209 protein-coding genes, 8 tRNA genes, 4 pseudogenes and 1 riboswitch (2 of these 222 cut by a window edge) are annotated in these 230,686 nt (G+C 46.1%); of the genes and pseudogenes, 113 read left to right on the top strand and 108 right to left on the bottom strand.

From position 1 onward, the window contains the following. On the bottom strand, positions 1 to 1,911 hold the 5' portion of the coding sequence (gene lon, locus T495_RS0105585) for an endopeptidase La (RefSeq protein WP_197020355.1). It extends 513 nt beyond the left edge of the window; the window shows 1,911 of its 2,424 coding nt (coding positions 1–1,911); it begins with the start codon at positions 1,909 to 1,911; its stop codon lies off the left edge, out of view. 134 nt (positions 1,912 to 2,045) lie between these two features. Between lon and T495_RS0105580 the strand changes: the two genes are divergently transcribed. After that, positions 2,046 to 2,756, top strand: coding sequence for a tRNA1(Val) (adenine(37)-N6)-methyltransferase (locus tag T495_RS0105580; RefSeq protein WP_033147904.1), 711 nt, complete (start codon positions 2,046 to 2,048; stop codon positions 2,754 to 2,756). 232 nt (positions 2,757 to 2,988) lie between these two features. Here T495_RS0105580 and T495_RS0105575 read toward each other — a convergent pair whose 3' ends face one another. Next, positions 2,989 to 3,369 (bottom strand): DUF3127 domain-containing protein, encoded by a 381-nt coding sequence (locus T495_RS0105575; RefSeq protein WP_028903699.1) that lies wholly within the window; start codon positions 3,367 to 3,369, stop codon positions 2,989 to 2,991. A gap of 167 nt (positions 3,370 to 3,536) precedes the next feature. Between T495_RS0105575 and dnaN the strand changes: the two genes are divergently transcribed. Genes dnaN through T495_RS0105550 form a run of 5 tightly spaced genes read left to right on the top strand, consistent with a single transcriptional unit; the run spans position 3,537 to position 9,825 of the window. After that, complete coding sequence (gene dnaN, locus T495_RS0105570; protein ID WP_028903698.1) at positions 3,537 to 4,661, top strand: DNA polymerase III subunit beta; 1,125 nt, start codon at positions 3,537 to 3,539, stop codon at positions 4,659 to 4,661. A 19-nt stretch (positions 4,662 to 4,680) separates the two neighbouring features. After that, complete coding sequence (locus tag T495_RS0105565) at positions 4,681 to 5,538, top strand: 3'-5' exonuclease (RefSeq protein WP_028903697.1); 858 nt, start codon at positions 4,681 to 4,683, stop codon at positions 5,536 to 5,538. Beyond that, on the top strand, positions 5,535 to 6,443 hold the full coding sequence (locus T495_RS0105560) for a DUF4835 family protein (RefSeq protein ID WP_155993466.1): 909 nt from the start codon (positions 5,535 to 5,537) through the stop codon (positions 6,441 to 6,443). Before T495_RS0105565 ends, T495_RS0105560 begins: the two co-directional genes overlap by 4 nt. A 6-nt stretch (positions 6,444 to 6,449) precedes the next feature. Beyond that, positions 6,450 to 8,108 carry a DNA repair protein RecN gene (recN, locus tag T495_RS0105555; protein ID WP_033147903.1) on the top strand — a complete coding sequence of 553 codons (1,659 nt, stop codon included), beginning with the start codon at positions 6,450 to 6,452 and terminating at the stop codon, positions 8,106 to 8,108. A gap of 25 nt (positions 8,109 to 8,133) precedes the next feature. Next, entirely contained in the window at positions 8,134 to 9,825 is a 1,692-nt protein-coding gene (locus T495_RS0105550) for a serine protease (protein WP_033147902.1), read from the top strand. Position 9,826: 1 nt separating this feature from the next. Here the strand turns inward: T495_RS0105550 and dnaB are convergent, their stop codons facing one another. Genes dnaB through T495_RS0105535 form a run of 3 tightly spaced genes read right to left on the bottom strand, consistent with a single transcriptional unit; the run spans position 9,827 to position 13,259 of the window. Continuing rightward, the gene (gene dnaB / locus T495_RS0105545; protein WP_028903693.1) at positions 9,827 to 11,329 is read right to left on the bottom strand and encodes a replicative DNA helicase; all 1,503 of its coding nucleotides are present in this window, start codon (positions 11,327 to 11,329) and stop codon (positions 9,827 to 9,829) included. A 37-nt stretch (positions 11,330 to 11,366) separates the two neighbouring features. Then, complete coding sequence (locus T495_RS0105540) at positions 11,367 to 11,981, bottom strand: trimeric intracellular cation channel family protein (protein ID WP_028903692.1); 615 nt, start codon at positions 11,979 to 11,981, stop codon at positions 11,367 to 11,369. Positions 11,982 to 11,984: 3 nt separating this feature from the next. Continuing rightward, entirely contained in the window at positions 11,985 to 13,259 is a 1,275-nt protein-coding gene (locus T495_RS0105535) for a replication-associated recombination protein A (RefSeq protein WP_033147901.1), read from the bottom strand. Positions 13,260 to 13,368: 109 nt separating this feature from the next. Between T495_RS0105535 and T495_RS0105530 the strand changes: the two genes are divergently transcribed. Genes T495_RS0105530 through T495_RS0105520 form a run of 3 tightly spaced genes read left to right on the top strand, consistent with a single transcriptional unit; the run spans position 13,369 to position 17,076 of the window. Then, positions 13,369 to 14,193, top strand: a complete 825-nt coding sequence (locus T495_RS0105530; protein WP_051523092.1) for a hypothetical protein — start codon at positions 13,369 to 13,371, stop codon at positions 14,191 to 14,193. 42 nt (positions 14,194 to 14,235) lie between these two features. Then, a complete protein-coding gene (locus tag T495_RS0105525; protein ID WP_028903689.1) occupies positions 14,236 to 16,425 on the top strand; it encodes a sodium-translocating pyrophosphatase in 2,190 nt (729 codons plus the stop codon). Positions 16,426 to 16,428: 3 nt separating this feature from the next. After that, on the top strand, positions 16,429 to 17,076 hold the full coding sequence (locus T495_RS0105520; RefSeq protein WP_033147899.1) for a M15 family metallopeptidase: 648 nt from the start codon (positions 16,429 to 16,431) through the stop codon (positions 17,074 to 17,076). Here the strand turns inward: T495_RS0105520 and T495_RS0105515 are convergent. Next, the gene (locus T495_RS0105515) at positions 17,063 to 18,010 is read right to left on the bottom strand and encodes a D-alanyl-D-alanine carboxypeptidase family protein (protein WP_051651868.1); all 948 of its coding nucleotides are present in this window, start codon (positions 18,008 to 18,010) and stop codon (positions 17,063 to 17,065) included. The genes T495_RS0105520 and T495_RS0105515 overlap by 14 nt on opposite strands. Positions 18,011 to 18,074: 64 nt before the next feature. On the opposite strand from T495_RS0105515, the gene ruvC reads away from it, so the two are divergent. Further along, positions 18,075 to 18,638 carry a crossover junction endodeoxyribonuclease RuvC gene (gene ruvC, locus T495_RS0105510; protein WP_033147898.1) on the top strand — a complete coding sequence of 188 codons (564 nt, stop codon included), beginning with the start codon at positions 18,075 to 18,077 and terminating at the stop codon, positions 18,636 to 18,638. After that, entirely contained in the window at positions 18,635 to 20,071 is a 1,437-nt protein-coding gene (locus T495_RS0105505) for an ATP-binding cassette domain-containing protein (protein WP_033147897.1), read from the top strand. Before ruvC ends, T495_RS0105505 begins: the two co-directional genes overlap by 4 nt. 6 nt (positions 20,072 to 20,077) lie before the next feature. Here the strand turns inward: T495_RS0105505 and T495_RS0105500 are convergent, their stop codons facing one another. Then, complete coding sequence (locus T495_RS0105500; protein ID WP_028903685.1) at positions 20,078 to 20,677, bottom strand: Crp/Fnr family transcriptional regulator; 600 nt, start codon at positions 20,675 to 20,677, stop codon at positions 20,078 to 20,080. Positions 20,678 to 20,693: 16 nt separating this feature from the next. Then, positions 20,694 to 22,475: a translation elongation factor 4 gene (gene lepA / locus T495_RS0105495; RefSeq protein ID WP_033147896.1), complete on the bottom strand. Its 1,782-nt coding sequence runs from the start codon at positions 22,473 to 22,475 to the stop codon at positions 20,694 to 20,696. Positions 22,476 to 22,577: 102 nt separating this feature from the next. Between lepA and T495_RS0105490 the strand changes: the two genes are divergently transcribed. Then, entirely contained in the window at positions 22,578 to 22,961 is a 384-nt protein-coding gene (locus tag T495_RS0105490; protein ID WP_033147895.1) for a hypothetical protein, read from the top strand. 39 nt (positions 22,962 to 23,000) lie between these two features. Here T495_RS0105490 and T495_RS0105485 read toward each other — a convergent pair whose 3' ends face one another. The 24 genes from T495_RS0105485 to yihA all read right to left on the bottom strand — a co-directional run bounded on the left by T495_RS0105485 (position 23,001) and on the right by yihA (position 45,392). Beyond that, entirely contained in the window at positions 23,001 to 23,738 is a 738-nt protein-coding gene (locus T495_RS0105485; protein ID WP_013065643.1) for a YebC/PmpR family DNA-binding transcriptional regulator, read from the bottom strand. Positions 23,739 to 23,773: 35 nt separating this feature from the next. Then, on the bottom strand, positions 23,774 to 26,236 hold the full coding sequence (gene pheT, locus T495_RS0105480; RefSeq protein WP_028904555.1) for a phenylalanine--tRNA ligase subunit beta: 2,463 nt from the start codon (positions 26,234 to 26,236) through the stop codon (positions 23,774 to 23,776). A 91-nt stretch (positions 26,237 to 26,327) separates the two neighbouring features. Then, positions 26,328 to 26,948, bottom strand: coding sequence for an AAA family ATPase (locus T495_RS0105475; protein WP_028904556.1), 621 nt, complete (start codon positions 26,946 to 26,948; stop codon positions 26,328 to 26,330). A 97-nt stretch (positions 26,949 to 27,045) separates the two neighbouring features. Continuing rightward, positions 27,046 to 28,635 carry an NAD(P)/FAD-dependent oxidoreductase gene (locus T495_RS0105470; RefSeq protein WP_033147894.1) on the bottom strand — a complete coding sequence of 530 codons (1,590 nt, stop codon included), beginning with the start codon at positions 28,633 to 28,635 and terminating at the stop codon, positions 27,046 to 27,048. Positions 28,636 to 28,651: 16 nt separating this feature from the next. Continuing rightward, positions 28,652 to 29,965 (bottom strand): gliding motility-associated protein GldE, encoded by a 1,314-nt coding sequence (gene gldE / locus T495_RS0105465; RefSeq protein ID WP_051651867.1) that lies wholly within the window; start codon positions 29,963 to 29,965, stop codon positions 28,652 to 28,654. Then, positions 29,937 to 30,299: a single-stranded DNA-binding protein gene (locus tag T495_RS0105460; protein ID WP_033147893.1), complete on the bottom strand. Its 363-nt coding sequence runs from the start codon at positions 30,297 to 30,299 to the stop codon at positions 29,937 to 29,939. Before T495_RS0105460 ends, gldE begins: the two co-directional genes overlap by 29 nt. A 24-nt stretch (positions 30,300 to 30,323) precedes the next feature. Then, positions 30,324 to 30,866: a hypothetical protein gene (locus T495_RS0105455; protein ID WP_028904559.1), complete on the bottom strand. Its 543-nt coding sequence runs from the start codon at positions 30,864 to 30,866 to the stop codon at positions 30,324 to 30,326. Positions 30,867 to 30,917: 51 nt separating this feature from the next. Further along, positions 30,918 to 30,990: transfer RNA gene (locus T495_RS0105450), tRNA-Gly, on the bottom strand. 18 nt (positions 30,991 to 31,008) lie between these two features. Beyond that, positions 31,009 to 31,095 (bottom strand) — tRNA-Leu (locus tag T495_RS0105445). 23 nt (positions 31,096 to 31,118) lie between these two features. Beyond that, positions 31,119 to 31,200, bottom strand: a tRNA-Leu gene (locus T495_RS0105440). Between the two features lie 51 nt (positions 31,201 to 31,251). Further along, a tRNA-Gly gene (locus T495_RS0105435) sits at positions 31,252 to 31,324 on the bottom strand. A gap of 133 nt (positions 31,325 to 31,457) precedes the next feature. Beyond that, positions 31,458 to 32,579: a carboxynorspermidine decarboxylase gene (gene nspC / locus T495_RS0105430; RefSeq protein ID WP_033147892.1), complete on the bottom strand. Its 1,122-nt coding sequence runs from the start codon at positions 32,577 to 32,579 to the stop codon at positions 31,458 to 31,460. Beyond that, positions 32,580 to 33,722 (bottom strand): hybrid sensor histidine kinase/response regulator, encoded by a 1,143-nt coding sequence (locus T495_RS0105425; protein ID WP_028904561.1) that lies wholly within the window; start codon positions 33,720 to 33,722, stop codon positions 32,580 to 32,582. It lies immediately after the preceding gene. A 122-nt stretch (positions 33,723 to 33,844) separates the two neighbouring features. After that, entirely contained in the window at positions 33,845 to 37,072 is a 3,228-nt protein-coding gene (carB, locus tag T495_RS0105420; RefSeq protein WP_033147891.1) for a carbamoyl-phosphate synthase (glutamine-hydrolyzing) large subunit, read from the bottom strand. After that, positions 37,069 to 38,142, bottom strand: coding sequence for a glutamine-hydrolyzing carbamoyl-phosphate synthase small subunit (gene carA, locus T495_RS0105415; RefSeq protein ID WP_028904563.1), 1,074 nt, complete (start codon positions 38,140 to 38,142; stop codon positions 37,069 to 37,071). The genes carB and carA overlap by 4 nt, the downstream gene beginning before the upstream one ends. A gap of 76 nt (positions 38,143 to 38,218) precedes the next feature. Continuing rightward, positions 38,219 to 40,063: a glutamine--fructose-6-phosphate transaminase (isomerizing) gene (gene glmS, locus T495_RS0105410; RefSeq protein WP_033147890.1), complete on the bottom strand. Its 1,845-nt coding sequence runs from the start codon at positions 40,061 to 40,063 to the stop codon at positions 38,219 to 38,221. A gap of 150 nt (positions 40,064 to 40,213) precedes the next feature. After that, positions 40,214 to 40,287: transfer RNA gene (locus T495_RS0105405), tRNA-Asp, on the bottom strand. 32 nt (positions 40,288 to 40,319) lie between these two features. Further along, positions 40,320 to 40,393, bottom strand: a tRNA-Asp gene (locus tag T495_RS0105400). 97 nt (positions 40,394 to 40,490) lie between these two features. After that, the gene (locus T495_RS0105395; RefSeq protein WP_033147889.1) at positions 40,491 to 40,994 is read right to left on the bottom strand and encodes a GNAT family N-acetyltransferase; all 504 of its coding nucleotides are present in this window, start codon (positions 40,992 to 40,994) and stop codon (positions 40,491 to 40,493) included. A gap of 2 nt (positions 40,995 to 40,996) precedes the next feature. Continuing rightward, complete coding sequence (locus T495_RS0105390; protein WP_033148080.1) at positions 40,997 to 41,833, bottom strand: glycosyltransferase family 2 protein; 837 nt, start codon at positions 41,831 to 41,833, stop codon at positions 40,997 to 40,999. Next, entirely contained in the window at positions 41,830 to 42,273 is a 444-nt protein-coding gene (locus T495_RS0105385; protein ID WP_028904593.1) for a hypothetical protein, read from the bottom strand. The genes T495_RS0105390 and T495_RS0105385 overlap by 4 nt, the downstream gene beginning before the upstream one ends. 29 nt (positions 42,274 to 42,302) lie before the next feature. Then, positions 42,303 to 42,920, bottom strand: a complete 618-nt coding sequence (gene recR, locus T495_RS0105380; RefSeq protein WP_033147888.1) for a recombination mediator RecR — start codon at positions 42,918 to 42,920, stop codon at positions 42,303 to 42,305. Positions 42,921 to 42,935: 15 nt separating this feature from the next. Then, positions 42,936 to 44,768: a ribosomal protection-like ABC-F family protein gene (gene abc-f, locus T495_RS0105375; RefSeq protein WP_033147887.1), complete on the bottom strand. Its 1,833-nt coding sequence runs from the start codon at positions 44,766 to 44,768 to the stop codon at positions 42,936 to 42,938. Positions 44,769 to 44,792: 24 nt separating this feature from the next. Next, on the bottom strand, positions 44,793 to 45,392 hold the full coding sequence (gene yihA / locus T495_RS0105370) for a ribosome biogenesis GTP-binding protein YihA/YsxC (protein ID WP_033147886.1): 600 nt from the start codon (positions 45,390 to 45,392) through the stop codon (positions 44,793 to 44,795). Between the two features lie 250 nt (positions 45,393 to 45,642). Here yihA and rho point away from each other — a divergent pair, with 250 nt between their 5' ends. The 3 genes from rho to T495_RS0105350 all read left to right on the top strand — a co-directional run bounded on the left by rho (position 45,643) and on the right by T495_RS0105350 (position 48,835). After that, positions 45,643 to 47,625: a transcription termination factor Rho gene (gene rho / locus T495_RS0105360; protein WP_033147884.1), complete on the top strand. Its 1,983-nt coding sequence runs from the start codon at positions 45,643 to 45,645 to the stop codon at positions 47,623 to 47,625. A 3-nt stretch (positions 47,626 to 47,628) separates the two neighbouring features. Beyond that, on the top strand, positions 47,629 to 48,093 hold the full coding sequence (locus T495_RS0105355) for a low molecular weight protein-tyrosine-phosphatase (protein WP_033147883.1): 465 nt from the start codon (positions 47,629 to 47,631) through the stop codon (positions 48,091 to 48,093). A 64-nt stretch (positions 48,094 to 48,157) separates the two neighbouring features. Next, positions 48,158 to 48,835 carry a hypothetical protein gene (locus tag T495_RS0105350; protein ID WP_051651866.1) on the top strand — a complete coding sequence of 226 codons (678 nt, stop codon included), beginning with the start codon at positions 48,158 to 48,160 and terminating at the stop codon, positions 48,833 to 48,835. 69 nt (positions 48,836 to 48,904) lie between these two features. Here T495_RS0105350 and T495_RS0105345 read toward each other — a convergent pair whose 3' ends face one another. Further along, complete coding sequence (locus tag T495_RS0105345) at positions 48,905 to 50,002, bottom strand: type I restriction endonuclease (protein WP_033147882.1); 1,098 nt, start codon at positions 50,000 to 50,002, stop codon at positions 48,905 to 48,907. A gap of 500 nt (positions 50,003 to 50,502) precedes the next feature. Between T495_RS0105345 and T495_RS0105335 the strand changes: the two genes are divergently transcribed. From T495_RS0105335 to htpG, 4 genes are all read left to right on the top strand, one after another. Next, positions 50,503 to 51,675 (top strand): hypothetical protein, encoded by a 1,173-nt coding sequence (locus tag T495_RS0105335; protein WP_155993462.1) that lies wholly within the window; start codon positions 50,503 to 50,505, stop codon positions 51,673 to 51,675. Between the two features lie 360 nt (positions 51,676 to 52,035). Further along, positions 52,036 to 54,801 (top strand): hypothetical protein, encoded by a 2,766-nt coding sequence (locus tag T495_RS0105330; protein WP_033147879.1) that lies wholly within the window; start codon positions 52,036 to 52,038, stop codon positions 54,799 to 54,801. A gap of 487 nt (positions 54,802 to 55,288) precedes the next feature. Further along, positions 55,289 to 55,867 carry a DNA-binding protein gene (locus T495_RS0105325; RefSeq protein WP_033147878.1) on the top strand — a complete coding sequence of 193 codons (579 nt, stop codon included), beginning with the start codon at positions 55,289 to 55,291 and terminating at the stop codon, positions 55,865 to 55,867. Positions 55,868 to 55,980: 113 nt separating this feature from the next. Further along, entirely contained in the window at positions 55,981 to 58,038 is a 2,058-nt protein-coding gene (gene htpG, locus T495_RS0105320; protein WP_033147877.1) for a molecular chaperone HtpG, read from the top strand. Positions 58,039 to 58,129: 91 nt separating this feature from the next. On the opposite strand, the gene T495_RS0105315 is transcribed toward htpG, so the two are convergent. The 7 genes from T495_RS0105315 to T495_RS0105285 form a co-directional block, all read right to left on the bottom strand. Next, entirely contained in the window at positions 58,130 to 60,037 is a 1,908-nt protein-coding gene (locus T495_RS0105315) for an ATP-binding protein (protein ID WP_033147876.1), read from the bottom strand. Further along, entirely contained in the window at positions 60,030 to 61,520 is a 1,491-nt protein-coding gene (locus T495_RS0105310) for a cache domain-containing protein (RefSeq protein WP_033147875.1), read from the bottom strand. The genes T495_RS0105315 and T495_RS0105310 overlap by 8 nt, the downstream gene beginning before the upstream one ends. Beyond that, positions 61,510 to 62,517: a hypothetical protein gene (locus T495_RS0105305; protein WP_033147874.1), complete on the bottom strand. Its 1,008-nt coding sequence runs from the start codon at positions 62,515 to 62,517 to the stop codon at positions 61,510 to 61,512. The genes T495_RS0105310 and T495_RS0105305 overlap by 11 nt, the downstream gene beginning before the upstream one ends. A 160-nt stretch (positions 62,518 to 62,677) precedes the next feature. Continuing rightward, on the bottom strand, positions 62,678 to 63,382 hold the full coding sequence (locus T495_RS0105300; RefSeq protein ID WP_051523196.1) for an RNA polymerase sigma factor RpoD/SigA: 705 nt from the start codon (positions 63,380 to 63,382) through the stop codon (positions 62,678 to 62,680). A 142-nt stretch (positions 63,383 to 63,524) separates the two neighbouring features. Beyond that, the gene (locus T495_RS0105295) at positions 63,525 to 63,950 is read right to left on the bottom strand and encodes an Hsp20/alpha crystallin family protein (RefSeq protein ID WP_028904601.1); all 426 of its coding nucleotides are present in this window, start codon (positions 63,948 to 63,950) and stop codon (positions 63,525 to 63,527) included. Between the two features lie 247 nt (positions 63,951 to 64,197). Further along, positions 64,198 to 64,491, bottom strand: coding sequence for a hypothetical protein (locus T495_RS0105290; RefSeq protein ID WP_028904602.1), 294 nt, complete (start codon positions 64,489 to 64,491; stop codon positions 64,198 to 64,200). Further along, the gene (locus T495_RS0105285) at positions 64,491 to 64,754 is read right to left on the bottom strand and encodes a DUF1294 domain-containing protein (protein ID WP_028904603.1); all 264 of its coding nucleotides are present in this window, start codon (positions 64,752 to 64,754) and stop codon (positions 64,491 to 64,493) included. Before T495_RS0105285 ends, T495_RS0105290 begins: the two co-directional genes overlap by 1 nt. Positions 64,755 to 64,861: 107 nt before the next feature. Between T495_RS0105285 and T495_RS0105280 the strand changes: the two genes are divergently transcribed. Continuing rightward, positions 64,862 to 65,464 (top strand): hypothetical protein, encoded by a 603-nt coding sequence (locus T495_RS0105280; protein WP_051523197.1) that lies wholly within the window; start codon positions 64,862 to 64,864, stop codon positions 65,462 to 65,464. 122 nt (positions 65,465 to 65,586) lie between these two features. Here T495_RS0105280 and T495_RS0105275 read toward each other — a convergent pair whose 3' ends face one another. Together T495_RS0105275 and T495_RS0105270 are read right to left on the bottom strand one after the other, a co-directional pair. After that, positions 65,587 to 65,883 (bottom strand): pyridoxamine 5'-phosphate oxidase family protein, encoded by a 297-nt coding sequence (locus T495_RS0105275; RefSeq protein WP_028904605.1) that lies wholly within the window; start codon positions 65,881 to 65,883, stop codon positions 65,587 to 65,589. Continuing rightward, the gene (locus tag T495_RS0105270; protein ID WP_028904606.1) at positions 65,877 to 66,332 is read right to left on the bottom strand and encodes a cupin domain-containing protein; all 456 of its coding nucleotides are present in this window, start codon (positions 66,330 to 66,332) and stop codon (positions 65,877 to 65,879) included. The genes T495_RS0105275 and T495_RS0105270 overlap by 7 nt, the downstream gene beginning before the upstream one ends. A gap of 386 nt (positions 66,333 to 66,718) precedes the next feature. On the opposite strand from T495_RS0105270, the gene T495_RS0105265 reads away from it, so the two are divergent. From T495_RS0105265 to T495_RS0105225, 8 genes are all read left to right on the top strand, one after another. Beyond that, positions 66,719 to 67,063 (top strand): helix-turn-helix domain-containing protein, encoded by a 345-nt coding sequence (locus T495_RS0105265; protein WP_028904607.1) that lies wholly within the window; start codon positions 66,719 to 66,721, stop codon positions 67,061 to 67,063. A gap of 805 nt (positions 67,064 to 67,868) precedes the next feature. Continuing rightward, positions 67,869 to 68,159 (top strand): hypothetical protein, encoded by a 291-nt coding sequence (locus T495_RS0105260; protein ID WP_033147873.1) that lies wholly within the window; start codon positions 67,869 to 67,871, stop codon positions 68,157 to 68,159. Beyond that, the gene (locus T495_RS16340; protein ID WP_081832025.1) at positions 68,144 to 68,329 is read left to right on the top strand and encodes a helix-turn-helix domain-containing protein; all 186 of its coding nucleotides are present in this window, start codon (positions 68,144 to 68,146) and stop codon (positions 68,327 to 68,329) included. Before T495_RS0105260 ends, T495_RS16340 begins: the two co-directional genes overlap by 16 nt. 89 nt (positions 68,330 to 68,418) lie before the next feature. Beyond that, a complete protein-coding gene (locus T495_RS0105255) occupies positions 68,419 to 68,607 on the top strand; it encodes a hypothetical protein (protein ID WP_033147872.1) in 189 nt (62 codons plus the stop codon). 43 nt (positions 68,608 to 68,650) lie between these two features. After that, positions 68,651 to 68,845: a hypothetical protein gene (locus tag T495_RS0105250; RefSeq protein ID WP_197020347.1), complete on the top strand. Its 195-nt coding sequence runs from the start codon at positions 68,651 to 68,653 to the stop codon at positions 68,843 to 68,845. Positions 68,846 to 69,237: 392 nt separating this feature from the next. Next, a complete protein-coding gene (locus tag T495_RS0105235) occupies positions 69,238 to 69,726 on the top strand; it encodes a hypothetical protein (RefSeq protein ID WP_033147868.1) in 489 nt (162 codons plus the stop codon). Between the two features lie 10 nt (positions 69,727 to 69,736). After that, positions 69,737 to 70,429, top strand: coding sequence for a hypothetical protein (locus tag T495_RS0105230; protein WP_033147867.1), 693 nt, complete (start codon positions 69,737 to 69,739; stop codon positions 70,427 to 70,429). Between the two features lie 365 nt (positions 70,430 to 70,794). Further along, the gene (locus T495_RS0105225) at positions 70,795 to 71,667 is read left to right on the top strand and encodes a VapE domain-containing protein (RefSeq protein ID WP_197020346.1); all 873 of its coding nucleotides are present in this window, start codon (positions 70,795 to 70,797) and stop codon (positions 71,665 to 71,667) included. A gap of 644 nt (positions 71,668 to 72,311) precedes the next feature. On the opposite strand, the pseudogene T495_RS16335 reads toward T495_RS0105225, so the two are convergent. Further along, positions 72,312 to 72,491 (bottom strand): annotated as a pseudogene (locus T495_RS16335) (hypothetical protein); the annotation flags it as partial. A gap of 498 nt (positions 72,492 to 72,989) precedes the next feature. On the opposite strand from T495_RS16335, the gene T495_RS0105215 reads away from it, so the two are divergent. From T495_RS0105215 to T495_RS0105200, 4 genes are all read left to right on the top strand, one after another. Continuing rightward, positions 72,990 to 73,454: a hypothetical protein gene (locus T495_RS0105215; protein WP_155993460.1), complete on the top strand. Its 465-nt coding sequence runs from the start codon at positions 72,990 to 72,992 to the stop codon at positions 73,452 to 73,454. Positions 73,455 to 73,512: 58 nt separating this feature from the next. After that, positions 73,513 to 73,932, top strand: a complete 420-nt coding sequence (locus tag T495_RS0105210; protein ID WP_033147863.1) for a hypothetical protein — start codon at positions 73,513 to 73,515, stop codon at positions 73,930 to 73,932. Between the two features lie 63 nt (positions 73,933 to 73,995). Next, a complete protein-coding gene (locus T495_RS0105205) occupies positions 73,996 to 75,096 on the top strand; it encodes an ATP-dependent Clp protease proteolytic subunit (protein ID WP_033147862.1) in 1,101 nt (366 codons plus the stop codon). Positions 75,097 to 75,144: 48 nt separating this feature from the next. Then, the gene (locus T495_RS0105200) at positions 75,145 to 76,152 is read left to right on the top strand and encodes a hypothetical protein (RefSeq protein WP_231495058.1); all 1,008 of its coding nucleotides are present in this window, start codon (positions 75,145 to 75,147) and stop codon (positions 76,150 to 76,152) included. A 1,052-nt stretch (positions 76,153 to 77,204) separates the two neighbouring features. Here the strand turns inward: T495_RS0105200 and T495_RS16330 are convergent. Then, positions 77,205 to 77,408 (bottom strand): pentapeptide repeat-containing protein, encoded by a 204-nt coding sequence (locus T495_RS16330; RefSeq protein WP_081832041.1) that lies wholly within the window; start codon positions 77,406 to 77,408, stop codon positions 77,205 to 77,207. A gap of 310 nt (positions 77,409 to 77,718) precedes the next feature. On the opposite strand from T495_RS16330, the gene T495_RS0105185 reads away from it, so the two are divergent. The 25 genes from T495_RS0105185 (at position 77,719) to T495_RS0105065 (ending at position 103,018) form a co-directional block, all read left to right on the top strand. Then, entirely contained in the window at positions 77,719 to 78,360 is a 642-nt protein-coding gene (locus T495_RS0105185; protein WP_033147861.1) for a hypothetical protein, read from the top strand. 21 nt (positions 78,361 to 78,381) lie between these two features. Continuing rightward, entirely contained in the window at positions 78,382 to 79,107 is a 726-nt protein-coding gene (locus T495_RS0105180) for a hypothetical protein (RefSeq protein ID WP_155993458.1), read from the top strand. After that, positions 79,104 to 79,625 (top strand): hypothetical protein, encoded by a 522-nt coding sequence (locus T495_RS0105175; RefSeq protein ID WP_051651865.1) that lies wholly within the window; start codon positions 79,104 to 79,106, stop codon positions 79,623 to 79,625. The genes T495_RS0105180 and T495_RS0105175 overlap by 4 nt, the downstream gene beginning before the upstream one ends. A 6-nt stretch (positions 79,626 to 79,631) precedes the next feature. After that, complete coding sequence (locus T495_RS0105170) at positions 79,632 to 79,916, top strand: hypothetical protein (protein WP_033147859.1); 285 nt, start codon at positions 79,632 to 79,634, stop codon at positions 79,914 to 79,916. After that, entirely contained in the window at positions 79,916 to 80,527 is a 612-nt protein-coding gene (locus tag T495_RS0105165; protein ID WP_033147858.1) for a hypothetical protein, read from the top strand. The genes T495_RS0105170 and T495_RS0105165 overlap by 1 nt, the downstream gene beginning before the upstream one ends. 73 nt (positions 80,528 to 80,600) lie before the next feature. Next, positions 80,601 to 80,822 carry a hypothetical protein gene (locus T495_RS0105160; RefSeq protein ID WP_033147857.1) on the top strand — a complete coding sequence of 74 codons (222 nt, stop codon included), beginning with the start codon at positions 80,601 to 80,603 and terminating at the stop codon, positions 80,820 to 80,822. A gap of 26 nt (positions 80,823 to 80,848) precedes the next feature. Further along, on the top strand, positions 80,849 to 81,016 hold the full coding sequence (locus T495_RS15825) for a hypothetical protein (RefSeq protein WP_155993456.1): 168 nt from the start codon (positions 80,849 to 80,851) through the stop codon (positions 81,014 to 81,016). Between the two features lie 448 nt (positions 81,017 to 81,464). Beyond that, positions 81,465 to 81,905 (top strand): hypothetical protein, encoded by a 441-nt coding sequence (locus T495_RS0105150; RefSeq protein WP_033147855.1) that lies wholly within the window; start codon positions 81,465 to 81,467, stop codon positions 81,903 to 81,905. A 131-nt stretch (positions 81,906 to 82,036) separates the two neighbouring features. Beyond that, positions 82,037 to 83,785, top strand: a complete 1,749-nt coding sequence (locus T495_RS0105145; RefSeq protein WP_051651864.1) for a hypothetical protein — start codon at positions 82,037 to 82,039, stop codon at positions 83,783 to 83,785. A gap of 64 nt (positions 83,786 to 83,849) precedes the next feature. Beyond that, entirely contained in the window at positions 83,850 to 84,182 is a 333-nt protein-coding gene (locus tag T495_RS0105140) for a hypothetical protein (protein WP_033147854.1), read from the top strand. 159 nt (positions 84,183 to 84,341) lie between these two features. After that, the gene (locus tag T495_RS0105135) at positions 84,342 to 85,079 is read left to right on the top strand and encodes a hypothetical protein (protein WP_033147853.1); all 738 of its coding nucleotides are present in this window, start codon (positions 84,342 to 84,344) and stop codon (positions 85,077 to 85,079) included. Between the two features lie 104 nt (positions 85,080 to 85,183). Beyond that, positions 85,184 to 85,597: a hypothetical protein gene (locus tag T495_RS0105130; RefSeq protein ID WP_033147852.1), complete on the top strand. Its 414-nt coding sequence runs from the start codon at positions 85,184 to 85,186 to the stop codon at positions 85,595 to 85,597. A gap of 9 nt (positions 85,598 to 85,606) precedes the next feature. Continuing rightward, the gene (locus tag T495_RS0105125) at positions 85,607 to 85,825 is read left to right on the top strand and encodes a hypothetical protein (protein ID WP_033147851.1); all 219 of its coding nucleotides are present in this window, start codon (positions 85,607 to 85,609) and stop codon (positions 85,823 to 85,825) included. 179 nt (positions 85,826 to 86,004) lie between these two features. Continuing rightward, a complete protein-coding gene (locus T495_RS0105120) occupies positions 86,005 to 87,021 on the top strand; it encodes a YafY family protein (protein WP_033147850.1) in 1,017 nt (338 codons plus the stop codon). Between the two features lie 26 nt (positions 87,022 to 87,047). Beyond that, positions 87,048 to 87,989 (top strand): DUF4268 domain-containing protein, encoded by a 942-nt coding sequence (locus T495_RS0105115; RefSeq protein WP_033147849.1) that lies wholly within the window; start codon positions 87,048 to 87,050, stop codon positions 87,987 to 87,989. Positions 87,990 to 88,085: 96 nt separating this feature from the next. After that, positions 88,086 to 89,828 (top strand): AAA family ATPase, encoded by a 1,743-nt coding sequence (locus T495_RS0105110; protein ID WP_033147848.1) that lies wholly within the window; start codon positions 88,086 to 88,088, stop codon positions 89,826 to 89,828. Next, positions 89,825 to 90,760 (top strand): hypothetical protein, encoded by a 936-nt coding sequence (locus T495_RS0105105; protein ID WP_033147847.1) that lies wholly within the window; start codon positions 89,825 to 89,827, stop codon positions 90,758 to 90,760. The genes T495_RS0105110 and T495_RS0105105 overlap by 4 nt, the downstream gene beginning before the upstream one ends. Before the next feature lie 67 nt (positions 90,761 to 90,827). Next, on the top strand, positions 90,828 to 92,573 hold the full coding sequence (locus T495_RS0105100) for a class I SAM-dependent DNA methyltransferase (protein WP_033147846.1): 1,746 nt from the start codon (positions 90,828 to 90,830) through the stop codon (positions 92,571 to 92,573). A 4-nt stretch (positions 92,574 to 92,577) separates the two neighbouring features. Beyond that, a complete protein-coding gene (locus T495_RS0105095; RefSeq protein WP_051651863.1) occupies positions 92,578 to 93,918 on the top strand; it encodes a restriction endonuclease subunit S in 1,341 nt (446 codons plus the stop codon). A 12-nt stretch (positions 93,919 to 93,930) separates the two neighbouring features. Then, complete coding sequence (locus tag T495_RS0105090; RefSeq protein ID WP_033147844.1) at positions 93,931 to 97,086, top strand: type I restriction endonuclease subunit R; 3,156 nt, start codon at positions 93,931 to 93,933, stop codon at positions 97,084 to 97,086. 1 nt (position 97,087) lies between these two features. After that, the gene (locus tag T495_RS0105085; RefSeq protein ID WP_033147843.1) at positions 97,088 to 99,802 is read left to right on the top strand and encodes a hypothetical protein; all 2,715 of its coding nucleotides are present in this window, start codon (positions 97,088 to 97,090) and stop codon (positions 99,800 to 99,802) included. A 3-nt stretch (positions 99,803 to 99,805) separates the two neighbouring features. Next, positions 99,806 to 100,588 (top strand): ADP-ribosylglycohydrolase family protein, encoded by a 783-nt coding sequence (locus T495_RS0105080; RefSeq protein WP_033147842.1) that lies wholly within the window; start codon positions 99,806 to 99,808, stop codon positions 100,586 to 100,588. A gap of 3 nt (positions 100,589 to 100,591) precedes the next feature. Continuing rightward, on the top strand, positions 100,592 to 101,038 hold the full coding sequence (locus tag T495_RS0105075) for an NUDIX hydrolase (RefSeq protein ID WP_033147841.1): 447 nt from the start codon (positions 100,592 to 100,594) through the stop codon (positions 101,036 to 101,038). A 2-nt stretch (positions 101,039 to 101,040) separates the two neighbouring features. Continuing rightward, complete coding sequence (locus T495_RS0105070; protein WP_033147840.1) at positions 101,041 to 102,468, top strand: exodeoxyribonuclease VII large subunit; 1,428 nt, start codon at positions 101,041 to 101,043, stop codon at positions 102,466 to 102,468. A 19-nt stretch (positions 102,469 to 102,487) separates the two neighbouring features. Next, positions 102,488 to 103,018 (top strand): hypothetical protein, encoded by a 531-nt coding sequence (locus T495_RS0105065; protein WP_033147839.1) that lies wholly within the window; start codon positions 102,488 to 102,490, stop codon positions 103,016 to 103,018. Between the two features lie 120 nt (positions 103,019 to 103,138). On the opposite strand, the gene T495_RS0105060 is transcribed toward T495_RS0105065, so the two are convergent. Beyond that, entirely contained in the window at positions 103,139 to 103,780 is a 642-nt protein-coding gene (locus T495_RS0105060) for a vWA domain-containing protein (RefSeq protein WP_081832024.1), read from the bottom strand. Positions 103,781 to 104,589: 809 nt separating this feature from the next. Between T495_RS0105060 and T495_RS0105055 the strand changes: the two genes are divergently transcribed. From T495_RS0105055 to T495_RS0105025, 7 genes are all read left to right on the top strand, one after another. Then, positions 104,590 to 104,964 carry a hypothetical protein gene (locus tag T495_RS0105055; protein ID WP_033148071.1) on the top strand — a complete coding sequence of 125 codons (375 nt, stop codon included), beginning with the start codon at positions 104,590 to 104,592 and terminating at the stop codon, positions 104,962 to 104,964. Positions 104,965 to 104,991: 27 nt separating this feature from the next. Then, positions 104,992 to 105,681: a hypothetical protein gene (locus T495_RS16135; protein WP_051651862.1), complete on the top strand. Its 690-nt coding sequence runs from the start codon at positions 104,992 to 104,994 to the stop codon at positions 105,679 to 105,681. 904 nt (positions 105,682 to 106,585) lie between these two features. Then, positions 106,586 to 106,807 (top strand): hypothetical protein, encoded by a 222-nt coding sequence (locus T495_RS0105045; RefSeq protein WP_033147837.1) that lies wholly within the window; start codon positions 106,586 to 106,588, stop codon positions 106,805 to 106,807. A 48-nt stretch (positions 106,808 to 106,855) separates the two neighbouring features. Continuing rightward, a complete protein-coding gene (locus T495_RS0105040; protein WP_033147836.1) occupies positions 106,856 to 107,233 on the top strand; it encodes a hypothetical protein in 378 nt (125 codons plus the stop codon). 73 nt (positions 107,234 to 107,306) lie between these two features. After that, complete coding sequence (locus tag T495_RS0105035; RefSeq protein WP_033147835.1) at positions 107,307 to 107,837, top strand: hypothetical protein; 531 nt, start codon at positions 107,307 to 107,309, stop codon at positions 107,835 to 107,837. An 868-nt stretch (positions 107,838 to 108,705) separates the two neighbouring features. Beyond that, positions 108,706 to 109,155 (top strand): hypothetical protein, encoded by a 450-nt coding sequence (locus T495_RS15815; RefSeq protein WP_155993454.1) that lies wholly within the window; start codon positions 108,706 to 108,708, stop codon positions 109,153 to 109,155. Next, positions 109,152 to 109,382 (top strand): hypothetical protein, encoded by a 231-nt coding sequence (locus T495_RS0105025; RefSeq protein WP_033147833.1) that lies wholly within the window; start codon positions 109,152 to 109,154, stop codon positions 109,380 to 109,382. The genes T495_RS15815 and T495_RS0105025 overlap by 4 nt, the downstream gene beginning before the upstream one ends. Positions 109,383 to 109,851: 469 nt before the next feature. Here the strand turns inward: T495_RS0105025 and T495_RS0105020 are convergent, their stop codons facing one another. Continuing rightward, positions 109,852 to 111,144, bottom strand: a complete 1,293-nt coding sequence (locus T495_RS0105020; RefSeq protein ID WP_033147832.1) for a Y-family DNA polymerase — start codon at positions 111,142 to 111,144, stop codon at positions 109,852 to 109,854. Further along, positions 111,132 to 111,581, bottom strand: coding sequence for a LexA family transcriptional regulator (locus T495_RS0105015; protein WP_033148069.1), 450 nt, complete (start codon positions 111,579 to 111,581; stop codon positions 111,132 to 111,134). The genes T495_RS0105020 and T495_RS0105015 overlap by 13 nt, the downstream gene beginning before the upstream one ends. A gap of 125 nt (positions 111,582 to 111,706) precedes the next feature. On the opposite strand from T495_RS0105015, the gene T495_RS0105010 reads away from it, so the two are divergent. Next, on the top strand, positions 111,707 to 113,041 hold the full coding sequence (locus T495_RS0105010; protein WP_231495056.1) for a hypothetical protein: 1,335 nt from the start codon (positions 111,707 to 111,709) through the stop codon (positions 113,039 to 113,041). Beyond that, complete coding sequence (locus T495_RS0105005; RefSeq protein ID WP_033147831.1) at positions 113,038 to 113,886, top strand: DUF6712 family protein; 849 nt, start codon at positions 113,038 to 113,040, stop codon at positions 113,884 to 113,886. The genes T495_RS0105010 and T495_RS0105005 overlap by 4 nt, the downstream gene beginning before the upstream one ends. A 60-nt stretch (positions 113,887 to 113,946) precedes the next feature. On the opposite strand, the gene T495_RS0105000 is transcribed toward T495_RS0105005, so the two are convergent. Next, positions 113,947 to 114,285 carry a hypothetical protein gene (locus T495_RS0105000; RefSeq protein ID WP_155993452.1) on the bottom strand — a complete coding sequence of 113 codons (339 nt, stop codon included), beginning with the start codon at positions 114,283 to 114,285 and terminating at the stop codon, positions 113,947 to 113,949. Positions 114,286 to 114,443: 158 nt separating this feature from the next. On the opposite strand from T495_RS0105000, the gene T495_RS0104990 reads away from it, so the two are divergent. The 5 genes from T495_RS0104990 to T495_RS0104970 all read left to right on the top strand — a co-directional run bounded on the left by T495_RS0104990 (position 114,444) and on the right by T495_RS0104970 (position 117,321). Continuing rightward, on the top strand, positions 114,444 to 114,824 hold the full coding sequence (locus T495_RS0104990; protein ID WP_155993450.1) for a hypothetical protein: 381 nt from the start codon (positions 114,444 to 114,446) through the stop codon (positions 114,822 to 114,824). Between the two features lie 122 nt (positions 114,825 to 114,946). Next, positions 114,947 to 115,477 (top strand): hypothetical protein, encoded by a 531-nt coding sequence (locus tag T495_RS0104985; protein ID WP_033147827.1) that lies wholly within the window; start codon positions 114,947 to 114,949, stop codon positions 115,475 to 115,477. Between the two features lie 115 nt (positions 115,478 to 115,592). After that, positions 115,593 to 116,345 carry a hypothetical protein gene (locus tag T495_RS0104980; protein WP_033147826.1) on the top strand — a complete coding sequence of 251 codons (753 nt, stop codon included), beginning with the start codon at positions 115,593 to 115,595 and terminating at the stop codon, positions 116,343 to 116,345. A 17-nt stretch (positions 116,346 to 116,362) separates the two neighbouring features. Further along, complete coding sequence (locus T495_RS0104975) at positions 116,363 to 116,902, top strand: hypothetical protein (protein ID WP_033147825.1); 540 nt, start codon at positions 116,363 to 116,365, stop codon at positions 116,900 to 116,902. Further along, positions 116,893 to 117,321, top strand: coding sequence for a hypothetical protein (locus T495_RS0104970; RefSeq protein ID WP_033147824.1), 429 nt, complete (start codon positions 116,893 to 116,895; stop codon positions 117,319 to 117,321). The genes T495_RS0104975 and T495_RS0104970 overlap by 10 nt, the downstream gene beginning before the upstream one ends. A gap of 39 nt (positions 117,322 to 117,360) precedes the next feature. Here T495_RS0104970 and T495_RS0104965 read toward each other — a convergent pair whose 3' ends face one another. Together T495_RS0104965 and T495_RS0104960 are read right to left on the bottom strand one after the other, a co-directional pair. Beyond that, positions 117,361 to 117,891 carry a hypothetical protein gene (locus T495_RS0104965; RefSeq protein WP_033147823.1) on the bottom strand — a complete coding sequence of 177 codons (531 nt, stop codon included), beginning with the start codon at positions 117,889 to 117,891 and terminating at the stop codon, positions 117,361 to 117,363. Between the two features lie 85 nt (positions 117,892 to 117,976). Next, on the bottom strand, positions 117,977 to 118,351 hold the full coding sequence (locus tag T495_RS0104960) for a hypothetical protein (RefSeq protein WP_033147822.1): 375 nt from the start codon (positions 118,349 to 118,351) through the stop codon (positions 117,977 to 117,979). 147 nt (positions 118,352 to 118,498) lie between these two features. On the opposite strand from T495_RS0104960, the gene T495_RS0104955 reads away from it, so the two are divergent. The 5 genes from T495_RS0104955 to T495_RS0104925 all read left to right on the top strand — a co-directional run bounded on the left by T495_RS0104955 (position 118,499) and on the right by T495_RS0104925 (position 127,942). Further along, positions 118,499 to 118,747, top strand: coding sequence for a hypothetical protein (locus T495_RS0104955; protein WP_033147821.1), 249 nt, complete (start codon positions 118,499 to 118,501; stop codon positions 118,745 to 118,747). Then, positions 118,744 to 119,256 (top strand): N-acetylmuramoyl-L-alanine amidase, encoded by a 513-nt coding sequence (locus T495_RS0104950; protein ID WP_081832023.1) that lies wholly within the window; start codon positions 118,744 to 118,746, stop codon positions 119,254 to 119,256. The genes T495_RS0104955 and T495_RS0104950 overlap by 4 nt, the downstream gene beginning before the upstream one ends. A 1,146-nt stretch (positions 119,257 to 120,402) precedes the next feature. Next, positions 120,403 to 120,514, top strand: a riboswitch (SAM-I-IV-variant riboswitch). Further along, the gene (locus T495_RS0104940; RefSeq protein ID WP_081832022.1) at positions 120,510 to 120,923 is read left to right on the top strand and encodes a hypothetical protein; all 414 of its coding nucleotides are present in this window, start codon (positions 120,510 to 120,512) and stop codon (positions 120,921 to 120,923) included. Its footprint overlaps the riboswitch before it by 5 nt. A 1,008-nt stretch (positions 120,924 to 121,931) precedes the next feature. Then, the gene (locus T495_RS0104930; RefSeq protein ID WP_033147817.1) at positions 121,932 to 125,975 is read left to right on the top strand and encodes a phage tail tape measure protein; all 4,044 of its coding nucleotides are present in this window, start codon (positions 121,932 to 121,934) and stop codon (positions 125,973 to 125,975) included. A 2-nt stretch (positions 125,976 to 125,977) separates the two neighbouring features. Further along, positions 125,978 to 127,942 (top strand): hypothetical protein, encoded by a 1,965-nt coding sequence (locus T495_RS0104925; RefSeq protein WP_033147816.1) that lies wholly within the window; start codon positions 125,978 to 125,980, stop codon positions 127,940 to 127,942. Here the strand turns inward: T495_RS0104925 and T495_RS0104920 are convergent. The 8 genes from T495_RS0104920 to T495_RS0104885 form a co-directional block, all read right to left on the bottom strand. Continuing rightward, positions 127,935 to 129,092, bottom strand: a complete 1,158-nt coding sequence (locus T495_RS0104920) for a site-specific integrase (RefSeq protein WP_033148066.1) — start codon at positions 129,090 to 129,092, stop codon at positions 127,935 to 127,937. The two genes, T495_RS0104925 and T495_RS0104920, sit on opposite strands and share 8 nt — an antisense overlap. 326 nt (positions 129,093 to 129,418) lie before the next feature. Next, a tRNA-Arg gene (locus T495_RS0104915) sits at positions 129,419 to 129,495 on the bottom strand. 30 nt (positions 129,496 to 129,525) lie between these two features. Beyond that, positions 129,526 to 129,599: transfer RNA gene (locus T495_RS0104910), tRNA-Arg, on the bottom strand. Between the two features lie 85 nt (positions 129,600 to 129,684). Further along, the gene (locus T495_RS0104905; RefSeq protein ID WP_033147815.1) at positions 129,685 to 130,569 is read right to left on the bottom strand and encodes an AraC family transcriptional regulator; all 885 of its coding nucleotides are present in this window, start codon (positions 130,567 to 130,569) and stop codon (positions 129,685 to 129,687) included. Further along, positions 130,566 to 131,453, bottom strand: coding sequence for a 4-hydroxy-tetrahydrodipicolinate synthase (gene dapA / locus T495_RS0104900; protein WP_028903593.1), 888 nt, complete (start codon positions 131,451 to 131,453; stop codon positions 130,566 to 130,568). Before dapA ends, T495_RS0104905 begins: the two co-directional genes overlap by 4 nt. An 18-nt stretch (positions 131,454 to 131,471) precedes the next feature. After that, the gene (locus tag T495_RS0104895) at positions 131,472 to 132,428 is read right to left on the bottom strand and encodes an SPFH domain-containing protein (RefSeq protein ID WP_033147814.1); all 957 of its coding nucleotides are present in this window, start codon (positions 132,426 to 132,428) and stop codon (positions 131,472 to 131,474) included. 12 nt (positions 132,429 to 132,440) lie between these two features. Beyond that, positions 132,441 to 132,893 (bottom strand): NfeD family protein, encoded by a 453-nt coding sequence (locus T495_RS0104890; RefSeq protein WP_033148065.1) that lies wholly within the window; start codon positions 132,891 to 132,893, stop codon positions 132,441 to 132,443. 7 nt (positions 132,894 to 132,900) lie between these two features. Then, positions 132,901 to 135,273 (bottom strand): C10 family peptidase, encoded by a 2,373-nt coding sequence (locus T495_RS0104885; RefSeq protein WP_033147813.1) that lies wholly within the window; start codon positions 135,271 to 135,273, stop codon positions 132,901 to 132,903. 159 nt (positions 135,274 to 135,432) lie between these two features. On the opposite strand from T495_RS0104885, the gene T495_RS0104880 reads away from it, so the two are divergent. From T495_RS0104880 to T495_RS0104860, 6 genes are all read left to right on the top strand, one after another. Next, a complete protein-coding gene (locus tag T495_RS0104880; protein ID WP_231495055.1) occupies positions 135,433 to 137,748 on the top strand; it encodes a TonB-dependent receptor in 2,316 nt (771 codons plus the stop codon). A gap of 123 nt (positions 137,749 to 137,871) precedes the next feature. Next, positions 137,872 to 140,433 (top strand): DUF4842 domain-containing protein, encoded by a 2,562-nt coding sequence (locus T495_RS0104875; protein ID WP_033147811.1) that lies wholly within the window; start codon positions 137,872 to 137,874, stop codon positions 140,431 to 140,433. A gap of 146 nt (positions 140,434 to 140,579) precedes the next feature. Beyond that, positions 140,580 to 140,990: a methylmalonyl-CoA epimerase gene (gene mce, locus T495_RS0104870; protein WP_013064811.1), complete on the top strand. Its 411-nt coding sequence runs from the start codon at positions 140,580 to 140,582 to the stop codon at positions 140,988 to 140,990. 38 nt (positions 140,991 to 141,028) lie between these two features. Next, complete coding sequence (locus T495_RS0104865) at positions 141,029 to 142,594, top strand: acyl-CoA carboxylase subunit beta (protein ID WP_028903587.1); 1,566 nt, start codon at positions 141,029 to 141,031, stop codon at positions 142,592 to 142,594. 15 nt (positions 142,595 to 142,609) lie between these two features. Beyond that, positions 142,610 to 142,759 (top strand): hypothetical protein, encoded by a 150-nt coding sequence (locus tag T495_RS16040; RefSeq protein ID WP_197018838.1) that lies wholly within the window; start codon positions 142,610 to 142,612, stop codon positions 142,757 to 142,759. A gap of 2 nt (positions 142,760 to 142,761) precedes the next feature. Then, a complete protein-coding gene (locus T495_RS0104860) occupies positions 142,762 to 143,190 on the top strand; it encodes a biotin/lipoyl-containing protein (RefSeq protein WP_028903586.1) in 429 nt (142 codons plus the stop codon). A 63-nt stretch (positions 143,191 to 143,253) separates the two neighbouring features. Here T495_RS0104860 and T495_RS0104855 read toward each other — a convergent pair whose 3' ends face one another. Continuing rightward, on the bottom strand, positions 143,254 to 144,303 hold the full coding sequence (locus T495_RS0104855) for a hypothetical protein (RefSeq protein ID WP_033148064.1): 1,050 nt from the start codon (positions 144,301 to 144,303) through the stop codon (positions 143,254 to 143,256). Positions 144,304 to 144,429: 126 nt separating this feature from the next. Between T495_RS0104855 and T495_RS0104850 the strand changes: the two genes are divergently transcribed. From T495_RS0104850 to T495_RS15810, 3 genes and pseudogenes are all read left to right on the top strand, one after another. After that, positions 144,430 to 145,623 carry an ATP-binding protein gene (locus tag T495_RS0104850; protein WP_028903585.1) on the top strand — a complete coding sequence of 398 codons (1,194 nt, stop codon included), beginning with the start codon at positions 144,430 to 144,432 and terminating at the stop codon, positions 145,621 to 145,623. Positions 145,624 to 145,672: 49 nt separating this feature from the next. Continuing rightward, positions 145,673 to 149,251 carry a pyruvate:ferredoxin (flavodoxin) oxidoreductase gene (nifJ, locus tag T495_RS0104845; RefSeq protein ID WP_033147810.1) on the top strand — a complete coding sequence of 1,193 codons (3,579 nt, stop codon included), beginning with the start codon at positions 145,673 to 145,675 and terminating at the stop codon, positions 149,249 to 149,251. Between the two features lie 117 nt (positions 149,252 to 149,368). Beyond that, positions 149,369 to 149,650, top strand: a pseudogene (locus tag T495_RS15810) (hypothetical protein); the annotation flags it as partial. On the opposite strand, the gene T495_RS0104840 reads toward T495_RS15810, so the two are convergent. Continuing rightward, complete coding sequence (locus T495_RS0104840) at positions 149,560 to 151,092, bottom strand: M48 family metallopeptidase (protein WP_028903583.1); 1,533 nt, start codon at positions 151,090 to 151,092, stop codon at positions 149,560 to 149,562. The pseudogene T495_RS15810 and the gene T495_RS0104840 overlap by 91 nt on opposite strands. 262 nt (positions 151,093 to 151,354) lie before the next feature. Here T495_RS0104840 and T495_RS0104835 point away from each other — a divergent pair, with 262 nt between their 5' ends. After that, positions 151,355 to 152,824: a TlpA disulfide reductase family protein gene (locus T495_RS0104835; RefSeq protein ID WP_081832019.1), complete on the top strand. Its 1,470-nt coding sequence runs from the start codon at positions 151,355 to 151,357 to the stop codon at positions 152,822 to 152,824. Here the strand turns inward: T495_RS0104835 and T495_RS0104830 are convergent. Next, positions 152,807 to 155,113: a hypothetical protein gene (locus T495_RS0104830; protein WP_197020345.1), complete on the bottom strand. Its 2,307-nt coding sequence runs from the start codon at positions 155,111 to 155,113 to the stop codon at positions 152,807 to 152,809. The two genes, T495_RS0104835 and T495_RS0104830, sit on opposite strands and share 18 nt — an antisense overlap. 122 nt (positions 155,114 to 155,235) lie before the next feature. Here T495_RS0104830 and T495_RS0104825 point away from each other — a divergent pair. From T495_RS0104825 to pflA, 5 genes and pseudogenes are all read left to right on the top strand, one after another. Beyond that, positions 155,236 to 156,906 (top strand): annotated as a pseudogene (locus T495_RS0104825) (Na/Pi cotransporter family protein); the annotation flags it as partial. 24 nt (positions 156,907 to 156,930) lie between these two features. After that, positions 156,931 to 157,191, top strand: a complete 261-nt coding sequence (locus tag T495_RS16130) for a winged helix-turn-helix domain-containing protein (RefSeq protein ID WP_231480226.1) — start codon at positions 156,931 to 156,933, stop codon at positions 157,189 to 157,191. Positions 157,192 to 157,481: 290 nt separating this feature from the next. Continuing rightward, positions 157,482 to 157,925, top strand: a complete 444-nt coding sequence (locus T495_RS0104820; RefSeq protein ID WP_028903581.1) for a DNA-binding domain-containing protein — start codon at positions 157,482 to 157,484, stop codon at positions 157,923 to 157,925. A gap of 124 nt (positions 157,926 to 158,049) precedes the next feature. Beyond that, on the top strand, positions 158,050 to 160,296 hold the full coding sequence (pflB, locus tag T495_RS0104815; RefSeq protein ID WP_033147808.1) for a formate C-acetyltransferase: 2,247 nt from the start codon (positions 158,050 to 158,052) through the stop codon (positions 160,294 to 160,296). Then, positions 160,296 to 161,036 (top strand): pyruvate formate-lyase-activating protein, encoded by a 741-nt coding sequence (pflA, locus tag T495_RS0104810; RefSeq protein WP_033147807.1) that lies wholly within the window; start codon positions 160,296 to 160,298, stop codon positions 161,034 to 161,036. The genes pflB and pflA overlap by 1 nt, the downstream gene beginning before the upstream one ends. A gap of 79 nt (positions 161,037 to 161,115) precedes the next feature. Here pflA and nqrF read toward each other — a convergent pair whose 3' ends face one another. Genes nqrF through T495_RS0104780 form a run of 6 tightly spaced genes read right to left on the bottom strand, consistent with a single transcriptional unit; the run spans position 161,116 to position 166,820 of the window. Further along, on the bottom strand, positions 161,116 to 162,384 hold the full coding sequence (nqrF, locus tag T495_RS0104805; RefSeq protein WP_028903578.1) for an NADH:ubiquinone reductase (Na(+)-transporting) subunit F: 1,269 nt from the start codon (positions 162,382 to 162,384) through the stop codon (positions 161,116 to 161,118). A gap of 6 nt (positions 162,385 to 162,390) precedes the next feature. Beyond that, a complete protein-coding gene (gene nqrE, locus T495_RS0104800; protein ID WP_028903577.1) occupies positions 162,391 to 163,017 on the bottom strand; it encodes an NADH:ubiquinone reductase (Na(+)-transporting) subunit E in 627 nt (208 codons plus the stop codon). Positions 163,018 to 163,020: 3 nt separating this feature from the next. Next, positions 163,021 to 163,644 (bottom strand): NADH:ubiquinone reductase (Na(+)-transporting) subunit D, encoded by a 624-nt coding sequence (locus T495_RS0104795; protein WP_028903576.1) that lies wholly within the window; start codon positions 163,642 to 163,644, stop codon positions 163,021 to 163,023. Between the two features lie 4 nt (positions 163,645 to 163,648). Then, the gene (locus T495_RS0104790; protein WP_051651895.1) at positions 163,649 to 164,311 is read right to left on the bottom strand and encodes an FMN-binding protein; all 663 of its coding nucleotides are present in this window, start codon (positions 164,309 to 164,311) and stop codon (positions 163,649 to 163,651) included. Positions 164,312 to 164,313: 2 nt separating this feature from the next. Next, positions 164,314 to 165,474: an NADH:ubiquinone reductase (Na(+)-transporting) subunit B gene (locus tag T495_RS0104785; RefSeq protein ID WP_033147806.1), complete on the bottom strand. Its 1,161-nt coding sequence runs from the start codon at positions 165,472 to 165,474 to the stop codon at positions 164,314 to 164,316. Between the two features lie 2 nt (positions 165,475 to 165,476). Continuing rightward, positions 165,477 to 166,820 carry a Na(+)-translocating NADH-quinone reductase subunit A gene (locus T495_RS0104780; RefSeq protein WP_033147805.1) on the bottom strand — a complete coding sequence of 448 codons (1,344 nt, stop codon included), beginning with the start codon at positions 166,818 to 166,820 and terminating at the stop codon, positions 165,477 to 165,479. Between the two features lie 123 nt (positions 166,821 to 166,943). Between T495_RS0104780 and T495_RS0104775 the strand changes: the two genes are divergently transcribed. Next, positions 166,944 to 171,416, top strand: coding sequence for a translocation/assembly module TamB domain-containing protein (locus T495_RS0104775; RefSeq protein WP_051651858.1), 4,473 nt, complete (start codon positions 166,944 to 166,946; stop codon positions 171,414 to 171,416). On the opposite strand, the gene T495_RS0104770 is transcribed toward T495_RS0104775, so the two are convergent. The 5 genes from T495_RS0104770 to T495_RS0104750 form a co-directional block, all read right to left on the bottom strand. Next, positions 171,378 to 172,316: an EamA family transporter gene (locus tag T495_RS0104770; protein ID WP_028903572.1), complete on the bottom strand. Its 939-nt coding sequence runs from the start codon at positions 172,314 to 172,316 to the stop codon at positions 171,378 to 171,380. The two genes, T495_RS0104775 and T495_RS0104770, sit on opposite strands and share 39 nt — an antisense overlap. Positions 172,317 to 172,355: 39 nt before the next feature. Then, on the bottom strand, positions 172,356 to 173,090 hold the full coding sequence (gene truA / locus T495_RS0104765) for a tRNA pseudouridine(38-40) synthase TruA (protein ID WP_028903571.1): 735 nt from the start codon (positions 173,088 to 173,090) through the stop codon (positions 172,356 to 172,358). Continuing rightward, complete coding sequence (locus tag T495_RS0104760; protein ID WP_051651857.1) at positions 173,084 to 173,674, bottom strand: hypothetical protein; 591 nt, start codon at positions 173,672 to 173,674, stop codon at positions 173,084 to 173,086. Before T495_RS0104760 ends, truA begins: the two co-directional genes overlap by 7 nt. Before the next feature lie 63 nt (positions 173,675 to 173,737). After that, positions 173,738 to 174,238, bottom strand: coding sequence for an NUDIX domain-containing protein (locus tag T495_RS0104755; RefSeq protein WP_033147804.1), 501 nt, complete (start codon positions 174,236 to 174,238; stop codon positions 173,738 to 173,740). A 6-nt stretch (positions 174,239 to 174,244) separates the two neighbouring features. Beyond that, complete coding sequence (locus T495_RS0104750) at positions 174,245 to 174,868, bottom strand: DUF4840 domain-containing protein (protein ID WP_028903569.1); 624 nt, start codon at positions 174,866 to 174,868, stop codon at positions 174,245 to 174,247. A gap of 142 nt (positions 174,869 to 175,010) precedes the next feature. On the opposite strand from T495_RS0104750, the gene T495_RS0104745 reads away from it, so the two are divergent. Beyond that, positions 175,011 to 175,829, top strand: a complete 819-nt coding sequence (locus tag T495_RS0104745; protein WP_033147803.1) for an EFR1 family ferrodoxin — start codon at positions 175,011 to 175,013, stop codon at positions 175,827 to 175,829. Here the strand turns inward: T495_RS0104745 and T495_RS0104740 are convergent. The 3 genes from T495_RS0104740 to T495_RS0104730 are packed head-to-tail and all read right to left on the bottom strand — an operon-like array spanning position 175,801 to position 178,240. Then, the gene (locus tag T495_RS0104740) at positions 175,801 to 176,475 is read right to left on the bottom strand and encodes a YggS family pyridoxal phosphate-dependent enzyme (protein ID WP_033147802.1); all 675 of its coding nucleotides are present in this window, start codon (positions 176,473 to 176,475) and stop codon (positions 175,801 to 175,803) included. The genes T495_RS0104745 and T495_RS0104740 overlap by 29 nt on opposite strands. Positions 176,476 to 176,477: 2 nt before the next feature. Beyond that, on the bottom strand, positions 176,478 to 176,954 hold the full coding sequence (locus T495_RS0104735) for a DUF4494 domain-containing protein (RefSeq protein ID WP_028903566.1): 477 nt from the start codon (positions 176,952 to 176,954) through the stop codon (positions 176,478 to 176,480). Continuing rightward, on the bottom strand, positions 176,951 to 178,240 hold the full coding sequence (locus T495_RS0104730; RefSeq protein ID WP_028903565.1) for a hypothetical protein: 1,290 nt from the start codon (positions 178,238 to 178,240) through the stop codon (positions 176,951 to 176,953). Before T495_RS0104730 ends, T495_RS0104735 begins: the two co-directional genes overlap by 4 nt. 126 nt (positions 178,241 to 178,366) lie before the next feature. On the opposite strand from T495_RS0104730, the gene T495_RS0104725 reads away from it, so the two are divergent. The 4 genes from T495_RS0104725 (at position 178,367) to T495_RS0104710 (ending at position 184,229) form a co-directional block, all read left to right on the top strand. Continuing rightward, the gene (locus T495_RS0104725) at positions 178,367 to 179,572 is read left to right on the top strand and encodes a pyridoxal phosphate-dependent aminotransferase (RefSeq protein ID WP_033147801.1); all 1,206 of its coding nucleotides are present in this window, start codon (positions 178,367 to 178,369) and stop codon (positions 179,570 to 179,572) included. Then, positions 179,569 to 180,816, top strand: a complete 1,248-nt coding sequence (locus T495_RS0104720; protein ID WP_033147800.1) for an FtsX-like permease family protein — start codon at positions 179,569 to 179,571, stop codon at positions 180,814 to 180,816. The genes T495_RS0104725 and T495_RS0104720 overlap by 4 nt, the downstream gene beginning before the upstream one ends. An 86-nt stretch (positions 180,817 to 180,902) precedes the next feature. After that, entirely contained in the window at positions 180,903 to 182,561 is a 1,659-nt protein-coding gene (locus T495_RS0104715; RefSeq protein WP_033147799.1) for an AMP-binding protein, read from the top strand. Positions 182,562 to 182,567: 6 nt separating this feature from the next. Further along, complete coding sequence (locus T495_RS0104710) at positions 182,568 to 184,229, top strand: AMP-binding protein (RefSeq protein WP_033147798.1); 1,662 nt, start codon at positions 182,568 to 182,570, stop codon at positions 184,227 to 184,229. A gap of 45 nt (positions 184,230 to 184,274) precedes the next feature. Here the strand turns inward: T495_RS0104710 and T495_RS0104705 are convergent, their stop codons facing one another. Further along, complete coding sequence (locus T495_RS0104705) at positions 184,275 to 186,113, bottom strand: transglutaminase domain-containing protein (RefSeq protein WP_033147797.1); 1,839 nt, start codon at positions 186,111 to 186,113, stop codon at positions 184,275 to 184,277. Continuing rightward, on the bottom strand, positions 186,110 to 188,086 hold the full coding sequence (locus T495_RS0104700; protein ID WP_051651855.1) for a DUF3857 domain-containing protein: 1,977 nt from the start codon (positions 188,084 to 188,086) through the stop codon (positions 186,110 to 186,112). The genes T495_RS0104705 and T495_RS0104700 overlap by 4 nt, the downstream gene beginning before the upstream one ends. A 245-nt stretch (positions 188,087 to 188,331) precedes the next feature. Here T495_RS0104700 and T495_RS0104695 point away from each other — a divergent pair, with 245 nt between their 5' ends. Then, the gene (locus T495_RS0104695) at positions 188,332 to 188,676 is read left to right on the top strand and encodes a hypothetical protein (RefSeq protein WP_033147796.1); all 345 of its coding nucleotides are present in this window, start codon (positions 188,332 to 188,334) and stop codon (positions 188,674 to 188,676) included. A 50-nt stretch (positions 188,677 to 188,726) separates the two neighbouring features. Here T495_RS0104695 and T495_RS0104690 read toward each other — a convergent pair whose 3' ends face one another. Genes T495_RS0104690 through T495_RS0104675 form a run of 4 tightly spaced genes read right to left on the bottom strand, consistent with a single transcriptional unit; the run spans position 188,727 to position 193,619 of the window. Next, positions 188,727 to 189,890 carry a DUF6057 family protein gene (locus T495_RS0104690; RefSeq protein WP_028903556.1) on the bottom strand — a complete coding sequence of 388 codons (1,164 nt, stop codon included), beginning with the start codon at positions 189,888 to 189,890 and terminating at the stop codon, positions 188,727 to 188,729. Positions 189,891 to 189,892: 2 nt separating this feature from the next. Next, positions 189,893 to 191,995 (bottom strand): alpha amylase C-terminal domain-containing protein, encoded by a 2,103-nt coding sequence (locus T495_RS0104685; RefSeq protein ID WP_033147795.1) that lies wholly within the window; start codon positions 191,993 to 191,995, stop codon positions 189,893 to 189,895. A gap of 33 nt (positions 191,996 to 192,028) precedes the next feature. After that, positions 192,029 to 192,475 carry a YhcH/YjgK/YiaL family protein gene (locus T495_RS0104680; protein WP_033147794.1) on the bottom strand — a complete coding sequence of 149 codons (447 nt, stop codon included), beginning with the start codon at positions 192,473 to 192,475 and terminating at the stop codon, positions 192,029 to 192,031. A 25-nt stretch (positions 192,476 to 192,500) separates the two neighbouring features. Next, positions 192,501 to 193,619: a phosphatidylinositol-4-phosphate 5-kinase gene (locus T495_RS0104675; RefSeq protein WP_033147793.1), complete on the bottom strand. Its 1,119-nt coding sequence runs from the start codon at positions 193,617 to 193,619 to the stop codon at positions 192,501 to 192,503. Between the two features lie 137 nt (positions 193,620 to 193,756). Here T495_RS0104675 and kdsB point away from each other — a divergent pair, with 137 nt between their 5' ends. Continuing rightward, positions 193,757 to 194,503, top strand: coding sequence for a 3-deoxy-manno-octulosonate cytidylyltransferase (gene kdsB, locus T495_RS0104670; protein WP_033147792.1), 747 nt, complete (start codon positions 193,757 to 193,759; stop codon positions 194,501 to 194,503). On the opposite strand, the gene T495_RS0104665 is transcribed toward kdsB, so the two are convergent. Further along, positions 194,483 to 195,163 (bottom strand): DnaJ domain-containing protein, encoded by a 681-nt coding sequence (locus T495_RS0104665; protein ID WP_033148057.1) that lies wholly within the window; start codon positions 195,161 to 195,163, stop codon positions 194,483 to 194,485. The genes kdsB and T495_RS0104665 overlap by 21 nt on opposite strands. A 132-nt stretch (positions 195,164 to 195,295) precedes the next feature. Here T495_RS0104665 and T495_RS0104660 point away from each other — a divergent pair, with 132 nt between their 5' ends. Together T495_RS0104660 and nudC are read left to right on the top strand one after the other, a co-directional pair. Further along, positions 195,296 to 197,062, top strand: a complete 1,767-nt coding sequence (locus T495_RS0104660; RefSeq protein WP_028903550.1) for a bifunctional UDP-sugar hydrolase/5'-nucleotidase — start codon at positions 195,296 to 195,298, stop codon at positions 197,060 to 197,062. Then, complete coding sequence (gene nudC, locus T495_RS0104655; protein ID WP_028903549.1) at positions 197,059 to 197,832, top strand: NAD(+) diphosphatase; 774 nt, start codon at positions 197,059 to 197,061, stop codon at positions 197,830 to 197,832. Before T495_RS0104660 ends, nudC begins: the two co-directional genes overlap by 4 nt. Here the strand turns inward: nudC and T495_RS0104650 are convergent. After that, positions 197,829 to 198,605: a DUF4738 domain-containing protein gene (locus tag T495_RS0104650; protein WP_028903548.1), complete on the bottom strand. Its 777-nt coding sequence runs from the start codon at positions 198,603 to 198,605 to the stop codon at positions 197,829 to 197,831. The two genes, nudC and T495_RS0104650, sit on opposite strands and share 4 nt — an antisense overlap. Further along, entirely contained in the window at positions 198,606 to 199,925 is a 1,320-nt protein-coding gene (locus T495_RS0104645) for a UDP-glucose/GDP-mannose dehydrogenase family protein (protein ID WP_028903547.1), read from the bottom strand. Between the two features lie 109 nt (positions 199,926 to 200,034). Between T495_RS0104645 and T495_RS0104640 the strand changes: the two genes are divergently transcribed. Together T495_RS0104640 and T495_RS0104635 are read left to right on the top strand one after the other, a co-directional pair. Then, positions 200,035 to 201,129 carry an SPOR domain-containing protein gene (locus T495_RS0104640; protein ID WP_028903546.1) on the top strand — a complete coding sequence of 365 codons (1,095 nt, stop codon included), beginning with the start codon at positions 200,035 to 200,037 and terminating at the stop codon, positions 201,127 to 201,129. Further along, the gene (locus tag T495_RS0104635; RefSeq protein WP_028903545.1) at positions 201,130 to 201,660 is read left to right on the top strand and encodes an FHA domain-containing protein; all 531 of its coding nucleotides are present in this window, start codon (positions 201,130 to 201,132) and stop codon (positions 201,658 to 201,660) included. A 484-nt stretch (positions 201,661 to 202,144) separates the two neighbouring features. On the opposite strand, the gene T495_RS0104630 is transcribed toward T495_RS0104635, so the two are convergent. The 5 genes and pseudogenes from T495_RS0104630 to T495_RS16325 all read right to left on the bottom strand — a co-directional run. After that, on the bottom strand, positions 202,145 to 202,486 hold the full coding sequence (locus T495_RS0104630; RefSeq protein ID WP_033147791.1) for a cupin domain-containing protein: 342 nt from the start codon (positions 202,484 to 202,486) through the stop codon (positions 202,145 to 202,147). A 2-nt stretch (positions 202,487 to 202,488) separates the two neighbouring features. Next, positions 202,489 to 202,617 carry a hypothetical protein gene (locus T495_RS16270; protein WP_255327033.1) on the bottom strand — a complete coding sequence of 43 codons (129 nt, stop codon included), beginning with the start codon at positions 202,615 to 202,617 and terminating at the stop codon, positions 202,489 to 202,491. Between the two features lie 159 nt (positions 202,618 to 202,776). Continuing rightward, positions 202,777 to 203,346 (bottom strand): DUF4468 domain-containing protein, encoded by a 570-nt coding sequence (locus tag T495_RS0104625; RefSeq protein ID WP_155950084.1) that lies wholly within the window; start codon positions 203,344 to 203,346, stop codon positions 202,777 to 202,779. A gap of 27 nt (positions 203,347 to 203,373) precedes the next feature. Continuing rightward, the gene (locus T495_RS0104620) at positions 203,374 to 204,048 is read right to left on the bottom strand and encodes a hypothetical protein (RefSeq protein WP_028903541.1); all 675 of its coding nucleotides are present in this window, start codon (positions 204,046 to 204,048) and stop codon (positions 203,374 to 203,376) included. A gap of 414 nt (positions 204,049 to 204,462) precedes the next feature. Beyond that, a pseudogene (locus tag T495_RS16325) lies at positions 204,463 to 204,531 on the bottom strand (DUF4113 domain-containing protein); the annotation flags it as partial. A gap of 136 nt (positions 204,532 to 204,667) precedes the next feature. On the opposite strand from T495_RS16325, the gene T495_RS0104610 reads away from it, so the two are divergent. Next, the gene (locus T495_RS0104610; RefSeq protein ID WP_231480224.1) at positions 204,668 to 205,402 is read left to right on the top strand and encodes a DUF1349 domain-containing protein; all 735 of its coding nucleotides are present in this window, start codon (positions 204,668 to 204,670) and stop codon (positions 205,400 to 205,402) included. A gap of 46 nt (positions 205,403 to 205,448) precedes the next feature. Further along, positions 205,449 to 205,655, top strand: coding sequence for a hypothetical protein (locus T495_RS0104605; protein ID WP_028903538.1), 207 nt, complete (start codon positions 205,449 to 205,451; stop codon positions 205,653 to 205,655). 275 nt (positions 205,656 to 205,930) lie between these two features. On the opposite strand, the gene T495_RS14900 is transcribed toward T495_RS0104605, so the two are convergent. Then, positions 205,931 to 206,404 (bottom strand): thioredoxin family protein, encoded by a 474-nt coding sequence (locus T495_RS14900; protein WP_231480223.1) that lies wholly within the window; start codon positions 206,402 to 206,404, stop codon positions 205,931 to 205,933. Positions 206,405 to 206,620: 216 nt separating this feature from the next. Between T495_RS14900 and T495_RS15800 the strand changes: the two genes are divergently transcribed. Beyond that, positions 206,621 to 206,779 (top strand): hypothetical protein, encoded by a 159-nt coding sequence (locus tag T495_RS15800; RefSeq protein ID WP_155993448.1) that lies wholly within the window; start codon positions 206,621 to 206,623, stop codon positions 206,777 to 206,779. Between the two features lie 107 nt (positions 206,780 to 206,886). Here the strand turns inward: T495_RS15800 and T495_RS0104595 are convergent, their stop codons facing one another. The 8 genes from T495_RS0104595 to T495_RS0104560 form a co-directional block, all read right to left on the bottom strand. Further along, complete coding sequence (locus tag T495_RS0104595) at positions 206,887 to 207,360, bottom strand: methylglyoxal synthase (RefSeq protein WP_051523066.1); 474 nt, start codon at positions 207,358 to 207,360, stop codon at positions 206,887 to 206,889. A gap of 290 nt (positions 207,361 to 207,650) precedes the next feature. Beyond that, positions 207,651 to 208,070: a hypothetical protein gene (locus T495_RS0104590; protein WP_033147790.1), complete on the bottom strand. Its 420-nt coding sequence runs from the start codon at positions 208,068 to 208,070 to the stop codon at positions 207,651 to 207,653. Continuing rightward, positions 208,051 to 208,419 carry a hypothetical protein gene (locus T495_RS0104585; RefSeq protein WP_033147789.1) on the bottom strand — a complete coding sequence of 123 codons (369 nt, stop codon included), beginning with the start codon at positions 208,417 to 208,419 and terminating at the stop codon, positions 208,051 to 208,053. Before T495_RS0104585 ends, T495_RS0104590 begins: the two co-directional genes overlap by 20 nt. A gap of 40 nt (positions 208,420 to 208,459) precedes the next feature. Further along, complete coding sequence (locus tag T495_RS0104580; RefSeq protein ID WP_033147788.1) at positions 208,460 to 210,835, bottom strand: DUF3987 domain-containing protein; 2,376 nt, start codon at positions 210,833 to 210,835, stop codon at positions 208,460 to 208,462. Further along, positions 210,832 to 211,218 carry a hypothetical protein gene (locus tag T495_RS0104575; RefSeq protein WP_155993446.1) on the bottom strand — a complete coding sequence of 129 codons (387 nt, stop codon included), beginning with the start codon at positions 211,216 to 211,218 and terminating at the stop codon, positions 210,832 to 210,834. Before T495_RS0104575 ends, T495_RS0104580 begins: the two co-directional genes overlap by 4 nt. Positions 211,219 to 211,304: 86 nt before the next feature. Then, positions 211,305 to 211,580, bottom strand: coding sequence for a hypothetical protein (locus T495_RS0104570; RefSeq protein WP_033147786.1), 276 nt, complete (start codon positions 211,578 to 211,580; stop codon positions 211,305 to 211,307). Between the two features lie 231 nt (positions 211,581 to 211,811). After that, on the bottom strand, positions 211,812 to 212,990 hold the full coding sequence (locus T495_RS0104565) for a hypothetical protein (protein ID WP_155993444.1): 1,179 nt from the start codon (positions 212,988 to 212,990) through the stop codon (positions 211,812 to 211,814). A 307-nt stretch (positions 212,991 to 213,297) separates the two neighbouring features. Beyond that, positions 213,298 to 213,516 carry a hypothetical protein gene (locus tag T495_RS0104560; RefSeq protein WP_028903530.1) on the bottom strand — a complete coding sequence of 73 codons (219 nt, stop codon included), beginning with the start codon at positions 213,514 to 213,516 and terminating at the stop codon, positions 213,298 to 213,300. A gap of 211 nt (positions 213,517 to 213,727) precedes the next feature. Between T495_RS0104560 and T495_RS0104555 the strand changes: the two genes are divergently transcribed. Then, positions 213,728 to 213,964, top strand: coding sequence for a hypothetical protein (locus tag T495_RS0104555; RefSeq protein WP_028903529.1), 237 nt, complete (start codon positions 213,728 to 213,730; stop codon positions 213,962 to 213,964). Further along, positions 213,961 to 214,368: a putative toxin-antitoxin system toxin component, PIN family gene (locus T495_RS0104550; protein ID WP_028903528.1), complete on the top strand. Its 408-nt coding sequence runs from the start codon at positions 213,961 to 213,963 to the stop codon at positions 214,366 to 214,368. The genes T495_RS0104555 and T495_RS0104550 overlap by 4 nt, the downstream gene beginning before the upstream one ends. Before the next feature lie 5 nt (positions 214,369 to 214,373). Here T495_RS0104550 and T495_RS0104545 read toward each other — a convergent pair whose 3' ends face one another. The 4 genes from T495_RS0104545 to T495_RS0104530 form a co-directional block, all read right to left on the bottom strand. Then, entirely contained in the window at positions 214,374 to 214,982 is a 609-nt protein-coding gene (locus T495_RS0104545) for a hypothetical protein (RefSeq protein ID WP_231480221.1), read from the bottom strand. A gap of 67 nt (positions 214,983 to 215,049) precedes the next feature. Then, complete coding sequence (locus T495_RS0104540; protein WP_028903526.1) at positions 215,050 to 215,385, bottom strand: hypothetical protein; 336 nt, start codon at positions 215,383 to 215,385, stop codon at positions 215,050 to 215,052. Between the two features lie 3 nt (positions 215,386 to 215,388). Beyond that, on the bottom strand, positions 215,389 to 218,451 hold the full coding sequence (locus T495_RS0104535) for an N-6 DNA methylase (protein WP_051523064.1): 3,063 nt from the start codon (positions 218,449 to 218,451) through the stop codon (positions 215,389 to 215,391). Positions 218,452 to 218,460: 9 nt separating this feature from the next. Then, positions 218,461 to 221,778: a helicase-related protein gene (locus tag T495_RS0104530; RefSeq protein ID WP_033147784.1), complete on the bottom strand. Its 3,318-nt coding sequence runs from the start codon at positions 221,776 to 221,778 to the stop codon at positions 218,461 to 218,463. A gap of 941 nt (positions 221,779 to 222,719) precedes the next feature. Here T495_RS0104530 and T495_RS0104520 point away from each other — a divergent pair. The 5 genes from T495_RS0104520 to T495_RS0104505 all read left to right on the top strand — a co-directional run bounded on the left by T495_RS0104520 (position 222,720) and on the right by T495_RS0104505 (position 226,310). Further along, positions 222,720 to 223,292 carry a DNA-binding protein gene (locus tag T495_RS0104520; RefSeq protein WP_033147782.1) on the top strand — a complete coding sequence of 191 codons (573 nt, stop codon included), beginning with the start codon at positions 222,720 to 222,722 and terminating at the stop codon, positions 223,290 to 223,292. Between the two features lie 55 nt (positions 223,293 to 223,347). After that, positions 223,348 to 223,449 carry a smalltalk protein gene (locus T495_RS15795; protein WP_155950080.1) on the top strand — a complete coding sequence of 34 codons (102 nt, stop codon included), beginning with the start codon at positions 223,348 to 223,350 and terminating at the stop codon, positions 223,447 to 223,449. Positions 223,450 to 223,611: 162 nt separating this feature from the next. Beyond that, positions 223,612 to 224,898, top strand: a complete 1,287-nt coding sequence (locus tag T495_RS0104515; RefSeq protein WP_033147781.1) for a M18 family aminopeptidase — start codon at positions 223,612 to 223,614, stop codon at positions 224,896 to 224,898. A gap of 23 nt (positions 224,899 to 224,921) precedes the next feature. Then, positions 224,922 to 225,704 carry a ZIP family metal transporter gene (locus T495_RS0104510; RefSeq protein ID WP_033147780.1) on the top strand — a complete coding sequence of 261 codons (783 nt, stop codon included), beginning with the start codon at positions 224,922 to 224,924 and terminating at the stop codon, positions 225,702 to 225,704. Between the two features lie 6 nt (positions 225,705 to 225,710). Continuing rightward, positions 225,711 to 226,310 carry an N-acetyltransferase gene (locus tag T495_RS0104505; protein ID WP_051651853.1) on the top strand — a complete coding sequence of 200 codons (600 nt, stop codon included), beginning with the start codon at positions 225,711 to 225,713 and terminating at the stop codon, positions 226,308 to 226,310. On the opposite strand, the gene T495_RS0104500 is transcribed toward T495_RS0104505, so the two are convergent. The 6 genes from T495_RS0104500 to T495_RS0104480 all read right to left on the bottom strand — a co-directional run. Next, positions 226,307 to 228,085, bottom strand: a complete 1,779-nt coding sequence (locus tag T495_RS0104500; RefSeq protein ID WP_033147779.1) for an alpha-L-fucosidase — start codon at positions 228,083 to 228,085, stop codon at positions 226,307 to 226,309. The two genes, T495_RS0104505 and T495_RS0104500, sit on opposite strands and share 4 nt — an antisense overlap. 15 nt (positions 228,086 to 228,100) lie before the next feature. Beyond that, the gene (locus T495_RS0104495; protein WP_033147778.1) at positions 228,101 to 228,421 is read right to left on the bottom strand and encodes an SEL1-like repeat protein; all 321 of its coding nucleotides are present in this window, start codon (positions 228,419 to 228,421) and stop codon (positions 228,101 to 228,103) included. 3 nt (positions 228,422 to 228,424) lie between these two features. Continuing rightward, positions 228,425 to 229,126 carry an acyl-[acyl-carrier-protein] thioesterase gene (locus tag T495_RS0104490; RefSeq protein WP_051651852.1) on the bottom strand — a complete coding sequence of 234 codons (702 nt, stop codon included), beginning with the start codon at positions 229,124 to 229,126 and terminating at the stop codon, positions 228,425 to 228,427. 26 nt (positions 229,127 to 229,152) lie between these two features. After that, entirely contained in the window at positions 229,153 to 229,809 is a 657-nt protein-coding gene (locus T495_RS0104485) for a flavodoxin family protein (protein WP_033147777.1), read from the bottom strand. Positions 229,810 to 229,959: 150 nt separating this feature from the next. Next, complete coding sequence (locus T495_RS15790) at positions 229,960 to 230,124, bottom strand: hypothetical protein (protein ID WP_155993442.1); 165 nt, start codon at positions 230,122 to 230,124, stop codon at positions 229,960 to 229,962. Between the two features lie 29 nt (positions 230,125 to 230,153). Then, positions 230,154 to 230,686: the 3' portion of a DUF2238 domain-containing protein gene (locus T495_RS0104480; protein ID WP_033147776.1), read on the bottom strand. 82 nt of this gene lie beyond the right edge of the window; only the last 533 of its 615 coding nucleotides appear in the window; its start codon lies off the right edge, out of view; its stop codon occupies positions 230,154 to 230,156.

The raw sequence follows: 230,686 nt of genomic DNA, 5'->3' as shown, positions 1-230,686 counted from the left end.
TGAGCCCTTACCCTTGGACAGTGAGGTCTCAATAAACAGTATCTCACCACCTACTGAGGTCCATGCCAGTCCAGTTACCACACCAGCATAGTCGTTACCCTGATAGATATCACGATAGAATGGTGGTTTTCCGAGCAGATCCTCCAGTTCATTAGGGGTAATCTTATTATACTCCATCTCTTTGTCAATCTGAAGCTTAAAGGCTATCTTACGCAGAGCCTTGTTAATCTGCTTCTCAAGCTGGCGCACACCGCTTTCACGGGTATAACGCTCAATGATCATTTCGATGGCTGCCTTATTGAATCTGGGCTTTATTTCTGGGATATTCAAACCAGTATTCTCAAGTTCGCGCGGAATCAAGTGACGCTTTACTATTTCAATCTTTTCCTCTGTAATATAACCACTTACGTCGATAATCTCCATACGGTCGAGTAGGGGACGTGGAATGGTACTCAGATTGTTAGCCGTAGCAATGAACAGCACCTTTGAAAGGTCGTAGTCCACGTCGAGATAGTTGTCGTGGAAGGCGTTGTTCTGCTCTGGGTCAAGCACTTCGAGCATCGCCGATGCCGGGTCACCATTGTGGGTATTCTGAGTCACCTTGTCAATCTCATCGAGAATGAATACGGGATTGCTGGAGCCTGCCTTCTGGATACTCTTAATAATACGACCAGGCATAGCACCGATATAGGTACGACGGTGTCCACGAATCTCAGCCTCGTCGTGCAGTCCACCTAACGATACACGCACATACTTACGCTTCATGGCTGATGCAATCGACTTACCCAATGAGGTCTTACCAACGCCTGGAGGACCATAAAGACATAGGATAGGGGACTTCAGGTCGCCACGCAGGGCGAGAACGGCCATATACTCCAGAATACGCTCCTTGACCTTCTCCATACCATAGTGTTCCTTATCAAGGATCTTCTGTGCACGTTTCAGATCCAGGTCATCCTCAGTATATTCGCCCCAAGGCAGATTAACCAGCGTCTGAAGATAAGTCAGTTGTACATTGTACTCCGGACTCTGAGGATTAAGATTATCGAGCTTGTCGCACTCCTTACGGAAGAGTCTCCCCATCTCTAACGACCACAACTTGTATCTGGCCTTGCGAAGCAATTCGCGCTTCTCGGGCGATTCACCATTGCCCATCTCTGCCTGCAGATTCTTAATCTGTTGCTGCAGGAAGTAGTTGCGCTGCTGCTCGTCGATATCCTCACGGGTCTTATTACGGATTTCGGCCTTTAGGTTCTGCAGGTTTATCTCTCGGTTCAACAGTTTCATCGTCATAAACAGACGCTCCTTAACCGAAGACGCCTCAAGCAGGGCCTGCTTCTCCTTGTAATTAAACGGCAGATTGGTGCATACAAAGTTCAGCACCATCACATCGTTAGAGATGTTCTTAATTGCGAAATTAGCCTCATCAGGAATCTCATCAGACATCGAGATATACTTGTTGACCATATCGCGAAGATCACCTATGGCAGTTTTAAACTCGCGATCCTTCTTCTCGGGCTGAACCTCCGCAATGGGAGTAACATTACCCTCGAGATAAGGCGAGGTCTTGGTTATCTCATAAAGTTCAAAGCGTCCGAATCCCTGAATAATAGCCGTCACATTGCCATTTGGGAGAGATAGAATCTTCATCACCTTGGCATAAACACCCACAGGATACAGATCCTCCAACACAGGAGAATCAATCTCTGGATCACGCTGAGCTACAACACCGAAAATAAGACCCTTGCGTTCTGCCTTTTCAACTAAAGCCTTGCTGGTTTGGCGTCCAATCAGGACTGGCGTCACAACACCAGGAAACAGAACCATATTTCGCAATGCAAGAATGGGTACTTGGCTTGGAGTGTGAACATTCAAAAAATCATTGAAATCTCCATCGATATCAGCAATCATCGAAAATGCTGAATTGTTATTCTGATTACTCATTTGCTATTTTATTAGTTTGGGGTGCAAAGTTACTAATAATAATTAAGAATTAAGAAAGAAAGCCTGATTATTTACAAATAATTAGTATCTTTGCAGCGATTATGAGTAAAAATAGCTTTCAATTCAAACAATTCACGATTAATCAGGAACATTGTGCCATGAAGGTTGGCACAGATGGGACTTTACTGGGCGCTTGGGCTCAAGCGCCACAAGGACAGTCAAGAATATTGGATATTGGGACAGGCACTGGACTTATGGCACTCATGATGGCTCAACGCTATCCAGACGCTATCGTTCATGGAATCGACATCGACCCAGACGCAGCAAGTCAAGCAGAAGAAAATGTCACGAATTCTCCATTCGCGAAGAAGATTATGATAAATAGAGGAGATGCTACTAAAATTAACGACAGCATAGGGTATGACGCCATCGTCTGCAACCCTCCATATTTCGTAGATTCTCTCACATGCCCACAAGAGCAGCGTACACTGGCCAGGCACACTGTCACGCTGAACTACACATCACTGATTCAGACTGCGAAAAGACTATTAAAAGACAACGGAATTCTATCCGTAATCATACCATCCGAAAACAGCGATGATATTGAGACTACAGCCGCATTAGAAGGTTTGTTTATCACAAGAATATGCCTCATCAAAACCACACCAAATAAACTGCCAAAACGCCAACTGGTTGAGATCAGGAAAGTTCCTGCAAATCATATAGATTTTCACGAAGAAGTATTAGAAATAGCTCCAGGACAAAGAAGTGACTGGTATCAACAACTCACCAAAGATTTCTATATTAAATAATTGACAATATCAAGAGTTGATTATTGAAATTACATAGGCCTGATTATTCATCAGATAATGCTGCTCTTTAAATCACAAAGTAGACTATATAACATAGTAGGCCCGAAATAGATATGAATCCATATCACCTATTTATCATAATGCCAATTCTAATGTCATATGCTTCACAAAAAAAATAGCCTCTAGAACACATAATTCCAGAGGCTTGTATAGATCAATGTTGGTGCCGGATTTAGAATGGCAGGTCGTCAGAAGATCCCTCGCTTACAGGCTCCTGTGCTGGTGGAAATGGTGATGTGGCTTCAGAAGGAGCTGCAGCCTGAGGAGTTGCAGCAGGCTGCTGACCACGAATAACATTGTATGCACGAACATCATTATACCAACGACCATTGTATTCACGAGCATCAATATCAAACTGAATTGTCAACTCGTCACCGTTCTGGATATTGAACTGATTAATTCTGTCTTCTCCAAAAACATTGAATACACAACGCTTAGGATACTGACCAGGAACCTCTATAACGTACTCCTGAGTCTTCCATGAATTACCTGTGCGGGCAGAAACGCCGCCACGGGCTTCCATAACGGCAATGATTTTTCCTGTTAATTCCATTATCTTTTTTGTTTTTATTTGTTGAATTTATCGTTTTCAGTGTGCGAAATTACTAAAAATAGTTTGAATAAAGAACTTTTCTGCCTTTTTTTTTGCTCATTACAACTTTTTTTTGTAATTTTGTACTCAATAATATAATATGTAGAATAATAAAATAACTATAAACTATGCGTTTTACATTATCAAGTACAGCACTGAGCTCTAAGCTCACGGCATTATCGAGAGTAATTAACAGTAAGAATGCACTCCCTATTCTGGGTGATTTCTTATTTGAGATCGACAACAATATCCTGTATCTGACAGCGTCAGACTCGGAGAATGTCATGAAGACTCAGCTTGAATTGACAAATAGCGAAGGAAACATTCGCTTTGCTATCGGCAATCACGACTTGCTTGAGGCCGTTAAGGGATTCTCAGAGCAGCCAATCACTTTTGATGTGAATATGGATCAGAATCTTGCTAAGATTAGTTATCAGAACGGACTGTTCTCATTGCCTATAGACAATGCAGATGAGTATCCTATTGCCCAGCCAGTTAGCGATTTTGCGAAGTCTATCGTATTGCCTAATGCCATTCTGGCAGAGAACATCAATCGTACCATCTTTGCAACTGCTCAAGATGAGCTCCGTCCTGTGATGAATGGTATATATTTCGACCTGACACCCGATCACCTGGCTGTAGTCGCTTCTGATGGACATAAACTTGTTCGAAACAAGATTTATAGCATCAAGAGCGAAGAACCTGCTGCATTCATTCTGCCCAAGAAACCAGCTAACCTGCTGAAAAATCTGCTCGGAAAAGATGGTGGCGATGTAACGATCCGATTCGACGAGCGCAACGCTGAGGTGAACTATGGCGATGGTGTTCTACAATGCCGTCTGATTGAAGGTAGATACCCCAATTATAACTCAGTTATTCCTCAGAACAACCCCAATGAGGCTCGCTTGGACCGTTCAGCATTGTTGGCTGCTCTGCGCCGTGTTCAACCTTTTGCAAACGATTCCAGCAATCTAGTACGTTTCCACGTTGAAGGCTCTACCTTCCAACTGGATGCGGAGGACTATGACTTCTCTAAGACTGCAACAGAACGCATGACATGTGAATATAACGGTAATCCTATGAGCATCGGCTTTAAAGGTAATGCTTTTATTGAAGTACTAAGCAACATCGAGTGTTCTGAGGTTATTATTCAGTTGGCCGACTCTAGTAGAGCTGGACTGGTATTACCAAGCGAGCAGCCTGAGAATCAAGAGGTTCTGATGCTCATGATGCCTATGTTGATTAACGATTAAAAGTGGGGAGAAGGAAAAAGTGAAACTGAATCTTACAAAACCACTGGTTATCTTCGATTTGGAGACTACGGGCCTTGATTTAGTCAAGGACCGTATCATCCAGATCTCTTATATCAAAGTGTATCCTGACGGACGAGAAGAAAGGGGTAACGAACTGGTGAATCCAGAAAAGCCAATTGAGCCAATTATCACACAATTGACTGGCATTTCTAACGAAGACGTCAAGGATAAGCCTACATTCAAGCAGTTAGGAAGCATATTAGCAGAGAAATTTACTGGATGTGATTTTGCAGGCTTTAACTCCAATCATTTTGATATACCTTTACTTGCAGAAGAATTTCTCCGTGCTGGCGTAGATTTCGACTTTAGCAAGAGTAAAATGATTGATGCCCAAACCATTTTCCACAAGATGGAACGTAGAAATCTGGCTGCAGCCTATAAATTCTATTGTGGAAGAAAGATGGAGGAAGACTTTGAGGCACATCGCGCTGATCAGGACACTGAAGCTACATATCGTGTACTGATGGGCGAACTTGACAAGTATGCACCTGGTGCCAATGAAGATCCAGAAAAAGTACTTGAGAACGACATGCAGAAACTAGCAGAGTTCTCGCGTACTAATAATAATGTAGACTTCGCAGGACGCATTGTATGGGGAGAGGTTAAAGACAAGAACGGAAATCCCCTACTCGACTCTGATGGAAATCCCCGCTTAACCGAAGTGTTCAACTTCGGTAAACACAAAGGCATCCCAGTTGCCGATGTTTTACATATTGATCCTGGCTATTATAGTTGGATACTGGCTGGAGATTTCACATACAATACAAAACAGGTTCTTACACGAATTCGTCTGCGTGAATCAAAACTTAACGGATGATTAGCAAAAAGGCTTTCGTGATAGCAATACTGACACTTGCAGTTCTGGGATTGAATGCCCAAGAACTGCAAGTTAAGGTTAATATTAATCATAGTCAGGTTCAAGGAACAGATGTGAGCGTGTTCGAAAATCTACAGAAGACCATTGAACAGCTTATGAACGAACACACCTGGACTGATTTGCAGTTTCAGAAAAACGAACGCATTCAATGCAATCTGAATATCACCGTCAGCAAATACTTGCGCGACGAGAACCGTTTCGAGTGTACAGCCCTTATTCAAGCTAATCGCCCGGTGTTTAATTCTTCTTATACCTCCACCTTATATAATAATAAGGATGCAAGTTTCAATTTCTCCTTTCAGCAGTTTGACCAACTCAATTTTGCTGAAGAAAATATCGACAATCAACTGACGGCTCTTTTGGCCTATTATGCCTTCCTTATCATCGGACTTGATCTTGATAGTTTCTCCCCGTTAGGAGGAACAGATATATTACAGCGATGCCTCATTCTTGTAAATAATGCTCAAAACCTCGGCTTTCCTGGCTGGAAATCATTTGAGGACAACCGCAATCGTTTTGCTATCATCAACGATTATCTCGACGAATCGATGAAACCATTCCGTCAGTTACAATATGACTATTATCGTAAAGGCCTTGACGAAATGGCAAATAACGCAGAACGTGGCAGAACAGAGATTTCAGCATCTATAGAAAGCTGTTTATATAAAGCCCATACTGACAAGCCACTCAGTTTGCTGCCACAGATTTGGACAGATTACAAAAAGGACGAATTGATAAATGTATACAGGAACAAAGGTACTCATAAAGAGAAACAGCGTATCTATGAAATACTGATGGAACTAAACGCCTCTCAGAATAACAGTTGGGAACAAATAACCAAATAAACCACTATGCTTAGACAATTATATATTAAGAATTTCACCCTGATAGACGAACTCGATATATCATTATACGAGGGATTCTCTGTAATCACAGGTGAAACTGGTGCTGGTAAAAGTATCATCCTCGGTGCCATTGCCTTATTACTAGGACAGCGAGCTGATTCAAAAACCATCAAACAAGGGGCTGACAAATGCATCATTGAGGCCCATTTCGACTTATCACGTTATGCAATGCAGAAATTCTTTGACGAAAATGATATCGAGTATGACGCCGAAGATTGCATTATACGACGTGAACTGACAGCTGCTGGCAAGAGTCGGGCTTTCATCAATGACACGCCTGTGGCACTTTCTATGTTGAAGGAACTTGGCGAGCAGCTAATGGATGTGCATTCACAACATCAGAACCTGTTACTAAACAAACAGGATTTTCAATTAGAGGTTGTAGATATCATTGCAAACGATGCACTGCAACTTGCCCAATATCAAAAATCATACAACGGTTTTCTTCAGGCAGAAAAGGAACTGAAAGAGATGATATCTACCATTGAGCGTAACCGTGAGAATCACGATTTCATGCAGTTCCAATATGATGAACTGGCAAATGCAAACCTCACAAAAGGAGAACAAGAAGAACTAGAGCAACGTAGTGAAACAATGGAACACTCAGAAGATATCAAGAGTGCTCTGTACACCACCGACAATGCTCTTTCTTCGGAACAAGTTGGGGCACTGGAATCATTGCGTGTATCGCTCTCTGCATTAAGAAATATAGAGAATGTCTACCCAGAAGTAGGCGAACTCGTTCAACGGATAGACAGTGACTATATAGATTTGAAAGATGTCAGCCAGGAAATCTGTAGCCTACTGGATAGTATAGACTTCGATCCCACAGAGTTAGATCAAGTCAATAACCGTCTGGATCATATATATGAACTGGAAAAGAAGTATCACGTCGAGACGGTAGAAGAGTTGATTAACAAACGCAATGAGCTACACTATCAATTAAATGCTATCGAAAATAGTGATGAATCACTCGAGGCACTTAAGACTCGTAAAAACGATTTAGAAATACGAACACGTAAAGAGGCTGAAGTATTAACAAAACTTCGTATCAAGGCAGCCAAGACCATCGAGGATGAAATGCAAAAACGACTGGTTCCATTAGGTATGCCACATGTTAGATTCAGCATCCAACTAACTGCAACGGAACTTGGTTATAAAGGATCTGATAGAGTATCGTTCCTGTTCAGTGCCAACACGTCTACCCCACTCCAACCAGTTTCCCAGGTGGCATCAGGTGGAGAAATAGCCCGTGTTATGCTATCCTTGAAAGCAATGATTAGCGGAGCCGTCAAACTTCCGACAATCATTTTCGACGAGATTGATACTGGTGTTAGTGGCAAGACTGCAGAGATGATGGCACAGATAATGAAAGAGATGGGAGGACATGGACGTCAGGTTATCAGTATCACCCATCTACCACAAATTGCGGCCTTAGGTTCTGTTCACTATAAGGTAGAAAAGAACGAGACTGCTCATGGTACGACCAGCCGAATGCATCAGCTGGCACCCGACGAACGTGTTCGGGAGATTGCCCAGATGCTGAGTGGTAGTGACATCTCTGAAGCTGCTATCCAAAATGCTAAGGAATTATTAAAGAATTAGTAACTTAATATAATATTGACATAATATGAAACTTAATAAGAAATTCATCATTGATTGTATCAAAGTAATACTTGTATTTCTTTATAGCTTTTTTCCATTATTCCTTGGAGCCCAACCCAGTTGGGTAAAAAAAGCTACAAAGTCTGTTTTCACGCTGAAGACTTTTGCAGAAGACGGATCACTGATTGGTAGTAGTAATGGGTTCTTTATAAGTACTACAGGTGATGCGCTGAGTAACTATACTCCATTCAAAGGAGCTTCTAAAGCAGTAGTAATTGATGCCTCTGGTAAAGAACTACCAGTCACAAGTATCGTCGGTGTCAATGACATGTACGACGTGGTAAAGTTTCGAGTTAGCGGCAAGACTCAACCACTCACTATCAGCACAACTGCAACTCCCGTTGGCTCACAAGTATGGTTACTTCCTTATCATGAGTTGAAGAATGTACCAGCAGGAATTATTCGCAAGGCAGAAACCTTCCAAAACGAATATGAGTACTACACCGTTGCAATGTCCATACCCAACAATACCGTTAGCACCCCACTGATTAATCAGGCTGGCGAAGTAATCGGTCTGATGCAACAACCTGCTACCGATAAAGACACATTGAGCTATGCTATAAGTGCCCGATTTGTTGACTCGCTGAGGATTTCCGGATTTGGCATGAACGAAGCTACACTTCTGCAAACAAGAATTAAAAAAGAACTGCCTGATGATGTGAAAGAAGCAGTATTAGCACTCTACATGGCCCACACGCGTCAGGATTCAGCTGCCTATGTTTCTCTGATTGAAGACTTTATCCAGAAGTTCCCCAACGCCGCTGATGGATATTTGTATCGCGCCCAGCTGAAAGCTGGCCACGATGATTTTGCAGGAGCAGACCAAGATATGGAACTGGCCATTAAAAACGCACAGCAGAAAGATGATGCACACTATAACTATGCACGTCTTATATATGAAAAGATGATTTTCCAACCAAATAAAGTCTATGACAATTGGACGTTGGATAAGGCTCTTAACGAGATTCGTACGGCAAACACCTTTAATCCTATGCCCACATACCGTCAAATGGAAGCAAACATTTTGTTTGCTCAGAATAAATATGATGAAGCGTATGATATTTACACTGAATTGACAAACACAAATCTAAAGAGCGCTGAGCTCTACTTTAACGCAGCCCGTTGTAAGGAAATGTTGAAGGATTCTACTACCATGCTGGCATTAATGGACAGCGCTATGAGCACCTTCAACAAACCATATCTGAAAGAAGCAGCCCCTTATCTCTGGGCACGTGCTCAGGCTCGTTTGAAGGCTAACAGATATCGCGAAGCCATCGCTGATATGAATGATTACGAAGTACTGATGAAGGCTTCTATTAATGATAACTTTTACTATATCCGCCATCAAGCAGAGATTGAAGGACGCCTCTATCAACAGGCATTGAATGATATCAATCAGGCTATCGTGATGAATCCTAAGGAGACATTCTATTATGCAGAGAAAGCTTCTTTGGAGATACGTGTTGGTCTCTATGATAATGCGATTGCAACAGCAAATGAATCGCTCAGCGTTGCCCCTGATGACAGTGATGGCTATCTGTTCCTCGGAGTTGCACAGTGTTTGAAAGGAAATAAGAAAGAGGGATTGAAAAACCTGCAGAAAGCCAAGGAAATGGGCAATCTGCAGGCAGATAATCTCATAGCGAAGTATAAATGATTTAGAACGGCAATGGTTCGTCAGGTAACGGAGGTGGCAATGGGCTATCTCCGTTAATTTTTGATCCCAATATCTCACCACCGCCCATCGGTGCACGATTCTCAATTGCTTTGTCCTCAGGATTCTCGAATCGCGTAAACTCACCACGAAATGTCAGCAGTACATCACCTGTAGCACCTTTACGGTGTTTTGCTATAATAATCTGCGCCATACCATGTAGATCGCGTCCATTGTCATCCTGATAGATATGGTAGTACTCCGGACGATGTACGAAGAGTACCATATCCGCATCCTGCTCAATAGCTCCCGACTCACGCAGGTCAGATAACTGCGGACGTTTTCCCTCCAAGCCCTCACGACTCTCGACACCACGATTCAACTGACTTAAAGCCAGAATTGGAATATTCAACTCTTTAGCCAATCCTTTCAGCGAACGAGATATAGTTGACACCTCTTCCTGTCGGCTACTGAAGCGCATACCGTTTGCATTCATCAATTGAAGATAGTCAATCATAATCAACTTCACACCATGCTCACGAACCAGTCGTCGAGCCTTAGTACGAAGTTCAAATACTGAAAGACCAGGTGTATCATCTACATAGAGAGGTGCACCTAGCAACTGATTGATATTCTTATCTAACCGCTCCCACTCATCGCGTTGCAACTGTCCGTTCAGAATCTTAGAGCCCTGAATCTCGCAGGCATTTGAAATAAGACGGTTAACCAGCTGAACATTCGACATTTCAAGCGAGAAAAAAGCCATCGGCACACGCATATCAGCCGCAATATTCTTAGCCATAGAGAGAGCAAAAGACGTTTTACCCATCGCAGGTCGGCCAGCAATAATCACTAAATCAGATGCCTGCCATCCACTGGTCATATCGTCGAGTTTGAAATAACCTGTTGACACACCAGTCAGTCCATCGGTATTTCGAGCAGCATCCTGTATTCCTTTAACAGCCAGAGAAATTACTGGATCTATAGCTGTATAATCTTTCTTCATATTATGCTGAGACAGTTCAAAAAGCGAACCTTCCGCCTCCTGCATAAGGTCTTCTACATCAATGGTCTCATCAAAGGCCTTAGTCTGTATCATGCTCGAGAAAGATATAAGCTGACGAGCTAATGACTTCTGAGCGATAATGTTAGCATGATATTCAATATTGGCGGATGATGCTACGTTCGAGCTCAATTCTGCGACATATCCAGGACCGCCTACTTGCTCCAAATTACCAGACTTTGCCAACTGGTCTGTTACTGTCAGGATGTCAACCGGTTTCTCCTCCATACTCAGGTCACGTATGGCGGCATAAACCATCTGGTTACGAGGTTCATAGAAGCTCTCTGGCCGCAGTATCTCACAAACTACAGCATAGGCATCCTTATCAATCATCAACGCACCTAGAACAGCCCTTTCTATCTCAGTAGCCTGCGGTTGCAGGTGACCAAACGTTGGGTCAACCGGTTGGTTGCTTTTCCTTCTTCTATTTGTTTGTTCTGCCATCTTATTTATTTGAATATTTCTCAATTATATATTTTGATTATTTCTCCTTCAGTACTGGGAGTGAAAGGTGGTATCGTACTGCCAGAAACCTAATCATGCAGGTTACTGTGAAACTTATACCTGCGCTGATCTCTGCAGGCAATCCTAATTCTGCAAGTCCCCAATACGCGATACCGCCTATCACGCATGCCATCGCATAAATCTCCTTGTGAAAAATAACCGGCTCATTGTTCAACAACACATCACGGATCACGCCACCAGCCGAACCTGTAATACAACCCATAATAATAGCAACCCAAAAAGGTTGTCCAAAGGCCAAACTTTTCTGAATACCCGCAATAGTAAACAAAGCCAGTCCCAATGTATCAAACACAAACCACGCGTTTTTCAAAGGTTCCATCCACTTGCCAAACAAGACTACCGTTAAAAGGGCAACACCAGTGCATATCAGATAAATCGAGTTGGTCATCCAGAATGGTGTTGTTCCTAGCATTAAATCACGGATAGTACCACCACCGATAGCCACAGCCACACCACACACATACCCGCCAAACCAGTCAAAATGCTTGGCAGCAGCATGCCGGATTCCCGATATGGCAAAGGCAAATGTGCCTAACAATTCAATAATTGCTATAATCAGATTCTGCTCCATAAATCAATCTTCGTATCGTTTTCCCCAGTAGTTAACCATACGCTGATACATTTTCTCCTCGGTTGGATTATGCTGGCCGTGCCAGATACGCTCCTCTTTCAAGGCATCAGGCATATATTGTTGCGGTGTGAAATGTCCCGCATAATCGTGGGGATATTTATAACCGTCATGATACCCTAAATCCTTCATTAACTGCGTTGGCGCATTACGTATGGGAAGTGGAACCGGCTGGTTACCCGTACGACGTACCAAATCGAGTGCAGTATCAATACCAAGATAAGCACTGTTGCTTTTGGGGGAAGTTGCAAGATAAACAGTAGCCTCGGCTAAAGGTATTCTACCCTCAGGCCATCCTAGCTTTAGTATGGCATCATAGGCCGTGTTGGCTAATAGTAGAGCGTTCGGATTTGCCAGACCAATATCTTCAGCGGCGCTGATAACAAGTCGGCGAGCAATGAACTGCGGGTCTTCGCCTCCTTCAATCATTCGTGCCAACCAATAAAGCGCCGCATCTGGATCAGAACCACGAATACTCTTGATAAAGGCAGAGATGATATCATAATGCATCTCGCCATCCTTATCATAGGCTAAAGGATTCTGTTGGAGTCGATTAACCACCTTTTCATTTGTTATTACGACTTCATTCTTTGCTTCAGCTTCTACAATTAACTCTAAGATATTTAGTAGTTTACGAGCGTCACCACCACTATATCTAAACATAGCGTCAGTTTCCTCGAGCTTAATAGTTCTCTCTTTCAGAATAACATCCTTTTGGATAGCGCGATTAAGCAATTTGAGCAGATCTGCCTTTTCCAGCGACTTCAGGACATAGAGTTGACATCTAGATAGCAAGGGTCTGATAACCTCAAACGAAGGATTTTCTGTGGTAGCACCAATTAGGGTAACGATACCTTTCTCGACAGCTCCCAGTAAGGAGTCTTGTTGGGATTTAGAAAAACGATGTATTTCGTCGATAAACAAAATTGGTGAAGCTTCATTAAAGAATCTCCCCTTCTGCGCCTTCTCAATCACCTCACGCACATCCTTGACACCACTAGTTACAGCTGATAGTGTATAAAAAGGTGTTTCTAACTTATGAGCAATAATCTGTGCAAGTGTCGTCTTACCTACTCCAGGAGGTCCCCATAGGATAAACGAAGGTATTCGTCCTGCGTCAATCATCTTACGCAGAACAGCTCCCTCGCCTACCAAATGTTCCTGTCCGATATACTCGTCTAAAGTGCGAGGACGTAGTCTTTCAGCCAATGGTTGTGCCATAATCGGGCACAAAGTTACGCTAAATTACGAAAATTACAAAAAATATTGCCTAAAAACTTGCTAATAAAAAATAAAGTGGTTACATTTGCACCAAATTTAGTATCATATTATGGCAAGAACAAAAGTACAACAACCGGAAAGTAATCCGTCATTATCAATTAAGTCAGTAACCAAGAGTAGTGTTTGGGACATTCAGGAGAACGATGTAATCCGTATGTGGGAAGCTGCTTGCAAGGATGCAGAAGTAAAAGAGAACGTGAAGCACTATATCCAGATTTTTAAGAGTGCATTCTTCATTGAGGATCTTCGTGAAGACTCTGCCCCAGTACGCAAAAGTTATGAGAACCGCGGCTATAAGGTAGCTGTTATCAAGTTCGACGATAACATGAAGTTTATATGGGCTATCAAGAAGCGTCCAATTTCACGTGTTACAGACTTGACCTATGAGAATATCCGTCATATCAGTGCTACCCAGTTACTCGAAGTTATCGACCGCAATTTTGGTGGAGGTTGGGATTCGTTGTCTCAGTCTGTTCAGGACGTTATCCAAAGCGGCTTTGATATCTCCACCACCACTCTTCCTAAAGACCGCCTGCACAAAAAAGGTGGCATGTACGACAAGAAAGTAGAGGATGGATATGAGGTTCTCGAAGTAGCAAAGGGAGGCTGGGTTGAAGCCATCTTCGCCAAATTGAAACCAGAGGAAATCAAACTCCGTATGCAGTTGCGTAACGGCGATGATGACGATTTCGATGAGGACGACGATTCTGACGTTATCGTGGAAGACAACTACAGTTCACACGACGAGGAAGATGAAGAAGTAGATGGACCTAACGATGATGATATCACCGAGGACAACTACTCAACAATGATGGATCTTGGCAATGAGAACGACGAAGAGTCGACTGAGCTAATTGACTTCACTGACGAGTAAGTTTTTCTAATCAACAAATCCAATAAAAACTAAAACCTATCTATTATGATGATTCCCAAAGTATTCTGGCTAGTGCCCGTCGCATCGATTGTGGCACTAGCTATGGCGTACTATTTCTTCACGCAGATGATGAAGGCCGATGAAGGCACGCCACGCATGAAAGAGATTGCGCTTTATGTGCGCAAGGGTGCAATGGCTTATTTGAAACAGCAGTACAAAGTTGTAGGCATTGTTTTTGCAGTGCTCTGCGTACTGTTTGCCTTCATGGCCTATGGACTTAATGTACAGAACCCTTGGGTTCCGTTTGCTTTCCTAACAGGTGGATTCTTCTCAGGGTTGGCAGGATTCTTTGGTATGAAAACTGCCACTTACGCTTCCGCTCGCACTGCTAACGCCGCACGCGAGAGTCTTGATGCGGGACTGAAGATTGCTTTCCGTTCTGGCGCCGTAATGGGGCTGACCGTTGTAGGATTAGGTTTGCTCGACATTGCCATTTGGTTCGTCGTACTCAATTTCTTCGATGCAGATGGTCTGATCTCAATAACGACAACCATGCTGACATTTGGCATGGGAGCTTCAACTCAAGCCCTGTTTGCGCGTGTGGGTGGTGGTATCTACACTAAGGCAGCCGATGTGGGTGCAGATATTGTTGGCAAGGTAGAGGCTGATATCCCAGAGGATGATCCACGCAACCCTGCCACTATTGCCGATAACGTTGGTGATAATGTTGGTGATGTAGCAGGTATGGGTGCCGATTTGTACGAAAGTTATTGCGGTTCAGTTTTGTCTACCGCAGCGCTTGGAGCAGCCGCTTTTGGGATAGCAGGATTAGACATTCAACTCAAGGCTGTTATTGCCCCGATGCTGATTGCTGCCGTAGGTGTATTCCTCTCTCTTCTTGGCATTTTCCTAGTACGCACCAAGGAAGGAGCAACCATGAAAGATTTGCTGCACTCCCTCTCTGTAGGAACCAATGTCAGCGCAATCCTTATAGCAGCAGCAACCTTTGCCATTCTCTATCTACTGGGAATCGAAAACTGGCTTGGTCTTTCATTCTCCGTTATCTCCGGTTTAGCCGCAGGTGTAATTATCGGTCAGGCTACCGAATACTATACCTCACATTCGTACAAACCTACCCAGAAGATTTCGGAGGCTGGCCAGACCGGAGCTGCAACTGTGATCATCAAAGGTATCGGAACTGGTATGATTTCAACATGCGTACCTGTTATCACCATCGGTATCGCTATCATGCTCAGCTATCTCTGTGCCAACGGCTTCGATCTCTCGATGACATCTACTTCGCTTGCTCATGGCCTATATGGTATCGGTATTGCAGCCGTAGGTATGCTTTCAACACTCGGTATCACTTTAGCAACCGACGCCTATGGTCCTATCGCCGATAATGCTGGTGGAAACGCTGAAATGTCGAGTTTAGGCAAAGAGGTTCGCCATCGTACTGATGCGCTCGATGCTTTGGGCAACACCACAGCTGCTACAGGAAAGGGCTTCGCCATCGGTTCCGCCGCTCTAACAGCTCTGGCTCTTTTAGCTTCGTACATCGAAGAGATTAAGATAGCAATGACACGTGCAGGTGTTATGATGGAGAATGTGAAAGGCGAACTGATTTCAGCCGCCGATGCCAATATTCCAGACTTCATGAACTTCTTCCAGGTTAACTTAATGAATCCAAAAGTGCTGGTTGGTACTTTTGTTGGTGCAATGGCCGCCTTCCTGTTCTGTGGAATGACCATGGAGGCAGTAGGTCGTGCTGCCGAGAAGATGGTTCAAGAGGTTCGTCGCCAGTTCCGCGAAATTGCCGGCATATTAGAAGGTACCGGAACACCCGACTATGGCCGTTGCGTTGAAATCTCCACCCGTGCTGCTCAGCACGAGATGATTATTCCATCAGTCCTGGCCATCATTATCCCAATCGTCGTTGGATGTGTTTTAGGCGTAGCTGGTGTACTTGGTCTTCTTGTAGGCGGTTTGGCAGGTGGTTTCACCCTCGCCGTATTCATGGCCAACGCTGGTGGTGCATGGGATAACGCAAAGAAGAACATCGAGGAAGGCGCTTTTGGTGGTAAAGGCTCGTTTGCCCATAAAGCCTGCATCGTTGGTGATACTGTTGGCGATCCATTTAAAGACACCTCCGGCCCATCTCTCAACATTCTGATCAAGCTCATGTCAATGGTGAGCATAGTGATGGCTGGTCTTACAGTTGCATTTATGTAATTTATGAAGAAATTATTATCAATAATTACTATCTGGCTTTGCAGCACTATCTGCGCGCAAAGCCAGATTTTTACCTCTTCCGCTATCCCCGATAGCATATGGGCAACCATGCAGGGTAAAACTTGGAACAAAAATCCTTACATCAAACGCAGCGATTTGCGCTACCTCAGAATCTCGCATATCGACCTTGAAGGTCGCACCCATGTGGGCGAAATGGTTTGCAATAAGTTGATAGCAGAAAAACTATTGGCGATATTCAGCGAACTGTATAAGGCGCACTATCCTATCCAACAGATGCGTCTGCCCGATGTGTACGATGCCGACGACGAGCGCCAGATGCGCGCCAATAACACTAGCTGTTTCTGTTATCGAAACATCTCGGAGTCTAAAAATCTGTCAAAACATGCCCGCGGATTAGCCGTAGATATCAATCCACTTTATAATCCTTATATACGTTATAGTAAAAAAGATGGCAGTCAGATTGTAGAGCCCGCAAATGCTAGGAAATACATTGAGCGCACAGCAAAATTCCCTTACAAAATTACACGTAACGATTTGTGTTACAAACTATTCACAAAATATGGTTTTATATGGGGCGGTGCTTGGCGAACCAAGAAAGACTACCAGCATTTCGAATTCAATGTACGATAGATTTCGTTTGATAGTATGCCTGCATCACTCGGAAACCATAATCCAAAAGTGCAGCCGATTCTATAAACCTACTTTTAAACGTGCGACTGTTCAGTAGTACCAGTGTTAAAGAAATTCCACTTCTGGTAGCCGATGAGGCCAAACAATAGCCAGCCTGACGGGTATAACCTGTCTTGATACCAGTACAACCTTCATACGTATGGAGTAAAGCGTTGGAGTTACGACAAGCCAGATAGCGACCATCCGTTAGCGGTATATTTTTCTCAGCAGTACCAACGATGACAGCAAAAGCACTATCACGCATACAATAGCGTGCAAGTTTTATCAAATCAGCAGCACTACTGAAGTTATTATCGTTAGGCATACCATTCGGATTGGCAAAATGTGTACTATCCATACCCAGATACATAGCTTTACGGTTCATCATATCATAGAACTGCAACGTGTCGCCCGCCACTTGTTTTGCTAACGCATAAGCAGCATCATTGTCACTAATCATCATCATCTCGTATAATAAGTCGTTCATCAGATATTCATCACCCAATCTTACACGTGAATCCTTATTAATAAAAACATCACTGGTAATCTCTATACTATCCGCTAACCGGCCATTTTCCAACGCCAACAGACAGGTCATCATCTTTGTGATTGATGCCATATAACGACGCTCTAATGCATTTTTCTGACTGATAATGATACCTGTCGAATCGTCCACCAGCATCCAAGCATCAGCACTGAGAGAATCGAGTTTCGTGCGCCCCTGTACCGTATCTGTATTTACAAACATCATCAACGATGTACTATCAATATGACTAACAGCCATCAGTCGGGCCTGTTCTGGGGTAATATCGCTATCCTCACGTTGTCCTGATCTGCACGATGCCACAAACAATAGTAGCATCCATGTAACAAATATAGTACCTATATGTTTCATTTCGTGTGCAAAATTACTAATATTTTTGGAATTTTGCTATATTATTAGTAAATTTGCAGCCGAAATGGAAAAAATAATACTTGGCATTGATCCTGGAACGAATTTGATGGGTTACGGACTGCTGAAGGTCATCGACGGGAAAGCGCAAATGATGACGATGGGAGTTATCGATCTGCGGAAATTTCCAGATGCCTATTTGAAATTAGGTCATATCTTCGAGCGCGTAACCAGTATCATTGATGGTTTCCTGCCCGACGAGATGGCTATCGAAGCCCCCTTTTTCGGCAAGAATGTCCAATCTATGCTGAAGTTAGGTCGCGCTCAAGGAACTGCCATAGCAGCCGCCGTCCATCATGGAGTCCCCATTCATGAATATGCCCCGATGAAAATTAAGATGGCACTAACGGGCAATGGAATGGCCTCAAAAGAACAGGTAGCAGGAATGCTTCAGAGACTTCTGAAAATACCTTCAGAGGAGATGGGCAAGTATATGGATGCTACCGACGCCTTGGCAGCAGCCTACTGCCACTTTCTACAGATGGGGCGTCCAGAAAGTCCTGTGAAGTATCGTGGTTGGAAAGACTTTATTAATAAAAATCAAGAGAAAGTATCTAAAAGAAAAATATGAGGATCATCGAATTAAAGAATGCTATAGCACGCAAGCCAGAATGGAGTTTGGCAGAACCTGTTGACTTTTGGCTTGACGAAGGAGAACATGTAGCTATTGTTGGCCGTAATGGCGGCGGAAAAAGTATGCTAATCGATATGATCACCGGCCGCCATCCCGTATTTCCGGATATGATAAGTTATGCTTTCGACGAACCCTATAACAACATCAAACACATCACATTTCGTGATACATACGGTGGTGACAACGACCGGACATACTTTCTACAACAACGATGGAACCAAACGGAAATTGACGAGGATACACCAACCGTTGGCAATAAACTTGAAGAAGCCTTCCTGTTATCAGGCGAAGACACCCCTGAACGCCGTGCTTTCCAACAGCATATTTATAAACTTTTCCATCTCGATGAACTGCTTGATAAATATATCATCCTGCTGAGCAGTGGCGAACTGCGCAAATTCAAACTCGCAGCAAGCCTGTTTACCAGACCTCGCGTACTCATCATCGAGAACCCCTTTATTGGACTTGATGCTGAAACTCGTGACCAAGTCAATGAATTACTTCTTCAGTTGTCTAAGGAACAGGATATGCAAATAATTTTAGTGCTATCTAAGATGAACGAGATTCCCGAGTTTGTTACCCGTGTCATCAAACTAAATGAGCTACGCTTTGTATCCGATATCAAGGTAAAGACCGAATTTCCTATCGAACGCTGTCCTCTGGCTATCGAGGATATCTGCAAGGATGTCATTCCCCCACTCCCACAGGAAATTATCAAGTTCAACCATGTCACTATTCGCTATGGTGAACGAACCATTCTGAAAGATCTTAACTGGGTGGTCCTCAAGGGTGAACATTGGTCACTATCAGGTCAGAATGGCTCCGGCAAGTCTACCCTTCTCTCTCTGGTTTGTGCCGACAATCCACAGAGCTATGCATGTGATATCTCACTGTTTGGTCATAAGCGTGGCTCAGGCGAAAGCATATGGGATATCAAGAAGCATATTGGTTATGTATCACCAGAAATGCATCGTAGCTATAAGCAGAATATCCCAGCAATCCAGATTGTGGCCAGCGGTCTGAAAGACACTGTAGGACTATATTTCAAGCCTACTGAGGTTGAGAAGCAGATATGTATCGAATGGATGAATTTATTCGGCATAAAACACTTGGCCGATCGCAAATTTCTCGAGATCTCGAGCGGAGAACAACGTCTGGTCCTCTTGGCGCGCGCTTTTGTCAAGAGTCCCGACCTACTGATTCTTGATGAGCCTCTTCATGGGCTTGATCTGTGCAACCGCAATTTGGTCAAATCAATCGTTGACCGTTATATGTACGAAAATCCAGACCGTACGCTAATTTACGTAACCCATTATGAAAATGAGTTACCGAATTGTATCGATAACTCACTCTATCTGAAAAAGAATTAATCGTTTTTATTTCTCCATCAGCGCTGCAGTACGTACTCTTGAGAGTGTCTCAGGGGTCATCTGCAGGTAGCTGGCGATATAAACCAAGGGAGCTCGAAGTACCAATTGCGGCTGATTCTTTACCAATTTCTGGTACCGGTCCTGCGCACTCTCAAAGCGCAACATGTCAGCATGGTGCTGTGAAAGAATCAGGCTCTCCTCAAGAATCTTACGGTACAGTATCTGGATATTCACGCTTTTCATAGCCACAGCCTCCAGTTCTGCCTTGGGCAGGGCAATAAGAATAGTAGGCTCGAGCGCCTTTATCTGCAACTGTGAAGGCTGCTCACGGAACAAACTTTCGATACACATCACGATGTTGTTCTCTGTCGCCATATATTCGGTCAACTCCTTATCGTTTTTGAAGTAATACTGACGCACCAATCCGCGTACCACCCAATAAATGTTAGTACATACCTCGCCTTCTTTCAGAACGAACTCGTTCTTGGCGAATTTCATTGGAACAAGAATGCTCTCGAGCAAGTCGAGCTCATCATGCGTCATTGTACTGTATCGACGGGCTAATTCACGTGCCACATCTCTTGTTGTCAAGCTAACATTTGCCATAGATTATCGTTTGTTTTTAGTCCAATTTCAATACTGCGAGGAAAGCCTTCTGCGGCACTTCCACATTACCGATCTGCTTCATTCTCTTCTTGCCACGCTTCTGTTTCTCCAACAACTTACGCTTACGACTCACGTCACCACCATAACATTTGGCAGTCACATCCTTACGTACCTGCTTCACAGTCTCACGGGCTATGATTTTAGCACCAATAGCAGCCTGGATAGCTATGTCAAACTGCTGACGCGGAATCAGCTCCTTCAGTTTTTCACACATACGACGACCAAAAGTCACTGCATTGTCTTGGTGCGTCAGCGTTGATAGTGCATCCACGGGTTCGCCATTAAGCAGGATATCCAGCTTTGCGAGCTTCGAGGGACGGAAGCCATCGATATGGTAATCGAATGACGCATATCCCTTCGATACAGATTTAAGCTTATCGTAGAAGTCGATCACAATCTCACCCAACGGCAACATAAAATGTAATTCGATACGGTTTCCACTGACATACTGCTGGTCGAGCAACTCACCACGCTTATCAAGACAGAGTGTCATGATGGGGCCGATAAAATCGGCAGCAGTAATAATAGAAGCACGGATATAGGGCTCCTCGATATGATCGATCAGAGTCAAATCCGGAAGGCCTGAAGGATTGTGCACCTCTTTAACCTCACCTTGCTTGGTATAGCACATATAGCTAACGTTTGGCACAGTGGTAATTACATCCATATCAAACTCTCGGTCCAATCGTTCCTGGATAATCTCCATATGGAGCAATCCAAGGAAACCGCAACGGAAACCAAATCCAAGCGCTACTGAGCTTTCGGGCATGAATGTGAGCGATGCATCATTCAATTGTAGTTTTTCAAGTGAGGCACGCAGGTTCTCGTAGTCAGCAGGATCAATAGGATAAACACCGGCAAACACCATGGGCTTAACCTCTTGGAAGCCCTCAATAGCTTTATCACAAGGTAAAGACACATGGGTAATGGTATCGCCGACCTTAACCTCCTTCGAGTTTTTGATACCACTGATAATATATCCCACATCGCCTGTCTTCAGTTCTTTGCGGGGTATCATATCCATCTTCAGCACACCAATCTCATCTGCGTCATACTCCATACCTGTATTAAAGAACTTCACATGGTCGCCACTTTTAATCGAGCCGTTTACAATTTTAAAGTACGCAATAATACCACGGAAGGAATTGAAAACAGAGTCGAAAATGAGCGCCTGAAGTGGTGCCTTCTCATCACCCACAGGGTGTGGGATACGCTCTACCACAGCATTCAATATCTCCTCAACGCCCTCACCGGTTTTACCTGAAGCGCGGATAATATCCTCGCGATCACATCCAATCAGATCGATAATCTCATCCTCCACCTCATCGGGCATAGCGCTGGGCATATCAATCTTATTAATGACAGGGATAATCTCTAGATTATGATCAATAGCCATATAGAGGTTAGAAATCGTCTGAGCCTGCACACCCTGAGTAGCATCAACAACCAATAACGCACCCTCACAAGCAGCAATAGAACGAGACACTTCGTATGAGAAGTCAACGTGTCCTGGGGTATCAATCAGGTTCAGGATATATTTCTCTCCCTGATAAGTATATTCCATCTGGATGGCATGACTCTTAATGGTGATTCCACGTTCACGCTCCAGATCCATATCATCGAGCATCTGCCCCTCAGTCACCTGAATTGTCTTAGTGTACTCTAACAGTCTGTCGGCCAGAGTAGATTTCCCGTGATCAATATGGGCTATAATGCAGAAATTTCTTATATGATTCATTGTAGATTCTATGCTTTAAAGTGCAAAGGTATAAAAAAAGTCTCAGAAATCGCATATTTTTGCTTTTTTTTGTATCTTTGCAGCCAAAAAAAAGCATTCATTATGAAAAAGTATTGGATATTGGCATTTTTCGCCATATTATTGACAGCCTGTCAGGAGTCACTCGAGGATCGTGCAGAGCGCGACGCCAAGGATTACACACGCAAGCATTGTCCCACAGCAATGGACGAGACCACCATCATCGATAGTCTAACATTTGAGCGTGATACACGTACTGTACACTACTATTACAGATTGACCGGTGTAGCAGATGATGCCAATCTGAACAAGGACGAAGCCGTAAATACATTGAAGCAGTCACTCAAGAATAGCACGGCCGTCAAGGCATATAAGGATGCGAAGTTCCGCTTCGCCTATACCTACCACTCCGAAAAGGACCCGAAGAAAATTCTTCTGGATGTAGTATTCACTGATAAAGATTATTAAAGAAAAGTCCCTCACCACATGGCGAGGGACTTTCTTTTCTTATTCTGCAACCTCCTCAGGTTTCATGTTTGTGTAAACGGTCTGAACGTCATCGAAGTCCTCGAGTTTCTCAACCATCTTATCGATGGTCTCGCGCTGCTCGGCAGTCACGTCTTTCAGATCGTTAGGAATACGGGTGAACTCAGCACCTGTTACCTCGAATCCATTCTCCTCCAAATGCTTCTGCACAGCACTAAAGCTTGAAGGATCTGCATAGATGGTAATGCTGTTCTCTTCCTCGTCCTCATCATACTCATCCTCTACACCGTAGTCAATCAGGTCGAGAATCATTTCGTCCATATCCAGTCCATCCTTCTTCTTGAAAGTGAACACAGACTTGTGATCGAACAAGAAGCTCAGAGATCCCTGAGTTCCCAGATTACCATTGAATTTGTTGAATACCGAACGAACATCACCCACAGTACGTGTTGTGTTATCGGTAAGGGTCTCAACAAAGATTGCGATTCCATGAGGTCCGTATCCTTCATAAGTCACTTCCTTGTAATCGCTCTGGTCCTTACCCATAGCATTCTTGATAGCACGCTCGATGTTATCCTTTGGCATATTCTCGCGCTTTGCGTTAGCAATGATAGCACGCAGTGCGGGATTGTTCTCGGGCTCTGGACCGCCTGCCTTTACGGCGATAGCAATCTGCTTACCAATCTTTGTAAATGTCTTGGCCATATGGCCCCATCGCTTCAGCTTTGTAGCTTTACGATATTCAAATGCTCTTCCCATATTAATTTACTATTTTACTATTTACATTTTACCATTTATCTCAGTTCCGCATTCAGCTGCTTTTTGAGTTGCGCTATAAGCTTGTTCATGATGGCCTCAATCTGCTTGTCACCCATGGTTTTCTCCTCGTCCTGGAGGATAAAGTTCACGGCGTAGCTCTTCTTATCTGCAGGAAGCTTGTCACCCTCATAAACGTCAAACAGTTCAACCTTCTTCAGCAACTTCTTCTCGGTCTGGCGAGCAATCTGCTCAATCTGAGCAAACTCTACACTCTTGTCAACCAACAGAGCCAGGTCGCGACTAACGGCCGGGAACTTTGGTACCTCGGTATAAAGCACCTCGTTCTTCTTAATTACCTTCATCAACGCAGTCCAGTTCAATTCTGCATAGAATACAGGTGCATCCAGTCCGAACAGCTTCAGCAGCTTCTTGGTAATAATCCCCATCTCGATGAGTTTCTTACCTCCACGGTTCTCGATAGTAAGACCGGCCGAGAAGATGTCGTTCTCGCTCTTCTTACGAACAATCATACCGGGCTTAACACCGATACGACGCAAAATATTCTCAACGTAGGCGCTCAGCTCGTAGAAGCTGCTCTCCTCGTTAGCATGAGCCCAACTGCCCTCAACACGCTTACCTGTGAGCCACAGGGCAGCATGATACTGTTCCTTGTAAGCCTGCATAGGATCGTCGAGGTTAGCCTTCTCGGGATCGAAAGTATATACGTTACCGAACTCAAAGAATCGCAGGTTTCCGCGCTTGCGGTTCACATTGTGCTGTACGCTCTCCAAACCACCAAACAGCAATGTCTGGCGCATCACATTCAGATCGGTACTCAGTGGGTTCATAATCTTTACGCAGTTCTCGGCAGCGTAGGCATTATGCCCTTCGTAGTAAGCACCCTTGGTGAGCGAGTTGTTCAGAATCTCGTTAAAGCCCTCGCCTACAAGCTGCTCGCTTACAATGTTAGCCAGCTTGTGCTTCTGGTCTTCGTCGCCCTTAATTACCAGGCTACCCTTCAGCTGGGTTGGAATCTCTACATTATTATATCCGTAGATGCGCAGGATATCCTCTACTACATCGCAAGGACGGGTAACGTCCACACGGTAAGCAGGAATCTCCAGCTTCAGGCCCTCAGCAGTCTCCTCGAGCACCTTCATCTCCAGGCTCTCGCAGATGGCCTTGATCTTATCGGTTGGAATCTCCTTACCAACCAATCCGTGAACATACTGATATGAGAGATCTACTACGGCATTCTCCATCTTCTCGGGATACACGTCCACAATTTCCATGCTCACCTTACCGCCAGCCAGTTCCTTGCACAGGATAGCGGCCTGCTGCAGGGCATAGATGGTGCCATTGGGATCAACACCACGCTCAAAACGGAAGCTAGCATCTGTGCTAAGTCCGTGGCGGCGTGCGCTCTTACGTATCCATGTTGGGTGGAAATAGGCACTCTCAAGCACCACATTCTTGGTAGTCTCGTAAGTACCGCTACCCTTACCACCGAAAACGCCGGCAATACACATGGGGTCCTCGGCATTGCAGATAGCCAGATCGCGGTCGCTCAGCTTGTGCTCCTCGCCGTCCAAAGTCTGGAATGGAGTGCCCTCGGGCATAGTCTTTACTACTATCTGATGCCCCTTTACCATGTCAGCATCAAAGGTATGTAAGGGCTGCCCATAGGCCATCATCACATAATTGGTAATGTCAACGATATTGTTGATGGGACGTAGTCCGATGGTATTCAACTTATTCTTTAACCACTCAGGACTCTCCTTGACTTCGCAATCCTTCACACTCACACAAGCATAGCGCTTACAAGCCTCAGTATTCTCAATCTTCACCTCAATAGGCAGGTCGTGATTATCAACCACGAACTTCGAACAATCAGGACGATGCATCTTAGTCTCATAGCCATTACTCTTCAACCAGGCATAAAGATCGCGCGCAACTCCCCAGTGGCTCAAACCATCAGCACGGTTGGCAGTGATATCTACCTCAATCAGCCAATCACTCTCAAGGTGGTAGTATTCTGCAGCAGGCGTACCTACCACAGCATCTTCAGGCAACACGATAATACCAGCGTGGTCGGTGCCAATACCAATCTCATCTTCAGCGCAGATCATTCCATTTGACTCCACACCACGCAACTTGCTTTTCTTAATAACAAACTCCTGATCACCATCGTAGAGCACGCAGCCCAAATCTGCCACGATTACTTTCTGACCTGCGGCAACATTAGGTGCACCACATACAATCTGCGATGGTTCTCCCTTACCCAGATCAACCGTTGTCACATGTAAGTGATCTGAATTTGGATGGGCCTCACAGGTAAGCACCTTACCTACATAAAGTCCCTTCAGACCGCCTTTAATACTCTGTACTTCTTCTAATGCGTCGACTTCCAGACCTGTTGATGTCAAAGCATCAGCAACCTGCTGTGCAGTCAGGTCGAAATCCACGTATTCCTTCAACCATTTGTAGGAAATATTCATTATACCAATTCTTTAGTAATTACTATCTTCGAAATTTCAGGATGCAAAGGTAGCAAAAAATTGGTATATACACAAATTTTTCCTGCAAAATCTATTCAATACACTTCATTAAGAAGTCAACGGCACCGTTTATGCCGAATTTTCGTACGTCAAGCGAGATATCATAGTTACGTGCATCGGTCCAATCCTTGCCTGTAAATGTCTTCGTGTACAGCTCACGACTATAGTCATTGTCCACTACCATCGCAGCCGCATCTCTCACATCGAGACCGTACTTTTGAGCAATTCGACGCTTACGGCAGTCCTCGCTCGAGTGAATAAACAGTTTCAGACAATTGGGATGATTCTCGAAAATATGGAATCCGCATCGCCCCACAATCACACAACTCTCTTTCGAGGCTATCTGTTTAATGGCAGCACACTGGGCGTCAAACAACTCGTGACTGGTTTGATCCTGCTCTGCACCATCGTATTCCGCTTTCGCCATGTAGTTACGATAGAAATCGGTAAAATCATCCCGCCAAAGCGGATTACGTGTTTCAATCTTTTCCATGGCTTCTTCTACTACTTGGTTGCGCTTAGCCACCTCATTCAAAATCTGCTTATCCAGCAGTTTTACATTCAGTCTTCGGGCAATTTCCGCACCAATCTCATGTCCGCCTGTACCGAACTGACGACTGATTGTAATTACAAATTTCTCCTCCCTATTCATATCGTTCCAAGTTTTAGTTAATAGATTCTCTTTGATGTTGCAAAAATAAAAAAAAGATTTGGAATTACCAAACCTTTTCCTTTATTTTTTCATTTTTTCAGTCTTTCATTTTCGCGTATCCAAGGTATTGCGCTACTGCATCCGCACATCGTTCTCCGTCAACACCTGCCGACACAATGCCGCCTGCATAGCCAGCACCCTCACCACAGGGGAAAAGCCCTTGAATACGAACATGCTGCAACGTTTCTCGATCACGAACAATACGCACTGGACTCGACGTACGCGTTTCTACCGCAATCATTACCGCCTCGTTAGTCAGAAAACCATGTGCGTTTTTACCGAAGGTCTTAAAGCCCTGTTGTAAACGCTTGCCAATCATTGGTGGCAACCAAAAATGCAACGGGCTCGAAATCAATCCTGGCGCATACGAAGACTTAGGCAAATCATAGCTCAACTTACCATTCACAAAGTCTGCCATACGCTGTGCAGGTGCCGTCTGTTTCATATTTCCTTGTTGCCAGCACGTCTTCTCCAATTGTTCCTGGAATCGCATCATAGCCAGACAGTCATCACCCTCAATATCCTCGGGACGTACCTCGACCACCATGCCGCTATTACTCCATGCTGTACCACGACTTGCCGGACTCATACCATTCACCACAATCTGTTCCTTATCGGTAGCTGCAGGAATTACAAAACCACCAGGACACATACAGAACGAATATACGCCACGACCATCAACCTGCGTAACCATTGCATATTCCGCAGCGGGCAACCATTGACCACGTCCCTGCTTGCTATGGTATTGTATCTGGTCTATCAGCTGACTCGGATGCTCCAATCGCACACCAACAGCTATTCCTTTCGCCTCAATCTCAATCTTTGCATCAGCCAGATAGCGATAAACATCTCGAGCCGAGTGACCTGTTGCTAGAATTACCGGACCATCATATTGCTGTTGTGTATCAGGACCTGGATGCTGACTGATAGCTTCAACACCTATCACTTTACCACCATCATCCATCACCAGTCGTGTCATTTTAGTCTGAAAATGCACTTCGCCACCACACCTGATGATTGTATTACGCATAGCCTCTATCACCTTTGGCAAACGGTCGGTACCAATATGCGGATGCGCATCAGCCAAAATAGCTGTCGAAGCCCCATGCTGACAAAACACATTAAGAATCTTATCCGTATTACCACGCTTTTTTGAACGCGTATATAACTTCCCATCACTATAAGCTCCAGCTCCACCCTCACCAAAACAATAGTTACTCTCACTATCTACCAGTTGTGTACGACTGATATTGGCCAAATCTTTCTTTCGGTCATGAACATTCTTACCACGTTCCAGTACAATGGGGCGAAGTCCTAATTCTATCAGGCGCAAGGCTGCAAACAAACCACCAGGCCCCGCACCTACCACAATCACCTGCGGACGGTCTTCAACGTTTGGATATTCAGTGTGAACATATTCATCATCCTTCGGCAACTCGTTGACATAAACACGAACCTTCAGGTTAACAAAAATCTGTCGTTGTCGCGCATCAATACTACGTTTAAGTATCCTAATCCCGTTGATACTATTGGGACTGATACCATATTCATCGCTCAGATAGCTTACTAACCTATCCTGCTGCGCTGCCACTTCCGGTCTGACTCTTATCTGATATTCATTAATCATTGTTTCTTGTATTTAATTAGGAAGGATCGTGGATAACGACCTTGATTTTAGAGATACGATGACCATCGAGTTCAGTAACCTCGAATGTAAAGTTTTCATAATCGAGACGTTCGTGAAGCTCGGGGAAGTCACCTTTGATTTCTAACAGCAAACCAGCCAGCGAGTCAGCATCACCCTCCACTGCTTCAAATGTCTCGTCGTCAAGATCAAGAATCTTGTAGAAATCACTCAACAGGGTTTTGCCTTCAAACACATAGGTGTTGGCGTTGATACGGGTGTAGAATTTCTCCTCTTCATCGTACTCATCATTAATCTCGCCCACAATCTCCTCAAGGATATCCTCGAGGGTAATAATACCACTGGTGCCGCCAAACTCATCGACAACAATAGCGATATGAACCTTATTTTCTTGAAAATCACGCAACAAATCGTCAATTTTCTTAGTCTCCGGAACGAAGTAAGGCGGCCGAATAAGCGATTGCCAACGAAATGACGAAGGCTTGGAAAGATGAGGTAGTAAGTCCTTGATATACAGTATACCACGAATATTATCTATAGTGTCTTGGTAGACTGGGATACGCGAATAATTATTCTCAACAATACACTTGAGCACCTCTGGGAAGGACAGACGAAAATCGAGATCGATAACATCCTGACGGCTCGTCATTACCTCCTTGGCTGTCTCATCACCAAAACGAACTATACCCTCAAGCATATTCTTCTCTTCTTTGAGCTCATTCTCGTCAGTAAGTTCAAGAGCTTGTTCCAAGTCGTCAACACTAAGGGCATGATTTTCCTTCTGTACAACCTTCTCGGCAATGATACCAGAGCGGATCAACACCGAAGAAAGTGGATAAAACAATTTACGAAGCACCATGATACTGCCAGCTACCCGACGGCAGAACAACAGAGCACGTTGACCAGCATAGACCTTCGGCATAATTTCACCAAATAGCAACAACAAGAAGGTCAGCAGAACAGTGATAACAACGAACTGCAACCAATAAGCAGCACCAAAATCGATGACATGTGCAAAAAAGTAATTGCAGAGCATAATAATGGTGACATTTACCAGATTATTGGTAATCAGGATTGTAGCCAAAGTGCGTTCAGAATCCTCGCGGAGTTGGAGTATGTACTTGTCGGCATCACCCCTCTCCTCATCGAGTTCATTGATATCATGAGGTGACAAAGAGAAAAAGGCTATTTCTGAACCGGATGCGAAACCGGAAAACAAAAGCAGCAATGCTGCTATAATAATCGCTATCACAGCCCCAAGACTTGGAGCTGTGACAGTAACTTCATTCAGGATTTGTTGAAGATAGTCCATTGTCTGATTTTGGTGAGAGCAATTCCATGTTGTCAGCCCATATCTCGGTTGCATAACGACGCTGACCCTGTTTGTCATCGTACGTAGTGTAACGGATACGACCTTCAATATACAATTTATCGCCCTTATGTACGTATTTCTCAACAATCTCGGCTAAACGGCGCCACAGAATAACGTTATGCCAATCTGTATGATCGGGAACCTGGGTACCATTCTGGAGGGTATAACCACGTTCTGTGGTTGCCAAGCGAACACGCGCCACAGCTACACCCTGATCAACATAACGAACTTCAGGATCCTGGCCTACATTGCCAATAAGCATAACCTTATTCATAATTGTAGTGATTTTAGTTGCAACTTATTTAGTTTTTCCTAAGAAACGGAATTTAAAATTCTTCCCCTTAGGCGACGGAAATTGACTACGAGAATCTACACGATCACGCAGATAATCAATAATACGTTCGTAACACTCCATACCTGAGAAGGCTTTTACACGTGCAACAAATTGTGTGTCACGATACTCGAATTTACCTGTACCTGGTACCATCAGTACACGTTTGAAGTCCACAATACCCTCATACCAGCCTTCGTTGACTTCCTGTAAACGAACCAGCGCTGGTGTTTGCTTGGCAGCATGAGCGTTGGCCTCAGTAGGATGTACGGCTTTCTTGTCCTTAAAGTCCTGCATGGTCTCGGCATCAGTCTTAATTATAATGAAATAAACCCTGGGGTGAACTTTATATCTTTTAGGATAGAACACGTCGCTCTGTGCATATTCGCGGATATCGGCCTCTAACAGAGGATTCATATCAATCTCATTGATTGATGCTAAAAAATCGATAGCCTCGTCAACAGTCTTAACGAGTGTCTCCTTATCAAAATATCTAATATATAAATTCATATTTGGTTGTTAAAGTAAAGATGTTGTTGTCGTTGTTTTCCTTATTAAGAGAGCGGAAAACGGGACTCGGACCCGCGACCCCAACCTTGGCAAGGTTGTGCTCTACCAACTGAGCTATTTCCGCAAAAAAGTCAATTATAAATGGTGAAGAGGAGGAGACTCGAACTCCCACGTCGCAATTGACACTACCCCCTCAAAGTAGCGCGTCTACCAATTCCGCCACCTCTCCAACATACGCTGAATAAAAAAGAGTGCCCAGAACAGGACTCGAACCTGCACGCCTTGCGGCACACGCACCTGAAACGTGCGCGTCTACCAATTCCGCCACCTGGGCATTTTTACCATTAAGGCCATTCCTTAATGACTCTTTTTTGTTCAACAAGTGAGCGGAAAACGGGACTCGGACCCGCGACCCCAACCTTGGCAAGGTTGTGCTCTACCAACTGAGCTATTTCCGCGTTATTCTCTTTATCAGAGGCATCTCTCTTGATTGCGGGTGCAAAGGTAATGCTTTTTTCGGAACTAACAAACTTTTCAGGCGTTTTTTTTTCAAAAAAGTGCGATTTTATCGAAATCTTGACAAAAATAGGCCTAATCCATGCGATTTCGGTAGTCTTCGTACCCAAAACGGCGCAAAATCTCCAAATGACTATCTGCATGAAGCATCCCTATAGCAGGATGTGAAATTCCGTTAAAAGTGCAAGTTTTCACGGTTGTGTAGTGAATCATATCCTCGAAAATCACTTCCTCCCCCATTTTTAATTCATGGTCGAAAGTCCACGAACCCATAAAATCACCACTCAAACAACTATTACCGCCCAAACGATATGTCATCGGTTCGGTAGCTTTTTCAATATCCACAATCTCTGCGCCACGTACTTCAGGCATATAAGGCATCTCCAAACAGTCAGGCATATGACATGTGAAGCTGACGTCAAGAATGGCTGTTTTGATTCCTTTGTCCTCCACAAGGTCAACTACATGCGATACAAGCGGACCAGTTTGCCAGGCAAACGCACTACCAGGTTCAAGGATTACCTGAAGCCAAGGATAGCGACTCTTGAAGTCGCGCATCAACTGGATAAGCAGTTCCACATCGTAATCTTTACGGGTCATGAGATGGCCACCACCAAAATTAATCCATTTGAGCTGAGGGAACCATTTAGCAAATTTCTCCTCGATATGTACAAGAGTACGCTGGAACACATCTGCCCCACTCTCGCAATGACAATGGCAGTGAAAACCTTCAATATCGGCAGGCAACTGCTCGGGCAGTTTATCTGCAGTAATACCAAAACGCGTACCTGGTGCGCATGGATTATATAATAAGGTACCAACCTCCGAATATTCTGGATTAACACGCAGTCCTAATGATACTGACTGGGCCTGCTGGTGAAAACGCTCATACTGCGACAGCGAGTTAAAGGTAATGTAGGATGAACACTTCACAATCTCAGGAAATTCCTCTTCTGTATAGGCAGGTGAGTATGTATGGGCAGGCGCCTTGAACTCCTCGAACGCCAAACGGGCCTCCGACAGTGAACTGGCGGTAGTGCTGTGGATATACTCACGGAAAATTGGGAACGTCTTCCAAAGGGCAAAAGCTTTGAAAGCAAGTATCACTTCAATATCGGCTTTCGCCGCAACTTCAGCAATCAGACTGAGGTTACGGCGAAGCTTTGTTTCTTCTATAATATAAATAGGTGTATTCATTTATTTCTTTAATGGAACTGTAAAGCTAAAAGTACTACCTTGTCCCTCGATGGACTCTACATAACAATCTCCTCCGTTCTTTCTAGCGAAGTCCTGACACAACTGCAAGCCGAGTCCAGAGCCTTCCTCACCGCCGGTTCCGTAGGTAGTATCACCTTTCTTAAAAATAGAACCGATACGATCGGCAGCTATACCAACACCATGGTCGGTGACGCTGATTCTTGCAAAATCTCCATCAGAATTCATCTTGATATCGATGGTCGAATTCTCTGGCGAGAACTTGATAGCATTCGACAGGAAATTACGCATTACCGTCTTCAGCATGTCGTTGTCGGCAGTAACAATAAGGCTATCGCTCGACGGCAACAGGTTCAACTTAATCTGCTTGGTCTGCGCAATCATCTCGAAGATTTCAACAACACCAGGAATAATATCGTTCAGATCGAGATCCTGAATAACCACATTCAGACGCCCAGTCTGACTCTTGGTCCACTTCAACAAGTTGTCAAGCAGATCGTGTACATCCTCAGATTCCCGATTTGCCTTATCCAACAACTCATACAGTTCAGGGCCTACAGTCTCAGGCGATGTTGATGCAACCACCAGATTGAGCACCATACGGATGCTGGCCATGGGTGAACGAAGATCGTGGGCAATAACTGAGTACATCTTATCGCGATTGGCGAGTGTAGCACGCAAATCGGTATTCTGCTGTTCAATGATACGCTTGGCAGCCACCAATGAAATCTGCTGCATCACACGCATCACCAACTCCTCCTTATTAAAAGGCTTGGTCAGGAAGTCACTGGCACCAACCTGAAATCCACGTACCAAATCCTGCGGTGTATTGAGTGCAGTTAGGAAGATGATGGGGATATCCTTAGTAGCTTCGTCCTTCTTCAGAATGATGGCAGCATCGAACCCACTAATGTCAGGCATCATGACATCGAGCAGAATCAAATCAGGTTTCTGACTTCTTGCCTGCTCAATACAAGTGGTGCCGTTGTTAGCGGTACATACTTGGAATTTCTCATTGGTAAGCAATATCTTCAACAAAAGGACATTACTTACTACATCGTCAACAATGAGTATTTTATACTCACTGCGGTTTATTTTAGATTCAAGAGTATCTGCTACATCCATTCTATAGAGTCAATTATTTAATACAATGACTTTGCAAAAATAGTGCAATAATTTGAAACTACCAAATTATTACACCATTTTTTTGCATTTTAGGGTCATAAAAGGGCTTTTACCCTCTTATCTTAGCGATATTCAGCCCACGATTTGATACCAATTTCATTTAATTTTATGGTACAGAATGCGTGAATGAACGCACTAGCCAAACGTGAATTGGTAATCAGAGGCACATTGAGGTCGATGGCCGCACGGCGAATCTTATAACCGTTGGTCAACTCATGGCTGGTCAAGTCCTTTGGAATATTGACTACCATATCAATCTTGTGCTCGTGGAGCAGATCGAGGGCCTGTGGCTGTGCATCCTCTGAGGGCCAATACACCATGGTATTCTGTACACCGTTGTCGGTCAGATACTTAGAAGTACCGCCTGTAGCATAGAGTTCATAGCCATTGTCGACCAGCTGACGGGCAGCGTCGAGCATCTCTGCCTTCTGCTTAGCCGAACCCGTAGAAAGCAGCACCGTCTTCTTGGGGATACGGTGCCCCACACTAAGCATGGCCTTGAGCAGTGCAGTGTCGGTATTATCGCCAATACAACCAACTTCACCAGTCGATGCCATATCAACACCAAGCACAGGGTCGGCCTTCTGCAGACGGTTGAAGCTGAACTGCGAAGCCTTGATACCTACATAGTCGAGATCGAAGAGGTTCTTGGCAGGCTTCTCTACAGGCAGCCCCAGCATCACCTTCGTAGCCAGGTCGATAAAGTTCATCTTCAGCACCTTGCTCACGAATGGGAAGCTACGCGATGAGCGCAGGTTACACTCAATCACAAGGATATCGTTCTCACGCGCCATGAACTGGATATTGAACGGACCATTGATATGCAATGCCTTGGCAATCTGACGAGAGATACGCTTGATACGACGAACGGTCTCTACATACAGTTTCTGTGGGGGGAACTGGATGGTGGCATCTCCAGAATGCACGCCGGCGAACTCGATATGCTCACTGATGGCATATGCCAGAATTTCACCATCCTTAGCTACAGCATCCATTTCAATTTCCTTGGCATTCTCAATGAACTTTGAAACAACCACAGGATGATCTTCCGACACATTGGCTGCCAACTGCAGGAACTTCTCAAGTTCTTCCTTGTTCGAGCAGACATTCATAGCAGCACCCGAGAGCACATACGAGGGACGCACCAGTACAGGGAATCCTACACGGTCCACAAAGCGGTCAATATCCTCCATTGAGGTAAGCGCGCTCCATTCAGGCTGGTTTACGCCTATCTCATTGAGCATCTGTGAGAACTTAGCACGATCCTCTGCACCATCAATATCAACTGCCTGAGTACCAAGGATGTTTACGTGCTGTTCGTCGAGATATACAGCCAGATTGTTAGGAATCTGTCCACCTGTCGAAACAATCACACCGTAAGGCTGCTCCATGTCGATAATGTCAAGCACACGCTCAAAAGTGAGCTCGTCGAAGTACAGACGATCACACATATCATAGTCTGTCGACACTGTCTCAGGGTTATAGTTGATCATAACTGAGCGCCAACCTTCCTTGCGGATGGTATTCAATGCCTGAACGCCACACCAGTCGAACTCTACCGAAGAACCGATACGATAGGCACCAGAGCCCAGCACGATGATACTCTTCTTGTCGGCCTCGAACTGGATATCACTGGCAACGCCACTGTAAGTCACGTACAGATAGTTGGTCTGTGCAGGATACTCGGCAGCCAAGGTGTCAATCTGCTTGACTACAGGCAGGATACCGAACTGCTTACGACGGTTACGAACCAGCAGCAGTGCCTCGTGCATATTACGAGTCTCGCCCTCCAATCCGATAGCACGGGCAATCTGGAAATCGGTAAAGCCGTATACCTTCGCCTCGCGCAACAGGTCTTTCTCAAGGGTATTGATATTCTGTTTCTTCAACTTCTCGTCAATATCAATAATGTGCTTCAGCTTCTGCAGGAACCACTTATCAATCTTGGTCAACTCATGAATGCGGTCGATGTCGTAAAGCTTATCATGCATGGCCTTCGAGATGACGAAGATACGCTTATCTGTTGGCTCACGCAGCGCAGCATCGATATCAGCAATCTTCAGCTCCTTGTTCTCCACAAAGCCGTGCATGCCCTGACCAATCATACGCAAGCCTTTCTGGATAGCCTCCTCAAAGTTACGACCTATGGCCATCACCTCACCAACTGACTTCATTGATGAACCGAGCTCCTTATCAACACCGTGGAACTTCGAGAGGTCCCAGCGTGGAATCTTACATACCACATAGTCGAGTGCAGGCTCAAAGAAGGCGCTGGTAGTCTTGGTTACCGAGTTCTTCAGCTCAAACAAGCCATAGCCCATACCCAGCTTGGCAGCAACGAAAGCCAAGGGATAACCGGTGGCCTTTGATGCCAATGCCGATGAACGGCTCAAACGGGCATTCACCTCGATCACACGATAGTCTTCCGACTGTGGGTCGAAAGCGTACTGCACATTACACTCACCAACGATACCGATATGACGGATAATCTTAATGGCCAGTGCGCGGAGTTTGTGATATTCAGAGTTAGTAAGCGTCTGTGAAGGCGCAATCACAATCGACTCGCCGGTATGAATGCCCAGAGGGTCGAAGTTCTCCATATTACATACGGTGATACAGTTGTCATACTTATCGCGTACCACCTCATACTCTATCTCTTTCCAACCTTTCAGCGACTTCTCTACCAGTACCTGAGGCGAGAAGGCAAAGGCTTTCTCGGCCAACTTATCGAGTTCTTCCTCGTTGTCGCAGAAACCCGATCCCAGTCCGCCGAGAGCGTAAGCCGCACGCAGAATCACAGGATAGCCCAGCGACTTGGCGGCCTTACGAGCACTCTCGATATCCGAGCAAGCCTCGCTCTTGATGGTCTTCACACCAATCTCGTCGAGCTTCTTAACAAACAGATCACGGTCCTCAGTATCCATGATGGCCTGCACCGGTGTACCCAGCACCTTCACGCCGTATTTCTCCAGCACGCCACTCTGATAGAGTTCCACGCCGCAGTTCAAAGCCGTCTGGCCACCGAATGCCAGCAAGATGCCGTCAGGACGCTCCTTCTCGATGACACGCTCTACGAAATAGGGCTGAACAGGCAGGAAATAGATCTCGTCAGCCACACCTTCCGATGTCTGCACTGTGGCGATATTAGGGTTGATGAGCACCGTCTTCACGCCCTCTTCACGCAGCGCTTTCAGAGCTTGCGAACCACTATAGTCAAACTCTCCGGCCTCGCCGATCTTCAATGCGCCGCTACCCAACAGCAGCACTTTCTTTATATTGTTATCTTTCATAATGTCTCAATAAAACGGTCAAACATAAATTCTGTATCAACAGGACCTGAGCAGGCCTCTGGGTGGAACTGGCTTGAGAACCAAGGCAGCGACAGGTGACGAATACCCTCGTTAGAGCCATCGTTCATATTGACGAAAAGCTCGCGCCAGTCATTGCCCAGTGTAGAGGCGTCAACAGCATATCCATGATTCTGAGAGGTAACATAGCAACGGTTGGTACCCACTTCGCGAACAGGCTGGTTGTGCGAACGGTGTCCGTACTTCAGTTTGTAAATAGTGGCACCACCGGCCTTGGCCAGCAACTGGTTACCCATACAGATACCACAGATAGGCTTACGCGAAGCCGACATCTGCTTTCTCAGGATCTCTACAGCGTCTACACACATATCAGGATCACCAGGGCCGTTAGCCAGGAAAAGTCCGTCGAATTCCATGTTGGTATAGTCATAATTCCAAGGTACGCGGATCACCTCGACACCGCGATTGATGAGGCAGCGGATGATGTTATTCTTCACACCACAATCCACGAGCACCACCTTGCGACCAGCACCTTCATTGTAGCGGATAACATCTTTGCACGATACCTTGTCAACCCAGTTAATACCCTCATACTCTGCTGTAGGAATGTTATCGGGCTCGTCGTCGAAAAGTATCTGTCCCATCATTACACCATGCTCACGCAGTACTTTGGTAAGCTCACGTGTATCAATACCTGTAATGCCGGGCACGCCCTCGCGCTTCAGCCAGTCGCCCAGGCTCTCATTGGCATTCCAGTGAGAATAAGCCTGACTATAGTCGCTCACAATGATGGCCGATGCATAAATCTTATCGCTCTCCATGAAGGTAGCCAAGCCATTAGCTTCGACGCTGAATGGGGGCACACCATAGTTTCCTACCAAGGGGAAAGTCAGGGTCATCAACTGTCCGGCATAGCTGGGATCGGTCAGCGACTCAGGGTAACCCATCATCGCCGTGTTGAATACCACCTCACCAGCTACAGGCTGCTCGCTACCGAAGCTCTTGCCGTGAAATTTTGTTCCGTCCGAAAGGACCAGTGTTACATCTCTCATATTCTACGTTTAATATATCTTTTTGCTCTAATTTCAGAAAAAAGGCGAAACGTTAAAAAACGAATCGCCTTATAAATCATTCAACGGTCACCGACTTTGCTAAGTTTCGGGGCTGGTCAACGTTTTTGCCTTTACAAACAGCAACGTGATAAGCCAACAACTGCAGAGGAATCGTGGCAACCAACGGTTCCAGACACTCAATCACGTCGGGCAACTCAATCACCTCATCGGCAATCTTGGAAATAGTGTCATCGCCCTTGGAAACGAGCGCAATAACCCTACCCTGACGCGCCTTAATCTCCTGAATATTAGACAGCACTTTCTCGTACATCGCATTGTGGGTAGCGATGACAACAACAGGCATGTCTGAGTCAATCAGTGCGATAGGTCCGTGTTTCATCTCGGCCGCAGGATATCCTTCGGCGTGGATGTAAGAAATCTCCTTCAGTTTCAGCGCACCCTCAAGAGCAACGGGGTAAGAGAAGCCACGTCCTAAATAGAGGAAATTGTGCGCGTATGTAAAGGTGCGTGCCAAATCGGCCACCTTTTCGTTAGTCTGCAGCACCTCGCGGATCTTCGTCGGGATCTCGCTCAGTCCCTTTACTATCTTCAGATACTCATTGCGATCGATGGTTCCCTTTGCTTCACCCATGGCCAGTGCAATCATGGTGAGCACGGTCACCTGACCAGTGAATGCCTTGGTAGAAGCCACACCGATCTCAGGACCCACATGGATGTAAGTACCAGTATCAGTAGCACGAGGAATAGAAGAACCGATGGCGTTACAGATACCATAGATAAAGGCACCCTTTTCCTTGGCCAGCTGAACAGCAGCCAACGTATCGGCAGTCTCGCCACTCTGAGAGATAGCTATCACCACATCACCCTTACCTACTACAGGATTACGATAACGGAACTCTGAAGCGTACTCCACTTCTACGGGGATACGACAGAGTGTCTCAATAATCTGTTTGCCGATCAGTCCGGCATGCCATGAAGTTCCGCAAGCCACGATAACCACACGCTTTGCGCTAAGCAACTCACGGCGATAGTCGATAAGCGCCGACAATGTTACATGGTCTGCTTCTACATTCACACGACCACGCATACAGTTAGTCAGACACTCTGGCTGCTCAAAAATCTCCTTCAGCATGAAGTGCGGATAACCACCCTTCTCTATCTGTCCAAGATCGATATCAACGGTCTTCACGGCCAACTCCTGGTCCTCACCATGTACATTGACCACATGAAGGTCCTCGCCACGACGAATCACAGCGATGTTTCCATCCTCCAGGTACACTACCTTATCTGTATATTCCACGATAGGACTGGCATCCGAACCGAGGAAGAACTCATCCTCACCGATACCGACTACCAGCGGACTCTGTTTACGAGCGCAGATAATCTGGTCGGCATCACGCTTATCGAGTACAGCGATGGCGTAAGCACCAATCACCTGATAGAGCGCTATCTGAACAGCAGTAAGCAGGTCGAGATTCTTATGTTCCTTAATATATTCTATCAACTGTACCAGCACCTCAGTATCGGTATCCGAAACGAAGTGTACGCCTTTCTGCTGCAGTTTCTCCTTCAGCTCGGCATAGTTCTCAATAATACCGTTATGGATGATGGCCAGGTTCTTACTTTCAGAATAGTGTGGATGGGCATTACGCGAAGATGGTTCGCCATGAGTAGCCCAACGCGTATGAGCAATACCTACAGTTCCGGTTGTATTTTTGTCATTGCAATACTCACAAAGATTGTCGACTTTACCTTTCGACTTGTAAACATTCAAGTCACCATCGCTATTGATAAGAGCTACGCCAGCGCTATCGTAACCACGATATTCCAATCGGCGCAAGCCTTTAATCAGTATGGGGAAAGCTTCTTTATTCCCGATGTATCCTACGATTCCGCACATACTATAATTTGTCTTTTTGTCGTCTTTATTGTATTTTCGGCTGCAAAATTACAATAAAAATCTGAATCGGCAAACATTTTGCTAAAAAAACTTTCGAAAAAGTTACATAAAACAAAAATCCACCATGATTCGCATCATGATGGATTCTTGCGGTGCGTACGAGATTCGAACTCGTGACCTCCTGCGTGACAGGCAGGCATTCTAACCTACTGAACTAACGCACCATTTACTATGGAACGAATGAAAAAAAACTTAGCGGTGCGTACGAGATTCGAACTCGTGACCTCCTGCGTGACAGGCAGGCATTCTAACCTACTGAACTAACGCACCAAAGAACGCTTTTCTTGTTTGCGGGTGCAAAGGTAGTGATAATTTTGGAACTACCAAAACTTTTTGGCGTTTTTTTTGCGATTAAACCGCATTTTTTCTAAAAAACGTACTGAAGTAGCACCGAATCGCGGTATTTTGCGCCATCGAAGAGCCAATCTGTGATTTTTGAGCCGAACTTGTAACCGGCTTTCTCGAAGAGCCTCAATGATACTTTATTCTCTAAATCTATATATGCATAAAGCTGATGCAGGTGCAAAACATGGAGTGCATAATCGTTCAAACGGGCCAAAATAGCAGTACCATACCCCTGATGACGATACTTATTGAGCACAATCAGTCCTACTTCGGCGCGACAGTTGGCAGGATCAAAGTTCACCAGGTCGGCCACGCCAACCACTTCTCCCGCTTCATTCTCTACCATCATACGTACCTGTCGGTCGGTATAGATGTCATTTTTGGCATTGGCCACATACTCATGCAGCAGATAGCGCGAGTATGGCACATTACTATTCCCCACGTTCCACAACTCCACGTCGTTCTCGATGCGATACAGCAAGTCGAGGTCTTCGGGCTCAATCGCTCTCAGTGTAATCTGTTCCATCCTTATAACTGCAGTTTTTTACGAATAATATCGATCAGTGCCAACGAAGCACGGAAATAGATGGCCATCTTGACAGGCACAGTAAAGAAGAAGCTCAAATGACTGTAATGCTTGCGGAAGAAGATCAGCATGGCTTGATAGAACACATGCACATAGCGGAAATCCGACTTTACAGTCGACTGCCCCTTATAGTGAACAATGTCGAACGGCAGATACCAGTTCTGCCAGCCACCTTTCAGCAGACGATACGACAGGTCGATATCCTCGCCATACATAAAGAAGTCCTCGTCGAGCAGTCCGACCTGGTCGATGGCCTTGCGACGAAGCAGGAAGAAGGCGCCACTAACCACCTCAATCTGCGTGGGTCGGTCCCATGGCAGATAACTCATATAGTAAGTCTTGGTAAGACCGAGCATTTTTCGGGCGGCAACAAACGGCGACGGGATGGCGCGACGACTCTCGGGCGCCACGCTACCGTCTTCGTTGTGCATACGCACGCCAGCAGCCCCCGCAACGGGATGCTCATCCATAAAGGCCACTACCCCGCGCAAGGTTTCCTCGGCCACCACAGTGTCTGGGTTGAGCAACAGCACATACTCGCCTTTCGACTGTCGGATAGCAAGGTTATTGCCTTTCGAGAATCCCAGGTTCTCCTTATTTATAATAAGATGTACCCACGCGTATTCGCGCGCGATCACCTCAACAGTATCGTCAGTCGAACAGTTATCGACCACGAAGACCTCGCTCTCGATACCTTCGAGCGCACGCTGCACACTATCCAGACAGGCAGTCAGGAATGGGCGCACATTATAACTGACTATGACAACCGAGAGCTTCATGCGGCGTTTTCACCCTCGTTCTCGTCCTCAACCTCGGCTTCACAACGGCTCATGCTCGGATAGATAAACGGCAGACACAGCAGCTGGATGATAGCCATATAACCGAAGGTGGTGTTCAGAAACATGTAGTACAGATAAGTATTCACCATCATGGGCAGACCGATGATCACTAGGCGCAGGGTTCCCCACTTACGCAGAGCATCGTACTTGCGGGTAACCAGATCGTTGTGTACCTTCTGGAACTTAAACAGACGCAGTCCCAGGAACACGCCTCCCAGAGTAACAAGCTCCATCACGGCGGTAATCAGGAATTCCAAATTGCTGTCATCGGTACTGAAACCAGATTCGAAAATGTTTGTCTCGAATAAAACCACGGTGCCGAGCGCATAGGCTACGAACACACAGAAGACAGCCATTAGTTCTTTTTTTGTTTCTTTCATTTTGAGTAGTTATGATTAATTGTTCTGGATTATTTTTCTTCGAATAGAGTGCGGTTGGCAATCGAACGGCCGAGGGTCACCTCATCGGCATACTCCAGTTCATTGCCCACAGCAATACCACGGGCTATCACGCTCACCTTGACACCCGATGATGCCAGCTTGCGGTAGATAAAGAAGTTGGTCGTGTCGCCTTCCATCGTTGGGCTCAGCGCCAGAATCACCTCTTTGATAGTGCCCTCACCCACGCGTTGAATAAGCGAGTCGATCTCGATATCGGCCGGTCCCATACCATCCATAGGCGAGATTACACCACCTAACACATGGTAGAGTCCATGAAACGTCTGGGTATTCTCAATGGCCATCACGTCCTGGATATTCTCCACGACACATACGATAGATTGATCGCGGCGCTGATCGGCACAGATCGGACACACCTCGCTATCGCTGATATTATGACACACGCGGCAGTACTTCACTTCCTGCTTCAGCTGGCTCACAGCGCCGGCAAAGTTTGCCACATCCTGATCATCCTGACGTAGCAGCCACAGCACCAGGCGCAAAGCGGTCTTACGTCCGATACCAGGCAACTTCGAGAACTCCTGCACAGCCTTTTCCAGTAACTGCGATGGGTATTGTTGTTGAATCATTGTCAATTATCAATTCTAAATTTCAGATAGTTCCAGCCAGCGCATTGATTTCTCGTCGAGCTCGTCGTTCAGCTGTGGCAGGCGCTTGCTTAAACGTGTAATCTCATCTACCGAGGTAGTGCCGCCACAGAGCGCTTCCTCTATCTGTTTCTTCTCTGCCTCAAGGGCCTCGATATCCTTCTCCAACTGCTCCAGCTCGCGTTTTTCCTTATACGAGAGCTTACGCTTGCCATTCGGTGCAGTAGCAGCCTGAGCGGCATTGTTTGCCGGATTCTGATTGTCGCTGGCATTGGCACGGTTAGCACCGTTCGACTTAGGCTTCTCCTTGGATTCATCAGGCTGCAGCTGGCTCCATGCGCGATACTGCGTATAGTTGCCAGGGAAATCCTTGATGTCACCCTCGCCTTTGAACACCAGCAGATGGTCCACCACCTTATCCATGAAGTAGCGGTCGTGGCTCACCACGATCACACAACCAGGGAAATCCTGCAGATATTCCTCCAGAATCTGAAGGGTCACAATATCGAGGTCGTTCGTAGGCTCGTCGAGTACCAGGAAATTCGGGTTCTTCATCAGCACGGTACAGAGGTAGAGCTTGCGGCGCTCGCCACCACTCAGTTTATACACGTAGTTGTGCTGCTGTTCGGGCGTAAACATGAAGTGCTGCAGGAACTGCGAAGCAGTCAGATGCTTACCGCCACCCATATCGATATAATCAGCTATCTCCTTCACCACATCAATGACCTTGGTCTGCTCGTCGAACTGTAATCCCTCCTGCGAGAAATAACCGAACCTGACGGTATCACCGATATCAAACTTACCGCTATCGGGCGCTACCTGACCGAGCAGCATCTTGATGAAGGTCGATTTTCCGGTACCATTATTGCCCACGATACCCATCTTCTCAAAGCGCGAGAAGTTGTAGTAGAAATCCTTGAGGATAGTGAGCGGCTCAGCATCGGCACGCTCAAACGCTTTCGACACATACTGACACTCGAAAATCTTCGAGCCGATATAGACATTGCGCGACTTGAGGCGCACCTGTCGTTCCTCGATACGCTGCTTGGCCACCTTTTCAAGTTCGTAGAAGGCCTCCTCACGATAGCGGGCCTTATGACCTCGTGCCTGAGGCATACGGCGCATCCACTCCAGTTCGGTACGATACAGATTGTTGGCACGTGCTATCTCGGCATGGCGATTGTCAATACGTTCCTGTCGTTTCTCCAGATAGTAGCTATAGTTGCCACGATAGGTATAGACGGTCTGATCATCCAGCTCCAGAATCACAGAGCACACACGGTCCAGGAAGAAACGGTCGTGCGTCACCATCAGCAGCGTCTTGTTGCCACGATTCAGATAGCCCTCCAACCACTCAATCATCTCCAGGTCGAGATGGTTCGTCGGCTCGTCGAGAATCAGCAGGTCGGGATCGGTAATCAGCACATTGGCCAGTGCCACACGTTTCTGCTGTCCACCACTCAGCTGCCCCATAGGCTGCTCCAAGTCGCGAATCTTCAACTGTGTTAATATCTGCTTGGCTTTCAGCATCTTATCAAGATCGCCTTGATGATTAAAGCAGGCATCGAGCACACTCTCCATCGGGTCGAACACCGGACTCTGCTCGAGCATGCCTACACGCAGATCGCGACGGAAGATAATCTCGCCGTCATCGTAGCCTTCCTTGCCCGACAGGATAGAAAGCAATGTGGATTTACCTGTACCGTTCTTGGCTATCAGGCCCACCTTCTGTCCCTCGGCAACCGAAAAGCTTAAATCACGAAACAACACCAGACTTCCAAATGATTTCGTCAGGTGTTGCACGTCCAAGTATGGATTTTCCTTTGCCATTATATTATCTAGTGTCTTTGTGCGTTATTTCAACTCTTTATTAATCTGTTCAATATAATCTAACACTTCGTCGCGGCCCTGCTTCTTCTCCGATGATGTCACGAAGATAGGCGGCAGCTCCTCCCACGTCTCGCTCAGCACCTTCTTATAGGCAGTCAGGTTCTGCAGCACCTTCGAGGCACTCAGCTTGTCAGCCTTGGTAAAGATGATGGCAAAAGGCACGCTACTGGTACCCAGCCACTCGATAAACTCCAGGTCGATTTTCTGTGCTTCGAGACGGATATCGATGAGCAGGAACACATTAACCAACTGCTCGCGCTGCAGGATATAGCCATTGATCATCTGCTCCAGCTTCTGCACCTCTTTCTTTGAGCGCTTGGCAAAGCCATAACCAGGCAGGTCGACCAGGTACCACTCGTTGTTGATGATAAAGTGATTAATGAGCAGAGTCTTTCCTGGCGTAGCACTGGTCTTTGCCAGATTTTTCTTGCCCGTCAGCATATTGATCAGGCTCGACTTACCCACGTTCGAACGACCGATGAACGCATACTCGGGCTTGGTATCCTTCGGACACATCGACTCCATCGGAGCACTCAGTGTAAATTCTGCTTTTTTTATTTCCATTATATATATCAATTTTGGGTGCAAAGATACGAAAAGTCGAGAGCAAAACAAAAGAATTCATTCTTTTTTTTGCCGAGACGGAGTATCTTCGCGGTTTTTAGCGCAAAGATACGATTTTTTTTTCGAAAATGTTTGGTGGTTCGCCAAAATATACTTACCTTTGCATCGATTTTTCTAATCAGTGCTTCCGTTCGCGAAGCATTTCCACAAGTTTTTTTTCCAGAAATCAACGTAATTAAGTACATATTATATGTATACAAAAGAAGAATTAGAATCTATGGACATACCCCAGTTAGTGGGTATTGCCGACGAATTAGGTATCAAGGTATCGCCCGACGATCAGCTCTCTGATGTGGTTTATGCCATTCTCGACCGAGCAGCTGAGAATAGTGCCAGCGCAGCCGATGATGCCCCCAAGCGTAAACGCACACGTATCGCTAAGAAAGACACCAGTAAGGTTTATACCGTAAAAGGCGAGGACGGCGAGAATCTCGACTCCAAGTCGAACCGTACACGCAAGAAGGCAGAGCAGCCATCGCTCTTTGCCGACATGCCCGCTGCCCCTGCTGCCGAGCCAGAAGCCGAGTCCAAGCCCAAGAAGCGTGGTCGCAAGAGTAAGGCTGAGAAGGAAGCCGAAGCGGCTGCAGCCCTTGCAGCCCAGCAGGCCGCCGAAGCAGCGCAGCAGAGCGCGCCCGAGGCCGACAACTATGCTGATGTAGTGCCCGAGGCAGCCCAGTTTGCTACGAATGCCGACGATGAGGCTACACCTAACGCCATCGAGCAGCTGCGCGAGAAAATGTCACAGAATAAGGCCGTAGCACCCGAGGAGGAAGCTGTCGAAGAGCCCGCCGAAGGTATGGAAGGTGCCGAAGGTATGGAAGGCTTCGACGACGCAGATGAGGTTGACCCTCTGACCGACGAGGTAGATGAAAACGGCGTATGGATGGGCGATCCAGGTGATGGTACCGACTTTATCACCGTGATCGATATCCCCATCGAGGACCAGAGTGCCATCCCTACCCTCGACATGTTCGATCGTCCTGTGGTACCAACAGCCACCGAGGCTCCTATCATCAACCGCACGGTACCTACCGCCCAGCCCCGTTTCGATTTCGCCGACCTGATCAAGGCCAACGGCGTACTCGAGATGCTGGCCGATGGTTACGGTTTCCTCCGTTCAAGCGATTACAACTATCTGTCATCACCCGATGATGTATATGTATCACCACAGCAGGTAAAGAAATACGGTCTGAAGACCGGCGACGTGGTAGAATGCAACGTTCGCCCACCACACGAGGGCGAGAAGTTCTTCGCCATGACCGACGTGATGAGTATCAACGGCCGCGATCCCGGTGAGGTGCGCAACCGTCTGGCTTTCGAGCACCTGACACCACTGTTTCCCGATGAGAAGTTCATTCTCTGCGGCGACCGTGCTACCACCAACCCCAGCACCCGTATTGTCGATCTCTTCTCACCTATCGGTAAAGGTCAGCGTGCCCTCATCGTGGCTCAGCCAAAGACCGGTAAGACCGTGCTGATGAAGGATATCGCCAACGCCATTGCCGCCAACCATCCTGAGGCTTACATCATGATGCTGCTCATCGACGAGCGCCCTGAGGAGGTGACCGACATGGCACGTACCGTCAATGCCGAGGTGATTGCTTCAACCTTCGACGAGCCCGCCGAGCGCCACGTGAAGATTGCCGGTATCGTGCTCGAGAAAGCCAAGCGTATGGTTGAGTGCGGTCACGATGTGGTTATCTTCCTCGATTCAATCACCCGTCTGGCCCGTGCTTATAACACCGTAGCTCCTACATCAGGTAAGATCCTGACCGGTGGTGTGGATTCTAACGCCCTGCAGAAGCCTAAGCGCTTCTTCGGTGCCGCCCGTAACATCGAGGGTGGCGGTTCGCTCACCATCATCGCTACTGCACTGGTTGATACCGGTTCTAAGATGGACGAGGTGATCTTCGAGGAGTTCAAGGGTACTGGTAACTCTGAAATCCAGCTCAACCGTCAGCTCGCTAACAAGCGCATCTTCCCAGCTATCGACCTCGTGATGTCGTCAACACGCCGCGACGATCTGCTGCTCGACGATACCACACTGAACCGCATGTGGATTATGCGTAAGTTCATTGCCGACATGAATCCTATCGAGGCGATGAGCACCGTACGCGACCGCTTAGTAAGCACCCGTAGCAACGAGGAGTTCCTCCTGTCGATGAACGGATAAAAGATGAAGAAAATTCTTTTCGTTTGTCACGGCAACATCTGCCGCAGTCCGATGGCAGAGTACGTGATGAAATACTTAGTTGAGCAGGCGCAGCTGGCCGATCAGTACATGATCGAGTCAGCTGCCACTTCTACCGAGGAGATTGGTAATCCCGTCTATCCCCCAGCCCGCCGCAAGCTGGCCGAGCACGGCATCCGTTGCGATGGTCACGCCGCCCGTCAGATGACCCGCGCAGACTATCATCGCTTCGACCTGCTGGTAGGCATGGACGAGTGGAACATCCGCAACATGACCCGCATAGCCGGCGCCGATCCCGAAGGCAAGATTGTGAAGCTGCTCGACCTTGTGCCCGCCACCGACCGCCGCCATGGCTGCGACGTGAGCGACCCATGGTACACCGGCGACTTCGAAGCCACCTGGCAAGACGTGCTCGAAGGCTGCCAAGCCCTGCTCCACAAATATTTTTAATCAAAAACTTGTAATATTCAAGTTTTTGATTTATCTTTGCAGCAGGATTATTAAAAAAGAAAGGATGAACAATGACAATACTCAACGATTATCATCGCAAAGTAACGATGGAGAAGAAGAAGTCGGTGGCCTATTGGCAGCAGCATCCGATTTCGCACGAGGCGTGCTTGAGTCAATTCAAGCGCTTGCGGGAACAACGGCTTGCAAGGGAGTCCAAATTGCAAGATTAAAAGACTGGGCTATAGCCAACCATTGCTGGCTGAACAAAGATTCGCTTGGTACATTTTCTGATCGAGGTTCCGAAAATGAGGTCTATGCCTCACTTGATAGCAAATATGTATTTAAGCTAAATGATTTCAGATATTCTGATGATAATCTTACTCAATTCTTTTATCGTATCACTATTCACAATCAGCTATTTCCAGATTGCGGATATTCTTTTTTAGGCCTTGCTGAAAATCGTGATGGGAAAGTTTGTGCCGTTCTTCGCCAGCCATTCATACTATCACCTACCGAAGCAAGTCTAGAAGAAATCAATACAGAACTGGAATGCCTTGGTTTTCATAAAGAAGATGACGGCTTTTTTACCAATGGCAATTATGACATATTTGATGCAGTACCCAACAACGTACTGAAAGGTAATGATGGACACCTATACTTCATCGATACCATCATCTACGAGTCTGGTACAGGTGGCCGCGAAACCTACAACAGCCTCTCCCCCCGCGCCAGCAAAGTTTAAAGTATCTTCCACCTATGCTTATCCTAATAAAAGGTAAGAACACAGGTGGAAGAGTATATAAATGAACTTTTAGATATATCGCTTTGCAGCCTCTATTAATTGTGTCTTAAATTTGTAGATATCGTCCAATTTCTCTAATGGTTTCATTACTTCATTCTTATTTTCGTCAATAAAGCCTATGCGCAAATTGCTCAAGTTATTGAAATGAAGTCTACAAATAGGTCTACGATTATTATCATCGGCAAATATGGCAAAATAAGACTGAGAATCGCGGTAAGTGACACGCTCTGACGCAATGACTTCGCAAACAATACTTTTAACAATATAATAGCCTTCCATTTCTTCGACAGTTGTGACTATCTTCGAAGATTTGTCGTCTATTGTCTGCTCTCCTTCTTCTTTTTGCTCATCGATGGCTGCCGGCGCTGAAGTTTTGATAGGTGCTCCTGCAGCCTCGGTTGCTTTGATGGCTATACCGAGTTTCTCACTCATAACATCATTGATATGACTCTTTAATGCACGTTTGACGATATCGGTAAACTGGTCAAGCACTTTCTGCGTAACAATACCTTCGTATACTCGCTTAGTAAGCATCTTCACGAAGTCGGCCGATGGCTCATCAAACTCAGAACGCACCACCTTTTTCACCTCTGACATGTACTTCAGTTCATTAGCACTACTCAGGATGTTATCCAGATCAAAATTCTCCTTGCAAAACTTTTTAACCTCTTCGATCTGAGCCTCTCGTATTTTTTCAAGATTGATTTCAAGGAAAGGGACATCGTCCATAATATTTTCCTTTATCAAATCGGCATAAAATCTGTAAACGACGCCATTAGTCAGTACGCCAAACTTGGCCTTTGATGCTACATAATAGCGTTTCAACTGATTATCATGCAAGTTTAAGTCCTGTTTCCAGTGCTTGCACTCAATCAGCATGATTGGTGCCCCATCTTTCATAATAGCATAATCAATCTTCTCGCCTTTCTTTTTTGCTATATCGCAATCCATCTCAGGCACCACCTCAAGTGGATTAAACACGACATAGCCAAGAATCTGGATGAACGGCATAATAAATGCATTCTTTGTAGCCTCTTCTGTAAGGATCGAATCCTTAAGCGAAGAGACACGTTCTGCCAGTTGCATAATTGAATCTTTAAAGTCCATAGCCTTATAGTTTGTCAGCTCTATCCTCTCAGTCCCTCAGAAGATAATCTTATTTAAACGTGAAGCGTGGAACTGTATACACTTCCCTGTTCTGAGGTCCTGAGAAAACCCGATGTGAGAGAGTGACAACGTCCACGCTATCGCATGGAAGCTATCATGATCTCTTGCCACATTTTGAAATTTCTCAGGTTTCAGAACGCAAGATGAGCATAACGCTTCTTTCTTTATTTTCCACAAAAGTCGCACCAGCACCTCCACCGAGGCTAATGCCAATGTTCAAGGGGCAAAGATACAAAATAATCTCTGATTTCTAGCAAATTAGAAGAGAAAAATTAGGAAAAAGTAGTTTTTTTGTTAAAAAGTGATACAAATTATTACTTAATACTTGGCCATTCCAACGATTATTCGTAAATTTGCGTACCATAACAACAAAACATAAATTTTATATATTACTCTATATGCGAACCTCACTTCAGATAGGAAACTCTCATGAAGAAAGAATGGAATTGATTTTAAATTTCATTCTTGAATTTGATGTCAACAAACTTCTGTATGCCATTAATGGGAAACAACTCAGAGAAGACGAAATCATCAGTTTAACGGCGGATATAAGAGATTACCATAATAAACTGAGAAAGCAGAAGAATTATCTTTTCGAATTCGGCAAAACATTTAACAAAGAGTATACAACCGACAACAATAAGTATTTTGATACGAATGTTAAGATTTCAAGAAAGATGCGTAGTGGCCTGACAGGTTTTAGAGACAAGATCTTTAAACCATTTGTCAAGGTAACTCGAAAGAATCCTCCTAAAGATTCTGCAACACCACAGCTACAAGACCGATCAATGATTAATACGCGCTCATATTCTGCCGATTTGTTCGGACTAAGTAGTTATCCTCCATGTGTAAAGGAATTGTTTACCGCAATGATTGAGTTCTACGAAGATTTAGATGACTGCATTTCGGAGGGTATGCGAATTCTGCAGGAAGAGAAACAAAAAAAGCAGGACAAACGATATTGCTTAGAGCGTCTAATAGCTGCTTGTGAAAAAAGCAGAAAGGCTCAAATGCATATTATCAAAGCTGCCCAAGATGAACCTAAGCTAAAAGAGGCCCTATTAAATTCTGCAGAGCTTACAGGCACCTCACAAAATCCTGTTCTAAATGCTTTCAAAAAAGACTCAATGTCCGAGATGTTTGCTGCAGCGTTCTTTCACAACTGCCTTCCATCAGATATTGGAAAGATCACATTATATAAGACATGCTGTGAATCCGGAAACGACGCTATGATGATGATGGCCATAACATTGTTTGGAGACAATAAAGACAAGATAAAACGCATCAACTATATTATCGCTCATTTTGATTCACTACTGCCAGATATTTGCAAACGCAGTAAGATACCTGCCTATAAATTATATGTCTTTATGGAATGGTGTGATTGCGTCATGGGAATAGAGTCGTTTCTCAACTACTTCAACAAGTACTATAAGGAACATGGAGGCAAATGGGATACTATAGGCAAGTCAGCAATAAATGGCGCTAAAAATAGACCGATAAAAAACAAAAACAGTAACAATAAGGTTGACTATGATAGGGAAAAGAAAGAAATGCTCAATGCAATTAATGACCTATTATCAAAATATATGAGTTTACCAGCATCAGCATAAGCACATTTCCGGATTGCCTGTATACACGAGCCTTCTGAGAGGTTCGTGTTTTTTTGTATGTATTTCGTGTTTTTATTTCTATACACCAAACTACTTTTCTTATACACGAAACTATCATTGTATTGCACAAAACAGCTTAAATTCGATTATCGCGCGACTTAAATATACACATTAATAGACACATAAAAAACAGTTTATTTCTGCTATTCTTCGTACCTTCGCTGTGTCATGACATACCAGCGGAGGCACGCAATGCCAACCGAGCACGGGCCGCTGGACTGCCGGGGGCCATTAACCCAATTGCCCGCACTAAGCCACCCGACAGCGTGCTAGTGATGGGACGCTAATACTTTATATAGTATGGCAAATTTGACAGACCTTCTACAGAAGGTTTACGACCAGGCGAACCGTGGTCTGGACATCATTGTCGGCGTATGCCCTGAGGCTGCCGACGCAGTTGCTAACAAGCGTAACTTCCGACTCCGTCCGGACGAGCGCACACCGTCGGCCCACCTCTATCCGCCAAAGGATAGCGGCGACTGCTGGCACGTAAAGGACTATGGCATGGGCGAAGGCGAAGGGTTCTTCTCGCCCATCGACCTCTACATGTGGGATTGCGGCTACACGCAGAGTCAGTTTGCACTGGCAGTGCAGGAACTGGCCGAGAAGTATGGCGTACAGGAGGAACTGAAGCAGAGCATCAACAAGCCCGAAATCGTGAAGCGCGATGCCCTACCCTGCGAACTGGGCAAGCCGGTAAGAATCACCTATCAGGACGACTTTACCGCCGCCGATCTGGCCACATGGGGGCCCCGTGTAAAACCGGAACACCTCACAGCATTAGGCTGGCACCCGGTGAAGGCCATCGCCCGCACCACCGATGGCGTCACCACCATCAAGAAGGCTACCGACACCTATCCTATATACGCGCAGGAGTGCCCGTATCAGGATGGTCAGGGCAACATGCGCATGTTTCAGAAGGTGTATGAGCCCAAGAACGCCAACAAGGCCTACCGCTTCAGCATCATCGGCGAGAAACCGCAGCACTACATCTTCGGTATGCAGGCCTTGCGCCACAAGTTCCAGGAGCAAGGCGAAGAGAAACTCGACGAGGTGGTACTGGTGAGCGGTGGCAGCGATGCCGCCAACTGCTTGAGCATGGGCTACCAACCCGTATGGCTGGGCAGCGAAACCGAGGAACTGCAAGAGGCCGACTACACGCTACTGATGAAGTATGCCAAGCGCATCGTCAACATACCCGACATCGACGATACCGGCATCAAGGTCGGCAAGCGACTGGCACTCCGACTGCCTGGCATCTACACCGCCTGGATGAACAATAGCGACATGCACCTGCTGCACGACAACCGAGGACGACTGCGCAAGGACCTGAAGGACTACCTCCAGCTGAACCCTCACCGCAGTGATATGAAGCGACTGATGGACCGTGCCCACCGTGCGCAGTTCTGGACGGAACGCACCACCAAGCAGGGCGACAAGGAGTACACCATCAGCCACACAGACCTCGACTATTTTCTGGAGCTGAACGGTTTTTATACGCTCAAGGACGAATCGCGCAACGAGCCTCAGTACATCCGTATCGATGGCATCGTGGTGCAAGCTGTAACCGCCAAGGCCATCGTGGGCTTCATGAAGCAATGGATGGAGCAGCAGGCACTGCCAGCAGCCCTGCAGGACCGCGTGCTGCGCAGCCACGACCTGCCCACCACCAACCACAGCACGCTACGCGAGCGCGACAATCTCGACTTCGGCAAAGGCACCGCCACGGCCCAGTACTTCCACTTCCGCAACTGCTGGGTGGAGGTAACAGCCGACAAGATCACCACCCATCGATACACCGATGCCACCAACCACTACGTATGGGCCGACAACATCATCCAGCACGACTATCGCCCCACCGCCGATATGTTTACGGTTACCACCGACGACGAAGGCCGCTATAGAGTGGGCATCAGCGAGGGTGCCGAACAGTGCAACCTGCTGAAGTTCCTGGTCAACTCGTCGCGCCTGTACTGGCGCAAGGTGGATGAGGGCGGCCTACCACTCACGCCCGAGGAGGATGCCGACGAGCACCTGTGCCTGGCCAGCCGACTGGCCAACATGGGCTACATGCTCACCAGCCACAAGTCGGAATCAGAAGCCTGGGCCACCATCTGCCTCGACAGCACGATGGCCGAGAATGTGGATGAGTGTAACGGTCGAAGCGGCAAGTCGTTCTACATCAGCGCCGTAAGCAAGATGGTGAAGACCTTCAGCATCGATGCCGGCAACACCTCGTTCAAGGACCCACGATTCATCTTCGACGGCGTAACGAGCGACACCAACCTGATATTCCTCGATGAGTGTCCGCGCAAGTTCAACTACAACTTTGTGTATGGTCTGGTGACAGGCGACTTCCGTGTAGAGGAGAAGAACAAGCACTCGTACGTCATCCCCTTCGTACAGAGCCCCAAGTTCGCCATGGCCACCAACTTCACGCTCTCGCGCCACGACCCTTCGACCGAAGGACGTATCTGGCCTCAGCCATTCAGCGATTACTATCACGTGAAAAGTCAGCAGAACGACTACCGCGAATCGCGCTCCATCCGCGACGATTTCGGCCAGAACCTGATGGGCACCGAGTATAGCGAGCGCGACTGGCAGCTCGACCTGGCCCTGATGACGCAGTGCGTACGCTTTTACCTGTCGCTATCGGCTGGCAGCCGCAAAATCATGCCGCCGCTAACCCGTATTGAGCGCCGTGAGCAGATGGCTGCAGTAGGAAAAGACTTCCACCAGTGGGCCGAGGAATACTTTGCCGAGGATGGTGGCAATCTGGACCGCGAACTGAAAGCCGATCAGGTACTGAGCGACTTCAATCGCGAAACCCAGTTCGGCTGGTCGCCCAAACGCATGAAGCAGCACCTGGATGCCTACTGCCAGCTGGCAGATCATATCCACTGTCTGAATCCAGCCAGCATCACTCAGAAAGCTACAGATGGCGAACGCTGGGTAAAGCGAGATGAAGGTGGCAACGTGAAAACCATCTACTACGTACAATCCCAGAAAGCAGCCATAGCCGATGCAGAAAAGGCTGCAGCAGAGCAAACCATCCTGCCGTTCTGACACAGAACGTCATCCACCTCGAAAAGCCTGCCCCCATGCCATTAATCGGGAGCAGGCTTTATTTTGTTGCAGATGCACATGTAGCACATCATCCTCACTGCTCAGCACCTACCTTATATATTTTATTGTTAACCCCTGATTTTCCTACTTTAAAGTGCTACAAGTGCTACAAACCCATAAAATAACATATAATAAACTGAAGATGAGACACTTAAGGATTGTTGCACTTCTGTAGCACTTCAGTTGCAGATGTGCTGCACATTGATAACTGCAACGCGATGGCGTATTTCCTACGATGCGTCGTAGCAATTGCCGGAACGCATTGGAAAACGACAGAAAAAATAACTTTTTTATCGAAAAAAGTTGCCAAAATATTTGCAAAATACAAAAAATTATTGTATCTTTGTAGCGTAAATAAAGAGGTAAAACCTCACAATCAACGGCTGTTAATCAGCCATAAGTCTAACCATTTAAATATCTTTACACTATGGCTTTAAAAGTAAAAGCACGTGAGAAACTGCTGAAGTTCTCAAAAGATTCAGAAGGCGAGTATCGCTATGTGATGCAGCCTGAGTTGTATTCCGCTCTTGCCAAGGAGAAAGTGATTCACGAAGCCGCTCTGCGTAGCGGTGTGAGCGAAGGCGTGATGAAGGCCTGCTGGGATGCCGCCGGCGAGGTGATCAAGGCATGGCTGCCCGAGGGTCACAGCATTCCCATCCCCGGCTTAGGCTCTGCACGCTTCAGCCTCTCGGCCAAGACGGTGGCCGACGTGAACGAGGTGAAGTCGAGCCTCATCAAGACGCGCCGCATCATCTTCACTCCTGCCGTGGAGCTGAAGGACGAACTGAAGTCGACTGCAGTCATCATCACCTGTTACGACCGCGAGGGTAACGTGGTGAAGCGTGTCACCTCTACCGATCCCGGTGACATCGAGGATACGGAGAGCGGCAACCAGAGCCAGTCGTCCGGCGAGGGTCAGAACACTGGCGGCAACAGCGGTCAGGGCACTGGCGGCGGCAATGGTGGCGGCGGCAACCCTAACCCCGATGGCAGCAGCGAGGATTAACCCTGAGGGGGGCATCGAGGATTAGCCTCGGTGCCCCTCACATCTATTGAGAGAGTTGGCACGGTATTTGCAAATGCTATGGCAGAACATTCATAAATTAAGTATATACAATTATGCAGAAAGGTAACATCGGGGTTACAACCGAGAATATTTTCCCCGTCATCAAAAAGTTTCTCTATAGCGATCACGAGATATTCCTCCGCGAGATGGTATCAAATGCCGTCGATGCTACACAGAAGTTGAAGACACTGGCCCAGCAGGGCGAATACAAGCAGGAGCTGGGCGACCTGACCGTACGCGTAAGTCTGGATACCGACAAGGGTACCATCACCATCAGCGACCACGGTATCGGCATGACCGAGGAGGAAATCGACAAGTATATCAATCAGATTGCCTTCTCGGGTGTTACCGACTTCCTCGAGAAGTATAAGGACAATGCCAACAACATTATCGGTCACTTCGGACTTGGTTTCTACTCAAGCTTCATGGTTGCCAAGAAGGTTGAGATTATCACCAAGAGCTGGAAGGAAGGCTCGAAGGCCGTGAAGTGGAGCTGCGACGGTAGCCCTGCCTACGAGATTGACGATGCCGAGCGCGCTGATCACGGTTCGGACATCATCCTCTACGTAGATGACGACTGCAAGGAGTTCCTCGACAAGTTCAAGCTCGAGGGCCTGCTCAACAAGTACTGCAAGTTCATGGCTGTGCCCGTGGCCTTCGGCAAGAAGACCGAGTGGAAGGACGGCAAGCAGGTTGATACCGACGAGGATAACATCATCAACAGCGTGGAGCCTCTGTGGACTAAGACCCCAAGCACACTGAAGGACGAGGACTACAAGAGCTTCTACCGCACACTCTACCCCATGAGCGATGAGCCTCTGTTCTGGATTCACCTCAACGTGGATTACCCATTCAACCTCACCGGTATCCTCTACTTCCCAAAAATCAAGAATAACATCGAGCTGCAGAAGAACAAGATCCAGTTGTACTGCAACCAGGTTTTCGTGACCGACCAGGTAGAGGGCATCGTACCCGAGTTCCTCACCCTGCTCCATGGTGTGATCGACTCACCCGATATCCCTCTGAACGTAAGCCGTTCGTACCTGCAGAGCGACCGCGAGGTGAAGAAGATATCTACCTATATCACTAAGAAAGTGGCCGACCGCCTGAAGGCTATCTTCACCGAGAACCGCAAGGAGTACGAGGAGAAGTGGGACGACCTGAAGCTCTTCATCAACTACGGCATACTCTCAGAGGAAGGTTTCTACGACCGCGCCAAGGAGTTCTCACTCTTCAAGGATACTGAGGGCAAGTACTTCACCTTCGACGAGTATAAGACACTGATCGAGGCCAACCAGAAGGATAAGGACGACCAGCTGGTATATCTCTACGCTACCGACAAGGAGGAGCAGTACAGTTATATCAAGGCCGCTCAGGACAAGGGCTACAGCGTGCTGCTGCTCAACGGACAGCTCGACGTGCCCACCATCCAGACACTGGAGCAGAAGTTTGAGAAGAGCCGTTTCACACGCGTCGACAGCGATATCATCGACCGTCTGATTGTGAAGAGCGACGCGCCTAAGAGCGAGCTGAGCGAGGAGCAGAGTGACAATTTGTCAGCCGTATTCCGCACACAGCTGCCAAAGATTGAGCACACCGAGTTTATGGTTCAGGTAGATGCACTTGGTGCCGAGGCCCGTCCGGTAGTGATCACTCAGAATGAGTATATGCGCCGTATGAAGGAGATGAGCCGATTCCAGCCTGGTATGAGCTTCTATGGTCAGATGCCCGACTCGTTCAACCTGGTACTGAACTCAGACCACCCACTGGTGAAGAAGGTGCTCGACGAGAGCAGCGCTGCTACCGAGGAGGCGCTGAAGCCTATCGTAGCCGAACTGAAGGGTCAGGAGGCACGTCTGGCTGCCATCCGTGCCCAGCAGGATAAGAAGAAGTACGACGAGCTGACTCAGGACGACAAGGATATGAAGTCTGAGGCCGAGAAGGCTGTTCAGGAGCAGAAGGACAAGAAGCAGGCTGTGATTGCCGACTATGCCAAGGGCAACTCGGTGGTTCACCAGCTCATCGACCTGGCACTGCTACAGAATGGTATGCTGAAGGGCGAAGCTCTCGATCAGTTCTTGAAGCGAAGCGTAGAACTGATCAAGGGCTAAATAAGCCCTATTCCTGAAGCGTTCAGTTGATCTGATTAAATAAACAGAATAAGCATAAAGAAAGCTCCCAAGTAACGTTGGGAGCTTTTTTTTATTTGGGAACTTCGAGAACCACGCGGCAGCCTTCGTGATAGTCGGCATCGAATATCAGATCGCCACCTAAGTTCTTGGCATGTCGCTTGGCCAGCGGCAGACCTAAGCCCAAGCCTTCCGAGAGGTCGCCCTCGCGTACGAACGGCTTGAAGATCAGCTCGTCGGCATCGATCGACAGGCCCGGACCAACATCCTGAACAATGAAACGCACCTTCTTCTCGTTCTGCGTAATGGTCAGTTTCACATGCTGGCCGTCGGTGTACTTGGCAGCATTATACAGCAGCTCGCGCAGCGTGCGCATCAGGTACAGATGGTTGGTGAGGATATGCATGGTATCGGGCAGGATGGTATCCATCTGGATCTTGGCATCGGGGAAGTGGCTCATGGCATGCCTGATACACTCGCGCGCCACCTCATTACATGCCACCTCATCCTTTCGGTTACTCATCAGCGTCTCATCCAGATCGGTTTCCGAGGCATCGAAGAGCATCAGCACCATGCGACTCATATTCACCGCATTGCTCTTCATCATCGAGGTCACATTGCTCATTTCAACCTCGCTCATAGCGTTCTTATCCCCAGCACTCTCGCGCAGCACGTTGGCAAAGCCCAGAATCACATTCAGCGGCATGCGCATCTGCTGGGCCACATGCTGTATGAACAGATTCTTGCGCTTCACGGTCTCGTCGGCCAGCGCCTTCGACTTCTCCAAGGCATCGTTGTGCTTACGAATCTCATCAGTGTCCTTACGGAGCTTACCCATACGCTGGTTCAGCGAGTGTTGCATATGTGCGAAACTGTTCTGCAAACGGCCTATCACACCCATTTTGGTGGTTATCGGAATCAGTTCGTCGTACTTGCCGTCGGCTATCTGCTGCGTATTGTGCAGCAACCCGTAGATAGGCTGGATGGTCTGCTTCACCAAACGGTTGCAGAGCCATACTATCAGCAGCAGGCCGATGATGATGATTGCCGCAATCACATAGCCCATGTGGTAGTAGCTCGTCAGGGTATCGCCCACCGGACATACCAGCGCCAGGCTCCACTTGGTGCCAGGCACCGGGCGATAGCACACATAATACTCGCGCCCGTCATACGTGGCACGCATATCGCCATGCTTGCCCGCTGTCATCTCATAGCCCAACGTAATCATATCCGGATTACGATGCGGGTCGGCATCAGAGAATATCGACTTGCGGAATACACGCACCGTATCGGGATGTATCAGATAGCGACCATCTTCAGCCAGCATCATGAAATAGGCATGCGGGAATGGGCGGTCGCCCTTATTGAGATTACTGGCCATGTCGCTGATAGAGAGATCGACCGTTAGCACACCCATCATACGACCACTGTGATGGCGAATGGGCTGGCAATAAGTGGCGATGGCCTGCGTATGATCCACGGCAATCGAGCTCTTCTCGGCAAACGGATCCACCCAGCAAGCCTTACCGGTCCTGACAGGTTCGGTGTAGCACGCCCTATGGAAATAATCGTAGTCGGGCTCGATATACGACACAATCGAATCGCCACCATAATCCTCGGTGTAGATAGAGAACCTATGGCCATACTCCGGAAACTCGTCGGGCAGCGCATAGAACGAACTGCTGACAACTGGCGCATTCAGGCGCACAATGCGGTTGGATACCGATTTCAGCGAGTCGGAACGCAGATTCTCCTCCAACATCCAGGCATTGGAGTTGGCCGAGGTCTCGACAATACTCATATAGTTGCGTACACGGTGGAGCGCTGTGTTCAGATAACTATTGGCCGATGCCATCGCCTTCTCACGGATAAGATAGCGCGACTGCAGGAACAACGTGCCTATCGACAGGATAAAAATGGGCGCCGCCATCAGGATGATGCGCATACTGAGCGAGCGCGAAAGACGATGATGCTTACTCATGGGCAGCCTCCTTTCCTGATTCGGTTTCGATAAAATGCGCCATGTGGGTCAGCAGGTCCAACACCGCCTCGCTCTTCTGCTGGATATTCTCCACCTGCTTATCTACTTCTTCACGGTCGATGTCGTGATAGTTATTACAGAGGGTAGTCACACTGCAGTCGATACTCTCGGTAGGCACCGTCATCTGGTTGGTCATGTAGTGCAGGAACGAAGTCTTCATTCTATCAGTCTCCTCGGTCTTGGCCAGGGCTGTACGCAAGGCATCATTACGCCGATGCAGACGGTCGGTAGCCTTCTCGAGGGCGTTGACCTCATCCTGCAACGATCGCTTCATCTTGCAGAAACGGTTCTGCAGATCGCCAATCTCGTCGTCACGATCGGTCTCGCTTATCATCACGTTCAAATCGCCATTGGCTATGCGCTGCGCCGAGTCGGTAAGCAGGCGCAAAGGCCGCAGCTGGCGGTGAAAGCTCCAGGAACTCAGTCCGAGGAACAGCAGCACGCCCACGATAGCGATGGCAAACACCAGATAGAGCAGTATATTATGCATGCCGAAGATATCGTCGTCGGGATAAACCACACCTACACTCCAGCCTAACGTGCCCTCGCCAGCAGCACGCCCCTCCACTTCGGCACGCTTAAACGGCTTGTAGAATACACACCAGTTACGATCGTCCCTCGTAAAGAACTTCACGCCGGTCTCGCCTGCAATCATCGACTCAAGGGCCTCGAGTGTACTGGTTCCGTAACCAGCCTCCATCTGACTGAACGCCATGGGCAGCGACAGTTTGTCAGCATCGGGATGGACGATAAACGATCCGTTGCGCGCCAACAACACACAGTAGCCATTCTGCGTAGGCTTGGACGAAAGCACTATCTTCGACAGCATGGATATCGACACATCGACACCAATCAGTCCCACGCGCTCGCCCTGCTTGTTATAGAAAGGCAGGCAGAAGGTGACCAGCGCCTCGTTCTCGGTATCCTCGCCCTTCAACGGGTTGGTCCAGCCTACATAACCCGTCTTCATCGGTTCGGTGTACCACACCTGCTCGGTGTAGGGACGGTTGGTAAACTTATCGGTAGTCACCAGGTCCGACTTGGCATCGGTCGAGAAACCTCTGCGATGCACATAGACCATAAACAGGTCCTTGCCAGGGAAATAGCCTGGCTTATAGGCAATGGCACAGCCCACCACGTTGGGATTACTCTTCACCATCTCGCGGCAGTAAGTATATACGCGGCTGGAATCATCCACATAATTCAGCAGGTCGTACCACATATTACCCGCTGACTGCTCTACGCTCAGCAGGATATTATCAATGTCCTGCACGGTGCCTTCAAGCGTCAGTTCGGCATCGTGCATGGCCTCGCCGCGCAGCTCTCTGTGCGAGATATACGCCATAGCGCCCAGCGTGAGTGCCAACAACAGCACAATGCCACCAAACACCTGCAGGTTCAGTTTGTACCTATTACTTTTCATCCTTGATGTGTTTTGTTGTCAGCCACACAGCCACAATACCCAGCAGTCCTAACAGACTCAGGCCCCAAGCCATATACACGAATGGTTTCTGCAGGTCGCTCTTAGGGATAACCACAGCCAGCGTCCAGTCGATACCTTCTATCGGGCCATAGTACACCACCGACTCCACATTGTCGATCGTCATCTCAACCACACCGTTCTCCCGCTGCTCCAAACTGCTGAGCAGCTGCTTGTCTTCGATGATAATCTTCTTGTCCTGTGGATGCGCCAGGCAGGTGCCGTCCTTATCCAGCACTACCGAATAGAAATCAAAGTTACGCATCAGGCGATACGTGTTGACCAACGGAGCATGCCGACAGTAGTCATCAATCTTCGCCAACACCTTGGCTACCCAGTCAAAGGTGATATCGGCACCACATACACAGGTCAGCTTGCCCTGCTCATCAAACAACGGGGTCACAAACGTGCAGTAATGACCGCTGATGTTGGTGCCATCATAATAGTAGTAAGGCTCCGACCAGAACGACATCTTCAGATCCTTGGCACGGACGTACCACGTCGACTTGGTATAGTCGTGGCGTGCAGAGCCCACCTGACTCATCTCGAACTTGGTACTGTCGGTATGATGGATATACGGCTCGAACCACGTGCCTTTTGAGGGGAAGAAACCTGGCTCGAAAGCGGCGAAATAGCCACGCACATCGGGGTTCAGATTCGACTCACTCTCAAGCGCAGCAATCACACTCTCGGGCGAATCCATGTGTTTCTCCACCTCGTTGAACACATTAGTAGCACTCATCTCCAAGGCCTTGATGGTACGGGTCAGCTGGGCAGTAATCACACTCTGCATGCCTGCATAACGCACAGTAGTTTCAGCTTTCATGGCAGAACTGAAAGCCCAGTATGCCAATCCCACCACTATCAGAATAATGGCTGATACGGCCAACAATACATTCCATCTCTGCCTCTTGGCATCAGTTTTAGATTCTTGTTTCACGGTCGGTATATTTATGTCCTCGTTAGATGTAATAATAACGCAAAGTTACAAAAAATCCCGACAGAAAGAATAATTTTACGCAATCTTAACACATATTAACCTAAAAAAGCGCTGTACCAATCGTACAGCGCTAACTTAACACCTATTCATCTAAAAAAGATTATAGCAATTTGAGCTTGTGATGGTAAGCCTTGCGCAACTTGCGCACGGCCTTATCACGAATCTGGCGGACACGCTCACGCTTCAAGTCCATATCCTCGGCTATCTCGGCCATCGTCTCGTGCTCCTGGTTAATGCCGAAGAAAGCATTGATCACACGGCGCTCGCGCTCGTCGAGCGTGGTAAGTGCATATTCCACAGCCTCTTCGATAGCTGCAGAATGCACACGCTCGTCGGCCATAGGCGCATCCTTATTCACCAGTACCGAGAGCAGACTCATATTGGCACGATGGCCCAAAGGCGCATCGACCGATACTGCCTGCGACTGCTGGCGCACCACCTCTTCCTTCACGTCCTTGGGCACCTGGTAGAGTCCGCCCTGCTGCTCGATGGCCTTCTCGATGGCCTGACGGATATAGACCACGGCAAAGTTGACGAAGCGCACGCCGCGCGTAGCATCGAACTTGCCGGCAGCCTTCATCAGTCCGATATTACCTTCACTCACCAGGTCCTCCATTGCCACGCCCTGACCTTTGTACTGACGCGCCACAGAGACCACGAACTTCAGGTTTGCCTCAATCAGTTTCGACAGCGCGCGATCATCGCCCTTGGCTATACGCTCCGCCAACTGACGCTCCTCGGCATCGCTGAGCAGCTCCTCCTTCCCTATTTCATCAAGATATCTGTTTAATGCTGAATCTTCCATTTCATTCTCTTTTTGTTTGCAAAGATACGAAAGTATTTCGATAAATACAAAAAAAAGAAGAGAAAACCTTTCATATATAAACAAGAAACCCTGGCCTGCATGAGCAAGTCAGGGTTTTTCTACATATTAGGAAGCGTCATCCTTATGACACCTCAATGGCCTTCGTCACTTTCTCCTTCGGTTCGGTCTTCGGCATCGTGATGGTCAGGATGCCGTCCTCCACCTTGGCAGAAATCTTGTCGCGTACTACATCATCTGGAAGTATGTAGTTCTGCTCATAATTCGAGTAGCTGAACTCACGGCGCAGATAATGACGGTGACTGTCCTCATGCTTGTGTTCCTGTTTGTTCTCAATAGCGATGGTGAGGTTGCCCTCGTCATTGATACCTACACGGCAATATTCTTTCTTAATGCCTGGAGCTGCAAGTTCCATCGTGTAGGCCTTCTCACTCTCCTTGACATTGACTGCAGGTGCTGTACTGTTGGCACGAGGCATAAAATCAGTGTTAAAGAAATCATCAAACATTGTTGGGAACCAACTGTTGCTTTTCATTAATCCGTTCAACATAACTTTTACCTCCTAATTATATTTTTAGTTTAACTTAATTGTTCTTGATCGCTTCGGCTTATTTGCTTCAGCTTTCACTTACTGAAAAGCAAAGTACATGCCTACAGGAAAAAGCGCTCGTTACCTTGTCAAGATGGCAAGGATTTTAAACTCGCTTAAACGATACTGACAATCCCTTAAACTCAATTAAACATGACTGACATTTCTTTAAACTCCCTTAAACATTGACCAGAAATTCTGTCAGTCTTCAAGTCCAAAACTCTTTCTCGCCAGTCTGTTCCATCTCACCCTGGCACTTGGGACAGGTATGCCCATCCCACACTCTGATTTTATCGCTGCCGCATTGCAAACAGAGCCTGCCTACTTCGCTTCTATAGGAAGGTGCCACATCGGCGATAATCCCACCCACCACGATGTTTTGGATGCTCTTGCAGTCAGGACACGACACGGCACGTATCTCTTGGCGGAAGAGTCCTCTGCCTTCGTACACCTCGGCTTCGTAGCCACATTTCTTACAGCGATATTTGAGTTTCCAAGCCATTATAATAAAGCAATCAAAGCAATTTGAGCCAACAATATCAATGGCAACCCGTACTTGAATTTCAAGTGCATCGTTTTATGGTGCCAGACCTGCATACCTAAGAGTGCACCTATAGTGCCGCCAACAACAGCCAGCATCAGGAGAGTGGCTTCGGATATACGCCATTTTCCATGCTTGGCTTTCCACTTGTCCCATCCGTAGACAACGAAAGTCAGGACATTGATGCCAACGAGTATATATTTTATCGTCTCTGTCACGCTCATATCAGGGACAAAGTTAGTAATAATTGAGAAAATAACGTATTATTTTGCCATTTATTCAGCTATTATATGTGATTTTTTGTAACTTTGCCTCCCAAAAGGATATAATAATGAATACATTCTTTCAAACTCTTGCCGCAATCAGCGGTCCAATAGCAGGCATTTTAGCCTACATGCTCATAGAAGGTAAGCGCAAAGCGAAAACGAGAGCAAAAGCCGATAACGAACCAGAGACAATGCTTGATGACATAAGCTACATTCAAGAGATAAAACACCAGCATGGAAATGTAGGAAATGTGGTGTGGCAACAATATGATATTCTGTTAGCTGCACAGCACTATGACTGGTGGACTATGGTAGATTGGGCTGCCTACATGGAGTCGGCCGACATTAACATGATAGAAAGCGTCGTAGTTGCAGATTTAGCTGAAGCTATAGGAACAGAGCTTGTCCATGTGTACAACCAGGACAAAGTGGGACTGAAAAACTTTGAGAAGTTGAAAGAAGAACAGGCAAGACTAAGCATATACGGTCATAGTCACACATTAAACAGTTCTGTGCAAATCGTGTGGTTCAACCAAACGAGAGTGTTAAGAGTCATCACGCTTATTGATGATGAGATATACATCACGAAATATGTGGAAACCCTCATTAGAAGAACATTTGGCACCAAAGATGCCATGAAACTGGCTAAACCCATACCCAAAGAATGACACTCCGCGAACTCATAAACTCAGTTGATGCAGAGCACTATAGCAAATCAACGCTATTCCAAAAGCTCATCAGCACCAAGCCGGAATATGGCGCAAGCAGACATATTCAGGTGGCCGAAGCCTTAAGCTAATCTTTTTTTCTGGAATCTTTCGCCAACGAAGCCTTGTCCAACCTCGCCTGCAATGAGGTCAAAAGGCTGAAATAGCGGTGGTGTTGGAGACAAATCATCATTGGGATTCTGGCGTAACTCGTGCCAAACGGCTTTCTTGGCAGAAGTGGCAAAGTAAAGCACATGCCCTTCCTGCTTCATAATTTGAAAGATGCGTAACTTTGGCAGATTGCCCTCGCTGGTTGCAAGGGCAATCTCTTTGTGGTCTTTCAGAAACTGAATAGCTTTGTCGAACATCTCGATTACCATTTCAGTTCTTCCTGCAGGATAGTTCCATCGGTCATGGGGCTGTCAGCCTCAGTGAAGGCATTGGCCTTGTACTGGATGCAGAGCATAGTCAGGTTCTCGCTGCCTGTGTTCTTCAGCGCACGCTTACCATCGGGAGCCACACGTATAATAGAACCCTCGCTGACAGGGAAAATCTCACCATCCACCTGATACTGGCCTTCGCCCTTCAGGATAATGTAAAGTTCCTCGTGAGTCTTGTGGGTGTGCAGGAAACCGCTGTCCTGACCAGGAACGAGTGTCTGGAAACTCAGTTCGCTGCCTGTAGCACCTACGGCCTGACCTGCGAACACCTTACCTTGAATGGTTACATTGGGGCCCATCGGAAGCACGTGCTCGATAATCTCACTCATCTTACCTACGCTTACTGCGCTATAATTCTTACCACTCTTAATTGTCTCAATCTGTTTCATAATTCTTATTCGTTTAAAATGTTATTTGTTCGTTTTGACGCTGACAATGATGCGATTAAGCGAGAGCAGAGCCAAACTCGTTTGAGCTCTGCCGAGCGTGAGCATCATCGCGACCAGTTCTTAACTGGGCGCAAAGGTACGGCAAGTTTTTCATTCCCACAAGAAGGCACTTTTAGGTGACATAGTTACCAAAAAGTAGGAATTAGGATGTTATCGGACTCCCGTGAATGTAGCGTTAACTTAGATTAACTAAGTATAATTTGGTAATTCAGTAACTATTTGTTACCTTTGCCGTGTAAACACGGCGAGGACAGGCTGCACCTCAGCAATTCGAGCAAGCTCGATTGCATTCGGTTTGCACTATCCTTGCGACAAAATCTATAGTTATGGCAGATATCAAAGCAGAGTATTTAGCCTGTCCTATCAGGCAAGTAGTGAGTCGTTTCGGCGACAAGTGGTCAATGTTGGTACTCTATATGCTCCACACCAACGAGACTGGTGTATTGCGCTTTAATGAGATCCGCCGACTGATGACGGACTGCTCTCAGAAGATGCTTTCGCAGACCCTGAAGAATCTGGAGCAGAGCCATCTCGTTCATCGTAAGGTCTATCCGGAGGTTCCACCCCGAGTGGAGTATTCCCTGACAGAGACAGGCAAATCGCTGATGCCAGCACTTACGGCTCTGATAGCTTGGGGCAAGGAGCATTTCAATGAAGTGGTAACAGATTAAAAGTATGCTACTACCCAAATTCATCATCACAATGGACGGTGTTTTCCGTCTGGGAATGGTTGAACAGCATAAGGACTTGCTGTAACCGGGCGACCAATGCATTGGCGGTGGCTACTACGCTTTCGACTTCATATCAAACCGAATCATCCTATCTATCTGGCGCATGCAGGACGAAATCCGAACGGTTAAGTCGCTGCCTTTTGCCTAAAAAACAAAGGTGACAGCCTCTTTCGAGTCTATCACCTTTACCATTTGTTGTGATTCCGGCGGAATTATACCCTATATTGATTATCAGCACGTTACAAGTTGATTTGATACTTCTTGGACAAGTGTATCAAGATTCATTTTTGAGAATTCCACTTGCTTCGTGTGAATATCAGTTAAATAGTTCAAAAAATCAGTTTCCAGAAGTACCTCTGTACCCTCCACCCTTTCAAAATCTTTATTTATTAATTGATTGATTAGATGGACATTGCAAAGGTAAGCAATTTTTTTGATACAGCCAAATTATCTGTATCATTTTATTGATTGATTAGTTAATATTTGTTTTATTATTTGATTAATTGGTTAAAGACTTGATTGATTGATACAATTTCTTTTATGGTCACAACTTGGTTGACAGCTATATCTATATCTTTGCATCGCGATTCAAAATGAACTCGCCATGCACAAGCATGCATAATACAAACTTAACATTATAAATATATGGTAAAACAATATTTTTCAATCAAAGGAAGTAGCTGGGATTCCCAGTTGAGTACGAGAATCATCAAGTCTGTTGTTACACCTTATTAAATATAAAGAAATGATTACGGGAAATCCACTTGATACTGCTCACGCTCTGAAGGCTGGTGATACAGCTTTGGTAACATTCAATGACTACAAGAAACTCAGATCATTTCAAGTACAGCTATCTGATTATAACATTCTTGTGGCCAAGAAGCTGAATCTTTTCATTCATATTTCTACAAAAAAACATCTGCTACAGGCATATCTGGTTGCTACTACAGCGGATGAAAGGGAGGCCGAGTTGAAAGATTCTAGTTTAATACGTGAATGGCGTAAAAAAATCCCTGAGGAATGGCTGAGACTATAACTGCACCAATAGAAGATATTCTGAGTATTACAGAAGCAGCAGAGGTCTGTAAGATATCCACATGGGGTATGTACAAGAGAGTTGAAAGAGGTGAAATAACAGCTCATCATGTTGGGAGAAGAATATATTTTCTTAAAAGTGAGTTGTTTGAGTATATCCGACAATTATAGAAATTACCTTTAACTGGGAAGTCCCTGTTCCCGTCCTCTGTGAAGACCACGGCACAGGGCATTTTTCATATTTCAAATTCTATTTAGCTATGAGATATATAATTCAGAAAGTAAAAGGAAAGATTCTTTTCAAGGTGAAAGACATTCCTGCAGAGGGAAATAGAGTTATCACCCAGAAGGAAAAATCTGCGATTCTTGAAGACGGATATTCTATACTCTTCCATCATCCGAATATAAAAGAAATAGTAATTAACGAAGAATTGACAGAAAATGTATAAACCAATAATTAGAAAAGATAAAGACCAAAGAGGGAGAATCACATTGACCTTCAACGACGGTCAGATAGAGTCTCACATGTGGTTCGACGACGAGAGCCAGTTCCAGGGATTTGTATTCGTATTAGGAATGATGATCTCCTCAGGAGCAAACTCTTTCGGATGCATTATAGACACATCTTCAGAAGTGCATTTAGATGGTCAGATTGTGGAGGAACATGACTATGAGGAAAAGAGCTAGGGAAAGAGTATCAAAACAGACAACTGACCAAGGTTCTATCATCCTGACTTTCGATGGCAAGACCCATTCGGAAAGAATGACCTTCGAGGATGAAGAGGAATACCAGAAATTTCTGGTACTAATGCAGTTTGGCATAGTAGCTTTTAAAGCTGGAGAATGCAGTATATTGTAACAGCAATCAACAATCTTACCGGTGAGCGTGAGGCAGTTTCGTCCCCACGCTCTTGGTCTTCTGCAAATGCTTTGATGGAGAAGCATAAAGCCATTTCCAGATACAAGCGACAACAGCCATGGTCCAAATTCAAAGTCACAAAATACGAGGAAAAGCAGTCACCAGATTCATTCAAATCTGACAATGACTGAATATTATTTTGTACCAATCACTAAAAGAAATGAAGCACGATAGAAATATCCAATCTATAGTAGATCAGTTCTGGCAATCGCTTGAAAATGCGAATGAAGAGCTGAATAGTTTTATCACATCAGGAATGCCGTCAACAACAGAGAAGCGACATAAACCATTTGTAAAAAAATGGAATGTGATGAAAGAAAAGGCCGAGATGCTGTGCGACCAAATAGAGCAATCTAGCCTGAGCGTCGATCCTGTCGAAATAAGTCTTCCATGGTCTAGTCAGGAGTTCTCTTCCCATTGGCAGATGTGGAAGGATTATCTTTTAGAGCAGCATAACAGACGGATGAAAAGCCGGATGGAATATGCAGCACTCGCACAGTTAAAAGCAATCAGCGAAGACAGCGAAGATAAAGCTATCGAATATCTTCAATATGCAATGGCTGGAGGATATCAGAAGTTCTTCAAAGTTACAGAAAAGAGTTACGAACAGCCGACAATATCAGGAGTGAAGAGCGATGGGGACTATTGATCAGAAAAGGATGGATAAGTTGGTTAACGATGCCATTGAGAAAAAGAACAAGGATTATTATGAGTACTCAAGAAATCTGAATATATGGCACTGTGCTTCTCTGAGCAAAAAGAACTTCTGGCAGCTTCTGAAGGCTAATGCAGAAACATTCATGGCCGAACGCGGTATATTCAGAAGCTTTATCGTGGACGACGATAATAAAGAGATTATTCACCAGATGTGGCTCTATGCTACAGGCTCAAAGGACTGCAAATGGGACATTAACAAAGGCATATATATAGGGGGAAAAGTAGGATGTGGTAAGACTATTCTGATGCGCTCATTCTGCGAGATTCTGCATTTTATCTCAGGTAACACGGTAGAAATGATACCCGCTCCAGAGTTGTGCTATAAGATATCCGAAAAGGGATACGATTCTTTCGCTTCCCGTCCACTCTTTATTGATGAAGTTGGTCGCGAACCAATGGAGATGAAAGCATTTGGCAACACGATACACCCAATTAAAGAATTAATCGCAATACGCTACAACAAGGGAGCCAGAACTTTTTTTACTTCAAATTTCAAGATTACCTCACTATCCAAATGGCGTGATGAAAAAGGGAATCTTGTAGGTTATGGACAGGATATAGGCGACCGTATACGTGAGATGATGAACATAGTAGAAATGACTGGCGAAAGCCGACGTGAATATAATACGATATGACCAAGAAAATTCGCAAACAGCTCACAGCTACAGCTTCTTCCGACCGTATTCATAACCGTCTTGACGAGGTCAAGGAATGGCTTAATATGAACTATATAGTCCGGGTAAATCTTCTCGACCGGACTAAGGTGTCACTCAGTCCTACTCCTGAGTGTTCATACCATTATATGCATCCTATTACAGAGGATGACATTTTTCTTCATGCATATGCTGATGAACTTCCTGTTTCACAGAAGGTTCTGAAGTTACTTCTTTCAAGCCCCAATCAGATGGAATCTTTCAATCCCATACGCGACTATTTAGATTCTCTTCATGGTAAATACATTGGACCCTCCCAGATAGACCTACTCAGTTCTTCATTGCATGTGGTTGTCGGTAGTCCTGAGAGGGCAAGCCGGATATTTCGTAAATGGCTGATAGCTGCTGCAGCATGCGCCCTGGGCATACGCCAGAATGACGTAGCTCTTGGACTGGTTGGAGAAAAGGCTGGTATTGGTAAGACTACCTTCTTTGAAATGTTGGTTCCACCCTGTCTAAGGGAATACTACCAGGTTGCACAGAAAGACGAGCGTCTATTCCAAATGCCACTAGGGTTCGTACAGCGATTTATCCTCAATTTCGACGAGTTTGCAGCCATCAAAAAGAGTAATGAGGAAGACTTTAAACAGTTAATGTCATCCAGTGTTATCGAAGTAAAGCGACAAGGCTCTCGGTACTCTGAGAAAGCTCCTCGTGTTGCCTCCGTCTGCTTTACCTCAAACAAGAATCATAGAATGGGGGGATTTATAAGGATCCCTGACAAAGGTCTGATGCGACGACTTGCTGTGATAGAGGTCGACGGTTTTGATGATTATCGCGCCTCTCTAGATGTTGACCAGCTTTGGGCAGAAGCTGTTATGCTGCTCGATGGTGGATTTAATCCGACCTGGTCGCAAGAAGAGTACGACGAATTCGTTAACGAGAATCGCCAGTATGTATGCGAGTCCAATGCCCTTCGTCTGCTGAAACTCCACTATCGCAAGCCCAGGGAGAATGAAAAGGGAGTGTTTATGACAGCAAAGGATATTGTCGAGCAGCTGAAGGAACGTCGCAAGCTCTCTTCAGTCACTCAGCAAGTGACAGAAGTGACGGTTGGTCAGGCCCTGTCTATCCTCAACTTCACCCCCCACTCTTCCCGCAACAAGAATGGTGACCCAAGGTATGGTTACGACATCATTCCTATGTTCGACCAAAGTTAGTTGATCATATGTTATTTTAGATTTTTGCGAGTTGCGGGGCTGTGAAGTCCTGCAACTCTTTTTTTAAAAAAAACTTTTTTTTCGCATGCCCCTTTTTATATATAAATAAGTTCTCGCTTTCGTGAAATCTTCAAAAATGAAGATTGTGAGATAAAAACAAGGCGCAAGAAAAAAGAATTTGCTTCGTGAATAGCATACTACAGTTACTACATACACTTGAAAAAGTGTCACAATTATCTCACATAGAGGAATTTCATTGTAGTACCCTCCCCAAAGTATAGGAAACGAAAAGTAGCAAAAAGAAGAGTTACTACAAGTTACTACAAATGTTGGGTTACTACACCAAAAATCACTCAGTTCTCGGATAAACAGGGGATTTCAGTACGTTGTAGTATGTAGTACCCATAAAATTGATGTTTATATTTATTTCGTATAGTATTCGCTCTACGAAAAAGCCCCGTCTTGCACTATTTGAAATGCAAGTCGGGGCATTATTATAATTTGTCTGAATGACAAATTATGATTTGCTCGAGTCCTCTATATCGGAATTTGAATCCCTGACACAGAAGATATCTTCATAGGTAAATGAACTCTTTGCAGCCTCAAAGCTTCCGTTCCCGTCAGTTGAATAGCCACCATCGGCATCAAACTGTCGTGAATCCCACATAAGCACCAGTCTGTCCATAGGCTCCAGTCCACATCTTTCTGCGTAGTGCAGGCGTGCCTCTTCTGAGAAAGGGCGTATGAGTAATGCACAAATATATACATCTACGCACTTGCGATGTGGGTCTGCACAAATGGTAATCTGCGCATCCCAAAATCCATAATCTGGATGACGGGTGTCCCATATTACCTTGTTATGTGCATAGATGTCATAGGTTTTGTATGCCTGCACCATAATGTCACGCATGCCTATAGCTGGCAATTTTCCCATGAATCTTGGTTTCCATACTCGGACGGTTACACCGTTCATTTCAATCTCTGCTGTCCGGACGTAATGTTCCAGAATCAGCCACTTCTTACTCAACTTTTTCATCTCTATATGAATATGTTAGCGTATGTGTAATTCCTCCACACTGATAGCCCGTGGAGGTTAGGCTTTAAAAATCAAAGATCTCTGGCTGCAAAGATATAAATAAAAAATGGTACTGCATCATCTTTTTACAAAAAATCTTTCCGACTTCAATTAAGGTTTCGGCTTTTTTATATTTTGTTGTGAAAGTTTGATTTGTTGTCTTTTGGTTATATCGCTGATTTTTAGTATCTTTGCATCAAAATCAATAAGTATTACTATAATGAGTCAGTTCTGTATTTACTTAAAAATGCCTACCTATCTCCGACAGTGGCTTATCCATCGTCATGGAGGATGTGAACCGATTTCACTAGTTCGTGGTTCAGCTGAAAGCGACTTCCTGAAAAAATCCACAGTCAAGCTTCCTGATGGTATAATTCCTCCTACACAACAGGAAGGAGAAGTTGCAATCGCCATACCATACTACAAAAGCCATGACCCTCGTACATACAATTATCTCTCTGACATAGGAAAGAACTGTCTGCTGCAGATGCTGAAGAATGACTTTAAAGTCGACCTCTGGGAATATCTTCACGACATCGACCGGTGTGGCAGCGAACTTAATGCTCTGATTTATCAGTTCATGGAACTTCGAGGTATCAAGGAAGATGGTACCACGTCCGATTCTATTAAAAAGATCTATCAGAGAAAGAAAAACTGTTTCAGAACCATACAAAAGAGAAAAAACTTCAAAAATCATTCCGACTTCAAATAGATTTTCGGCTTTTTCCGTTTTTGTTGGAATTGTTTGATTTGTTTGAACTGTTTGAATTATGAATTGTATTTCATTGCCTGGCATCATTGCCATAAGTTATATGCCCTGTAGCAATCTGCCTGCGGACTTGATATACCAGGTCCTGGCAGACTACCCAGTCACCATTAGCGGCTCGGCAACTCCAATATCCATTAAGTCCATACCTGTATGCGAACTTGAAGAGTCCCCAGACAATAATACACCCACAGAGAAGGTAAAGCTCATCTTTACCACACTTGACACGCTACCTACCAGTACACCACTGGCATTCCTGATATCGACAGTTAACAACAAGCACTATATTATAGGTACGCACGAAAGGCTTTACCCTACAATAAAGTGCTCTTCAAGCACTTCGAAGCCTGATGGTGAAGCTGCATCTGTAAAATATGAAGTTTCATTCACCGCTCGTAAGGCGCTGATTCCATACACAGTGTAGTTTCTTTCGTCTTTTTCACGGAATTTATCTGTATATATCTTTGTGCCATAATTCAAAATTATTATGGCAACAACCAACACAGAAACTAACTATCACCTTCACCTGAAAGGCTTCGTCGGAGGTTATGACTTCGATGCGGACTATGTGGACTACATTCTCTCCAAGAATAAAGGGGAAGAGGTTTATGTCCTGATTGACTCGCTGGGAGGCAGGTCAAACACCGCCCTATCCATCTTCTCGGCATTTAAGCGCCATGGAAATGTCAATGTGCATTTCGTGGGTATGAATGCAAGTGCAGCCACAATCGCATCTCTCGGAGCCAAGCACATCACCATGGACTCGTCAGCCATGTACCTTGTTCATAAATGTAGCGTAGGCTTCTTCGAATGGGGACAGCTCAACTCTGACGGCCTACAGGCGCTCATCGACAATATCGAGCACCAGAAAGCCGACCTCGATAAACTGGATGCCAACATCGCCCAGATGTATGCCACCCGATGTAAGAAAGAGAAGAAAGATCTTCTCGAACTGATGAAGGTCGGAGGATGGCTCACAGCCCAGGAGGCCCTCGCGTGGGGTTTTGTGGACGAACTGACTGACTACGAGGAAGAAGAGCCTCCCGTACTCACCGACACAATGGCCAGTGCCATGTCTGCAGCAGGAATTCCGGTTCCTGACATGCCTAGAATGCACCTGACCTCACTGGAGCAGTCTACATTCACAAAGTTCATGAGCGCACTTACCCAGTATTTCACACATTCCAAGAAATCCGAACTTTTTAATTCTCAATCCATAAACCCAATGAAAAAAATCTTCAAATCCATCTGTGCCATTCTCTCTTGTGAACACTTCATGAGTATGGATGGCAAGATCACACTTTCCGATGCCCAGTTGGACACTATTGAATCAGCCATCAGCGCGGACAAACAGACCATCAGCGACTTGAAAGAACAGATTCAGACACTAACATCTGAGAAGCAGGCCCTCTCAGATGTAAACACACAGCTGCAGGCCGAAGTCAGCGAACTCAAAAAGAAGCCTGCTGACACGACTGCACAGGTTGTCAACGACAAACACAACCAGCAGCCTGCGGAGAAGTCTGATGCTGAGCAGTACTTCGAGTCACGAGCTAATGCGCAGGCTTTGTTTGACGAGCTTCCTTAACCATTTTCTTAAAATCTAAACATCAACCATCAAACCTTATCATTATTTATGGCAGGAAAACTTTCATTCACTCTTGAGGAGTATCAGGATGCGGCCCGTAAGTACCGCAAAGATCTCCTTATGCTGCCCATTATCGGCATTCAGGACACACTCAAATTCATGACCGGTCGTCCTGGCATCCGATACAAGGAAAGCGTGGCAGCACTCAACGGCAACGCACAGTTCGCCCCGTACAAGCCCGCACGCCGTTCGAACTTCAATCTGGACATGGATTTCCGAACCTTAGAGACATTCTTCGGTTCTGTAGTTGCCCAGTTCGAACCGAACAGCGCCATCTCCACCCTTCTTGGAGCCATCGGCGACACAAAGGGCGACGGACAGATGCAGGCTCCTACAGCCAAGCATGTGCTGGCATTGATCGCCAAGTCGCTGTCCGAGAATCTGAACAACGCTATCTGGGCAGGTAAACGCAATGCCTCAGGTGATACCACTCTCGATCTCTTCGATGGTTTTGATACCATCACCGACCAGGAAATCGAGGACGGAAAGATTGCCAAGGAAGAAGGCAACTATATGAAGTTCACCGACGAGGTTACCACCGCTAATGCCGTGGATATCGCCAAGGCGGTTCTCTTCTCCCTGGATCCTCACCTTCGCGCACAGACATGTTATATGTACTGTTCGCAGGACTTCGCTGACAAGTACAACGAGGGCTACCTTCTGACACATGCAGGTATCAACTATAACAATCAGTATAATCAGACCGCCGTTGAAGGCTCTAACGGCAAGTTGATCCTCTGCCCGCTGGCAAATAAGGCTGACTCTAAGTTTATCCACGTAAGCCCCAAGATTAACATGCTTGTTGGTTACGACCAGATGGGTGATACAGAGAATGTCATGGTCAAGGAGTACGAGCCATTCATCCTCTCGTATATCGCCACCATGTTCTTCGGCTGTCAGTTCGAGTCTATCGACAAGCGTCGCTTGAAAGTAGTTGAGTTAGGCTCTAAGCCATCAAGCAACAATAGTTCTGACGACTCAGGAAATAGCGACTAACCAAATTCAAAACTCCATAGACGATTTCTTATTAATTCTTCCAATTTCTCAGGGATGCCAGCACCTGTGAAGGCTCTGGCTCCCATTTTACAAGATTCATTAACCCTTTAAACAATTAATATTTATGCCTGACTGTTCATCAGTACAAAGATCGCTCGCATGGTGCCAAGGGCGCCCCGAGCTGCCCGGCGTTAAGCGCCGAATTTACTATATCTCAAAATACGATATCCTACAGTGGCCAGTTCTCCAGCATGATGCTAACGGACGTCTCATCTCTGCTGCATATACAGGCGACTTCGTTCTAAGAGCTGATACCAGCTGGAAGTTCATCGACATCATCTCTGACAAGTCACAGCTGACATCTGAGGCTCAGGGCGAATACCCATCACAGACACAGTTGAACAAACTGGTAGCAGTTCATCCTGGTGTTGAAGCAGAAGCATCAGCAGCTGCAGCATATCTGAACAACAATGACAACGTGTTCCTTGTTGAGGATATGCGTGGTGCAGTCCGTGTTGTTGGTTCGGACAAATGGCCAACAAAGACGACTGTTGCCCAGGATCTCGGACAGGGTGCTACAGGTTCCACCTCTACTACCATCAACGTAGAAGCCACTGACGAGTGCCCTGCTCCTTTCTATACAGGAAAGATTGTCACCGACGACGGTACATTTACACCTAATCCAAACCCTAATCCAGCCACTGGTGGAGATAATAGCTCTGGCAGTGGCAACAACAGTGGGAATAGTGGTAGCGGCAACAATTCTTCAGAACCAATCTATGACGGTACCGTCGTAATCAACGGCCAGTCACGCTCCATCACTAAAGGCAGTACAATCAGTATTACAGGGAATCTGACTTCAATGAAGTTCACTGGTACAAACATGTCATACCTCTCATACAAGGCAGGTAATGAGATGGAGACCGAGATTGAAATTAATACTGCAGGCACATCAGCTACTTGCAATGATGTAATCACCGCTCCTAAGACGGTTAAGATTTACCGTGAGGAAGGCACAGGCAACAACAGAACAGACGTACTCTGGTTCACAATCAACTTGACTTCTTCAAGTAGCTCTGGTGGTAACACTGGAGGAAACACTTCTGGAGGAAACACTTCTGGAGGAAACACTTCTGGAGGGAACACTTCTGGAGGGAACACTTCTGGAGGGAACACTTCTGGAGGGAACACTTCTGGAGGGAACACCAGCGGCACAAGCACCGTTGTAATTGGCAATGCTCAATACAATGAAGCATACGTCAATGGCGACAAGATTGACCCTTCTTTAGGTACAATTACAGTCTACAACACATTCTCTTCTCTCAAAGTTACCGGTGTCAACATGAGCCGCGTTGCACTCTGGGTAAGAGGAGAAGACGACGATGCTGGTATCCCGATGAATGCCGACGGTACAGAAGCCACATGGGGAAACAACGACTATAACATAATTCAAGCACCTAATACCATTGATGTTTATGCCGGTTCTAAGAAATGGTTCACCATCAATGTAGTATCTGGGTCAACCGAAGACTAATCAAAGAAGTAGTATTAAATAGTCATTAGAGTATGCGCACTCCAATAGATATGGGCGACCTGCTATCAGAGATAGAAGTCCCTGATATCGGGAGTGCGCAGCTCGCATTGAAAGATATTCAGGCCAAGCGCGAGCAAGATATCTTTGCTGAGCAGAAGCGCAAAGGATGGGATAAGACGGTGGAAGCGCGTTGCGACTTCACACCGCGCCCTCGCCTGACACGGCGCTCTGGACTCTTCTTTCTCTCATATTGGCAGAAGTCTGTATATGGTCGTACGCTCACAGAAATTAAGGCAGATGACACAATGGTGCTTTTCTTTGCCACCACCATGGTAGCATACATCAATGACGTCATCGGTCCGGATCTTTCAAAAGGTAGCTGGTGTATCATCACCACACCCAAACGTCGCCACCTCGTGAAGAATTTTGCTACACGTATCTCCGAGGCCATTGCCGCCCGCCTCTCCATCCCGTTCTACGAGGATGTTTGTTCCTGCAGGACAAAGCAGCGAGTGGGCGCCATCTTCGACGTGAACATCGTTCCTGACGAGCAGAATATAATCTGTTTTGACGACTTCGTTACAACAGGGCAGACACTTCAAGCAATGAAAAAAGCACTTGAGCCATTCAATAAGAACTTGCTGTTTTTCAGCGGTATAAACAATAAACTATAAAGTAAATTATAAGCCAACTATATGAAACAAGACCCCAATTTTACAGCCACCCTTCAGACATGGATGAATACACCTGACCATCAAAAGGACTGGGCAGAAGGAGCACTCCTTTTACTCCAGCTTTCGGGTAATCGAATCATGTACCATAACATATCTATTAATCCAAAAGGAAAGGCAGAATTCATCAAAGGTCAGCTACAGAAATACCTGGATTTTCGCCTTCAGAAACTCACCAAGGATCAGGTGAATGAAATGCAATCTGAAGTCGACGAAATCGTAAATAAGGTCATTAAGCCTGCCTACAATTCCAGTTCAGAAGGCTCCAATAAATCTGAAGAATTTGCAGAATTCAAGGCAGGAAAAAGAGCTGACCATGACACTTTGCCTGAAGAGATTCAGGCACTCTACGTAGAGAATCTGGACATTATTCATCGTATGCGCGAGCTGCATCTGAAGCTGCGCACACTCAGCCTCGATAACGCCACCTGTCCTGACAGCGAGCGTTACCCGTTCCTCAAGGAAATCATCGCTCTCGATAAGAAGCGCGTTCAGAACTGGGACATCTACGACCACTTCATTTCCGGTACTCCAGTAACAGTCGCAGCTCCAGCATCCGAAAAGGCAGATTCTCCCGTATCTGACCTTACTTCCGAGGAGCCAGACAAGGAGTCCACTCCTTCAGAGGCAAAGCCTAAGAAGAAGGCTGCTACTAAGCGTACCACAAAGAAGACCTCTAAGAAAGCATGAAGCGTACCGCATCCATGGCTGACGTTGTGAAACCACTCTCTGAGTGCCCTTCACAAGCCTATCTCTCCAATGCCGTTCAGGTAGCAGACCTACTTGAATGGATTCTGGAGCAGGTAGGCACAGCCAAGGTGTGGCAGACTTCATTCTCTATTTCCGAGGAGTTCCTGCGCCGACTGTTTTTCATAGAAAAATCAGGGCGCGTCAGCGAGTTCAACCTGGTTCTTGACCATAAGGCCACAAACAAAACACTGAAGCTCTGGTCATTCATGACACAGGTAATTCAGCGTACCTTCCTCACTGACAATCACTCGAAGATTCTGCTGGTACAGGCTGAGTCTGGCGCTACAGTCTCAGTCATTACCTCACAGAATCTGACCCGAGGAAATCGCCACGAGTCTGCTTTCATCTCTACTGATAAGGCGATTTTCGCCACGCTCCACGCAGAGGTTACTGATTTAATCAATAATCACAGCGTTCCGCTTTACGACCTATTCATTCAACGAATCCAAGACCAATAAGCCATCATGACTACAGTAGAATACACCGAAGAAATGCTCAATCAAGTTGAGCAATACGCCTCTATCTATCTAAAGATTTCAGATATAGCCGTACTTTTCGACATCCCCGCCGAGCAGCTCCGCGAGGATATTGCCGATCGTTCTACTGAAGTCAGCAAGCGTTACCACAAGGGCAAAGCCGCTTCTAAGGTAAAGCTGCTGCATCAGGAAATGCAATTAGCTTACGTAGGTTCTCCCCTCGCCCTCGAGAATGCCCAGAAGAATCTCATGGATATGGAGGATGATGAGTAATGCCACTACCCAGTATCATAGATATCGCCCGAGCTGACCTCTACACCCAGCGTGAAGACTTAGAGGCCAAGTATGCTATCACACAGGTTGACCACATTATCCGCCTGCGTGATATGGTCACTTGGTGCATCTCGAACTGCGACGCTAAGGACCGCCAGTTCGTGGATGAAATCATGCAGCGTTATGGCATCTCCAAGGTCACTGCCTACGCTGACCTAAAAATCGTGAAGTCCCTTCTTCCTAATCTGTCAGAGGCCTCACGCGACTATCACCGTTGGCGCTATAACGAGATGATACTGGAAACATATCAGATGGCGAAAAAGCGCAAGGATACTAAGACAATGGAGAAAGCGGCCACCTCGTATGCTAAGTACAACCGCATCGATGTCGAAGACGAGACTGCAGTACCTTATCACATGATAGTAGTGCAGCCCTTCTTCCCCACCACCGACCCACGTGTGGTTGGTATCAATCCCGTACCTAACATCGACGAGCGTATCAAGAAGCTCACCAAGGAGCTGGGCGCTTCTAACCCTGATACGCTGAATATCGAGTACGAGGAAGCCGACATGAATTTTGAAGAGATTTTCGACGAAAAGCCCCAAGAATAGCAAAAAATTCCTTTCTCTCTTGCATTTCTCAAAATAATTCCCTATATTTGCCCAAAAAAGAAAGGAGCATAATATGATTATATTGACTTTCCTACTTATAGCTTATCTCATTCGGAAGAAATATCTTCCAGAGGAAGCTACTACTTGGGATAAGATTCTATATTATGCTTTCTCTGTAGTACTCACGCCTTTATTAGGTCCATGGTTCTTAAAGAAATTAACAGCCGCAAGTAATAAGAACAGAGAAAACAACAAATCAGAGGAATATGGCTGTACTTTCCCTGATTTTATGTAACTAATACAGGAAGGAAGAAGTAAGTGATGAAAGGGTTATTAATTATACTTGGAGCTTGCATTATCGGACTATTTATAGGTTTGATTGATCGCAATGAGAATCCTAAAAAACCTTGGAAGCCAAAGAAAAAGAATTTCTTTGAAAGACTGGGTGAAACAGGAGATCCTGTACATTTTAGTAAAAGAAAGAAATGATTTACATATTTGGAATAGTATTCTTTATAGGTATAGTGCTTGCAATAATTAGAGCCGAGCCTGAGGAAAAGAAGCCGCGAAAGCGCAAGAAAAAGAACTGGTGGTTTCAGAATCACAATTGGCGCGGTCCACTTCCGCCACCAATGATATAGCGTAAGTATCTTTCTACTACCGATACGTAATACTTACCTTTGCCTCAAAAGCAAAGGTATTATTATGTCCACACAATCCCCCCATACAAACCCAGAACTCCTGAAGCAATGAGACAATGAAGCCCGTAAGCACGAAAAGCGCGTGTACTTCAACAAGCCCCAGCTGATGGCACAGTACATCGGCGCTCTTCCCCTTTTTTTCTGCATTTTCCATATAAACCTTTGGCTAATTAAATGGATTTATATACCTTTGCACTCGTTTAATATAAACCAAGGTTCTAACAAGTTATTTATCAATGAAAGAATTAAATTCTCGAATAGACGAAGAAGAGAGCGACTACGAGTTTATCGGTCGCAAATATATACTGGATGATGACGAGATTCCTTTCGAGGTAAGGATGAAGTACATTCTCAAGGCTTATAGAAAAGACCAAGATAAATGGGCGAGGTTTTACATTGAAGCCAAGAAAGTTCAAGAGAATGCGTCAGAAACGAAGAGAAAACTGAAAGAGGCGAGAGTAAGAATCATGCAATTAGAACAAGACCTTAAGCGTTGTAAACAGTCTAAGAGCCAATCAGCGATTCTTGAGTCTCGTATGGTTTCTTCACTTCTCTCAGAAAATAAATTATCTGATTTTAAGAGTATTATTGAAAAGCAGAATGATTATATCAATGTGCTACAAGAGCTCCTTTTCAAGAACAACGTAGCATATCCTCCTAACAAAATTAAGATTTAACAAGGCATAATAAAAGAGTGACGATGTAGATAATTGGCGGTTGTTACCAAGTATCGATTTGAACAATATTCCATGTCTTTCTTCGTCTTGTCAGTAAAACATACCTTTGCCCAAAAAGCAAAGGTATTTTTATGTCCACACAATCACCCCATACTAGCCCCGAACTCCTAAAGCAATGGGACATCGAAGCCCGTAAACACGAGAAGCGTGTATACTTCAACAAGCCACAGCTGATGGCACAGTACATCGGTGCCAAGACAACTGTCATTGTTGCTGGTCGTCGTACTGGTAAAACAGACTCTATCGCCTCGCCATTCGTTCTGCGTAATATGCAGCGAATGCCCGGTTCCACTGGGGGAATTGTGGTTCCGACATTCAAACACGGCCTGACAAACACCATCCCCGGCTTGCTCGCAGCATGGAAGCGCTGGGGGTATCTCAACGGTATCCACTACGTCGTTGGTCGCAAGCCCCCGAAGTCTTTTGCCAAGCCTATTACCGAGCCGGCTGACTATGAGCACGTCATCACCTTCTACAACGGCTCTATCGCGGTCATAATTTCTCAGGATCGACCTGGTTCTTCGAACTCTCTGACGCTTTCTTGGTTGCTCATTGACGAGGCCAAGTTCATTGACTACAACAAGCTAAAAGACGAAACACTCCCTGCAAACGGCGGAATTCGCTCATATTTCGGCCATCATTCTTTCAACCATGCCATGATGGTCCTCTCCGATATGCCACAGACCCAGAAAGGTTCCTGGTTCCTGCATTATCGGGAGAAGATGGATCCCCAGCTTATCGAGACGATTCAGGGTACCATCTACAAGATTTGGGAGACAAAGGAGCGGATTGCTCGTCTGAAAGAGCAGCATCAGCCAATCCCTCAGTACCTGAAGGGCTACTTGAAATGGCTCGACCAGTCGCTGAACAAGTTCCGCTCTGTGGCGGTGTACTACAAGGAGTACAGCACCATTGAGAATCTGCAGCTCCTGGGCGAAGAGTATCTGCGTCAGATGAAGCGTGACTTGACACCCAAGACCTTTCAGACCTCCATTCTTTGCCAGCGTATCGGCATCACACACGACGGTTTCTACTCGTCGATGCAGGAGCATCACAAGTATGACGCCTCTAACTTTGCATACCTCGACGAACTCGGTTACGACAAGATCCTGAAAGAGACAAGCCAACAGAACTACGACATCAAGGCTGCTTCACAATTCAGCACCCTCGGCTCTCAGCTTGACAGCCGTGCCGATGAAGACGTTAACCCTCTGGCCCCGATTTGTATTGGCATGGATTACAATGCTAATATCAACTGGATTGTAGCAGGCCAGCCTTCGGGCAACCGCCTGAACATCCTAAAGTCCTTCTACGTCAAGTTCGAGCGCAAGATTCCCGCTTTGGTCGATGATTTCTGCGCGTACTACGCTTATCATCAGAACAAGACGGTCATCTTCTATTACGACGCCACAGCGCTTGGCTCGAACTATGCCGTGAACGACCAGGACTTCCGCTATGTCGTCGTCCATGAGTTTGAGCGCCACGGGTGGCAAGTACAGGATGTGTACCTGGGCAACCCTATGCGCCACGATGAGAAATATCTTCTCATCAACCAGGGCTTTGCTGGCAAGCAGCGCCTCATGCCGTTCTTCAACCGCCAGAACAATGATGACCTTATCCTCGCCATCCAGTCTGCCGGTGTCGAACGCGGACGCCTCGGCTTCCATAAGAACAAGTCTATGGAGAAGCAGCCTGAGTCTGAAGAGGACTTGCTGGAGCATCGTACCGACGGCACCGACGCCTTCGATACACTCTACATCGGCTGTGAGAAATTCCCGCAGCACGACGTCTACCCCATCGCCCTCGGTGGAGTTTTATAAAAAAATGCCAAAAATTGCTCTATAAACGATTTTTTCTGTACCTTTGCACACAAAAATCGACAATATGAAGAAAAAGCCTACTGAAAAAAATCTCCAGAAGTTCTGGGATGAACATATTGGAGAGCTGGCCTACGACATGGAAGAAGCCTTTCTTGACGTATTCCGCAAAAGAGGTCCAGAATTCGAGAATCCATCATTCCTGATAGGTTCAATCGCTATGGCTTCTGGCCATATTCTGCAGGTATTAGAAAAAGAGTTAAATTATCAATTGGATCTGAAGCCTCATTTTAATGATATTCTTATGAAATCATATAATCATTATCGTCAGTTTCCCTCTGACGAAGGCCAAGACTCTGAATCTAATGTCCCCGATATTGACATCTCTGAATTTAGTTAATCCCAAATTAATCTCAGCCAAATTGTGAGAAACGTTAGAAAAAACGCAATTTTTGCCTTTTTTCCCGTTTTTCAATCAATCAATTAATCAATTTGCATTTTTATTTTGTATATTTGCATCCGATTTTTAAGAACACCGTACTAGCAAACTCTAATAAAAATGGCAAATACTAAACACTCGGTGGCTCGTGAGATCATCATTAGCCGCCTACTCCACGAGGACTGTGGACACTCTCTTTATGAGCTACTTGACGAAGTAAACAACGCTCTTAGATTCGAAGGATTCAGAGAAGTTACTGTCAATACTATCCGCAACGACATTGAGAACTTTAAATATCTCTACAAACAAGACCTCGTTAAAGAGCGTCGAGGACGTTGCGACTACTATCGTTTTAAGGATCCTGATGCGACCCTATACAATAATGTATTGACATTCGAAGAAATTCAGCATCTTCATGCAGCATTAATGGCTATTCGTTTCTGCGACCCTCTTCAGGGAACAATGACTTTTAAGCATCTTTCCAGGCGACTATCACATATGCTGGAGCTTGACCCTGCAAGCGACCCGATAGTACTCTACAACAATCTTCCTTCGAAGTCAGATTGCAACAGATTTAGGACCATCTACCGCTACATCCGTGAGAAGACTCCCGCCTGTATCACTTACTTCCCGGAGAACGACATGCCCCAGAGAGAATCTATCATACACCCCTACTACATCTTAAATGACGAAGCAAAATATTTTCTTCTCGGCCATAACTCTGACGAAAACACCCCAGCAAAAATTCCATTTTCAAATATCACCCGAATGTATGCAGTCAGGGACATGCCCTATATTCCAAACAAAGACTTTCCTCTCCAAGACTTCTACACGAAGCATTTCTCGAGAAAACAATAGTATCCTATTCCCCGTTATGAAAAAAAACGGGGAATTTTCTTTTTATTCTTTGGTTCATTCATTTTTTTCATTATCTTTGCAGCAGAAATTACAGTCAAACATAAATGAATAAGTCTGGTATGGTAAACCATTTTTCTGCACTGATAAATCACAGTAGCATGTTCCACAAGGTCAACACATCTTGCGGTCGCCCATTTGTTGCCATGATATTCGGCATTCTGTTTCTAAGCTTTGTCAGCTGCGGACAGGAAGAGCAGGTCAGCCTCATGCCACAATACTATCATGAGAGCCAAGGTCTTATTAATACCGACGTTGACAGTATCAACCGCTTCTGTGACAAGTTCCAGGACTATTTAAAGAAAAGCCCTGAATCTACATCAGACCAGCTATACAGTCCAACTGTCAAGAACCTTCACGATGCCTACAAAGAATTCGGCATCGAACTTCTTTCTTTCGGGATCAACGTCTGCGTCACCATAGACTATCGCTGGGAAGGTGACACCACGATTTACTTTTAGTCAAGGATTATGAGACGTATATTTAATCGAACTATCGACCTTTATTGGACTCTTTTCAGCAAAGAGTACCGCCGTTTGGACAAGGTTGCCGCAAACATCGCCGCCCGTCACGGCTTAACAAAAGCCTACAAAATGGCCCGCCGTTTCGGTTTAAACCCTATCGAAGCTTTAGAAGACAACGACCTCTATGACTCCACCGCCCGCCAAGAGCTATTCCCAAATATCTAAATAATACAAATTCACTTGTGGCATTTAACCAATGCCACTTTCATATAATTACCTTAATCCTCGCCGCTCGTGAGAGTAGCGAGGGTTTTATTCATTTTCCAAAATCAACTTTTCATAATAATTCTTGGTATTTCCGATTAATTCCACTATCTTTGTACCCAAATAGTAAATAAAGAAGTATGCCCGTAGATAAACAAGTACTGCTAAGATATCAAGTCCTGAATAAATGTTTCAGAAACAGATATCGAGAATACACTATCGACGACCTTGTTGATGAGTGTAATAATGCATTGCGCAGAGCAGATAAGCCTGATGTATCAAAGCGTACTGTACAAAATGATATTAATCAGTTAGAGGTTGACTATCACATTGTTCTTGATGAAAATCTTCGCCAAGGTCGAAAACGATTATACCGATACGTTGACACAAACTATACATTGCCGATTTATCGTATGAATGACGAAGAAAGAAACAAGATTGAAGGTGCCATCTACGTATTGAAGCAATTTGGAGGTGAGCCAATTTACGATTGGGCCAGTACTATACTAATGCAAATTGAAGGAGGCTTATTTGATGGAGAATCTTCGCCAGTTGTTTCCTTCCAAACCAATCTAGATTTGAAAGGCCTTACTCATTTTAATAAGCTACTACAGGCCATACTTAATAGGCGTGTCCTTAAATTACGTTACACTCCATATGGTAAATCTCAAATAACTACCACGATATATCCATATCATCTTAAGGAATATAACGACCGCTGGTATCTTATAGCGCAGGCTAAGGGATATAATTCATTCGCTCATTATGCCTTAGACAGAATTGACGACTTTGAAGAAGTTGCTATTAATTACAAAGAGGCAGAGGTAGAATTTGATGATTATTTTGACGATGTTATTGGTGTTACGGTTCCTGAAGAGGAATCTGAGGATATCATGCTTAGAATTTCCAAGCCTAGGTTTGAATATATTCGAACTAAGCCATTGCATCTTTCACAGCGTATCATTGAAGATAATGCTGAATTTGCAATTATCAGTATTAATGTGAAGATTAATAAGGAGCTTGAGGCTTTACTTCTTTCATATGGAAATGATATAGAAGTATTATCTCCCGTAAGATTCAGGGAGCAAATAAAAAACAAGATCCTATTAATGAATCAAAAATATATGAGCGATGCAGAAAACCTGCAAAGCAAATAATTACTTTTGCAGAAAAATTAAAGAATATGAGCAACATCAGTAAAATAGAGTCTATACGTCTACGGAGTCATTTCAAAAGTGAATCAAGTGATTTTACTCCATGGCTTGCTGAAAATTTAGAATATGTTTCGGAAGCTATTCATTTAAAGCTGATAAATCCTTCGACTGAACAAACTTCGGAGAATTTCCGTGTTGATATTCAAGCTGAGTTAGAAGATGGTTCTGGCGTTGTAATTGAAAACCAATTTGGCGACTCTAACCACGATCATCTAGGTAAAATAATCACTTACCGAACTGCTTTTGATGCAAAAGTGGCTATATGGATAGTTGAACATGCTAAACAAGAACACGTGGATGCAGTCAATTGGCTTAATGAAACTGACAACGGATGTGATTTCTACCTTTTGGAATTACAGCTCATTAAAATTGGCGACTCACCGTTAGGCCCATTATTTACAATAAAATCGGCACCATCAAAAGAAACTCGTGAAAAAGGTGAGCTTAAAAGACAAGAGTCGCGTCGCCACGAAATGCGCTTTAAGTTCTGGTCTGAGCTTCTGAAGGTATTCAAAGCAGATAAATCTTTGTCTGCATTCAAGAATTCATCTGCCACAAAAGATAGTTTTATATCAAGTGGCACTGGAATCGGCGGAATTCAATGGACCTTGTGGGTAACAAAGGATTTCGTAAGATGCGAGCTTCGTATTGATAAAGGTAAAGGTGCAGAAGAAGAAAACCTCGAAATCCTTCACAAACTTATGAAAGACAAGGATCAAATTGAAGCTGCATATGGTCCTGGTCTTAATTGGGAAGAGCTGGAAGGTTATCGTACGACATCTATTCGTACCGAATTCCCAGGAGGATATAATAATCCGGAAGAAGAGTGGCCATCAATCATATCAGCTGATTTAGAAATGACTAAACGATTTATTAGTTCCTTAAAGGATCCAGTATCAAAATTAAAGTAAATAAGTCAGTAAATAGTAAGTTTTTCTAAACAATGAAGAAAACCTGCATTCTTTAAGAGTAATTTTGCAGTCGAAAACAAATATAACAATAGAAATATGAATTATATTCCAACTATAGGTTTTACAAATTTCCGTCGTTTCGCTAACTTTCCAAGCATAGAGCTTCGAGATATAACGGTTTTAGTAGGTGGAAACAATTCTGGAAAGTCAACAATAGTAAAGGCTTTACTCCTTTGCGTTGATAATCTCCGTCTGATGCGTATGAGTGATAGAAGACGGACAGAGGGGAATTCTATTCTTTCTTTCTCGAAGCCTTTATTTCGTTTTGACGCAAGCGAATTGCATGACGTAAAAATTAAAGAGTTTGCCCGTGCGATACATAATAAGCCTGTAATGGACAATGATTCGTTGTCTGTGGCTAAAACTGCGAAGATGTCTCTTCCGTCCTCGATGAAGTTTGAGTTCATCTTAAGTCCTTTCAAGTTTACATTTGTCGTGTCAGGCAATAGAGACGAGCGATCAACATATGGAGATGTTGACAGAATTTTGATTGAAGATTTAGAATCTCATGTTCGATATACAAATGATTATAGTGGCAACTATATGAGCTATGAGATTTTGAATGCAGATGCTGACGAAGAGCTTTCTCTTACAAAAAAACTTGTAAATGATTTTAAAGATGCCCAGACTCGTCTTCAGAAAGCGAATGATGAAGGTGACTTGGAAACTATTACTGAAGTCACTTCAAAATTGGACAAAATCAAAATCCAAATAAGCTCTATGCTAAATCTGGATGAAGATAAGGAATACGAATTTACTGAAAAGGAGTTAGAAACTGAACTATTTAATCATCTTTTGAAGGGCCGCAATCCATATAAGGCAATTTATGACGAACTGCCGTTGTCAATTTCATATAATGAAGTAAATGAGCCGGTCGTACTCAATGTCATATCAAACATTATAAATTTTGCGACTTCTAAGGGTATTGCCCCCAAGGACAATGGTAATCCCAGCGATTATGCAATCGAAATGGAAGAATTCTCTCTTATGGAAGGATACCGTAAAGCCATTAGACAAGATATAGATGTACTGAATCAGTCTAAGAGAAAATTAAGCAACTTACTTAATACACTAAGCGTTGAGTATATTTCTGCTCATGCTGCAAACCAAAACTCAATTTATAATACCAGCGATTTAAACGATTATATCGCTCAAACTGTCCATGGTTTTTGGCGAGAAAGAATAGCTCCAGGTGACGTCGAGTATGAGTTCGTTCGTGAGTGGATGCAGAAATTTGAGATCGGAATTGATTTCAAAATAGACGCCTTAGTACCAGGAGAAGCATATACTGTGTCTATTACAGAGGAAAGTGGTAGTGTCGTTCCTCTTGCAGACAAAGGTATGGGCTCTATACAGATGATGATTCTCCTTCTTAGAATTGCATCTATACTTTATAAGAACAAACAAAAAGACAAAAATGGTCAATTTGATTGGATAACTTCAATAATTGTCATTGAGGAGCCTGAACAAAACTTGCATCCTAAAATGCAAAGCTATCTTGCTGAACTCTTCCATTATCTTGCAAAATGGAAGGACATCAGAATGTTAATAGAAACTCACTCTGAGTACCTAATAAGAAAGTCGCAAGTAATAGTTGCAGAAGAAAAGTTTGAAGATGATGAAGATTTGAGAAGCAGCAATCTCTTCAAGGTCTATTACCTTCCTAGTGACGATTCTGTTCCATATGAAATGAAATATCGAACAGATGGAAAGTTCTCTAATGAATTTGGCTCAGGTTTCTTTGACGAGGCCAATAATCTCTTGTTTGACATTCTATGAAATTGTATATAGATAAAAGTAATTTGATATCTTTGGTTAATTCAAAGAATTCACCAGAGTTCATGGATTGTGCTGATCTCATTCGTCGGCACTTTGATGTCAAGTATAACTTTCCAAAGAATGACGTAAAGACGGAAGAACATCTAATGGCATGGTTCTCTAAATATGGTCAAGGAGTTGGAGGGAATGCACTATATTTCTCAAATGATGACGGGGATAAATTTCCACCCAGACCCGTGAAATCAAATTTCTACAACAATGGCACAAGTGATTTGCTAACTTCAGTATATCTCCTTGATGATGAACACATCTGTGATGTTATTAGTTCAAAGTCATGTATTTTAATAGGCAAAAAAGGGGAGGAATTAAAAGTCTTAACTGGTCTCATAATGGATAATACAGAGATTCCAGCAGTTAAGATTACATCATGGGGGGATTACCTACCTAAATTGCCTTTAACTGATATAATCATCAGTGACAATCATTATTTCAAATCTCAGGAGGCATATAAAAAAAACGACAATGACTTGATTCGTTTTTTGTCTAACATTCCCAAAGATTCTCCTGTTAATGTCATTATTATAACAAAAGAAGGAGAAATTGATAAAAATCTGAATTTGGAAGAAGAACAGAGAAAAATAAAGGAGATTGTTAAAAAGGCTTCTGGTAGTACAAAATCTTCTGTTACGATTGTTACTACGTACAAAAGCCATGATAGAAGTTTAATAACAAACTACTACCGTATAAAACACGGTAGCTGTTTCCATCTTAAATCGAACGGGTTAAAAAGTGACGTTACTACAGAAATAAAGTCTCATGGAAAAAAGCAAAATGAAGAAATGTCAAAGTATCTTTTGAGTATATATCAGGAGATTGCTTCAAGTCCCGTTAGGTGTTATGGAGATAAAAAATCGAATTTTTTAAATTTTTAATTAACTGTGAAGATAACTTGCATAGAAAGACAGTATCTTTGCACCAGAAATAGAAACAAAGTAAAATATGGCACAATATAGCAACATACATCGCCCTGATGTGGGATTCGTTTGGAACATCACAGACGTTGTTCTTCGAGATACTTTTAAGAAAAGTGAGATTGGTGAAGTAATTCTACCATTCGTCGTTCTCCGTCGCATGGACTGTATTCTCGAACCATATAATAAGAATGTTCGTGAACAATATGAGAAGTTCAAGGATAAAATCGCATTGGATAAATTGGATCCACTACTTCGCAAGACTGCTGGAGATTTGAAGTTTTATAACACCTCCAAGCATACATTATTATCTTTGCTTGACGATGCAAAGAATATTTCGGTTAATTTCACCAACTATATGGCTGGGTTTAATTCGGAAGTTCGCACTATATTCGAATGTTTCCAATTTGACAAGGTTGTTGCTCGTCTCAACCGTAATGCCTTGCTGTACAAGATGATTTCTGAAATTACTGACCTGGATTTCTCCATGGATGCGTATGACAATCATGATATGGGTTATGTTTTTGAAGAGCTTATTCGCATTGCTAATGACCAGAGTAATGAGCAGGCTGGTGAACACTTTACCCCACGTGATGTGATTCGTTTGATGTCAGCTATACTTTTCACTCCTGATGTAGAGGAATTGCATCAGCCAGGAATTATACGTTCAATATATGATCCAACATGCGGAACAGGAGGTATGGTGAACGTAGGTAAGCGTTATATCTTAGAAGAAATCTGTGGCGACATGGAGCAGAAGCCTGTTATCACTACTTTTGGCCAAGAGCTGAACGAACAGTCGTATGCTATCGCAAAGAGTGAAGCGTTAGTTTCTGGTGAGAATGCTGACAACATAAAATTAGGAAATTCATTCACACAGGACCGTTTCTCAACAAGTCGCTTTAATTATATTATGGCCAATCCACCGTATGGTGTAACATGGAAAAAGGATCAGGACTTTATTATTGAGGAAAGTCAGAATCCCGATGGTCGATTCTATGCTGGTACGCCACGTACCAGTGACGGACAGTTGCTGTTTATTCAACATATGCTATCAAAAATGAGAAATGAAGGTAGTCGAGTAGGTGTTGTTACCAATGGTTCTCCTTTGTTCTCTGGTGGTGCTGGTTCCGGTGAAAGTAATATCCGTAAATGGATTATTGAAAACGACTGGTTGGAGTGTATTATTGCACTGCCTAAAGAGCTCTTCTATAATACAGGAATCGCTACTTATCTATGGTTCTTCACAAATAAGAAATCATCTCAGAGAAAAGGTAAGATTCAGCTTATCAATGCGGTTGACTTCTGTAAGCCAAGTACAAAGAGTCTTGGCAATAAGAGATATGATATTCTCGAAGAACATGTAAAAAAGATCCTGAAGCTTTACCTTGACTTTGAGGATAATGAATTCTCTAAAGTCTTTGATAACAAAGACTTTGGACAGTATGAGCTAACAATTGAGCAGCCACTTCGTGACGAAAATAACGAGCTGGTACTAAAGAAAGGTAAGAAGCAAGCAGATAGCAACAAGCGTGACACTGAAAAAGTCGCTTTGGATGCCGACTGGAAGAAATATTTCCAGGATGAAGTCCTGCCACATATCGACCCTGAATCATGGGTTGAAGTAAGCAAGACTCGTAAACTTTACGAAATTAACTTCACAAAGTATTTCTATAAAGTTGCAGAGCAGGAATCGTCATCGGAAATAGCAGCCCGCATAAAAGAGCGAGAAGCCAAGGTCTCTGAATTAATAAAATCTATTTTTGAGTATTGAATACATGAAACTATACGAAAAATATAAAGATAGTGAAATCCAATGGATTGATAAAATCCCCAGTCATTGGAAGGTTATATCATTCAAAAGGCTTTTTTCTTTTGGACGTGGTTTGGCAATAACTAAATCCGACCTCGTAGAAGAAGGAACGCCTGTAATAAGTTATGGTCAGATACATTCTAAATCAAATACTGGAACAAAAGTAGATAAGAATTTACTTAGGTACGTTCCTATATCATTCACAGAGAATAATGAGTCCTCTAAAGTACATAAGGGAGATTTTATTTTTGCTGACACATCTGAAGATTTAGAAGGTTGTGGTAACTGTGTTTATATAGATACCCAATCACAGTTGTATGCGGGCTATCATTCTATTATTGCTCGTAGCCTTCATAATGATGATAATAAGTACCTTGCCTATCTATTCAAGACACCATGCTGGAGAAGTCAAATCAGATCTTCTGTCAATGGAGTTAAAGTGTTTAGCATTACGCAAAATACATTAGCCGAATCCACATTAATTCTCCCGTCATCTGAAGAGCAGCAAATCATTGCATCTTACCTTGATTATAAGGTGAGTAAAATAGATAGATTAATTGCAGAAAAAGAGCATATGCTTGAAGATTTGAAGTTATATCATTCTTCAATAATTAGTGAAGCGGTAACTAAAGGGATAGACAATATCTCACATATGAAGGAAACAGGTAATTCCCTCTTTCCTATTATTCCATCTAACTGGAGTCTGGAGAAGCTTAAATACACAGGTAATTTCGATAATGGTCTTACTTATTCTCCAGAAGAAGTTTCCGAAGAAGGTATTTTAGTTTTGAGATCTTCAAATATTCAAAATGGAACACTTTCATTCGACGATTGTGTCTATGTTAAAGAAATACCAAGTTCCTTAAAAGTTGAACATGGAGACATTATAATTTGTTCTAGAAATGGAAGTGCACATTTAGTTGGAAAATGTGCATACATTGATGAGATAAATAATGCGACTTTTGGTGCTTTTATGATGAGGTATAGACCAACAATCTTTGGCAAATTTGCATTTTACGCATTTCAGCACTCATCTTCATTATACAAAGGGCTTTATAGTACATCGACAATTAATCAATTAACAAAGAATGTTATCGATCAAATGTACATAGCCGTTCCACCTTTAGATGTGCAAAAATCAATTGCACATTTCATTGACGAGATAACACTCAAAATTAACAAATCAATCATGGTTTTACATAATCAGATTGAAGATTTAAAATCTTATAAAACCTGTATTATCACAGAAGCCGTTACAGGCAAAGTTGATTTGCGAGATTGGAATAGCAAAAAAGTTAAATTATAAGCAAGAATTATTATGGAAGGATTTTCTAACGAAGGAGTTTTTCAGAATTATATAATTCGTTATCTTACATCACAGCCAATAGTAGATGCGAATGGTATGGCAACTTCTGACATGGAGTACCATGAGATTCCTGCATCCGAGTATAACAAGCCGGAGAACAAGGACAACTGTATTCTTGTTTCCGAACTTATTGCATTTCTTAAAGATACTCAGCCAGCCCAGTATCAGAAGATGTTAGATGTTGCTGAAGGTGATGAGTCAATGGTAATACGGAGTATTGTCTCTAGGGTGAACTCTGAAATGAATTCCAAGTTGCGTCCTGCTACTGCAGCTCATCTTGCTAATAGTTTAGACCTTCCACAAGGTACATTATCTCTGCTCCGTATGGAGGAGTTTAATGCAGGAATGACTGGAAAGTTTAAACTGCTATATACTAAGCCTGCCAATAACAAGACTCCTGAGCACGATGTGAATTATCGTAAGAATCGTCTTGCTATCGTAAAGGAGTTACGATATTCAAAGAACAATACGAATGAGATAGATTTGGTGATATTTGTGAATGGTTTCCCTGTTATCACAATTGAACTAAAGAATGCACTAACAGGACAGAATCACCATAACGCCATCAAGCAATATATGACGGAGCGCCAGGTCAAGAATGAGAAGTTCTTTGACTTTAAGCGTGTCTTGGTGCACTTTGCTATGGGAACAGAGCAAGTATTTATGACTACTCGCTTAGATGGCGCTAATACTCGTTTCTTCCCATTCAATTTAGAATATGCAAACATTGGCGTAAAACCCATGGATAATTCTGGCTACCGAACATCATATATGTGGTATGATGTGCTGCGTAGAGATAATTTACTTGATCTTTTGCAGAATTTCTTAACACTTCAGGTAGACAAGGAAAAAGTATATAATCCAAAGAAGCGACAATTGGAAGATGAAGTGTCTGAATCTCTTATATTCCCACGTTTCCATCAGCGTCGTGCAGTACATAAGCTTCTTTCAGACGTTACTGATCGAGGCGCAGGACATTGTTATCTTATTCAGCATTCTGCAGGTTCTGGTAAGTCTAACACTATTACGTGGTTGGGGTTTCGTCTCTCCAACCTTTTCCAGCATCCTGACGATGAGCGAGCTTTATTCGATAGTATCATAGTTGTTACTGACCGCCGAGTTTTGAATGATCAGTTACAAGCTAACTTTAAGCAATTCTCAACAGTTCCAGGAGAAATATATAGTGTAGGACAGAAGAAAGATGCTGAAGGACATAACAGCACAGATTTAAAAGAGGCTATCGAGAAGAAGAAGAGAATTATCATAACTACAATACAGATGTTTCCAGAGATAGCGAATACTATTCGCACATTTTCTGATAGAAAGTACGCTGTTATTATAGATGAAGCACATTCTTCTCAGTCAGGAGAGGATGCCCGTCAGATGCGAAAGGCCCTTTCGCTTCAAGAAGCTGAAAAGTTTGACGAAGCAGTTCTGGCTGCAGGTGATGAAGAAGAAAAGATTAATGAGGTCATTGACAATTACGTCGCCAATGATATGCAAAGTAAGGGAAAGAAATCTAATGTTTCATTCTTTGCCTTCACTGCTACACCTAAGCCTAAGACTGTTGAGCTGTTCTGTGAACGTCAATATGGTTCAAAAGATCCATTTGATTCCTATACTATGGAGCAGGCAATCAAGGAAGGGTTCATTCTTGATGTCATGCAGTGTTACACCTCATTCAAGCGTTACTATAAGTTAGTACGCGACGAAAAGGTGGAAGATAAAGAATATGATAAAAAGAACGCTGTACGGTTGTTATCAAACTACGTTGATTTACAAGACGCAGCTATTGAACGCAAAGCACGTATTATGATTGAACATTTCGTTAACCAGACTGCTTCCGAAATTAATGGTCAAGCTCGTGCTATGCTTGTTACTCGTTCACGTCTGCACGCAGTACGTTTCAAGCAAAAATTTGATAGTATCATGCAGGAGATGCACCTTCCATATGGTGCTTTAGTAGCATTCTCTGGCACAGTTAAAGATTCTGAAACAGGGCTGGAATATACAGAAGTCTCAATGAATAATTTACCAGGAAAAGTGTCAATTCCTGAAGCATTGAAAATGCCCCAGTACCGTATCCTAATAGTGGCAAACAAGTACCAGACAGGTTTTGATGAGCCACTTCTACAGACTATGTTTGTGGACAAAAAGCTAGGTGGCGCCAATGCTGTTCAGACTTTGTCGCGTCTTAATCGTTGTAAGCGAGGGAAGGAAAAGACCTTTGTTCTTGATTTTGTGAACGAACCAGAAAAGATATTGGAGGATTTCCAGTACTATTACGGAAAGAATAAGATGTCAGAAGAGGATGAGACAGATCCGAACTCTCTCTATGATGTCCAGAGTAAGCTAAATTCCTTCAGTGTTTTCACTATGAAGGATGTAAACCTATTCAACCGCTATTTCCTTAGTAGTAAGATAGAAGAAAACACAAAGGTTAACATGGTGGTAGATGAAGTATGTGACCGCGCAATTAATAATTTACAGCCAGACATGCAGGATAAGTTCCGAAAGACATGCCGACAGTTTTACAATCTCTTCACCTTCCTAAGCCAAATAATTCCATTCCATGATCCCGACTTAGGTAAGCTGGCTCCATTCAGCCTTGCTGTATCAAAGAAGATGCCATATAGAAAAGAGAATCTTCCATACGATGTGCTGAGCGAAAGTAAGCTTCAGAGTTATAAAATACAATATATTGGCACACAAAAGTTGAATCTTGAATCAGGTGATACCCAAATGCAGGGAATGAAGCCTGGCGAATCAGAGCCATCTACTCCTCCTGTATATGATTGGCTATCAAATATTATAAAAACTCTGAATGATACATTTGGCATAGACCTAAGTGAGGAAGACCGTGTCGAACTTACAAGATTACGTCAAAGAATTGATAATAATGAGACTCTCGCTGCATATTTTATCCCTCAAAATGCCCGAGATGACGTAAAGGCCAAATTTGACGAAACTGTCGATGCAGAGCTTCTTGATTTTATTACAAGTAAATACGAATTGTACAATAAGCTTACAGAAGATAGAGCTAATACTCTATTTAAGAATATTTGGTTTAATGAAATGTATGACAGAAGAGTTAGAGGGTTAAAATAATATGGCAACACTTACGGCTAATAAATCCAGGTATGACGAGCTGATGAAGAATCCACTTATTTTTCTTCATCTAAATGACAATTCGCATTATAATAACGAAGGTCAATATGTCGAAGATATTACGTGGAATACCAATGACAAAGACATTTCAGGGAGTTTTTCACGTGATGTCTTTAGTGGCAATAGTCTTGGTTTTGTATTGGCAATTGCCGAACAAATTAGCCCACAAGAATATGACAAGAAAAAAGAAAATGATTTCATCTCTTTTAAAATACATGAAGCAAATGCAGAAGTACTTGATGACTGGAGAATTGTTATAAATAGTTTTATAATTAGATCCAAGGATTCTCAAGATAATTACCCATACCTTCATCTGTTATGGTTCTTAAACTTTAATTGGTGGAATAGTGAATCACTTATAAAAGCATTAAACATATATGACATACGCTCAATTCCGTACATTATTAACAATGCGTTAGTAAATATTGCCCGGTGCCTTTCTGAGCAAAAACAACAGGAGCTTAAAAAAGCTCTAGCTCAATATAATATCAATTATAGCATTTATATTCCAGGCCCTTTAAAAGAAGCTATCAAAAATATTAATCCTAGCCCCAAAAACGAATATGCAATGAATTTGTTTAGCAAGGTGGATTATATATTAGAAGACGAATCTTTCGACAATATAAAAGAAAGAAACATCGACAACAATTCGAAGAACATTTTTCTATGTTTATACCAATGGTTAAATGATAGTGGCGCAATAATAGATTATTCGTCACTGTGTTCTTTAGCTTCTGTCACATCAACTGCAATACAGATGCAGCTGGTAAAGAGATATTTTCATGACATCAGAATGGGGCGTACAGCATTGGATCTCGATTTGATTAAACAATTTAAGGATAATCCATTTTCAGATTTTATTCGATATCGTTATTGTATTGAAACTCCAGAACTTCCAATTGACTTGGCTGTTCCGTTACTTTGTGACTGCATATTAACATTATGCCAAACGAATGGAAATTCTTTCCAATCCTTTGATGGCATTATGGATTTTGCTATTACACGATGTGACGTTACTAAACCAGCAGTTAACTTGGGAATGGAAAAATTTCTTCCTTTATGCGATGGTGGTGCAGTATACAATCCAGATTTTAGAGGTTTTGTTGATTATAGCATAGTTTGTGAACTGGATGAATCCAAATTCACAGAAGATAATTTAAAAGAAACAATCCTTGATTACTTAGATAGGAGGCAACACCTAAGCTACTATGCATGTGGTTACGATGAAGAAAACATTCCCCTTACAGATAGCGAGCTAGCACATTGCTTAAGTAAGCGTAAAGTTAAAGATAAAATTACAGGTAAAGAATACCTCGAGCAAAAGTTCAGTTGTACTAAGATATGCCAGTATAAATACAAATGGATAGTTTGGGACTATGATTATGCTTGGCTAAATACTTTCCTTGTCGAGCCTCTACCGCAAGTGGATGGTCATTCCCAAGTTGAACATAAACAAATTATAATTGATATTAGCCAGACATCTACAGATGTACTTGCAAAATATATACGTTCATTGATTAGCCAATGCGAAAAAATTGACGACAATAAATTTGTCGTTTTATCTAAAGATGTAAGAGCTCTCAATCTGCTTTTACAATATTCAAAGCCTATTTCTTTACGTATCATTCCCAATTCTCAGCCAGTTGTTGGTATGAGATTTGATGTATTTGGAATATTGAAAAATCTACGTAAAGAAAATAACTACACTGGGGCTGCTACAGAACAAATTAAATCAGAATTTAACAGAAGGGAATCTGAAGAGCTGAGAAAAAGGGTTATAGAATCATTAAAACAAGAGTTGAAACAAGAGTTCAACGGCTCGTATTTTGAAATTGAATATGATCGTGAACTCAGAAGGAAAATCCTTGGTCAATATTATTTCAGAGGCTCTATGCATGATAAGCCCACAGACTTGCATCGTGAATTCCTTGTGAGTCAAGACAACAAGAAATTTAAACCGTTTTGTTCTCCCAAAATCGCTGATGCACATAACAGAGCTACCGATTTGCCTTTTTTTTGGTGTAGAGGAACAGAATGTTTTCACAATTGCTTATACGATCAAACGCTCGAAACAGGCGGTAGATGGTGGTCTTATAGTCTATTTCACCTGATAGAAATCATCGGTTATCCTAAGCTACACATGACAGAAGCAGGTTTTGAGCCGGATTCAACTGTTACAGAGTTTATTGCCTGCGCTAATCGAGTCCTTAAAAAATTCAAGCGGCTCAAATGCCGGAATTGCGGACATTTAATGTTCACCGACAGAAGTAGCGGCTATAATCGGTATAATTATTATTCTTGTATCAATCCTACTTGTACCGAGTATATGAACCCTGTGTATTTAAGCTATTGTTTCAAATGCAAAACCGGACTAATTGATTCTCGTGACAGCGTGCAGTGTCCTAATGGTTGGTACATATGTCCTTCTTGTCATTCTTGTTGTGACGATGCTCAGTATGAGCGTCAAGCACAGAGATACATAGTTCAGAATCGTCCTGTACCTCAAAGAATAAAAGATATGCTTGGTAAGGGACATAATGATAAAGGGATTTTCTTCTGTCATACATGTGGAAATGAACTACAATACTTTAAATTGAATAATGAGCAAGTATGGGGTTGTCCTATATGTAAAATTGAATATAAGAAATCTACTTAGTATATGTTAGGAGCAATAATAGGAGATATAGTAGGGAGCCGATGGGAGTTCAACCCCACGAACGACTATAATTTCGAGTGGTTGTCTGAAGGAAACAGTTTCACCGATGACACCATTTGCACCATCGCTGTTGCCGATGCCTTGCTGATGAATCGTGACTTTGGCGAGAGCATCCATGATTGGTGCCGCAGATATCCGAATCCAAAGGGTGGTTACGGAGGTCGCTTTGCCCTATGGGTACATAGCGACACCCCTCAGCCATACAACAGTTTTGGTAATGGCTCGGCAATGCGTGTATCTCCTGTAGCACATTGGTACAAGTACATCGACGAGGTGCTTGATGCCGCTGCAGCCACAGCCCTCCCCTCTCATAATCATGATGAAGGTATAAAAGGGGCTCAGACTGTGGCACTGGCAATCTTCAGAGCTCTGCAATTTGGCGAACAAGCACCATATCACATTGACGAAATTCTTGAAGAGTGTGTCCAGTTCTCTGGCTATGACATCTACATCAATAAAGCCGATGTTATCAATCGGTTCGATGAAACATGCCAGGGTACTGTCCCTATCGCTCTTTGGATAATAGGCATCAGCAACAGCTTTGAAGATGCGGTTCGTAAAGCTGTTAGTCTAGGAGCAGATGCTGACACTTTGGGTGCCATCGTTGGCAGTATTGCGGAAGCGATTTGGGGTATACCTCTTGATATCAGGAAAAGCATAAAGAACTTTCTTCCGGAAGAGATGAATGACATCGTGATTGAATTTTACGAAATGATAAATAGATAGGAAATGGATTATACATACAAATACCCACGTCCCGCTGTTACAGCTGACTGTGCAGTAATGACAAACGAACCTCTCCCAAAGGTGCTACTCATCCAGAGGGGAGCTGAACCATACAAAGGTGCATGGGCATTTCCTGGCGGATTCATGAACATGGATGAAACCACAGAAGAATGCGCCATTCGTGAGCTGGAGGAAGAGACAGGTCTGAAGGTGGCCACCGTTCATCAAATTGGAGCATACTCTAAGGTTGACCGTGACCCAAGAGGACGAACAATTACAGTAGCTTACCTCGCCATTATAGACTCACCAGAGGAAGTCAAAGGACAAGACGACGCAGCAAATGCAGCTTGGTTCGATCTTACTGACCTTCCTCATCTAGCATTCGACCACTACGACATCATCAAGGATGCAGCAGCGGTCTATGCTCGTTACGTAAAAATCCCAGAATAGCTATGGCTGATAATAATCTTCCTGCAGTACAGTATTACACCCCAGTTGAACTTGTGGGCATCTATCGTTCATTCCTGGAGCGAGGCAAATCGAACGGCGTGGTGTGGCTTCGTGGCATTTACATTCAGAAGCCAAACCAAAACGCTCAGTGGGCAGCATTCTACGATGAGTTGCGCGACGTAGATTCAAACGTCACCATTACGCTGAAGATTAATCGTCAGGATCGTTCCCGCCTTAAATCCAATAGTCTGGTTCAAGTCGGAGGTCTAATCGAGTTAAACCCTTTCCAAAACGGTACTATCCAGATAGTAGTCAACGTCACTCGTTTCGAGATAGTAAAAGACCAGTTCGTTACAGAACAGGACTTAAAACGGTCAGAGATTCGTATAGCCAAAACCAAACGAGGCTTTAAGAATGTAGATGCTGTTCTGGAGGATAAACTTTTCAAAGACGAGCGCCCACGTGTAGCCCTTGTATTTGCTACTACTTCAATTACCATGGCTGACTTCAACGCTGGTGTAAACGCCGCCGCTGTGAAGATCGATTTCAAAGAAGAGCGTCAATCCTTTGGAAACGCAACCACACTTTCCACTTTCCTACAGTCTCTTGACTCACAGCAATACGACGTCATCGCCCTAATTCGTGGTGGCGGTTCCGGCATTGAGTCATTGGATGAGATAGCTGTTCTGCAGACTGTGGCCAACATGTCCACCCCTATTATTTGTGCTATTGGTCATGTCGGCGAAGAGCTTTTCATGAAGTCCATCGCAGACAAAGTAGCACCAACGCCAAACGGTCTCGGTCAATACTTCTCTGAGATGGTTGAACGTGTCACAGCCAAGCGAAACAACTCACGTGCCGCCCTCATCGAGGAAGTCAAGAAGCAGTTCATCAAACAAATCGACGAGTCGAACAAGAAAAACAAGGAATTACTTGCTCAAGTTGAAAAAATGACAAAACAGGCCCAGGAGCAGACAAAGGCTAATCAAGAAGCCCAAAAGAAGCAGATGGAGGAAAATACCAAAAATCTGCAGAAAGTTCAAGAAGAGAATAAGAAAAATCTCGAAGCTCAACAGAAAAAAAACGACGAGGCACTGGCTAAATTCCAGGCTCAGTCAAAAACACAGCTGGCAGCAGCCACCAAACAAAATGAAGAACTGCAGAAGAAGCTTGTAGAATTCAATGGTAGTCTTAAAAAAATGCAGGAGACTAATGGCGAACTTAATAAATCCCTTCAAAAGTTGACGGCTCAGAACGCCCAGTCAAACAAAGACCTTAATGATGCAAAGGATAAAGCCCGCCAGCTAGAGAAACAGCTGGAAGAAGCACTAAGTAGAAACAAAGGATGTTCATCAGGTTGCCTTGGTATGGTGACAGCAATTATAGCAATTGCAACAGCTGCGTGTTGGACTATTTTATTTATTATCTGACATCTAAAATTTGAAAGATATGATAAACAAGTATTGGGATCCACAGTATGAAGAGCTTATAAGAAGAGTTCGTACGTGGAATGATTTAGAAAAAGGATGCTATGACATAAATAAACCAAAAGCTTATACAGATTTAGCATGGTATGACTTATCTGAGACGCAAATAGAGTCTATGATTGAAAAAACACAAGCTGACTTCAAGAAATATTTCTATTGTCCCACGTGCGGAAGGAAATTTCTTATTACTGATGCTATTGTCAAAAGTAAGACAAATAATTTCTCAATCAAACTTGATAATGCGACTATGCCAGGCTGGATGAACATACAAGCATCGTCGGAATCTATTTCTATAAGAGTTTGTCCTAAATGTGCAAGACATTTAGATGCACTATCCAGTATAAATTTAATAAAAGCATTTGATGGTAATGCTATAGTTCTTAACAATAGAAAAACAAAGACTAGCAAAGGTAATACAGGATGTTTGGGTTTTATAGCTGCGATTTTTGCAGTCGCTACTGCTGCCTGTTGGATTATATGTTTAATAAAATAATTTGTGATAGATAGAAAACCTTATTACTACTAGAAAAAAAGTATAAGCCCCTTCAGTTTTCGATTTAGTGCTTCGGGCTTTCGGGGGCTTCTGGAATAGATACATTCTCTCTATTCTTTATTAGTTTTCGTCTTCAAAGAACTTTCCCTTCGGCATAGGTGCCGCTTCAGCCACGCAGCAGTTGTAGCGTTCACGACTCCTGCGTTCACGGGCGAACATCTCCTTGGTACCTTTCTCATCCTGAGTAAACTCCATGTGTTCCTCGATGGCAAACGCATGGGCCATCTCCTCCACATCAAGATTGTCGGTACCAATCAGCGTAAAGGTCCAATTCTGCTTCTTCAGCTTCTCGATAAGGTTACGCACCATCTTCAGTGTCCATTCCTGTGAACAGTTCTCATAGCCATCTGTTATAATAGTCACAAGAACATGGTCACCTCCTTCCACTTGTGCGTTTACCTTAGAGACGCCTTTTCCGATAGCATCGTAAAGCGGCGTAGCAGCGCAAGGGCTGTAAGCTTTCCACTTCAATTCCTTGGTTTTATCCGCCAGCGTATTATCATAGTGCAGCTTGGTATGATCGCTGTCAAAGGTAATCAGCGTAACATACTGAATCTGGTTAGGATACTTCTTCTGCATCATGCGAACAGTCTGCAGAGTTTCGTTCATGCCTGTGAAGGCCTGCTTGCGGATACACTCCATAGACCCACTTTCGTCTACAATAATCAAGTTGTGAACTCTTGTTGGAATTAAATCTGTCATAATCGTAATGTTTTAAAGGATTTATACTACTGTTTCGACATGTCTTTATCACTTTAAAGAAGTTTTTCAGAAAAAATTAAGTAGTATCACGTTTTTTTTGTATATTCGCCCCATAAAACAATAATATGACCTGTAGACGACTATCTGACAAGGAGATTCTTAGGGGCTTCCGCCAAGGTGACTCTGACATTATCCGTGATTATTTCTATGGATATTGTCAGATAGGCTATTACATTTTCGACCAGCGGTATCAGCTTCATGAGAAAGAAAACCTGGACTTCCTTTCACTCGCTCATCAGTATGCTATATTCCTGATGGAGCATGATTGGAAGCCACTGGAGGATCATTCCCCGAATGTTTCTCTAAAGACCTGGCTTATCAATGGTTTCCGTTTCATAGTCCTCGATGCGCTGAAATGGTACCGCAAGGAATACGGCAGCATTACCTTTGAGGACTATCTCCAGTCATTCGATGTCACGAGTAATCTCCGTTTGCAGTTTAATCATATGGTTGAAGATGTCTGCGACCATGTTCCTATGGGACGTCAGGAGCGTCTTATTATAGATATGATACTCCTGCAGGGCTTCAAATCAAAGGATGTTGCCGCCCAAATGGGAATGACTCCCGCAGCCATATCACAGAAATACAAGAAAATCAAGGAAGACATCATCGTGCCGTATTTCCGCAAGAACTTTGATATGGACCTCGATATGCCTGAAATTATGCCAGACTTCGGCATTGTTGGCGAGCCTGTGATGGAAGAAGCAGCACCTTGTGCCGTTCCTATGGATTTCATGGAAAGAAGAACTATGGAAGAAAAGCGTACTACTCCGGAGCGCATCACCTCGCTCCAGCCAAACGAGATTTTCGTCTTCGGCTCAAACCTTCGCGGTATGCATGGCGGAGGTGCAGCCTATGTTGCATATCGCCACTTCGGTGCCATCATGGGGCAAGGTGTCGGTCTGCAGGGACAAAGCTATGCCATTCCCACTATGCAAGGTGGCATAGAAACCATCCGTCCCTACGTCGACGAGTTCATCGAGTTCGCCAAGCAGCACCAGAACTTGACGTTCCTCGTCACCCGCATCGGCTGCGGCATTGCAGGTTTCACCGACGAAGAAATTTCTCCCCTCTTCGGAGCTGCGCACGAAGTAAAGAACATCGTTTTACCAACAAAATGGTAATTATATGAATAACATAATCAAAATAATATGAAAAGAATTACTTTAATACTATGCATTGTATTCATATCTTTTGCAGCATTTGCCAAAGATCTGAAAAAAGACATAACGATGGTTTCTTATGAGCAATCGTGGTTGGATAACGAGGGGACTCTTGCATTAAAGAACAACACTAACGAAGAAATACGTAATATCGTTTTCTTAATTAAGTACCTGGATATGTCTGGAAACGAATTGGATTATGAAGAATTCTCAAACAAAATCAGCATTGCACCTGGTATGACCAAAAAGGTTAATATACCAGCCTATGAACATGAAAGGTATTACCATTATTACAAGACAAAAGATGAATTCGGTCATACAGCCTTTAAGATTGAATTTACCTTAAAAGGCTACAATCTTCCAGAGGAAGAGATAACGGAATCTGAAGACAGTTTTAGTCCTTATAGCGACTATAAGTCACGCAATGCCCAAAGAGATTCTGATGACAATTTCGGAGCGTATTTCTTAATCGGGCTCTTCATTCTCATTATTGTCATTGGCATAAGCGTTGGATTATATGTCGTAGTTGCTTTGATGGCTCAAAAGAGACACAGGAATGTGGTTCTATGGGTCTTACTAAGCATTTTGGCGACTCCGCTTCTCATGATTATCATTCTGCTGTTCATCGGAGATGATGAATCAAGGATTGATAATCAGAACTGGAGACAGGATATCTGAGTCGTGAGACTCTGCTTTTTGCTATAGGCGTGTGCATCGCTGACTTATTCATTGGACTCTGTCTTGAATTTCCTGCGAGGCTTCTTGGACGCCGAATAATAAGCAAATGCAATATTTACCCAAATTTTATTCTGAGACGGCGAGCCGTGAGGTCCGCCGTTCTTTTTGTTCCCTGTCAGCATCTTCAATCAGCCGATGCATAGGCTATGCAGGTTCTCTCGTACGCCTTCAGTTCTTAAAATCTGTTAGATGCCACACTCCGTTGTTCATCTCATACTTGTCTGGCTTCACACCGTCCATTCATCTTTACTTCCAATTCTTATGCAATATGTACCATCTTTGATGATTGATGACATAGTGTTTTAACTTTGGACATCGATGTCGTATCTGCCCCTAAAAGGTAAAAGCCCCCCACTCTCCTGCCCGTGTCCATGTAAATTGGAAAGTCCGCTCCATACCTCAAAATCAAACAGATGTTTCCATCCACATACAAACATTGACATCCCAGATATTGCCAGAACAAGGTGTGGTCATTGATGGCGCTTACTATACCCGCCGCTGGTGAATGTTTGGCGAATCCGTGTCATTATCATTTTCCATGTATGTTGGACTTCTCATGTAAGCTTCCTGTGAGGTCCTTTCTGATTTTTCCTTTGCAAATTTAGCGCAAGCACGTGCACTGCAAGTACTGGTACCCGATTTCTGTAGAAAATTTCAGCAGCCTTCCGCATTTTCTTACTTCACGCCCAAAGAGGCTATAACAAAATGTGGTTTTCCCAAATTTTCCTTGAAATTCCTTGCATTAAAGCCCTTACCGCTTGCTGGCTCTTTTATGCACGTAAAAATTACAAAAGCTCCTCGGAGCTATCATTTTCAAGAAGTCAAACATTTAAAAATAAGAATTATGACACAGAATGTACAAACATCGGTTTTCACCCACAGCAGGTTATTTAGCAAGCGCTATTATCCAGGCAATATCTACAATGTAGTTGTCAATTGTGAGGATGGTGAGTTCTATGAATATGAGGTAGAAGCGGACACATTCGCTAAAGCCACAGAAATAGCAGAGCAGATGGCCAATGATCTCATGGCAGATATTACTTACATCGAAGTTTACAAAGCATAAATTAAAGTTTCATCAAAGATAAGTCTAACAATTTAAAATATAAGAATTATGGAAGCAAAAGTTATTATCGTTACAGAAGTGAAGTCTAACAAGAGTGAGAACAATGTATGGATGGTGGCCATCACAGGTGAAGAACAAGGTCAGGCATACTGCAAGAGTCCCTACAAGGCCATGCGTTTCGCTTTTATGTTGAAGAAGCAGACAGGATTCCGTATCGAAGATGCATCCCTCAAAGCTCTCTCAGAAGAAATAGCTAAAGAAAAAGCAGCATCCGCAGAAGCTGCAGCCGAGGCAGAGAAGCCTGCAGAGCAGGAAGTTCAGCCAGAGGAAAAGCCAAAGAAGCAGCGTAAGCCTCGCAAAAAGGCAGAGCCAAAAGTGGTTCAGATGGCTCCTGAAGCCCAGCAAGAATTAATAGCATTCCTTTAAGGAGTGCTATTTTTTCTTTTTTTTGCTTTATTGTACAGAAAAGGTTGTACCTTTGCACGAAAAATACAAAGATATGAAGTATATTCAGCCACAACAAGATATTCCTGAAGAAATATGGATGAAGCGGTTAATAGAATCGTATCGCCATAATCAAGAAAAGCTTGAAAAAATAACAGCATATGCCAAAGCATTAGAAGAAGAAAACCTACACCTGAAACTCATAAAAAACATTACAGAAGATTATCAACGTCTAAAGAATTATGCCAAAGGTCTGGAAGAAGAAAATGCCCTGCAACATAAAATGATGGAAAAGTTGGGCGCTCATGGGCCACGTGTCTTCAAAGAAAACAAAGAGCTTCGTAAGATGCTGCGTATGTCTAAGTCTATTCCTGAAGCACTTATTCGTACAAAACCTTTACGTGGCAGAATTTCTCTTTTATGTCGATATATTGATGACCTAAGAGACACACTTGCTGCTAATGATATTGAAGTGCCAGAGCCTTGCTGGCCATATCATCCGTTAAGAGGTATTGATCTCGATGCTCTCGAAGAAAAATGGATCCAAAGATACCTTGATTACTGCAAGAATCCGGAGGATAAATAAGCCCGAATTAAAAAGCCACCGATCATGGTGGCTTTTTCTATAATATCAGAAAAGGCTCGCTTCACAGCGAACCTTTTCGTCATTACTTAAAAAACTAAATTAATCAACCATAAACCTTAACCATGGTGCAAAGATATATTATTCTTTCAGAATTGATGTTTATTTTGCGTTGAATTATGTTGAATCTACATTATTTAGCGCAAATTAAACGTTTTTGCACAAAATTTCCACATCTGCTACGCATTTTGTCTTTTCCCCGCCCACCGCCCATATGTATCTTTGTCACAAAAAAGATATGGCAACAAATCTAAATACGAAATTTTCCACTCCTAGCCTCTCCGCCGATCTACCAGATGAAGTAGAGATTCTGACAATCCATGCTCAAGTCACGGCTACAATCACCATAGATGGCGAAGAAATATTCTCGTCAGTCTATTATATGTATGGACTGAAGATTTATATACGTGACATCCGATCAATTGTCGAGGCAGCTATGCTCAAAAGAGGACTGGCTATAACTAAATTTGTCTTAACTGTCAAAGACATGGAAAACTACACCTATACCTCAGGTGAAATCACAGTCATCTATAGTCAGTTAAAATCTATAACTGGTTCAGAAAGTTTCCTTTTGGAATCCTTCCTTACCACACGCAAAAGTGCCCTACTCTCCCGTTCCTGCCCCTTTTCCTTGCACAATTACGCCAAGCCGTATCTACTGGAATCAGCCTACTGCGACATTTATTTTACCATGTCATCAGCACCTGATCAGATAAGGAAACACACGCATACTTTTGGAAGCAAGCAATCTGATACACCTACCATTAAATCTGCAGATGCAAGCTACTCACAATTCCAGTACCTGTTATCTTTGGCAAATATTCGCGACGGCATCATCCATCGGGTGCTATATCATATCGGTTCTCGAGAGTTCAATATCTATTTCACTCCTGACATACCATCAGACACGTTCCAGTTCTTGAATGCCTTCAACCTGAAGGACACCCTCTGTATCTTTGCCGCTACAACTTCAAAGACGGAGATTGAACGCTCTGAAGCTGTATATGGCAGAAGACCAGTATATTACGACGAATCAATACAAGTGAAGCACGAAGTAGAGACTGCCCCGCTTACCATTTCCGAAGCGCGTCATCTCACCGATTTTCTGACTTCACGCGAAATCACCCGTCAGGTTTCTGACGAAGTATTCTCACCAGTATTGATTACGGATGTTACACCTGAATACTCAGATAATAATTCCAATCCAATACGTATCAAATTCACCTGGGCTTATGCCGACAAAACTGAATTCCTAACATGAATAGTATCCATATTTCTACAGCTCGACTTATCCTGAACCGACCCGAACCTGTTGACATCACCATTTGGACGTCTAAGGGCGAGATCCAGGAGTGGAACCGTTGCGTGTGCATCAAATACGACCATTACAAAGGTATTCGTAAATTCAAGCTTCTGGACTCCAACCAGATTCGTCAGACGCGCGAATGTTGCATCTTCCAGCTCAACGGCATGGAAGTATTCCTTTGATGCTTTTTTCCTGATTCTTTTGCAAATCAGAAAAATATTCCGTATCTTTGCACCCGGATAGATGTGGTGCAATAGCACTCTCTTGTCCTACTGCCTTGCATACGTGCATCTGCAGCATTCTTTTTGGAAACATGAAGCTGACGCGCTTCTGTCTTGTGTACTTGAAACTGGAAACTTCAAAAATAGAACAAGACGGGGTACGACAGTTCACGTATATACGTGGGCTTGTCGTCTCATTGTCTTTTCTATGCGGCTTTTCCAGTGCCTAAGTACAAAGACGTGAGATACCCAAGCTCACGTTCTTTGTATCTATACGTCAAAGACAAAAGCCACGTACAGAGATCATATACATATAGCTATTATCTGCCTAATGAGGTATCTATAGCTTAGCGGCCATGCTTGATTTGCATGTACCGTGCTCTTAAAAATCATTGTTGAAGTGGCCCTCTGAGAAGAGTCGCCACTTTTTTTATTCAGCTTCAGGAATGTCACTCCACTTCGTCGTGTAGCTTGGGCTGCGGAAGTCGTGCTTGATGCTGTCACGGAAAACGCCAGCTTTGCCTTTTCCGTCCTTAGCCGTATATTGTTGCGACCCAAGCACGATAGTTTCGCTACCATTTATGCGGTTGATACGGTCGATGGCTTCATCCAGCTTTCGCTTCTTCTCATACTTTTCAGAATCGTAGTCAATGAAATTGGTCTGTACAGCCGTATCGGGACAGATGCCCATCACGATGACACCAGCCCGTTTGTACTGGTACCCCAGCCGGTATATCTTCTGAGTGCAGCGCAGCGCACATTGCACGATATCCTGCGTGCTACTGCTGGGAGTCAGCAGCCGTTCCTCGGCATAGTTCCAATACTGAGGCAAGTCCTCACGGAAGTGGTTCGTATCGATAAACACACTCACAATTGCCGCTGCCGACTGTTGCTTGCGAAGCTTCTCGGCACAATGGGCAGCAAAGTTGCTGATACTGGTACGCAACGTCTCGAAATCGCCCACCATTCCGGGGAAACTCCTGCTGGTACAGATGCTTTTCTTCTTGCTCATATCCTCCAGAAGGATGCTATCCTCGCCATTGAGTTCACGCCAGGTGCGCTCTACCACCACATTGAAGGTGGATCGAACCCAACTTCGACTTTTAGTTGCAAAATCGTAGGCTGTCTTTATTCCTATGGCCTCAAGCCGTTTGGCATATTGGCGACCTATACCCCAAACCTCGCTAATGGGATATAGCTCTAAGGCCTTGTCGCGTCGAGATACATGGTCGATATAGCAACAATGATGAAATCCAGGATATTTCTTAGCAAAATGACTGGCCATCTTAGCCAAGGTCTTAGTGGAGGCAATGCCGATACTGACAGGCATACCAGTGCAGTGCTTGATACGCTGATGCATCTCCTCGCCCCATGCTTTCAGGTCGAGATGCTCCATACCTTTCAGCATGCAGAAACCTTCGTCGATGCTGTAACGATAGAATTCAGGTACCTCCTTGCGGATAAGCGACATCACTCTGTCCGTCATGTCGAGATACAGTTCATAGTTCGAGGAAAAGACAGCTATCTCCTGTCCTGGAAAGAGGTCTTTCAACTGGTAATACGGTGTTCCTGCTTTGATACCCATTGCCTTAGCTTCGTTGGAGCGCGCCACCACACAGCCATCGTTGTTCGACAGTACAACGACAGGCTTTCCGTTGAGATCGGGCCTGAATACACGCTCGCAACTCACGAAGCAGTTATCACAATCTATTATGGCAAACAATAGCTATTCCTCCAGTTTCTTATGGTGAAAATCACTTTGCCCCAGACAGCAAACTCGTCAGAGGAATCGATGATAAACGGCTTTAAATCCTTATTGGCAGGCACCAGTCGGATAAAGCCCTGGTCTTTCGTCGAAGTATCGAGATACTTTACCGTAAAGCCGCCGTTGACATACGCAGCCACTATATTGCCGTGCTCCATCTCTTCAGCTTTATCGACTACGCACAAGTCGCCGTCAAAGATGCCGGCTTCCTTCATGGAATCGCCCTTCACCCAGACGTAGAAGGTGCTTTCGGGATGCTTGATGAAGTCACGGTTGAAGTCAAGCCTTTCAGCAGGATAGTCGCTGGTAATAGGGAATCCCGCAGCAATGGCATCGTACATCGGAAGCTCAAGTTCCGTTGATACATCAGCTTTAAATATCTCTTCGTCTTTCATAATCATTCAATTTTGCTGCAAAAATACAAAATTCCGCCCAATCAAATCCAAACAGGCCCGAAAAATTGATGTCTTTTCACATAAGATGCAACAGACATACCTTTGCTACAAAAAAAAGAAAAGATATGAGCCATTACCTTTCCTTCAACTCCGTTGAAACAATTCCAGACCTGAAAGCTTCAGCAGCTTTCACAGTCAACTCCTCCGAAGTCTTCCGTGAACAGTCAGATATCCTCCCCGTCACCATCGACGAGGGCTACCAGTATATGCCCTGGGGTGCAGACAACGAAATGCCTTACCGCATTCTCGATCTCATTGAATCTGACGAGACGCTATCCACCTGCCAGATATTCAACGCTGAAGTCTGCTACGGCTCAGGCCTCGTCTACGACACAAAGGAAGCCACAGCAGCCACCAGGAAGGACGTCGCCCATTACTTAATGGACAACGACCTCCCCTCCTACTTCCTCGGCGTATGCCAGGACTTCAAGCATTTCGGATTCTGTGTCAGTATCATTATTCTTAATGGCAACGGTTCCCGCATCGTCCGCATTCTCCGCAAGGAAGCCTGTTACTGTCGTTTCGCCCCTGCAGAGAAAGACGGTCATATCCCGTACCTACTCTATGCTAACTGGCGAAAGTCTTTATCAAGTAAAGACCAGGTTGAGAAAATAGAGCTTCTCGACCAGCATTCTCCTTGGTCCGACCTTCAGGAGCGTATGCAGTCACAGAAAGGTAAGCGCCCGAAGTCCAGCACCCGCAAGTTCGCCATCGTCAGTCGTGTACCCACACCTGACAGTACATATTATCCAATTCCTTACTATGGCTCACTTTTCAAGGGCAACTGGTACAATATCAAGCGTCTCATCGGCATGGCCAAGGAAGCGAAGCTGAAAAACTCCGCGCCCATCAAGTATCACATCGAGATTGCCAATCGCTTCTGGGACGGTATCTTCAAGGCCGAGGGCATTACCGACCGCAAGAAGCAGATGGATCGCGTCGTTGAGGAGAAAGAGAAGATTATCAATTTCCTCACTGGCATGGAGAATTCCGGCAAAGTGCTCTTTTCTACGTTCTATATCAATCCCAATGGTGACGAGCAGCACGATGTGGTCATCAATAAGGTAGAGACCGACAAGGAAGGTGGCGACTGGTCCACCGATATCATCGAGGCCGTCAATATGATGTGCTTTACGATGCGAGTCCACTCTAACCTTGTCGGCTCAGTACCAGGAAAGTCCCAGACAAACAACTCCGGTTCTGACAAGCGTGAGCTTTACACCATCGCCCAGGCCCTGCAGAAGCCGTATCACGACCTGCTGTTTACCGTACATAATATCATCATAAGGTATAACGGCTGGGAAGGAGTCAAGCCTGATTGTCCCTTCATCATGCTTACCACCCTCGATGAAAAGCGCGACGCCAAACTTGTTACACCCAATAAACCCGTAGAAGAATGAAACTAATCATCACTGACGAGCAGCTCCGCCTGCTCATTCCCAATGTACTGGCAACCGTTGAAGGCGAGCCCACATTGATTGAAAAGCTTTACCCATATCTCGAGACTGCAGAGCAATGGGCAATAGATACCTTCGTTCCTGAAGCCATCTTCGACGAAATTGCTGAAACCGACAGCTTCGGTCCTAACGAGCGATTCCGTTACCCCTTGGAAAAGCTCGTGGCATGCCATGCCTATATGACCGCCATCCCTTCACTGGATTTGGTCTTGACCCCAAACGGCTTCGGCATCGTCTCAAACCAGAACGTGGTTCCTGCTTCTCGTGAGCGTGTCGACGCCCTGATTACCTCTCTCGAGTCACAGCGCGACGCCGCCATTGAAGCCCTAATCCTTCGCCTCTCTTCAAGAGACGACTGGCGCCAGTCCACCCAAGGTCAGTACTTCGCCGCCACGATGTTCCCGTTCTTGAACCTCTGCCGCCGCCTCGCCATCCGCGAACATATCTGGGACTCCTACCAGCAGCTGCGCGAACGTCTCATAAAGATTGAGTCCGTTCTTGCCGACACATACTTCTCTCACGAGCAGATGCAAGTCTTCCGCTCCCACGTATTCACCCAGCACCGCAGCACATCACCCCTCGAAGAGCAGGTGATAAAATCCCTCCAGTCCTACGAACTCCAGCTCTTGACAGACACTCAAGTTCACCCCCAATGCTATTACGATCTAGTAAACACAATCCGCCAGCACCCCGACGAATTCCCCGCCTGGCACACCTCCGACGTCGCCCAGCTCTACACCCCCAAAATCTTCCAAAACAAAAAAAACTCCTCCGCTTATTGGTTCTAAGTGAAGGAGTTTTTATATATATAACTACATCCTAATTCATTTATTCCACAAAATATCTTCCTAGTTATCAATAAACATATATTTAATATCAGTTTTTTTAGCTACTTCTTCAATTCCCAATCCTTGATATTGAAGATCGTAAATGAACATAACACCACGTCCTTGATTATATATAGGGTTATTAATATATTCAAATAAAGATTTGTAGTTTTTACTCAAGTTCTCAATAATAGTATCTTTCTCCAAGTTTTCTTTAATTACTTTTTCTTTTTCAGCATAAAGATCTCTATTCATTTCTCTAGAATTGCTATGTTCATTTATTGTGCATAACAAAAAGTAAGTTTCTATTAACAAAAATAGAAACAGTAATTTTGAAAGGTTTCTTTTTATCCAATCCATATTCGTATATTTGGTAATTACTGATAATTCTATTATAGAGTATCTGGTGCAAATATAATACTTTTTTCCAAATTCTTTTTGAATTTAAAGAAAAAAATAATATTTTATTAATTAATTCGATTTTATTAGTATATTTGCACCTACAAATTACATCATTTATGAAGTATAAATTCAAATATTTGTTAGCTTTGTTGGCAATATGCATTGCAATAGAATCGTGTTCACATCAGACCCCATCAGAAATGATGATGGACTTGCTAGTACAATATATTGAAATTCTAAAATCTACTCATATACATAATCAAAAAGATGTAGATGAGCTTAAGGATAAAATAGAGATACTAGAAACAAAGAAGGAACAAATTAAGGAGCTTGAAATGCAAATGATGAAAGAAATGACCCAGGAAGAGATTGAAGACTACTCTTTAAAGATGATGGAAAAGATGGAACGGTCAGGCATTATGGAAATCAGCAAACAAGAATCAGACAGAATCAAAAGAGAAGCAGAAAAGGCCGGATTAGAGTTTGATTTATTTTAAAACAATAGAAAAAAAAGATTTTTTCATTGCTATTTTGCCGATTAATTTATATATTTGCAGAAAATTTTATATTTAATGTTTTATTCGTAAATAATTGTTTTATTTAATAAATTATTACTGCTATGTTACCACTTGATGAATTAACTAGAGAACAAAAATGTGCAGCATTTGGTATAGGAGTTGATCTCTCAGGAGATGTCCAAAACCAAGATCAAATGAGTAGGCTAGATGATCTAATGGATGATTTTAGAAGAAATTTAGGTCTTCGTCGTGCTGAGATAGAAGAGTTTATGCTAAAGATGCAATCTGAAGGTCGTCTTTCATATGCAATTACAATTCTAAAAACTAACCAAAATAACAAAGGTATTTGGGCTATATATGAGTGGCTTTATAGGGTTGCTGCTATATTAGAGTCCCAAAGTGCATTAGATAAACTGGATAATATTTACATAAATGATTTTGGGTGGAGTACTCAGAAATTACAAGATATACGAAAGTATCACAACTTCAGTGATACCATTACGAAATCCCCCAAAAGAAGCACCCCACCCATATCTAATACAGGAAATAGAGGTGGATGTATAATATTAGCACTGACAATACTTTCATCTTTTATTTTTTGCTTTATTGGTTTTATTGTTGCTATTATTTAAGATACGTTTTTCATTCTGATTCTAAAAATGATTTCAGTATAAGTTAGTGGCAGCCAACGGGCTGCCCTTTTTTTTTGTCTTTTTTCGCAGATTACTGTTTCGTTATCTTTGCGCCATGCAAACACTAAACATTACACTCCCCACAAGTTGGTCCGAACTCACAGACGAGCAGCTGCTCATGGTCTATGGACTATTCGCACGCGACTTGTCTGCTGCAGAGGTCAAGGCCCTCTGCCTCATGAAGTGGAATCACATGAAGGTGCTCGCCACTCTGCCACGCCATCGTTTCCTCATAAAGCGAGGAAAAGAGCAGGTTGTGCTCAGAGCCAGGCAGATTCAGGAAGCCACATCAGTTCTGGATTTCCTTGATTCTTTTGCCCCAATGCCCATTCGTATCGCACGAATCGGCAAGCACCGCGCTTTGCCTGCGGACTTCGAGAAGGTCCCGTTTGAGCAGTACCTGTATGTTGACAACCTGTTCCAAGGTTATCTCAACACACAGCAGGACGAACTGTTGCTTCAGATGGCACAAATCCTATACGGGAGCGACCATGTGAAGCCCTCGAAAGCCCATCTTGTAGGTATATTCTACTGGATGGCATCACTCAAACAATACTTAGCTAAACAGTTTCCTAACTTCTATAAGCCCGCACCGGCGAAGGGCCAGGAAAATCTGCTAGAAAGTCGCCAGTCGGATATCTATAGCCAGCTACGAGACAGCACGAATGCCATGATTCGTGCCCTCACAGGTGGCGATATCACCAAAGAAGACGCCATCATGAAGATGGATACTTGGCGTGCCCTCACCGAACTAGATGCTAAAGCCCGTGAAGTCGAAGAAATTCGCAAAGCCACAAAGAAACCATAACCTAAAACTTCCGTTCTATGTTGCCATTTCACCCTAATATACCACAAGAGCCAAAACAAATTAAAAACAACGAAACCTTCAACTGGAATGCTACATCGTTCTTTGAAGACCTGACCAAGCGCAACAAGTTCGCTCAGTCCAAGCACTTCACCTTCTGCCGAGTCTCTGGGCTTGACGGCTTCGAAGAAGCACTGGCCAAGATGCTGACAAAGACAGCTTTCGTCTGCGTGTCCGACATCTCGCAAGGTTTTACAGACATCAATAACACACCGCACACTCGCCGAGTGAAGACAGTGTTCCTTGCCATGCGCCACACCATTGATAATATGGTAGCCCGCCAGTCCTGTATGGATGCGATGCGCGAGCTATTCCGACAGTACATGTCCGTCCTGATCCAGGAACAAACACGTCTGCAGCAGCACTCTATCTATATCGACCCTCGCATCTCCTTCCAAGAAATCGACCGATATTTCTTCTCAGGATGTGCTTGTGCTTATTTCCAAATAGCCGTTGACACTTATACCGACCTTCAATATAATCAAGCGGAATGGACTTGAATCAGCACCCTGACCCACAAGGCGAGCGCGAGAAATACGTTCTCGCCTTCAACGACACCATGCTTAAAATCTGGCAGGAGCAGATTACGCTACTGGGTGTCATAGACACAGGCAGGCTGCTGCACTCAGTCACCGCCCTCCCCGTCCGTGCCGACGGCCGTTTCATAGAAATCGGCCTATCCCAAGCCTTCTTAGAATACGGTCTTTGGCAGGACTTCGGCACAGGAAAAGAAATCCCCAGAGGCAACTCCGGGGATATAGGTCGTGAAAAGCGACGTGTCGCTAAGAAATGGTTCTCACGCAAGTATTATTCCTCAGTCCTCAATCTCCGTGACTTCCTAGCCAATAATATTGGACAAGAATTCACCGGTATCGTAGCCCAATCCCTTGACGATTCCTACCGTCGCTACCACCATTAGAAAGAGCGAAGTCAGCATCTTCACTCTTTCTAATTAATATCATTTAATATCGAAATCATATAATTTTAGAGGAACGCCATTCCCATAATTATAGAAAATCCCATAATGCCCCGCAGGAATAGGTTCATCTGAAAAAATCTTATAACACTCCTCATTGAGTTTCTTCATATCCAAAACCTGAGATTTTGCACCTGTTCGTGCTCCGAATAAAGAAACAGAGATTGTATTTAGTTTTCTTTGACCTTTCTTAGAGGTAAGCGTTACAAGCCTGAACTGTTTTGCATTAATTGAGTTTTTATACATTATCGGGATGTATATGTAGAAAACAGGTTTGTTTCCTAATATATTCTCACTATTTTCACCGTCATAGACCATAGAGCCTTTGGCAGAAATTGGGCTTGCGCTTACTTTAGTTCTTTCTTGCATAATCGGAACTATTTGCATTAAAGTGTCATTACGTAAATAATAAACACCCATTTCTTTCATTTGTGAAATCGCAACAGAGTCATTTTGAGCAAAAATTGAAAGACTCAAAATAAACAAGACAGAAAAAATCAAAATACGTTTCATATAATAAAAATTTATCACCCATTGCAAACACTGTCGATATAAAGGAATTAAAAAATTCCAACATCAAGGTATCATGTAGTAAAATCTATTCTTTTATTAAATTTTCAAGAGAGTATGTAGCCAAAGGATGTCCTTGTTCATCCAAACACAAACAAGATCCATCGTTATTTATCTTTCCTATTATCATAATTTTATCTTTATTATATTTATTATGTCTTACTCTGTCACCAATCTTTAATGAATTCGGATCAGATTTTGGAAGTTCTGTTTCTTCCTCAGATTGTATCTCCGAAGAAATTCCAATTTCACTAGAAGTGCTTTTGACAAAATTATTACCAATGATATAATCTTTCAATTCTTTGACATCATTGGTCATTCCCCAAATTTTAAAAAACAAAATAATGTTCAAAATGGCCCATACAGCCATGATAATTGAAAAAAATCCATCAAATAATTCCATAATAGACACGTTTTAAGTTATTAATAATGCAAAGATACAACATAAATCGAATCGTACAAACTTTTTTATAAAAAAAAGCATTATCTTGTCTTTTTATGTCCGAGATATGTATATTACATTTGCCATCGAAACCAATTCACCACATATATGACAAAAGAATCACGTACTGACATCCAAATCTATTCAGCTATCGCAATGCTTATCGCCGGTGTAGCACTGGCCACAGCAGGCTTCGTAGTACCACCCACGGGCGAAATATCAGATTCTGTGCTCCTCTTCTTCGCACAATGTCTTATATACGCAGGATCGATTTTTGGTGTGAGCATATACATTCACACCAAGTTCGCAGAGCTCAAATCAGCCATCGACGCTAAAGAGGAAGGAGGCGGAGAATGAGCAGAGAAATAAGGGAAATAATCGTCCATTGTACTGCTTCGCCTGAAGGCCGTGAGATGACCGTCAAACAGATTGACGACATCCACCGCAACCAGAACAAATGGCGCTGCATCGGTTATCACAAGGTGATATACCTCGATGGCTCTATCCACGATGGCAGGCCCATCGATGAGATGGGCGCCCATTGCAATGAGGACGGACACAACCGCTATAGCATCGGCATTGTCTACGTCGGAGGTTGTGCAAAGGATGGTAAGACTCCCAAGGATACGCGAACGCCAGGACAAAAGGTTGCGTTGGCAAATCTCTTGGAAGAGCTTCACAAGAAATTTCCCAACGCCAACTTACACGGACATCGTGAGCTCGTCTGCAGCCTGAAGAAAAAAGATCCTCATCATCCCTGCAGTAGCTGCAAAGGCTATCCTGCTCTCTGCATTTATGCCAAGAAATCATGTCCGTCGTTTGACGTTCACGAATATGACTACATCTTCAAATCTTCTACAAAATGATTCACTTTTCTCGTACTTTTACATACTTGTTTTCATTCTTTGTTATAATCACACTTGCCGCATGCTGTACGATGCGCACGTCCGAAAAAGCGGTAAGTGAAAGTGAGACGGCATCCGTGACGGCCTCCCGTCTCACTTTTTACCGCACTCTCGATTCTCTCTCCAGACAATTACACCTGTCTGCAGACAGCATCATAATGATATTCCCAAATGATTCGTCTCCGGAGTTTCCGACAGCGTTTCCATCAGGGATAGAAGGCAGGTCGGAAACTCCGTCTAACTCGCAAGCCCTCTCACAAAAGCCCCAAGCCCCCAAGCGCATCCGAAACGCTTCGCGTTCCTTCTCCGCTTCCCAGCTTTCACAAGTTCCTCCCTACTTACTGCGTCCTCCTAGCCAAGTAGCTCTCAAAATCTACGGACTACACATCGCTGAGAACAGCGAAGAGAAGTCCGTAGCCTGTGCCGATTTGAAGGACAGCGTGGCTGTAGCCACACAGTCCCAAAAACTCAAATCGGCTACAAATCATAGCTCAAAGCCAAAATCCATTCCCAATTACATCTTCCTAATATTCATCATCACTATCGTCATTTACATAGTCTATCGCCTTCGGCGCTTCATCTAAATGTTCCAGTTTTACAAAAATACATTCAGTTTTTAATCTGAATACCTTCTTTCAATTCAGTTTATCATTTTTGCTTTACTATTTACCTTACTATTTATATTGGGCTGTCCGTGAGGATCGCCCAATATTCTTTTGTCCCACCCCATACCCCTTCGGTCTTTCAATCATCATCTTCACCGATGATTGGCTTGTGCGGTAGTGTCGGCTGGTCACTCGCTACAGGGCTGACTGTAGAAGAGCCTGAGCACTGCTATTGCGGTGAGCGGCATAGCTTCAAAGAAGTAAGAATGTGCAAGCGCATACACACTACTTTGTCACAAGTGAACAGCTATGTTGCTCGCCGCGCAGCACCCAGGCACTTCACACCAGCCCCCACGAGTGGCACAGCGTCGCCACCACCGCACAAGCGATGTACATTTCTGTCCATCAAGCCCTTACCAACAAAGCCTCCGGCTCATTCTAAATGAATATTTCCTTTAAAACATTTGTTCATTCCGAATAAAATCCATATCTTTGCAGTAGATTATTGCATCAAGAGTGGCAATGTTTGCCCACCAACCGGCCAACTATCGTAGGCATCGGTGGTAAAATGATGTGAGTGAGATAAGTTTAACCCACTAAAAATTTACGATGATGGAAATCAAAAAGATTGAGAAAAGTGATTTAGTATTGTTTCCACGCCTCCAGAGGCCTGGTCTGAAAGCCAAACATGTAGCCTTCGAGTCCTTCAAGGCAGAGTTGAAACACATCGAAGGCCATGGCTCTTATTGGCTACTGTACCAGCAGGACAAGCCGCACCTTGTCGTGCACGTGCAGCTGCCTAAGAGCGAAGCCGAATTCGACAACATCCTCGGCTGGTGTCTTGGTCAGAACAAGTGGTGTGATTACATCGAGGGCGACCTCTCCTTCCTTTGCGTCATTGCAGGATACAATGCCGAGGAGCTTACGCCAAAGTACCCAGACTTCTTCAAAGAGCGAGTTTACGCACTCTACAATTCAGTTTACTGGTGGTACGAGTACGGCAAAGCCCTCCTAAAACAGTAGTTTCCCGCCGAAAGAGGCTGCGTAATCCGCAGTCACATTCGGCTCTATTTCTCACGCAGAAGTGAACAAGGTAGAAAGAAAATCTGAGGCACGTTAAGGCTCAAAGAGCCACACTCTGCTTCAGATTTTCTTTATGCCCATTCACCTCTTCCAGTACCGCACAATGGTGCGCTTTCTATTGCATCACGCTCTGCTATGATGCCACTTCCCCCCTCGCAAGCGAGGAGATTGGTGGGCAGACAAACATTGGCTATGATTTCAATCAAATAGATTGAGATCGTAGCCAAAGATTGTCTTGATTGCCCGTTCCACAGGTACAACACGAAACCCTCTGACACCTCGGAGGGATTTCGTGTTGCGCCCGTGGCTCTTTACCGCCCATTCGGACGAAGTGGCTGTAAGCATCGTGGTCGGCTCTATCTGCAAAGCGTAGCCCTTGACCTTTTTCGGGCGGCGTGTTGTCATCGGTGGAAATAGTGTAACGCTTTGCCCTTTTTTCGGCACAAATGCCCGCTTATATATCATAGTGCGACCTCTTGCCCCCTTTTTCGCCATAGTAAGCAGTAGCACATTTTTAGGCGACTTTCGGCACTTTTGGAGCATAATGAGACTTCGAGGTTTCAATTAACAAATGAGACTTTTAAGCCCCGTTTGATTAACATTCGTTCACACTCTCTGCATATTCCGCTCACCTCAAAGGTTGGAAGAGGTTCGAGGAGGACAGGGCGCGTGGGGGGTCTTTACTCCGACGGGTTAAGGGCGCTGCCCTTAACAATCCCGTAAGTCATTGATAATCAGCACTCGCAACAGTCTTTAACTTAACTATTTGCGTTTTTCACAAATCCAGGTCGCTTTTCTTGTGGATTTGTTGTGCTGTCAATGACTGGTGGATGCTGTGCCTCCCATACCTTCACCCAGTCAAGTCTCAGGCATGGGCATCATTCACGTCTTTTTCCACGTAAGCACGTATATTTAACTTTGTGGCATAAATCATAACTCACAACCATTATGTCATCTATCAACACGAATGCAACTGTTACACTTACCGTCAATGGCAAGCAGGCTCAAGATATGCTTGACAATCTCAAAAAGAAATCACAAGATCTGGAGAAAGCCATTGAGAATGCAGCCAAAGCAGGTAATAAAGCAGACTTGAAACGCCTACAAAAAGAACTAAAGCAGACAAACCGTCAGATTTCGCAGATAGAATCTGCAGCTGAAGGTGTAGAAAAGGTTCTCAAAAACCTTGATAAAGCAACCCCAAAAGAGCTAAACAAGACGCTCTACACCTTGAAGCAACAACTCAATGGTATAGAGCGCGGCACTATTGAGTGGAACCGTCAGGCAGAAGCCATTAAACGGGTAAAAACAGAAATTGCACGTGTCAACGCAGACCTTATCGAGGGAGAAGGTTTTTGGGATCGCTTCAATCGTAAAATGAATGACTGGCAGACAACACTTATGGGAATGATTGCTGCTGTAACAGGCATTATAATGGCCGGTCGCTCAGCAGTCAAAGCCTATGCAGACATCGATGCAGAAATGGCAAATGTCCGCAAGTTCACAGGCATGACCAAAGAACAAGTCGAGGACTTAAACAAAGAGTTTAAGAAGATGGACACACGTACAGCTCGTGAAGAGCTAAACGTTCTGGCAGAAGATGCAGGAAAATTAGGTAAACAGTCGAAAGAAGATGTTCTCGGATTCGTAAGGGCGGCCGACCAAATAAATGTCGCACTGGATGAACTTGGCGATGGTGCGACATTAACGCTTTCAAAATTGACCACGATTTTCGGTGACGAAGAACGACTCGGCACCGAGAAAGCACTTTTGTCAGTTGGAAGTGTGATTAACGAACTATCTCAGAACTGTACGGCATCGGCTCCATATCTGGCTAACTTCGGCAAAAGAATGGCTGGCGTTGGAGCACAGGCAGAGATGACTATCCCACAGATTATGGGATTAGCTGCTGTACTCGATTCTCAGGGGCAGGCTGTTGAAATGTCAGCTACTGCCGTATCAAAGCTTATTATGGATATGTTCAAACAGCAGGACAAGGTCATCAAAGCCACTGGTATGAATGCTGAGAAGTTCAAAGAGGCACTGTCCAAAGGCACTAACGAAGGCTTGTTGATGCTGCTCGACACACTCAACAAGTTAGGGAACATCGATGTCCTGGCACCTGTATTCAAGGATATGGGTGAAAACGGAGCTCGTGCAGCACAAGTGATTTCTGCACTGGCAGGTAATCTGGATATGATAAAATGGGAACAGGGAGAAGCTGCCAAAGCATTCAAGGAAGCGACCTCCGTTACAAAGGAGTACAACGTACAGAACACCACGGTTCAGGCAGGTCTTGACAAGGCAAGAAAACGTGTCAAAGAAATGGCTATTGAACTGGGAGAAAAGTTGCAGCCCGTAATGCGTCACGTGCTTTCATCCACTACTTTGATTCTTAAAGTCCTCTCCACCGTCGTTGACTTCATCAGTAAACACAAGACTGAAATAGTCCTGGCCACCACCGCAATCGTGGGCTATTATACTGCTGTTAAGTTACAGTATTTGTGGTCGTTACGATTCATTGCCGTTCAGAAGTTGAAAGCGGCATGGCTTACGATTGAAGAAGGTCTTCTGGCAGCTTCTATACTGAAACACAAAGTCTTAAGAGGTGAAATAACAGCAACAGCTGCTGCACAGACATTTTTCAACAAAGTGCTTAAGCTCAACCCTATGGGGGCAGCTATTACTGCCATGACATTACTTATCGGATTGTACGTAAAGTTCACCCGCTCATCTAATGAAGCCGCCAAGGCACAAAGTCGCTTGAAGGATATCGAAGAGGAAGCCGACCGAAACACGAGAGGTGAAATTAATCACATAGAACAGTTGAAGAAAACTATCGAGAATGAATCACTTTCTATTAATAATAGACGTAAGGCTATCGAAGATCTTCAGAAGATTGTTCCAAACTATCATGCAAGCATCACAGAGGAGGGCAAGCTATATGGCCATAATGCCCAGATTCTGAAGAATTACACAGAGCAGCTGAAAATTTCAGCTAAGATAAAAGCTGCATTGGATAAGTTGCCTGATGCAGAGAAAGAGCGCGATGAGCATTTTAATAAGGCATCGAAAAATATACAAAGTGCCTATTTCAATGAGAAAATAAACCATGAGTCGGAAATCGACGCGATTCGCAATGCCAATGTAAGTCCCACAGCATATCAAGCATGGAAGTTACAGCAGAAAAGGTATGATGCTGCAGTCGACCAATATAACAATGTCATTGAATCTCTTACAGAAGAAAATCAACGCCTGGCTGATGAAGCTGCTAAGATGGCAAACCAAGATGACATTAAGGATAAAGGAGATGGTAAGGTTCCGTCTTCAGATGATTCTAAGAAGGAAGAACGTTTCAAAGAAGAAAAGGAGTGGAAAGACAAGGAAGAGGCACTTAACCGTATCAGCTATGCTACAGGCCAGTCTAACTACGAACAGTACCAAAAGCGTATTCTCGAGATTGAAATAGAGTACCAGACGAAAATTCTTACTCTTACTGACCTGACAGAAAAAGAAAAGTTGGAGGCACAAGCAGCCTACTCAGAAGCTGAGAAGAAACAGAAAGATCAGCATACAAAATTTACTGTAGAACAGGAAACACAGTTCTATAATGAGACAGTATCAATTCAGAAGCAGCGATACATCGATGGGGAGATAGACAAAGAAGTATATCAGCAGACTATCGAACTGTTAGAACTCAACCATCTCAGACGTATGGTATCTCTTTACGACTCAGGTACACAGGAATATACACAGGCACAGTCTAAGTACCAAGACAAGCTGATTGCTGATCAGAATCGACGTCAGCAAGAAACAGAGGCTGTAGAGGAAAAACACCAGGATCGTCTGAAGAAAATCAAGGAAGGATTCTTCGGTGACAACCTCGGCGAAAGAATGAACAAATATATGAGCGACCTCGATATGCTTAAACAAGTGTACAATTTGGAAGTAATCGCAGCTGGTGACAATGCAAATGAGAAGCTTCGCATAGAAGAGGCGTATCTTAAAGCGAAGAAGGCACTACGTAAACAATATGGTATCGACGAAATGGACGACAGCAAGAATTTTCTCGAATCCTGGACAGAGGATATGCAGGAATGGTTACAGTCCGATGCAGCAAAGGCAATAACAGGTACGCTCGATGTTATATCTTCTGGCATGGGTAGCATATTCCAGCAGATGACATCACTCATCCAAGCAGAAACAGATATTCAGGTAGCAGCTATTGAGAAACGATATCAGGCAGAAATTTCAAATGCTGAGGGCAACAATTATGTCGTAAAGAAACTGGAAAAACAAAAGGAGGCAGAAATTGCCAAAGTCAAATCCGACGCAAACAAAAAGATGTTCAAGATGCAGGTGATGCAGGCTGTTGCCCAGACTGCCACCTCAGCTATCAACGCATATAGTTCAGCTGCGGCAGTACCTTTGGTGGGCTATATCCTGGCTCCAATAGCAGCAGCATCTGCTATAGCTGCAGGAATGCTTCAGGTTGCAGCTATTAAGAAACAGCAAGAAGCATCAGCAGCGCAAGGATATGCCAAAGGTGGATTTACTGGAGATGGAAGTAAATATGAAGTAGCCGGTGTTGTTCACAAAGGGGAATGGGTTGCCAGCCGGGAATTACTGCAATCGCCCATAGCCCGCCCGCTGATTGAAGCTTTGGACTATGCCCAGCGAACGAACACATTAGGTTCATTACGCTCTGAAGATGTTTCAAGAAGCATCATTGCTCCGAGCGTGTACGCACAGTCCGCTCATTCAGCGCCCACAGTAATCGTGCAGCCTTCTTCGCCAGATGCTCAGGCAGAAATTGCTGCGAACGGCGCAGCCCTGAAGGAATATGCTGACGTTATCCGTCAACTCAAGGATCGTTTAAACGAACCTTTTGTGACAGTCAACACGGTTATAGGAGATACCGGTATCAAGCATGCTCAAGATGAATATGAGCAGTTGATGCGTAATAAATCACCAAAATCAAGAAGAAAATAATCATGGAAATAATCATCAATGGCAAATTAGCCTGCCTCAAGAAGAATACTTCTTTTGAATATATTGTCGAGAATCCACTGTTTACCGGTTCTGACAGCTATACACTTACAATCACGTTTCCACTAAAAGACTGCCCAGAGAACATAGACATCTTCGGGCACCTGTATCGTCAGGACGTAGAAAAGAACAAGGTAATATTTGACTGCGAAATCCGTGATAAACAATTCTACAAAGCAGGCTGCATAACAGTTACACAAATATCTGATACGGAAGTGAAGACTCAGTTCCTTGAAGGTCGTAGCGAGCAGAACTTCAATGACTCTTTCGATAACATCTATATCAATCAGCTTGATTTAGGCTATGCTGATGACTTTAATCCCAATGATTATGATCCTTCTGACATCTGGGCAGGCGACTACCCTACTGCTGACTATGTGGCGCTTCCATGGGTGAATAATACTTCTGGTAATATTCAGAACGAAGTAAAGAAGGATATATATGGTCATTTTCAATGGGCTTCAGGTGTAAGCAGGCTTTCATTCCAGCCGTACCTATTATATATATTAAAGAAAATATGCAGTTGTTTAAGATATACAGGCAGTTTCTCAGCCATCAACAACAGTTATTGGAAGCACCTGATTATCTGCAACAATCTTCCTGCAGCATGGTCTATTTCAAATTTTGCAAGTGCCCTCCCCCATTGGACCCTCACAGAGTTCTTTGAACAGTTGGAACTCCTAATGGGAGGCGAATTCACTATCAACCACAAGGCTAGAACTATCAAGTTTCAGTTCTCACACAAGATTGCCTTTGATACAGATCCAGTAATGATAGATAGAGTCATCAACAAATACACTGTTGATGTTTCTCAGGAAGATAAGTCAGAGTACATAGCAACAAGAAATCTGGCATACGCAGACAATGATAACCGACTATGGGTTTATCGTTGCTGCCAATGGTTCGTAAACAAATACAAGGATGAAGCTAAAGTATATAACAAGCTCTCGGATTTGCTTAGGGATGCCGCTCTGCTTAAAGAAAGTGGCATCTATATCTCAGACGACGGTCGAGGATATACCACTAAACACTATTACAGAGGATACCCAGTAGGTTCTGACGGCAACAAGCTTTTCTATGCCAAGGACGTAGACACATATTTTATTATGTATTGCTATAAGGCAGAGCTATACGACACGACTCACGTTAAACTGAATGACACGGATTATCATTGGTATAAATACTATAACCGCTTAATGCCTATAAATCAGTTTGGCAATTATATCTATGACAAAAAAGCAGATGATGTAGAGCTGAACATTGTGCCTGCATGGATTGATGACACAGAGGAAGAACTTGGCCCATGCCTGTTCCTTGAGTGCGGAGAAATGGGCAGCGCTGAATCCTGGTCTAATGAGTCAAATTCGGAAGGAACAATAACAAACGAAGACGGTAGTCGAATGGGAGGACAAAGAACAAGAGCTGCTATAGAAGACTCTAATAGCGGAAGAAGAGGCGACGATACTGACTATAATGACGGTGCCTTGGCGCAGGGCCGAGCAGGAAAGACCATAGAGCAAGGTGAACAGGAGAAAAACGAAGCCTACTTTGATAAGATTTATGTGGGATTCTGGGACGGAATAATCAGGAAAACCGGTAAACTGCCACGTCCTATGGTCGATACAGTCGAGGTCGACGACGATTTCACATCGTTTACAACATCTTATTCACTACGAATCAATAAAAAGAAAGGTAATGATGCGGAAGGCATTCCATATAACTATACTTATAACATCGATAACAGGAAAAAGTATTCTTTCTCTTTCCTAACAGATGAGATTCCTAACCCTAGAGCCTTGTACATTATAGAAGGCGGCCAGTATATCTGCGAAAAAATAACAGCGACCTTCCATGAGTCAACAGGAAAGTCGCAGTTACTTCGCGGGAATTTCTATCGCGTGGTTACTTAATGGATGCAACGAGCTGTTCTGTTTGCTCGACCATCGGCTTCTTCAGGATCTTGGCATAAATCTGTGTAATTCTAACATCCTTGTGCCCGAGAGCACGAGCCACTCTTTCTATTGGAAATTGATAGGTCAACAGTAGAGTGGCAAAGGAGTGTCGAGCCACATGACAGGTAAGAGGTTTCTTGAAACCCAGTTTTTCCTGTATCACATGTAGATAGTCATTTAACTTTGTATTTGAGATAATAGGAAGCGAGAAATGGTATTTCTCGAGCACATCCATAGCAGGTGGAAGAATCGGTGTAAAGAAGTTAGAGCCAGTCTTTACTCGGGCTCCATCAATGAAGTATGTAGAACCTTCTTTCTCCGTCATGGCCTTGAATTTAAAATTGCACATATCGACATAAGCAAGTCCTGTATAAGCCATAAAGATGAATAAATCGCGTACACGATCAAGCCTCGGCGAGAGATCTTTTGCTTCTCTTAGTATGAGAAGCTCTTCCTCGTTTAGAGGCTGACGCTCTTTATAAGTACCATGTTTGATTTCTACATGATTGTAGGGGTCACTTGGTATCATTTCATTGCGCCAAAGCTGACGCGTGTACTTGTGCAGTTTCTTATGATAGTTATAAATTGTGGCCAGGCTCTTATCACCTTGTGAATGCAGCCACTTATCATACTCTATTATTTTGGTAGGTGTAAGGTCATAGAAGGTCTTTATCTTCTTGAACTTCTTAAGACTGGCAATGACCACCACGATATTGCGTCGGGATCCAGAACGCAAGTCCTCCCTGTTGAGAGAATCCTCAATGTACTCGATAATACTCTGACGCTGGTCATTGCCATTGAACAGATTCTTATTATCTGATTCTTCGCGTTCAGATATCTGTTCTGCAAATACATGCTTGTTGAAAGTCGCAATAGTCATTTCCTCACCAAGGGTTTGCATGGCATGAATAACATTCTCGTAATACTTTACTTTAGCAAACACACCTCTCTCCATTGCAACAGACTCCCAATCTTCAGGTGTAGCAGTACCAGCACTCACGAACTTGCGCTCACCTTCTCTCAGGTAAACACAGATGTCAATTGAGCCTTTTCCAGTCTTAGCCGCCGTCTTTCTACGGTCAAACACTACTTTTACATTCTTCTTCATACTTACTTTTTTAATGCGCCCCATAGAACATTATGGCTGAAGAACATTATCGCTGGGGAATAAGCGGGAAGAATCTATGTTTCTGATAGATAGTTGATGCAATATGTATCAAAAATCTGGAGAGGTGTATCAAAAACTGTATCAAAAGCCCATTTCCAAACCAGTCCAAAGCCGTCCAATCCTGTCCAATGCTGTCCAAATGGAACGCGGAGTTCAACAATATTTTTAGCGCCTTCAACTGGTTAATTTTCAACTATTTAGGTTTTTACCTTGTTTTAAAAAGAAAGGTAACAGACTGTTTCCAGTCTATTACCCTTAACTTTCCTTGGTGATTCCGGCGGGATTCAAACCCACAACCTTCTGATCCGTAGTCAGATGCTCTATTCAGTTGAGCTACGGAACCATTGTTCCTTGACTTTTTGCAACCGTTTTGTGATTCCGGCGGGATTCAAACCCACAACCTTCTGATCCGTAGTCAGATGCTCTATTCAGTTGAGCTACGGAACCATTTCCGATTTGCGGGTGCAAAGGTACTGACTTTTTTTGGAACCACCAAACTTTTGGCGGACTTTTTTCGAAAAAAGTGCAGATTTTACACGATAATCCGCGTTTTATGGTAGTTTTCACGGAACTCAGAAGGGCTACAGCCCTTTCGCTTCTTAAAAATGCGATTGAAATTGCTGAGGTTATTGAAGCCGCAGGCATAACTGATCTCAGCCACAGAGTTGGTACTATCAACCAACATACGACTGGCATAACCCAGGCGCTGATCGATGATATACTCGCTCAGATTTCGACCCGTATGCAGCTTGAAAAACCGACTGAAAGCCGAAGCGCTCATGCCAGCCAGATCAGCAAGCGTGTTGAGACGGATTTCCTTCTTATAGTTCTGCTCAATATAATTCTTCACTTTCTGCACGCGGCGACTGTCGCTCGACACCTCAACCTTGGCAAAACTGCTTGAGGCCAGCGTATGAGCACCATCGCACTTGGAGAGCTCGTAGAGAATGGTCAGGAACTGCATAAAAGCATAGAAGCCATCCTTAATAGTGCACAAAGAGTTGAGTTTCGGATAGACACGCATAATGGCATCCATCGGGAAGCTGAGCCCCTTACGCGCCTCCTGCATCATCTGCCGCATCGAGGCAAAAGGATTACGCGAAAAAATGCTATCCTCAGAGAAATCGAACTCGAAATGGATGGTTACCTCATGGATGTTCTCACTGGTACACGAGCCCTGCTCCCAGACATGCTCAAGATCGGGACTGGTGATGAGTACCAGGTCGTAGTCGCCTATCACCTCGTTAGAGTCGCCCACAATGCGACGAACGCCTGGGGCATGCTCTACGAAGTTAAGTTCGAACACCTTATGATTGTGGATAGGATAAGTGAACTCTTTCTTATGTCGTTCGGCAATATAGAGCACATCCTTCCCTGTCAGTTGGGTAATCTCGTGAATAACCTTGCTTTCAATCATATTTTCAGTTCTTTCAGAATCTCGGCCATGCGCTGCATATTATTGATACGCATAGGCACCAATGGCAAACGAAGCACATTCTGGATGAAGCCCATCTCTGAAAGCATTGCCTTGACACCGGCTGGGTTACCGTCGACAAACAACAGTGAGAACAGATCGGTGAAGCGATGATGGATGGTACGAGCGGGATCGTACTCACCACGCATCTGCAAACGAATCATGCGTGAGAATTCCTTAGGAAGGGCATTTCCGATAACAGAGATAACACCTACGGCACCACAGCTGACCATTGGGAAGGTCAACGAGTCGTCGCCCGAGATCACATCGAAGTCGGCTGGCTTGTTCTTGATAATCTCATCAACCTGCTCCAGATTACCGCTGGCCTCCTTGATAGCGACGATATTCTGACAGTCGCGAGCCAAACGAACCGTAGTAGCAGCCTGAAGGTTAACACCCGTACGACCGGGTACATTATAAAGCACAACAGGAAGCGATGTTGCAGCAGCTATGGCCTTGAAATGCTGATACAGACCTTCCTGCGAAGGCTTGTTGTAATAAGGACATACACTCAGTATGCCGTCGATGCCCTTGAAGTCGGCTGTTTTCAACTCTTCGACAACAGCAGCGGTATTATTACCGCCACATCCTATAAGAATAGGAACGCGCGCCTGCACATAGTCTACTACTAAATCCTTGATCTTCTGCTTCTCTTCACGTGTCAGCGTAGGAGTCTCACCAGTAGTGGCGAGAATACAAAAGAAGTCAGCACCGTTGTTAAGCTGATAGTCTACCAGACGTATCAGCGCTTCATAGTCAACCGAACCGTCTTCCTTGAATGGGGTGATGAGCGCTATGCCCAGACCCTTGAAAATGTTATGTACCATTATATTTTTATGTTGCTATTATTCTGCTTTAAACAAATCTTTGATGCCGCCAATAGAACCGAGGAGGTTAGTGGCCTCATACGGCAGATAGACGGTCTTGGTCTTGTCGCCCTCAGCCAGCTCCTGCATCATCTGGATGTATTTCTGAGCCAGCAAGTAATTGGCGGGGTTCGTGCTCTTGCCCACAGCCTGGGTGATGAGCTCGATGGCCTTGGCCTCGGCCTCAGCCTTACGGATACGGGCCTGTGCCTCACCTTCAGCCTGAAGGATGGCCTGCTGTTTGGCAGCCTCGGCCTTGTTGACGATGGCTGTCTTCTCACCCTCAGAAGCCAGGATCTCGGCAGCCTTCTGTCCCTCAGAGGTCAGAATCTGTGCACGCTTGTTACGCTCGGCCTGCATCTGCTTCTCCATGGCCGTGAGTACTGAATCAGGAGGTGTGATATCCTGCAGCTCTACACGGTTCACCTTCACGCCCCACTTATCGGTAGCATCGTCGAGCACGGCAGAGAGCTTCTTGTTAATCGTATCACGAGAAGTCAGCGTCTCATCGAGTTCCAGTTCACCGATGATGTTACGCAGGGTGGTCTGCGTGAGCTTCTCGATAGCGTTAGGCAGGTTGTTAATCTCGTAAGTAGCCTTGAACGGATCTACAATCTGGAAATACAGCAGCGCATTGATCTCTGTCTGCACGTTATCCTTGGTGATAACATTCTGCTTGGGGAAGTCGTACACCTGCTCGCGAAGGTCGATGGTGGTTGAATACATATAGCGTCCGTGGTGGAGCACTACAATCGACTTGGCGCGATCGATGAACGGGATAATGAGATTGATACCGGGCTGGAGCGTAGCATAGTAACGTCCCAGACGTTCAACGATCTTGGTTTCTGACTGAGGAATGATCACGAGTGCCATTTTGGCAAAGATAACCACGCATACCACGACGGCTATCAGGACATAAGTCATAATTTGGTCCATAATTGTATTTTATTATTTTTCTATTTCAACTGTGATAATGGTCGATGCACGATCCACGACAATGACATTAGTGCCTTCGGGGATATCAGCAGCACCCTTGGTAACAGCCTTCCAGATGTCGCCATCTATCTGCACACGGCCGAAGCCTCCAGCCTGGATGGCCTCCACTACTCTACCCTGTCGGCCCAGCAGCGCATCGGCATTACTGATACGCTTGTCTTCGCCCTTATGCAAATAGCGCTTGGCAAAGGGGCGCACGTAAAACAGACTGACGAGCGTTACTACCGCAAACACGACAATCTGATAGTAAGTACCAGCTCCCAACGCAGCTACAACAGCTGCGGGAATAGCACCGATAGCGAAGCAGATGATGAAGAAATCACCAGCCGTCAGCTCAAGAATCAAGCAGATAAGGGCTACTACCGCCCACAACTGCCAGAGATGTTGCATGATATAATCAATCATAGTCATATTATTTGTTAATCACTTTCTTTTTATTAATGATGTAAATGCCCTTAGGCAGGCTCTTCAGCTCAGAAGCCTTACCCAACCGAACACCACGCAGATCATAGACCTCAGCATCAGGCTCCTTGAGCTGGATGCTCTGCAAACCGGTATCCTCGATCATCGTGAAGAAATACACATACTTAATCGTACCATCCTCAGCCCAATTCAGATACTTCGTAGTACCATCCTCTTTATACAATACCAGTAAGACATACGTGCTGTTCAGTTTCAGATTAACGAACTCAAACGGAATATCCTCTACATCTGCAACAGCAATATTCACATTCTTAGTAACGTTCTGATCAGGATCAGCGAGAGTATTTCCTATAACTTCGCACGGGAAAAAACCAATTTTATCATTATATGCTTCCGAGCCTAAGTTCTTGACATGCAGAGTTCCCTTCAAAGTGGTACCCATCACATCATTCTGGCCCGTTGCATTTTGTACTGCGCCATCAACGTCGAAATTAATGTCTAAAGCCACACCTGTAACCGTAGCTGTGAACACATAAAGTGTATCAGACTTCACGCTTAGTTTTTCGCTATTTCCACTCAGAATAAACTTAAAGTTACCCGCACGCTGAGGGGTATATTGTAGTATAACGGTACCCGTTTCACCTGGCTCCAGATTGGTACCACCACCCGTCAGGAACTGGAACTTATCAGCTCCCTGCTCCAAACTGGCATTACCATACAGGAAGATTGGCGCATTATACGTCTTGTTACAATCAGTCAGATTAATTGTAATGGTGATGGGCTCACCCACTACGTTATTGCTGCTCACATCCACACTATTAATCGTAAACGAAGACACTTCGGCCTCCTCATAGCGGCCATAGGTCTTAGTGGTCATATTGTTACCATTAATGGTCAGCTCCACATACCTACAAGCAGCACCTAAAGCCCACGACCATGTCGTCTTGCCCGTCTCACGACTCAACAAACGAATCTGGTAAGTGCCATTTGCCAAATCCTTTCCAAACTTAAATGATCGACGAATACCCGTAAATCCAGCCCCATAATCCAAAGGATTACCATCATTCACCTTAAACTCATCAAGGATAGCAATTTGATTACGTCCCTGATATAAGGCAATGGCCAGATCGTACTTACGGGCATCGGGCTTGGTCGCATTATAGCAACTCATCATATCAAGCTCCATGGTCGGAAAATCGTCCGAGACAGAAGCACGGGAATAATTACCAGCATCATTAACAATATAGTTACCACCCACATAGAGTCGTGCAGACTTCTCTCTGTCAACACTTCCCGGCTTTATGCCAACTAAGGCGGTTTGGCCGAAAGAATAGCCGCTCGAACCAGCATAACCGCCCGTGTACTGCTGTTGAGGATTAAGCACAGAAATCAGGAAATAGTCATCACTTTTTCCTCCCCATCCCCAATTCACATGGTAATAGCCTGTGCCATTATCAACCTTATAGCCATCAATAATAAATGAGTGACCACCGATTCCCTGACCGGATGTGGCTGACTGACCATTATAAATAACCGGACGACTATTGCTCAACTCACTATAGATTTCATTATCCCACGACTGGGCCGTATAGCACTCACGATCAATAATTTCCAAAGTTTCGGAATAGCTATAGGCATTACGAAGTGCTTCGCACGCATCAATATCAATCGCATACGAACTACTCGCGCCATAAGACATACAAACCTTCTCGCCGATATCAGCCATCAGTCTGGCTACAGCCTTGCACGAAGCAAGCGTATCAGGACCGACACCGCCCACATAAATATTATCACCATAGGTCTTGGTCATCGCACTCCAGTTGACGGTGCTGGGCCATTGATGATAATACATGATTTGTGCCATCGACGTAGCGATACAACCTGTAGGACAATTCCCACCCGCGCCGTTATCAGGGCAATACAAATTATAAGGCGTATCCTGATTCCATTCGGTCTGAATCAAAGGCGTAATATCAGCGTGCGTCGAGACGACACCACGGGTTTTGACAGATGCCGTTGCTGCATAATGATAAGCCTCCAACAGCGCCTTCATGGCAGGAGGAGCCGTCTGCGCATCATACGGCTCGTTCAATCCGAAAGCCAGAACAGCAGGAAGCTCATCGTCAGCGCTGATAACCACGAAACCATTACTCTCATTAAACACATAGATGCCGGCATCATCGCCGTCGACTACCCCAGTTACGACACGAGTAAGATTAATATTAGCACCACGGGTAGCTGACACCTTACTGCGCAAGAAATCACTTGCCAACTGACGAGCTTTTTGCTCGTCAACGGGGGCTGCTACTGTCAGAACAAGACTGAACAGATACAGGAACGTTGTGAGTAGAGATTTCTTCATAATCGTAACGTTTTGATGGTTTAATAGTGCAAAAATAGACATTTTTGTCGAAACAACAAAGAAAAAACAAAATATTAGCAAATAAAAGTGCGTTTTTTCCGTTATTATGTCAGAATGAGACGCAATTTTGAGCAATTCATCATCATAATGGTACTTTTAATGAGTACCTTGACAGCATTCGCCGACGACTTTACCTTGAAAGGAAAGGTCATCGACGAGGATGGGCATGCACTTGAGCTTGTAACAATATCGTGCGCCGCCCAAGGCAAGGTGACAATGAGCAACCTAAAAGGTGAATTCAGCCTCGGTCTGAAATCAGCCGATTCTGTCGAGGTCAGGTTTTCGATGGTTGGCTATGGTGTCAGGAAACGTGTATTCAGACGTCCCAAAGGTAAGATGACCGTACAGATTGTGATGCACCCAGCAGCCACACTCAGCGAGGTAACGGTTACCCAGCGCCGCCGACAGACATCGCAGACAGAACAACTGTCCACAAAAGACCTTCAACAAACGCCATCGACCACAGGCAATGCCGTTGAAGAGATGATTCAGCAACAGGCTGGTGTGTCGAGCCATAATGAGCTATCATCACAATACAACGTACGCGGTGGAACGTTCGACGAGAACTCGGTTTATATCAATCAGGTGGAGGTCTATCGCCCATTTCTCATCAGTAGCGGACAGCAGGAAGGTCTGTCGGTCATCAACCCCGACATGGTTGACAGAATAGGATTCTCAACAGGTGGATTCGAAGCGAAATACGGCGACAAAATGTCGTCTGTATTAGACATTACCTACCGACGCATCAAAGGCTTTGAGACTAATGCCACTGCCTCGCTATTAGGAGCCAGTGCATTCGCTGGTTACGGCAACAGTAGATTCTCGATGAGTCATGGCATCAGATACAAGACGAACAGATACTTGTTAGGTTCTTTAGAAACAACCGGAGAATACAAACCAAACTTCCTTGATTACCAGACATATATCGTCTATTCGCCAAACAAAAGGTGGAACCTTGATTTTATCGGCAACATATCAGACAACCACTACAATTTCAAACCCAAAGACCGGGAAACAAGTTTTGGCACATTAGCCGATGTCAAGTCGTTCAAAGTGTATTTCGACGGACAAGAAAAAGACCGGTTCAGCACCTTGTTCGGCGCTCTCGGAATCACACGCAGATTATCCGACTCGACCAGTGTAAAGTTTCTGACATCAGCATTCCATACCAAAGAACGTGAAACCTACGATATCACAGGTCAGTATTGGCTGGACGACACCCAGACTCAAGAGAGTTTAGGCGTGGGTACCTACATGGAGCATGCCCGCAATTATCTGACTGCCGACGTCGTCAGTTTCAAGCTCATTGGGCGCCATCAGACCCGGCATCACGATTTTGAAGCAGGCGTCAGCTATCGCACAGAACATATCAAAGAACAGTCACGCGAATACGAGATGCGCGACTCAAGCGGCTACTCCATCCCCCATTCTGCCGACAGACTCGACCTGATCTACACACTGAACGCCAGAAACGATATCAGAACCCACAGAACAGAAGCCTATCTGCAGGACACCTACCGATGGTCGAAAGGCGACAACTATTTCACGCTCAACTATGGTGTCAGAATCGCCAACTGGTCGTTCAACAAAGAGACAACGGTATCGCCGAGAGTATCATTCGCCTTCGTCCCAGCATTCGATAACGACCTGACCATCAGGCTGGCAACAGGCCTGTATTATCAGTCGCCTTTCTACAAAGAGATGCGCGACACAACCACAGCGAACGGCATAACAACAGCGGTTCTGAACAACAGGATCAAGAGTCAGCAATCCACTCATCTGATTGCAGCAGCCGACTACAGATTCAGAATGTTGAACCGTCCATTCAAATTTACCGCAGAGGCCTACTATAAAGCCCTGTCGAACCTGATTCCATACAACGTACAGAACCTGAAGATCACCTACTATGGCGAGAATCTTTGCAAAGGCTACGCCACAGGTATCGATCTGAAATTGTACGGTGAGTTTGTGCCAGGCACCGACTCCTGGCTCACTTTCTCGCTGATGAGCACTCGCCAGAAGTACAACAACCTGTGGAAGCCGCTGCCAACCGACCAGCGCTGGTCAGTAAACCTACACTTTACCGACTATTTCCCAGGCACAGAACGCTGGAAGATGACGCTACGTCTGGCATTTGCCGACGGACTGCCCTTCGGCGCCCCACACAGAGGCCTGGAACAGCAAGACTTCAGAGCGCCAGCCTATAAGCGTGCCGACATCGGCATGAGCTACTGCGTCATGAAAAATACCAAAGGTATCAAAGGTATCTGGGTAGGAATTGACTGTCTGAACCTGTTTGGTATTTCTAATGTAAACAGCTATTATTGGGTAACAGATGTTACCAATACCCAATGGGCTGTCCCAAATTTCCTGACGGGTCGCCAAATTAATGGGAAAATCAGTATAAACCTATAATATTTGTTAAATTTTGACAGATTTCCTTTCTACGCGTATAATTAATAATATAAAAGAGCTACCTTTGCAAAAATTAAGGAAGATTTTTGTTTAAATATAGCTGAAGATTATATGATTTTTAGTATGAAAAGAATATCAAATTGGGCAGCTGTTTCGCTTATTGCCTTATGTAGCTGTTCGCAGGATTTTACCGTTCCCGACGCCACTGAAGAGATCAGAAAGAATGCAGAGAACATTTTCGGTCTGATCGATCCGGAACAGGATTGGCGCACAGTCACATCAGGAAAGGTTTCCATCACCGCCGATGCAGACATGTCGGACATTGCGAAGGTCCAGATCCTCACAGAGTCGCCCTTCTTCAATGGCGACCCAAAGATTCTGGCAGAAGCCGAAGTTTCATCAGGACAGACCGTCACATTAAACTATGATGCTCCAAGAGGCTATGAAAAGCTGATTGCTGCTTGTGTTGACAGCAAAGGGCACCACTTCATCAAGAGTTTCGACCTGAACGCCACAGAGGTCAGCTTTGGCACAACAGCCAATGCTCGCAGAGTAGCTACCAGAAGCGATAACACCATTGATGTGAGCAATCTGAAACTTGACGCCACCAGCGCTCAAAGAACGCTGAATGCTTACAGAAACATTTTCGCAAACCTTACCAACCAGACTGGCGAGACCTACATGCAGAACGCAAGTCAGAATAACAACATTTACATATGGGCCGACACCAAGTGGGAGAACGAAATGATCTGGAAGCTCTCAAGCACCAGCTCTGCTAACGGAACATGGAATGTAGTTAATGGCACGATTGTCAGAGCTACAGATCCTATTGATGCCAGCGAAGTCACTGAACTACAAGCCATATTCAATAATTTCATCCCAAACAAATCTGGTGTTACATACAAAAAGCAGCACAACAACCTGAAAAACATCAGCGAAAGTTCTGCTGTCAGATTCTTCAACAACCATTTGACCAGTGATGGCAGTCCTATCATCATCACGCCCGTACAAATGAGTTCTACCGACATGAAGTACTGCGAGTTGTATTACTATTATTACAACCCCGACAATATGCCAGAGGGCATGACCGAGACTGAATATGTCAAGCAGCTGCCGAAATTCAAAGCCATGCAATGCCAGTATACCAAAGATGCGTCGAATATAACGAATGAGGCCGACTTCTTCAAAGTTCACCAGTATCTGTTGCCATATTATGGCGACCAAAGCCTTTTGAAGTCAGGCGAATGCACAACCGACGGAAAGGTATATCGCATCCGCAATGGTGCCACCTACAAGTCGTCATCATTCTACTTAACCTCATATCCTAACAAAGTAGGATACTACGATGATAAGATGGCCACACGCTATGACGACGACGCCACCAATATCAGCAATCAGTTATGGCAGATATTCACGACAGACGACGGCAAGACCGTTCTCTACAACATCGGCTCTGGAAAATGTCTTATTAAAGCTTATGATTTCCTTTCTTCGAACGAGACGTGGGGCACCTTCCTTACCGACTATATGCCAGCGGTAAAGGAGAATTCCTTCATTTCCGACGAGACGAATAACGTATGCCATTTCTGGCTCAGCAACGACAAGACCCAGGCACTCGGTTCGAATGTGGGCAAGCACAATCTTCGTGTTGCCACCAATAAGACAGCCTCGGCCAATGGCGCCCAGATTGACTGGTATTTAGAGGAATATGGAGGCAACCAGAACATCAACAAACTGACCAGCCTTACATTAGAAGGCGCTCCTGAAACCAACAATACAGCCATCAGCGCATCCATGCCAAAAGGCTACAGAGTGGGCTTCATGATGAGAAAAATCAACGTTCCACGCGAAGGTAAGACCTTCCAGGCCTACATCAATACCGTCAACAACGGTTGCACGTATGGCTATGGCGAGCTCAACAGCGTCATCAACAACTTCCCCGGGCACTTTGGCGATTCAAAGAAATTTTATTTTATGGATGATAAATCCCCACGTATCGCGATGTTCAACGCCAACAACAAGACCTATCTGGCATTTGAAGATGGTAACGACAGTAACTTCAGCGATATGATTATCGAGGTGGAAGGCAACAGCGGCAAGATGTTTGACGATGTATATGAAGTGAAGGATATGGCCTACACGATGTGTTTTGAGGACCGTCCGAATATAGCCGACTACGACATGAACGACGTTGTATTACGCTGCGTCCGCCTGTCGCCCACCCAATTACAGTTGACTCTGATTGCAACTGGTGCTAACGACCAGGTATATCTGAATGGTATCGCAGGTAATTGTATCAGTGGTACCGACCTGAACGATAAAGAGGTACACGCGTTGTTTAATGTCTCAACCAGTACATTCGTCAACACCCAGCCTTCAGCAACAGCTGTACCATGCGTATCAGCCGTTTACGAGGTTAGCGAAGCAACAAGAATACCTCAGTTCTTAGACGACATCTATATCAAGAACTATAGTATGGCAGGCAACGAGATTCACGTCCCACAGAAAGGCGAGCCTCCATTTGCTCTGATCATACCAGGCGACTTCGACTATCCAGCAGAGCGCATCAGCATCATCGATGCCTACAGCGCTTTCAGGACATGGGCCAACAACGCCTACAACTATGGCGCCTGGTTGGAGTCGTATGACAGTTCCAAGTTATATGTGAACCCCTATAACAAATAAGCAAGAACTTACATAAAAATAAGAGATTGTAGCAGAAATCACGCTACAATCTCTTTTTTTTAATAAAAAAAGCAAAATAAGGTTGGATTCTCATATAAGTTTTGTAACTTTGCACTTCGAAAATATTAATTCTAATTTTAAAGGTTATGAAGATTTCGCACATTGAGCATCTGGGCATTGCCGTCCAGAGCATTGAGGAAAGCCTGCCGTATTTTACCGACGTGCTGGGTCTGGAGTGTTATGCAACAGAAGTAGTTGAAGACCAGAAAGTGAAGACTGCCTTCCTGCGTTGCGGCGAGGTGAAGCTGGAGCTTCTGGAGCCCACATCACCTGAGAGCACCATCCAGAAGTGGCTCGACAAAGGCAACAAGGGCGTACATCATGTAGCCTTCTGTGTAGAGGATGGCGTAGCCAAAGGTCTGGCCGAGGTTTCTGAGAAGGGCGTACGCCTGATTGACGAGAAGCCACGCAAGGGCGCCGAAGGATTGAACATCGCCTTCCTGCATCCAAAGTCAACATGTGGCATTCTGACTGAGCTCTGTGAGCACCCTGAGTAATCATTAAAAAAGTATATTCTCAAAATTTTAATAAAGAAATGAGCAAACAATTAGAAAAAATCAAGCAACTCATCGAGAAGCGCGAACAGGCCCGTCTCGGTGGTGGTGAGAAAGCAATTCAGAAACAGCACGATCGTGGCAAGTACACCGCTCGTGAGCGCATTGACATGCTGCTCGACGAGGGTTCGTTCGAAGAGTACGATATGTTTAAGGAGCATCGCTGCCATAACTTCGGTATGGAGAAGAAGCAGTTCCTTGGTGATGGTGTAGTAGCAGGTTCGGGTACCATCGACGGTCGTCTGGTATTCGTCTTCGCACAGGACTTCACCGTACACGCAGGTTCTCTGTCAGAGACCATGAGCCAGAAGATTTGCAAGGTCATGGATATGGCCATGAAGATGGGTGCCCCTGTTATCGGTATCAACGACTCGGGTGGTGCACGTATCCAGGAGGGTATCAACTCGCTGGCTGGTTTCGCTGAGATTTTCGAGCGTAACATTCTGGCATCAGGTGTTATCCCACAGATTTCAGGTATCTTCGGTCCTTGCGCCGGTGGTTCTGTTTACAGCCCCGCTCTGACCGACTTCACCCTGATGATGGAAGGCACATCATATATGTTCCTCACAGGTCCAAAGGTTGTAAAGACCGTTACCGGCGAGGATATCGACCAGGAGCACCTGGGCGGTGCATCGGTTCACGCTACCAAGTCGGGTGTTACCCACTTCACAGCTAAGACCGAGGAAGAGGGTCTGCAGATGATCAAGACTCTGCTGAGCTATATCCCATCAAACAACATGGAGACCGCTCCTTCTAAGCCATGCGACGACCCCATCAACCGTATGGAGGACACATTGAACGAAATTATCCCAGAGAACCCCAACGAGGCATACGATATGTATAAGGTTATCGCTGCCATCACCGATAACGGCGAGTTCTTCGAGGTACAGCCTAAGTTCGCCAAGAACATCATCGTAGGTTTCGCCCGCTTCAATGGTCAGAGCGTAGGTATCGTAGCCAACCAGCCTGCTTGCTACGCTGGTGTACTCGACGTTAACGCCAGCCGTAAGGGTGCCCGTTTCGTTCGTTTCTGCGACGCCTTCAATATTCCTATCGTATCACTCGTTGACGTTCCAGGATTCCTGCCTGGTACAGGTCAGGAGTACAACGCAGTTATCCTGCACGGTGCTCAGCTGCTCTACGCTTACGGCGAGGCTACTGTGCCCAAGATTACTGTTACTCTGCGTAAGTCGTACGGTGGTTCTCACATCGTTATGGGTTCTAAGCAGCTGCATACCGACCTCAACTACGCATGGCCATCAGCCGAGATCGCCGTTATGGGTGCATCAGGTGCTGCTGCCGTACTGTATGCTAAGGAGGCTAAGGCCAAGAAAGAGGCTGGCGAGGACGTTAAGGCATTCATCGCTGAGAAGGAGGACGAGTACAACGAGCTCTTCGCTAATCCTTATCAGGCTGCCAAGTACGGCTACATCGACGATGTCATCGAGCCACGCAACACTCGTTTCCGCATCTGCCGCGGTCTGGCCCAGCTCGCTACCAAGCGCGACTCGCTGCCCGCTAAGAAACATGGTAACATACCTATGTAATTGATATTAAATAATATGAATAAAGAAGTATATGCTGCTATTGCCCTGGCCCTGCACGAGCATCTGGGTAACAACGTTCACGACGTTGAAACGGGCATTATAACAATTAACGCGCGCCCCACTCAATGGAACGGCTACGCGCAAACATTCACTCAACATCCTTAAAAATGAAAGAATACAAGTATACCATTAATGGTAATAAGTACGAGGTTGTGGTAGGCGACATTACTGATAACATCGCTACCCTGACCGTTAACGGCGAAGAGTACACCGTAGAAATGGAGAAACAGGCTGAACCTGAGAAGAAGAAGCCAGTAGTTAAGGCTGCAGCCACAGCTGCTGCCGACGACGCTCCTGCAGCTAACAAGGGCGCTGTAAACAAGGCTAATGCCGTAAAGGCTCCTCTGCCTGGTGTTATTACCGACATCCTGGTGGCCGAGGGCGACGAGGTAAAGGCTGGCGACACAGTCATTGTACTTGAAGCCATGAAGATGGCCAACAACCTGGCTGCCGAGAAGGATGGTAAGGTTACAGCTATCTGCGTAAAGATTGGTGAGAGTGTAATGGAGGACGATGCTCTGGTAGTTATCGAGTAAGATTACACCTTATATAAAATGAAATCCCTGCCATCACCAAGTGGCAGGGATTATTTTTATCTATTATCGTTTGCGAACGCTCATTCTGTACTTATCTGTCAGTTCGATATGCATCACCCGTGTAAAGCCATCAGCAAACGGCGGAATGGCCAACGCCACATGTCCCATCGTACGGCGCAGATTAATCTCCACACAAGGATGCAACAGGAACCCGTCCTTATCCTCTGTCGACACAATCATCATGTCAACACCAAACGGGCCTTGGTATTTCCCTTTGAAGTTTTCGCCTAAGCAATGGCATACTTTTTCTTTAACCGCCATCAACAAATCAATTGGTATATAACGACTTATCATTTCCTGCTTTTCATCTTCTTTCGTTATCAGGTTGCCCGTATAAGCCCCATTCTTAGTCAGAAACAGCGACAAGCCCAGATACTTCACGCAGCCCTCACCATCGCTTTCGAACTCCATACCGAAGTCCTTCACCTTATGATAGTAAGGCTCTACAACCACTGCACCCTGTTTCTCAACGATATTCTTGATCCAGCGCTCTTGATAGTCGTCGATAGAGCCCGTCATAAAGCGCACCCCTCGCCCACTACTGCTCCAGGGTGCTTTCACCACGATGTGTCCATGCTGTTCCAACTGCTGTTTCACGCCGGCTATGGTAGTCACACAGCACGACGTGCCGATAGTACCTGACATCTGCAAGTGACTCAGCAATTCTACTGCCTGCATGCGATGCGACAGTTCGCGTATCTCAGCTATCTCATCCTCTGTTGGTACAGCCTCTACGCCATAGCGCAACAGGAAGGCCCGCAGGGCAAGATCCCAGCCCCATGGTTCCACCTTATTAATATATAAAGAACGTAGTTGCGATTTATCCACAAACTTTTTGGGCGTTCCACCCACTTTGGCTCGCAGACGTCCATACTGCCTGACAGCCTTCTCCACATCATCCACCAGAATATAATCTTCATCGCCAGCCCAAAGCGCTGGGATATATCCCAGATCATATCTCAACTTCCTTCCGGCATGCGGTGCTGTGAAATTTGAGAGGTTTGCAGCTAATGCAAGGTCATGTTCTGGATTAAACACGTATAATTTTGCCATTTTCATCAATTTTGGCGCAAAATTACTACTTTTTTTTGAGATTTTGCAAGTTAGACTTTGCAATTTAAGATAAAATGTGTATCTTTGCAGCACTTTTAAAAGTAAGAAGAAACAAATCAAGCAGGAATGGAAGCTTTTTTCAGGACGCACAGATATCTCGTAGAGCATGTAAATGCACCGGTTCGTCGCATTCTAATGGATGAGATTGACTGGAACGACCGTATGATAGGTATCAAAGGTACACGAGGTATCGGCAAGACCACTTTTCTACTTCAATACGCCAAGGAGAATTTTGATATACTCGACAAGCAATGTCTGTATATCAACATGAACAATTTCTATTTCCAAGGCCAGGGCATAGCCGACTTTGCCGGTAAGTTCTACAAGCATGGCGGTCGCGTATTGCTCATCGATCAGGTGTTCAAGCAGCCCAACTGGAGCAGCGAGCTTCGCAAGTGCTACGACCTGTATCCCAACCTGAAGATCGTGTTCACCGGTTCGAGCGTGATGCGCCTGAAGGACGAGAACCCCGAGTTGAATGGCATCGTGAAGAGCTACAACCTGCGCGGACTATCTTTCCGCGAGTTCATCAACCTGATGACAGGCAACAACTTCCAGCCCTACACACTCGACGAGATCCTGCAGAACCACGAGCGCATTATCAAGCAGATTCTGCCCAAGGTATCGCCCAACCGTTACTTCCAGGACTATATCCATCATGGTTTCTACCCCTTCTTCCAGGAGCATCGCAACTATAGCGAGAACCTGCTGAAGACGATGAACATGATGACCGAGGTAGATATTCTGCTCATCAAGCAGATAGAGCTGAAGTATCTTACAAAGATCAAGAAGCTGTTCTATCAGATAGCCGAAGAGGGACCAGCCAAGACGCCAAACGTAAGCAAGCTGGCTCAGGACATCGAGACCAGTCGTGCCACCGTGATGAACTACATCAAGTATCTCACCGATGCCCGACTGCTCAACCTGATATACCCCGTAGGTCAGGACTTCCCCAAGAAACCAGCCAAGATTATGCTCCATAACTCCAACCTGATGTACGCCATCTATCCTATTCAGGTGGACAAACAGGAGGCTATGGAGACCTTCTTCGTTAATTCGATGTGGAAGGACCACAAGGTGAACACCAGCAGCACACGCGACGCCAGCTTTATCGTCGACGAGAAACTGAAGTTCCGTGTGATGGATGCTAAAGCGCCAGGCAAACAGCGCACATCGCCCGACGTGATCTACGCCCGTTATAACACCGAGATAGGCGTTGGCAATCAGATACCGCTGTGGTTATTGGGATTTTTGTATTAAGAGTCTATTAAGTTACACAAAATAGTTATTCATTTTTATAGTTAAAACAATGGCTAAAGAAAAGAAGTTTATCACCTGTGATGGTAACGAGGCAGCAGCTCACGTGAGCTACATGTTCTCGGAGGTAGCTGCTATCTACCCCATCACCCCGTCTTCGCCAATGGCGGAGCATGTTGACGAGTGGGCTGCCCGCGGTCGCAAGAACCTGTGGGGCCAGAACGTCAGTGTTCAAGAAATGCAGTCAGAGGCTGGTGCTGCTGGTGCCGTTCACGGTTCGCTGCAGGCTGGTGCCCTTACTACTACCTTTACCGCATCTCAGGGTCTGCTCCTGATGATTCCTAACATGTATAAGATTGCTGGTGAGCTGATTCCATGCGTATTCGACGTATCTGCCCGTACGCTGGCTTCACACTCACTCTGTATCTTCGGCGACCACCAGGACGTTATGGCATGCCGTCAGACCGGTTTCGCTATGTTCTGCTCTGGTTCTGTACAGGAGGTGATGGACCTCACAGCTGTTCCTCACCTGGCTACTCTCGAGACCTGCGTACCATTCGTTAACTTCTTCGATGGTTTCCGCACCTCTCACGAGTACCACAAGATTGAGATGATGGATCAGGAGGATATCCGTCCATTGGTTAAGGAAGAGTTCGTTAAGCGTTTCCGCGATCGTGCCATGAGCCCTGAGCGCCCTGTTACCCGCGGTACAGCCGAGAACCCCGAGACCTTCTTCACACACCGTGAGGCCAGCAACCCCTACTACGATGCTGTTCCCGAGGTTGTAGAGAAGTACCTGGGTGAGATTTCAAAGATCACCGGTCGTGAGTATCACCTGTTCTCTTACTATGGAGCCGAGGATGCCGACCGCATGATCATCCTCATGGGTTCTGCTACCGATGCAGCTCGCGAGGCTATCGACTACCTGAACGCAAACGGTCAGAAGGTTGGTATGATTTCAGTTCACCTGTATCGTCCATTCTCTGTTAAGCACCTGCTGGCAGCTGTTCCTAAGACCGTTAAGAAGATTGCCGTTCTCGACCGTACCAAGGAGCCCGGCGCAAACGGCGAGCCTCTGTACCTCGACGTGAAGGATGCCTTCTTCGATGTTAAGGATCGTCCTGTTATCGTTGGTGGCCGCTACGGTCTTGGTAGCCGCGACACCACACCTGCTCAGATCATCAGCGTGTTCAACAACCTCGCTATGCCCGAGCCCAAGAACCACTTCACCATTGGTATCGTAGACGATGTTACCTTCACCTCTCTGCCCGAGGTTGAGGAGATTGCCCTGGGTGGTGCTGGCATGTTCCAGGCCAAGTTCTATGGTCTGGGTGCTGATGGTACCGTAGGTGCTAACAAGAACTCAGTTAAGATTATTGGTGACAACACCGACAAATACTGCCAGGCTTACTTCTCTTACGACTCTAAGAAGTCGGGAGGTTTCACCTGCTCTCACCTGCGTTTCGGTGATACACCTATCCGCTCTACCTATCTGGTAACCACACCTAACTTCGTAGCTTGCCACGTTCAGGCTTACCTCCACATGTACGACGTTACACGTGGTCTGCAGAAGAACGGTCAGTTCCTGCTGAACACCATCTTCGATGCCGACGAGCTCGAGAAGTTCATGCCTAACAAGGTAAAACGCTACTTCGCTCAGAACAACATTACCGTCTATACCATCAACGCTACCAAGATTGCACAGGAGATTGGTCTGGGTAACCGTACCAACACCATCCTGCAGAGCGCATTCTTCCGTATCACCGGCGTGATCCCCGTAGAGCTCGCTGTTGAGAAGATGAAGGCTGCTGCCCTGAAGTCTTACGGTGCTAAGGGTCAGGACGTTGTTGATAAGAACTATGCCGCTATCGATCGTGGTGGCGAGTATGTTCAGCTCACCGTTAAGCCTGAGTGGGCTAACCTGCCTGATGATGAGGTTAAGGCCGACGATGCTCCTGCATTCGTTAAGGAGCTGGTTCGTCCTATCAACGCTCAGGCCGGCGACCTGCTGAAGGTTTCCGACTTCGTTAAGCACAACACCGTTGACGGTTCTTGGGAGGTTGGTACAGCCGCTTACGAGAAGCGTGGTGTAGAGGCCTTCGTTCCAGTATGGAACAAGGACAACTGTATCCAGTGTAACCAGTGTGCTTACATCTGTCCTCACGCAGCCATCCGTCCATTCGTTCTCGACGACGAGGAGCTGAAGGGCTTCGCCGCAGCTGCCGACACCCTCGAGATGAAGGCTCCTGCCGCTATGAAGGGCATGCACTTCCGTATCGAGACCTCAGTACTCGACTGTCTGGGTTGCGGTAACTGTGCCGACATCTGCCCAGGCAATCCTAAGACCGGTAAGGCCCTCACCATGGCTCCATTCAATCCTGATGCAGCCGACATGGTTCAGGAGGCTAAGAACTGGGAGTACCTGGTTAAGAATGTTAAGTCAAAGCAGAACCTCGTCGACATCAAGAGCAATGTTAAGAACTCACAGTTCGCTCAGCCTCTGTTCGAGTTCTCAGGCGCTTGCTCTGGTTGCGGTGAGACACCATATGTTAAGCTCATCTCTCAGCTGTTCGGTGACCGTCAGATGATTGCCAACGCTACCGGATGTTCTTCTATCTACTCTGCTTCTATTCCTTCTACACCTTACACCAAGAACGAGAAGGGTCAGGGTCCTGTATTCAACAACTCTCTGTTCGAGGACTTCTGCGAGTTCGGTCTGGGTATGGCCCTTGGTAACAAGAAGATGAAGGAGCGCGTAGCTAAGCTGCTTCAGGAGATGATCGACAGCGACAAGACCAGCGCCGAGTACAAGGAGCTGGCTCAGGAGTGGATTGCTAATCAGGACGATGCCGAGAAGACCAAGGAGATTGCTCCAAAGCTTCGCGAGCAGATCGCCGCTGGCGCAGCCGCTGGTTGCCCAGTATGCACCGAGCTGAAGACCCTCGACCACTATCTCGTAAAGCGCAGCCAGTGGATCATCGGTGGTGACGGTGCTTCTTACGATATCGGTTACGGTGGTCTCGACCACGTGATTGCTTCTGGTGAGGACGTTAACATCCTCGTGCTCGATACTGAGGTTTACTCTAACACCGGTGGTCAGGCTTCTAAGGCCACACCTCTTGGTGCTATCGCTCAGTTCGCAGCTCAGGGTAAGCGCATCCGCAAGAAGGATCTGGGTATGATCGCAACCACTTACGGTTATGTATATGTTGCTCAGATTGCGATGGGTGCTGACCACGCTCAGACCCTGAAGGCCATCCGCGAGGCCGAGGCTTGGCACGGACCTTCAATCATCATCGCCTACGCTCCATGTATCAACCACGGTCTGAAGGCCAAGGGTGGTATGGGTAAGAGCCAGGCCGAGGAGAAGAAGGCTGTTGAGTGCGGTTACTGGCACCTGTGGCGCTTCAACCCAGCTCTGGCTGAGGAAGGCAAGAACCCATTCTCACTCGACTCTAAGGAGCCTAACTGGGAGAACTTCCACGACTTCCTGCTCGGTGAGGTTCGTTACCTCTCTGTCAAGAAGGCTTATCCCAACGAGGCCGAGGAACTCTTCGCCGAGGCTCAGAAGATGGCTCAGCTCCGCTACAAGAGCTACATCCGCAAGTCTCAGGAGAACTGGGAGGACTAATCCCCCACTCCATACTATAATCAAAGGAGCATCCATCACAGGGTGCTCCTTTTTTTGTTACTAAGCAGTTCTTCACCACTACATACAATATCTGGAAGAGATTAAGATACCAATGTCGTAGGATGGACGTTTGCGATTGACAGGTTCTACCAGATTTTCGAACAACAAGGCTTTGGTCACCTTGTGAGCCTCACCTCTATTGGCGGTCTGCGAGGCGAAGCAATGGTACCTTCCTATAGCGCAACAAAAGCCTATCAAATCAACTATACGGAAGACCTGAGAAAAAGAGCATTCAAGAGCGGTAGTCACTATCGCTCCCTACTCTTGATACGGGAGCGCATGCTGCGCACCGAGGTGCGCTTCACATCGAGGGCGGCGGCGATGGCTGCATCGTCGTAGTGCAGATCGTCCTGCATAATCAGGAAGATGTACTGCGCCGTTGACAGTCCGCTGTATTTGCGTTGCCACTCCTGCCAGCGTTTGGGACGAAGCTGCGAGAAATAGTCAACTAACGACTGCTGCTCCTTGGCGGTAGCCTCGGCGATGGGCTGGCGCTGCTGCAGCTGGTTGAACATCTGCGTGCCCACCAGCAACGTATTGGAGATGTGCTCCATGCGCCCCTCCAGTTCATCGATTTTGGTGCGATGGTTGCTGAGGCGCTGCGCATCCTCGTCCAGTCGGTTGCTCAATCGACGCACCTTACGGCGATGTATCAGCAGACCAGTAGCAATGGCAAGCGTCACAACCACTATCAGCGCTATGATCAGACTCTGCATCCACGATAAGCGATAATCAAACTCCTTGGTCTGCCGTACCTCATCGAACTTCTGCTGCCAGTCATCCATCTGCATGGCACGATTCACGTATTTCATAGAGTCGTCATACGCCTGAATCTGTGCTTTGGTTTCCAAGGTCAGTTCCTTATCGCCAGTCAGTTCATAGAGCTCTGAAAGTAGCTCCATGCATTTCATCCGTGTCTTCTGATCGCGGTCTGGCATATCCATCTCCACCTTCAGCAGTCGGATAGCCTTATCATATTGCCCCTGGGCCTTACGAATGCGCGCCAGCGTCAGGAAACCTATATTTTCATAAGATGATGTGCCTTCCCATTTCTTCATATAGGAAAGTGCTTTCTCTTCATCGCCATGCTCCTGGAAAACGATAGCAGCTGTAGCATAAATACTTGGCAACAAGCTTGAATCGGCATGTTTCTCTAATCTGAGCGTCCTGTCTAAATACACACATGCGCTATCCAACTGATCCAGATCAGCATAAGCGTTGGCACATATCAACAGGTTCTTCAGCATCATCACGCTATCGTTGAGGGCCATGCTATTGTCCAACCACTTACGGGCATAGCGCAAGGATTGCTGACGATTATGGCTGATGATATTGACGTGGTGCAGGATGTCGTAGACACGGTTTTTCAGATCCTTATCGTCGGCATGCTCCGCAATGGTCTCAGCCATCTTAAAGTCGATGATGGCATCCTGCATGTTGTCATAGCGATACATTCTGAGCATGCCTCTGTAATAATAGGCACGCCCGCGATGCCACTCGTCGCCATGCAGGTTGTAATAGGCTATGCTGGCTGATATCAGCGAGTCGTTGTCAACGATATTGATACCATGAATCTTGTAGGCCACAATCGTTTTCAGCAGTCCGTACTCAGCCCTGTCAGCATCCGTCAGCGCATCAGATTGCACCTTACCTAATATGGTATATGCTTTATTGGGTTTATCTTCTACCAGCCCCCAGGCCTGCTTCAGCAGCGGGTGCTGTCGTTCGGTACATCCTACCATGATGGTTATGGACATCAGTATGATCAATAGTTTCTTCATAACGATTGCAATTACGTTGCAAAAATACAGTCTTTTCTTCATATTTACAAACTTTCATGGCGTTTTTCGCATCTTTACCCCGTCCCTCTCAGCCACTTTATCTACAAAACTCACTTCTTTACATCACTCAATATCAACCATTTAGCGCAAAAAGCATTGCAACACCCACTCTATCATTTTTCCAGAAAAAAACTTGCACGATTAGCCTATTCATCATAACTTTGCCAGCGGCATAAGCCCAATCAATCAATTAAAAAACAATATGATTATGAACAAAAAAACTATCATCACCATCGTATTAACCCTCGTAGTTATAGCAGGGTTCGCACAAACAAAGACAGCTACCATCACAGGTTATTCACCCGCAATAAAAGACGGCACATTGGTGTTTGCCGGTACGGGTAATATTGAAAATGTTGTCGACACCGTACAAGCAGGACGTTTTGCCTTCACGCTACCCGTCGAAGCGATCACCGAATGTTCTATCAGTTTAATCGGCGAAGGCTGCCCCACTTATATGTTAACCATCTTTCTACGTCCTGGGGTAACTGTGAAGCTATCGGGCACCGACTGCCTATATCCCTTATGGAAAGTAGAGAGCTCCGTACCAGAACAAAAGACCCAAAACCGATTGACGGAGCATTGCCGCGAAGTAATAAAAGAATTGATGCAGATGGAACTGAATCATAAGCCTTGGACTGAGATGGAAACAGTTGAAACGAAATTAATGAAGCTCCGTATGGACCTTCTTCCCTCACTACCTATAGATGCAGCTACTATCAACGCACTATGTGGCATAGCCATAACCGCCAAAAACGCCAAAGACTTTCCATACATGGAGCAGTTGAAGAATTTAGAGAAGACCATAGCTACCCGTGCGCCAAAAGGCTTTGAAGAGCGACTTATCGAAATACACAATAATGTGTATCCACCACGCATATTGCAGGTAGGAGCTGAAGCCATGGATGCCGAGCTAGTTGATATGCAAGGGCAGAAACATCATCTGTTCGAAGCCTTTACCAATGGCAAATACGTATTACTCGACTTCTGGGGTATTGGTTGTGGTCCTTGCATGAAATCAGAACCTGAGATGAAAGAATTCTACGGAAAAATGAAGGATCAGCTGGAAATCATCGGTATCAATCTAAACAAGTTCTCAGAGTTTCAGAAGCATGAATTCAGCAAGCGCATTATCTGGAAGAACTGGAACAACGCCTCGAAGGACATCTGTAGCAACTATTGTGATGTAATCGCCATGCCTTACTACGTATTAATCTCGCCCGACAAGCGTATCGTTTGGAAAACCATGGGGTATAACTATGGATATTTTATGGGTATGGCCGATGCATTAAACGGCCCCAAACAGGACAACAGCGCCAACCTCTCGCTGGTTATCCAGAAAGTTGCTGCTAATAACAACAGTACTACCATCAGTATGCGCTATTACACCCATAAGGGCTATTGGTTCCGTATTGTCAAAGAGTCATATCTTTCAGCCAACGGCAAAAAATACAAACTTACAGCAGCCGATGGCATCAAACTCGATGAAGACAACTATCCCCAAGTGAAAGCTACTGAATCCACTAACGAGATTCTTGGCAACATCTACTACAGCGACTTCACCCTCACCTTCGAGCCATTCGACACCCTACCCGCCACCTTCGACTTCAAGGAGGGCGACGTAGAAGGCGCCTTTGTCATCAGGAATGTTTCCTTACCAAGTAGCCATTAAGTGATGGAGCATGGTGGTGCTCTCGCCACATGAACCGGTGTGCTGTATGGCAATGCCACCAAAGGGCAATGGCGCTATAGTAGCGCTGAGATCTACCACATGAGGCAGCGTGCTGTCCTGGGGCTTTGGCGTAACAGTCTCAACGTGGGCGCGCAACAAGTCGCCCTTAACAGTCAGGCTGATGGTACACCCTGTGCGATAGCAGGTGGAACTGATGGCATCGGATATCGGCATGACCGTTCCGTTCTGATACTTCACGAGGTAGAAATCCACTGCCTTGGCATGCTTGGTGGTGCGGATGATACGCAACCCATAGCCTGTGAGCGTTTGGGTGTCGAACTTCAGACACACGTCCATATACTGTCCTGTGGCAGAACCGAAACCTTGCCCGGCTGTCTTCGTGGGATCTACCTGCAGGGTCAGCGTCATGTCGGTATAGGTGCCTTCGGCAGGTGTGTACATCAGTCGGGCGCCACGCTGAGCCTGCAGTAGCCCCTTGCCCACGGCGCCATTAAAGCCCTCGCCATATGCCCACATGGGCTTCTTGGGGTCGAAAGTCCATGGATATTCGGCGGTGTCGGCTGGCTTGTAGCCATCGGCCTGCCAGGCATCGGGCACAAGACCTTGGCTCGACTGGCAACGAACATCGCTGAAATCGGTTTCTAAGCAGTAAGGCGCCTTGATGTCCTTAGCCGTTATCGGCCTGCTTACTATCTGAGTCAGCATTCCTTTCACACTCCGTGAGTGGGCAGGACGTATGCTCACCACCAGCCGGCGACCAACATCGCTGGGGCGCAGCTTGTAGGTATGCTGAGGGCCATTGTTGCTATCGGCCAGAACAGCCTCCTGCTGACAGTCGTCGCTATCAAGTCGCCCCCAGACGATGCGCGAGACATCCTCTCTGCCCTGCAGGTTGAGCTGATAGCCAACACGCGCCACACCATCCTTGATACTGATTCGAGGAGCTTTCAAAAAGGTTGGCGCAGGTAACAAGGGAGGCTGTACCGTCACTTGGCATACGGCAACAGCAGACATACCTTCGCCATCAACAGTCATGGCCGTCACAGGGAAGCTGATAGGGTCGTCCACGAAATCGCAGGCGATTGAAACCGTCACCGAGTCGCCGGTCGATGTGTCGAGCGTAGCTATCTGGTTGTAGGGCGGCTGTATCAGCCACTCCACCTTCCTGCCATCAGAGCGCACATGGAGCTTGAGTGGCTGACCTCCCACCAGCATCTCCGCTTCGTGGCGATTGATGGCCAGATACGGCGGCTCGTCGGGTTGCAGCCACAGCGAGTCGATCACGATGGTATTCTCCTGCTGGCGACTGCCTATGATATAAGGTTTACCATTCAGCGTAAAGTTCTTCTGATAGCAGCGCAGCCATTTCTGGGGATAGGCAGTCCAGCCGATATAGATGCTGTCAGAGGGCGCATGGTAGCGACAATCGATGAGGGTAACGGGACCGCCCTGCTTGCAGAAGAACATCTCGCGGTTGTTACCCTTCACGTTGAAATCGCAGTCCACGAACATCGCGCCGCGCCCAAAGGTGCTCCAGAAGGGTTTCTGCCCATAGAGGTCTATCGTGCAATGGCGATACACGGCTGTACCGTTCATGGCATCGTCGGTACACTCAAAGTGGCAGTTCTCATAGTAAGAGTGGTCGGCGCCGTTCAGCGGGTTGAGGTTCAATCTACTGATAAAGCGCACGTTGCGGGCCGTCAGCCATTTACCATGCACATAGCCTACATGAGCCTGGGTGATGGCATCGCTACGTTTCTTTCGCGAGAGCGCAGGGTTGAGCGGATAGTCCAGGTCCACATTACAGTAGTTGCCCAGCGTCAGATTCTCCACCACCAGTGAGTCGCTCCAGATATCGAGCATGGTAAAGTTGCCGACAGCCCCCTGCGTCTGTCCGCGTTGGGCTGCCAGCACGGTATTCTGTGCTAGAGTGTCGAGCCCGACAATACGCAGCTGGCGGCACTTCACAACACAACCGAAAGGCTCTCGCCCATCCTTGCCCACTTTGATCTCCGGATCGTCAGGATTGTCAACCCAATAAACACCAGGCGCCACATACAGTATGCAGCTGTCGCCCAGATGGTTCACAGCCTCCTGAAAACTCCGGAAGCAATAAGCTGCGTTTTCATTCTGATCCAGATTGGCATCCAACAGCAGATGGTGCTGATCCAGCTGCGGTCTCTTCACGCTCTGTGCCCCGGCTGTTCCTACTGCCATCAAAAGCAATACTGCACACAGGCACCACCAGTTATGGTTATTATTCATCATTTTCATATCGCCTGCAAATATACAATAAATTAAGTAAATGTAACCAAAACGTAACCTCAATTATTTGCAAGCTAATCAATATTTGCGTATCTTTGCCATCGAAATCATTAAAATACAAAACTATGACATTTGAAATCGTATTAAGACTCTTAGGGTCGCTCGCACTTCTCATCTATGGCATGAAGACGATGAGCGATGCCCTACAGAAAATGGCAGGATCAGGACTACGACATATTCTTGGACGAATGACCACCAACCGTTTTACCGGCATGCTGACAGGCACATTTGTTACCTGCGCCGTACAGTCGTCGTCGGCCACTACGGTCATGACGGTATCGTTCGTGAGTGCCGGACTGCTCACCCTGTCACAAGCCATCTCGGTCATCATGGGTGCCAATATCGGTACCACGCTTACGGCATGGATTATGTCGCTGGGTTACAACCTCAACCTGAGCGTAGTGGTGTTCCCAGCCTTCTTGGTAGGCATGGTGCTCATTTACAAAAAGCGCCATCGCTATGCTGGCGAATTCCTGTTTGGATTAGCCTTTCTGTTCTGGTCGCTGGTGATGCTGAGTAGCGCAGGTAAGGATATGGATCTGCAGCACAATGCCCAGGTGGTAAGCTTCTTTGCATCGTTCGATACCAGCAGTCATCTTACCATTTTTATCTTCCTGATTGCAGGCACACTCATCACCTGTATCGTACAGTCGTCGGCAGCCGTCATGGCCATCACCATCCTGCTCTGCTCTACTGGCGTACTGCCTATCTATATGGGTATAGCCTTGGTGATGGGCGAAAACATCGGCACCACCGCCACGGCCAATCTGGCAGCACTCGGAGCAGGCATCGAGGCCCGACGCGCAGCATTGGCACATCTGCTGTTTAACGTGTTCGGTGTGGTGTGGGTGCTGATAGTATTCTATCCGTTCGTGGATTTGGTGTGCAGCATCGTTGGCTACAATCCTGCGATAGGCTCACAAACAGCGCTTCTGCCGATGGTGCTGGCCATGTTCCATACTTGTTTCAACGTACTCAACACCGCTTTGCTCATTGGTTTCATTCCCCAGATGGAGCGCATCGTGTGTCGTTTACTTCCCGATCGCCAGCAAACCAAGCCCCATGCCACCCTCCACTTTATCGATGGCGGCGTAATGGCCACCCCCGAAATATCTATCCTGCAGGCACAGAAGGAGATTATCCATTTTGCCGAGCGCATGCAACGTATGTTTGGCATGACGCGCACCTTGATCGACGAAAAGGACAAGAAGGAGTTTGAGCGCCAGTACGAACGTATCGAACGCTACGAAAGCATTGCCGACAATATGGAGATAGAGATCGCCACCTATCTTGAGCAGGTAAGTAATGAGCACCTTTCCGATGCCACCAAGGATAAGATACGCATGATGTTCCGCCAGATTGGCGAACTCGAATCTATAGGCGACGCCTGTTATAAGATGGCGCGAACCATCAAGACCCTACGTGATAACCGCGAGGACTTTACAGCTATGCAATATACACGTTTGCGCGACATGCAACATCTGGTAAACGAGGCGTTAACCCAGATGATAGTGGTACTGAACGGTCGCCACGAAAACCTGACCATCGATGCTTCGCGGGATATCGAGACCGACATCAACACGATGCGCGACAATATCAAGGCCCAGGCCATCAGCGATGTTAACAGCCATACTTACAGTTACACGCTTGGCACACTATATACCGACATTGTAGCCGATTGCGAGAAACTGGGCGATTACGTGATGAACGTGGTAGAGGCACGCCTAGGTAAACGCTATCAGACCTACAATAGCCTGAAGATGAATGTAGATCGCCGAACCGTCACCATCGATGGTCAGCCCATCAGTCTTACCCGTACCGAGTTCGACCTTCTGTACCAACTGCTCACCCACCGCAACCACGTGCTCACCCGCCAGCAACTCATAAGCACAGTATGGGCCGATGTCATCGTCACCGAACGCACGGTTAATGTTCACATCACCCGCCTGCGCAAAAAGTTGGGCCTCTACGCCCAGAACATCGTCAGCCGTCAGGGCCATGGCTATGTGTTCGAGGGGTAGTGGTTTATTCGACCGGTTTATTGTCGTTGAACATTTGAATCTCTTCGTTGATTAAGCCGTCCTTTCATGGGCGGCTTTTCTGTGGATAGTATTCTTCAAAGGAAGTGAACCAACGGGTATTCAAGAGATAACTATAGTTACTTATTATACAAATTCAGTGTATTTGTGTATCAAATTCAGTGTATTTGAAGAACAAATTCAGTGAATTTGTTTTGTGATTTTAGTGTTTTTTTAGATAAATAATTTGGAATCGGCTTTCAAATATATTATCTTTGCAGCAAAAACGAATTATGGCTATACAGTACAGACTCCTACAGAACAAAATCAAGGGTAGTAAAAACTATGGTAAGTATTACGCTCACACCGTGAAGCAAGGTGTTATCTCATTGGAGGACATCGAGGAGATGATTGAGGAAAACTGCACAGCGAAAGCCTCCGATGTCAGACTTGTGCTACGCGAGCTGTTTGATACTGTGAAGTTCTACATGCAGAACGGCTATACCGTAGATTTGAAAGAGATGGGCAAGTTGTCAATCTCTGTAAAGAGTGTATGCGTTGATAATCCAAAAGAATTCAGGCGCGATCGACATATTACTGGTTTTAAATGTAATTATACGCCTGAAGGCAAACGTTATAGCGCCATTGGTCCAGACAAGAACGGACATATCCATCGCAGCATTCTGGATGGATGCGAAGCCGTTGAAACACATTATTATCATACATCAAAGAAATAACTGTATCAGCGGACAAAAAAAATAATAGCGACGTAAATATTTGCGTAATTCACAAAAAAGTAGTACCTTTGCAGCCGATTTTGCAATAGGTATTATTTTTTTATATAAAACTCAAATTTGATTTATGCGTAAAGAATGGCGTGGTTTTAAAGGAACCAAGTGGACCGAAGAGGTCAATCTCAGAGACTTTATTCAGAACAACTACACAGCTTACGAAGGCGACGAGTCTTTCTTGGCTGAGCCTACTGATGCCACCAACGTGTTGTGGGGACGTCTGCAGGAGCTTCAGAAGGAGGAGCGTGCCAAGGGTGGCGTGCTCGACATGGAGACAGAGATCGTATCGAGCATGACAGCTTATGGCCCTGGCTACATCGACGAGAGTAAGAAGGACCTGGAGAAGGTAGTTGGTCTGCAGACCGATAAACCCCTGAAGCGCGCCTTCATGCCTTTTGGCGGCATCAAGATGGCTGAGCAGGCTTGCACTAACTACGGTTACAAGCCATCAGAGAAGCTGCACGAGATCTTCACAAAATATTGCAAGACTCACAACGATGGCGTATTCGATGCTTACACCGAGGAGATGAAGCACGTACGTCACAACCACATCCTGACCGGTCTGCCCGACACCTATGGTCGTGGCCGTATCGTGGGCGACTACCGTCGTGTAGCTCTCTACGGTATCGATTTCATCATCGCCGAGAAGGAAGCCGACAAGCGCAACTGCGGTGCCGGTGTGATGAGCGACGATATCATCCGTCAGCGTGAGGAGATCTCGATGCAGATCAAGGCCCTGAAGGAGATGAAGGCGATGGCACAGATCTACGGCTTCGACATCTCACAGCCTGCCAACAACGCCCGCGAGGCTGTACAGTGGCTGTACTTCGGCTATCTGGCAGCCATCAAGACTCAGAACGGCGCCGCCATGTCGGTAGGCCGTGTGTCAACATTCCTCGACATCTACATCCAGCGTGATATGGAAGAGGGAACCCTCACCGAGGCCGAGGCACAGGAGCTCATCGACCACCTGGTAATGAAGTTCCGCATGGTGAAGTTCGCACGTATCCCATCATACAACGAGCTCTTCTCGGGCGACCCCGTTTGGGCTACACTCGAAGTGGGCGGTATGGGCATGGACGGACGCCACATGGTGACCAAGAACGACTACCGATTCCTGCACACCCTGGAGAACATGGGCCCATCGCCCGAGCCAAACCTCACCGTGCTCTACTCACCACGACTCACCGAGAACTTCAAGAAGTATGCTGCGATGATCTCGGTGAAGACCAGCTCGATCCAGTACGAGAACGACGAGGTGATGCGTCCCGTTTGGGGCGACGACTACAGCATCTGCTGCTGTGTGAGCGCCACTCAGACCGGTAAGGAGATGCAGTTCTTCGGTGCACGCGCCAACCTGGCCAAGTGTTTCCTCTATGCCTGCAACGGTGGTGTCGACGCCAAGACCCGCGAGCAGGTGGCTCCCGGTTTCCGCCCCATCAAGGACGAGTACCTCACATGGGATGAGCTGGCTCCACGCTTCGACCAGGCTATGGACTGGCTCGCCGGTGTCTACGTGAACACCCTGAACCTCATCCACTACATGCACGATAAGTACTTCTACGAGGCTGCCGAGATGGCCCTCATCGATACCAACGTGCGCCGCACATTCGCTACCGGTATCGCCGGATTCTCACACGTGGTCGACTCTATCTCGGCTGTGAAATACGCCAAGGTAAAGATGATCCGCGACGAGGAGGGATTCAACGTGGACTACGTGGCCGAGGGCGACTTCCCACGCTACGGTAACGACGACGACCGCGCCGACGAGATCGCCGTATGGCTGCTCAAGACCTTCGTCAAGAAGATTCGCAAGCACGCCACCTATCGTAACGCTACCCCAACCTGCTCTATCCTCACCATCACCTCAAACGTGGTTTATGGTAAGTACACAGGTAACCTGCCCGACGGACGCCGTGCCGGTACTCCACTCTCTCCTGGTGCCAACCCAAGCTACGGTGCCGAGAAGAACGGTCTGCTGGCTTCGCTCAACTCAGTGGCCAAGCTGCCTTACGAGTATGCACTCGACGGTATCTCAAACACTCAGACCATCAGCCCAAGCGCCCTGGGTCAGAACGACGAGGAGCGTGCCAACACCCTGGTTCGCGTGATGGACGGTTACTTCAGCCGTGGTGCTCACCACCTGAACGTGAACGTGTTTGGTATCGAGAAGCTGCGCGATGCCATGGAGCATCCCGAGAAGCCCGAGTACGCTAACTTCACCATCCGCGTATCTGGTTACGCCGTGAAGTTCATCGACCTCACCCGTGAGCAGCAGGAGGATGTTATCGCACGTCAATCTCACGAGAGCCTGTAATGAGTAGTACAGGCTATATACACTCTACCGAATCCTTTGGCTCCGTTGATGGGCCAGGGATTCGGTTCTTGATTTTCATGCAGGGTTGTCAGATGCGTTGTCGCTACTGCCACAACCCCGACACCTGGCGCCTGGGTTCCGACACCTGTGGCACCACGGCTACCGTAGACGAGCTGCTCAATAAGGCCGAGCGCTACCGCAGCTACTGGGGTCCCGACGGCGGCATCACCGTGAGCGGCGGCGAGGCCCTGCTGCAGATCGACTTCCTCATCCAACTGTTCGAGGAGGCCCATCGGCGCGGCATCAACACCTGTCTCGACACCTCAGCCCAGCCCTTCACCCGCCAGGCGCCCTTCTTCGCCAAGTTCGAGCGCCTGATGCAGGCCACCGACCTGGTGCTGCTCGACATCAAGCACATCGATAGCGAGAAGCACCGCTGGCTCACAGGCCACGGCAACGAGCCCATCCTCGACTGCGCCCGTTATCTCTCCGAGATAGAAAAGCCCGTTTGGATTCGCCACGTCCTCGTCCCCGGCATCACTACCGGCGAGGAGCAACTCACGCAGCTTCGCCGCTTCATCGACACGCTCACCAATGTGCAGCGCGTAGAGATGCTGCCCTACCACACCCTGGGCACCTTCAAGTGGGACAACCTGGGCATCGCCTACAGCCTGGCGGATACCCCGACCCCCACCGCCGAGCAAGTAGCCCGCGCCCGCGAAATCCTCGGCGCAAAGTAAAATCCCCGCCGCAAAGCAAAAAAACAAGTGCAGCGCCATCAAGGTTGCTGCACTTGTTTTGTTTATGGGGGATAACGGATTATCCGCCGAAGTTATCGTACATGATCGACTCGGGATCTACGCCGAGCGAATCGAGCATGCCCACAACGGCCTTCGACATAGGGCCAGGACCGCACATGTAGTACTCGATATCCTCGGGAGCCTCGTGGTTCTTCAGATAGGTCTCGTACATCACATTGTGCACAAAGCCCGGGGTGTACTTCACGCCAGCAGCATCGGCTGCGGGGTCGGGACGGTCGAGCGCCAGGTGGAAGTGGAAGTTGGGGTACTCCTTCTCCAGGCCCAGGAAGTCGTCCAGATAGAACACCTCGTTGAGCGCGCGGGCACCATAGAAGTAGTGCATCTCGCGGTCCTTGGTGTGGAGCGTCTTGGTCATGTGCATGATCTGCGCACGCAGAGGAGCCATACCGGCACCACCACCAACCCAGATCATCTCCTTCTTCGAGTCGAAGTGTGGGTGGAAATCGCCGAAAGGACCGCTCATGATCACCTTGTCGCCGGGTTTCAGCGAGAAGATATACGATGAAGCGATACCAGGGTTCACATCCATGAAGCCCGAACGGTCGGCCTTAAATGGAGGTGTGGCGATACGCACGGTGAGCATGAACACATCACCCTCGGCTGGATAGTTGGCCATTGAGTAGGCACGGATGGTGTCCTCGGGGTTCTTACACTTGAGTGGGAACAGACCAAACTTCTCCCATGCAGGCAGATACTCGTCGCCAATCAGGCTCTTGTCGAAATCCTTATCATAGTCGATGCAATCGAACTTAGGAATCTTGATCTGGGCATACGAGCCAGGCAGGAAGTCCATATGAGCGCCGGCAGGCAGCTGCACCTTGAACTCCTTGATGAAGGTAGCCACGTTCTTGTTAGAGATCACGGTACACTCGTACTCCTTAACACCCAGGATCGACTCATCTACATGAATCTTCAGGTCGCCCTTCACCTTGCATTGGCAGCCCAGGCGCCAGTGGTCCTTGATCTGCTTGCGCGAGAAGTGAGGCTTCTCTGAGTCGAGAATCTCGCCGCCACCCTCGAGCACCTGCACCTTACACTGGCCACAGCTGGCCTTACCGCCACAGGCTGAAGGCAGGAAGATGCCGTTCTCGTTGAGTGTGGCCATCAGGTTGTTACCCTGTGGCACGTTGAGCACCCTGTCGCCGTTAACTGTAATATTCACATTGCCGCTGGGGCTCAGATACTTCTTGGCCACCAACAGGATAACCACCAGCAAGATGATTACCAGGAGGAACACTCCTATACTATATGCTATAAACTGTGCCATACCTTATTAAATGTTTAAGCCAGAGAAACACATCATCGCCATAGCCATCAGGCCCACGGTGATAAACACGATGCCGAGGCCCTGCAGGGGCTTGGGCACATCCGAATACTGCATCTTTTCGCGAATGGCACCCATGGCCACGATGGCCAGCGCCCAACCGATACCAGAGCCGAAGCCGTAGATCACGGCATCCCATACAGAGGTGATGGCCTGCGAGTTAGAGGGATCCATCAGGATGCGCTGCTGCATGAACAGCGAAGCACCCATGATAGCGCAGTTAACGGCAATCAGAGGCAGGAAGATACCCAGCGCGGCATAGAGCGAGGGCGAGTACTTCTCGACCGTCATCTCTACCAGCTGCACCATACCTGCGATGACAGCGATGAAGAGGATAAAGCTGAGGTAGCTGAGATCCACACCCTCAACGAGGCAGTCGGGGCCCAGCACCTTAGTCTGCAACAGATAGTTGACGGGAACGGTAACGGTGAGCACGAAGGTCACAGCGAGACCGAGTCCCAGCGAAGTCTTCACCGTCTTCGACACAGCCAGGTAAGAGCACATGCCGAGGAAGAAAGCGAAGATCATATTGTCGACAAAGATCGACCTGAACAGTAATGATATTGCGTGTTCCATATCTTATTTCTCCTTATAAAAGTAAGCACGATGAACCCAGATCACACATCCCACAAGGATCAGCGCCATAGCGGGCATCGTCATCATACCATTGTTCACATAACCGAAGTCGTAGCAGGCATCGGGAATCAGCTGGAAGCCCAGCAGAGAGCCACGGCCCAGCAACTCACGAACGGCACCCACAATCACCAGGATCATAGCGTAGCCCAGACCGTTGCCCACACCATCGAGGAACGAAGGCCAGGGCTTGTTCTGCATGGCAAACGCCTCGAGGCGGCCCATCAGGATACAGTTGGTGATAATCAGACCTACATACACACTCAGCTGCACGCTCACATCGTAGGCGAAAGCCTTCAGGATCTGGCTCACGATGGTTACCAGCGCAGCCACAACCACCAGCTGAACCACAATACGGATGCGGTTAGGAATGGTGTTGCGGATGATAGAGATGATGGTGTTTGAGAAGGCTGTGATTACGGTTACAGCCAGTCCCATCACGATGGCGGGCTTGAGCTGCGATGTAACAGCCAGCGCCGAGCAGATACCCAATACCTGTCCGAGGATAGGATGATCTACGTTCAACGGGTTGGTAAAAACCTCCTTATTTTGTTTACTGAATAATGCCATAGTCTTATTCCTCCACTACTTTAGTTGAATCAGTATTTGCAACAGTCTCGAGCATTCGGCCGATAACATAGGTCTGGAAATCTTTCATTCCGTCCTTCAGCATCGCGTCAACGCCATTCGAAGTAAGGGTGGCACCAGTAACACAGTCCACCTGTGTAGCGGGGTTCTCCACCTTCTTAACAACTGAGAGAACCACGTTGCCCTGCTCGTCCCAGATCTGCTTGCCGATGAACTTCTCCTGCCACTCCTGAGAGTCCTTGATTTCAGCACCCAGACCAGCGGTCTCACCTTCGTGGTTGAAGTAGGCGCCGTAAACCTTGCCTGCCTCGTCGACAGCCAGATAGCCGCTGATGCCGCCCCAAAGACCCATGCCCTTGAGCGATACAACCACGATCTGCTTGCCGTCAATCTGGCACTCATAAACCTTCTGGCCGTTCTCACCGTCCTCTTTCTCAGCCTTCACTACCTCGGCATACTTGGCCTCGGCCTCGGCACCATCCAGGTTGCGGATGTTGAGCGAGTAGAGAATCTGCTTCTTCACATCGAGGGCCACGTTAGCATCCTGCATGGGCTTCAGAGCCTGATAGACAAATGCCAGCAGGAAAGCCACGATAACCACCATGATCGCGCTATAAATAATAATGTACGCGTTAGAGTTTGTATTCAGTTTCATTTGCGACCTCCTCTCTTTAAACGTTTAGAGATATTGCGCTCCACAACGAAGTGGTCGATAGTTGGAGCAAACATGTTACCAAAGAAGATGGCAAGCATCATACCCTCGGGATAACCGGCATTCATCACACGGATGATGATGGCCATAGCGCCAATCAGGAAGCCGTAGATATACTGTCCGGTAGTGGTGCGGCATGAGGTGACAGGATCGGTAGCCATGAACACTGCACCGAAAGCGAAACCACCCATCACGAAATGGTGCCACCAGGTCATGCCCTGACCGCTCTGCTCGAAGATCACAGCCAGCAGCGTGCCACCCACGAATACGCTCAGCATGGTGCGCCAAGAGGCGATACCGGTCCACAGCAGGATAACGGCACCAATGGCGATTGCTACCAGGCTGGTTTCACCGATAGAACCGGGAATAAAGCCCAGCGCCATATCCAGAATCGACGCGTCGGGGGTGATGTTCTGTGCCAGCTGACCAAGTGGTGTGGCAGCGGTAAAGCCGTCGGGCAGGTCGTTACCCAGGCCGAAGATGCTGTTCTGAGCCACCCAAACGGTATCACCCGTCATCTTGGAAGGATAGGCGAAGAACAGGAACATACGGGCTGCGATAGCAGGATTAAAAATGTTCATACCCGTACCACCGAATATCTCCTTACAGAAGATAACGGAGAAGGCGCAGGCCAGCGCGAGCATCCACAGCGGACAACCGATAGGAATGATGAGCGGAATGATGATACCCGATACGAGGTAACCCTCCTGGATCTCCTCACCCTTCCATTGTGCCCAGGCAAACTCGATGCCCAGACCTACGATATAGCTCACCAGAATCTTGGGCAGAACAGCCAGGAAACCAAAGGCAAACAGCTCGAAGAACGAGGCTGTGGCCAAGGTGCCGGCAGCCAGCGCATTCTGGTAACCGATATTATACATACCAAACAGCATGGCGGGCATCAGGGCGATAACCACCATACTCATGATGCGCTTTGAGTCGATGGAATCGTGAATATTCACGCCACCAGCCTTCGCCGTGTCGTTGGGCACGTAGAGGAAGGTCTCAAAGCCGTCGAACACAGAGCGGAAGGCATGAAGCTTGCCACCCTCCTCAAAGTTCGGCTTGATTTTATTGAGATAATTTCTTAATGCTGACATAGTTATGCGTTTTCTTTACGTAAAATATTCAGGCCCTCACGCACGATGCGCTGCAGCTCCAGTTTCGATGAATCCACGAACTCTGCAAGTGCGAAATCCTCGGGAGCCACCTCGTAGATACCCAACGCCTCCTGGCGGTCGATATCGCCGGCGATGATGGCCTTGATCAGGTACTCACCATAGATGTCCATGGGCAGCACCTTGTCGTACTCACCACTCATAATCATATGGCGCTCACCACCCTTCACGCGGGCATCGAGCGCATACTTCTTCTTACCACACAGCCATGAGAAATAGCTGCGGTTCACAGAGAACTGCTTGAAGCGTGGCAGAATCCATCCCAGCATCTCGTCGGCATCGTTACCCTCGGGAATAACGGTAATCTCGCTGGTGTGTGCACCCAGATAGCCATCCTTCGTTGTGGGACGACCGGTGAGCACATTACCATTGATGATACGTACCGAGTGCGAAGCATCATAGCTGTTGCTCAGCAGCGTTGAGAGCTCCTCGCCCACCAGCATGTCCACATGTGCGGGGTTCTTGACCTCGCTACCACACAAGGCCACGGTACGACGCAGATCCACCTTACCGGTATTGAACAAACGACCGATGAACAGCACCACCGATGGGTCGCCAATAGTCCATACCACCTCACCCTTGTTCACTGGCGAGATATGGTTCACCTGCACGCCTACGTTTCCGGCTGGGCATTTACCGTCGAACACGCAAACCTGCGCATTCTTGGTGTTACCAAGCTTCGAGTTCACGCCTATACCCAGATAAACGGTAGCGATACGCGACAGGGCATCGATACCCGTCTGGAAATCGGCCTCCTGACCCTGAACCTCATACTCGAAATCACAGGCCAGAGGCTTGTCGCGCAGGGCAGAAACGAAAATTGCCCTCGGTTTCAAACTTGGATTGGTTGAAACAGCGTAGGGCAACTGGTTGATGTATCCGAAGATACCCGCCTCTAACAGCGCATTAACTACTTGCTCCTCTACAAGCTTGCTGACGTCCTTCTTGCCGAAGTCGGTGAACTCCTGCGTCTCGTCGGCATCCACTCGCACGCAGAGCACTTTTCTACGTTCACCACGCACCACTTCGCGAACTGTTCCGCTAACGGGCGAGGCAAACTTTACCTCAGGATACAGCTTGTTGATGAACAAGGCATCCCCGGCCTTGACATGATCGCCCTCCTTGACAACAACCTTTGGAGTAACTCCCTCGAAATCGTCGGGAACAAGCGCAAACTTGCCGTTTGATTTCAGCTGGATTTTCTTCTCCTCGGCCTTGCCTTCAAGGGTAATGTCTAAGCCTTTGCGTAACTTAATCACATTTGCCATTTATATCAGAAATTTATTGAATAGTGTTCGTTGCGACTGCAAAATTACATAAAAAATAGCACATAAAATCAAATAATGGAAAAAAAATGCCCGAATCCCGACAAAATGTCGTAATTTTGCCTCGTGAAGTTACTAAAAAGATTCGTTAGCTATACAATTTGGGGTGTCATTCTGCTGAATGTGGCACTCATGGCTGTTTCATATATTCCACAGACACAGGACTTCCTCGGACGCAAAGTGGCCGGGGCTATTTCTGATAAGCTTGGCACCCATGTTACCGTGGGGCGCATCGACCTGGGATTCTTTAACCGCGTGATCATCGACAACGTGTGTATCGAGGACCAGCAGCAACAGGACATGCTGCGCGTGGGCCGCTTGTCGGTACGCCTCGAGATACTGCCGCTATTCAAAGGAAGAATAGCCATTTCATCGGCTCAGCTCTTTGGCGCCCATTTCCTATTATATAAGGAGAACGCCCAGAGCCAAACCAACTTCCAGTTCGTGCTCGACTCGCTGGCATCGAAGGATACCACCAGCCACACCCCACTCGACCTGCGTATTAACTCGATCATCATACGCCGCTCCAGTCTGACGTATGACCAATATGACCAACCACAGACCATCGGTTTATTCAATCCCGCCCACCTCAAGGTGAGCGACCTGAGCGCCCACATCAACCTGCGTACCCTGACCGACGACTCGCTCAACATCAACGTGAAGCGTTTGGAACTGAAAGAACGTTGCGGCCTGGTGGTCAAGCGTCTGAAATTCCATTTAGCGGCTGGTCGCAAACAGTCGCAGCTGGAGAATCTACTGGTGGGAACACCCCTTTCACACCTGCAGATCGACAACCTCAGCGCCTCCTATCTCCTCACAGACAGCGGTATGCAGAAGGGATCGCTCAACTATTACGGAAAGATATCGAACACAAACATAACACCCTCAGAATTAAGTTGTTTTATACCAGCATTAAAGGGTTTATCAAATAAAGTTTCCATAGAAACCGACTTCAAGGGGTCAGACACACAAGTACAGGTTCCCAACCTTTTGGTTTCATCAACGGGACACGAGCTTGACATTCAAGCTCATGGATGGTTGGCCGACTGGCAGAAACGCGCATATTGGAATGTGCAGCTGAACCGTTTGGCGATATCTGAGGATTATATAGGCTTGCTCGCCAAAGCGTTTCCACAGATTCCAACGGAGCTGACACGTTTGGGCAGCGTACAGCTGACAGCCAACTGCGAACGCAGTCAACAAGGTGCCGGCAACCTGCAGGCCAACCTGCAGACTGGCGCTGGCGAGGCAAAGGTTTCTGTTGACTTAGCAGCCGACCAATCGTTTGCCGGTACTGTAGACATCGCCTCATTAAGCCTTCAACAGCTATTAGCCAACAACGATTTAGGAAAAATCAGCACTACCCTCGCCCTCAAGGGACAACTGCACGAGGGACAGAAGCCTGACGTGAACGTTGAAGGTCTGATCAGCGATTTCGACTACAAGGGCTACACCTACCATCATCTCGTTCTCGACGGTGGCTATAACCAAGGTAAGATTGCTGGCCACATCGACATAGACGACCCGAACCTCGAGGCCGAAATCAAAGCAGAACTGTCAGACGAGCATATCAGCGGAAAAACTCTAAATTCCATCAAGCTACAGGCATTTATCGAGCGCTATAATCCACAGGCTTTACACCTGACCGATCAATGGAGCAATGCCACATTGAGTGGACAATTAGAAGCCGATATCGCCGCTCATAACCTCAACGACGCACAAGGCAATATCCGACTGAGTAACTTCAATATATCGGCTACCGAACAGCATCCAGCCTATCGTCTCGACAACCTTAACATCACCACCGGGCATGAGAACGGCATCCACTTTCTCAGCATCAAGAGCGACTTTGCCGATGCAGAGTTGAAGGGACAGTTCGACTATAAGACCTTAGCTGCCAGCTTCACCAATCTATTGAAGAGTAAGCTACCTACATTGCCCATCCTTCCCGCAAAGACCACTAAGAGCAACAACAACTTCGTACTGCGCCTGATGGTGAGCAAAAGCGACTGGCTGCGACGCATCTTCAACATTGACCTGCAACTACGCCAGCCAGTTACGCTTCAAGCCCGCGTGAACGACTATACCAACGAGCTTTACCTGAACGGTGCCATTCCCTCGTTTGCCTATAATGGCGCATGGTACAACGATGGCTTCGTGAACATCTCATCGCCTGCCGACACCATGCGCTGCAACGTCAGCATCCAAAAACTGATGGACAACGGACAGCATCTTGACCTCGGTCTCTCGGCTCATGCTGCCAACAACAACCTCACCACAGCAATCTATTGGGACAACCACGACGAAAACGAGCATATGAGTGGTGAGATGAACACCATCATGCAACTATATCATAACGTGGCAGGAAAGCCCGAAGCCCACTTCCGCGTAATGCCGTCGCACATCATCCTGCGTGGCGAAGACTGGGACGTAGAGCCTTCGGATGTGCTCTATACCGACAAATTCCTGCTGGTTGACCATTTCTCCGTGCATCACGGTGCACAACACATCATCGTGGATGGTATCGCCTCGAAAAACGACACCGACTCTCTAACCATCGACCTGCGTGAGGTGGAGGTAGGTTATATCCTCGACCTTGTCAACTTCCATAGCGTAGAGTTCAGCGGCAAGGCCACAGGAAAGGCACGCGCCTGGTCGCTCTTCGATGAGTTCAAGGCTAATGCCGACCTGACCGTCGAAGAATTCAAGTTTGAGCGTGGTCGTATGGGTGTGCTCCATGCACTTGCCAACTGGAACCACGAGGCCCAGCAAATCGATATTCATGCGGTGGCTGATGATGGTCCAGACGCCAAGACACGTATCAACGGCTATGTCTCGCCCGTACACAACACCATCGACTTGGGTATTGAAGCCGACGGCACCAGCATCGAGTTCATGCATAACTTCACCAAGAGTTTCCTCAGTAGCATCAACGGACGTGGTGAGGGAACAGCCCGTCTCTCAGGTACACTCGACAATATTAACCTGACAGGAAACCTGATTGTGGATGGCGAGGCTACCGTTACTCCACTCAACACCACTTATAAGTTGGTACGCGACACGGTCGTGATGATACCCGACGAGATTGAACTGCGCCACATGGCTATCTATGACGCATTAGGGCATAAGGGCATACTCTCGGGTGGCATACACCACCAGCATCTGACCAACCTGAGCTACGACCTCAACGTAGAGGCCGACGACCTATTGGCATACGACTTTAAAGACTTTACGAATCCAGATGGAAGCGAGTCGACATTCTATGGCACAGTCTATGCCTCAGGCAATGTCAGCATCAGCGGGCATGGCAACGACGTAATTATCGATTGCAACGTCACCCCACAACCTGGAACGGTATTTGTGTATAATGCCGCCAGTCCTGATGCCATCAGCAATCAGGAGTTCATCTCATGGGAGCAGTCGGGCTCGACCACCTCATCTGGCACAGTTGCCAAATCTGGCGCCAACATCCCTGTCAACACGCGCGCCGACGATACCGACATCTACATCAATTTCCAGATTAACGCTACCCCCGACGCAGCCCTCAAACTCCTCATGGACGAGAACACTAAAGATTATATCACCCTTTATGGCAATGGCTCACTTCGTGCCTCATTCCACAACAAGGGCTCATTCAACATGTTCGGAACCTACACCGTCGATCACGGCACGTATGGCATCACCATCCAAAACATCATCAAGAAGAACTTCACATTCAATCGAGGAGGCACCATTGTGTTCGGTGGCGACCCCTATCAGGCAGCACTCAACCTGCAGGCCGTCTATACCGTAAGCGGCGTGAGCCTCTCAGACCTGAACATCGGCAATTCGTTCAGCAGCAACACCATTCGCGTAAACTGTCTGATGAATATCGGCGGACAGCCAGCTGCGCCACAGGTTGACTTCGACTTAGAGATGCCAACCGTAAATGCCGATGAACAGCAGATGGTACGCTCTGTTATCAACGGACAACAAGAGATGAACCAGCAGGTGGTTTATCTGTTGGCCATCGGCCGATTCTACAATCAGGGTGCCAACAACAGCACCAGCGCCACAGGTGAGCGTATTGACCAGACATCGCTGGCTATGCAGAGCTTTCTGTCGGGTACGCTTTCATCACAAATCAATTCGCTGATCAACCAGTTCATCAAGAACGATAACTGGAACTTCGGCGCAAACATCTCAACCGGAAACGAAGGATGGCATAATGCAGAATACGAAGGCATTATCAACGGTCGCATGCTGAACAACCGACTGCTTATCAATGGTCAGTTCGGTTATCGCGATAATGCCACACAAGCCAGTCCATCATTCATCGGCGATTTCGACGTACAGTATCTCCTCTACCCCAACGGCAACTTGGCGCTAAAGGTCTACAACCAGACTAACGACCGTTACTTTACAAAATCGTCCCTCAACACGCAAGGCATCGGCCTCATCATGAAGAAGGACTTCAACGGTCTTCGCGACCTGTTCTCTACAAAGAAGCGCAAAAAGAAATCAGCGGCTACCAATGTAAAGGAAAACCATACCAAGTAATACCAGGGCGAGGTCGAAGGCTTTTGCCTTGAGGTTCTTCTCGTGGAAGAACATCGCACCAAACATAAAGCTGACAACCACGCTACCGCGACGGATCATCGAGACAATCGAAATCATAGCCTCGGGCAGCGATAGCGAATAGAAGTACATAAAGTCGGCGATACTCAGGAAAAGACTTACACCAACAATCGACCACGACCAGTGGAACGGTGTCGTCTGCTCGTGCTTAGGCCACCACAGAAGCCACAACATAGCACCCATCATAAAGCATTGGTAGATGTTGTACCACGATTGTACCATCATACGGTCGAGACCTACGCCACCATTTTCTACCGGAGCCATCAGGAACTTATCATAGAGTCCGCTCACAGCGCCTAATACGGCAGCTCCCACAATCATATAGATCCAATGGTCATGCTTAAAATCGATACCTTCCTTTTTTCCACTACGACTCAGCAGCAGAAACGAAGCGATAGCCAACAGCACACCAATCCATTGCCAATGGTTCAGACGCTCGCCGAACACCAATAGCGCACCCACCAGCACCATCACAGGACGGGTGGCATTGATTGGGCCTACAATCGTCAGGGGCAGATGTTTCATACCGAAATAGCCTAAGATCCAGCTCGACAGCACAATGAACGACTTGAGCAGAATATACTTATGCATATCCCAACCACCACTGGCCACATGAAAGATACCCAAATCAAGCCCCATGAAAGCGGAACCTTGCGCATCAGCCACCGCACTCAGCACAATGAAAGGCAGGAAAATCAAACTCGAAAACAACGTATTGAGAAACAGCACGGGAATAACCGCATTACCCTTCAGGGCCTGTTTCTTCAAAGAATCATAGCAGCCCAAAAGCGCTGCCGACATAAAAGCCAAAAATAACCACATATTCCGTTATCCTAAAAAACTACCACTCTCTATTCGAAATCAATATTTCACATCCTCTAAAAACAGCGCATTGCCTGGCATCGAGTCGCCCGCATCACTACGGCGCTTGCCTTCAATCACAGCACGGAACTCATCCAACGAAAGTCGGCCACGCCCTACATCTACCAGCGTCCCTACCACAGCACGTACCATATTCCGCAAAAAGCGATTGGCCGTAATCACAAAGTACCAGGTAGTATCACCCGTCTGAATCCACTCAGCACGTGTCACGTGGCAGAGCGTTGTCTTCACATCCGAGTGCGCCTTGCAGAATGCCCCGAAGTCCTCGTACGTAGTCAGTATTCTGCCAGCCTCGTTCATCTTCTCGAAATCGAGCGGATAGTGAATCTCACACGAGAAATGCCGCAGGAACGGATTCTTCTTCGTATGTATATAATAATGATAGGTACGCTCTGTGGCCGAAAAGCGGGCATGCAAATCGGATGCCACCTCCTCTATCCTATCAACCACAATATCGACACCTAACATGCGATTCATTTTATAAGCCAACTGCTTGCAATCTATATCGCCATCAAAATCAAAGTGTGCAGCCATCACTCGGGCGTGCACACCAGCATCTGTACGACCGGCACCTGTGATACTAATATCCTGACGGAGTAAAGTTGAGAGCACTCGCTGCAACTCGCCCTGAACAGATATACCATTAGGTTGCACCTGCCATCCGTGATAGTGAGTACCATCGTAACTCAACCAAATAAAATATCTCTTTACCATCTGTTATCCCAACCGTTTCTCTGATTCCACACACTCAACTGGAAGCTGAAGTTTGGATTCACGTTATATTTCACCATAGCACCAATCTTATCGCCGAAGTCGTTACCCAACCACCACATGTTCTGTAATGGCATACATGGTTGCATCATCGATTTCTGACCAAAAACACCAGCTTCCCAATGCTCGTCAAAGCGATAATTCAGCATGGCCGTCAAACCAGCATCCCTCATCTGATGGTTGCCATAATCCAAGAATGAAGAATAGCCTCCTATCGAGAACGACAGTTTAGATGTCAGCTGTCCGGCATACATCACCGCCGCACTATTAGCAAAGCCGCTACTTGAGTGCTTACCTACTCCAAAGATTGCGGAAGCAGAAAGCGACGCATTCAGTCCAGGATGCAGATCCCAATTACCTAAACCCGTATACATCGAGCCTAAGAAAGGATACGTAGCTATCGTGCCACGATAAGTAAGTGGTGGTAACGAAAATGTGGAATCAGGCAATAGTACAGTCTGCTCTGCCTCCTGCGCTTTCACACAAGTAGCAAAACAAACCATGACTATGATAAACCATTTCTTCATTTCGGCTGCAAAGTTACAAAAAAAGCAGCACGAAACATACGAATTTACACGAATTAATATAATTTACAAGAAGAAGCGTTTGAATTCGCTTTCGAAATTTGGGGTCAGGAAGCCACGACCGATAGCCACACGAATCTCGTCGAGCGACCAGAATCGTCCACCATCAAGTTCGGTAGCAGAAGGACTGATTGGACCGTCATAAACGGTACGATGTACATACACCAATTCGCGCTCACGACTGCTCTCAAACACATACATACCCATCCGTTCGGGCACAAAATCGGTCATACCCAATTCCTCGCGCACCTCGCGGACCAGCGCCTGTTCGGGCGTCTCGCCAAAGTCGATATGCCCCCCCACACTGGTGTCCCACTTACCTGGCTGGATATCTTTCCACTCTGGGCGGCGCTGCAAGAAGACTTCACCCTTGCTATTGAACACATGGAGATGGACTACAGGATGCAAAAGGCGAGAGCCGTTATGACACTCGCCACGCGTAGCAGAGCCGAGGACACTTCCGTCCTCGGCCACTACGGGGAATATTTCTGAACTGTTATCCTTCACCGCTATTTACTTCGACTTGAGATTTTCGACAAAGATGAAGGGTACAGCCTCGTTCAGATAGGAAGTCTGCTTTTCATCACGATAGATAACAGCCTCGACAATCTGCATAGCCAGCTCTTTATCGCTGGCATAATACTCACCACGCGATACATAAGAATTAGCATAGAATACCACGTTAATCTTATGGTCAACATCATTCACCTTAATATTATAGGCTGGAGATACTGGGTTGATCAGGAAGCTAACTGGTGAAGTGGCATAGAAACCGATGCGGCACTCAATATCCTGATCTGGAGCTTCTGACAATGCCTCTACCAATTCATCGGTGGCAGCAGCCTTATCGAGATTAGCAGCCAGCAACTTGGTGGGGAACTTACGGATAATCAGGGTGCTATCGTTGGTGATAGACCACGAGATCTTTACTGTGTCGGCGTTATCCTTTACGTCGTGTGGATTCTTTGCTGCATAAATCAAATCACCTTGATGGTCACCCTTCACGAGGTTATAGCATGTAGCCACCTGCTCTTTGGTGAGCGGTGTATTGCTATCATCGCCATCGTCGTTGAGACATGATGTTAAGAACATAGCTGCCATGCAGCCTACCACAGAGAAAAACTTCATTGTTTTCATTTTCTTTTTTCGTTTTTATAAATTATGTTATTGTAATTGTGTTACACTCCAATAAATGTGCCACAAAGCAAAATCTTGTATCAGAAACCGTTAATTTAGGTTAATCTGATTGAAATTCATCGGAAAGTTGTAATTTTGCAGCATGATTTTCTATTTTTCAGGAACTGGGAATACCCGATGGGTGGCAGAGCTGATAGCCGAAGCTATTGGCGAGGAATTGTTGTTTATACCCGAAAGCATCAAGCAAGGAAAGTATGAGTACGAACTAAGCGAAGGCGAGTCCATTGGCTTTTGCTTTCCAACACATGGCTGGCAACCGCCGAGAATCGTACGCGAGTTCATCAGCAGGTTGCGCCTCCTGGCATACAAAAATCAAAGCACCCCGTTCTGTTGGGCCTTGACCACTTGTGGCGACAATATGGGTGAGGCGATGACCATCCTGAACAAAGACTTGGCAGCCAACCACCATCTTCATCATCACGGGGGCCCCTTGCAGGCCCTGACACAGTTCTCGATCATCATGCCCGAATCGTATGTATGTCTACCGTTCATGTACACCGATACTGAAGAGAAGGAGCGTGCCAAGATTGCTACCGCCCGCCAGCAATTACCCCACATCATTGACAGCCTTCGCGCACACAAGGAAGGGGTAATTGAGCTTGAGAAAGGTGCTACCCCACGACTCTACTCATACGTAATAGGGCATTACTTCAACACCAAAATGGTAAACGATAAGAAGTTTACGGTAGACGAAGATGCGTGTATCAAATGCGGTAAATGCGCAAAAGTCTGCCCAGTCGATAATATACAAGGAACACCGCCCGAGTGGATTCACAACGGACGGTGTACATCATGTTTAGCTTGTTATCATTACTGCCCTACTCATGCCATCAACTTTGGCAAGATTACACGCAAGCGCGGGCAATACTATTTCAATAAACGCGGGGACCAAAAATCTTAGTACCCACACGGATCATGGTCGAACCGGTTTCGATAGCGATGGGATAATCATCGCTCATACCCCATGAACGTTCGCAGAAAGCGTCATCATCAGCAAAGAACTCAGCCTTCACCTCATCGAAGAAACTACGGGCTGTCAGCATTTCTCTACGAATCTGATCAGCATCATCTACAAACGAGGCCATCATCATCAGACCACAAATCTGCACATGCTGCATCTGGCGCCATTCGCCGTCAGCCAACAGTTCACGACATGCATTCAACGTTAGTCCATACTTAGTGGCCTCCTCAGCTATATGTAGCTCTAACAGCACTTTTATCTTTCGACCGCATTTCTCGGCCTGCTTGTTGATCTCGCGGAGCAACTTAAGCGAATCGACCGCTTCGATCATCGACACGTAGGGAGCTATATATTTCACCTTATTTGTCTGCAAGTGACCGATAAAGTGCCACTCGATATCCTGTGGCAACGACTGGTGTTTCAGACGCAACTCCTGTTCATGACTCTCACCGAATACACGCTGTCCCTCCTCGTACGCCGCCTCGATATACTCATTGGGGTGATACTTAGAGATTGCCACAAGGCGGACGCCCTGTGGCAAATGGTCTATCACCTCATGCAGATGCGATTTAACGTCGTAATCCATCTTTACTGCTGCTCGTATTCGGGTTTGTCGTTCTTCTTACCGTACTCGTAGACATCCATCAGGGTAGTCTCGGCCACCGAAGCAATCACATAATCGATCATCGTACCGCCCATTACCTCGTCGATATTCTTCATCGCACCATTCATAGAGCCAGCCTGCACCAGATAGTTAACGGTTGAGCGCTTCTCCTTCTCGGTCTTCTCGTCAATGGTAATAAACTGTAGCTTAGCCTTATACCATTTATCGGCGATGTTATCATCGGTAAAGAATATTTCCTTATAAGCAGCTTTCTTGATATCGGCCACTTCAAATTCGCCGCTGATATATGCTGACATTTCTTCTGTAATACGTGTTTCTGCCTCGCTGAAGCTAAGGGCATCGACAACATAATTCTCATTTACTTTTTTCTGCAAGCCATCCTCTGTGACCTTTTCATAGCGGATCTTGCATTCAAACCACATTGCTGTTCTACTTCTCATTTCTTTTCTGTTTTATTCTTTTTTATTCCCATATAATCTTTGTCCAGTGCCTCCATCTTTTTGGTGGTCAACTGGTCAATAATCTCACTGGCTATATGCTGCGAGCGCTCGTTACCTATATTGGCACGCTTGGCCAACTCCTCCTCGGCCTTAGCTAACTCTGTAGTCATCTGCCGGCTTCGCGCCATAAAGTCCTTCTCCGAAAGATTCATCTTCTCATTATTATATACCTTCGAGAGGATACGGTCGGCTTCCTTCGTGAACTGCTTACGGAATATCTGCTCGGCTTTGGCCCGATATGCTTTCATCTCTTTCTCATCGATAGAGAGAGAGTCCTTCATATGTTGCTGACGGGCCACAACAGCAGCTATGGTAGCCGAATCGGCATCAGCGCCCAGGCCATACAGTTCGTTGTTCTCGTCAAGCAGATCTTCTGGTATAGGTTCTTCAACGGCTTTTACATACTCTACGTCCTCAGGCTGCGGCAGCATATAGAAATAGCCACCCACGATAGCCAACGCGATAGCTATGGCTGCCAATCCCACCAGTCCCGTACGACGCATATTCCGATTGCTGATGAGCGCGTTGTGGAAATCGCGTACCGTCGGGTATCGGCGTTCAGGTTTTTCAGCTGTTGCCTTTGCTATCACCCTACGCCACTCAAAAGGCAGACCTGCCGAATGATAGAGCCATTTCACAAACATAGCCATCGAATACACATCGGCACGAGCATCAATCGTACCACCCGCCAGAACCTCGGGAGCGACATACTCCTCCAGGCCATCGTATAATACCTCTTGATCAAGCTGAGCATAGAACGAACCATGACACAACAGACGCACAGTAGAATCATTCTTGCGTGCCAACACATTACAAGGAGCGAAACATACATGGTACACTTCGCGCTTATTGAGTAGCTCGGTCAGTTCGACCAAGTCGTGCAACGTGTTTAAGGCAAAATCCTCACGCGCTACCACAGCGGGATTCTCATTGAGCAACTGTTCGAAGGTGACAAAATTACCCACCTCGACAGCAATGGCATAAACGCCATCGTCACCCTCATTAGGCACAAAGTGCAACTGGTTCTTGTTATGAACCTTCTCCATCTGAGCTGCCTCAGTACGTACACAATTACTGAATGCCACATGATCGGCCACCTCATCGTGGAACTCTACGAAATTGGAATATTTTCCATCGATGAGCCGCTTGTAGAAGTAGCCATAAGGAAGACGCACTTTCGTGGTTTTTCTGAAGTCACGCGTTTCTAATAATTCCTCGAAATTCATCGTTAGCTCAATTTTTGGTGCAAAAGTAAACAAATAAATCGAAAAAAAGCACGTTTTAAAAATATTTTAGTACCTTTGCAGCGCAAAATAGTAAAATGGTAAATTGTAAAATTGTTAATTTGAAAGATGCCTGAGATATCAGTTCGCGGACTGGAGATGCCCGAGTCGCCTATCAGAAAGCTCGCACCGCTCGCAGCAGCCGCAAAGAAAAGAGGTACCAAGGTGTACCACCTGAACATCGGTCAGCCAGACCTACCCACCCCACAAGTGGGTCTTGACGCCTTGAAGCAGATAGATCGTGAAATCCTGGAGTATTCACCCTCGCAGGGTTATCAGAGCTATCGCGAAAAACTGGTAGACTATTATGCCAAGTACAACATTAACGTAACAGCCGACGACATCATCATCACCAGCGGCGGTAGCGAGGCGGTGCTCTTCGCGTTCCTGAGCTGTCTGAACCCTGGCGACGAGATTATCGTACCAGAGCCTGCTTACGCTAACTATATGGCCTTCGCTATTTCAGCGGGTGCCAAAATCCGAACCATCGCCACCACCATCGAGGAGGGTTTCTCGCTGCCAAAGGTGGAGAAGTTCGAGGAACTGATCAATGAACGTACACGCGCTATTATGATATGTAACCCCAACAACCCAACGGGTTACCTGTACACACGCCGCGAAATGAATCAGATTCGCGATCTGGTGAAGAAGTACGACCTGTACCTCTTCTCCGACGAGGTGTATCGCGAGTACATCTACACAGGCTCACCTTATATCTCGGCCTGCCACTTGGAGGGCATCGAGCAGAATGTCATCTTGATCGACTCTGTTTCGAAGCGCTATTCCGAGTGCGGTATCCGTATCGGAGCCTTGATTACCAAGAATGCCGAGGTGCGTAAAGCAGTGATGAAGTTCTGTCAGGCCCGTCTTTCTCCTCCATTGATCGGACAGATTGTGGCCGAGGCTTCGCTCGATGCGCCAGAAGACTACTATCGCGATGTGTACGATGAGTACGTAGAGCGCCGTAAATGTCTGATTGATGGTCTGAACCGTATACCAGGCGTTTACTCGCCCATTCCTATGGGCGCCTTCTATACTGTAGCAAAGCTACCTGTTGACGATGCGGAGAAATTCTGCCGTTGGTGCCTGTCGGAATTTGAGTACGAGGGTGAGACGGTCATGATGGCTCCTGCTGCCGGATTCTATACCACACCAGGTGCTGGTATCAATCAGGTTCGAATAGCCTACGTACTAAAGAAGGAAGACCTGGAGCGTGCGCTGGTAGTGCTCCGCAAAGCTCTTGAACAATATCCCGGACGAGTAGACGAAGAATGAATCTACCGTTATACATAGCCAAACGTATTTATAGCGATCAGGGCGACAAACGTAAAGTGAGTCGCCCGGCTATTCGTATAGCTACTATCGGCGTGGCTATCGGACTGGCTGTGATGATAGTAACGGTTAGCGTGGTACTTGGATTCAAACACACCATCCGCGACAAGGTTGTGGGATTTGGCAGTCATATCCAGGTACACAACATCATGAACTACAATGGTAGCGATCCTCATCCTATCTGTGCCAACGACAGTCTGATGAAAGCTATTGCCAACTTGGATGGTGTGGCTCATGCCGAGCGCTTCAGTATGACACAAGGCATCTTGAAAACCGACGAAGATTTTCTGGGCGTAGCCTTCAAAGGTATTGCTGCTGAATACGACACCACCTTCCTCAGCCAACATCTGACCGAGGGCTCCATCCCTTTATTCAGTGATTCAACCAGCAAATACAAACTACTGATTTCCAAGATGATAGCCGACAAGATGCGCTTAAAAGCAGGCGATAAGATTTTCGGTTATTTCATCGATGGCGAAGATGTACGTACGCGGCGTTTTACCATCAGCGGCATCTACCAGACCAATATGACGCGCTTTGACGAGACACTCTGTTTTACCGACCTTTATACAGCTAACAAACTGAACGGCTGGAGCAAGGATCAGGCAACAGGTATCGAGGTTATCACCTCCGACTTCGAACGACTAAACGAGACTGCCGACCAGTTCATAGACCACGTGAACCGCACCAGCGACGAACAAGGAAACTCACTCACCTCTGAGACCATCTACGAGCTATACCCACAGGTATTCTCATGGCTCGAGCTGCTCGACATCAACGTGTGGATCATTCTTGCCCTGATGGTCTGTGTGGCAGGATTCACCATGATCAGCGGCTTGCTCATCATCATTCTGGAACGTACGCAGATGATAGGTATATTAAAAGCTTTGGGCGCACGTAACAACACCGTACGACACACATTCCTCTGGTTTGCGGTATTTATCATCAGTCAAGGTCTGTTTTGGGGCAACATCGTAGGCATCAGCATCGTACTGCTTCAAAAGTACACCCACCTGATTACGCTTGACCCGCAGACATATTACGTGAGCGAGGCTCCCATGGAACTCAATCTTCCACTTGTGGTAGCCATCAATATCGCCACTTTACTTATCTGTGTATTCGTCCTGATAGCCCCCAGCTACCTGATTTCGCATATTCATCCCGCGAAATCGATGAGATACGAATAATTTTTTGAAAAATTGCACAAAAACATTTGGTAGTGTGCAAAAAATGAATTACCTTTGCACAAAAATTCAAAATTTGTGCAGTTTTAATGGAACAATTTAGCAGTTTTAATGCATTAATACAAAAAGCCATTGTCAACAACTGGGACCATGATGCCCTTACTGATTATCAGGGCATTACGCTCCAGTATCATGACGTTGCACGCAAAATCGAGAAGATCCATATATTATTCGAAAACAGCGGTGTGGTAAAAGGTGACAAGATTGCCATTTGTGGCCGAAACTCGGCTCATTGGGCGGTAGCCTTCCTAGCCACATTAACTTATGGTGCCGTGGCTGTGCCTATTCTTCACGAGTTTAATGGCGAGCAGATTCAGAACATTGTGAATCACTCGGGAGCCAGGCTGTTGTTTATTGGCGATTTTGCGGTAAAAACCATCGACGCATCGGCAATGCCAGGATTGGAAGCGATTTTCAACCTGCCCGACTTCTCTTTGTTCGTATCGCGATCTGAGAAGATCACATACGCACGCGAACATCTCAATATGATGTTTGGTAGCAAGTATCCCAAAGCCTTCAGAGCCGAGCATGTGAATTATCATGTGGATACTGCCGAGGAGTTGGCAATGATCAACTATACCAGCGGTACAACAGGATTTTCCAAGGGCGTGATGCTTCCCTATCGCGCTATTTGGGGTAACGCAGAATTCTGTTTGAGAGTGCTTGGCCGCAACGTAAAAGCCGGCGACAACATGTTGAGCATCCTGCCTATGGCACATATGTATGGCATGGCCGTAGAATTCCTGTTCGGATTCTGTAATGGCTGCCATCTGTTCTTCCTTACTCGCCTGCCGAGTCCAGCCATCATCGCTGAGGCATTTGCTACCGTTAAGCCAGCTTGCATCATTACCGTACCCCTGATTATCGAGAAGATTATCCGCAAGAAGGTGTTCCCCAAGATACAGAACAACCGTATGCGATTGCTGCTTAACATGCCAGTAGTCAGCAAGAAGGTAAAGAGCCGTATCTGCAAAGAGGTGTATAACGCCTTTGGCGGAAACCTGTACGAGGTGATTGTTGGCGGTGCAGCCCTTTCAAAAGAGGTTGAAGAGTTTCTGCTCTCCATTGGCTTCCCCATTACCGTGGGCTATGGTACTACAGAGTGTGCGCCACTCATCTCGTTCTCAGACTATCATGACTTTATAGCTGGCTCATGTGGACAGCCTGTTGACCGTATGGAGGTTAAGATATTAAGTTCAGATCCCGAAAAGATTGCCGGTGAGATTGTGACCAAGGGTACCAACCTGATGTTAGGATACTACCTGAACGAAGAGGCTACACGCGAGGCCATCGACGAGGAGGGCTGGTATCATACAGGCGACTTAGGCACCATGCTGCCAAGCGGCCATATCTTTATTCGTGGACGCTCTAAGAACATGCTGTTGGGCGCCAACGGACAGAACGTATATCCAGAAGAGATAGAAGACAAGCTGAATACGATGGCAATGGTATCAGAGTGCATCGTGATACAGCGTGGTGAAAAGTTGGTGGCTTTGGTTCACCCCGACAAGGATGAAGTAGTAAGCTTCAGCCAGGAGGAATTAGAGCACATCATGGAGCAGAACCGTCAGGAGCTGAACAACATGCTGCCCGTCTATAGCCGTATCTCGGCTATTGAGTTGCATGAAGACGAGTTTGCCAAGACACCAAAGAAAAGCATCAAACGCTACCTATATAAGAATAAGTAATTGCTTATGGAACATATACCAAGTTTTAACGCTCTTATACAAAAGAGCATCATCGACAATTGGGATCGCGATGCCCTGACAGATTACAAGGGACAGACGCTGCAGTTTCATGACGTAGCCAGAAAAATCGAAAAGTTGCATATTCTTTTCGAAAACAGCGGAATCAAGAAGGGCGATAAGATAGCCCTTTGCGGACGCAACTCATCACAATGGGCAGTGGCATTCTTGGCCGCCCTGACCTACGGCGCTATTGCCGTACCTATTCTGCACGAGTTTAATGCCGAACAGGTACACAACATTGTGAATCACTCGGAAGCACGCCTGCTCTTTGTAGGCGACCATGTGGCTACTATTATCGATCCCCAGGCCATGCCAACACTCGAGGGTATTATCAACAACCCCGATTACTCACTCATGATTTCGCGTACAGATAAATTAACCTATGCACGCGAGCATCTGAACGAACTCTATGGCAAGAAATTCCCCAAATATTTCCGCAAGGAGCACGTTAGCTACTACATTGAGCAGAGTCCAGAAGAGTTGGCTGTCATCAATTACACCAGCGGCACAACAGGCTTCTCAAAGGGCGTCATGATTCCCTATCGCGCCTTGTGGTCGAACTACGACTTTGCCATAAATGTACTGGGCTCTACCATCAAGGCTGGCGACAAGGTGATTTCGATGCTGCCAATGGCCCACATGTATGGCATGGCCTTCGAGTTCATCTTCGAGTTCCTCCACGGTTGTCACGTGTACTATCTGAACCGTGTTCCCTCTCCCGCCATCATCGCACAGGCGCTGGCAGAGATTCGTCCACGCATCGTCATCGCCGTACCACTCATCATCGAGAAGATTATCCGCAAGAAAGTATTCCCCAAGATACAGAACAACCGCATGCGCCTGCTTCTCCAGATGCCAGTCATCTCAAAGAAGGTACGCGAGATGATCTGTCAGGAGGTACTGAAAGCATTTGGTGGCAACATGTACGAGGTCATCATTGGTGGTGCAGCCCTGAACCAGGAGGTAGAGCATTTCCTGAAGCGCATCGATTTCCCCTACACAGTGGGCTATGGCGCCACAGAGTGTGCACCTATCATCTGCTACCGCGACTGGCACACCTTCGCCGCCGGCTCGTGCGGTTGTGCTGCCCTGCATCAGGAGGTAAAGATTGTGTCGCCCGACCCCAGACGTATCCCTGGCGAGATTCTCACCAAGGGTCCAAACGTGATGTTGGGCTACTACAAGAACCCCGAGGCTACCGCAGAGACCATCGACCGCGACGGCTGGTATCATACCGGCGACTTAGGCACCATGGACGACGATGGCAACGTATTCATCAATGGTCGTTCCAAGAATATGCTCCTTGGTCCTAACGGACAGAATATCTATCCTGAGGAAATCGAGGACAAGCTGAACTCAATGACTATGGTGGTAGAAAGTATCGTGGTTCAGCGCGACAACAAACTGGTAGCGCTGGTTCACCCCGATATGGATGAAGCCAAGAATATGGGATTCTCTGAGGATGACTTGAAGAACATCATGGAGCAGAACCGCAACGGTCTGAACGAGATGATTCCAGCCTACGAGAAGATCTCGGAAATCGAGATTCACGAAGAGGAGTTTGAGAAGACACCAAAGAAGAGTATCAAACGTTATCTCTACAAATAAATCAAAATCTCCGCCCATCAATGAGCGGAGATTAATTTTTTTGCGTTATATTTTCTTTAGCACCACTTTTTGACTATAGATGTCAGCGATAGCGCGCATCACCTTCACCAGTTCAGGATAGAGCGCCTTGTCGAATGTCCCCGATTTCATCAGCAAACGGTTGCGGACATGGATATGACGCCCCTCAACTTGCAACGTAAATGCGAAGGTGGCAAAAGCATTATCTATCTGCATATCCTTGGGACGCACCTCGAGTTCATACCCATCCGGTATGGTTAGCTCTATATCATCCACATCCAGATACCCCATCTCACGGAAGATATCACCTACACGTGCCGTTGTAGCGCTGGGCACAGTATAACCACGATGAACAGGACAGATGGGCACCATAAGACGCTGCCCAGCCTGAGTAGCATACTTCTGGCTATGTATATCGGCAGCAAGCCTGATGTTGGCACCATCCTCACTCACGTGCAATTGCCTGATCTCTGCCTGTGGTGTACGAACCATCTGCAGTAACACCTTCCTACGGTCTTTCTCATCCATTTTCAAGAGCGGAATAAGGCTTTCATACTGACGATTGGCTGTATGCTGCTCAATGGCGATGTCGGCATCACCCAGAGCCGAGAGTTGAATGCTAATGTCATTTTGCATCAGGTTCGTGCTATCAGCATAGACAGGCAGGCGCACCAGTCGCCCACCCTGCTCACTAATCTCTATCGCATCATGCCCTGCAATATCCTCGTGCACATAGCCCATAGGCAACTGTGGATTGGTACACTCCAGCCAGAGTGTATCGTTCTGCAGAGGCACCTGCAGGATAACATGGTTCATCTGCCCTACACTGGCAAAATCCCTCAGCAGCCTAGGGTTGTCGGTACTGATGGTGGTATAGTAAGCAGGTATGCCCACCTCCTTGAGCATGGCACGCATATAGTTCGACAAGCCTTTACAGTCGCCAAATCCATTCTTGCTCACATGGGCTGCCGGAGCAGGCTGTTGACCACCAATACCCAGAAGTACCGCCACATAGCGGGTGGTCTTTTCCAACCGTTGATAGATGGCCTCAACCTTCTCGCGATCGGTCTTTAGTCCGTCTGTCAGTTCATGCAACACCTGTCGCTCTGCATCCGAGAGCACATCACGCCCCTGAATCAAACTGTATTCCCACTTGCCATAGTCAGTCCAGCTGGCCAGACTGCCATAAGAGTCGTAGTATTCGAAAACGGTAGGAGCAAAGCGTGCCACGGGCAGTCGCTCTCGCAATGGCCGGCTATAAGGCTCCTGTTTCAGCGCAGGCAGATTCTCTACCTGTACCGAGAATATCTCGGTATCGTTAGTCCCATCGGTCTGTTCCACCTTGGCATCCATATTCTGCAGGGCATAGCGCACCTGCATTCCCTTCGGTGCCTGCAGCTTGTAGGAAGCCTTTTTCACGCTCACATCATAGTCCGTCTGGGGCCAGAAACCAGGGAATTCAATCAAGTTGTTGCGACTGTCGATGGTCCATTCGTAGGTGATTGTGACAGGATAAACAGGCGGCGTATAGTCGAAGTACAGCTTATAATCGTCGATGGCCAGATAAGGCGAATACTCTGTTTTGTTCAGTTCGCTCTCCTTAATCTTACGGATAACTCGCCCCGAAGCGTCAGTCACCTGCCCCTTAAAGCTGGTCAACTTGTCGTTCTTGCTACACGAACACACAAAGAGCGCCAACGACGCACCATGCTCATTTTGGATAGTGGTCACCGTTTTAAAATCCTGTGTGGCATGCACGGGTGTATGGCACTCCACCTGGGTGGTCCACTCCTCCACTACAGCTTTCTGAGCCCAAAGGGACGACGCCGACACCAAGGCAACACACAAAACGCCGAACTTTCTCATCCCACTTTCTTAATGGTAACCATATTCTTGCAGCACTCCGTCAGCTTGTCGAGGAAGGCCTTGACATCCTGATAGCTACTAACCGGATAGAAGGTCTTACCAATCTTAAACAGGAATTGCGCTGTCAACACTTGTCCATCGATACTTGTACCAATACGTGCTGTCATACCATCGTATTTCAAAACCACCGGACGTGGCATATCCTCAACCATATACCCCTCGGGCAGTTTAATAACAACATTAATCGCCTCAGCCTGCTTATAGGGGAGCTCGATGGGCAGATGGCGTTCAGCAGCTGTGAAGGGCGCCTCGGACATTGGCGCGAAGACTAGCGGATTGAGGAAGATGAGCTCACCAGCGGTATCACATTGCTTGGTAAAGCCCATAGTCTCCGTCAGCTGCGATGAGAAATCGTGTTGTCCATCCAGCTGGTAGCTTTTTATTTCCATGCCACCCTTCTCTTGTAGTTTATGAATCTGTTCCACACTATCTTTTGCCTCACGCCAGTTTTTACGTAGCATAGCAGCTGCCTCCTCAGTCAACACACGCGTTCGGGTGCCTTCCAGCAAACCGTTTGCATTCAGGCTAACCTCAATAGAGGTAGCCTCTCTGCCATGTGCCACAGCCATCAGGTCAACCCAGTCGCCCTGACCATCCTTTTTAATGATTCGGGCACGCTCCACTAACAACTTGGCTGGCAGCACGTTCAGATAGCCATCCTCCGACGAGGCATCAAAAAACGTCCACTTATCGTCAGCCAGATGCATGCCCACCACAAAGGTTGTGAGAAATTTCATACTGGCGTGTGTCAGCGGCAGGAAGCCTTTGTTACGGGTTCGCAGCACCACTGGCACTGCCTCGATATTAGCATCATGAAGCATATTGATGAGCAGGAAGTTGATGTCGGCATTGGTGCCCGTTCCTTCCTTCAGAATCTTAGAAGCCGATTTGCCCCAGAAAGCGTAGTTGCCATTCCAGCGCACCTTGCTCTTCAGCAGTTTCCACACGGCAGCAAAGCGTTCGCTCTTGTCAGCGATCCCCGGGATGCCGGCACTCACGATATCCGCCTTCAGCGGACTGCTATTCTTCAGGCGTCCACCAAAATCACCATCTTCCATCAGCTGTTTGTCAATCTCTGCCCAGGTGGTGGTATAGTTTTTGTGCACGGCGCCGGGGATATAGATACCACCCAACTCAGCCGTCACCTTGTTGCCATAATTCTCCACACACCACACATAGCCATCGGCTTTAAGTGCAGGCAGGTTGCGAGCGGTAAAGCGGTAGTTCTGGGTGCTCAGTGTCTCATTGCCACCATTAAAATGCAGCTGCATGGAACCGCCGTCCATCTTCTTTTCCACCGGACAGGCACCCGTCTCCTCGATATTAAACCTGAACCATTCGGGGATAGAGAGATCATAGTAGGTATAGAGCACTGGCAGTTCGCCCTGAGCATACCAAGTATAGATATCATAATAGATATCGCTCTCCAATCGGTATTCGTATTCTATCACCGTACCCACCTTTACCTGGGGCACGCTGAATTTCAGCACTTTCTGATTCTTGTCCAGGCGCTCGTGGTGCACCATTGCCTGTTCCATCTTGGTTTTCACCACCTTACCGTTTTCCAGATTATAGGCCACCGCTTTCAGGCCTGTCACCTGCTCCTTGCGCACACGATTGGTCTCGTTTTCATAATAAGTGATCGACTTATCAGCCACCCGCTTCCCATCAGGCTTCAGCACCTTCAAACGCGTTCTCACATCATAACACACTTTGAAATCGCCATTCACAAAGTTGTAGAACACGTCTGTTTTGTGAAACAACACCACGGCATCAGCATCCTTGTCGACGGCATACTCCGTCATCTTCAGTTCTGCGTCCGTAGGCTTACCCCACTTCAGATTAGGCTCGACAGTTTGTGCACAGAGCACCTGACTTACTGCCAGCAGCAAGAGAAATACATTTCTTTTCATAGATAAAATTGTTAGTAAATTCATTGGTCTGACTATAGTCTTTTAAGACAAGTTATTGATTTTGTAGCAAAAATACGTACTATTTTCTAGTCTACCAAATAATCATGCCAGAATTTAAAAAGATTAACAGTTACAAAGGACATACTCTGAACCTCCTTACCTTGCCTTTACCTTGCCTTTACCTACGCTTTACCTACAAAAACAAAAAGTGTTAAGTAAAAAGTATAAGCATTTTATTTTGTATTATGCGTTTTAAATCGTATCTTTGCAACCATGATACAGAATCATCGCATTACCGAGGGCTATATGCCTTTTATGGACCATCAGACCTACTACAGGATAGTGGGCGAGCCATCAGAGAAGACACCATTGTTGCTGCTTCACGGCGGATTCTGGGACAGTCGTGGGGCGCCATGCAGGCCATCGCCTATGTGATAGACCAGCAGCCCGAGGGGGTTGAGTCGTTGATTCTCTCGTCGGGACACGCCTCAAGTTCACTCTGGGCCAGTGAGCAGCACCGGCTCATCAAGTATCTGTCGGCCGAAGACCAGGAGGCCATTCAACGGGCAGAATTTCGTGGATGCCCATGAAGCGTATTGCAAGGTACTCAACTCATGGCTCAATCATTTTGATTAAGTTATTATTCGTACCAGTAATAATACCAATAAGTTCCGAAGTATTCTTCCTGCATCTTACCCTTCTGTTCCATCTTCTTAGGATACTTGGCACGCAGCTCACGGAAGTTATCGTAGTCTTCATCCATCACAGGATGGTGATATACAGCTACAGGATGGGCGCGCAGATGAGTGTAAAGCACCAAGGCCTCACGGTAATGCTTGGGCAGACTGTCGTTCAGCGGATAGTATTTTCCCACCTCACGGGCAAAGGTATCTATCTCCTTGTCAATCAGATAGCCTGTCAGCAGATAGTCGTTCACCACCTTATGAGGCAACGAGTCCTTCTGTGCAAGATGATGCTGCACCAGTTTCAGGTAGTGCATCGGCTCCATCGGGTGAGCAGGAAAAGCCCCAATAAACTGGTAGATGCGTTCCTTTGGATATAATAATAAGGTAGCACGCCCATCGGTTGGGAGAATCGTCTTACTGTCACCAACCACCTTATACTCAAAGAACTTCTCACCCAGCGCATCGCGATGAGCCAAGGCCAGCATACGGAGCATCACCAGATTGGAGTCACACTCCAGGGATTCCAGTCCAGCATCAAGCGCGCCATCCACATCGTCTTCAAGCAGACAGCGTTCTGCCTGCATACGGTAATGGAAAACCGCATTGGTATTGCCAATGCCAGCTGTTATCATCATCTGAAACACCATGATGACCATATTCAACCACATGGTATGCGAGAACACGCTGGGATTCGACTCATCATCGAGTTCCTGCAACTTATTAGCCAAAAAGGCCACCCCTCCCCAAGCTATTAGCACCAGAATGGCCAGCCATCCTGAGAAGTCGTGGTTAATGCTGCCATCAGGTGTAGGCATGATATTGGTAAGCATACCCAATAACAGCATCGACGGGAAGAAAGTAAGCGCGTAGAAACTCTTGTTGATTCGTGTAAACTTATGAATCAGGTGCTGCAGCAAGTATAGCACAATAGTAATAACGATAGTACCCACCCAGCGGTTGTAATGGGTAAGTCCACCACTAAGAACATGCTGCGCCATAGCCAGCAGGTCGCTCTGGAAGAAGAACAGCCAGCACCACGAGAAGAGGATAAAAACGATAGCGCACACAACGCGTATGGTCATGGCGCTACCTTCTTGTTTCTTTTTCTTATAATACATATTTAAATTTTCTTCAATACAACGGCTGAACGAGCCGGAATGTAGAGTTTAAGCCACTCCTTATGATCCGACACATAAAGCGGATCGTAGTTGGTGAAGTGGGTAACGGTGTCGTCGGCAAAGCCATTTCCACCGAAGTCTTTCGAATCGGTATTGAGCACTACCTTGTACGATCCTGTGGGCACAAGGAATCCGTAGTCGGTATAGCTGCGTGTGGGCGAGAAATTGAACACGAACACCAGATTGCCACGCATAAAGCAGAGCACCTGATCGCCATCATCATGCCAGATTTCTGTCACAGGCGTATTCTGGAAGTTGCGTACGCTCTTGATGACCTTCAGCATCTCGCGGTCGAAATCGCCCAACCAATGGTAGCAGAGGTCCTTATTATCGACCAGATTCCACTGGCGACGCGCATACTTATAGCTCCACCCGTTTCCTTCACGTGGGAAGTCAATCCACTCAGGATGTCCGAACTCATTACCCATGAAGTTCAGGTAGCCGCCATTGATAGCAGCTATGGTAACCAATCGGATCATCTTATGCAGAGCGATACCACGCTGGGCAATATCGTTCACGTCTTTCTTGGCAAAGTGCCAGTACATATCAGCATCGATCAGGCGGAAGATGATGGTCTTGTCGCCCACGAGTGCCTGGTCATGGCTCTCGCAATATGATATGGTCTTCTCGTCAGGACGGCGATTCTTAACCTCCCAGAAGATAGAGCATACATTGATATCCTCATCGCGCACCTCTTTGATGGTCTTAATCCAGTAATCGGGAATGTTCATCGCCATGCGGTAGTCGAAGCCATAGCCACCGTCCTCGAACTTGGCAGCAAGACCAGGCATACCTGATACCTCCTCAGCAATAGTGATAGCATCAGGATTCACCTCGTGTATCAGCTTGTTGGCCAGGGTGAGATAGCAGATGGCATTGTCGTCCTCATGTCCATTGAAGTAATCGCCATAGCCACCAAAGGCCTCACCCAATCCGTGCGAGTAATAAAGCATAGAGGTAACACCATCGAAGCGGAAACCGTCGAATTTGAACTCCTCAAGCCAATACTTACAGTTTGACAGCAGGAAGTGCAGCACCTCGTCCTTACCATAATCGAAGCAGAGCGAATCCCAGGCTGGGTGCTCATGACGATCGCCAGGATAGAAGAACTGGTTAGGGTCGCCAGCCAGATTACCCAAGCCCTCAACCTCATTCTTCACAGCATGCGAATGAACGATATCCATAATCACAGCTACGCCGTTCTTGTGGGCCGTATCAATGAGTTCCTTCAGTTCCTCAGGCGTGCCAAAACGGCTTGATGGGGCAAAGAACGAAGAAACGTGATAGCCAAACGAGCCATAATAGGGATGCTCCTGGATAGCCATCACCTGGATGCAGTTATAACCATCCTTGATGACGCGTGGCAATACGTTGTCCTTGAATTCCTTATAAGAACCAACCTTCTCAGCATCCTGTCCCATACCTACATGGCACTCATAGATGAGCAGCGGATTCTTCTTGGGCTTGAAGTTCTTTTTCTTGAACTCGTATTTCACCTCAGGATTCCATACCTGAGCAGAGAATATCTTGGTATTATCGTCCTGAACCACACGACGGCACCAGGCAGGAATGCGTTCGCCTTCTCCCCCATTCCATTTCACCTTCATCTTATAAAGCTGACCGTGCTTCAAGGCTTTCTCGCTGAGTTTCAACTCCCAGTTGCCTGTACCGGCAATACGCTTGCAACGGTACTTCTCGTCCTCCTGCCAGTTGTTGAAGTCGCCAATCAGATAGATGTCTGTAGCGTTAGGTGCCCACTCACGGAACACCCAGCCCTTGGCCAACTTATGGAGTCCGAAATAAAGATGACCCGAAGCAAACTGGCTCAGGGATTTCTTGCCATTTTGTGTCAACTGGTTCAGCTTCCATACCGCATGATCATGACGGCCACGGATAGCTCCTTCAAAAGGCTCCAACCAAGAATCGTTACGAACCAATCCGATATGTTCTGGTTCTACAGGCTTTGTTTTCTTTGCAACGGCTTTCTTAGCCGTAGTTACCTTCTTGGTTGCAGGCTTCTTGACAGATTGTTTCTTTGTTTCCATAGTGTTTTATGTTTTTTGTTATGCTTTTATTACTTACGCCTTCACCTTGAAGATGGCTTTCCTGATTTCCGGTTGCTCAGAAATACAAGGTGCATGACCATCCTGAGGGAAGAAAATCACCATCTGACCAGGCTTTACCGTCACATAGGTCTGCGACTTTGTCTCGCCATATTTCGTGATATCCTTCTCGGCATTGTACTCAAAGTCGGGCAGATCGCCCAACGGTGTATAACCGAAAGTCTCCTCGCCCGAGATGGGAATCTGGATATCAATCATATCTCTATGCGTCTCGAGCACAGCAGCCTCTTGGCTCTTGCCTTTGGCCACCTGCAGATTCAGGAACAAATCCTTATCCTTGATAGGGTATTTGCCCGTCTCCATGGTCTGGAGATCGTTATTTTCCAAAAACGCTACCACATCAGCAAACAAGGGGTTAAGCGATGTGTACTTGCTCAGATTTTCAATTGTATCAATAATCATACTCAGTAAATATTTAAGTTGTTTGTTACTTTGTTTGTCTTCTTCCACGGGTATAGATGCCTTGAGCGGTCACCTTACCATTTCGGTCCTTCTCCACGAAATGGCCATCACGCACATCATCTACATAAGTACCCTCGAAACGTTTTCCGTCCTTATCCTCCTCAATGGCAGCACCATTACGTCGGCCATTCTTGAAAGCACCTTTGAACTTAGAGCCATCGGCAAAACGAACAATACACTCGCCATTGGGCTGTCCAGCCTTAAAGGATCCCTCTACGGTATCACCGCATTTCTTGGTCAGCTTGCCGCGCCCCTCCTGTTTGTCGGCTTTCCACATGCCCACATAGGTATCGCCGTTCTTCCATACAAAGGTGCCCTGCCCCTGCTTGTCGCCCTTGAAGAACTGTCCGGTGTACTGATCGCCATTCGCATACTTGAAGATGCCCTGACCAGTACGCTCACCTTTCACATAATCGCCTTCATAGACATCGCCGTTCTGGAACTTATAGATGCCACGTCCGTTCATCTCGTCATCAGTCCAAGGACCAATATACACATCTCCACCAGCGTACTTGAAAGTACCCTTACCCGAGCGCATATTCTCTTTCCAATCGCCATCGTAAACAGAGCCGTCGCCCCAATCGTACATGCCCTTACCGCTCTTCTTGTCGTTCAGCCAGTAGCCTTTATAGAAAGCGCCACTTGCGAATGTATAGACGCCATAGCCCGAACGGCGGTCCTGTTTCCATTCGCCATCGTACTTATCACCATTATAATAGTACATAATGCCGTGCCCCTGCTGATAATCGCGGAACCAGAGGCCATCATAGCGGTTATTATTCTGGAAATAATAGGTTCCCTTACCATGCTGCTGATCCTGAAACCATTCGCCTTCGTACTTCTCGCCATCAAAAAAAGAGTAAATACCAAATCCCTGGCGCTTGCCTTTCACATATTCGCCCTCATACCAGTTACCGTTCTTATACACGGTCTTACCCTTACCATGAGGTTTACCCATTACCATTTCTCCCTGATAATCTCCGCCATCCTTTGTTGCGGCCGAACCGAGTGTTATCTTCTGTGCATCTGCTGTAAATGGCAGAATCAATGAAAGTGCAATAATCGAAATTCTATTTATATTCATTTGTAAAAACATCCTATTTTAGAGTGCAAATTTAAATAAAATAATCGAGGTGCGCAAATTACTTACCAATATATTAATATAATTTTTCACTTTTCACTTTTCACTTTTCACTTTTTATTCGTACCTTTGCACCCGTTATGAAGTTTATGGCTATTATTCCTGCCCGTTATGCTTCTACAAGATATCCGGGCAAGCCGCTTGCAATACTGGGCGGAAAAACAGTGATTCAAAGAGTTTACGAGCAGGTTAAGAGCGTGCTCGAAGAAGTATATGTAGCTACCGACGACCAGCGTATTTTCGATGCTGTGACAGCTTTCGGTGGAAAAGCCGTGATGACACGTGCCGACCACAAGAGTGGTACCGACCGCATTGAAGAGGCAGCCGAGAAAATAGGTTCCGACGCCGATGTCATTATCAATGTGCAGGGCGATGAGCCTTTCATCCAGCCCTCACAGATAGAGACGCTGATGCACCTCTTCGATGCCCCCGAGACTCAGATTGGCACATTAGGCAAGCAGTTCGAGTCGATCGAAGCCATCGAGAACCCCAACTCCCCCAAGATTGTAACTGATAATCGTGGATTTGCCCTCTACTTCAGTCGCAGTGTCATTCCTTATATCCGAGGCAAGGAGCGCAACGAGTGGTTTGGCGAATATCCCTTCCTCAAGCACTTAGGCATATACGCTTACCGTCGTGAAGTACTGGCCGAGGTAACGAAACTGCCCCAGAGCAGTCTGGAAAAAGCAGAGAGCCTGGAGCAGTTAAGATGGTTACAGAATGGCTATCGCATCCGTGTAGGTATGACCGATATCGAAACAGTAGGTATCGACACCCCCGAGGATTTAGCGAGAGCCGAAGCATTCCTACTGGAGCATCTGGCGTAACAGATCCTTCTGACGCTCAGTCAGATTTGTCGGAAGTTTTACTTGATAGGTAATGATGAGATCGCCAAAAGTCCCATCGCCCCTATCGTACCCCTTACCACGCAGTCGGACCTTGGTGCCTGGCTGCGTTTCGGGTTTAATCTTCAACTTCAGTTTCTGCCCGTTCGACAGCGTCACAATCACCTCTCCACCCAGCATGGCTGTGTAAAGATCTATCGTCACGTTCGCATTCATCTCGCCACTATGGGTGCGCGCCTGATGCGTGCCACCAAAACCCTGGAAACCGCCAAAGCCGCCACCCTGCCTGCCTTTACGTCCGAACAGGTCTTCGAAGAACGACGAGAATCCGCCGCCCCCCTGGAAGCTACTGAAGTCGAACCCACCAAACGGGTTACCACCACCCTGACCACCGCCAAAGCCCTGGAACTGTTCTGCTTCACGCCATTTCTCACCGTACTGGTCGTACTTCTTACGCTTTTCGGGGTCACCAATCACATCATACGCCTCCTGCAAGGCCTGGAACTTAGCCTGAGCCTTGGGGTCGTCAGGGTGCAAATCAGGATGAAACTGCTTGGCACGTTTCAGGTAAGCCTTCTTCACATCCTTCTGCGGAATCGTCTTATCAACGCCTAAAATCTTGTAATAATCAATAAATGCCATAATCAAATCCTCCTCTTTCTTTTTCCGGGTTTCCAGCAAAAAATGTGCCAGACAAACACCAAATAAACAGTTAAATATTTGGACATATCAACTAAATTATGTAATTTTGCACACAAAATTAAAAGCATTTTCATGAAAAGTATTCCAGTTATACTGATTTCTGCACTATTTGCAGTAATGCCCATCGAGGCAAAGAACACAAAAACCATCAAGCTCAAGGTCATTGAGACAAGTGATGTTCATGGTCATTTCTTCCCCTACGACTTCATGGAGAAGAAGCCCATCAGGGGCACACTCACCCGCGCCAATTCATATATCAAGCAACAGCGCAAGAAGTACGGCAGCGACCACTTCCTGCTGATCGACAACGGCGACATCCTGCAAGGCCAGCCTTGTGTCTATTGGTCGAACTACGTGATGCCTGAGAATGAGAACATCGCAGCTACAGTCATCAATTACATGAAGTACGATGCCGAGACCGTGGGCAATCATGACATTGAACCAGGCCACAAGGTTTACGACAAGTGGATTCGCGAGGTGCGCTGTCCGCTGTTAGGTGCCAACATCGTCAAAGAGGAATATAAAAATGCAGAGGCACGGCCAGAGCATATCTACAACGGCCTGAAGCCCTACTCGGTGCACTACAAGGACGGTGTCAAGATTGTGGTGATCGGCATGATCACCCCTGCCATTCCCAACTGGCTGAACAAGTCGATCTGGAAGGGATTAGAGTTTGAAGAGATGACAGCCTGCGCCAAGAAATGGGTGAAGTACGTGAAAGAGACGGAGAAGCCCGACCTGATTTTCGGTCTGTTCCACTCGGGTCTGAATGGCGGTATCAAGACTGCCGAATACGAGGAAGACGCCACCGAGTCGGTAGCCCGCGAGGTACCAGGCTTCGATATCATCTTCTTTGGCCACGACCATCAGGTCCACAACATGTGGATTACCAACAAGGCAGGCGAGAAAGTGCTGTGCATCGACCCTTCGTGCTACGTGGCCAATGTAGCCGAAGCCGAGATTAAGCTGACCTACGAGGAAGGCCGCCTGGTAAAGAAAGACATCAAGGGCAACATTGTCAGCGTGCTCGACGAGAAGATTGACAAGCAGATGCTGAAGGACTTCCAGCCCACCATCGACGAGGTGAAGAACTATGTCAACCAGAAGATCGGCTACTTCAAGAACCCTATCTACACCCGCGAGAGTTTCTTTGGCAATTCAGCCTTTACCGATCTGATTCACAACCTGCAGATGAGCATCTCGAAGGCCGACATCTCGTTTAACGCCCCCTTGGCTTTCGATACCACTATCGATGCTGGCGAGGTGACCCAGGCCGACATGTTCAAGCTCTATCGCTTTGAGAATCTGCTGTTCGTACTCAAGATGACTGGCGAGGAAGTAAGGAAGCATCTGGAGTTCTCGTACGACATGTGGAGCAACACCATGACCTCGCCCAACGACCACGCCCTGCGCCTGAACGACGACTCAAAGGAAGACCAGCAACGTACTGGTTTCCAATATTATACATTTAACTTCGACTCAGCTTGCGGTATCGATTACGAGGTTGACCTGACCAAGCCCGACGGACAGAAAGTAAGGATACTCCGCATGTCGAACGGCGAGCCGTTTGATGAGAAGAAATGGTATAAGGTAGTGATGAACAGCTATCGTGCCAACGGTGGTGGTGAGTTGCTGACACGTGGTGCCGGCATCCCCCAGGATTCGCTCGAGAGCCGCGTGCTCTTCCATACCGATCTGGACCAGCGCCACTATCTGACAGAAGAGATTAAACGTCTGGGAACAATCAACCCCCAAAAGAACAACAACTGGAAATTCGTGCCCGAGGCATGGGTAAAACCCGCCCTTGAGCGAGACCGTAAACAACTGTTTGGAAAATGAAACAACATTATTTCGTATTCTGCAAAGAAGACTTATTGTTAGAAAAAACCGCTGATGGCAACTATACCATCCCCTTTCAGGAAGAACCACCCACCGAGGTAAAACCATGGACCAACGTGATGAGCGTGACGCCACTGGACGGTATCGAGGTAAAGACCTATAAAATTGACAGCCCCGTATGCGACAATCCCCGCTACGAGATGTGCGGCCTGCGCCAATCGTACTATAAGCTCGAGAAGTCGCTCTACCAGAAGGCAGGCAAATGCCAGGAGCTGCTTTACTGGGATGCCAACACCAAGTTCTGTGGTGTTTGCGGTGCCCCTATGAAGATGTCGACAGATATCTCAAAGAAATGCACAGAGTGCGGCAAGGAGGTATGGCCCCAGTTAGCCACAGCAGTCATTGTGCTGATACATAGGGGCGACGAGGTGTTGCTGGTACGCGCCAAGAACTTCCGCACGGATTTCTACGGTCTGGTGGCGGGCTTTGTAGAGACAGGCGAGACCCTCGAAGAGGCAGTAGCCCGCGAGGCATTCGAAGAAACAGGCGTCAGGATTACCAACATCCGCTACTTCGGCTCTCAGCCCTGGCCCTACCCCTGCGGACTGATGGTAGGATTCAATGCCGACTATGTATCAGGCGACATCCACCTACAGGCCAGCGAAATAGCCAAGGGCGGCTGGTTCCGTAAGGACAACCTGCCTACTATTCCCGAAAAATTATCGATTGCAAGAATGCTGCTCGATGCGTGGTTAGACGAAAAAGCTTAGTACTCTAACAACTTCATCGACGCAACACCCGTATAACTGATGGCCGACTCTACTATGTAGCAGCTTGCGCCATCAGGCATGCACAGTGTGGCATTGAAATGTAAGCCATCGGCGTCGATATGGCTGAACGCCATATTGGCAAAGATGGCATCCTGGAGGAACGATTCGGGCACCATTCCTTTATACTGCTGCTTACGGAAATCGCTCGAGAACAACTTGCGCGAGCCCTGGAAAACGCTCACATTCATGATATTGTCGTAATACACGTTTTCCACCTCAAGTCCGTCTTCATTAAACGTACGTTTGGTGACCTTATACTTGGTGGGGTTGATGGCGATATACCAATGATAGCGATTGCCGTTATAGCTTACCACCGAGTCGATCTTCACCTGATGCGTGTATGTCAGGACACTGGGCGCCTCTGTTTCCACATCATCATCGCTATTCTCACTCTTCTGCAGCTTCAGCAAGTCGCCGTTCTGATTGTGAAACCAGAACAGATGCTCTGTGCGCTTAACGATACCATAGGCAGTGCCCGATGCCAGATAGAGCGAGTCGCCGTGGATACGGAAATAGGAAGGCATACTGGTAGCATCGGCATAGTAGATGGTATCGCCCTTCACACGGAAGGTCGCATCGCCACTCTCCTCGTCGATCCAGGTACCCTGCAGCATCGCCTTGGCCTCCTTGTCATCAAGCAACGACGATGAGTTGTTCTGGTTACAAGCCACCAGAACACCCATCATCATCGATATCGTTAACAGTTTCTTCATTTACTTACCTATGCAATGATACTCAAAGCCGTTCTCGTCGAGCTCCTCGATGTCGAAGATGTTACGGCCATCGATAACCAGCGGACGCTTCATTGCCTTCTTGATCACGCCCCAGCCTGGCAGGCGGAATTCCTTCCACTCAGTGAGCAGCAGCAGGGCATCAGCGTCGAGCACCACATCGTACATGTCGCGGCAGTAAGTCACAGTCTCGCCGATACGACGCTTACACTCGTTCATGGCAATAGGGTCGTACACGCGCACGTTACAGCCAGCCTCGAGCAGCTTACCGATCATCACGAGGGCAGTCGATTCACGCATATCGTCAGTCTCAGGCTTGAACGAGAGTCCCCACATGGCAATGGTCTTGCCCTTCAGGGCCTCTTCGCTGCCGAATGCCTTCACCAGCTTCTCAAAGAGCACGCTCTTCTGCTTTTCGTTCACACGCTCCACAGCCTTCAGCACCTCCATCGAGTAGCCGTTCTGGTCGGCAGTCTTAATCAGCGCCTTCACGTCCTTGGGGAAGCACGATCCGCCATAACCGCAACCAGCATAGAGGAACTTACGTCCGATACGCGTATCCGATCCGATACCAGCACGCACCATATTCACGTCGGCACCCACGCGTTCACACAGGTTGGCGATATCGTTCATAAACGAGATACGTGTAGCCAGCATCGAGTTAGCGGCATATTTAGTCATCTCGGCCGATGGGATATCCATGAAGATCACACGGAAGTTATTGATCATAAAGGGCTTATAGAGCTTGGTCATCACCTTTCTGGCCTTCTCGCTCTCCACGCCAACCACTACGCGGTCAGGACTCATAAAGTCCTTGATGGCGTTACCCTCCTTCAGGAACTCCGGGTTCGAAGCCACGTCGAACTCAATGTCCACGCCACGCTTCTCCAGCTCTTCCTCGATGGCCTTGCGCACCTTCTTGGCAGTACCCACGGGCACCGTACTCTTGGTAACCACCACTACATACTTCTTCAGGTTCTGTCCGATGGTCTTAGCCACCTGGAGCACATATTTCAGATCGGCCGAGCCATCCTCATCGGGAGGAGTGCCCACAGCCGAGAATACAATCTCCACATCATCCAGCACAGAGGCCAGATCAGTTGTAAACTTCAGTCGGCCAGCAGCCACATTCTTCTTAACAAGTTCGTCAAGTCCTGGTTCATAGATGGGTATCTCACCGTTTTTCAGACGCTCAATCTTGTTCTCATCTACATCTACACAAGTGACATTTGCACCCGTATCAGCAAAACATGTTCCTGATACTAAACCTACATATCCGGTTCCTACAATAGCAATATTCATAACGTTAACTAGAAAATTTTGTGCAAAGGTACATTAAAATTTTAATTTTCCAAGCATTTTAAGTATCTTTTATTTGTTTATGTCGAAAAAATACAGTAATTTTGCACCCGTGATTGAATTGAACAGACATATTGAAATACTGTTGCTCAACAACGACTGCGTGATAGTTCCCGGCTTGGGTGGCTTCATGGCGCACCATGTTGAAGCAAGATACGTGGAAGACGAGCAGGTCTTCCTCCCCCCTCTCCGTACATTAGGTTTCAACCCTCAGCTTAAGATCAACGATTCACTCCTGGCCCAGTCGTACATCGAGGCTTACGACATCAGCTACCCCGAAGCCATCCAGCGCATCGAGGAAGAGGTGAACGAGATGCAGCAGATACTGCAGAGCGAAGGTCGCTACGAACTTAATAATATAGGTATATTAGAGCTGAACGAGGATGGCAACTATGTGTTCACCCCCTGCGAGGCCGGTATCCTCACCCCCAGCCTCTATGGTCTCAACTCGTTCGAGATGAAGCTGCTGAGCAACCTCAGCAAGCCCCAGCCTCAGGAGCAAGAAGTAGTAGCCGAAGAGAAGGCCGTTAAGCCCGAGTCGGAGGTTAACAGCGTGCTCCAGCAGAATCTGGTCGATATCAACGAGGACGACAACGATGTGGTTCGCATCAAGTTCACCTGGATCCGCAATGCCGTAGCCGTAGCAGCCATCCTGCTGGCGGTATTCTTCATCGCCATGCCTACCGGCAAGACCGATCTGATGAAGAGCACCATCAACAATCTGAACAATCAGCTGCTGTTTGGCATGATGACCTCGAAGGACACCAACACCAGCGCCATCGACTTCAAGCGCAAGGATGCCCAGAAGCCAGCCGTCAAGACTGCCGAGGCCATACTCGATACCATCAAGCCCGCCACGTCGGCCCAGGCAGCCAAGCCCGTTGCCGTCAAGGCCGATAGCGCCCGCGAAGGCTATTGCATCGTACTGGCGAGCCATGTCAACAAGCACAATGCCGAGGATTTCATCAACCGTCTGGCCAAACGCGGCTACAAGGGAGCTGAAATCTATGTCCATAAGAACGTAACCCGCATCGTCTATGGTCACTTCATGAATCAGGCCGATGCCTACAACCAGCTCCACAAGCTAACCAAGGAGAAGGAGCTGGAGGAGTCATGGGTTTACAAATATAACGAGAAGAGCGAATAAATGAAGAGAGTACGCTGCCCCAAGTGCGACCAGTACATCACGTTCGACGAGACCAAGTACGAAGCAGGTCAGTCGTTGGTATTCAAGTGCCCCGATTGTGGCAAGGAGTTCGGCATCCGTATCGGTGTGAGCAAGCTCCGTGAGCGCCAGAAGGACGAGAACCCCGACGAGCAGGCCAACGAGCAGGGCTGCGGTTCGATTGTGGTCATCGAGAATGTGTTCCACTACAAGCAGGTCATCCCCCTGAAGATGGGCGACAATGTGATAGGTCGCTATCAGAAGGGCAATCCCGCCAACACCGCCTTCGAGACAGTCGATCCCAGCGTCGATCTCAATCACTGCACCATCACCGTGAGCCGCGATAAGAAAGGCGGTCTGCGCTACACGCTGAAGGACAACAACAGCAATACCGGCACCTTTATCGACAATGTAGAGCTCACCCCCAAGGAGCGTCGCATCATCAGCGATGGCACCCTCTTCACCCTCGGCGCCACCTCTATCATCCTCCGCACTTCCAACGAGGACGAATAGCAGAAACCCCTTTTTTTTCACATAATGCCCCCAGCGCCGTCAACCGCCAGCCCTGGATAGTACGCGTGGTTGAGGATCAGCAGCAGAGCAGCCCAACGCCAAGCCCCGCAATGCCGAAAAGGTGAAGTTCATCAAGTAAGCAGAAATCTTATCTTACGCCTGTTGCCTGAAGGCCTGACCGCAAAGTGCAGCCAGATGGCGCCACGGTCCTCTCGCTTCTAACTCATAATAACATATTTGATAAACACCAGTATCAGCATCATGAAGGAAAAGGCGAAAGCCCAATATTTACTGGCGCACTTTAGCAATGCGGTCGAAAAATGCATCTGCTCGTTGGATGTGGCATACTGAATTAAGACAACTGCCATAGTGAACAACAATGCTACATAGAATGCGCTGCCTACCGGTGGATTGGGCGTACAGGACACTCTTCGGGTATGACCTCAATCTATGATTGAAATCATAGCCGATTTCGAAGGGATTTCTATTTGAGGAAATCCTTTCGCATCGGCGTGAAGGTGTCGATAAGAATGCCTGCTTCCAAACAGACACAGCCATGTGGCAGGTTGGGAGCTACATAATAACCATCGCCAGCTTTGAGAGTCTTCTTTTCGTCGCCGATAGATACTTCGAAGCATCCGCTTGCCACGTAGGTACTCTGGGTATGGGGATGCTGATGGAGAGGGCCTACTACTCCCTTCTCGCACTTCACTTTAACCATCATCAAATGTTCGTCGTATGCCATAATCTGGCGAACGACGCCCTCGCCGACATTTTCCCATTGGATGTCAGAGGCAATCTGGTAGGAATCGCTATTCTTCTTCATGATTAAAACTTTAGCGTGAATTCATCCTTGATGTCTTTGTTCTCAACTTCGTAAGTCAGATTCTGACTGAGAGTGTTCTTATTTTCGTTTTCGGGCATTTCAACTGATACCCTTGCATATTCTTGATTCATATATCTCGTGCTATTTATTATACATTATTCTTATCGGGGGCAAAGGTACAAAAAAATGGGTAACCCCCACACTGAATTACCCAACATTTTTAATTAAAAGCACGAGGTTTACTTAAAACACATTTTCAAATGAATCAAATGTCCGGTAAACAACATTATTCAAAAATCATCATCTTCTTCGGCTGCTGCACTTCCTTTAAGTCTGTCAGACATGGCAGCTATGAGAGCATCAGCGTTCTTGCGAAGATTGTTAATTAGATCTTCTATTCGGTCAGCTCTTTTTTTACCAGACTTCTCTTTTACATCTAGAACTTCATTAATATTATATGTCTTTTTCACTCCGTTATGCAAATAAATGCCTGTAATGGTTGGCACATTTACTGTTATTTGTGCTTTACCGTCTTTGCATCTCACTTTTAGGGAGAAGTTTGCATATCTTTCCCAACCACTCATCATAAATTTCTTAAAGCCTAAATAATAGGTTCCTTTGTAGATGATTGTATGAGTCTCTTGGTTTTGGTAATCTAAACCAGCCTTTGCTTTACCGTCTGGGCCGCTCCATTCTGACAAGGCAATCATAGCACGATCATAAAGTGTTGCTGCTGTAGCTCCAGATACTTCTACAACTTCTTTACGTTCGTATTCACCTTTATCGTTCAGTTCGATGTCTTGTGGACTAGCGGAGATGGCCGCAAGAAACAACACTGTGGTAATTAAAATATGCTTCATACTTATACGTTTTATGATTATTATCAATTATTTCTTTATGTTTTTGGCATAGGCAACTATGCTTTGAGCTAATTCAACTTCTTTGGTAGTGAACCCTATAGCTATGAGATTTTCTGCAAAATCTTCTTCTGTTATATCTTCAAGCCATACCAATAACTTCTCGCATAGCTCTTCGTTGCCTTCTTCCATCAGTGCAATATTCCATTTTAATGCACCTGTAGTTTCTGCTTTTGAACTCATAGCAAGTGCCATCCCCATTGTTTGAGGATATCTTTTACATGCTATAGCAAGTTTTTGAGACATTAGGACTGTCGCTACAGGGATTTTTGATTTATAATCTACTAATCTCTTTGCTATGGAAATTTCATTGTTATTGAAACCGATTTCTAATAATTTGTTCGAGAAGTTTTTTCCATGCACATCACTAAGATATACAACAAATTTATCACAGGTTTTATCACTACCCTTTTCCAATAAAAAAAGACTAGCATTATATTGATTGTCGTTTTGGATATTATTACATCTTACCAATGACATTCCCATTGTTTTGGGATATTTTCTACAAGCCTTGGCTAACTTTTGCCCCATAGTAACTGTAATTACTGGCTTTTTTGTGGTATTATTAGACTGTTTCTGAGCAGTTTGGGACATGACGCCAGCGGGCAGAAGAATTGTCAATAAAAGGATCAATAGATTTCTCATACAAAAGTAGATTTAGTTAGACTTTATTCTGCAAATATACAATAAATTTCTAAAAATCTAATTTTCTTATATATATTTAACGCAAAAGATAAGTATGGATTGAAAAAAATTGGGTGAACCTCACGGCTGACCCAATATTTCTAACTAATAAGCACGAGATTTTACTGAAAACGCTTTTTCAGATAAATAATTATAAGACACGTAACAACAATATATATGAAGAACACGTAGTGATTTGGGCTTGTGGCGGGGGCAGATTTCTGCTTGGTGGCCGATTTGAGATTCTGGGACTGGGTGGCTATGGCCACGCTGTCCTTCAAATCGGTGGCGATGACGGACTGTAAACGACAGTCAGGTAAAACTGCCAGTGAATGGATACGTGAGCATTGGCGGCGTTCAGCGGTGATTTAATCTCTACTTCAATTTGATGATGTCCGACCAGCGTGTGGTGGGGTTCGGACTTTTGAAATCGTGCTTGATGGCGTTGGCGAAGACGTTTGCCTTTCCTTAAATATTCTCAATTTTTTGTGCAAAGTTACTCATAAATCATCATAAATCTTCAGAATTTCCTATTTTTGCAACAAAGTTTAATAATATAGACCGTAAAGAAGGAGTTTATATGCGAATAAAAAATGTAACTATGCTTTGCCTCGCCATGATGCTCGTGGCTTGTGGACAGCAGACAAAACAAAATGAAACGTCAATGGAGTTTACAGACCAAGTAAAAGAGGCTTTTGCCAACAATGGTTGCATAGCGTTGGATAGCCTTCAGTGGACCAGAAAGCCTAAGGCTTTTGAGGTGAAGAGTGATACTATCATTATCACCACAACCCCCAAGACTGACCTATGGCAGCGCACCTACTATCATTTTCAGAATGACAATGCCCCTGTGCTACAGATGAAAACCCGCGAGAAGTTTTTCAGCTTTGTGGTCAAGACCGACTTTACGGAAAGTCATCATCGTTTTGATCAGTGCGGTGTCGTGATGTACCTTGACTCAGAAAACTGGCTGAAGGGCTCTGTGGAATATGAGAATGACGAGTACCAGCACTTGGGCAGCGTAGTTACCAATAAGGGCTACAGCGATTGGGCAACTCAGGCAATCCCTGCCGATGTAAAAACCATGTGGTATCGCTTTTCACGCCGTGAAGATGATTACTGCATCGAGTGTTCAACCGACGGTGTGACTTTCAGTCAGATGCGCATCTGCCACATGTATGCCGGTGCAGACGAAATCAGTTTCGGTGTTTATGCCTGCTCGCCAGAGGAGTCCTCGTTTACGGCAAAGTTCACCGACATGAAGATAACTGAGTGTGCATGGAAAGCCCACGATGGTCAGCAACCAGACAAGTAAGTTCCAAATTGGTGTGGAAATATGACGAACACTTGATACAACCAATATGTGTTCGCACTTGCAGCAGAAGTTGTTTGAGGTGGATGGTGTCTATCATCCGTTGTGGGTGGTCATGCAGGACGATGCTGAGGTGACGGCAGTTGTCCGTTCACGTCAGCTTCATATCTATCGTAATGGCAAGAAGGTGTTGGTGCTGGCTGGCAAAGCTGCGCCAAAGATTATCAGGGAAGATAAACTTTGTGAGATGCTTTGATTTTCAATGATGGTAGCAGCGGTAGTTGTCATCGAGGGATTTGGCTACAAGGCCGGTGAATTCTTGGCCGATGTTATCGGCTAGGAAATCGCGGAGGTTTAGGACTGAGGCGTAATATTTCTTGCTGAACCATGGCTTGGCTACTCTTTTCTTTTCGCGGCCGATGTCGCCGTTAATAGAATCACCATGAGATTCCCTGTAATTCCCTAAATATGTCTCGTCGCCAAGTAGCGACGATAATAGTTTATCAATTAACTGCTTTTGGAGTCCAATTGTTAAAGAAACGTAGCACTTTTTCCTGGTTTATAGCCCTTACCTTCTTCAAGGAAACTTGAATCTTGAAGATGGATAACCTGGCCTTCATGATTAAGTACTACAAACACGGGGAAGCCGAAACGTCCGGCATTATTGAGTCTTTGCATCAGTGCCTTAGCTTGTTCGGCCTTTTCAACACCCTCGGACTTACGAGGATTGTAGTTGACATGGATATACACAAAATTCTCGCCTATCACCTTACTGATTGTGGAGTCGTTTGTGATAAAGTCTGCAAAACGTAAGCACCAAGGACACCAGTTACCGCCCACCTGGCAAATAACATACTTTCCCTCAGACTTTGCTTTCACTACAGCCTGATCAATCTGGTCAAGCGGATTAATACTCTCGTCGTATACTTTCTTCAAAGCCGTCTGTGCATTCAATGTCATCGTCATGCAGATAGCGGCCAATAGGCTTAAAAACGTTCTTTTCATATGAATCTTTTTAGTTATGTTTAATTTCTGCTGCAAAGATAACAAAATAATCGTGAACAATCCTAAACTGGGCATGGGAAATCCCTAAACTTGAGTAGGAATTTCCCAGAATACCATATTTGTGCGATGCGAAATACTATCGGCATGGTATTTCATATATCCAAATTTCGGCGTACCTTTGCAGCAATTACTTTTGCTGTTTGAATAAATTATTGAATGGAAAGATCTATGGAACACGAGTTTACTCGCTTCGCTAGTCGAAGAACGAAAGAATCCAATTATGGCCGTCAGTACAAGGAGTACACAGGTCAAGAAGAAGGCAGAAATGCTAAGATAGGCGTTCAGGTGCTCGGTGGAGAGCTCTGGTACAATTAACGCAGTTCCACAACCCGTATGAAAGGCAGCCGAAACGCTGCCTGTTTTTTTTGTGCAAAAAAAAGGAATCATATATTACTATGAGATTCCCTGTGGTTTCAGACTTCCTATAGCTTTCTGTTGGCATATTGCTGTATGCACTCAGGTACGATGCGGGTATATGTCTCGTCGCCCAGTAGTGTTGACGTCAGCAACATATCCGCAGTAGTACGATTAGTAGCAAATGCAATATTGTAAAGCGATGCCAGTCGACTAAGGGCTGATACATCGTTCTGATGTCCCTGTACAGCGAGGTTATCGCAGAAGAATATCAGCATGTCAATCTTACCCTCAGCCAGCATAGCACCAATCTGCTGGTCGCCTCCTAATGGGCCGCTCAGCAGTCGTGTCACCTTACCCTCGAACGGGTGTTCTGTACCTTCTTCTGTACCGAATTTAAGTTCGCTAATCAGTTTACCTGTAGTGCCTGTAGCGTAAAGATGATGCTTTGAAAGTAGGTCGGCATTGAAGCGGACCCAATCCAGCAGTTCATTCTTACGTGAATCGTGTGCAACGAGTGCAATGTTAAGTGTTTCTTTCATAATAACTCCTTTCTTAAAATTAAACAATCTTCTTACCTTATCTAATACCTTTTCGGTATGTTATCCGCTGCAAAAGTAGGTATTTCTGCTTAGTATGATAACGAAATGACAATCTTTCTAAGCAGGAAACAGGTATTTCTTGGTTTAAGTCAAAGGTTTGATATAAAGCAAGGGAGCGGCATCACTGGAATGATGCTGCTCCCTACGATGATACATTATTTTATGTTGATGGCCAAATGATTTCATAGAAAACTGAAAAAGGCCTGTCATCGCGACAGGCCTATTGAAAGTTAATGTTGGCGGCTCCAATCCCATCCACGCAGCATGGCGAAGTAATCTAGGGCGGTGGTGCCGGTTTCTTGTATCGCCATGGCGGCAGCTACAGCCATCCAGCGGGCGGGCTGATCGCCGGGGATGCCTATCGGCTCATCAGGGGCGATGCCGGTGAGTTTACTCACGTTGGCGATATAGGCCTTGGTGTTGTTTTCATTCGGCGGGGCCCATTTCTGGATAATGGATCTGATGGTAAAGAGTCGGTACGTGTGGTAGTAGGTACGCGTAAGCAGCCAGAAAGCTGCCCGCCAGCCGTACTCCATCGACTCAAACTGACAGAATGCTGCGTCAGTCTGCTGGGCCCTGAGGCCCTTCCACTTATCCTTACTACGTCGGATATTCAGTGGGTTATTGTTTCTAATTCCTCTTGGTAACATTTCTTTTTTTCTTATTAATGTTTAATGGTGTACTATGTGGGAATGCGATGCTGTAAGCGGCATCGAGTTCAGAGAGTTTGGGCTTCCCTACCTTCATGGTTATCAGAGCCCTCAAAAATTCGCGGTGCTTGCGTGGATAGAACTTAGGCGGTGGGAGCTCGTCCCAGCCGGTCTGCTCGCACTCAATACACACATGCCAAATAAAGTCATCGGTGGCCTCGCCGCCAAACCATAATTTCATCACGCTGCGGATGCAGAATCGTTTATACTGACCTCGCAAGAGGCGCCTTGTGCGCTCCAGCCATAGCCAGAGCTGCACAAAGCATGCTTGGTTATTTTGAATCTCCATAATCCTTAGTGACATTTGACATTCATGACAATCATGACAATCATGACACGCTTCCAAGCAACTTTCTGTACTGGGCAGGGCCGGTCTGGGTTATCAGCCCCTGCTTTCTCCAGTTTTTCAGCATCTGGTGTACTTGATTGCGCGACACTCCTGCCCCATTCACACTCACACTATGCTGTAATGCCATATCGAGGCTGAAGTCAAAATCCAACCGCTCGTAAATCGAATCGTTTTTCCCTTGACGGCGGCGCTCGTTACCTCCAATGTAGTTACGACTGCGAAAAGCGTTTTCTATTCGTTCACGGAAAAAGTAGAGCGCGTTGTCAAGCAGCGAGTCAGCAATCACATCGTAGATATCGAGCATGGCCGGTGTCTGCACCTTGAGCAGCATATCGCGCCACAAGTCGGGATGCTGTTTCAGCTGAGTTTCTGCGCCCACGAGTCCGTGCTTCTGTATCAGCTGTTCGCACACCTTGCAGAGCATGATGCAGCACACCATGCGCTGGGTGGTGACACAGGTACGGAATCGCTCGCGAGCCTTTACACGATCGTCGTTCATCATCGACTCCAGACGAATGCGCTCCAGCCACTCGCGACCTCTGGCTTCGAGTTTGGGCAGCACTACCTCGCCCGTCATTAGTGGCAGCAAATGCGCTATCTGCTGAATACGCTCCGCTTGTCGCGAAGAGAGTATATCGGGTTTATCCCCTAATGGCGTATAGGTATTATCGGGCGTCTGAGCCAAGGCTATACGACTCTGAAATCCGTCGGTGTAGTTGGTCACCACGCGATACAGCGCATCGGGCGTACCGCACATCGTAACGTTCCACAGCAGATGCTTGATATGCACATTCACAGCCTCGGCGCTGCGGGCCTCACGGTCGTAACGCGAGCCATCGTAACTCTGGCGCAGCATCACAGAAAAATCACTCATGCTCGACTTCCACTTCTGCGCCACGATATCAGCTTCGGGTGTAAACGAGAAGGCGTGCTTACCCTCAACATTAGCCAATCGCTCGGCCAGGTTGGCCACCGTCGTATTAAAGGTAATGTAGCGCACAGGCAGCTTGGGTTCTTCGGGCTGATTCTTCTGGTTCTTGGCCGCATTTTTCTTGCGTCGGAATTCGTCCTCCTGCTGGATATACATATCGTCGAGCGCCTGCACTTCGCTCATCCAGGCACCAATCACAGGGTCGATAGAGCCTTTGCCGCTGGCAAACTCACCAGTGATATAGGCTATCAGATTGAGTCCACGCATCTGACCGTGAACATCGAGCTTTACGCCCGTAGCCAACGCGCCGATGCAAGGACAGATAGCCGTTACTATCGGCATAGCCAACGCCGGACCCACTGCCGCAATGGAGTCCTTAATGCCCTGCGGCAGGCGCTTGAGATTCAACTCCCCTCCTGAGGAGGAGGGGTCAGGGGTGGTCTCATCAAGCTCTTCTTCCTCTTTAAAGGCATTCAGCGTATCGCGCAATCGCTGGGGAAATCCCTCGTACTTCGATGCTAAGGCGTTACGAATCTTCTGGCGTTTCTCCTCGATGGGGAATCCGTCGTAACAGGGGATGACCTGGTCGAGCCAGTCAAAGTTTTTACCGCAGATGTGCCGCAGGTCGCTGGCCAGCTGAAACGTGAGTGTATCCCTATCGCCCTCGGTAGGCTCAAACCCCTTGTTGTTCACCTCCCAGTATTTGTGGATAATTGCCTCAAATGGAATCCCGTGGTACGCCGTGGGATACTGCTTCCGTTGTTCATTAGGTTCAGCCGAATTCCCCTCCTTCGCTCGGCTCTGCCGCTTGGCTTGTCCAAGAATGAGTAAGGAGGGGGCAGGGGTGGTTTGATTAGCTGCGGTCATATCAAACAACTCATCGTCCAGAAAAAGCAGCTCATCCGCATCAGCAGTTGTTGTGAAAAAGACTCTCGTAATATCCTTAGCCTTATCATCAAAAGCCACGCCGAGCAGTTCGCTGGCCCACTGCAGATTTTCCTCTTGCGAGAGGTCTTCGTGGCGACGAAACACCAGATGAAAGCCTTTGGTGGCCGAACGCTCTAGCATCAGCAAGCCAAGCTCATCACGCTTCGACAATACCAACTCGGGCACTCCGGCCATCTGCTTCGCCAGCCAAGCCTGCTGCTCTTGGGCAGAAAGATCTTTAGGCGCTTTGAAGTCGATATCCATACCTACCGACTTAGAAGCCGTTTTCGAACCCTTCAGCGAGCCATCATCATTGGGCAGACAGCTGTAATTAAACTGCACCAGCTGGTGTTTCTGCTCCTCGCTACCCTTGCGCACGGCCTGCAGCACCAGGCGCTGCCTCTCCGAATCGCGCAGCTGCAAGTATTCCTCTCTGTTATGGATGGGGCGCATAAACTTTGCGCCCCCATCCTTTTGGTAAACAAAGTGGCAACTCATCCCAATGCCTCCTTTTCAAATATCATCTTCAGCACCTTCCGCGATATATTGCCAGCCTGCTGCACCAGCTTCTGCGGCAACTCAGGAAGGCTGTCATCGTCCATAGTAAACACGAAGTAATATTTATGGTTCTGTCCGTGTGATAACGAGCAGTTATCATCGCGGAATATCGGTTTGTTTTTGTGCCGTTTAGGTTTCTCGGTCATATACACATTCCCGTCGCGCATCCCTTGCACCTTGAAGATGCCTTGGAATGGCTCTGCCGCCACATCCTCGCAACACTCAAAGTCGAGTGTGCGCTCACCTGTTTCCAACTTGCCAAAGGCCATCAAGCCCTCAACCATTACCTGTTCTCCTAATAAGTTTGAATTTCTTGTTTTCATTTTTTTCTAAGTTTTAAGCGAGAAGAAGATCGGATTCTTTGGCCATTTACTCGAGAACATCCTCCTCACTCCAACTCAGAAATTAATTACAGTTTTACAATCTCGTTAGCTACAACATCCATAAACACTTGTCCGTTGTACTCGTGCGTCTGGAATCTCAAATCAGCAACCACAAGCTGATTCTCTGCCCATTCGATAGTCGCCAGATTCCCCAGCACTATCACCACATAGCAGTTGGCATACTTGCCACCCAGCTCTTGCAGAACCAGCGTACGCTTCTGCAGCACGCCGATCTCGCTTTTCTCACTCTGTACGGAGGTCATCACTCCGCACTTCTTAACTCTAAAAATTTTACTTTCCATTTTGTTTAAAAATTTAATATTAATAATGTACGCGTAAAAACGCGCGTTAACTATTCTCAAATTCATCTGTGTATCAAAATGTCAATCAACACCGTCTACTCGATGTTTTCATCTTTCGACGATGCAAAGTTAAGTACAATATATGAACAAGGGATAGTATTGAACGATACCGTCCCTTACTATCCCCTAATATCCCCGGATATCCCTTAATATCCCTTGATATCCCTTATACTATATGATTCTATAGTGGTTTTTAAAGTATTTCTCGCTAAATCCTGCTGTTGTTGGCATGCCCATACGCACCAGCTCTGCATAGGCTGCCGATGGCATTTGTGGCAGGAGAATTCTCTTATCCTTGGCCATCTGATAAAGATACTGGCAAATCTCCTGTATACCGTGGTGAGTTACCAGGCGTTTCACCTCTTCATGAATCTGCCACTCCTCTTCGCCACTTATCGAGGGGTGGATAAACTTAAAGAGCTCTTCCTCCGGCACGTGATTAGTGATAGTAATCGTAGATACCTGATTCAATCTCGCCAGCTCTTCATTGATGAGATGCACCATCATATCCAATTCAAATATGGCCTGAAGCTGCTTGTCGCTAAAGTCGTAGAAATGCGCCTGTATGTATTTCCCGTATTTCTTATAGTTCACAACGAGTGTGTAGCCATCCCAATGCATAAATCGGCGCCATTTGGCACAAGCCACTATGAAATCCGCTGTCATCTCGAAATCGTAAGGAAGTAGTCCTTTCAGCGTGTCGCGATCCACCTCGTCAATCTCCTTTTGCGATGGTGTTTTAGCAAAGTCCAGCACTCCCATCTTTAATGTCTCAGCTACCACCTGCGCCTGCAACTCACGCAGCTTGTCGATGTCGGGATAGCCGTTATCATACAGCCACGTTTCGAATCGTCTCGTCACACCTGAGCTGCTATAGTGTTGCTCCTCGATATAGAAAAATCGCTCGAATATCTCAGGATCGCAATGCATCATCGCGTTCTCAGCCTCAGCTAACAGTTCACGCAGCTCGTCAAGACTCTCTTTCAGATGGTGATACACCACCTGCCCTTCCATATCGCAGCACACAGTATCGCACCACTTCCAGAACACGTCATCGCGATGCACGCCCGACGAAATACAGAAAGCCTCCAAACGCCGTCCCGGACGCAGCTCGTCGATATAGGTTGGCAGGAATTTGTTTACATCTTTAATAATCATCACGAAGTAACGCACAAAGTAGATTCTGCTATCAACATCGGTGATAGTCAAATCGCAATACTGTCTGGCTATTTCTCTAACAAGGCTTATGTTCTTTTTAAGTTTGGTTAGATATTCAGGGGTAGCACTGTAGCCAGTAAGCAGAGCGCCCCCAAGTTGAGATCTTACAATCTCGTTAGTAACATTATTCATAGTGGAATTAGGTGATTAAATTTGCTTAGTTATTCTAAAGAAAAAGACGGGCAGAAATGAAATCTTATTAAAGAAAGCAGAGACGGAGCAAAATAAGATTTTCTGTGTGCAAAGATAGTGCAAATCTTTTATCCGCCCAAATTTATACGGAAAAATCTTATGTTATCATATCTTTGCCCTCCTATAGATCATAAGTTTAACATGTTGACTAATCACAAATATTCATGTATCTAAATACATTATAGCTTCATCCTCCGTCAATTCATACTCTCCTATCAGATATTTATAGAACTTAATAGCGTCCGTTTCATACGTGGGTTAATTCCTCCTCGTTAGCTGCCAAAAAACGCTCAATGGTTCTTTCATCAACACCATAGTAATCAGCGACCATTTGCTTGGTCAAAACATACCTTCCTTCGAACTCAAGGACTTTCACCCCAAGTTCGTTCTGAATCCTGGGCAATGCCACAGTGTTATTCAGAATGTTCTGCCTCTCAATAGCAGATGTCGTTAGATCTTTTGCCATAATTACCTTTTATTTTGCAAATTTACTATATTTATCTGAAACAGCCAAATATTTCTGCTGCTCTCAAATATATAGTATAGAAAAAAAAGAAATAACAGTTCTCTTTTTTCTTCATCAATTGCGATATTTTCAAGTTTTTAGCTAATTATTTGCATATTTCGCATATTTATCGTACATTTGCACCCAAACATAACATAAAAGGAGATTGAATATGGATGCACCAAATTTACAATCATCGCCATTCACCCCATTCCAGATTGAGATGCTGGAACTTATTTCCAGAGTCAAATCAGAAGAGGAGATGAAAGACATTCGCCGCTTGCTCGGACAGTATTTCGCCAAGCAGGCAGAAGATGCCATGGATCGTCTTTGGGACGAAGGCAAAATCAATGATACCGTCATTGAAGAATGGAAGAACGAACACATGCGCACGCCATATAACCAATGATGAACATCGTTCTTGATACCAATTGTCTGCTGATGTCTCTCTCGCGTCGCAGCCAATACTATCCCGTCTGGCGAGATTTCGTAGATGGCAAATATACTCTTTGCGTTACCAATGAGATCTTGGCCGAATACGAAGAGATTCTTACCCAAAAGGTTGGTCCTCAGATTGCATCCAATATCATTCAAGCCCTTCTCGACCTCCCAAATACTAGAATGGTTCAGGTGTATTATCATCTTCGCCTTATCACAGCCGATCCTGACGATGACAAGTTCGTGGATTGTGCCTTTAAAGCCAACGCAAAATACATCGTAACCCAAGACCATCATTACGATGTTCTCCGCAACACTCCATTCCCCAAAATCGAGGTTATTGATATCGACGAGTTTCTGAGTATTCTGCGATAGCTTCACTATTTTACGATTTCAATCTTCCATCCCATTTTCAGAACTTCGTTGATTTTATCCAGCATCTTCTTTTTGTCCTTGGTGCTGCTATGAGTCAGCACATATAATCCTGGAGCTGCTTCACGCTGAGCATGCCCATACTTCTTGTCTTTTGTGGTAGATACAAGATTAACGCGACAGAATTTAAGTCCTAGTTCACGAACCTTAACCAATCCAGCCTCAACGATAGCTGCGGTGAATGTGGTTGCAGCATCATGCTCTTGCAAAACAGACTTATCTTTTCTGTATATGCAGAGTCCCGTCTTGGGAGCTATCTTACCCGACTTGTTTTTTCTTGGTCCCAACTCCTTGTGTTCTACCTCAGGATCAATTTCCAAGAGTTTCGCGTCTATCAGTTCAGCAATGTTCTTCTTACGAGACAACGATACACGTACTGGCTCGTCAGGATGATAGTCAACCACCAACACCAGCTCGCGTTGAACAGGTTTTAATGCAGGAGCAATGGTTTCTGTTACCACAGGGAGGATTTCCTTCTTTATGATTTCCTCCTCCAGTTTACCAACTTTCTTCTCGAGGTCATCAGTCGAGACTCCCTCTTTTCGCAATGTTTCCATTGCCTTGTATAAATCGCTCAGACGTGACATAATTCTTCTTGTTAAATGATTGTTATGTTGTTTTTGTTTATTCTGGGGTAACTAACTCTACAGACATTCTTATATTTAATGAACGAGCGATTCTACTTAAAAATAGTTTTTTAGCATTAGTAGACATATGTGTACAAACATACCAATCATTCCCAAGGAAATTCATTTGTTTACGATTATCTCTCTCTTTCACAATGAATGGCAATCCATCTACTTTAAAATTAGTAGATTCTGCAATCTTTTCAGGCCCAATTCTTTTTATGGCACTAACAAAGATCTCTGTTGCCTTTGAGCCAGCTATAACCTTACCCTCTATTTTAACTTTAAGAGTCTTTGCTGGCGATTTTCTTTTTCTAACAATAATTTCTTCCATTGCTTATTCTTCTATTATTTTAATTTCATCTTTAGTCAAATCATACAACTTATATACAATTTCATCTATCCTTGATTCCTCATCTTGCGTATCTGCATAATTATTTTGTTTTTTATTTTCCATTACGGAAATTACAAGTTTCCTTAAGTCAAGTTGAACGTCATCCTGTATATCAGGAATTGGTAAATTATCTATTTCATATCCATTGACATTACTATTGGTGCTAAAACATCTAAAGAACCAATTTATCAATTTTGAATTCAAAATACCTAATAATGCATAAATATCAATTCCTTCTGGGGCAGAAAGATAATTACAAGAATTAGCAAGATAATACCCTTCTGGAACCAATGCCATAACAATACGAACCTTATCGTTTGCACCAGTCATACCTTGCATTGCAATACGTTGATAATTGTGATGTTTGGATTTCTCAGTATTACCATAATCTCTAAGATACATCTTCTCATCTAGGTATTCTATCTCACCCTGACTCATCTGTAATGTATAATAATATCTCTGAATAGCCGCACCTTTTAATATTGTTGGATTAGTTCTTTTATCAGTAAAATACTTCTTGTGAAACGTCATATTTAGTTCTCCTTCGATGCATTTCAAACCAAAATGTTTACAATTGATTATCTTAATAACAATAGGAGTATATTCTGACTTTAATCTAGGAATAGCGTAATCAACAGCATCCATAGATTTTATCTCAATATTGTTAAACTTTGTCTCTAATCCTGATTTTTTATATTTGTCATCCCATATATATACTTGAAAATAATCCTTAGTTTTTCTTTTCCTAACAATTGGGATGCAGACACTCATTTTAACACTCTCAAACACCCGTTTCTTTTTGCTATCTCTTTCTGGAAAAGAATCAATAGATATGAATTGTGCATTCTCAAATATGTGCTTTCTTAAACATGTTGCCTGTCGATCCGCCAAAAGCGAATTCTGACATATTACACACATAATTCCGTCTTCTCTACACAAAACATTTAAAGCATTAGCTATAAAAAGTTTATAGGCATTTAATTTCCCTCCAAAAGCGATTTTATATTCCTTTATGTTTCGTAATTCTTTTATTTCACCAACATGATTCTCTTGATAAACGAAATAAGGTGGATTACCAATAACTATATCAAAACCGCCTTGCGAGAACACATCAAAGAACCATGTATGCCATAAAAAGAACTGATCATTACCGTTCAAATTAACATTAATAGCATTAACATTTACATGTTGTTCTATTAATTGGTTCTCAACATTTTCCAGTATTTCTGCTTTTAGTTTCTTCTTATCATCTCTATTAGTACAATCATAATATTGAGTTATCATAATACGCATCTCTCGTCTATAAACGTCAAGCATATCCTCAAAAAGCGAAAGAGACTCATTTTTGTTCCATTTTGCTTCTGTCATTGTTGACAAATCAATTCCTTTATATTGCTCCAGCAACGAGTTACCTTGCATAATCTTGAAGTCGAGGTTTGGCAACGCTTGTGGAGTTTCTTCGTCAACAATCAGCGATAGCCAGAAACGGAGGCGAGCAATGTCTACTGCACCACGTTCAATATCTACACCATATATATTCTGCTGGATGATGTGTTTCTTGATTTCTGCGGCTTTGCTTTGAGTAATGCCTTCAAGAGCTGTACGACATAAAAACAACTCTTTCAGTAATCCCATGGGGAATGCACCCGATCCAATGGCTGGGTCGCAAATCTTCACATCTTTCAGTCGTTGATCTACATTCTCAGGCAAATGCTCTTGCACCTTGTGGTTTGTAACAAATTCGCGAATAGCCTCTTTCTGCTGTTCGTTTTCAATGTCTGTCTGCAAATAGGCTATCAGACTTTCACGACACATGTAACTAACAATCTCCTTTGGCGTATAGAAAGCACCTTTATCCTTATTATCCTCAAGCAGATTCTCGAAGATACGACCAAGCATTTCTGGGTCTACGCCAACCTCTGCATCGTCAGGATCGTTCTCGTCGATAGTGAAGTTGTAAGATGCGAAGAAGTCGAGCATACTCTTCATATACTTAGCCGGCAACGGGAAGGCTGTCTCATCAGTAGCCTCACGTTCAAACAATCCTCCATTAAGATATGGTACGCGTATGTTTCTGCCAACTTTTGGCGATACCAAATCATTGGCACGCTCTGAGTTCAAATCGTCAAATAGTGGTTCGAGAACTTCATCCACAAAGTGGTCCTTGTCAGTAGAATTCTCGAATAGAGTCTGGATAAACTCAGTATCTCCCTCACCCCACTCTTTATTGACGGGCACACCCATCCAGCCTTTCTTCTGTAGGAACTGAAGGAACACGATGCGTCCCATCAACTTCTTAACATAGTCGCGAACGGCTTTTTCGGGATTCTGGAATCGGGCAAACTCCTGCATAATCTCCTCGCAAGGATCGTTCTTAATCTGCTCTTCCCACTTATTGGCCACCTTAACCATTCGCTTACCTGTAACATACTGGATAATGTCTTCGTATTGCTTTTTGTAGCCATCAAAGAACATATCGCTCACTGCATCTACCGAGAAGGCTTTGGTAAGGTCTTTTAGTGATAGTGAACTATCACGCAATTTCTCGAACTGCTGAATAGCTGTACGGCTACGATGCCCTTCGCCAAGAAGATAAGTGAAACGGCGGGTATCGGTAGACTCCTTCTGATAACTACCATCATCGGCAAATTTCCACGATTCGCTGACGTAAGAGAATCGAAGAACGCTCTCGTTCTTACGATAGCAGAACATAAACGCTCCAGCATTGCCGTTATTGCGCCACGAGCTCAACAGCATATCACGTATACCACGACGATTACGCTCTATATCAACACTATCAGATAGTTCAACCTCATAAATAGCAATGGTCTGTTCATCGCTCAACGTGATTGTACCAAGCCAGAGTGCTTGTTTGGCAAACGGGCTGCTTGTGGGTACAACTGATGGTGTAGCCCAGAACTTTTCTTTTCCGTTGAATATGTCATGCAGCAGTTTCTGCCAACTCTCACGATTATATCTCGATTCAATAATAGGTCTGTAATCCATATCTTGAGGTTATTTAAACGATTCTGATAAAATGATAGTAGCATCCGATTCCTCTTCTGCCTTTTGGGTGTCGCGATAATAAGCGTTATAGTGATTAGCCATTTCCAGGACTTGTTTCAAGGCGTCATCGAAAGTCATCTTTGCTTTGCTACCACCTTGTCGCATCAAGTCTTTCTGTATTCGCTGCAAGCGTTTAGCTATGTAGGTAATGGTACCTCGCTCAGCAAGTTCCTTCAGTTGGACAAGTTTCAGGCGTGTATCACCATCTTCTATGTGGGGTAACATGCTGTTAATCAAGCTAACAGCTGTTGTTACCTGGGCACCAAGATTACTGCGCTGACCTTGATTCGACTCTTCCTCCTGAAGTTCCTCTTCCTTTGCAGCTTTGAATTTTATGACTGCCTTATCTACATGGTCGTGGTGTTGGGCTATTCTTGGCACAGCCTTCTCCTCGGGCGTGGCCTTGAAATAGCTCAAAGCATCAAGTACAGAAAGCTCCCTGGTTTGTTCATCGTTTACAAGATAGAACAGCTTGCGGAAATTAGTTTTCAGGAATACCAGCGTATCATTAGTAAGCGTTACTCCATCTATTTCACGTGGTTCACGACCAGTTCTACTACGAAGTGACAAGCGTTCTATGCGTCGATATTCTCTGCGGTTTTGCTGATACAGACTGCGCAATTCCTCGTAATATGGAAGTTCAAGATTACGATCTTCCTGCTCGCGCTTAATTCCTTCTTTAAAGAGTTTATCCAAGTCGCGATCAATAATCTCTTCAGTGGAGTAAATCTGGTTGTCCTCGCCAAAAGTAGTGTGAAAGGTTTGTATCTTACTAAGCGCAATCTGGTTCAGCTTAATTTGCTTATTACCCTGCCGCGATGGATAGAACACATAATTATATATAGTGTCCGACTTAGATCCGATTCGATTAACACGACCAATACGTTGCATCAGTCGAGTCGAATTCCAAGGGGTATCATAATTAATAATAATGTTTGAACGATGCAGGTTTACACCTTCAGCAAGTACATCTGATGTAAGGATGATGTTATAATCATTCTTTTTAGTTTTCCAGTTGGCATCAAAATTCTCGCGGATAGTCTTAAACAACTGGCTGCGGTTCTGGGCTGATATTACCAGTACATCATCACGCCCTATGCGTTTAGCCAGATATTCTACAGTATCAACCGACTCGGAGAATACTACAAGCTTTCCCTCGATATTCTTGTCGCTCTTAAAGAGTTCGTGTTTCAACAAGTCTTCGAACTTGGCAAACTTTGAATCGTCATCATCGCTGATACACTCCCACTCCAACCACATATCATCGAGTAGTTTCTGATCATCACGAAGCATGTCGATATATTCTGGCTTAAAGTCATCACGCTTAAACACAGCGTTCTTTGGGTTTATTTCAGCCTTCTCGTTCAGTTTCTCTTCTATTTCATCTTCGCTGAGTCCCTTATCAATCAACTGGTTAATATCCATATCGGGAGCTATAAATATCTTATCATTCTCCCACATGGTTAGCATATTCTGATTTGCTTGGCGGAAATTGTCGAGCGATTTTCTGAAAGCATAGAAACTGCTTTCCAGTCGTTTTACCAATCCATTCTTACGGATACCTGCCAAACTGCGGCTTATCACTTCTGCATTGTCATAAAGGCCATTCGAAACCTCGGGCTTCAAGTAGGCAATTGCTTGGTAACGTGCATAATGAAGCCCCTTATCAAGCGTCTTCATGGCATCCTCAAAGAGGTTAGCCAGATGGTCGTTAAGCTCATACTCTTTCTTGATTGGATTCGCCACCTTAGGGAATCCACTAATATCTTTGTTGTAACGAACCACACTCTCAATATCAGTACGGGTACGGCGCACGGTCAGAGGTTTTATTACCCTATCTCTTACTCGTTCAGCCAACTTCTTAAACTGCCTGATATCAAAATTCTCTTGTTTGCGGAACTTGCGGAATTCTACAACCAATGGTGAGAAGAATGCCGTAAGATTTGGTACACCATCTATGGTACAATGGCGTGGGTCTTGGAACATCAGGATCTGATAATAGATATCAGCAGGCGTATTGTTCATAGGGGTAGCCGAAATCAGCATCACCTTCTTCTTATAGCCTGGTATGTTGCCCGTTTCTACGCGCGGCATTTTACATATCTCCTGTAGTTGCTGGAAAGCACCCGTAGTGTGATTACGGAATTTATGCGCTTCGTCTACAAGCACAAGGTCGTACTCGTCGGCATTCCAAATCTTATAGTAATCATCGTCCAACACCTTGTTCAGACTACCATTTGAAACAAAACAAGCATACTTCTCAATACCAAAGTCTTTAAATGTGGTTATCCAGTTCTGCTCTACTGCAGGTGGGTATACCACCAGAATCTTGGTATTATCACGACCATTCTCTATCAAGAACTTCTTAGCTATCATGGTGGCAATCACCGTCTTACCAAGTCCCACAACATCTGCCAAGAAGAAACCATCATAGCGAATCAACTTTTGATAGCCTTCGACTACGGCGTCCATCTGATATTCAAACTTATCGTATCCTTCTGGCATATCGAATGGATCATCCTGATCTACAGCTAACACGCGGTCGGAGAAGTATTCCATCAGCATCTTGATATATAACTCGTATGGAGTTACATCGCCTTTAAGATAGGTCTTATCAAGTGCAGCCTGATAGTCTTCGGCATTAATAGGTACATTCTTAGCTTCCTCCCAGAGTAGTTCAAATTCATGTTTGGCAAAAGCCACATCCTCGTACTGGGTTAACTTTACATTAAACTCATATTGTTTATCATCGCCAATACCCAATCCATTGCCACTAAGGTTACTACTACCAGTTATGGCAGTACCTAGTGTATGTTGATTAAAGTTGTCTGGGTAAAGTATATACAGCTTAGCATGAATCTTCTTAGAAGGATGAGCACGTAGTTCAAGTTTTCCATCAATCATGTCTTGAACCATCTGAAGCATACCATCTTCTACCTTCTTGGTATAGTGTGACTGTTCGATATCTTGTCTCAACATGCGGAGACATTCTTCTTTCACCTCATCTTCTGCACCAAAAAAGAGTTCACCTTTCTGGTGGGCTCTGGCTATATATTTGTCTACATCGATACCAATCAATATGCGGACCTTGTTAATACCATCAAGAAACGGACGCAAAGTGAAATAGCCTGATGCACGCAGAAAACCCACAACTGCATCAAGATTCTTAACCTGAGGATTATTCTCAAGAATACCCTCAAATTCCTTCATCAAAGTATTCCCGTCTCTGTTAGTAAAGAAACGAGAAGACATAGGTACGTCAGCCATATCTACGCTATAGTTTTAGAGCGAAAGGACTCTGTTCGGATTAGAATAGGCACTAAGAACCATAGGACATGAAAAAGCGCGGATTGGCGCTTATCAATGTCCCCAGGTCCTAGGATAACCTATTTACGAAGATAAGTCCAGTCCACGCCAAAGCGTAGACGCTGGCACTTATTCGTTTCGTAAATGTCTATTGAATTTCCTAGGTTCAGGGACATTACCGAATATAGCACAAACGCTATGTTATTTTTTCCTATAAAGTCTCACCGACGCCCACCCTTGGGCTACCATGCTCTTTTTAAAGAGTTAGGTTGTACTTATAGTACAATCAGCCAGTGATCATTTGCAAAGGTACAAAAAGTTTTGGAATTGCAAGCAAAAATCCAAGAAAAAGACAGATTTTTGCGAAAAAGCTTGGAAGGTATTGATAGATTTCGTATCTTTGCAGGGTGAAAGGAAACGATTTCCTCCCGCTGAAATGAAAGAGTAGCACCGTAATCGGGTTAGCAAATCAGTTCAGCGTTTTTTTATTCACCAGATTGTCATGATTGTCATTGTCATGATTGTCATTAAGGATTTTGAAGTTGGAAGGGGAAAATATGCTCTATATTAAATATATTATTTATAATATATTTAATATAGGACTAAAAATGAAAGTCGAAAAGCTTAATGACATTTGACAATCGTGACAATCGTGACAATCACTAAAATTTTTCAAAAAAAGTTGGAAAAACATTCGAAAACCGCAATCAAATATTCGTACCTTTGCAACGTCAAAATAAAGATAAGAGGAGGCGCTCTCACGCGAGAAAAGAATCTCCCACGTGCACTAAGAAATTCTGCCACACGTGACCGCAAATCTGACATCGAAGTTGAGACAATAAAAGAGTAAAAAAGTAAAACGGTAAAAAATTTAACAACAACACAAAAACAAAATTAGAATTATGGCACTTAAAGTTAAAGCACAAGAGAAGTTGCAGAAGATTGGCACCTATGCTGGCACTTACCGCTACATCATGATGCCGGAGTTGTACACCGCACTGACCCAGGAGAAGGTGATTAAGGAGGCTGCCCTGCGCAGCGGCGTGAGCAAGGGAGTAATGCAGGCATGCTGGGATGCAGCCGGCGAGGTGATCAAGGCGTGGGCCACTGAGGGCCACTCGGTAGCGCTGCCAGGTCTGGGCACCATGCGATTCGGTCTGCGCGCCAAGTCGGTCGAGAAGGTGGACGAGGTAAAGAGCGGACTCATCTCCAGCCGCCGCATCATCTTCACCCCAGATACCGACCTGAAGAGCGAGCTGGCTAAGACCGCCGTGCAGATTACCTGCTACGACCGTACCGGCAAGGAGGTGAAGCGTGTTACCTCTACCAGCGGTGAGGTTGAGGATCCTGAGGATACCTCAGGCGGTGAGAGCCAGAATGGTGGTTCGCAGAATGGTGGCGGCCAGGGTGGCAACACTGGCGGAAACGGAGGCGGTGGCGGCGAGCCTAACCCCGACGGAAGTACGGAAGATTAGTGGTTGGGGCGAAAGCCCCAGCGCTTTGAACATTAACCATTAAAAGATTTAAGTTATGAGTAAGAAAGAAAGCATTAAGTTTATCGTGCAGCTGATTGCATCGATTGCGACTGCGATCGTTACTGCATTGGGAGCTACCTCGTGCATGGGGTATTAGAAAACGGCTCGACACAAAGTAGTAATAGTAGAAAAACCTATCGACTCTGGAGGGAACCAGCAGAAATGTTGGTTTCCTTTTTTGTTATAAGATTCTAAAACCAATGGCAAAGATGGCGATATTTGCGGGGAATTGACTATCTTTGCGCAAAACTTTAAGATTATGCGCGTAAAAAGATTATTAGATTTCTTGGATGCTTCGCCAGTGAACTTCCTGGCTGCACGAAATATCGCCAGCGAACTGGAGAAGGCTGGCTATCGCAAACTGGACCCTCGCGAGCCTATAGGCCAAGTGAAGGCGGGCGACAAACTGTATGTAACCAAAAACGACTCGTCGGTCTATGCCTTCCATATCGGACGACAAACAATGGCCGAAGCGGGCTTCCGCATGATCTGCGCCCACTGCGACTCGCCTACCTTCCGCATCAAGCCCCATGCCGAGATGCTGTGCGAAGGGGGCATCGTGAAACTGAATACCGAGGTGTATGGCGGGCCTATCATGTCGACATGGTTCGACCGTCCGCTCACCATCGCTGGACGTGTGATTGTGCGTGGTGAGAATGCTCTCAACCCCAAGACACTGCTGCTGCACGTAAAACGTCCGCTGCTGCAGATCAGCAATCTCGCCATCCACTTCAACCGTCAGGTGAACGACGGCGTGAAGCTGAGCAAACAGAAGGATATGCTGCCTATCCTGGGCATCATCAACGATGAGCTGGAAAAGGGGAATCTGCTGATGAACATCATCTGCGGCGAACTGAACATACAGCCTGCAGAGGTGCTCGACTTCGATCTCTATCTGGCCGACGCTACTCCAGCCTGCACGTTTGGTGCGCACGACGAGTTCCTGTCGTCAGGGCGACTCGACGACCTCTCGATGTGCTTTGCCGGACTGGAGGCGATGGTGGATACCGATACGACGGATGCCACGAAGGTGCTGGCTATCTTTGACAACGAGGAGACGGGCTCGCAGACCAAGCAGGGTGCCGCCAGTCCGTTCTTAGCCATGATGCTGCAGCGCATAGCCCTGGCTCAGAGCGGCAGCGAGGAGGCATGGTATCAGGCCATAGAGCGGGCGTTTATGGTTTCGGCCGATAATGCGCACGCCTGGCACCCCAACTACAGCGAGAAGTACGACCCCACCAACCATCCTGTGCTGGGCGGCGGTCCTGTCATCAAGTTCAATGCGTCGCAGAAGTATGCCAGCGATGCTGTTTCGGCTGCTGTGTTTGCCGAGATCTGTCGCGAGGCGGGCGTGCCCTGTCAGTACTTTGTGAACCACTCGGATGTGGCTGGTGGCAGCACATTGGGGAATATCCTGGCCTCATCCATCCCCCTGCGTGGTGTAGATATGGGTAATGCCATCCTGGCGATGCACAGTTGCCGCGAAACAGGCAGCGTGGCCGACCACCTCAATACACTCAAGGCTTTTACGCAGTTCTTCGAATAAATCCATCGCAAAAAGCCGGCGTTATGACTACAACATTGATCATAGGATTGCTGATTCCGCTGCTGGGCACCATGCTCGGCTCGGCTTTTGTGTTCTTTATGAAGGGCGACATGTCGGACAGACTGCAGAAGTCGTTGTTGGGATTTGCTTCGGGCGTGATGGTAGCAGCATCGGTATGGTCGCTGCTGATCCCGGCGATGGAGATGGGAGCTGATAGCGGCAAGTGGAGCGTGCTGCCAGCTGCTGTAGGATTCCTGTTGGGTATGGGATTCCTGCTGCTCATCGACGAACTGACGCCACACCTGCACATAGGCACCGACAAGCCCGAGGGTATGCGCTCGCATCTGTCGAAGACGGCAATGCTGGCTCTGGCAGTAACCATACACAACCTGCCTGAAGGCATGGCTGTGGGCGTGGTGTTTGCAGGAGCCGACAGTGGCACCACCAGTATCTCGCTGGCCAGTGCGGTAGCCGTATCATTGGGTATCGCCATCCAGAATGTGCCCGAAGGTGCCATCATCTCTATGCCTATGCGTGCAGCAGGCAACAGTAAGTGGCGATCGTTCCTGATAGGCTCGTTGAGTGGAGCCGTTGAGCCCATCGGTGCCATTGCCGTATTGCTGTTGGCATCGCTACTCATGCCTATGATGCCTTATATGCTGGCCTTTGCCGCAGGCGCCATGTTCTATGTAGTAGTCGAGGAGCTTATCCCCGAAGCCTCAAGCGGTCAGCACTCCAACCTCAGCACCATTGGCTTTGCCATTGGTTTTGTGCTGATGATGGTGCTCGATGTGGTGATGGGATAAAAAAAGATGATAGAAATTAAGAACGCGACAAAGGGACAGAATAAGGAGATTGCCCGTCTGATTATGATGGCAATGACGGACGAGTGTTGTCAGTATTTCTGTGGTGATGGCTACAGTTTGGACGACTTCTACCGGATGATGTGCTATCTGGTGGAACATGAGGACTCGCAGTACAGTTACAAGAACACGCTTGTGGCTATGGACGGCCAGCTGGTGGTGGGTGTATCGGTAAGCTACGATGGCAGCCGTCTGCATGAGTTGCGCTGCGCTTTTATCGAGGCTGCCAAAACGTACATCGGTAAGGATCATACAGGTATGGATGATGAAACTCAAGCTGGCGAACTCTATCTCGATTCGCTGGCTGTGCTCCCAACCTATCGTCGGCAAGGTATAGCCCAGAGGTTACTGATAGCTACCAGGGAGCGAGCCCGCCAGTTACATCTGCCCAGAGTGGGATTGCTGGTTGATAAAGGCAATCCCGATGGTGAGGCACTCTATACCAAAGTGGGATTCGTGTACCTGGACGACAATCTATGGGGTGGACACGCCATGAAACACCTAATCATCAGCGCAGGCATGACCAATACATGCGCTAAGGATGCTTAGAACACATCTATGTCGCTATATCCCATGCGGGTACCACTGCTCAGGCAATCGGCTTCGAAGCGGAGGACACGCACCTTTGTTGAAGGGAACTTGATGGTTTGCCAGATGGGATTATTGACGATATTTGAGAACTCGCCAGTGGCAAGCTTCTGCCAGTTGTTCCAATCAGTCGATCCCCACAGGGTGTAATGGGTCACGATACCATCCTTCGCATTCATTTCCGACGTGCCGTCGCCTATCTGTTGCCTTTGCGGCGGCAGGTAACGGAAGGTAGAAATGGTCTGCTCTGCGTCCCAGTCGATGAACATCTGTTGGGGTGAGCCAAAGAAGATATGTAGCGATGATGATTTCTTCTCGCCACTATTGGGGATATCGGCGGTGAGCTCTGGTGCCAGATAAACACCAATTTTCTTAATGATAGGTTCCTGTTTATAGCTATTGATGGTGAAGCGCAGTTTCGTGGCTTTCACTGTAGGGAAACAGATGATGCGGCGGTGACCGATGGTGGTAAGTCCATCGCCATCATCTACTAACTCATCCTTTAATGGTTGCCACTTGCCATCCACCAAAGCTTCAAGCGAGAACTTACGCACACGCTGCCCCTTGGCGATGTCTTCCTCAGCCAGGAAACGATTGAAAGCAGTAGGACGCTTAAAGTCTATGGTATAGGCGTCACCTTGATGCGTAGTTTCTGCTTTGTCGGTAAGGTTATCCCTAAACACCTCGTCAATCATCTGTTTGAAGGCGATGCCACGCAGGCTGTCGTTAGGATGGATACGGCCATTAGGAGCTATGGGAAAGTTGAGTAACAACGTAGAGTTGCGACCTACTGATTTATAATAGGTGTCCATCAACTTCGACAGACTCTTTACGTGCTCGTTCTCGGCATCGTGATAGAACCAACCTGGGCGGATGCTGGTATTGGTCTCGCCTGGGCACCACACATTACCATCCTCCACACCATAGTGCAGCATCTGGTAAGGCACATCCCCATCGCGGTACAGCAGACTCCAGTTGGTCTCACCCACATTACCCGCCTCGGTACCCACCCAGCGCAGGTCGCCGCGATCGCTGCCGTCATTCCAGATCAGACATTTGGGTTGCAATTTGCGAATCATCTTATACGTCTCAGGCCACTCATAATAGGTGGTACGGTCAATCTTGCGTGTCTCGTTGGCGCCGCCATACCAGCCATCGCCACCATTGGCGCCATCGAACCACACCTCGAAGATGTCGCCATAGTTGGTGAGCAACTCGCGCAGTTGGTTGCGGAAATACGTCACATAAGCAGGTCGTCCGTACTCAGGATGATTACGATCCCAGGGCGACAGATACACAGCAAACTCCAGTCCTTCTTCGCGACAAGCATCAGCCAGTTCACGCACCACATCGCCCTTGCCACCCTTCCATGGTGAGTTCTTTACGCTATACTCTGTATATTGAGATGGCCACATGCAGAAGCCGCAATGGTGCTTAGCCGTAAAGATAATACCACGCATACCAGCCTGTTTACATACGCGTGCCCACTGCCTACAGTCAAGCTGCGAAGGATTGAAAAGCTTTGGATTCTCGTTGCCAAAGCCCCACTCCTGGTCGGTATAGGTGTTGAGCGAGTAATGGATAAAGGCATACATCTCCATATCCTGCCAGCGCAACTGGTTGGCATTGGGTAGCGGCCCAACTATAGACCTTGAATTTGCCTTCTGGGCACTCACATCAGCCACCAATAGGCAGGCCACTATCCATGCAAAGAACTTTTTGCTGTGTAAATTCATTATCGTATCTGCTATTTAACTTTTCGGTTGCAAATATACTATTTTTTTGTCAACAATGTACAATCCAGCACGAGCTTTTTTCACTCTTCGCCCATTAAGGTCGTAAATCACAGGGGCACCCGATTTCTCCCCTTGATTTACTACTACCCTATTTATACCTGTAGCAGGACCTCCCCAAGTGGCTGCGGCTCTCATATACCACTCAAACGCCAGTTCAAGGCTGACCTTCACGCCAGTGCCACGCTCGTAGCAGACACCGAGGTTGTTCATCGCCTTGGTGTCACCCTCGTAAGCCTTCTCACGATAGCCATCAGCCTTGTTTCGTTCCTTGGGCATAGTTTATGTAAACTCAATGATGGCACTCACCTCACTCCCTATAGACAGGGAAACGATGATGCCGTCAGTTGTTTTGTAAATAGTAGGAGTCAGACAATCGCCAAGCTTGGCTGCTACGCGATATTCCACACGAAGACCTTGAACCACGAAATCCTCCGGCAACAATTCCATCGCCATGCGGACATAGTTGGCATTGTTCAGATGCTTGTTGTAGTCGATGTCGGCACGTAGCACCTTGATCGGCTCCAGCACTTCACCTTCCGTCTTAGGCAGGATGATTCGGCGGTCTTTGTAGTTCATCTCCAGTTGTGGCTCCAACTTCGTTGATTGAATGGTCGCATCGTCCACACGTTTCAACTTGCCAGCCACCTTGTCAACGAATGCTCCCATGCTCCATGTCTTGTAGCAAGGATTCCCTTGTGCATCATAGATGAACGTGTTGCGGAATCCGAACATGGGCTTCATGCCATAGACAGAGGTTGTTACTGTCAGTTCCTCTTTGTAGTCAGGCACACGGATAATCTCAACCTGTCGTGTTGCCAAGAGCTGCGCCATATTTTGCTGCAAGAAGTAGTCCTTGACCTCCGGCTCACTGTCGATCCACATCTCTGAGCAGTCCTGCATCATCTGGAGAGCGGAGTAGAGTTTCAGCTTTCCTTCGCTGTCGCAGGTGCTTGTCGTTACTTTATAATTCAAACTGTACATGATTATTTCTTCTTTGTTTTAGTATGTTATTCCTTGGCCTTTGCCACCAGTCGCTTGCCCAGTTCGAAGGCTTTTTCGAGGTCGATGGGGAATTGCGTGTCGCGTACCTCTGCCTTGTGAACCTCGCTGAAAGTGGCGGCATCGTAGCGGTCGTAGTTCGGGAACTGATATGTGTCGTAGGAGCATAGTACTTCCGTAGGGCCGAACACACCGAGTTGCTGGGCAGAGGCGTCCATCAGGATATGATAGTTCATCTGACGATATACTTCTTCATTAGGGCAGTTCATCGTATAGATGGTAGCCGAACAGATGCGCTTCAGTACGACGGGCTTGGAATAGTCGGAGTAGTTGACAGCGGGAAACTCCATTCGCTCCATAAAGGCACGTAGTGCTGCTGAGGGGTAGCCGCAATAGTTGGGTGAGCCGCACGCCAGCACGTCGGCCTCCACGGCTTTCTGGAGTATGGGCTGCAGGTCGTCCTTGAAAGAGCAGACACCCTTTTTGCCGCCCTTGACCTTACAAGCGAAACACGACATACAGCCCTTGTAGTTCAGGCTGCGGTCGTAGAGATTCACCAGTTCTACCTCGGCACCAGCCTCCCTGGCACCATCCATGGCACGCTTCAGCAGCTGTGCCGTATTGCCGTTCTTACGCGGACTTCCATTGATAAATAATGCTTTCATAATTTTTAAAGTTTCAAGTTTCACCTTTGACCTTTAAGTTTTAAGCTTTAAGCCTTTGACTTTTGACTTTAGACCTTTCTTGCTCTCGCTTACTCGCATACTATTGATTTGTATTTATCCTTCGGATAACCCGGCATGGATTGCCAACAGCTATTGAATCAGATCTTCGATCGTCTTTCTGTAGTCTTCATCCTCGGTGGTCATGGTCTGTAGTTTTGCGCATATATGCTTTGCCCTATAGTAACTCGCCAAACATTCCTCGCTTGTAAAGTCATAGAACTCTTCACGGCGCATCTTTTCAAATTCTGTCATCATCTTCTTTCAAGTCTTAATTAAATAGGAATTTACTTGTGAGAGAACTTATGCATGAATAGATAGCATATTGCCGATATAGTTGAACCAAACATAGCCAAAACCATATCCTTTTGTGCATCCCACATGTCACCTTGCTGACCATTGTAATAATCCGCCTCTTCTGAAGTCATAACAATCGTAAGCAACCATTCAAAGAGTTCGTAAATCATACTGCCAGTCTGAACTATGAGCCACGACATAAGAATTGCTGTCAAATTCTTTAATTTGAACCACTCTTTGCATAGATACATAAAAAACGGGAACATTAGCAGACCAAAAGAGAAATGAACAAATCTGTCATAATGGTTTCGAGTGTCTTGAAAGAAATCAGCATTTACGATACCAGCAGCAATACTCCATTCTTTGTATGGCACATAAGAATAAATATAACGGGCTCCAACCACATGTAGTAACGTGAAGAGAACAGTACAAACAAAAGTAAGATTGGTCATGCGTTTTTTTACAATGTCCAAAAGAAGAGGCATCATCAGTAGCACAGTTCCTGCATGTTGAAGGTATTGTT

The organism is Prevotella sp. P6B1 (assembly GCF_000702825.1).
GTDB lineage: Bacteria > Bacteroidota > Bacteroidia > Bacteroidales > Bacteroidaceae > Prevotella.
This window is presented reverse-complemented; position numbering and strand designations above follow the sequence as displayed.

Bases quoted from the DNA above. Each gene is read 5' to 3' on its own strand.
- T495_RS0105580 (WP_033147904.1), top strand. From the start codon at position 2,046: ATGAGTAAAAATAGCTTTCAATTCAAACAATTCACGATTAATCAGGAA.
- T495_RS0105575 (WP_028903699.1), bottom strand. From the start codon at position 3,369: ATGGAATTAACAGGAAAAATCATTGCCGTTATGGAAGCCCGTGGCGGC.
- dnaN (WP_028903698.1), top strand. From the start codon at position 3,537: ATGCGTTTTACATTATCAAGTACAGCACTGAGCTCTAAGCTCACGGCA.
- T495_RS0105560 (WP_155993466.1), top strand. From the start codon at position 5,535: ATGATTAGCAAAAAGGCTTTCGTGATAGCAATACTGACACTTGCAGTT.
- recN (WP_033147903.1), top strand. From the start codon at position 6,450: ATGCTTAGACAATTATATATTAAGAATTTCACCCTGATAGACGAACTC.
- T495_RS0105550 (WP_033147902.1), top strand. From the start codon at position 8,134: ATGAAACTTAATAAGAAATTCATCATTGATTGTATCAAAGTAATACTT.
- dnaB (WP_028903693.1), bottom strand. From the start codon at position 11,329: ATGGCAGAACAAACAAATAGAAGAAGGAAAAGCAACCAACCGGTTGAC.
- T495_RS0105540 (WP_028903692.1), bottom strand. From the start codon at position 11,981: ATGGAGCAGAATCTGATTATAGCAATTATTGAATTGTTAGGCACATTT.
- T495_RS0105535 (WP_033147901.1), bottom strand. From the start codon at position 13,259: ATGGCACAACCATTGGCTGAAAGACTACGTCCTCGCACTTTAGACGAG.
- T495_RS0105530 (WP_051523092.1), top strand. From the start codon at position 13,369: ATGGCAAGAACAAAAGTACAACAACCGGAAAGTAATCCGTCATTATCA.
- T495_RS0105520 (WP_033147899.1), top strand. From the start codon at position 16,429: ATGAAGAAATTATTATCAATAATTACTATCTGGCTTTGCAGCACTATC.
- T495_RS0105515 (WP_051651868.1), bottom strand. From the start codon at position 18,010: ATGAAACATATAGGTACTATATTTGTTACATGGATGCTACTATTGTTT.
- ruvC (WP_033147898.1), top strand. From the start codon at position 18,075: ATGGAAAAAATAATACTTGGCATTGATCCTGGAACGAATTTGATGGGT.
- T495_RS0105505 (WP_033147897.1), top strand. From the start codon at position 18,635: ATGAGGATCATCGAATTAAAGAATGCTATAGCACGCAAGCCAGAATGG.
- T495_RS0105500 (WP_028903685.1), bottom strand. From the start codon at position 20,677: ATGGCAAATGTTAGCTTGACAACAAGAGATGTGGCACGTGAATTAGCC.
- lepA (WP_033147896.1), bottom strand. From the start codon at position 22,475: ATGAATCATATAAGAAATTTCTGCATTATAGCCCATATTGATCACGGG.
- T495_RS0105490 (WP_033147895.1), top strand. From the start codon at position 22,578: ATGAAAAAGTATTGGATATTGGCATTTTTCGCCATATTATTGACAGCC.
- T495_RS0105485 (WP_013065643.1), bottom strand. From the start codon at position 23,738: ATGGGAAGAGCATTTGAATATCGTAAAGCTACAAAGCTGAAGCGATGG.
- pheT (WP_028904555.1), bottom strand. From the start codon at position 26,236: ATGAATATTTCCTACAAATGGTTGAAGGAATACGTGGATTTCGACCTG.
- T495_RS0105475 (WP_028904556.1), bottom strand. From the start codon at position 26,948: ATGAATAGGGAGGAGAAATTTGTAATTACAATCAGTCGTCAGTTCGGT.
- T495_RS0105470 (WP_033147894.1), bottom strand. From the start codon at position 28,635: ATGATTAATGAATATCAGATAAGAGTCAGACCGGAAGTGGCAGCGCAG.
- gldE (WP_051651867.1), bottom strand. From the start codon at position 29,965: ATGGACTATCTTCAACAAATCCTGAATGAAGTTACTGTCACAGCTCCA.
- T495_RS0105460 (WP_033147893.1), bottom strand. From the start codon at position 30,299: ATGAATAAGGTTATGCTTATTGGCAATGTAGGCCAGGATCCTGAAGTT.
- T495_RS0105455 (WP_028904559.1), bottom strand. From the start codon at position 30,866: ATGAATTTATATATTAGATATTTTGATAAGGAGACACTCGTTAAGACT.
- nspC (WP_033147892.1), bottom strand. From the start codon at position 32,579: ATGAATACACCTATTTATATTATAGAAGAAACAAAGCTTCGCCGTAAC.
- T495_RS0105425 (WP_028904561.1), bottom strand. From the start codon at position 33,722: ATGGATGTAGCAGATACTCTTGAATCTAAAATAAACCGCAGTGAGTAT.
- carB (WP_033147891.1), bottom strand. From the start codon at position 37,072: ATGAAAGATAACAATATAAAGAAAGTGCTGCTGTTGGGTAGCGGCGCA.
- carA (WP_028904563.1), bottom strand. From the start codon at position 38,142: ATGAGAGATGTAACACTGGTCCTTTCGGACGGAACAAAATTTCACGGC.
- glmS (WP_033147890.1), bottom strand. From the start codon at position 40,063: ATGTGCGGAATCGTAGGATACATCGGGAATAAAGAAGCTTTCCCCATA.
- T495_RS0105395 (WP_033147889.1), bottom strand. From the start codon at position 40,994: ATGGAACAGATTACACTGAGAGCGATTGAGCCCGAAGACCTCGACTTG.
- T495_RS0105390 (WP_033148080.1), bottom strand. From the start codon at position 41,833: ATGAAGCTCTCGGTTGTCATAGTCAGTTATAATGTGCGCCCATTCCTG.
- T495_RS0105385 (WP_028904593.1), bottom strand. From the start codon at position 42,273: ATGAAAGAAACAAAAAAAGAACTAATGGCTGTCTTCTGTGTGTTCGTA.
- recR (WP_033147888.1), bottom strand. From the start codon at position 42,920: ATGATTCAACAACAATACCCATCGCAGTTACTGGAAAAGGCTGTGCAG.
- abc-f (WP_033147887.1), bottom strand. From the start codon at position 44,768: ATGGCAAAGGAAAATCCATACTTGGACGTGCAACACCTGACGAAATCA.
- yihA (WP_033147886.1), bottom strand. From the start codon at position 45,392: ATGGAAATAAAAAAAGCAGAATTTACACTGAGTGCTCCGATGGAGTCG.
- rho (WP_033147884.1), top strand. From the start codon at position 45,643: ATGTATACAAAAGAAGAATTAGAATCTATGGACATACCCCAGTTAGTG.
- T495_RS0105355 (WP_033147883.1), top strand. From the start codon at position 47,629: ATGAAGAAAATTCTTTTCGTTTGTCACGGCAACATCTGCCGCAGTCCG.
- T495_RS0105350 (WP_051651866.1), top strand. From the start codon at position 48,158: ATGAACAATGACAATACTCAACGATTATCATCGCAAAGTAACGATGGA.
- T495_RS0105345 (WP_033147882.1), bottom strand. From the start codon at position 50,002: ATGGACTTTAAAGATTCAATTATGCAACTGGCAGAACGTGTCTCTTCG.
- T495_RS0105335 (WP_155993462.1), top strand. From the start codon at position 50,503: ATGGAATTGATTTTAAATTTCATTCTTGAATTTGATGTCAACAAACTT.
- T495_RS0105330 (WP_033147879.1), top strand. From the start codon at position 52,036: ATGGCAAATTTGACAGACCTTCTACAGAAGGTTTACGACCAGGCGAAC.
- T495_RS0105325 (WP_033147878.1), top strand. From the start codon at position 55,289: ATGGCTTTAAAAGTAAAAGCACGTGAGAAACTGCTGAAGTTCTCAAAA.
- htpG (WP_033147877.1), top strand. From the start codon at position 55,981: ATGCAGAAAGGTAACATCGGGGTTACAACCGAGAATATTTTCCCCGTC.
- T495_RS0105315 (WP_033147876.1), bottom strand. From the start codon at position 60,037: ATGAGTAAGCATCATCGTCTTTCGCGCTCGCTCAGTATGCGCATCATC.
- T495_RS0105310 (WP_033147875.1), bottom strand. From the start codon at position 61,520: ATGAAAAGTAATAGGTACAAACTGAACCTGCAGGTGTTTGGTGGCATT.
- T495_RS0105300 (WP_051523196.1), bottom strand. From the start codon at position 63,382: ATGGAAGATTCAGCATTAAACAGATATCTTGATGAAATAGGGAAGGAG.
- T495_RS0105295 (WP_028904601.1), bottom strand. From the start codon at position 63,950: ATGTTGAACGGATTAATGAAAAGCAACAGTTGGTTCCCAACAATGTTT.
- T495_RS0105290 (WP_028904602.1), bottom strand. From the start codon at position 64,491: ATGGCTTGGAAACTCAAATATCGCTGTAAGAAATGTGGCTACGAAGCC.
- T495_RS0105285 (WP_028904603.1), bottom strand. From the start codon at position 64,754: ATGAGCGTGACAGAGACGATAAAATATATACTCGTTGGCATCAATGTC.
- T495_RS0105280 (WP_051523197.1), top strand. From the start codon at position 64,862: ATGAATACATTCTTTCAAACTCTTGCCGCAATCAGCGGTCCAATAGCA.
- T495_RS0105275 (WP_028904605.1), bottom strand. From the start codon at position 65,883: ATGGTAATCGAGATGTTCGACAAAGCTATTCAGTTTCTGAAAGACCAC.
- T495_RS0105270 (WP_028904606.1), bottom strand. From the start codon at position 66,332: ATGAAACAGATTGAGACAATTAAGAGTGGTAAGAATTATAGCGCAGTA.
- T495_RS0105265 (WP_028904607.1), top strand. From the start codon at position 66,719: ATGGCAGATATCAAAGCAGAGTATTTAGCCTGTCCTATCAGGCAAGTA.
- T495_RS0105260 (WP_033147873.1), top strand. From the start codon at position 67,869: ATGATTACGGGAAATCCACTTGATACTGCTCACGCTCTGAAGGCTGGT.
- T495_RS16340 (WP_081832025.1), top strand. From the start codon at position 68,144: ATGGCTGAGACTATAACTGCACCAATAGAAGATATTCTGAGTATTACA.
- T495_RS0105255 (WP_033147872.1), top strand. From the start codon at position 68,419: ATGAGATATATAATTCAGAAAGTAAAAGGAAAGATTCTTTTCAAGGTG.
- T495_RS0105235 (WP_033147868.1), top strand. From the start codon at position 69,238: ATGAAGCACGATAGAAATATCCAATCTATAGTAGATCAGTTCTGGCAA.
- T495_RS0105230 (WP_033147867.1), top strand. From the start codon at position 69,737: ATGGATAAGTTGGTTAACGATGCCATTGAGAAAAAGAACAAGGATTAT.
- T495_RS0105215 (WP_155993460.1), top strand. From the start codon at position 72,990: ATGCCTACCTATCTCCGACAGTGGCTTATCCATCGTCATGGAGGATGT.
- T495_RS0105210 (WP_033147863.1), top strand. From the start codon at position 73,513: ATGAATTGTATTTCATTGCCTGGCATCATTGCCATAAGTTATATGCCC.
- T495_RS0105205 (WP_033147862.1), top strand. From the start codon at position 73,996: ATGGCAACAACCAACACAGAAACTAACTATCACCTTCACCTGAAAGGC.
- T495_RS0105200 (WP_231495058.1), top strand. From the start codon at position 75,145: ATGGCAGGAAAACTTTCATTCACTCTTGAGGAGTATCAGGATGCGGCC.
- T495_RS16330 (WP_081832041.1), bottom strand. From the start codon at position 77,408: ATGCTTCATTGTATTGAGCATTGCCAATTACAACGGTGCTTGTGCCGC.
- T495_RS0105185 (WP_033147861.1), top strand. From the start codon at position 77,719: ATGCGCACTCCAATAGATATGGGCGACCTGCTATCAGAGATAGAAGTC.
- T495_RS0105180 (WP_155993458.1), top strand. From the start codon at position 78,382: ATGAAACAAGACCCCAATTTTACAGCCACCCTTCAGACATGGATGAAT.
- T495_RS0105175 (WP_051651865.1), top strand. From the start codon at position 79,104: ATGAAGCGTACCGCATCCATGGCTGACGTTGTGAAACCACTCTCTGAG.
- T495_RS0105170 (WP_033147859.1), top strand. From the start codon at position 79,632: ATGACTACAGTAGAATACACCGAAGAAATGCTCAATCAAGTTGAGCAA.
- T495_RS0105165 (WP_033147858.1), top strand. From the start codon at position 79,916: ATGCCACTACCCAGTATCATAGATATCGCCCGAGCTGACCTCTACACC.
- T495_RS0105160 (WP_033147857.1), top strand. From the start codon at position 80,601: ATGATTATATTGACTTTCCTACTTATAGCTTATCTCATTCGGAAGAAA.
- T495_RS15825 (WP_155993456.1), top strand. From the start codon at position 80,849: ATGAAAGGGTTATTAATTATACTTGGAGCTTGCATTATCGGACTATTT.
- T495_RS0105150 (WP_033147855.1), top strand. From the start codon at position 81,465: ATGAAAGAATTAAATTCTCGAATAGACGAAGAAGAGAGCGACTACGAG.
- T495_RS0105145 (WP_051651864.1), top strand. From the start codon at position 82,037: ATGTCCACACAATCACCCCATACTAGCCCCGAACTCCTAAAGCAATGG.
- T495_RS0105140 (WP_033147854.1), top strand. From the start codon at position 83,850: ATGAAGAAAAAGCCTACTGAAAAAAATCTCCAGAAGTTCTGGGATGAA.
- T495_RS0105135 (WP_033147853.1), top strand. From the start codon at position 84,342: ATGGCAAATACTAAACACTCGGTGGCTCGTGAGATCATCATTAGCCGC.
- T495_RS0105130 (WP_033147852.1), top strand. From the start codon at position 85,184: ATGAATAAGTCTGGTATGGTAAACCATTTTTCTGCACTGATAAATCAC.
- T495_RS0105125 (WP_033147851.1), top strand. From the start codon at position 85,607: ATGAGACGTATATTTAATCGAACTATCGACCTTTATTGGACTCTTTTC.
- T495_RS0105120 (WP_033147850.1), top strand. From the start codon at position 86,005: ATGCCCGTAGATAAACAAGTACTGCTAAGATATCAAGTCCTGAATAAA.
- T495_RS0105115 (WP_033147849.1), top strand. From the start codon at position 87,048: ATGAGCAACATCAGTAAAATAGAGTCTATACGTCTACGGAGTCATTTC.
- T495_RS0105110 (WP_033147848.1), top strand. From the start codon at position 88,086: ATGAATTATATTCCAACTATAGGTTTTACAAATTTCCGTCGTTTCGCT.
- T495_RS0105105 (WP_033147847.1), top strand. From the start codon at position 89,825: ATGAAATTGTATATAGATAAAAGTAATTTGATATCTTTGGTTAATTCA.
- T495_RS0105100 (WP_033147846.1), top strand. From the start codon at position 90,828: ATGGCACAATATAGCAACATACATCGCCCTGATGTGGGATTCGTTTGG.
- T495_RS0105095 (WP_051651863.1), top strand. From the start codon at position 92,578: ATGAAACTATACGAAAAATATAAAGATAGTGAAATCCAATGGATTGAT.
- T495_RS0105090 (WP_033147844.1), top strand. From the start codon at position 93,931: ATGGAAGGATTTTCTAACGAAGGAGTTTTTCAGAATTATATAATTCGT.
- T495_RS0105085 (WP_033147843.1), top strand. From the start codon at position 97,088: ATGGCAACACTTACGGCTAATAAATCCAGGTATGACGAGCTGATGAAG.
- T495_RS0105080 (WP_033147842.1), top strand. From the start codon at position 99,806: ATGTTAGGAGCAATAATAGGAGATATAGTAGGGAGCCGATGGGAGTTC.
- T495_RS0105075 (WP_033147841.1), top strand. From the start codon at position 100,592: ATGGATTATACATACAAATACCCACGTCCCGCTGTTACAGCTGACTGT.
- T495_RS0105070 (WP_033147840.1), top strand. From the start codon at position 101,041: ATGGCTGATAATAATCTTCCTGCAGTACAGTATTACACCCCAGTTGAA.
- T495_RS0105065 (WP_033147839.1), top strand. From the start codon at position 102,488: ATGATAAACAAGTATTGGGATCCACAGTATGAAGAGCTTATAAGAAGA.
- T495_RS0105060 (WP_081832024.1), bottom strand. From the start codon at position 103,780: ATGACAGATTTAATTCCAACAAGAGTTCACAACTTGATTATTGTAGAC.
- T495_RS0105055 (WP_033148071.1), top strand. From the start codon at position 104,590: ATGGAAGAAAAGCGTACTACTCCGGAGCGCATCACCTCGCTCCAGCCA.
- T495_RS16135 (WP_051651862.1), top strand. From the start codon at position 104,992: ATGAAAAGAATTACTTTAATACTATGCATTGTATTCATATCTTTTGCA.
- T495_RS0105045 (WP_033147837.1), top strand. From the start codon at position 106,586: ATGACACAGAATGTACAAACATCGGTTTTCACCCACAGCAGGTTATTT.
- T495_RS0105040 (WP_033147836.1), top strand. From the start codon at position 106,856: ATGGAAGCAAAAGTTATTATCGTTACAGAAGTGAAGTCTAACAAGAGT.
- T495_RS0105035 (WP_033147835.1), top strand. From the start codon at position 107,307: ATGAAGTATATTCAGCCACAACAAGATATTCCTGAAGAAATATGGATG.
- T495_RS0105025 (WP_033147833.1), top strand. From the start codon at position 109,152: ATGAATAGTATCCATATTTCTACAGCTCGACTTATCCTGAACCGACCC.
- T495_RS0105015 (WP_033148069.1), bottom strand. From the start codon at position 111,581: ATGAAAGACGAAGAGATATTTAAAGCTGATGTATCAACGGAACTTGAG.
- T495_RS0105010 (WP_231495056.1), top strand. From the start codon at position 111,707: ATGAGCCATTACCTTTCCTTCAACTCCGTTGAAACAATTCCAGACCTG.
- T495_RS0105005 (WP_033147831.1), top strand. From the start codon at position 113,038: ATGAAACTAATCATCACTGACGAGCAGCTCCGCCTGCTCATTCCCAAT.
- T495_RS0105000 (WP_155993452.1), bottom strand. From the start codon at position 114,285: ATGGATTGGATAAAAAGAAACCTTTCAAAATTACTGTTTCTATTTTTG.
- T495_RS0104990 (WP_155993450.1), top strand. From the start codon at position 114,444: ATGAAGTATAAATTCAAATATTTGTTAGCTTTGTTGGCAATATGCATT.
- T495_RS0104985 (WP_033147827.1), top strand. From the start codon at position 114,947: ATGTTACCACTTGATGAATTAACTAGAGAACAAAAATGTGCAGCATTT.
- T495_RS0104980 (WP_033147826.1), top strand. From the start codon at position 115,593: ATGCAAACACTAAACATTACACTCCCCACAAGTTGGTCCGAACTCACA.
- T495_RS0104975 (WP_033147825.1), top strand. From the start codon at position 116,363: ATGTTGCCATTTCACCCTAATATACCACAAGAGCCAAAACAAATTAAA.
- T495_RS0104970 (WP_033147824.1), top strand. From the start codon at position 116,893: ATGGACTTGAATCAGCACCCTGACCCACAAGGCGAGCGCGAGAAATAC.
- T495_RS0104965 (WP_033147823.1), bottom strand. From the start codon at position 117,891: ATGAAACGTATTTTGATTTTTTCTGTCTTGTTTATTTTGAGTCTTTCA.
- T495_RS0104960 (WP_033147822.1), bottom strand. From the start codon at position 118,351: ATGGAATTATTTGATGGATTTTTTTCAATTATCATGGCTGTATGGGCC.
- T495_RS0104955 (WP_033147821.1), top strand. From the start codon at position 118,499: ATGACAAAAGAATCACGTACTGACATCCAAATCTATTCAGCTATCGCA.
- T495_RS0104950 (WP_081832023.1), top strand. From the start codon at position 118,744: ATGAGCAGAGAAATAAGGGAAATAATCGTCCATTGTACTGCTTCGCCT.
- T495_RS0104940 (WP_081832022.1), top strand. From the start codon at position 120,510: ATGATGGAAATCAAAAAGATTGAGAAAAGTGATTTAGTATTGTTTCCA.
- T495_RS0104930 (WP_033147817.1), top strand. From the start codon at position 121,932: ATGTCATCTATCAACACGAATGCAACTGTTACACTTACCGTCAATGGC.
- T495_RS0104925 (WP_033147816.1), top strand. From the start codon at position 125,978: ATGGAAATAATCATCAATGGCAAATTAGCCTGCCTCAAGAAGAATACT.
- T495_RS0104920 (WP_033148066.1), bottom strand. From the start codon at position 129,092: ATGAAGAAGAATGTAAAAGTAGTGTTTGACCGTAGAAAGACGGCGGCT.
- T495_RS0104905 (WP_033147815.1), bottom strand. From the start codon at position 130,569: ATGATTGAAAGCAAGGTTATTCACGAGATTACCCAACTGACAGGGAAG.
- dapA (WP_028903593.1), bottom strand. From the start codon at position 131,453: ATGGTACATAACATTTTCAAGGGTCTGGGCATAGCGCTCATCACCCCA.
- T495_RS0104895 (WP_033147814.1), bottom strand. From the start codon at position 132,428: ATGGACCAAATTATGACTTATGTCCTGATAGCCGTCGTGGTATGCGTG.
- T495_RS0104890 (WP_033148065.1), bottom strand. From the start codon at position 132,893: ATGATTGATTATATCATGCAACATCTCTGGCAGTTGTGGGCGGTAGTA.
- T495_RS0104885 (WP_033147813.1), bottom strand. From the start codon at position 135,273: ATGAAGAAATCTCTACTCACAACGTTCCTGTATCTGTTCAGTCTTGTT.
- T495_RS0104880 (WP_231495055.1), top strand. From the start codon at position 135,433: ATGAGTACCTTGACAGCATTCGCCGACGACTTTACCTTGAAAGGAAAG.
- T495_RS0104875 (WP_033147811.1), top strand. From the start codon at position 137,872: ATGAAAAGAATATCAAATTGGGCAGCTGTTTCGCTTATTGCCTTATGT.
- mce (WP_013064811.1), top strand. From the start codon at position 140,580: ATGAAGATTTCGCACATTGAGCATCTGGGCATTGCCGTCCAGAGCATT.
- T495_RS0104865 (WP_028903587.1), top strand. From the start codon at position 141,029: ATGAGCAAACAATTAGAAAAAATCAAGCAACTCATCGAGAAGCGCGAA.
- T495_RS16040 (WP_197018838.1), top strand. From the start codon at position 142,610: ATGAATAAAGAAGTATATGCTGCTATTGCCCTGGCCCTGCACGAGCAT.
- T495_RS0104860 (WP_028903586.1), top strand. From the start codon at position 142,762: ATGAAAGAATACAAGTATACCATTAATGGTAATAAGTACGAGGTTGTG.
- T495_RS0104855 (WP_033148064.1), bottom strand. From the start codon at position 144,303: ATGGCAAAATTATACGTGTTTAATCCAGAACATGACCTTGCATTAGCT.
- T495_RS0104850 (WP_028903585.1), top strand. From the start codon at position 144,430: ATGGAAGCTTTTTTCAGGACGCACAGATATCTCGTAGAGCATGTAAAT.
- nifJ (WP_033147810.1), top strand. From the start codon at position 145,673: ATGGCTAAAGAAAAGAAGTTTATCACCTGTGATGGTAACGAGGCAGCA.
- T495_RS0104840 (WP_028903583.1), bottom strand. From the start codon at position 151,092: ATGAAGAAACTATTGATCATACTGATGTCCATAACCATCATGGTAGGA.
- T495_RS0104835 (WP_081832019.1), top strand. From the start codon at position 151,355: ATGATTATGAACAAAAAAACTATCATCACCATCGTATTAACCCTCGTA.
- T495_RS0104830 (WP_197020345.1), bottom strand. From the start codon at position 155,113: ATGATGAATAATAACCATAACTGGTGGTGCCTGTGTGCAGTATTGCTT.
- T495_RS16130 (WP_231480226.1), top strand. From the start codon at position 156,931: ATGAATGTAGATCGCCGAACCGTCACCATCGATGGTCAGCCCATCAGT.
- T495_RS0104820 (WP_028903581.1), top strand. From the start codon at position 157,482: ATGGCTATACAGTACAGACTCCTACAGAACAAAATCAAGGGTAGTAAA.
- pflB (WP_033147808.1), top strand. From the start codon at position 158,050: ATGCGTAAAGAATGGCGTGGTTTTAAAGGAACCAAGTGGACCGAAGAG.
- pflA (WP_033147807.1), top strand. From the start codon at position 160,296: ATGAGTAGTACAGGCTATATACACTCTACCGAATCCTTTGGCTCCGTT.
- nqrF (WP_028903578.1), bottom strand. From the start codon at position 162,384: ATGGCACAGTTTATAGCATATAGTATAGGAGTGTTCCTCCTGGTAATC.
- nqrE (WP_028903577.1), bottom strand. From the start codon at position 163,017: ATGGAACACGCAATATCATTACTGTTCAGGTCGATCTTTGTCGACAAT.
- T495_RS0104795 (WP_028903576.1), bottom strand. From the start codon at position 163,644: ATGGCATTATTCAGTAAACAAAATAAGGAGGTTTTTACCAACCCGTTG.
- T495_RS0104785 (WP_033147806.1), bottom strand. From the start codon at position 165,474: ATGTCAGCATTAAGAAATTATCTCAATAAAATCAAGCCGAACTTTGAG.
- T495_RS0104780 (WP_033147805.1), bottom strand. From the start codon at position 166,820: ATGGCAAATGTGATTAAGTTACGCAAAGGCTTAGACATTACCCTTGAA.
- T495_RS0104770 (WP_028903572.1), bottom strand. From the start codon at position 172,316: ATGTGGTTATTTTTGGCTTTTATGTCGGCAGCGCTTTTGGGCTGCTAT.
- truA (WP_028903571.1), bottom strand. From the start codon at position 173,090: ATGGTAAAGAGATATTTTATTTGGTTGAGTTACGATGGTACTCACTAT.
- T495_RS0104760 (WP_051651857.1), bottom strand. From the start codon at position 173,674: ATGAAGAAATGGTTTATCATAGTCATGGTTTGTTTTGCTACTTGTGTG.
- T495_RS0104750 (WP_028903569.1), bottom strand. From the start codon at position 174,868: ATGAAAACAATGAAGTTTTTCTCTGTGGTAGGCTGCATGGCAGCTATG.
- T495_RS0104745 (WP_033147803.1), top strand. From the start codon at position 175,011: ATGATTTTCTATTTTTCAGGAACTGGGAATACCCGATGGGTGGCAGAG.
- T495_RS0104740 (WP_033147802.1), bottom strand. From the start codon at position 176,475: ATGGATTACGACGTTAAATCGCATCTGCATGAGGTGATAGACCATTTG.
- T495_RS0104735 (WP_028903566.1), bottom strand. From the start codon at position 176,954: ATGAGAAGTAGAACAGCAATGTGGTTTGAATGCAAGATCCGCTATGAA.
- T495_RS0104730 (WP_028903565.1), bottom strand. From the start codon at position 178,240: ATGAATTTCGAGGAATTATTAGAAACGCGTGACTTCAGAAAAACCACG.
- T495_RS0104725 (WP_033147801.1), top strand. From the start codon at position 178,367: ATGCCTGAGATATCAGTTCGCGGACTGGAGATGCCCGAGTCGCCTATC.
- T495_RS0104720 (WP_033147800.1), top strand. From the start codon at position 179,569: ATGAATCTACCGTTATACATAGCCAAACGTATTTATAGCGATCAGGGC.
- T495_RS0104715 (WP_033147799.1), top strand. From the start codon at position 180,903: ATGGAACAATTTAGCAGTTTTAATGCATTAATACAAAAAGCCATTGTC.
- T495_RS0104710 (WP_033147798.1), top strand. From the start codon at position 182,568: ATGGAACATATACCAAGTTTTAACGCTCTTATACAAAAGAGCATCATC.
- T495_RS0104705 (WP_033147797.1), bottom strand. From the start codon at position 186,113: ATGAGAAAGTTCGGCGTTTTGTGTGTTGCCTTGGTGTCGGCGTCGTCC.
- T495_RS0104700 (WP_051651855.1), bottom strand. From the start codon at position 188,086: ATGAAAAGAAATGTATTTCTCTTGCTGCTGGCAGTAAGTCAGGTGCTC.
- T495_RS0104695 (WP_033147796.1), top strand. From the start codon at position 188,332: ATGCGTTTTAAATCGTATCTTTGCAACCATGATACAGAATCATCGCAT.
- T495_RS0104690 (WP_028903556.1), bottom strand. From the start codon at position 189,890: ATGTATTATAAGAAAAAGAAACAAGAAGGTAGCGCCATGACCATACGC.
- T495_RS0104685 (WP_033147795.1), bottom strand. From the start codon at position 191,995: ATGGAAACAAAGAAACAATCTGTCAAGAAGCCTGCAACCAAGAAGGTA.
- T495_RS0104680 (WP_033147794.1), bottom strand. From the start codon at position 192,475: ATGATTATTGATACAATTGAAAATCTGAGCAAGTACACATCGCTTAAC.
- T495_RS0104675 (WP_033147793.1), bottom strand. From the start codon at position 193,619: ATGAATATAAATAGAATTTCGATTATTGCACTTTCATTGATTCTGCCA.
- kdsB (WP_033147792.1), top strand. From the start codon at position 193,757: ATGAAGTTTATGGCTATTATTCCTGCCCGTTATGCTTCTACAAGATAT.
- T495_RS0104665 (WP_033148057.1), bottom strand. From the start codon at position 195,163: ATGGCATTTATTGATTATTACAAGATTTTAGGCGTTGATAAGACGATT.
- T495_RS0104660 (WP_028903550.1), top strand. From the start codon at position 195,296: ATGAAAAGTATTCCAGTTATACTGATTTCTGCACTATTTGCAGTAATG.
- nudC (WP_028903549.1), top strand. From the start codon at position 197,059: ATGAAACAACATTATTTCGTATTCTGCAAAGAAGACTTATTGTTAGAA.
- T495_RS0104650 (WP_028903548.1), bottom strand. From the start codon at position 198,605: ATGAAGAAACTGTTAACGATATCGATGATGATGGGTGTTCTGGTGGCT.
- T495_RS0104645 (WP_028903547.1), bottom strand. From the start codon at position 199,925: ATGAATATTGCTATTGTAGGAACCGGATATGTAGGTTTAGTATCAGGA.
- T495_RS0104635 (WP_028903545.1), top strand. From the start codon at position 201,130: ATGAAGAGAGTACGCTGCCCCAAGTGCGACCAGTACATCACGTTCGAC.
- T495_RS0104630 (WP_033147791.1), bottom strand. From the start codon at position 202,486: ATGAAGAAGAATAGCGATTCCTACCAGATTGCCTCTGACATCCAATGG.
- T495_RS16270 (WP_255327033.1), bottom strand. From the start codon at position 202,617: ATGAATCAAGAATATGCAAGGGTATCAGTTGAAATGCCCGAAAACGAA.
- T495_RS0104625 (WP_155950084.1), bottom strand. From the start codon at position 203,346: ATGAAGCATATTTTAATTACCACAGTGTTGTTTCTTGCGGCCATCTCC.
- T495_RS0104620 (WP_028903541.1), bottom strand. From the start codon at position 204,048: ATGAGAAATCTATTGATCCTTTTATTGACAATTCTTCTGCCCGCTGGC.
- T495_RS0104610 (WP_231480224.1), top strand. From the start codon at position 204,668: ATGCGAATAAAAAATGTAACTATGCTTTGCCTCGCCATGATGCTCGTG.
- T495_RS0104605 (WP_028903538.1), top strand. From the start codon at position 205,449: ATGTGTTCGCACTTGCAGCAGAAGTTGTTTGAGGTGGATGGTGTCTAT.
- T495_RS14900 (WP_231480223.1), bottom strand. From the start codon at position 206,404: ATGAAAAGAACGTTTTTAAGCCTATTGGCCGCTATCTGCATGACGATG.
- T495_RS15800 (WP_155993448.1), top strand. From the start codon at position 206,621: ATGGAAAGATCTATGGAACACGAGTTTACTCGCTTCGCTAGTCGAAGA.
- T495_RS0104595 (WP_051523066.1), bottom strand. From the start codon at position 207,360: ATGAAAGAAACACTTAACATTGCACTCGTTGCACACGATTCACGTAAG.
- T495_RS0104590 (WP_033147790.1), bottom strand. From the start codon at position 208,070: ATGTTACCAAGAGGAATTAGAAACAATAACCCACTGAATATCCGACGT.
- T495_RS0104585 (WP_033147789.1), bottom strand. From the start codon at position 208,419: ATGGAGATTCAAAATAACCAAGCATGCTTTGTGCAGCTCTGGCTATGG.
- T495_RS0104580 (WP_033147788.1), bottom strand. From the start codon at position 210,835: ATGAGTTGCCACTTTGTTTACCAAAAGGATGGGGGCGCAAAGTTTATG.
- T495_RS0104575 (WP_155993446.1), bottom strand. From the start codon at position 211,218: ATGAAAACAAGAAATTCAAACTTATTAGGAGAACAGGTAATGGTTGAG.
- T495_RS0104570 (WP_033147786.1), bottom strand. From the start codon at position 211,580: ATGGAAAGTAAAATTTTTAGAGTTAAGAAGTGCGGAGTGATGACCTCC.
- T495_RS0104565 (WP_155993444.1), bottom strand. From the start codon at position 212,990: ATGAATAATGTTACTAACGAGATTGTAAGATCTCAACTTGGGGGCGCT.
- T495_RS0104560 (WP_028903530.1), bottom strand. From the start codon at position 213,516: ATGGCAAAAGATCTAACGACATCTGCTATTGAGAGGCAGAACATTCTG.
- T495_RS0104555 (WP_028903529.1), top strand. From the start codon at position 213,728: ATGGATGCACCAAATTTACAATCATCGCCATTCACCCCATTCCAGATT.
- T495_RS0104550 (WP_028903528.1), top strand. From the start codon at position 213,961: ATGATGAACATCGTTCTTGATACCAATTGTCTGCTGATGTCTCTCTCG.
- T495_RS0104545 (WP_231480221.1), bottom strand. From the start codon at position 214,982: ATGGAAACATTGCGAAAAGAGGGAGTCTCGACTGATGACCTCGAGAAG.
- T495_RS0104540 (WP_028903526.1), bottom strand. From the start codon at position 215,385: ATGGAAGAAATTATTGTTAGAAAAAGAAAATCGCCAGCAAAGACTCTT.
- T495_RS0104535 (WP_051523064.1), bottom strand. From the start codon at position 218,451: ATGGATTACAGACCTATTATTGAATCGAGATATAATCGTGAGAGTTGG.
- T495_RS0104530 (WP_033147784.1), bottom strand. From the start codon at position 221,778: ATGGCTGACGTACCTATGTCTTCTCGTTTCTTTACTAACAGAGACGGG.
- T495_RS0104520 (WP_033147782.1), top strand. From the start codon at position 222,720: ATGGCACTTAAAGTTAAAGCACAAGAGAAGTTGCAGAAGATTGGCACC.
- T495_RS15795 (WP_155950080.1), top strand. From the start codon at position 223,348: ATGAGTAAGAAAGAAAGCATTAAGTTTATCGTGCAGCTGATTGCATCG.
- T495_RS0104515 (WP_033147781.1), top strand. From the start codon at position 223,612: ATGCGCGTAAAAAGATTATTAGATTTCTTGGATGCTTCGCCAGTGAAC.
- T495_RS0104510 (WP_033147780.1), top strand. From the start codon at position 224,922: ATGACTACAACATTGATCATAGGATTGCTGATTCCGCTGCTGGGCACC.
- T495_RS0104505 (WP_051651853.1), top strand. From the start codon at position 225,711: ATGATAGAAATTAAGAACGCGACAAAGGGACAGAATAAGGAGATTGCC.
- T495_RS0104500 (WP_033147779.1), bottom strand. From the start codon at position 228,085: ATGAATTTACACAGCAAAAAGTTCTTTGCATGGATAGTGGCCTGCCTA.
- T495_RS0104495 (WP_033147778.1), bottom strand. From the start codon at position 228,421: ATGCCCAAGGAACGAAACAAGGCTGATGGCTATCGTGAGAAGGCTTAC.
- T495_RS0104490 (WP_051651852.1), bottom strand. From the start codon at position 229,126: ATGTACAGTTTGAATTATAAAGTAACGACAAGCACCTGCGACAGCGAA.
- T495_RS0104485 (WP_033147777.1), bottom strand. From the start codon at position 229,809: ATGAAAGCATTATTTATCAATGGAAGTCCGCGTAAGAACGGCAATACG.
- T495_RS15790 (WP_155993442.1), bottom strand. From the start codon at position 230,124: ATGATGACAGAATTTGAAAAGATGCGCCGTGAAGAGTTCTATGACTTT.